The organism is Mucilaginibacter sp. KACC 22063, from assembly GCF_028736115.1.
Classification (GTDB): Bacteria; Bacteroidota; Bacteroidia; order Sphingobacteriales; family Sphingobacteriaceae; genus Mucilaginibacter.
Genome location: NZ_CP117877.1, coordinates 4,438,875 through 4,669,560, shown reverse-complemented (window position 1 = coordinate 4,669,560; position 230,686 = coordinate 4,438,875). Strand labels below are relative to the sequence as shown.

Here is a 230,686-nt window from a genome sequence, read left to right as displayed (position 1 = left end):
GTGGGTACGGCACACCTCAATACGCTCTGCCATGGTTGGCCCGGCTAAATATTCGCCGGTTTTAAAATAATGTTTAACCTCTCTGAAAATCCACGGATAGCCAATAGCAGCCCGGCCGATCATCATGCCATCAACGCCATATTCCAGGCGCCAGGCAGCAGCTTTTTCAGGCGAGTCGATATCGCCATTGCCAAAGATGGGGATCTGTATGCGCGGGTTCTTTTTAATCTCGCGGATCAGTGTCCAGTCGGCAACGCCTTTATACATCTGTGCGCGTGTGCGGCCATGTATGGTAAGCGCCTTAATACCTACATCCTGCAGGCGTTCGGCAACTTCATAAACGTTTTTGGTATTATCGTCCCAACCGAGGCGGGTTTTTACCGTAACCGGTAAATGGGTGGCCTCCACAACAGCTTTGGTCATGGCTACCATTTTATCAATGTCTTGCAACAAGCTTGCGCCCGCACCGCGGCAGGCTACCTGTTTAACAGGGCAGCCATAGTTAATATCCATCAGGTCGGGGCCGGCGGCAGTAGCTATTTCTGTCGCTTCTCGCATGTGCTCAATGTCGCTGCCAAAGATCTGTATACCTATAGGGCGTTCATACTCAAATATGTCCAGTTTCTGGCGGCTTTTTGCTGCATCGCGAATCAGACCTTCTGATGATATAAACTCGGTATACATCATGTCGGCACCGTTTTGCTTGCAAACATAACGGAACGGCGGATCACTCACGTCTTCCATCGGTGCCAGCAGAAGCGGAAACTCCCCTAAATCAATATTTCCTATTTGTACAGACATGGCTTATCTTTAAGCACTGCAAAAATACAAATAAATTAACTTACATGACACAAAAGGCTTACGGTCAGTTTCATCCAGCTATACAGTTCCTGCTTTTTTTGGTGGTAACCTGTATTGCAATATTTGTAGGATCGTTAGTTGGGGCGGGTATTATATGGGGCGTTTATGGTATTTCGACGCTGACTAAAATATTCGAGATGAATATCACCACGCCTGAAGCCGTACAAGCCTTATGGATCTTACAGATTGTAAGCACAACAATACCCATCGGGATTATTCCGATATTTTTTGGCTGGGTGGTGATGAAAGAGCCTGACGATTATCTGAAGATAAATACCAATTTCCCGTGGTTGTTGCTGTTGATCATATTTTTTACCATGCTGCTGTCCATGCCAATTGTTGAGGTACTGAGCAATATTAACCAGCACTTATCGCTGCCACCATCATTAAAAGGTATTGAGCAATGGATGCGCGATTCTGAAAAGTCTGCCGAAAAGGCTACAGCAGCATTGCTGAAAATGAATAATCTCTTTGATTTGTTTAAGGCCATATTGCTGGTTGCGGCCTTAACGGCTGTAGTTGAAGAGTTGATGTTTCGCGGCGCTTTGCAAACCATATTTTATCGGTGGACACGTAATCCGCATGCTGCTATTTGGATCACTGCGGCCTTGTTCAGTGCTTTTCACATGGAGTTTTTTGGCTTTTTGCCGCGGTTAATGCTGGGCGTTTTCTTTGGCTATTTTGTTTACTGGAGCGGCAGTATCTGGACATCTGTTTGGGCGCATTTTTTAAATAACGGAACAGCCGTAGTTGTTACCTACTTATATCAGCATAAAGCAATAAAAGTTAACCCTGATGATCAGCATGTATTTAATTACAGCGGATATGTATTTAGCATTATAATTACTTTAATTTTGCTGTATAGTTATAAATTACTTTCACAAAGGGTGCAAAGACAAGACTGATGGAAAAGAACTGGGTTAAAATTTTCACTTCCACTAATTTTTTTCAATCTGAAATGGTTAAGCAGATGCTTATTGAAAACCATATCGACGCCGTTGTGCTTAACAAGCAGGATTCATCACACCGCAATTTCGGTAATATAGAGGTCTATATTCACCAGGAAGATTTTAGCGCGGCTGTCGAAATCATGATCCTGAACCAGATTAACATATGAAAACACGCGCCATTACGGGCTTCTTTTTTGTTATCGTAATGCTTGGCTCTGTATTGGCCGGGCGGTATGTATTCAGCATCTTCTTTCTATTACTTTCGGTTCTTTGCCTGCAAGAGTTTTACAAACTGGCTGGACAGGGCGGCATAAAGCCTAATGTAGGGGTAGGCCTTGTTAACGGTATCCTTGTTTTTGCGGCAGCAGCGGCTACATTTTATTTTAAAGATAACACACTTAGCCATAAACTGCTTTTGCTGATTGTTTTATCGCTGAGTACCATTTTAATAGCCGAGCTTTACAGGCATACTACCGCACCCTTCACTAACATAGGTTTTACCTTTTTAGGGATCATCTTCGTCATTGTGCCTTTTTGCTTTTATCATGCTTTAGGCTTTGTAAATGGTGCTTTTAATTTTCATTTTCCACTTGGCTTTTTGTTAATGCTTTGGGCTAATGATACCGGCGCCTATTTAAGCGGCAGGTTTTTTGGCCGCACTAAATTATTTGAACGCCATTCACCCAAGAAAACCTGGGAAGGGTTTTTTGGAGGTGTGCTGATTGCCGCTCTGGTTGGATACATACTTAGTATTTACTATCCTGAGCTGCAATGGAAGCAATGGATATCTGTAGCTATTATTATCGGTTGCGTGGGCACCTTGGGCGACCTGATTGAATCTATGTTTAAACGCAGCCTTAACATAAAAGACAGCGGCGGCATTTTGCCTGGTCACGGTGGTTTGCTTGATCGTTTTGACGGACTGCTGCTTGCAGCCCCTATTGTTTATACTTATCTGTACTTCGTTACAAATTAGTAGCTTTGTAAAAATTCATTATTATAATGACCATTCATAAGGAAGGATATACCTCTATTGCGCTTTGCATCCTGTTTATTTTTGTGCTTAACGCAGTTATTCAGTTTTATTTGCCACAGGCCCATGCATTAAAATGGGTAGTTTACATCTTATCGGCATTGCTGTTTCTGATTATTTTGCAGTTTTTCCGCAGCCCAAGCTTTGCAATCAGTACAGACGAAGCTACTGTGCTATGCCCGGCTGATGGTAAAATAGTGGTTATTGAAGAAACAGAAGAAAGCGAAGTATTAAAAGATAAACGCATCCAGATATCGGTATTTATGTCGCCTATTAATGTGCATGTAAACCGTAACCCGATAAGCGGAGTGGTTAAATATTTCAAATATCATCCCGGTAAATATCTGGTAGCATGGCATCCCAAATCATCAACCGAAAACGAACGTACCACTATTATGATAGAAAACACAGCGGGTACACCGGTGCTTTTCCGTCAGATTGCAGGTGCAATGGCACGTCGTATTGTATGGTATGTTAAAGAAGGTGATGTAGTGGAACAGGGCGGCCAATTTGGCTTTATTAAATTTGGATCGAGAGTAGATATTTTTTTACCTTTAGGTTCAAAGATAAATGTTGCTCTGGGCGAGGTAGTTAAGGGCGGCCGTACCGTACTTGCCGAATTACCCGCTTAAACTAAATTGATTAACCTTTTATAACCAAAGAAATGAAAAAATTAAGCTTAGCATTAGTACTTGCTTTCACCGTTGCTTCTGTAAACGTATTTGCTGCCGACAAAACTGATAAAGACAAAGGCATGAAATGTGCTCCAGGTAAATCTTGCTGCAAAAAAATGACCAAGGCTTCTGCCGCTGAAAAAGCAAAATGTAAAGAAATGTGCGATAAAGCTAAAAAAGCTGCATAAGCATTTAAAGCTATATAGAAACGCCTCTTGTTATTGCAAGGGGCGTTTTGTTTTATAAAATTTTACGGGTTAGACTTAGTTACTTTTTCTTGATAAAAAGCGACCAAAAATCAAGACGAAAAAAAGCTTCTCCCCGCTCTGCCATTTTTACGCTTTTAAGTAACGCTGCGCGCCAAAAGCTAAAATGACATTCACGCCAATGCTTGGCCCGCGTTTTTCGTTATGCCCCTCGCTAAACTATATTAGTTTTTAAACAGATGAACAGAACGTAACGGTATTAATGTCGCATCAGCGCAGACGGAAACTCTGTAAGTTCTAAAGCAAAACCATTCAAAGGCTGCGGTGCCAGCGACGAGACTTTTTCTTGGTACTTCTTTTTTAGCGGTCAAAAAAGAAGTACATCCACAAACATTAATAAGCTTCGCGCTTTGCTATGAAAAGGGCTAATAGCAGTCTTGCTTAGCTAAAAGACAATCCAGATTATTGCTCCGCACCTGTATCATCCTTTTTGGTAACTGCCGATGCTAAAACGGGTTTGCCTATCACTTTGTACTGGCCTTCGCCTTTTAACACAGCTGCAAGCTGGTTTTTATCCTGCATGGTTTTAACTGCCTGTGCCAAATCACGGTCGTATTTAAAGTTAACCTCATAACGGCCTTTTTCAAAGTAATAACGAGCCACAATTTCATTTTCGAGTACCTGGCGTATCTCGTCTTTATGTTGTTGCAGGTCGTTCTTTTTGCTGGCCATCAGCTTGCTTTTCAATATGTCGTATTCAGATTGTATTTCGTTGAACTGCTTTTCTTTGGTAGCCTCAGTTTTAAGCGTATTCAGCAACCGCTCGCTGTTGGTGCTGTAAGAGTAATCTTTGCCGTTAAGATACTTCACAAAGTCATTATAGTCGTCATCACTTAAATGGAACGACAATGCATTGGGGATAGAATTATGAGTGCTACGGTATTGATTAGCATAATCAAATATTAACAGCTTACCTACCAGTGTCTGGGTGATGTTGGCAAATCGTTCTTGTTTGATCGTGATATCAGGGTACACACCGCTGCCATCATACACCGATCGGCCTGCTTTGGTTTTAAACTCGTGTAATGAAGAATCAGCCATTTTATTAACGCTGCCATCATCTTTACGGTGAGCGTAATCTAATGCCTGTATACAACGGCCTGATGGAATGTAGTATTTAGCAATGGTGATTTTCACCAGGCTATTGTAAGGCAGGGTAAAGGTTTGCTGCACCAGGCCCTTACCATAGCTGCGCTGACCTATTATAACTGCCCGGTCAAGGTCCTGCAACGATCCTGCAACAATTTCTGACGCCGATGCCGAACGCCCGTTAACCAGCACCACCAATGGAAGGTTAGGTTCAACAGGGGTGCTCATGGTACGGTAAGTAAAGTTTTTCTCTTTGATCTTCCCTTTTTGCGATACGACCTCTACATCTTTAGCTACAAACAGGTTAACGATTTTAACAGCGTCCTGTAATATACCTCCGCCATTGGAACGTAGGTCGAGAATAATCCCTTGCGGGTTATTCTTCTTTAAGGCTAATAAGGCATTGGTTACTTCTTCGGCAGAGTTTTCTAAAAACTTGTCCAACTTAATGTAGCCCATGTTGCCGCTAACCATGCCGTAATAACTTACGTTTGGTTGTTTGATCTCGTCGCGGATCAGGCTTTTTTCAATCGCTGCATTATCGCCTCGCTTAAGCAATAACTTAACGCCTGCGCCTTTGCTGCCTTTAAGCAGCAGGCTTACCTGTTCGTTGGTTTTGCCGGTGACCTCAACGTCGTTAATTTTTAGTATCTGATCACCTGCGCGGATGTCTGCCTTTTGGGCAGGGAAACCGGAAAACACATCGGATATAAATATCCTTTTATCCCTGACAAATACGGTAGCACCAATACCGCCATATTGTGTGCTCACATATTTTAATTTAAAATCTTCGATCTCCGACTCGGGTACAAACTCGGTATAAGGGTCAAGGTTATCCAACATGGCATCAACCCCGGTTTTCACCATTTTAGATGGGTTAATGTCATCCACATAATTAAGGTTTACCTCTTTATAAACCGACGCAAAAACATCAAGGTTTTTTGATATCTGGAACAGGTCGTCATTAAAACTGTATAAAGTTACAGCAACGCCAACTGCAACAGCGGTAAGCCCCAGTTTGCGGTAAACACTTTTTCTCATGGCCTTATTTAAGTTTGTTTGCGGCGGTTAGCCGCTTATTTACAGGCGGTTGTTATCGATATTTACTAACGCTTTCTTAAGCGTGAATATTACATAATCTTCTTTGCGGTTTACCAGTTGTGCAAGGCGGCTGATCAATTGATCCTCCTGCCCCTGGCTGTATTGCAGCTCATCATCGGTAAGATGATTATATTTGCGCTTCAATTTAATTTTAACACGGTTCCAGTCTTTGTCGCTTATAGTTATAGCCGCCATAATAATATTTGTATTGCTATGCAAAAATATAAAAATAGCAATTTGCAACGTTATGCTATAGATACGATTAAACTGTTACAGTTAAATTACATCAAACAGATCTAACACTAACACGAAAAACTATGAAAAAGCTATTTTTAAGTATAGCAGTACTTGTTGCACTAAGTATAACGGCCAAGGCGCAGTTTATATTGGGCGTTAAAGGCGGGGTTAACTTTTCTAAGATCAACACCGATAACTTTAAAGAATCATCTCAGGCAGGTTACCAGGCAGGTATCTTCATGCGTGCGGGTAGTGGATTATTTTTCCAGCCAGAGCTTTACCTAAGCAGCTCGGGTGGTAAATTCGAGTTTCAGAACAGTAATAATACCATTAACGAAGAGGGCCACGTGCGTTTTACCAACTTAAACGTGCCATTGCTTATCGGTCAGCGCTTCGGTACAAAAAATCTTAACGTACGGATTATGGCAGGGCCGATCTATACCGCCATCCTGGATAAGGACCGTAGTTTCTCGCAAAACGTTCAGAACGCTTACCAGGATTTTGGTAACTATACCACAAGCACGCTTGGTTTCCAGGCAGGTGCTGGCGTAGATATCGGTAGTATTACCATTGACGGGCGTTACGAAGGCGGCCTGACTAAAATCAATAAAGACTATGGCCAACGCCAGAACTTATGGGCTTTAACCGTTGGTTTTAAAGTTCTGTAAATAGAGACAAGAAACAAGAATCGAGAAACAAGAGGCCAGCTTTAAGCTGGCTTTTTTGTTGGGGTACAGTCTTGTCTCTTGGTTCTTGTTTCCTGCTTCTGTTCCTGTTATCTTCGCTTAAACTTAAAACTTTATGAAAAGGATATTGATGCAGCTTGCGCTGCTTGCAACGTTATGTTTTTCGGCAGATACGTTTGCACAATTAAAAATGCCTAATGCCAGCTCGTCGCAAACCATTACGCAAGAGTTCGGATTAGGTACCATCACTTTAACTTATTCGAGGCCTAATGTTAAAGGGCGCAAAATTTTTGGCGAAGGTACTTTACAGCCTTACGGCGAAGTATGGCGTACAGGCGCCAACCAGGCAACCGTGATAAAGTTCAGTGATGATGTGACTATCGAGGGTAACAAGATTCCTGCTGGGGAATATGGCTTATTTAGCATTCCCGGTAAAAATGAATGGACTATTATCATTAACAAAACAGCGAAACAATGGGGCGCTTATGAGTACAAGCAAGCCGACGATGTGGTGCGTTTTAAGGTTAAAAGCAGCACGATAAAGCCGCTGGTTGAAACCTTCACCATGCAGTTTGCCAATGTAAAGCCAACCAGCTGCGACCTGCAACTGATGTGGGAGCATACTGCCCTTACTGTTCATTTAACTACCGAGGTTGACAGCCGTATAATGGCAAATATTGATGAAGCCATGAAAGGCGAAAAGAAACCTTACTTTGCTGCTGCGGTATACTACTACGAGAATGGCAAGGACCTTAACAAAGCTTTAGAGTGGATGAATATCCTTGAAAAGCAAAGTCCTACCTTATATTACTACAAATTGTGGAAAGCACGTATCTTGTTAAAAATGGGAGATAAGGCCGATGCCATTGCTACAGCTAAAGAAGGTGTTGCTTTGGCTAAAGCCGATAAAAGCGACGAGTATGTACGCCTTAACGAAGCTGTGATATCACAGGCTAAATAAAATCGTAAAAAGTTTATACAAATAAAAAAGGTATGCCATTGGCATACCTTTTTTATTATAGCTTTAATTGCCAAAGGCAATTACTGATCAAGTGTAATTACTGATACCTGTTACGTACTGCAGTTTTAATATAAAGGCCGGCAGTAAGTAAACCAACAATGCCGCCTGCAATAATCCATACGATACCTTTTTCGATAATTGCACCTGTAAACAGGCCTGCTAACAAGCCAACTAAGTAATAGTATTGATCGTAGCTTTTAGCGTCTTCGTTGTGGTGTTGATGATGTGACATAACTTTATATATAGTTCGGTGGCAAAAGTAATGGTTAAAACTGTCTGTAGCAATACAATAATTATAAAAGATCAATTGTTTTTATTTTTTCGGATTGCTGAGCAGGTTTACAAATAAACGGTAGGCACCGGGTACACCTGCAGGCAGTTCCCTGAAAAACGCAAGTGATGTATATACAAACCTGCCTTTGCCATAATTAGCTGCAATTAATGATCCTTTGTTAGGTGCTTCGTTAGGGTCATGCATGCTAAGCGGTGCCTGGTATTTTGCATCTGTATTAGTTACAAAATATAGTCCGCGCTCCTGTATCCAGCCGTCAAAATCCTTAGCTGTGATTTTATTCGGGTAGTTGAGTAATGCACTTTGCGGATCATCAAAAGTAACAGCGGCATTTTCATCGGTAACGCGTTGGTTAACTACCATAAACGGATATGGCCCGGGTGCTACCAATATTCCTGCATTGTTATTATATTGTACAACCAGGTTGCCGCCATTCTTTACATAGTCCATTAATTTGGGCTGTTCGTAAACCAGTCGGTTGTTAACATTATAAGCACGTACGCCTGTAATAATGGCATCGTATTTTGACAGGTCATCATTCATGATCTCAGCATCTGTAAGCTGGTGCACTTCATAACCTACTTGCTGCAAGGCTTCGGGTACCAGGTCGCCCGCACCCATAATATAGCCGATTTTTTTGCCTGCCGTTTTCAGGTCGAGATTTACCAGTTTGGCTTTAGCCTGCGGGAACAACGTAATGGTTGGGATATGCTCATAATATAATTGCAGCAGTCCATTATCAAATGTTTGCCCGTTGGTTGTAACTATGGCCTGCAATGCATTGGTTCCTGGTGTGGCATCAGCCGGTGATACGGTAAAATTAGCAACCCATTCATCACCTTCATTTTTATCGCTAAAGCTGATACTGGCTGGGCTGATATTCCAACCGGATATTGGCTTTAAGCTAACTGTACCGCTTGCTTTGGTAAACGCCTTTAACTTTAACTGAACCGTTTGCGGTTGTTTAGTGCTAAAAATATAATCCTGGTTGATGATATTCGCTGTAACAGCCGGGGCAATAATCAAAGGCTGGTATATTTCCCCCCGTGCCGGATCAGCATACTTATATTCTACAGGAGTGGTGTAGCTAATAGGTTTTCCGGCTATTATAAATGAAACGGTAACAGACGGTAGAATATTCCATGGAAGTGTCTTCTGCGCTACGTTACCAGTCGAATCCAGGTAGCCTGTGTTATACATAGCTGCACCATGTGGATACTTTAACCAATATGGCTGTGTAAGCTCAGCTGCTTTAAAGGTACTGTTTACAGATTTTAAGATGTTCTGTGCAAGGGTCTCTTTGTTATCAGCATTGGTGGCATCGCCATTGTAGGATACACTTGTTAAAGCAACCGGTGCATCGGTGCGTACAATGATTTGGGTGCTGATACTCACATTTTCACCTTTGGCATAAACCGGCTTTGCACTATAGCTCTCGAACCATAGTCCGGCACATGCCGCAATCAGGTTTTTCATTTCGTTGGCTTTTTGCGCACGCCAGTAACTGTCAGGTATCTTTTCAATTGATCCAAGTAATTTAACCAGAGCAGGGACAGAACGCTGTGGATTAGCGGCATCAAAATTTTTGTAGATCACAGTTAATCCGGCTTCGATATCTGCACCGCCGCTTACCCGGCGCCAGGTCGTATTGATACCATCCATCAGGTCGTTTTGCGGGGCGTCACCTAAAATGGTCTTAAAATACTCGAAGGCCTGTCCACGCTGGCGTGAAGAACCAAAACCTTGTGTTTTATGGCTTGACCGGCTTTCGGCCGCAATCTCTCCATAACTTTTACCTAAAAAGGTATTGTAACCACCAACATCCAGCTTAAACTGGCTTTCGCTGGTTGTGTTCATGCTGCCAAAGTTAAAAGTATTCCAAAGCAGGCGTTTTGCCTGCCAGGGCTTTACATATTTTAACTGCTCGGGGAAACGGGTTGGGTCTGCTGCAGCCTTAAAAGCTTCCTGCGCTAAAATAGCTGATGAGGTATGGTGCCCATGCCCGCCCTCGCCTGTAGTAGGGAAGCGGCAGATAATAATATCAGGACGAAAGTTGCGGATCACCCATACTACATCGCTCAATACTTTTTCCCTGTCCCATAGTTTAAGGGTTTCATCAGGCCCTTTAGAAAACCCGAAGTCATTAGCGCGGCTAAAAAACTGTTCTGCACCGTCTATACGGCGGGCTGCTAATAATTCCTGTGTGCGGATGGCTCCCAAAAGTTCCCCCTGTTCGGTACCGATGAGGTTTTGCCCACCATCGCCCCGGGTAAGGGACATGTATCCTGTGCGGTAATGTTTCTCTTGTGCCAGGTAACCAAGCAGTCTTGTATTCTCATCATCCGGGTGAGCGGCTACGTAAAGTACGCTGCCTAAAACACCTAATTTTTTGAAATCCTGCTCAATTGCCGAAGTGTTTGACACTACTGCGCTTTGGGCAAAACCGTATTGAATGCTAAGTATTAAGGCAAACAGGTAGAGTATATGTTTCATTTAATATTGTTAAATATTACGGCGTATAAATTTTATTGCAATAAAGAAAAACAAATCCTTTTACAAAAAGTATAATTTAAAATTAATCGTTTGATTAAAAATAAACGTGCTATCCCTATTAGTTTACACATCTCAGACAAATCTGTGTTTACTTAATCAATCGTTTGATTAATTTTGCATCGGATTTAAGACATGGAGAAAGAAAAGACAGATAAAAAGGATCACATTTTAGATGTAGCCGAAAAGGTTTTCTCTGAAGTGGGATACGATGGCGCTTCAACCCGGATGATTTCGGGCGAGGCCGGGGTTAATATGGCCATGCTGAATTATTATTTCGGTTCTAAAGAAGGTTTGTTTCTGGCCATATTCGAGCGTCGCATTTCAATGTTCAGGGATATGCTAAGAGATATTGGAAACACTTCTGGCTTATCACCCTGGGGAAAGATTGAAAAGTATATAGAAACTTATGTAGACCGGATCTTTAATAATACCTGTTTTCAGCGCATGCTGTACCAGGAAATAAGCATGAGCCGCAAAGGGGACCTGCCAGATAAGATCAACCAGATATTGACACAAAATGTAAGCGAGTTTAATAAGCTGATAAAAGAGGGTGTGGATACAGGCGATTTTAAACCGGATACTGATATAGAAATGATTACAGCAACCATCTTCGGCATTAAAAATTACCTGATGAACACGCCTTACGTATCAAGCAAAATGTTTGGTTATGATATACAAAACGAGGAATCATTAAAAATATTTAAACCAAGACTGAAAGCATATCTGATAAATTTATTAAAACCTTACTTATTAAAGTAAAAATGACCACACGAATAAATAACATCATCAACCTTAAAACAAAAGTAGTAAGCCGGTACGGTTTATTACTGGTGGCAATTTTGTTGCTGCCGTTTGCAACGGCCCTGGCGCAAGACAGGACCCTTACCTTAAACGAAGCATTAAAGCTTGGTTTGGCAAACAGTAAAACATTAAAGCTTTCGCAGGCTAAAATTGATGAAGCTGTTTCTCAATACAACCAGGCGAAAGACCGTGCATTGCCAACCGGCAGCGCAAGCTTTGCTTACAGCCGTGCAGAAATCCCGGCAAACAAGCTAAATTTTGGTGATCAAACCATCGGGTTGCCTAAAAGCGCTAATGCCAATATCGGCATGATTAACTTAGCAGAGCCAATTTTTGCAGGTGGTAAGTTGAAATATGCCCGCGAATCTACAGACCTGTTAATTAAGGTCTCCAAATTAGATGCCGCCCGCGACAGCGACGAGATTGCTTATGCCATTATCAACGAGTACTATAACCTTTACAAAGTGCTGCAAAGCAAAAAGGTGGTAGCGCAAAACCTGGCTGCAGAAGATGCTCAGATCCGCCAATCTCAACGCTTTTTTGAACAGGGTTTGGTTACCAAAAATGACGTTTTGCGTTTTCAATTACAGCGCTCAAATATCGAATTAAATGGTATTGATCTGGAAAACAACCGTAAGGTAATTAACTATAACCTTAACGTATTGCTGGGTTTGCCTGAAAATACACAGTTAAATATTGACCAGTTGAACACACCTACTGCGGATAATATTGCTCCGTTTCAAAATTATCTTGACTCGGCTTATACAAACCGCCAGGAGTTTAAACAATTTGATCTGCGTACCCGTGTAGCTGACCTTAATTTTAAAGACATCAGAGCTAACAAGCTACCGACATTATCGGCAAGTGCAGCGGCTTATTATGTTGATATTGCGGCTAACCCTTTTCCAACTAATGGCAATTACATTACGCCGCTTACTTTAGGTTTATCACTGTCATGGAACTTCGGTACGCTTTGGACTAATAAAAACAAAGAGGCTCAAGCCAAGATACAACGTGAGCAGGTGGTTATTAATAAAGGCATAGAAACCGATAATATTAAAAACGAAGTTAACCGCGATTATCAGTCATATGTATCTGCTGTAAGCAAAATTAACCTGCTGCAAACTTCTATTGCCCAGGCAACAGAAAACAACAGATTGCAGGAATCGAGGTATCAAAATGCTACCGGTACAGTTACCGACCGCGTAGATGCACAAAGCTTATTATACCAGGCGCAAATTAACCTGGAACTTGCTAAAGCCGATGCAGGTTTAGCATACTACACTTTACTTAAATCAACCGGAACACTCAACAAATAAAAAATTTACTCAAATAAAATGGCACAGGAACAAGAAATACAAGAAAACGTAAAAAAGAAACCAAATAAGGTTATACCTATTATTTTGGGTGTCGTCCTGATCGTTGGTATTATTTTCGGTATAAAAGAATACATCTATTACAGCAAGCACGTTGATACTGACGATGCGCAGATTGATGGCGACATCAGCCCTGTAGTAGCACGTGTAGGTGGTTATGTGGACAGCATTATGTTCGAAGATAACCAACACGTTAACAAAGGCCAGCCACTGGTTATAATTGACGACCGCGATTATAAAGTTAAATTAGAGCAGGCTTTGGCTGCACAAAAAGGCGCTGGCGCAAGCATTGGCGTAGGCCAGTCTCAGATTTTCCAAACTGCGGCAAGTTCTGCCAGTGCAAGGGCACAGGTAGTATCTGCACAGGCCCGTCTGGAAAAAACACAGAAAGACTATGCACGTTATGCTAACCTGGTAAAAGACGGATCAATTACCCAACAGCAATTTGACCAGTCAAAATCTGATCTGCAAGTTGCACAGGCAAATCTGCAAGCCGCACGCGATCAGTACAAAGCTGCACAAGAGCAGGTGGGTGCCAGCCGTAACCAGTTAAAGGTGACCAACACCGGTGTTGACCAACGCCAGGCAGATGTTGATTTTGCTAAACTGCAACTATCATACACGCATATTGCAGCGCCTGCAAGCGGTATAACCTCTAAAAAGAGCATACAGATTGGCCAGTTAGTACAAGCAGGCCAAACACTTTTCTCTATTGTAAACGATAACAGCATATATGTTACCGCTAACTTTAAAGAAACACAATTAACAGATATTAAAAACGGACAGAAAGTGGATATTGAAGTTGACGCTTACCCTGATATGAAAATAGAGGGGACTGTATATAACTTCTCACCTGCAACAGGTGCCAAATTCTCTTTACTGCCACCAGATAACGCTACCGGTAACTTTGTGAAGGTAGTACAACGTGTTCCGGTTAAAATTAAAATAAACGCTGATAAAGGTGTTTTAGAAAAATTGCGTCCGGGCATGAGTGTAAATGTTTCTGTGATTACTAAAGACTAATTACAATGGCTGAAACCGGCTTTAAAAAATGGATCATTACAATCACTGTGATCACAGCTTCGCTTCTGGAGCTGATTGATACCACGATTGTAAACGTAGCGCTGCCCCACATACAGGGTAACTTAGGCGCCACCCTTACGGATGTGGCCTGGGTTGTTACCGGTTATGCGGTGGCCAACGTTATCGTATTGCCCATGTCGGGCTGGCTGGGGAGCCGCTTTGGGCGTAAACAGTATTTTCTTGCATCAATAGTTGTATTTACAGTAGTATCATTCTTGTGCGGTAACGCACATAACATGAATGAGCTGATCCTCTTCCGTGTATTGCAGGGTTTTGCCGGTGGTGGTTTGATCTCGACAGCACAAGCTATCCTGATAGAAACATGGCCGCGTGAACAGATAGGTACCGCTACGGCTTTATTTGGCTTAGGTGCTGTTGTTGGTCCTACTGTAGGGCCAACCATTGGCGGCTGGATTGTTGAAAATTACTCGTGGCCCTGGATATTTTACGTGAATATACCGGTAGGCGCATTGGCAGCATTTTTTACTTATACATTTGTTAGGGAAACGCCGAAGGATACCAGTAAGCCGGTTGACTGGTGGGGTATCGTTTTACTGGCCATTGCAGTAGGTAGTTTGCAAACCATACTTGAAAAAGGTGAAGATGAAGATTGGTTCTCTAAACCATATATCCTTGTACTTACCATTGCCGCAGGTTTAGGCTTCCTCCTGTTCCTCTGGCGCGAACTCAGTACCGATCACCCGGTAGTAAACTTCAGCATTATGCGGCACCGAAGTTTTTCGGTCGGTATGTTTACATCATTTATACTGGGCTTTGGTTTGTATGGGTCAGTGTTTGTGTTCCCTGTGTTTTGCCAGAACCTGTTGGGCTTTAATGCCCAGCAAACGGGCGAACTGCTGTTTCCCGGTGGTTTGTGTACCATTGTCATGATGCCTTTTATAGGTAAAATGCTTAACAAAGGTATACCTGCACAATTTATGGCCACTGTTGGTATGTTCCTGTTCTTTGTATTTACCAATATGTTAAGCCACTCTACGTTGGCAACCGGACAAAGCGATGTGCTGATTCCGTTGCTGATACGTGGTGTGGGTATGGCCTTATTGTTTGTGCCTTTGACCACATTGGCCATGGCAGATCTGAAAGGTGCAGAAGTGGGCCAGGGATCTGGCTTAAATAACATGATGCGCCAGTTGGGTGGTTCTTTTGGTATTGCGGTTTTAACAACTATTATACATACACGCCAGGGACTGCACCGTAATAACCTGCTGGTAAATATTAATCAGTACAATCCTGTATTTACAGAACGCTTTAATGGTTATGTGCATGCCTTTATGGCAAAGGGCGCTTCTATGTTAGATGCCACTACAATGGCTTATAAGGCAATGGAAGGTACAATTGTACGTCAGTCTTTATTGCTTACTTATGATGATGCTTACTGGCTGTCAGGGCTGGTGATGCTCTTCTCCATACCTTTACTTTACTTGCAGCCATTTAAGAAATTGAAGGCTGTTGCTGATGCGCATTAAAGCAACTCCATAATATATATAAAGGAAAAGCCGGTTAGGTGGTATCTAACCGGCTTTCCAAAAAAAATACAATTAAAAAATAATAGTCTCCCCCCGAACTCACTTGACTAGTATTATGGATACCGAAGGTTGCTTAATCTTACTTATAAAAGTAAACAAAAAAATCTGCAGGTTATAAATTTTTATTAACAAATAATTAAAAACAAAAACCCGTTTAAAAGCGCTTTTAAACGGGTTTTTGTTTGTCGGTGCTAACAAATGTTAATAAACTATTTTGCCGGTAGCTGTAACAAGCGATGCTATGCGTACGGCATCAAAAATGCGCTCTTCTGTGGTGCCTAACTTAATCAGGGAGTCTTCGTGTGCATTAACACACATTTCGCAGCCGTTAACTGCCGATACGGCAAGGCTCATCAATTCAAAAAACTCTTTACCTGTTACAGGCTTCATCATTAGTTGCATGCGTATCCTGGCCGGTATCTGTGTATACTTCTCCTTTTGGGTAAAGTGCCTGAAACGGTAAAACACATTGTTTGATGCCAGTAATGATGCACAGCCTACCGCTTCTGCAATTTCTGCCGCTGTAGCGCCCTGCTCTTCCGAAAATTTAGTGTAAAATGCAGTAAGCGGCTTGTTATTGTTGTTTACAGCAATAGATAAGCCCAGCAAACCGCATTCTTTAGCGCTAAGGTGTTCTGACGTTAATGTACTTGTAAAGTTAAGCTTAAGGTCGCGTACATAGCGTGATTCGCCTTTTTCTAATAGCGCTATACTATCGGTACGGTAATTTTTATCAAGGCCGGTAGCCTCTAATAGTTCTTCAATAATATCTGTGGTTTCGCTCATGTTACTGTGGTTTAAAAATAAAAATCCCCGTAAGCTGGCCTACGGGGATCTGTATAACGGGTAATTATGCAGTTAAAGTTTCCTGGCCTTTTTCCCAGTTGCAAGGGCAAAGCTCGTCGGTTTGTAAGCCGTCTAATACACGGATTACTTCTTTAACGTTACGGCCAACGTTAAGGTCGTTAACGCATACCCAGCGTACAATACCTTGCGGATCGATGATGAAAGTTGCACGGTAAGCAATTTTCTCAGTTGGCTCTAAGATGCCTAATTCTTCTGCTAAAGATTTTGAAGTATCAGCAAGCATTGGGAATTTAAGGCCACGAAGATCATCGTGGTTGTTTCTCCAGGCTAAGTGTACAAATTCAGAGTCGGTAGAAGCACCGATTAAACGGGTATCACGGTCGCGGAAATCGCCAAATGATTTGTTAAATTCTGCAATCTCGGTAGGGCAAACAAAAGTGAAATCTTTTGGCCACCAGAACATTACGGTCCAAACGTTGTCTTCGTTAGCCAAATAATCTGAAGTGATATCTTCAAACTCTTTACCTTTTTCTATGCTTACTACAGCTTTTTTATTAAATGCCGGAAATTTTTGACCGATTGTTATCATAGTTGAGTCTTTATTAATTTTTTTACAAAGATAACCGATTTGCCTGTACAAGTTTATCGAATGTATTTATAGGGTTATAAGATTTATCTATGGGTGAAAACACCCTTTTTTATATTGTAACATTGTGTTAAATTAGTTCGTAAAAGCCTGAATTCTAATTATTAACAAAATGCTTATCACATTATGAGAAATCTAAAGCCAATGCTGGCGATAGCAGCCTTGCTGTTATCTATCGCCGTGATTGTAGAATGCAATCAAAAAAAAACCGGTTCAGTTTCTACAGCCGGTAACACAAAAGATTCAGTTATTACACCTGTTGATTTAAAAGTGGTGGTACCGGGGTTTAATTTTCCGGAAGATTCTACCAAAATTTTAGGTTGGCTTAACCAGAAGCCTGTGCCAGCTGTTAACGAAGTTTATAAGCATGCATGGGGCATTTGGGCTGGGCTAACCGCACAATCTGGTGAAACCTACCAAGGCGACAGTTTACTTGTTTACCAAACCTGGACGGGTATCAATGAGTTGGTAAACTTAACACAGCAGCAAAATGGATTTAAATTGTTAAGGGATAATAAGGCAAAAAGTCACCGGACTTTGCTAAGTATCCCTGAGCAATTTAAACGTGCAAGGTTAGAGAATGTCAACAAAAAGAAATTGATGAACTCGGCTTTGAACGGTACAATTAATGATAGCGCTGTTTTCTTTGTTGGAGTATCTTACAGCCCGGCATCTGCTGCACATACCTTAAAATATTCTTTACTTAAAGAATCTGTGCAAAACAGCTATAAAAAAGCAGGTCAGGTAGCCGCTATTCCACCGTTTCCTAACAATGGTGTAAACATAAAGCCGGTATACTACATTGGTAAAAAAACAGATTCACTGATCAGGATACCTGCATGGCCAGGTGAGCCGTCTACGCCAAAAGCATTTGCGCCTACAGATTGGAACAATTACGTATACGCCGATGTACGCAACCAACAGCCTAAAAATAAAAAATTAGTACCTGCAACCGGAAGTAATCCTACTCAGGCACAAATAGCTGCAGCAACCTGCAATGTAAGCGATTTTATCTATTACAAAATAGATTCGCTAACGGCAGCTTACTTAAATCAGCAACAAGGGGCAAACTCATTTTCTGCCGGTGACCTTGCCATACTGGTTGCCATGCACGTAACTACAAAAGAAATAAGCAACTGGACTTGGCAAACCTTCTTTTGGTCGCCTAATGCCAATCTGCCGCAGTTACCAAGCAATGCTGCAGCAGCAGCATTAAGGCCTGCACAATTATCCGCGGCGGCTGCGCACTACGCTTTGTCAACTGCTTATGCTATGGTTTACCCTAATCAGCCTGTAACAGGGGGGCAGCCGGGTAAAGTAGCAGTGATCGGGTATAACCCATATCTCGAAGCAGGGTTTGATCCGTCTACATTTTCAGATTATCCAAATACATGGAAGCCGAATTTTAGATATGGTATCCAAACAAACTGTATGAGTTGTCATGCACTTGCCTCACAGCAAAATGTAACAGGTAAAGGTGAAAATGCTTTAGACATTTATTGTACCGATCAATATATTGATATGGGCGGTTCAAAATGGGTGAACAAAGTACAATTGGATTTTGCATGGTCATTAAGAGACAATGCCATAGCTGATACTAAATCAAAAAAATGATTTTATTAAAAGAGCCGCTAATCAGCGGCTCTTTTAGTTTACTTCTTCAGCGTTTCTTCAAATAAGTTATAGATACGCTTATACTCGTCTGTCCAGCTGCTGGGCTGTACAAATCCATGATCTTCTACCGGGTATGGCGCAAGCGACCAATTCTCTTTATGCAGTTCAATTAAACGCTGTGTAAGGCGCACAATGTCCTGAAAGTTTACATTTTGGTCAACCATGCCGTGGCAAAGCAGCAGTTTGCCTTTTAAGCCGTTTGCGAAATAAATTGGGGAGCTTTGGCGATAGGCTTTCTCATCGTTATAGGGTTCATTCAGGATGTCAGAGGTGTAGCCATGATTATAATGCGCCCAGTCGGTAACTGATCTTAGGCCTGCTCCGGCTGCAAACACATCAGGTGTGGTGAACATAGCCATAAGCGTCATAAACCCGCCGTACGAGCCGCCATACATGCCAACATGTTTGGGGTTTACGCCATATTTATCAACCAGTAATTTTACGCCATCAACCTGGTCATCCAGATCCTTACCACCCATGTGGCGGTAAATACCTGTACGCCAGTCGCGGCCATAGCCCGAGCTGCCAGTATAATCAATATCCAATACGGTGTAGCCTACATCGGTAAGCAGGTTGTTAAACATATATTCATGAAAATACTGACTCCACCAGTAGTGTACGTTTTGCAGATAGCCGGCGCCATGCACAAACACGACGGCAGGTTTGGATGGATCTGGATATGCAGGCACATAAAGGCGTGCATATACGTCCTTACCATAACGGTTTTTAAAGGTGATCAGTTGAGGGTCACGCCATGCATAAGCATCAAATTCGGCCGTTGTTGATTTCGTGATCTTAATCGCTTTTGCACCGGGTTTGTTAGCTTGCAGATAAAGTTCCCAAGGTTTGTTTGAGTAAGAGTAACGGATGGCCAGCCATTTTTCATCGGGCGATAATTCTACCTCGTTACCACCTTTCATACTGGTTAGTTTTACCGGGGTACCGCCACTTATAGGTATACGGTAATAATGCGTAATACCCGGATGCTCCATATTGGCCGTGAAATAGAAGTGTTTTTTATCGTTTGAGAGATCAAGGCTTTGTACCTCCCAATTACCGCTGGTAAGCTGCTTTTTAGCCCCGCTGGTTACATCCGCTACGTAAATGTGTGAATATCCTGATGCTTCGCTTTGGAAATAGAAATGCGTATTGTCAATCCAGCCAACATTGCCAGCCGAATAGCCACCTCCGCCAATGCCGGGGCCGCCGATCCATGCCTCGTCCCGCTGACGGTCGAGCAGGGTAAGTTTGCCTGATGCGGCATCGAGTTTCATGATCCAGCGATCTTTGTTATCCTGCGAAGTGACTATCACAACGGCATTTTTACTGTCACTACTCCAAAATGGGCCGAGGATGGTAACAGGACGGTCTGCATTAAGCTTGGTACGCTCTTCCAGTTCTTTTGGGTAATCTTTTATATAGTCGGGCAGGTCTTTAATACCGGGAATCTCTTTAGTGGATACTTTGTAAACGGTATCAAGTTGTGTATCGAATATATAAGTTTCAGAGCTTGACTGTGGTGCGCCTACCTTGGTACGGTTAGGGATGTCTTCGGTAAAGCCTGATTCGGTAACATAGTTTGGCACAATACCGGCGCGTGCGCCATCGGCTTGTTTTATTAAGCGATAAGTAATGAAACGATTATCAGGACTGATCTGTACGCCATTAATAGATTGGTCGCCGACTGTAATTTCGCGCAGCTTTTTAGGCTGCATCAGTTTACGCTCTGCTGCTTCCTGCTTATCCTCTTTTTTCTTTTCCTTAATTACATCAAACAGTTCGGTCTGTTCTGCTTTAAGCCAGCGTTCCTGCTCATTGCCACTTTGTGCATTAGCTTTTTGCTGACCAGCATTACCACGGCGGCCTGTGACAGAAGGTGCCGCAGCACTATGCGTAAAATTGGTTAACTGGATGATTTCGCCGGTTGTTAAAACCTGCGCATAAAGGTTTTCATTTTTGGAAAAAACAATCTTGCTTTCATCCCCACTGAATTTGGGGTTACTTTCGCGATCGGCTGTATTAGTAAGGCGTTTTATTTTTGAGCCTTTGATATCAATGAGATACAAATCGCCGTTGCGTTCGTAAACTTTCTGCGTATGTTTCGCATTCCATGTTCCGTTGCCTGGTAGGGCATCGCGGCGTTCTTCAATGCTTACTTTTGTAGGCTTTAAATTGACTGGTGTGATGCTATATAGCGTATTTTGATCGGCAGCTTCAGGGTTCCAGTCGAAATATACTTTTTTGCCATCGTCGCTCCAGCGGATGTTGGTTGGAGACGTCCCCATCCATTTTGGGTTGCGCATTATTTTTTCAACGGTAAGCTTGGGTGTTGTTTGGGCAAAAGAAGTACCGCAAGTGGCGATAAGCACAAGCGTAAAAAGTTTTCTCATGTTTGTTCGGGCTAATCACATGCAATTTAAAACACTTGTACCATATAGCCGCTAACCGAAAATAATTGTTACAAAAGTGAAGATCGCTTTATGGCTCTAAAATTCGGGTTAGCTCATCCCTGTAAGTCGCGCTTAACGGAATATTTTCGCCATTAATTGTTAACTGATGCCTTTCTATTTTGTCAATTTTATTAAGCGCGACCGCGTATGATTTGTGAACCCGGATGAAACGCCCCGCAGGCAATCTGTCGAGTAGTTCCACCAACGTCATGCGGGTAAGTGTACGGCGATTAGGTTCATGAATGCTTACATAATTATCCTGAGCCTGTGCATAAGTGATATTTTCTGGTCTGATTTGTATCCAATTGTAACCATCTTTTACAAACAAGCTTTTCTCTTCAGATGCAATAGCCGGAGCATTTATACGGTTTTCCGCCTGCTGGCATGCCTGCAAGAAACGATTGAAATTTATTGGTTTTAAAAGATAGTCTGCAGCTGCCAGCTCAAAACCTTTTAATGCATGTTCGGCATACGCAGTAGTAAAAATGATCTGGCATTTATTTTTTAGCATTTCAGCCATTTCAAGCCCGGATATATCCGGCATGGAGATATCCATAAATACCAGTTGTATAGTGTGCTGATGTATGTATTGAAGCGCTTCTTTTGCATTCACAAATGAAGCTTCTAAACTGATAAAAGGGATTTTGTCAGCATGCATCCTGATAATTTCAAGCGCTACAGGTTCGTCATCAATGGCAATGGCTTTTATCATGCTTGTACTAATTTACTTTATCTAAATCAATTTTAATTAGCACGTTGTAAAAGCCATTATGTGTATGTTGCTCGTATTTATACTTTTTGGGATAAAGTAAATCAAGCCTTTTTATAGTATTAATAATGCCAATATTATTACCAGTGGTTTCCGCCTGATCCTGGATAATGGTGTTCTCTACTTTCATTATTAATTTATTGCCTTCAAATGAAATGTTTAAACGAACCTCGCATGGTTGTTGCAAACTGATGCCATATTTAAAAGCGTTTTCAATGAGTGGTAAAAGTATCAGTGGGGCTATTTGCAGCTCTTGCTGAGGATCATCTATATTGATACTTAATTCTATGTCATTAGTTGCTGGTAGCCTTTCCTTTTGCAGCAAAAGGTAGATTTGAATAAAGGATAGTTCTCTGCTTAACGGAACAAAGTTTTCCTGCATACCGCTTAAAGAGTATCGCATCATATCCGACAATTGATCTATGCCTGTAGCTGTCTTTAATGCGTTTTCTTTTAAAGCTGTGCCATATAAATAATTAAGTACATTGAATAGAAAATGTGGATTAAGCTGTGCCTTTAAAGCGTTAAGCTGGTTGTTTGAATGTTGTAACTGAAGGTCTTTGTAGTAAGAACGCTGATAGAAATAATCGCGAACTAAACAATAAAGCAATACATAAGCTGCTATCAACGTTATTGGTCCTATCCAGTCTGTGATATTGGTCAAATCATAATAACGAGCGGATCTTGATAAGTTGCTGAGAAATACAGCTACCCCTAACAGTATACAAACCCCGGCAAACCAGTAAAAACTTAATCCTTTAAAAAGATATTTATAACATGCTTCTATAACAAACGCAGCTATAAAAAACACGATGTATTCGTGATGTGTAGCCTGCAATAAAAAATATTGTAAAACTGTAGTATGTGTTCCGTCTACATTTAATTGCCAACCAGTACCATGCAGGGCAACATCATAAGCATAACGTGCGGTGAAGCTAAAAACTAACACACTCCATACCATTGCAAAATGAATGAGTGCATTACGCACAAGTTTTTTTAAGTCGGTTTTCTGTTTCATGCCAGCAAATAAATGGAAGCCGCACAAGCTTAAAAAAAGTATGTGGTAAAGCGCTTATTAAATGTGGTGAAATGGAAGAGAGGTACTACAGAGCAATGTGATTGTACCAATAGGGGATTGCTTCTCATCCGAAAAACGGATTCATCGCAATGATGTCTTAGTGAAGTGTATTATGTAGATTAATTGATTTATCGTCTTTGCGAGGAGGAACGACGAAGCAATCCCAAACTATCAACATATCAACCGGTGTTGCTTCTTCATCCGAAAAACGGATTCATCGCAATGATGTGATAAAATAAATAATCTTGTCTCTTGTTTCTAAAACTACCCGTCAAGGAGAAAAACGAATAACTCTTTAGGACCATGTGCGCCCAGTACCAAAGTTTTTTCAATATCAGCAGTACGGCTTGGACCGGTAACAACCGAAAGCATAGAAGGAAGTTGATTGTTGTATTTTTGCTTAACCAGGTTAAAAGCATCTTTAAGATCTACCACCAGTTGCGAGGTGTAAGCCAATACAATATGCACAGGCGGATAAATGCTTAACCTGCGACCAGCCGCTTGAGCATTGGAAACAAGTATGCTGCCGTTGCGTGCAATAAGCGCTTCGCAAAGGGTTAAACCCACCTCGGCCTGTTCAAAATCTTTATCGGTTTCGTAGTGTGGGTATTCGTAGGTATTTAACAGATCCTGCAAAGCTGGTTCCCAGCAGTATATTTTATGCCAGTTTCGTTCTTCGGCCAGGGTAAGCAGGTTTTCAATAAACTGGATCTCATCCTCACAAAACACAAACTGGCCTGCAACTGCAACCAGCTGCTCAGCAAACATCACCTCGGGTATTTCATCTGCAGGGGGATACAGCGGCATTTCCTCAAGATTAGGATAAGGATTATCCCGTTTCTCTAATAATGCCTTGCGTATCTTTTTCAGCAAACGCTCTTTAGGGGTTGTGTTTTGACTCATGTATAAAAATAAAGCCACTATGCTTGCGCATAATGGCTTCTATCATTTAAAAAGTTTTAAACTTTGGTTTCCTGTCCGTCAATACGGTCAGCCTGTGGGTTGGTTACCGATTCAGGTATCGCATTGTTATCAACTTCAGGGTTAAGCGCCGCTTCACCGTTAACAAACTTGTCATATGCGGTACGGTTATCAAATGGGCGCTTGCCTAAAAGTTCTTCCAGGTCAGACTGGAATAATACTTCTTTTTCCAATAATTTGGCAGCAAGTAACTCCAAGCCTGCGCGTTTTTCGTTCAACAGATCTTTGGTACGTTGATAAACAGCGTCAATTAGTACGCGTACCTCGGCATCAATCAGTTCGGCCGTAGTATCAGAGTAAGGTTTGTTAAACTGATATTCGCCTTGCGGATCATAGAACGAAAGGTTACCTACCTTATCATTCATACCGTAGATTTTCACCATGGCATAAGCCAGTTTAGTAATACGCTCTAAATCGCTCAATGCACCAGTTGAAATTTTACCGAAAACAATATCCTCGGCAACACGGCCACCCATTGATACCACCATTTCGTCTTTCAACTGCTCGGTAGTATGTAAAAACTGCTCCCTTGGTAAATACTGGGCATAACCTAAAGCGGCAACACCACGCGGCACGATAGATACCTTAACCAGTGGATCGGCATGTTCCAGGAACCAGCCTGCAATAGCGTGGCCGGCTTCGTGGTAAGCTACAATGCGTTTCTCTTCAGGAGATATGATCTTGTTCTTTTTCTCTAAACCACCAATTACACGGTCAATAGCATCCTGAAAATCCTGCATATCAACTGCCGGTTTATCTCGGCGGGCTGCGATAAGCGCTGCCTCGTTACAAACGTTAGCAATTTCGGCACCGGCAAAACCAGGGGTTTGTGCTGACAGTTTTTTAGCGTCAACCTCTTCAGCAAGCTTTAACGGGCCTAAGTGTACTTTGAAAATCTGCTCACGGCCAACCAAATCTGGTTTATCGATAGAAATCTGTCTGTCGAAACGTCCCGGACGAAGTAATGCAGAATCCAGTACGTCTGGACGGTTGGTAGCAGCAAGGATAATAATACCAGAGTCGGTACCAAAACCATCCATCTCAACCAGTAACTGGTTCAGGGTATTTTCGCGCTCATCATTACCACCTACAATATTGTTTTTACCACGGGCACGGCCAATGGCATCAATCTCATCAATAAAGATGATACATGGTGCCTTGTCTTTAGCCTGGCGGAAAAGGTCGCGCACGCGTGATGCACCTACCCCCACAAACATCTCCACGAAATCAGAACCTGATAGCGAGAAGAATGGCACCTGCGCCTCACCGGCAACAGCTTTGGCCATTAAGGTTTTACCTGTACCCGGCGAGCCTACTAATAAAGCTCCTTTAGGAATTTTACCACCCAGGTTGGTGTATTTTTTAGGGTTTTTAAGGAAATCTACAATTTCCATTACCTCTTCTTTAGCTTCCTGCAAGCCGGCAACATCATTAAAGGTTACGTTAACCTGCGCTTCTTTATCAAATAAAGTAGCTTTTGATTTACCGATGCTGAAGATCTGTCCGCCTGGGCCGCCACCGCTTCCCGACATGCGGCGCATGATGTATAGCCAAACAATAGCAAACAATACCATAAATATTACACCCTGTACCAACCAGTTAGATAGCAGGTTTTCGTGCTGTGTAAACTGAATAGGTGTTTTTTGCGAATCTGGTAAGTCTTTTTCTACGCTGGCTACGGTTTGTTTAAGGCTTTCGTAAGACGCATCAGTAATGGTATACTGAGGGCCTGATGAAATGTTAAATGAACGCTGGTCGCGCACGTCGGCATACTGCGGCTTGCGCTGCAGGCTGTCTTTTTTAATGTAAACTTCGCCTACTACAAGGTCGCCGTCTTTATAAGCAACAATCTTATCAACGTCATGCGCCTTCAGCATTTCGTTCTGGAAACGTTGCGAGCTGATCTGTTTGCCGCCGCCGCTGTTAAGTATAGTAGGAACAACCAGCAGGGCAATAATCACAATGGCGTAAAGCCACATAATGTTAAAACGCGGCGGTTTGGGTGTAATTTTTTTATTTGAGATTTTCCGAATATTTTTCGGCCTATCAGACTTGTTATCTTTCATTTCTTAATTAAAGCTCAAACGATGTAATATAAATAGTAGTGTAGGGAAAGGTAAGGCAGACTATGTTTAAGCGCTTTGATAATATTTAATTTCTGCATCACCCCACAGATCTTCCACGCCGTAAAACTCGCGTTTATCTGTTTTAAAAATGTGTATTACTACATCGATATAATCCAGTACTATCCATTCGGCGTTCTCAAATCCTTCTTTACGCCACGGATTTTGTTGTGTGGCTTTAAAAATTTCATCCTCAACACTATCTGCAATAGCTTTAACCTGGGTTCCTGAGTCGGCATGGCATATCACAAAATAATCTGATACCGAACTGAATATATTTCGAAGATCTAATCTTACAATTTCATTTCCCTTTTTTTCCTGCATGCCGTGTATGGCCATCTCGGAAAGATAAGCGGATTCATTTATCGCTTTGTTTTTTACCATCAAAAAGAATTAGTTTTGAACGATTTGATTTTATAACGTTTATACTTTGCAAAATAACATATTTTCAGGATTATTTGTTGGACAAAATTTAGTCACCCTTAAACAAGTAGATTCTACAAATACTTTTCTTAAAAATATATTGTCAAATTCTGAGCCATTGCCCGAGGGAACGGTCATAATGGCAGAAGAGCAATACGCCGGAAGAGGCCAGCAACAGAACAAATGGTTTGCAGAAGCTGGCAAAAACCTAACTTTCAGTATACTACTCAAGCCTGTTTTTTTACGTTTGCATGATCAATTCTTTTTAACACAGGTTATCAGTTTAGGAGTCGTTAAAGCGTTAGAAAACGTGACAGGTCTCGGAATAAAAATTAAATGGCCCAATGATATTTATTATAAGGATAAGAAACTTGGAGGTATACTGATTGAAAATATGGTGCAGGGCAGTAAGATCAATAACTCGGTTATTGGTATCGGCCTCAACATCAATCAGGATTATTTTCCGGAGCATCTTCCAAATGCTACTTCTTTAAGGCAGATATTACAAACAAATTATGATTTAACTATAATATTATCTGAAATTTGCCGTCACGTTGAGGCTTACTATTTTAAACTAAAGGCTAACAAGTTTACTGAACTAAAGCAGGAATACTTGCAATATTTATATGGTTTAAACGAAAGCCGCGTTTTTACGTCAAACAACGAGACCTTTAACGGTACAATTACCAGTGTAACAGCAAATGGCTTACTACAAGTAAGTACTGTGGCGGGTTTGAAAGAGTATAATTTGAAAGAAATACAATTTGTAATTAAATAAATATGAGAAAGCTATTATCAGCAATTGTGGTAATGATGATCTGCGCTGCAGCCCATGCACAAATTTTAACCCCGGTAAAATGGTCTTACGCGGCAAAAAAAGTAAGCGCCAATGAATACGTTATATTCATGCGAGCTACTATTGACAATGGCTGGCACGTTTACTCTCAAAACGTTAAAGATGGCGGCCCTGTAAAAACAACATTTACCTTCCCTAAATCAAAAGATTATACATTGGTAGGTAAAACCGTTGAGCCAACCCCGGTAACCAAATTTGAAAATGCATTTAAAATGAATGTTAGCTATTTTGAAAAAGAAGTAGTTTTTCAACAACGTATCAAATTAAATTCGGCTAAGGCGGTGGTTAAAGGCCAGTTAGAATACATGACCTGTAATGACAAACAATGCCTGCCGCCAGAGGATGTTGACTTTAGCGTAGCTGTTGCCAAATAATTGCTTTATGAAATACACGCTCCGCCGCTTTGCTAAACAAAGCGGTTTCTCTGCATTATTGCTGGTTTTATTGCTAAGTTTTGGTTTTACACAACATGCAAGGGCGCAAGCCGTTGATACCAGCGGCGTTGTGTTTAGCAGCGCACCTGCAACCGATGCACAGGCAAAAGACACAGCCGTAAAAAAGAAAGTTGATAAACCCACTGAAATAGTAGCTGCTGGAGAAACTGCTGCCAAAAATCACGAAAAGCCGAAAACCCTATGGCAGATTTTTATTGAAGGTTTGGTGGGCGGTTTTGCTGCACTGATAATGCCTTGTATATATCCGATGCTGCCTTTAACAGTCAGCTTTTTTACAAAAAAGGCGGGGTCGCAGGCCAAGGGTATAATGCAATCATTAATATACGGTATATCTATTATTGTTATTTATGTAACGCTGGGTATCATCATTACACTGATCTTTGGATCAGACGGATTAAACTCTTTAGCTACCAATGGCATATTTAACATCTTCTTCTTTTTGCTGCTGGTGGTTTTTGCCGCATCATTTCTGGGCGCGTTTGAGATACAATTACCCACCTCGCTGGCCAATAAGCTCGATCAAAATTCAGACAAAGGCGGTTTAGCGGGTATCTTTTTTATGGCAGCCACGTTGGCTGTAGTATCTTTTTCATGTACGGGCCCAATTATCGGAAGTTTACTTGTAGATGCCGCTACCAAAGGCGAAAAGCTTGGCCCGGCTTTTGGTATGCTTGGTTTTTCAACCGCATTAGCGATACCCTTTACCCTATTCGCTTTATTTCCATCGGCTTTAAAAAGCCTGCCAAAATCTGGCGGATGGTTGAATAGTGTAAAAATCGTACTTGGTTTCCTTGAGCTTGCTTTTGCACTGAAATTTTTGTCAAACGTGGATTTGGCTTACCACTGGAACTGGTTCGACCGTGAGGTATTCCTTTCTTTATGGATTGCCATTGGTTTACTGATGGGCTTATACCTTATCGGTAAGATCCGTTTTTCGCATGACAGCCCGCTGGAGCACCTATCAGTTGTGCGCACGTTTTTCGCAATCATCGTATTTTCTTTCGTGGTTTATATGATCCCAGGCTTATGGGGCGCACCGCTTAAATCCATCAGCGGATTTCTGCCGCCACCGGCAACCCAGGATTTTTACCTGAGCAATAATGCAGGCAGCGGAAGCGGGTCTGCAAATGCAGAGCCTGTGGTATCTATAAAGGAAAAAAAATACGAATCATTATTTTTACGTGGCAAGCACGCCGGTTTAAACGAGTGGTATGATTATGACCAGGCTTTACAGGTTTCAAAAGAGTTGAAAAAGCCAATATTGATTGACTTTACCGGCTGGTTTTGCGCTAATTGCCGCAGAATGGAGCAGGAGGTATGGTCTGACAAAGAGGTAAGCAAGCGTTTGCAAAACGACTTTGTTTTGCTGGAGCTTTATGTAGACGAAAAAACAGCTTTACCCGCAAATGAGCAGTATACCTCAAAGTTTAGCGGTAAAAAGGTGGTTTCCATAGGGAATAAAAACAGTGACTATGAAGCTTCGAAATTTAATGTAAATTCGCAGCCGTATTACGTTATCGTGAACGCACGCGGCGATGTGCTTGTTCCGCCGCAGGGCGCCAATTATAGCGTGGATAATTATATTAAGTTTTTAGACAGCGGTAAAGCCGCTTTTGAAAAAAATAATGGCGCAAATTAAAAACGTAGGTGTATATACTTCAGGGGGCGATGCCCCGGGCATGAATGCTGCCATCCGTGCAGTAGTACGTACAGCTTTATTCTATAATTTAAAAGTTACCGGTATACGCAGGGGCTATGAAGGCATGATCAATGATGACATGTTCGATATGGACCGCAAATCGGTAGGAAACATTATTCAGCGAGGTGGTACTATTTTAAAAACCGCCCGCAGCGAACAGTTCCGTACACCGGAAGGCCGTAAGCTTGCTTACGAAAATCTTAAAAAAGCCGGTGTAGATGCGTTGGTGGGTATTGGTGGTGATGGTACTTTTACCGGCGCAAAGATATTCGGCAAGGAGTATGATATTCCGGTGATTGGGTTGCCTGGTACTATTGATAATGACCTTTTAGGTACTGATTTTACCATTGGCTATGATACCGCGATTAATACTGTTATTGATGCTGTTGACAAGATCCGTGACACTGCCGAATCACACGACCGTCTATTTATTGTTGAAGTGATGGGTCGCGATTCGGGTTTAATTGCCTTGCGTACAGGTATTGCCGTTGGTGCAGAAGCCATACTGATCCCCGAAACAAAAACAGATCTCAACGCGCTTTATCACAGACTTGAGGCCGGCCGCAGAGACAAATCATCGAAAATTGTAATTGTTGCGGAGGGTGAAGAAGCCGGTGGCGCTTTTGAAATTGGCAAGCTGATCAAAGATCGTTTCCCTAATTACGATACGCGTATTTCTATATTAGGCCACATTCAGCGTGGGGGCCGCCCAAGCTGCCAGGACCGTGTACTGGCAAGCCGTGTAGGTGTTGCTGCCGTTGAAGCATTGCTGGCAGGCCATCGTAATGAAATGGTAGGCGTAATACATGGCGAAGTAGCCTTTACACCATTTGAAAATGCAATTAAACATAACGTAGAGATCGATCCTAACTTTTTAAAGATCGTTGACATCCTGTCGTTATAAAAGCTAATAATTAAAACATTAAATAAGGACTGATCCTTTTGCTTTAATAAGCAGGATCGGTCTTTTTTCATTTTAGGCTTTCCGCTGTATATTTACGACATGGTTATCGAGAAACTTTATGAGCTGTATCTACAGCACCCGGTTATCAGTACAGATACTCGAAAAATTGCCTCGGGCAGTTTGTTTTTTGCCCTTAAGGGCGACAAGTTTGATGCAAATACTTTTGCAACCCAGGCATTAGAGGCAGGTGCAGCCTATGCCGTTATCGATAATGCACAGTACCGCATCAGCGATCAGTATATTTTGGTTGATGATGTATTACAAACCTTGCAGGATCTGGCCAAGTATCACCGTAAACAAGTGCAAATACCTGTAATAGGCTTAACTGGCAGCAACGGTAAAACGACTACTAAAGAGCTGATCAACTCGGTGCTTTCCCAGCATTTTAACACTTATGCCACGCAAGGCAACCTGAACAATCATATTGGTGTGCCGCTGAGTGTTTTGTCAATTAACCCGAGCCACGAGGTGGCAGTAATAGAAATGGGTGCCAATCATCAGCGTGAAATTGCCATGCTTTGCGAAATAGCACAGCCAACACATGGGCTGATCACTAATGTAGGTAAGGCACACCTGGAAGGCTTCGGCGGCCCAGAGGGGGTCAAGAAAGGGAAAGGGGAGTTGTACGATTATTTGAAAGCAACAGGCGGAGTGATTTTTATTAACACCGACAGCCCTAAACTTGTCGACATGAAGGCTGAACGTGAACTGCAAAACACCATAGGTTATGGAACACAGGCAGAAGGCAATTTTATATGGGGAAAGCTAACCAATAATTCGCCATACGTAGCGCTGGAATGGTATGACGAAAATGGCAATGCACATGCAGTACAATCAAACCTCACCGGGGCATATAACATAGATAACATATTAGTTGCCATCTGTATCGGAGCTTTCTTAAAGCTAAGTACAGCAGAAATAAATGCGGGCATCGAGGATTATCAACCGGTTAACAACCGGTCGCAGATTAAGCATACCGAAACCAATGTGCTGATCTGCGACTACTACAATGCAAACCCAAGTAGTATGGCTGTTGCAATAGATAACATCAGCATTATGGATGCTAAAACCAAAGTGCTGATTTTGGGCGATATGTTTGAAATGGGTGAAGTTTCGCCTACCGAACATGAAGCGATTATACAGAAAGCCATTTTAGCTCCTGTAGACGAGCGTATTTTTATCGGCAAACACTTTTACGAACAACGTTTAGGCTTTAGCGCTGATTTTTATGAAACCGCCGAAGATGCCATTAAGGCAATAAAAGATAAGCCGATCAAAAACGCAACGATACTGATTAAGGGTTCGCGCGGTATGGCGTTAGAAAGATTGGTAGAGTTGTTGTAGTTGGGTCGATTTTTCAAACCCCTCCCTAACCCTCCCAAGGGAGGGAATTATGGTTATAGAGTAACCCTTCTTGTCATTCTGAACAAAGTGAAGAATCTATATGAGTATGCTTATAATTATAGCCCTAAATTTAAGTTCCCTCCCTTGGGAGGGTTAGGGAGGGGTTCGTTTTTAGAATTCAATTACCAACCATAAACACTGCATTGCCGAACAGCAACTTCCCGTTTTCCCAGAAACTGCGGAACAGCGGATCGTCGGTTAGGTAAACAATAGTGCCGCGGCCCATACTTTGCACGCCGAATACAATACCGTCATTGATCTTCGCTTTTGCTTTTTGCCCCACAAAACCCGAAACATACGCGCCTTTCTTTAATGCGCCAACGTTCCAGCCATCGTCGCCGAGGTAATCGTAAACATCGTCGCTCAATTTTAACGTGTAATAATATTTAGGGTAGCCAAACGCCAGCGGATGCGTATTATCAAGCGTTACCTTATAAATTGCACCGGGAACAGATGAGCGTAGATCTTCACGGTCGCGGTCGCCATATATGTTTATTTTATTCTGTTTAGCTTTTTTGTCGTCCTTATCATCCTTGTCCTCTTTATTATCTTTTCGCTTAATGCCAAATCCTTTTGCAGAAAGCGTACTTACGGCATCGCCCAGGGCTATCAGTTTTCCGCCATCGCGTACCCAAGCCTGTAGCTTGTCGCTTTGTATATCATTGTAGCGGCCATCCGGAAGAATGATCTCGTCAAAGTCGATTAACTTAACGCGGCTCAGATCCTGCGGACGTATCAAAGTAACCGGGTACCCTATTTGCTGATCGAAGTAATGCCATATTTCGCCCATCGCTTCGGAATTGATGCCATCGCCTGCTATCAGCATCACTTTAGATTTACGCATACTATGTACGTAGCTTGAGCCAAGGTCATAGCCTTTATCAACAAATCCTGTTGTAATCGGCGTGATTATTCTGCCGGTTTCATTAGCAAGTCGTTTAATGGTCTGGTCAAACCCCGAAGTATTGTTACCTGCCCGCGTGATAATCAATGAACCGGCGTTGAATTTTCTGCCGCCTGCTTCAAAAGGGGTTTCGGCGTAACGGATTTTAATATCAGCCTTTAATAAAGCTGCCAAAAATTTCACATCATCGTTTGACTGCCATTGCGCTACATAAGCATAGGGATGTGCCGGCATAGGGGCTTCTAAACTTACCGAACTCACATGGTTGGCTGTGTTAAGCCCATCAATACCACTATGCAAACCATAAGCCTTTAAGCCATAGGCATAGGGCAGGCTCCATGCTGTAATGTCATAAGTGTTTGAATCTGCAATAAAAGTTTTTGGCTCCATCAGCACATTCAGTAGCACGGCTTTTGGTTGAGCGGCATTAATTACCAGGTCGTTTGCTTCAATTTTAAACTGCTCGTTTTTGGCATCGAAATAGTTAAACCCGTTAGCATTACGGTTAATGCCAAAACCATATTGTATGCCATTCTTATTAAGTAGCTGCGCTAACTTTTCAATTTTGTCATCATTGTCGTTTTTAACAACATAAGCCTTAAACTCACCTGGAGGATTACTGCGGCTGTTATCGAAAAACTTTTTGTACTCGGTTAAAAGCTTAGTGGCGTTTTGCGATGATACTTCAATGGTACTTAAGCTTGTGGTGTGGTGATGTGCAATACGATCGGCAAGGGTAAGGGTATCGCCGCTGCGCGTTACTACTGCCAAGCCAGCACTTATGCCGCCCTGTTCAAACGTCATGCCGATAGAGCCGTTGTAAATAGGATAGGTGTCGCCGTATGATGGGTAAAGCAGATCAAACTCTTGCTTGGTAAAATACATCCAGCCATTTTGGTCAAAGTATTTGGCGTTGTTTTTACCAACAGTAATTTGGAACTGGCGCTGCCAGGGGGTAATGTCCTTATGAAATGGCTCGGCAGCAGGCGCAAAATAATAGGGGCTGTTGTATCCTTGCTCGTGAAAGTCGACGTGTACCTGCGGCAGCCACTGGTTAAAATAAACCAGGCGCGCGGCTACTTCGCGTTGTGTTTGCCATGCCCAGTCGCGGTTAAGGTCGAAATAATAATGATTTACCCGCCCACCCGGCCAGGGTTCATTATGTTCACGCGCCATGTTATAAGCATCAGGGTTGATGCCATGTACCGAGTTATAAAAGTTGACGTAACGGTCGCGGCCATCGGGGTTAAGGCAGGGATCAATAATTACGACTGTATTTTTAAGCCACTGCTGCGTTTGGGCATTCGCCGGATTGGCCAGGTCATAAAGCGTTTGCATAGCTGCTTCGCTCGATGCAGGTTCATTGCCATGTACATTGTAGCTTAACCAAACTACCGCCGGGCCGTTTGTGCTGCCGGTCCCTGGTGCAAGTCCCGAAAGTTTCATGTTATTCTGCCTGATCTCATCCAGGCGGCCAATGTTTTCGGCAGAGGCAATAAAGGCAAGCAATAGGGGACGGCCTTCGTTAGTGGTACCATACTGCACAAGCTTTATATTTTTGGATGCCTGAGCTACGTAATTAAAGTATTCGGCTATTTTGTAGTGGTAGGTAAACTGATCGCCCAGTTTGTAACCTAAAAATTCGGCAGGTGATTTGATTTGCTGGGCAAATGCAGATAAGCCAAGCAGGGCAAACAGCAGTAAGGAATAGATTTTTTTCATGAACGGGGGTATACAAAAATCTAATGTATAAATTATCTGCCTGCTTATAAAATAAATAAACCGATGCCTCGAAAAGTGGGTTGACGTAATTTATTCAGCTTTTAATTGGCGTTAGCATCTAACCATTCATTGTAAGATATAACCCCCAATTCGGGCCTGGCTTCTCCTTCTAAAATGGAGATAAATTCAAGGTAGTGGCCATCCGGGTCATTAAAGTAAATAGCGATAGCAGGCATCCAGGCAAAAACCATTGGCCGCTCAGTGCCATCCTTCAAAAAATTATAAGGCTTAAGATTGTTAGATTTTAAAAAGGTGATAGCATCGTTAAGGATAAACTCTGTGTCGCACTCAAAAGCAAAATGCCTTTTCTGGATTTCTTCTTTAGGCTTTTCCCAAACGCCTAACATGGCTTGTCGGGGTTTGCCTATCCAGTAGAAAGCTGTTCTTCTTTCAGCCTCAAAATAGCATTGCTGTAATCCTAATACCTGGCTATAGAAAAGCATAGAGGTTTCAAGGTTTTCTACATACAAATGAGTTTCAAAAAGCCCCTTGATCATCATCAATTTAATTGGTGGTATTTTTATTTATCTTTAAACAACGACTTACGATAATTTTTACCCATTTGAGCCAGGATAAAGCTTTTGGGTAGCAGTTTTAAAAAGCGGCTGCCTATGCGATTTAAAGCTCCGGGTATATAAACGTTTTTACGATGTTGAAGTGCGTATATTCCCTCGCTTGCCGCCTGCTTTACCGGCATCAGCCATTTTTTAAGGTCATTAAAAGCTTCGCCCGCAGTCATTTCTGTAGCTATTCCGCCAGGGACGTATACCGTTAACGATAGATTTTTATTGGTAAGTTCCTGCGACAGGGCCATCATAAAATTAAGTACAAAGCCTTTGGTGCCTGAGTAAACGGCCTGGTAAGGCACCGGGAACATGGCCGCCATGCTGGCAACCGTCATTATAGCACCTTCATTACCGTTTTGTTCAAAATAAGCAACCAGTTGGTTAACCATGCGTACTATGCCGGTAACGTTGGTTTGCAAAAGTTTATCAAACTCTGTTTGGGATAGCTGGGTATGCTGGCCAAAATAGGTGACACCCGCATTTAAAATGGCTGCATACAACTGCTGCCCGTTCATGCTTTCCTGCATCAGGCGGTCTATGTCATCATTAACAGAAAGGTCGGCAACCACTACCTTAACCTTAACGCCAAACTTTTCAAGTTCAGTTTTAAGCTGAATTAAACGGTCTTCGCGGCGGGCGGTAATAATCAGGTTAGCCTTGTGCAGCGACGCTAATTGCAAAGCCATTTCCTGCCCCAGGCCAGATGAAGCACCAGTAACTAAAACCCATTTGTTGTTAAAATTTAATGATTGCATGGTGCCCAAATCTAATCAAATTAACCTTATCGGTTGTTGCGGGCGGCTATTTCACTTTTTCACAACCATGTAACATTTTTAAAGACAAGGCCGAAAAATTGAAATCAGAAATCTGATCAATTGTTTTTACCGCAGCATTGCATATATTTGCAGCGCTTAATTTCATTTTAGAATAATAATGAGAGAACTACAATTCAGAGAAGCGCTTCGTGAAGCAATGAACGAAGAGATGCGCAAGGATGATAAAATATACCTGATGGGTGAGGAAGTTGCCGAATATAACGGTGCTTACAAAGTTAGTCAGGGTATGCTTGACGAATTTGGCGCTAAACGCGTTATAGACACCCCGATCTCTGAATTGGGTTTTGCCGGTATCGGTATTGGTTCGGCTATGAATGGCCTGCGCCCGATCATCGAATTCATGACATTCAACTTTTCGCTTGTGGCTATTGACCAGGTGATCAATGGTGCGGCTAAAATTATGTCAATGAGCGGTGGCCAGTTTTCGGTGCCAATTGTTTTCCGTGGCCCAACCGGTAATGCAGGTATGCTTAGCTCGCAGCACAGCCAGTGCTTCGAGAACTGGTATGCTAACTGCCCGGGCTTAAAAGTGGTTGTACCTTCAAACCCTGCTGATGCAAAAGGTTTGTTAAAACAATCAATCATTGATCCGGATCCGGTAATCTTTATGGAGTCGGAATTAATGTACGGTGATAAAGGTATGGTACCAGACGGCGAATACTATATTGAATTAGGTAAAGCTGCGGTTACTAAAGAAGGTACTGATGTTACTTTAGTAGGTTTCGGTAAAATTATGAAAGTAGTTAACGCTGCTGCTGCCGAACTTGAAAAAGAAGGTATCAGCGCCGAAGTAATCGACCTGCGTACAGTACGCCCTATTGACTATCCGACTGTTATTAACTCTGTGAAGAAGACTAACCGTTTGGTAATTGTTGAAGAAAGCTGGCCTTTAGGTTCAATTGCTACAGAGGTTGCGTTTAAAGTACAACGCGATGCGTTTGACTACCTTGATGCACCTATTCTGCGTATCATGGGTGGCGACGTTCCGCTTCCTTACGCTCCGACACTTATCCAGGAGTACCTGCCAAACGCCGACCGTGTAATTAAAGCGGTTAAAGAAGTAATGTATGTAACCAAGTAATTGGTGATCAACTCATAAGGAAGCCCTTTGCGCAAGCAAGGGGCTTTTTGTTTTATGTGAGTTTTATTTAGCTAATCAAACTGATTATTCGCCATGTCATGCTGAGCTCGTCGAAGCATCTATATGTGATAATTATATGTAATGTTACTTTTCTTGGCCGTAAAGAAAAGTAAACCAAAGGAACTCGTGATTTGGCCTTGTCGCTTTGTTCCTTTACTGCTGTATCACTACCTGTGCTTGCCGCAACAAGCCCGAGGTAACCATAATAAGCTTATGTCGCGGCAATGCGAGAAGTGTAATTAGATTATTCATGAAAAAAGCGCCCTTATGAGGCGCTTCAATATTTAATATTATAGAGTATTAGTTTCCGTTTTTAACGCGGTTACGTTCTTCGTCTGATCCGGTTTGGTGCTGGCGTACTTTAATCTTGGTATTACCAAAGTTATAAGTAAAGGTGAGGCGGCCAACACGGGTTTCGTTTTTCTGATGGATGTCGATATAATTTCCCTGAGAAACACTTAGCACGTTGTTCTTGCGCATGTTGAATATGTCGCTTACAGAAAATTTAATGTTCGCCTTTTTATTAAGGAATGATTTGCTGATGCCGCCATCAATTGAATATTGTGGTTTGATATGGAAATAGCCATAGATCAATGACGACTGATAATCGGTCATCAACTCAAACTTCCAGGTTTTAGCAAATGCAAATGTGTTAGTGGTACGGAACTGGTATGCCCATTTGCCATCATTAAGCTGGCCGCTGGTTAATGTGCCGTTTGATGCGCCTTCAGACTTAAATCCAAGATAGAAGGTAGTCAGGTTAACGTTACCTGTCCACCATTTAGCAATGGTATAAGGCGAATTGATGTTAATATTGTAAGCGTTTTGCACACGCAGGTTAAGGTTGGTTTGGAAGGTAGCCTTCTTAACAGTATCGGTAAGTAAGATTTCGGTAATTACATCAGTAGTGCGGCTGTAACCAAAACTCACATTTATAGCATGGTTATAAGTATAGTTTAACTCGTATGATGCGGTGTATTGTGGTTTAAGAAACGGATTGCCCTGAGAGTATGTGTACTGGTCCAGATAATAAACAAAGGGGTTAAGGTTATCATAACTTGGGCGGTCTATGCGGCGACTGAAATTGAAGCCGATCTCATTTTTATCATTAATAGTATGATTAATAAACAAGCTTGGGAAAAAGTTAAGATAATGGCGGTTCACCACTTCGTTGGTAGTCACCAGATCGCCGGTCGAGCTGGTATACTCGGCCCGTAGACCCGCTTGTATAGTTGTCTTTTTGAAAGATTTGCTCAGGTTTACATATCCTGCATCAATCTTCTCGTCGTAGATAAAGTGGTTGGTGAGGGTAGGGTCATTTACATATCCACCATCGTTTTTATTGATTTGTGCCTGCAGGTCATTATCTGTTTTGACGTCACTAAGTTTAAAGCCGGTTTCCAGTTTAACGGTTTTTGTGATCGGTAATGAGTAATCGGCTTTGGCTGTTTTTATAGTAATTTCAGATGGTGTCTGGTTGCGTAAAAACAGGGGAGTAGCATTCGGTGTGCCGTCTATATTATAGTAGTATGTGTCATATTGTGCATTAGAGTTATTCCTGAACTTGGAGTAATCTACATCTATGCCCAACTCCTGACCGGCGGTATCAATCTTCAATCTGTCGTTAAGATTGAGGGCAAAATTTCGATAGGTTTGATCAATGCCTGAAATCGTATTCTGGTACATGTTAAATACAACTGGCTGGTTACCCACAAAAGTGTGGTTGTAGTTGCTGTCAAACTCAGGATTGTAATAACCGCTGGCAACCACGCCAACAGTATTTTTTTTAGTAATGTCCCAATCGGCGCCCACGCGGTAATTATTCCAGTGGTAATTATTGGTCATCTCGCTTTTCTGATCAAAATAGGTGCTGGTGCCGCTGTTTTCAACGTTGCGCAATATTGATATATCGTTTTCGTGCTTGTTGTCGCCCCGGCTAAGGTTTGCAAAAAAGTTAAAGTCGCCTTGTTTATGGTTTAATGATAAGCTGCTGTTATCTCTAAAATGTTTGCCGAGTGCTGCAGTGGCCGAAATGTTACCATTGGTGCCGCTTTGGCGGTTCTTTTTAAGTTTGATGTTGATGATGCCAGAGCTTCCGGCTGCATCATACTTGGCTGATGGGTTGGTAATGATCTCGACAGACTGAATAGTATTTGCATCGGTTGAGCGTAATAGTGTAGCTAATTGCTCTGCCGATAAATAAGTGAGCTTATCGTTGATCATTACGGTAACACCCTGTTTGCCTTTAAGGCTGATGTTATCATCCTTGTCGACAGTTACGCCCGGAGCGCGTTGCAGTACTTCCATGGCAGAATTACCCGCAGCAAGTACGCTGTTTTCAACATTCATTACGGTACGGTCTACTTTGCGCTCAATCAATGGCTTGGTAGCCACTACATTTACAGTTGCCAAATTTTTGCTTGCGGCTTGTAATTTAATTGCAGGCACTGTAGCTGTTGCACCTTCGGTAACATTAAATGGCGCGCTTAAGCCTTTGTTATAGCCAACCATGGTGGCTTTTATCATATAAGTTCCGGGTTTAACGCCGCTGAAAATGTAAGCGCCTTTTTCGTCAGTAAGACCACCTTTTACGATGACCGAATCTTTAGCTTTTAACAAGCTTACGGTAGCATAATCGGCTGGTTTGCCAGCTTCATTAACCAGTGTCCCGCTCACCTTGCCGGTACCTGGCGATTGTGCCCTGGCAAAAATGCCTAAGCAGCAGAAGAATATAAATAGTGTAAATTTTAGAGTGTTCATAATAAGTGATGGTAGTAGTGTAGTCAGATTTATTAAAATTTGGGCAATAGTTATCCTGTAAAAGGTTTTATCTTCTTTTTTAAGTATTTATTAATGTTTTGATTAAACCGGAAATGAAGTTTCGGTGGTCAGTGTGTTATATGCTCGTTAGATGAGCGCTAAAGGCAAAAGGTTACAGAAAAAAATTAAAATTTATATCACAGGTATAAATTTGTGCAGTAAATCCTGGTATAACTCAAAGGATTTTAATGAAATGTGCCATCCGTCAAAATTAAGCGACAGGTGATTGTAAGCGTATATGAAGCTTGCTGTTAATAAAATAATAAGCCCGGTAACAAGTACCAGGCTTATATATCTATTATTTTTTAACATGTTTAATTACTTTAACCGTATCGGTTATCACACTATCCGTTGTTTGTGCCAGGCTATCACGTTTTAACTTTTCTGCCTCTGCAATGCTGTCCCTTCTTAAGCGTAGGGTGTCCAGGCTGCATTGAAGGCCGTTATTGGTCATCACAAACCTTGCAAAGTTATTATCTTGAGTTTTATTTTCAGATGCACAACCATAAATTGATACATAGCTTCCCATATAATTATCCAGGTCTTTATCAATCACTAATTTATAATTAAGTGGGATACGAAGTATCAACTGAATTTCTTCTGCATGCCAGGCCTGGTCATTTAACCGGTGCAGCCTGCTATCAAAAGTCAGTATAGAATCCTTTTGTAAAAATCCATAAGTGGTGTTACGGGCATTATTCAATGCTTCTTCATAATCGCGCCCTTTTGCCTTAAATCTTTTAATAAGTACCGGTTGCGCTACATCGCTTTTTTCAACATATAAATGCATGCTGCGTGGTTCGTTGTTGTTTTCATCATCATTATCAATTACAATAAGGCCATGAAAGCGTGATGATATATTTAAACGGGCGCTGTCTTCTTTAGTGAAAAATTTAACGTTGTTTAATTTGAGATGATAAGTATTGTTTGCAACAGGTTTAAGCTGTATATTTTGATCAATGCTTGCAGAAGACCGGAAGTTGGCTGTTACTTTAACGGTAAAGTAAACGAATACACTTAGCGCGCAAATCCAGATAATTAAAAGCGTTGAACCGGTTGAACGGCTGATACTTTTAGTATTAAACACAGCACGCATTAGCAATAAGATTAATGCGATGATTGGAGTTATTGCAGTAACAAAAGCCGAAAAGTATAGCCAGTTGGTGTATTTGTAATTGATCACACTGAAAGGGAACATCAGATGCAGATCATTTCCGAAACCTACTACAGATATCAGCAGTACAATTAAGCTAATAGCCATACCGAATAAGGAAAGTAAAAACGCCAGGCCGATCAGCTTAATAAGCAGTTGACCGAGTTTCCCTATAGTGGATCCTGTGAATGAAAAGAATTCGCCTATAAAATCCCTGAACTTGTAGATGAAAGGTTTGGCTTCATGATGCGCATCTGCAATACGTTCGCGAACGTTACTCATTTCAGCTTCAAAGTTTTTCTTAAAACCTTCCAGGTTTAGTTTCTCACCTTTCATGGCCATGCGGTCGGCACGTGTTATCGCTTTGGGTATAACCAGCCATAATATGATGTATACGATAAGGCCTGTGCCGGCAAACAATGTGCTTAGTGCAAACGCCAGGCGAATCCAAACAGACTGGATATCAAAGTAATTGGCTATACCTGCACATACACCACCAATAAGATGATCGTCCGCATCTCGGAATAGCCTGCGATGTTCTGTACGGGTATAAGTGTAATTAACAGCGCCTGCATCTTCGGCTGCCATGTCGAAATCTTCAACAGCTCCCATTTGGCCAATTACATAATTTACATCCTGGTCTATAATTGCCTGGCGGTTTTCGCGGGCAAGTATTTCAGAAAATAACTCGGCTACACGGTTTTCAATATCGGTAGTAATCTCAAGGCTATCAGCCGAGTCAAAGAAATGACGCTTTACTGCGGTCATGTATTGTTTTAGTATTTCATATGCGCTTTCTTCAATATGAAATACAGTTCCATTTATGTTGATGATGATTGTTTTATTCATGACTTTGTATTGTGAGATCAGTTTTTAGATTTTCCTTCTATAGATGTTTGCACGGCAAAAGAAAGTTCCTGCCAGGTTTTATCGAGCTGTTTCAAAACATGTTTTCCTTCTTCAGAAAGCATATAGTATTTACGTGGCGGACCCGAGGTGGATTCGACCCAACTATAGTTTAATAATCCGTTATTTTTTAAACGGGTAAGCAGCGGGTAAAGGGTTCCTTCAACTACAAGCAGCTGTGCCTTACGCAATTCAGCTATAATGTCTGAGGCATATGTTTCCCCCCGCGCTATAATGCAAAGAATACAATACTCCAGTATTCCTTTCCGCATTTGGGTTTGAGTGTTTTCAATTATCATATTGCAAAGATATATGTTTTAGAATGTATTATGCAATACATAGTACCATATTGTTTCACTCATTCACCTACTTAGCGGTAATATTTTAAAGATTGTTAATTAAACATTACTAATAATTTAACTTTCTACACTAATTTTAACTCATTAACTATTTATTGATAATTTTTATTAACGAAATGAAAAAACTTTTACTTTACTTTTTGTGCTTCCTGATGTTTTCTGTAACGCAGGTGTATGCACAGTCCCGTACGGTAACTGGTACGGTTACAGGACGTGACGACAAGCAGCCCATCCCCGGGGCAAGTGTAAGGGTGAAAGGCACTCAGGTTGGAACTGTTACAGATGTTAACGGCCGTTATTCTATCAACGTGCCGGCTGGCTCAAATACTTTAGTAGTTACTTTCCTGGGATATGCCTCAAGCGAAGTGCCTGCTGTAGGTAAAACAGTTGACGTGATTATGGCGCCAAGCTCACGCGAATTAACTGAAGTTGTTGTAACGGGCTACGGGACACAAACCAAGGCAGCTGCTACTGGCCCGGTTGCAAGCGTAGGCTCAAAAGACCTGGAAGATAAACCTTATTCTTCTATGGATCAGGCTTTACAAGGCCGCGTAGCCGGTTTACAATCAGTAGGCGGTTCTGGTCAGCCGGGTGCTCTGCAACAAATCCGTATCCGTGGTATTGGTTCAATTACTGCTGGTTCAGATCCTTTGTACGTAGTAGATGGTGTGCCGGTTAATTCAGGCGACTTATCATCGAACACTACTTCTTCAAGCGCTATTGCTGCAATTAACCCAAATGACATTGAGAGCATCCAGGTATTAAAAGATGCGTCTCAGGCTGCTATTTATGGTTCAAGGGGTGCTAACGGTGTTATTGTAATTACAACCAAAAGCGGACGTGCAGGTAAAACAAAAGTACGTTTAGATGCTGAATATGGTTATGTAAAACCAAGTACCTTACCAAAGGCCGGACGTCCTTTAACTACAGATCAATGGCGTAATTTAACTGCTGAAGGTCTTGTTAATTCAGGTGACGAACCGGATTTAGCCACTGCATTAAAAGACCTGGATGATACTTTCGGATCGGGTAGTGGTGTAAATACTAACTGGATAGATGAAGTTACCCGAACAGGGCATCAGCAACAATATAACTTATCGCTTGAAGGCGGTGACGCTAAGACCCAGTTTCACATTGGTGCTGGTTACTTTAACCAACAGGGTGCTGTAATAGCTTCAAGTTTTGACAGATACTCTACCAACTTCAACATTAAGCATAAAGTGAATGACAGGCTATCATTTGCAACCTCATTTACTATTGGTGAAAACGGTCAAAACACTCCAAGCAATGGTGGTGCATTTTCAAACCCGGTAGGATCTGCTTATTTCCTTGTGCCTTACATCAGCCCTTATAATGCAGATGGAAGCTTTAATCTTGACCCTAACCAATTTGCATCAAACTATAATCCATTAGCTATTGCTGCAACTGATAAATCAACACTGCATCAGGTAAAAGGTATCGGATCATTATCGGGTGAGTATAAAATTTTACCAAATTTTAAATTTACTTCAAGAGTAGGTGTTGACTTAAACGCATTAGAAGAAAACACTTACTGGAATCCTAATTTCGGTGACGGTGCAAGTTATGGTGGTTTATCAACACGTAACTACAGCCGTTATTTTAACTGGGTTGCAACCAACTTATTAGATTATCACTTAGATGTAAATCATGATAATACCTGGGTTGCTAACATTAAAGCTGGTTACGAAGCGCAAAAGTCTCAATACTATTATGAGTTCGTAACTACGACAGGCTTGCCTAATAACTACAGCATTAATGTTCCATCTGCTGGCGCTACTCCTCTGACTGCAAGTGGCGATAATTCAGATTATACATTTGCCTCTATACTTTCTATGGCAGATATTACTTTCAAAGGTAAATATGCTTTAACAGGTAGTTTCCGTCGTGATGGTTCATCAAGATTTGGTATCAACAATGCTTACGGTAACTTCGGTTCAGTAGGTGCTGCATGGAATATGCACGAAGAAGAGTTTATCAAAAAACTTGACTGGATCACTTTATTAAAAATCAGAGGTTCATACGGTTCATTAGGTAATGCTAACGTAGGAAACTATGCATGGCGCCCACTTTATAGCTATGGACAAGGTACTGATCCACAAGGTAACGCTTATAACTATAATTACTTAGGTAACATTGGTAGTGGTTTTACCTCATTAGGAAACGAAAACTTAACCTGGGAAACCAATAAAACCGTTGACCTTGGTTTTGATTTGTCGATTTTCAAAGACCGACTTTCTTTAACTTTCGACTGGTACAACAGGCAGTCTGATAACTTATTGTTAAACCAGCCAATATCATTGACTTCAGGTAAGTCAAGCTTTATTAACAATGTTGGCTCGATGAGAAACAGAGGTTATGAAATTTCATTATCTGGTACACCTTTAATTCTTGGTGATTTCAGATGGAATGCAAGCTTCTCGCTTTCACATAATAAAAACACAGTACTTTCTCTTATCAACCACCAGCAACAGGTTAGTGGTGCATTTGTTAGAAAAGAAGGTTTAGATATTCAAACTTACTATCTGCGCCAATGGGCTGGTGTTGACCCCGCAAATGGTAACCCATTGTGGTATACAGATGCCAGTATGACTAAAACTACTTCGGTTTATAGCCAGGCACAATTGGTTGCTAATCCAAAATATTCAGCATCTCCTAAGTACTTCGGTAGCTTTACATCTGATTTCACTTACAAAGGATTTAGTCTGAGTGGTTTATTATACTATAACTTTGGTAACTACATCCGCGATTCTTGGGCTCGCTATACTCAAGGCGACGGTTATGACCCGCTTGATAACCACGTAGCTGCTCAGTTAGACAGATGGCAAAAACCAGGCGACATTACTAATGTGCCTAAATATGTGTTCAATAACTCTAATAACTCAAGTGCTTCATCTACCCGTTTCTTATATAAAGGTGATTACATCCGTTTGAGAGAATTAACCCTTGCTTACAATGTGCCTGCACAAGCTGTACAAAAGCTTGGAATTTCAAGCCTGCGCGTTTATTTAAGAGGTACCAACCTTGCTACTTGGGTAAGGGATAAAAACCTTCCTTATGATCCGGAAACTTACGTTAACAGTACTACTAACTTTGACGTATATAATCCAAAAACATATACGCTGGGTGTAAACGTAGGGTTTTAATAAATAGGAGATTTCAAAATGAAAACGATAAATAAATTTACTTTAATAACTGGTCTGGTTGCAGCAGCTACATTAGGCTCATGTAAAAAGGACTTTTTAGACCAGAAACCATATACATCTGTTCCTACTGATGAGGCAATCACAACGGCAAGCGGGATGGCGGCTGCACTAAATGGCGCATACTCCAGCTTAAATGCGGTTGATGTTTATGGCCGTACTTTGCCGTTAATAGGAGACTTGCTGGGAGATAATACTTTTGTATCTGTTGCTAACGCTGGCCGTTATACTTCATACAACAGTTATTCTGTAACGGTATCTGATGCCAACGTTTTAGGTTTATGGTCATCAACTTATACAGATATTTTATATGCTAATAACATTATAAATGCAACTGTTGCAAACTCTGATCAAATGCGTGGAGAAGCTTATGCTATTCGTGCTCTTGATTATTTTAATCTTGTACGTGCATTTGCAAAACCTTACAGTGATGATCCAAGCTCACCGGGTGTGCCTTTAGTTACTAAGTATGATAAAACTGCTTTACCTGCAAGGGCCAAAGTAAGCGAAGTTTATACACAAATTATGTCTGATCTTGATCAGGCATATAAACTAATGTCAACCTACAGAGGTTCTGCATATTTTTCAAAATATGCTGCACGTGCTTTAGCTGCTAAAGTTGCATTAAACATGGGTGATTATGAAAATGCTTACACTTACGCTAAAGATGTAATCTCAAACAGCGGATTTTCATTAGTATCACAAGCTAACCTGATCAATTATTTTGGCGTGCCTGATCCTCAAGGAGCAGGTTCGCAAACAGAAACATTGTTTGAGGTAGGTGCTGATAAAACAAACAATAACAGTACTGACGAGCTTTACAATATGTATATGCAAACCAGCCCAACAGGCGGTACTTCATACGGTGATATCCTGGCTTCTGTAAACCTTTATAACTTATATTCAAATACAGATGTAAGAAAAGGTTTAATTATCAAAGGTGCAAGGGCAAGAACCGGTGGCGAGAATCCTGCATACATCGTAAACAAAATTCTGGCAACTACGGCTGGTGCATACACCTCTAAAAAGGTAATTCGTTTAGCTGAAGTTTACCTTATCGCAGCTGAAGCAGGTGCAAGAACCGGAAAAGGAGATGCTTTGACATTATTAAATACCTTAATGTCTCAACGTGATTCGGGAACTGTTTATGCTTCTACTGGTACTCAGCTGATCTCTGATATAGTTACTGAGCGTCGCAAAGAGCTGGCATTTGAAGGAGATAGGTTCTTTGACCTTAATCGTTTAAAATTACCAATATTAAGAAGTAATGAATATCCTTCATCTGCAAGGACTATCAATTATGGTGATCCAAGGCGTGTTTTACCAATACCACAAAACGAGTTAAATGTTAACCCTAACATTACTCAAAATCCACTATAATTATTTTCAATAATTTATAAGAAAACCCTTGAAAAAGGGTTTTCTTATTTAGAGGCAAATCTTAAACCTGAAATTATGATAAAGAAAATTTGTATTTCAGCTACAACTGTATTTATACTGCTGATGGCTTTTTCTGTGGCAAAAGCACAAACCATGTTTGCGGCAGATGTAAATGGTAGCCCTATAAAAGTTACAAAGTATACTAATATAAATGGTTCACCTTATTTATCAGACAGCTGGCAAAAGGGAACTGTTTTATTGGCTAATGGTCAAACATTTAATCTTGACATAAAGTATGACATGATTGCTGATAATTTGCTATTCAAAAACAAGAATGGTGATTCTTTAAATTTTGTGCAGCCGGTTAAAGAGTTTAAGATTAAAAGTGCAGATAATGATGATTCACAATCAAAGTTGTTTAGAAATGGTTTTCCGTCAACAAATGTTAAAACTTCTGCATCGAGCTTTTACGAGGTTTTATATGATGGTGGTACCAAGCTTTTGAAAAGGGAGGCAAAATCATTATGGAAAGAGTCCACTACGTATGCAACGGCAACAGAAACTCAAAACATCACGCAAACTACAGATTATTACATTTTTAAAGATGGTAAAATGATCACTGTTAAACCTAACAAAAAAGCTTTTCTTAGTGCGCTAAGTAATAAAACAGCTGAGTTAGGAAAGTATGTAAAAGACAATAATATTGATTTTAAAAAAGACAGTGATTTAATAAAAGTTGTCTCTTATTACAATTCTTTATAATTTAGAGCTGTTAAATGCCTTTATTTTTGAAGGGGAATTAATATTCCCCTTTTTTATTTAAAAATTAGCATTTAACATTTTTGTAACCGATTTGTTACAGTTATTGAATAATAATTCATGATTTCTTCATAATTATTTGTCTGTTAATTTAATTGATGGTATTTTAGAGCCATTTAAATTAATTAACTGAACGCATGAAGAAAATTTTACTAAGCCTTTTATGGGTTTTGGGATTGTGGGGGTCTTATGCCTATGCACAAAACCGAACAATTACCGGGACAGTAATTGCTAAAGAAGACGGTTTGCCAATCCCCGGCGTAACCGTAGTAGTCAAAGGTACCGCCATCGGTACACAAACAAATGCTAATGGTAACTTTACACTTAGCAACGTACCTGCAAATGCGGTGATCACATTTAGTTCTATCGGCTATGGAACTATCGAAAGAACCGCTTCTGGTATTAAAGCAGGACAATCAATTGAATTAGCATCAAGCCAGAAACAGCTTGATGAGGTTGTGGTAACTGCAGCCGGTATTACCCGTTCGCAAGCATCATTAGGTGTTGCTGCTAATACCATTAAATCGTCTCAATTAAACGAGGCTAATCCAACTAACTTACTTAATGGCTTAACAGCTAAAGCGCCTGGTTTACAAATTGGCCGTTCATCTGGTGGTGTAAACACTGCGGTGCGTGTAACGCTTCGTGGTCAGCGTTCATTCTCTGGTGAGAACCAGCCATTGTTCGTTGTTGATGGTATTCCTGTAAGTAATGCCAGTAATCAACCATCAGGTACAAGCGGTAACCTTGTTGATGTTGGTAACCGTATAGGTGATATCAACCCGGAAGATATTGAAGCAGTTACTGTACTTAATGGCCCTAACGCCGCGGCTTTATATGGGCAATATGGTGTGAATGGTGCGATTATTATCACCACTAAATCAGGAAAAAATCATAGCAAAAAGAATGAAGTAACAATTAGTTCTTCTTTTGGTATTGATAAGGTGCAAAAGTTACCTACACTGCAAAACGAGTATGGTTCTGGTTACGACGGTGAGTATGACCCGATTGAAAATACCAACTGGGGGCCAAGATTAGATGGCCATATGGTTCAATCTGGACCAACGATTAATCCAGGAACTCCTGGTGAGTTAAAAAGAATGATTCCTTACAGCGCTGTACCTAATAACGCTAAGGACTTTTTCAATACAGGTAAAACTTGGAATAATACTGTTGCTTTTAGTGGCGGTAATGACAAGTCAAGCTTTTATACTTCTTTTTCAGATGTTGAAGTAAGCGGTGTAATTCCGATGGATAAATTTCGTCGTAATACTGTTAAACTTTCTGGTTCATCACAGTTAAACAATAAGTTTAACATTTCAGGAAGTTTACAATACAACCGTAACATTACAAATACCTCATTTCAGGGTACTACCGGTGCAACAGGTGTTTATAATTCTATCTTAAACGTAAGCAGACAAATTGATCTATCTCAACTCAAAGACTGGAGAAACAATCCATTTGCAACTCCTGATGGTTTCTTTGATGCATACTATCCAAACCCTTATTATGCATTAGAAAATAACAGGTTTAACAGTAAGCTGGACCACGTGTTAGGTAACATGCAAATTGGTTTTGATCCTTTCAAATGGTTAAATATTACTTACCGTTTAGGTACTGATATTACTACCGACAACCGTAAGCAAACATTTGAACGTACCACTTATGGCTTAACTTCAATTTCCCCATCAGCCCGCCCGGCAAATACTAACGGTAGTGTTATTGAAGGTAATGCATATGATAGAATTATCAACTCGGATTTATTAATTACGTTTAAAAAAGACCTGAACAAGGATTTTTCCACGACTTTCATTTTGTTAAACAATATTTACCAAAGAAATACTCGTGATATGTCAACTCAGGCTAATGCGATAGCTATACCTGGGTTCTTTAATCTTTCCAACGCTGTTGGTCAGTTAGCAGGTTCTGAAAGTACTACTGTTAGGAGAACATATTCTTTTGCAGGAGATTTGACGTTAGATTTTAGAAAGTATCTGTTTTTAAATGCTACTTTACGTAACGACAATGCATCTACTTTGCCAAAAGTGAATAGTTCATATTGGTACCCATCTGCCAGCTTAAGCTACATATTTACGCAATCAATTCCTTCTCTAAAAAATAGCGATGTATTTTCTTATGGTAAACTAAGAGGTTCATTTGCGCGTGTAGGAAGAAATGCCGATCCATATAATTTATTACCAACATTCAGCCCAGGTAGTGGTTATCCATATGGCTCTGCAGCCTCTTTCAGTTTATCAAATCGGTTCCCTAATCCTGGTTTGAAACCTGAATTTACATCTTCATTTGAAGTGGGTACTGAATTATCTTTCTTCCGCGATAAGTTAGGATTAGACTTTACATGGTACAAAACAAATAGTACTAATCAAATTGTTAACGTGTCAACAGCTTCTTCAACCGGTTATACCAGTGCAACTATAAATGCTGGTGAACTTATAAATAAAGGCGTTGAGGTTGCTTTACGTGCCAATCCATTCAGTAACAGAAATGGTGTAAGCTGGAATTTTACTTTCAGTTATACACATAATAATAGTAAAGTAAATTCTATTTATAGAGATCTTCAAATATTACCTTTGGGCACAGGCGACCCTGTTCCGGTAGCTTATGTTGGTCAACAATTTCCTGTTTTATATGGTACAGGTTTCTTAAAGGACCCTCAGGGCCGTGTGGTAGTAGGTGCTAATGGTAATCCAATTGCTGATCCAAACAACCAAATATTAGGACAGGTAAATCCTAAGCATATTTTAGGCTTTACTAATACCATTTCTTACAAGGGCCTTTCTTTAACCACTGTTTTAGATTACCGTACAGGAAACGTAATTTATTCAAACACTTTAAGTGGTTTAATATTTACAGGTTCAAGCCCGGTTACCACGCAGTATAACCGCGAACCATTTGTATATCCAAATTCTGTAATCAGAAACGCAGACGGATCATATACGCCAAATACTGCATTAAAAACATCAGACGGTGGATTTGATTTCTGGTATAGCGTTTACAACCAACGTGCTGCAAATAACATCGTTGATGCCGCCTTCTTAAAATTAAGAACGATTGAGCTTGCTTACCAGCTTCCTAAAAAATGGTTAGACAGCACCCCGATTGGCCGTGTTACTGTAGCGTTAACCGGTTCAAACATTCTGTTATGGACACCAAAATCTAACAATGTAGTTGACCCAGAAGTTAGCGGTTTTGGTACAAGTAACTCACAAGGACGTGAGCTTACAAGCGTACCATCAACAAGGTACTTTGGTCTTAACCTAAGAGCAACATTTTAATAATGTTTAATTGAAAAGTGATGAATAAGAAAAATATTTTTAGAGGTTTAACGGTTGCATTATTTGCACTGGTTACCTCGAGCTGTGAAAAAGACTTTTTAGATATAAATACAAGCCCAAATAGTCCATCTACCAGTACACCTGAATTGGTATTGCCAAGTGCAACAAACTTTTTAGGATCTAATGTTAATGGCCGTTTCAATGTGCTGGGTAATCTTTTAACAGGTAACTGGGGACAAGCACCAGATTATTTGTTTTATATTCCGCAGGAAACATATAACATTACGCCATCAACGTATGATGCCGGTTGGACAGATATCTACGCAAACTCATTGAAAAATTTGCAATATGTAATTGATAATGCAAATGGCAAAAAGAATCTTGTTGCAATTGCCAAAATTGTTCAAGCGTATGATTACCAGGTTTTAGTTGATCTTTGGGGTGATGTGCCATTTACTGATGCATTGAAAAATACCCAGGTAATTAATCCTAAATATGATTCAGCGGCAAGCGTATATGATAATATTGTTAAATTGATTGACGATGGTATTGCTAACATTGATGTAAGCACCACTGCCGCGAAACCTGGCGATGCTGATATTGTGTTCAAAAACTCTAACCTAACTACAGAGATGAACAACTGGCGTAAATTTGCCAACACACTTAAATTGCGTGTAATGATACGCCAAAGCCGTGTGGCAAGCCGCCAGGCACAGGTAAGCGCTATTGCCGCTTCTTTAGCAAATGCAACTTTCTTGGGTGCAGGTGAAAATGCAGGTTCAAATCCTGGATATGCAAACCAATCAGGCCAGTTTAGCCCTATCTATACTTCTATTGGTTTTTCATTAACAGGTGCTGCTACATCAAACTATACCGCAACCCGTGCTAATAATTTTGCATTAACTTATTTGCAAAATACTAACGATACCCGTTATACCTTATTATATAGGCCAGTTCCGGGTACAACTAATACCTATAAAGGTGTAGTTGCAGGTAGTACTGCTACAACTGGTAACAGATCTACAGATCTGTCACCAGTTGGTGCTGCAATCGTTAAATCTTCAGCTGATGGTGGTTATGCTACTCCAGCTTACCTGATCACAGCTTCTGAAAGCTTCTTCTTGCAGGCAGAAGCCCAGGTAAGAGGTTTATTACCAGGCGGTGCAGCAGCTGCAGCAACTAACTATACTAACGGTATCCTTGAATCTTATAAGCTATTAGGTTCAACAACAACAGCGGCTACAACTTACATTGCTGCTAACCCAACTAACCGTTTAGTAAACTTTGCATTAGCTACTACTACAGAGCAGCAAGTTGAAGCAATTGTAACTCAAAAATGGATTGCTTTGAATGGTATCAATGGTTTGGAAGCATGGACCGAGTTCAGAAGAACTGGATATCCTAAAGCAAACCCGCTTACCAAAAATCAGCAAAGCGGTGGTAAATTCCCTGTAAGATTACCTTATCCACAAAACGAAGTAAATGCTAACGGATCAAATATTCCGCAAATTGCAAACATTTACGATACCCGTATTTTCTGGGATGTTGATTAAATTTATTTAATCAACATCAGATTTAATAAAAACGGCTTCTTCCCTATAGGAAGAGGCCGTTTTGCTTTACAATCAGCCTATTGATTGAAAAGTCTTAAAAAATCCTGACTTAATTGTAGGTAACTAAATTTTTAAGTTTCTACATTATCAAAGCATTGTTTAAATAATAATCAATAAAAGCGTGTTATTTTTTTGTTAATTCTAAAAATTAATTATTTTAGAGAACTTAATTAAACAAACTAATAACGCATGAAAAAAATTCTACTCAATTTTTTGTGGGTTTTGATTTTGTTAGGCACTCAAGCCTATGCACAAATCCGCACAGTTACCGGTACCGTTACCGGTAAAGATGATGGCTTACCATTACCGGGTGTAAGCGTCGTAGTTAAAGGCACCAAAACAGGGGTGCAAACAAGCGCAGATGGTACTTACTCAATTAAAGTTGAACGCGGACAAGCCCTTACGTTTAGCTTTATTGGCTTTGTGCCACAAACAGTTGTTCCGGCAAACAACCGCCTGGATGTTGTGCTATCTGGCCGTAGCAGCGACCTTAACGAGGTTGTGGTAATTGGTTATGGTACACAGGTAAAGCGCGACAATAACGGTAGCATCAGCTCTGTAAAAGGCGCAGATCTTGCCCAGCAGCCGGTTCAAAACTTTCAGCAGTCTTTAGGCGGCCGCGCAGCAAGTGTGCAGGTTACTGTTCCTGGCGCAACGCTAAACTCAAACCCGGTGATCCGTATTCGTGGTATCAACTCAGTAGCCCTAAGTTCACAGCCATTATACGTAATAGATGGTGTGCCTGCTTTTGATGGTACACAAAATGGTGGAACTGCAGCTGGCGGTAGCCCGCTTGGTAACATCAATCCTGAAGATATCGAAAGTGTCGACATTGCAAAAGATGCATCTGCAGGTGCAATTTATGGTAGCCGTGCTGCCAACGGTGTAATCTTTATCACTACCAAAAAAGGTAAAAAGGGTAAAGCAGTTGTGACTTTAGATAGCTGGATAGGCCAGAACAAGGCTTATAACCTACCTAAGATGCTGAATGCCCAACAGTATACCGACATTAAAAATGAAGCTCTGGTTAATGCCGGTTTATATAATGCGAACACTACTTACTTTGCTGTTCAAACAGGCCCGGATGGACAGCCTGTTAATACAAACTGGTTCGATTATATTTATAAAACCGGTACCTCTTATAACAATACGGTGAGTGTTTCCGGAGCAACAGAACAAACTAATTATTATTTATCTGCAAACTGGACCAAGCAAAACGGCATACTTGTTAAAAACTCTTTTGAGAAAAAAGGAATTTTAGCAAATGTTGACCATAAAGCTGGTAAGTACATTACTATAGGTGGTAAAATCGCTTATACCAACCAATTGAATAATGCAGCTACAGGCTCAGGTTCTCAAGATGATGCGTTCAGTATTACAGGTTTAGGCCGTATTGGTTTGGTATCTCCGCCAAACGTTTCTGGTTATAATAATGATGGAAGCTATAATTTAAACAGCAACACTTTGGGTATCGGCGCCAATAAAGGTGTTTCTTTTTCTTATTATAACATTCTTCCTATTATTGATATGAACCGTTCTAACAACGAGCTAAACCAGGTTAACTCTAATATCTATTTCCAGGTTAAGCCTTTGTCATGGTTAACGCTTAAAACTACTTACGGTATCGATTACTTATTCAGAAATATTGATATATTCCAAAACGCACTTCAAGGTGATGGGGTGTCAAGCTCAGGCTCGGCAACAGATACCTATTCCAACCAAAAAAGATGGGTATGGGATAATACTTTGCAAATTGATAAAGCATTCGGCAAACACACTTTTAATGCTGTGTTTGGTAACGAGCAGGACCGCAGGACAATCAGAGGCTTTGGTATCAACCGTACCGGTATATCAGATCAGGGCTTTAACGTAATACAAGCGGGCTATTCGGCAAATGCTGCTTCTGGTAATCAATATAGTGATTATTACCTGGTGTCTTTCTTTGGCCGATTAAATTATGACTTTGATAAAAAATACTACATCAGTGGTACCGTACGTCGTGATGATTACTCTGTATTTGGCCCTAGTAATAAAAAAGGGTATTTCCCGGGAGCTTCTGTTGGTTATGAAATTACACGCGAAAAATTCTGGACTCAAATAGGTGCAGATAAAATTTTCAGCAGTTTTAAACTACGCGGTAGCTACGGTAAAGTTGGTAACGCACAAGGCTTTGGGGCATATGATTCTTATGGCTTGTATTCTAATGGTTTATATAATGGAGGAGCAACCCTGCAATTCAATCAAACCGGTAATGCTAATCTTAAATGGGAAACCATCTTTAAAACAGATATCGGCTTTAATTTCGGTATCCTGAATGATAAGATCACAGGTGAGGTTGCTTATTATAAAAATAAAATCAAAGACCTTATATTCAGTGTGCCAACCATTCCATCTGCTGGTTTACCAACTAACCCATCGGTAAATATTGGTAGCATGTATAACAAAGGTTTGGAAATTACCTTAAATGCACGTGGAATCAATACCAAAGATTTTACATGGTCTCCATCATTTAATATCAGTTTCAACCAAAACAAACTTACTTCTATTGTACCGGGTATAAATAAATTAACTAACTCTACTTCGGGTAACGAGGTAACTAATATCAACGAAGTAGGCCATTCATTAGGTAGTTTATATATTGTGCGTACAGCGGGCGTTGATCCTGCAACCGGCCGCAGAATTTTCTTAAATGCAGCGGGTCAAAAAGTATACTATTATCCATCTGGTGCTATTCCAACCGGCCACTTCCAATGGGAATATGCGGACGGTACACGTGCTTCTGCTATTACGCAAGCAGCAGATGCTGTTAACTATGCAAATACAGCACCTAAGGTGTTAGGTGGTTTCAGCAACTACTTCCGCTATAAAGGATTTGACCTGAATGTGTTGTTTACCTATCAGTTAGGTTATTCAATTTATTACGGAACCAGAGCTGGTTTACATGACCAACGCTTCTGGAACAACTCAACCGATATCTTAACTGGTCGTTGGACTACACCAGGACAAACCGGTGCCGACTTTGCTAAAGTTGTATATGGTGACAACGTATCAAACGGCTCATCATTACCATTAGATATTAACGTATTTAGCGGAAACTTTGTAAAATTAAAAAGCATTAACCTGGGTTATGCTTTACCAAAAGACTTAATTAGCCGTATCGGCCTTTCAAATCTGCGTGTATATCTAAGCGCATATAACCTGTTCACTATTACTAAATACCCTGGTCCGGATCCAGAGATTTCATCAAACAGCGGAAACGGTACTGCTGCAGTAGGTGTATCAAACAGTACGCAAGGTGTGGACAGAAACCAGCCTGGTTTGCAAAGAACATTTACAGCAGGTTTCAATGTTAAATTTTAATTAGGTATTTAAAGATGAAAAAGAAATTATTAATAATCATATTAGGCGCGGTAGTAGCTACCAACTACTCTTGCCAAAAAAGTTTACTAAACCCTACCAGCCAAACGCAGGTAGCTGATCAGGGTGGGCAGCCCTTTTCAACCGCAGCCCGTATTCAAAGTCAGGTATTGGCCTTGTATGCAAATACCCGCAACGGTCAATATCTGGGCGGCAGGTTCCAGGTTTACAATGATGTGAAAGCCGATAACTGGATCAATGACTCTGGTAACCAGATCACCGCATCAAATACATGGGCGGCTAACGTTAATACCACAAGCACAGAAGTATTAAACCTATGGTCTCAAGCTTATTATACCATCAACTTATGTAATTTATTTATTGATGGTATGGCCAGCACAGGTACTGCAGTTGTTGGTGCTGCCACAGGCGCTAATTATGTTGGTGAAGCCAAATTTTTACGTGCTGTTGCTTATTACAGTTTGCTGCAATTATATGCCCGCCCATATGCTGATGGTAATGGTGCAAAACCGGGCTTGCCTTTGCGTTTAGTAGGGTTGTCATCTTATTCAGACCAATCTTTAGCAAAAAGCAGTGTTGCTGATGTTTATGCACAGATCATAAAAGATCTTAATGATGCTGAAACTTCATTGCCGTTATCTTACTCAACTGCAATAAATAATACTACAAGGGCGCACCGCAATACGGCTATCGCTTTTAAAACACGCGTATACCTTACTATGGGGCAATATGATAAAGTTATTACCGAAGCCAATAAAATAGTAAGTACAACTGCACCATTTACCGCAACTACTGGTGTTGCCAATGCATTGCAGGCTAACATACTTAACGTATTTAGAACACCTTATACCACTACCGAGTCTATATTCTCTGTTCCGTTTGTTTTATCAACAGAGCAAGTGGGTACTCAGAATGCTTTAGGTTATTATTATTACGCAAATGGTAGTACTGCTGGTAATGCAGAGTTTCACTTAAATCCTGCTGGTGTCATTGCTGATCCAAACTGGAAAGCTACAGATGCCCGCAGAACTAACTTTGTGGTAGCATCAGGGCTTCCTGCAAATGCTGGTAAATATTATTTAGCTAAGTGGAATAACATTGGCAACTATCTTGATTATGCCCCTGTTATGCGTTATGCTGAAGTATTGTTGAACCTAGCTGAAGCAAGAGCAAGACTTAATGGCGTAGATGCACAGGCAATTGCATTGCTTAATGCTGTTCGTCAGCGTTCAGATGCTACCACAACATTTACTGCAGGTGGTTTTGCCAATGGCACTGCTTTGGTAAACACCATACTACAAGAGCGTAATATTGAGTTTCTGGGCGAAGGTCTCCGCAATATCGACTACATGAGAACTTTAGGAACTATCCCGGCTAAATCAAATATTCAGGCTATTGCTCCAAGCAATCCTCAGTATATCTGGCCGATATCAAATGATGAGTTGTTATACAATACCCTTATAGGTGGTTCTAACAATTAATAACTAAAAAACTAACCTGAAAGCGCCGGGCATTATGCCAGGCGCTTTTTTTATTGCAGCTTTATTTTTTGTCAACGCTATAAGAGCCTGGGCCGATAAATATTAAACCGGCAAAAGCTATTGCATCTTCAATGGCATGTGATGCGCCCATAATACCATCACCCAGCCCGAAGTGCATAAAAGCCGCTACAATAAGGTTAATGAGCATCAATATACACACAGGCCTGAAAGCTAACCCGATGATCAGTAAAAAGCCGCCGAATACCTCTACAACTGCGGCAAGCAAGCCCCATGCTAACGGCCAGAAATGAATGCCTACATATTTGGTAGCGCTGCCAACCTCTTCCCAGGTTTTGGTGCCTCCCGCCAGTTTCGGAAAGCCATGATAAATGAACATGATGCCAAGCCCTACCCGGATGATTAATAAGCCAAGGTTCCTGTATTTGCCCAGATTTGCTAAGTATGTCATAAAGTATATTAATGGTTAGGTGAAAAATTCAAGAGATGCGTTATCAGGCCGGACAATAAGTTTTGCTGTTCTGCCCATGATCAATGCATTATTATTGCTTACATGCCCTGCCGGGAAATCAAAGCAGACAGGATAGTCATACCCACTGGTTACATTTAATATGACTTCAGCAACTGTAAAGCCGAAAGGAATATCGTTATCCTTCAAATCGGTAAACCCACCTGCAATCAATCCGGCCAATCCTTTCAGCTTTCCGGCACGTTTTAAATGGTATAACATCCTGTCAATAGAGTACAGATATTCACCAACATCTTCTATAAATAAAATCTTCCCACGATAATCCACGTCCGAAACCGATCCGGATAGCGCCATCAGCAGCGTGAGGTTGCCACCGATAACTTCTGCTGTTGATTCGCCTGGATTATTTTGGGCAGTTGTTTCAAAAATGTAACTCAAGGGCTCGCCAAACAGGGCTTTCTTCAGCGACTGTAATGATTGTGCGGAAGCATCAGGAATATTGATCGGCATTTGCCCGTGTATACTTTCTATATGGAAATTTGAAAACAGGTGCGAATGGAGCACGGTAATATCACTGAACCCAATGAGCCACTTGGGGTTAGTTGTTAACCGGCTGAAATCAATACTGTCAATTATACGGATAGTGCCATAGCCGCCCCGCGCCGCAAATATGGCCTTTACCTCATCGTTGTCAACAAAATGCTGTAGATCTTGTGCGCGTAAGGTATCGTCCCCGGCGAACTGGTGGTACGAAGCCGAAGTAGTTTCACCTAATACGACCCGCAAGCCCCATGATTGCAGCAGGGCTACAGCATCATTCATTGGCTGAGGCAGCTTTTTAGCGGGACAGGTAATGGCAACCAGGTCGCCTTTTTTAAGATAGGGGGGCGTTATGCTCATATTTATCAATTATCTTTGCCAAAATATAACAAAGCACTTATAAACTTTGGAAAATCAAAAATATAAAAGATATACCATCACCGCGGCTTTGCCTTACGCAAACGGGCCTAAACATATTGGCCACCTTGCCGGCGCCTATATCCCGGCTGATTTGTATGTACGTTACCTGCGTTTGAAAAAACGTGACGTTGTGTTTGTTTGCGGTTCTGACGAGCATGGCACGGCCATTGCCAACCAGGCCATGAAAGAAGGGACTACGCCGCGCGAAATAATTGATAAATACCACGCGTTGATCAAAGACTGCTTTGAGAAGTTGAACATCTCGTTCGATATTTATCATCGCACCAGCGAGCCTTTACACCATGAAACTGCACAACAGTTTTTCCGTGAGCTGAACGAAAAAGGTATTTTTGAAGAAAAAGTTTCTGAACAATATTTTGATGTACAGGCAAATGCCTTCCTGGCTGACCGTTACATTATTGGTACCTGCCCTAACTGCGGTAATACACATGCCTATGGCGATCAGTGCGAGCGCTGTGGTACTTCGTTAAGCCCTGAAGAACTGATTGACCCGCGGTCTGCGTTAAGCGGTGATAAGCCGGTGCTGAAACCAACCAAGCATTGGTACTTACCGTTAAACAAGTACGAGGACTGGTTGAAGGAGTGGATATTAAAAGGCCATGCCGGCGACTGGAAAACCAACGTTTACGGACAGTGCAAAAGCTGGATCGATGGTGGCCTGCATCCGCGTGCTGTAACCCGTGATCTGGACTGGGGTATAAAAGTACCAGTTGAAGGTGCAGATGGCAAGGTGCTTTATGTTTGGTTTGATGCACCTATAGGTTATATATCTGCTACACGCCAGTGGGCTATTGATAATAATCAGGACTGGGAGCCTTACTGGAAAGGTAAGGATACCAAGCTGGTACACTTTATCGGGAAAGATAATATTGTGTTTCATTGTATTGTGTTCCCGGTGATGCTGCATACACAAGGCGAATTTATTGTGCCCGAGAATGTGCCTGCTAATGAGTTTATGAATCTGGAAGGCGATAAAATGTCGACCAGCAGGGGATGGAGCATTGAGATGCACGAGTACTTAGCTGATTTCCCAAATAAGGTGGATGAGCTTCGTTATTACCTTACCGCCATTGCCCCGGAAACCAGCGACAGCGAATTTACCTGGAAAGACTACCAGGCACGTGTAAATAACGAGCTTGTAGCTATACTGGGTAACTTTGTTAACCGCGTTATGGTGCTGATGCATAAATTTTTCGATGGCAAGATAACCGGTGATATTAAACTGACTGATGCTAATTTAAGCAATGATATAAGTCAGTTGTATAATGAATTGGAAGCAAGCTTCGAAGGCTATAAGTTCCGTCAGGCACAGCAAATTGTAATGGAAATGGCGCGTTTAGGCAATCGTTACCTTACAGAAAAGGAGCCCTGGAAAGCTATTAAGACAGACCCTGAAAGTGCGCGGGAAACATTGCATAATTGCTTAGTGCTGATCGGCCATCTGGCCACGTGCCTTCAGCCTTTCTTACCAGGCACTGCTGCTAAAATGTTTAACATGATTAACTGGAAAGCCGAAGTGGTGACTTTTGATGAAGAAATAAGCTTTGCAGATGGTCACCAGCTTAACGCACCAGCTCTGTTATTTGAAAAGATAGAAGACGAAGTAATCCAAAAGCAGATAGATAAACTGAATGCCAAGCGTGATGCCGTAAATGCAGCAAACGGCGGTGCGGTTAAAGAGGACGAAGTACCAGCCGTAACCCCGGCTAAGGAGAATATTAATTACGATCAGTTTGCCGCTATGGATATCAGGGTAGGTACTATAGTTACCGCCGAAAAAGTAGCCAAGACTAAAAAGCTGTTAAAGTTAACCATCGATACAGGTATTGATACGCGTACCGTAGTATCGGGTATTGCAGAGCATTTTGAACCTGATGCTATTATTGGCAGGCAGGTGAGCATACTGGTAAACCTTGAACCAAGGGAGCTGAAAGGCATCCTTTCGCAGGGAATGATCCTGATGGCAGAAAATGCAGAAGGTAAACTGGAGTTTGTTTCTCCTGGAAGCCAGATGGCGCCAGGCTCAGTAATCAGATAATTTATAAAAGTGCAGGTAACTGGAAACAATATCTGCACTTTTACATTTTGCATATTCGTATATCTGCACTTTAAATAATAAATTTGCAGCCAATTGCCCCTGTAGTTCAACGGATAGAATAGAAGTTTCCTAAACTTTAGATATGAGTTCGATTCTCGTCGGGGGTACTAAAAACGCAGTTCTTGCACATAAGGGCTGCGTTTTTTGCATTAAGGGGCGACAATAGGTAAAATCTGAGTGAGGCTGAATGAGTAAAGCTTGAGACGATTTGAGCAAGAATGAACTTTTGAACCTCAGATACGGGAATTATCAGAAGGAGCATTGACGCATCGTCATCAAACTTTTATGTTTTATTCTGAATCTTTTTGAAAGAATTTATTGATTTGAATGATAAAATATGTTGAGAGTGAAACCGTCCATCTCTCATTTGGGGAAAGAGTCGGGTGAAGCTTAAAAGTTGCGCTCCGGTTGGCTTTTCAACTTTAAAATTGAAATAAACATATTGCCTTATAAAAGTATTTGTTCAGGGTATCAAATAGAAAATGAACTTACGCCTAAGTCTAAAAATTCCAGATCGAATGATGTTCATCAGATGAATAACCAATTTGAGATTTGATGGAACATTTTATACAATAAAAAAATGTTTTTCGAATTCAGAGTTAAGAGGAGGAAAGGGGGATGGGGGGAATGGAGGTGTTTGTCTGGATGCGGCCGCAGGCTGCCTCTGAGTAAAGCTACTATTCTCTCTCTGAGAGAGAAATATTACTAAAAATACATTTTCTGATCTGATGATGTGTAAAGGTTGTATCCAAAACTAAGAATCATCTAATGGTTGATGAATTGTCTTGATCTTGATTTGACTGAAATCAATTATCTTGGACTTAACAGGCTAAAGAAATAACTCTTAAACGTAGTTGACAGATAAAACTGTCGAGCAAAAAATCACTCGGTTTTAATGAAGTATTTTGTTGATAGTGCAACGGTCTATACCAACACACCTTTATCCAAATAAAACTAAATTCGCAATAAAAAACTGCTTACTAATACAATTCAGATCGAGGCTTTTAAGCTGTCAAATAAATTCAGGCAAACTGAATGTTGATGAAGCCATTTGAATCATCATCAAAGAAAACCTTAAACTAAATCATATAAAACATGGAAATCATCGCAAAATATTAATCAGACAGTGAGTATCACCGAACAACCGAACACCTAAAAAGGCAACTCAATCGTATCTTCAAAGCCTGTACAAGATACCTTTCACTCCAATAAATCATTAAGCAAAAAAATAAATTTTAATGTATGTGAGGTAAAGTGTATCAAAGTTTTACCTCTTTGTCTCCCGTGAGGGAGAGAAAGAAAAAGAAAGTGTATACCTTCAGTCTTAATGATAGAATTTCTGCATAATAGTCTACAGAGAAGAAAAGATCATAATGTCAAATCGACCGCAAGTCTACATACTTAAGATTAAGATATAAGAACAAATAGCATTGGTGCTGCCGCAACGAATTCAAATGGTTTATTTTCGACTTTAGATTGGTCGCTCGAATAAATCTATTTTAATGTTGAAATATCTTGAGAGCGCAACGATCTGTCCTCGGCTTGGATAGAAGGTTCAGGGAGTTGTTCTTTTTAACGATAGCAGCTAAAATTGGCTTTAAAGGCTTCGTATATTTCTGCCATAATTGAAGCAACGTGTTGACCTGTATAAACCTCCCTGCAATAAGCTGTAGTAAAGCAGGAGCAGGTATGGCAGGTTCCATAATTAAGGATACTTAAAGAAGTGGACAATGTTGTTTGGTTCATTAATAGGGTGATTTACAATTTTTGTTATGAGAAAAATATAATCTGATCCAAAAACTTTGGATTTAATTATTCTTCCAGTGACTGATCCATAGTAGTATTGTGTGGTTTTCCCGCCAAAATTGGCTGATATCATTTTCTTGGCTAAGGGTTTCATAACAGCCCCATAAATTTTGTCTAAGCTGCCGAAACCCCAAGTATCACCGTCAACATCATCAGATGTATTGATTAGCACTTCATAGTAACCATTCAGTTCGTGAAGCCTTGGCCAAAAGGCGACATTTTTAAAAGTAACGGTTTTTCCTAAATAATCTTCGGGAAATTGATTGACTTTTTTGGGAGTTTGCGCACTCGAAGATGCTGCAATAAAAAAAACGATAAAATAAATGAGAGACTTTTTCATTAGAAGGTTCTTATGTACCTCCAGTTGTAAAAGGTTTGTTAAAACGCAGGCGTACAACTGTAGCTACTGCAGAGAGGAACGGGAATCCCAAGCACAATAAACTATAGCGCACGCCTGTAGCATGTGCATTTAGTCTGTACTTGTGCTTTAAAAATTTCCCGTTTTCTCTGCAAGTCTTAACTAACGCAAGATCGTTATGACAATATGTTCTATTATTTATCTATTCAATATTGATATGATTAATTTTCAAGGCTAATATCTTAAAATCTTTCCAATAACTAAATTTGTATGAAATACATATAAAAATGACCCTTGAAGACGCTAAATATCAGATAAGTATTAACGTTTCAACAATTAAGAAGCTTTTACAAATAAGAAGTATTGCCGTTGTTCCTAATCAAGAGGGTAACAACTACATCATATTTAATGATTTCAGCACTTTGGAAACCTTTGAAAACGAGGTGTTGGATTCATATTATATTGAGCTTGAAAGCTTAATCAATATTTGTTATCTAAATGAACTTGATGCAAACAAGCGAGCACTATTAGTAGAAAGCATTATCGAAGTACTAACGTTTGAAGAACATTATTATGATTCTAATCTTGGAATTGAACAGCCTTTTTCGTTGAGAGAAAAACAATTGATTCATCAGTTCGAGGAACTGCAAGTAAAGCTTCAAATACAAATAATAAATCAATTAACATCTGCCTATCTATCTAATAAAAAGGTAAATATGGCTAAAATAGCAAAGCTTACGTGGAAGGGGGAACAAAAGGAATTAGCAGAGTTATTTGATCAGCTCAAAAGAAAAGGTTGGATTACTGTAAAAGGGAGCAATGCATCGTATTACAGAGCCCTTGCTGCATTGTTTGAAGTGCCTGGAAGCATAAGCTTGGAAGCGAATCTTAAGGATTATCATCGAAACGATGCTCCAAGTCCAATTACTACCCAAGGCTTGTTTAGTGTAATACAGCCTAATCCATCAAATAATTAACTGTTTGCCAGTGTGTTATCTATCATGGGGATAGTTTGGTGATTGCTGAGGATTGATTTCTTGTGGACTTTTGCACTATAAGCAAATCAAATGAAGAAACAATCCCAACAACTTTTGAGTATCCTTCAGAAAGTTCAGAAGGAACAGTTCGAAATTTTCGACATCGGGGACACTAAAACAATCACAGAAGTAGAAATAGCAGAACTTTCAAGACCCGATTTTCATAAAAGGCAACTTGTAGAAAGCCGTGTAAGCAGTATTGTCAAAAGTTTATCTACTTATGGCTTTATAGGAGGTATAGTAATCAATGGTTCTAACAAAGAGGTCTTAGATGGCTGGCATAGAACTGAGTTTTGGAGAGAGTTAGGAAATGAATTTATTCCCGCAATACAAATTTATCCACCAAATCAAACTGTCGCGAAAGAAATTCACCTGCGGCTTAATCAAACACATGCCGGCTTTGACTTAAGTGAGTTTGATCTTCATTTTCCTGGCTTTGATCCTTCCGATTTTGGCCTTACAGAAGATGAAATTATTCAAGCAGGCCAAATTGCAAAAAGGCACGAGGATAATCGTTCCAATTTAACTGAGCCAAATCACGGCGTTCGTTTTGCTGCTGTTATCCCTTCGAGGGATGCTTTATTGCTAAAACAGCTAAAGAATCGATGGCACCTGCCAACTATGGGCCATGTTATAAGCAAATTGTTGAACCAAATGCCTGTTCAATTATGAGGCATATCGAAGTTATAATTCAAAAAAACATTGGCATATTAAAGAGCAAGCCAAACCTGGCACATATATCTAAACCATTAATAGATAGGGAAGCCTGTATATACGAGGGGGGTAACCTTATCGCCATCTATAAAAAAGCAGAATTTGACCTTACAGAGGTACGCTCAGCTTGCCTGAATCTGAAGTTTGGCAAAGTTCAACGCCAAAGTGGGATTTTAACAAAGACATTAACTATTAATGCATCTGCCCGAAATGCAAGCCGTAGCGATTATTGTCGGCATACCAAATTTAGACAAAATCATCCTGAACTGCACGACGTGTTTTTGAAATATGGGCGGCTCATGTCAAAACCCTATAAGAAGTACTTCAAACCGCAATATGCCAAACAAGTGGTAGCAAACTTCAGCAAAGGGGGAGTAAATGCGTCTTATAGAATTAGCGGAACACCATTTACAAGTGGCGTTATTAACAAAAATACTTCATTAGGATATCATAAGGACAGGTTGAATACTAAAGATGGCCTTTCTTGTATGCTAATACTTAAAAGTGCTGTTTCTGGGGGCGAACTGATACTTCCTGAATTAAACATAGCCTTTGCCTGTCAAGACGGCTATATTCTATTGTTTGACGGTCAGCGTTTTTATCACGGGGTAACGCCGATTATAACGCCACAGAATGGTTTAGCTTACCGTTATACAATTGTTTATTACAATAACAACGGTATGAGATTATGCCTTCCACCACAGCAGGAGCTTGAGCGATATGCGCTACAGCTTGATTTGCAGCTTGAACGTAAACTCTATTTAAATGAAAAATAAGATGACAATCGAGGCGAAAAAGACTACGTTTTTACAGGAACTAAAAAATGCATTAGGTATCAAGGCTTTGGCCTGTAAGAAAACGGGTATAGGCCGTACAATGCTTTATCAATATCTGAATAATGACCCTGATTTTGCTCAACAAGTAGTAGATATCGAGGAAAGTTTTAAGGACTATGTTGAAGGCCGTTTCTTTCAAGAATACGTTTTGACCGGAGACAGGGCGGCAATGATGTTTTACCTAAAAGCAAAAGCCAAAGACAGGGGATACCGCTAAAATCGAAACGCAAAACTTTATAAAACAAAATAAGCGTTGGATATTAGCCACAATTAAAACATAATCAAATAGTTATGAGGTTGACATATAATATCAAAGCAGTTTTAAGACCAGATAAGAAAAGGTGCGATGGGCTTGTCCCCATTTACCACTCTATTCGAGTTGGACCTGCCACTAACAGGGTTCCAACCGGAAAATATATAAGTGAGAAAGATTGGGATAAATCGACATCGCTTCCTAAAAAGAATACCAAACTCAACCAGCTACTATCGAAGTGCCTTACTGATAAGATGGATAAATGGTGGACGGAAATGCTGCAAATGGAGTCATTAGGAAAAACAGTCACGTTGACCAGCGCTTGCGCCTTCTTCCAGGAAAATGCCAAAGTAACATTTTATAGCTTCTTCCAGGAACAAATTGATTTGTGGTCTGAAAGTAAAGCCGAGAACACCTTGAAGTCTTACCGGTCAACATTAAATGTGCTCAAAGAATTTGCACCAAAAGCAGATTTCGGCGACCTGTCATATGAGTTCGTTCAAAAGTTTGATCTGTATATGGGTAAAAAACGAGGGAACGGAACAGGAGGGAAATTTGGGAGACACAAGAACCTCAAGAGCATCATCAATGAAGCGATAAAAAAAGGTTACTATCCTATGGATCAGCATCCATACCGTTACTTCAAAGTCAAGTCAGCAGTAGGAAAAAGACAATTCTTAAGTGTTAAAGAAGTCAACCAGCTCATGGCATTTCAAGTGCCTGAAAAAGCTTCTTATCTTAATAAAGTCAAAGACCTGTTCCTATTCGGTTGTTTTACAGGATTGCGTTACTGCGATGTGATGAGCCTGACGTGGAATAACATTGACTACAGTACTAACACTATTACGGTCGAGATGACCAAGGTGAAAAAGCAGGTTACTATACCCCTGATGTATGTTACCAAAGACATTATTGAAAAATATGGGAAACATACGATCAAGTCCAAAACAACATTGGTCCTACCACAGATCACCAATCAAGCTTTGAACCGGGACTTAAAAGTGCTGATGGAAAAGGCGGGCATCAATAAACCGATCAGCTCCCATTCCAGCAGGCACACCTTTGCGTCAAACCTGATAGAAGCTAAAACCAATATCCTATATGTCAAAGACCTGCTGGGGCACTCTAAAATTACCGAGACACAGATCTATGCAAAAAGCCTTCAAGCTGACCTCCACGGTAGCATGGAGAATTTAGCTGCGATGTACAATAAAGCAATTTAACATGTCAAATGAAATTCAAGAATAATTTATGTTTCCATGCTACCTATCCGCATGGAAAACGAACACTAAATCATGGAAAAAGATGAAAAACGCAACTGAAAAAGTCAAAGCAAATCAACCGTATCATAAACAACCACGTTTAACCGAAGCAATGAAAGTTAGGTTGGTTAAGCAAACTAAAATGCTTTATATCAATAAGGATTTCATTGAATTTATAGAAAGCACGATCAAGAAACTTCCTGCCAAAGACAAACTTGCTGCACTTTACTTCTTTAAAAAGCTTGCGGTTCAAGTGCCCAGGTACCCTGACCCCGACTTCTATCAGGCATTTAAAGATGAGATCGATGAAGAAATGTCAGATGTAAGCGAACAATTGAATTTCGAGCCGATCAGATGGATCACTGCAGAAATAGAATATTGGTTAAATTCCTCAGAAAGGCTAACAGTTGAGGATGTGAATCAAAAGCTCGATGTGATGCAGGATGCCAAGAAACGCCTGAGCAAAGACTGGCTCACAAAAGAAGAAGTAATGGAGCTGTTCAGATTCAGTAGGGCAACACTTAACAGAAGGATATCAGAAGGGATGCCCCATCATAAGAACGGTAAAAAAACATATTTCTATCAAGAGGAAATCAATAAGTGGATGAAAGAAGCGGCCTGAACCTAAAAAGTTCAGGCTTTTTTAGTGCTTTTTAAGACCCAAGGGCAACGATTGGGTAACGAGCTGAATAGATAAGCAGGCGGATATTATTATTCAGCCTCGGTCAAGATTTAACATTAAAAATGGAATTATACAATAAAGTGAAGAAAACTTTTAAAACTCATGATATAAGGGAGCACAAGCACCAGCAGCATTGTCCGATATGTAACCGGTACGTAGCATATTCTGACAGGTATCCCAATTATGTATGTAGCAAATGCGAAAGTTTAACTGTTGATAAGATGGGGTTAAAAGTTGGCTTCTTCAATATCACGCTTGACGGCCACGGTTGCCAAGGAAAATACCTTGACAGTGGCAAGCTTTACCGATCAACCAAATGCTTCATCAAAAATATCCAGTGTAAAGCAGAAGAGGCCTACTTAGGTGGTATCATAATCAGGCCGTTTAAGCGTAACCGTAATCGAAGCTCTGCATTAGATCCTGAGTTGTTGACCTGTAAACAAATTCCTTGAGCAAAATCATTTTAGGGTTTTCAGTTAAAAGGGGATTGGGGGTAAGGGAAGGATGGATGGGCGAAGCCCAGACAAAATTCCCTCTAAATCTCCCTTTTTGATTGAATGAAGAATATTCAACTAATGAGGATTTATAAATAAGTATCGACATACATGCGTTATTTTTGAGATAGTCACGATTTAATTAGACAGTTACGATAATTAAAGAATGTAAATGAGATTAGAATAAATGATAACACAAGCAAAGATCATCAAAACAAGTTGGGCATATTAGATCTTGCTCAATATTTAGGTAACGTATCACAATACTGCAAATTAATAGGCTTCTCACATGGTGGTTTCTACCTATTCAAGGAACTTAATGAACAAGGTGGCGAGTTGGCATTGCAGAAATATCCAGGCACAAACCCTTTGTAAATAACCGTGTTGAAGAACATGTGAAAAAAGCTGTTGTCGAAAAGGTTGTTTACCTGCAGAAATTACCTTCTTACATTATCAATCGTTGTAACTGATTTTGACGATTTATTAATGTGATAATATAGTAACTCAACTAAGTACGACCACTCTTTTTCATCAATTTCAAGAATTGAAAATATAACTTCTAATTGTTTTCTTATAACAAAACAAAGTGGTGTTCCTTCGTAATTATACTCCAATAGCTTTTCTTCAAATTCAGGAATAAGTATGTCAGTCTGATTTAAATTGTTCAATAAGTCATTTATGTGATTAGCTAAGTCTATTTGCCAATCATCCATATTTTTTAGATCCAGGTTATTTAAGATTCCAATTAAATTTATCAATTCTTTAGATTGAGCCTGGTAAATAGAGTTTAACCTTACATCATCAAGTACATTAGTGTTTGTTGCCTCAATCCATTCTTTTGTATTCTCATGATTATAGTTGTATAAAGCCCAACTATCCAAAAGATAATTTAGAAAAAAAGTTGTCGCTAATGAAGACTTTGTTAAATATGAATTATAAATAATCAATATAGATAAACCAAAAACAGTTTTATTGACATCTCTATAATCCTCATTCAAAATTAAATTTTTACTTAAATAAAAATAAAATTTCATGCTGATGTCGAGAGCTGATTGACCACCATTAAATTTTTCGATAAGGAAAAAGCTGGCTGGTCGAATGGCTTTGAAAGAGCTACTTAAATTAGTTGTGATATTGTTTATTATTTCTTCATTACCTCTGAAAACTACAAAATTGTTTGTATTATTCATATATTTGAAAGGCTGACTCAATAAGCATATTTCAATATTGTTTGCATTCTCCCTAGTAAAAGAATGTAATGTTTCACTTATCGAATTTTCATCTTGAAATTCGGCCACCCAGTAAGTCCCCCAACGGAAATCAAATGTGTAAGTACTGAAATTATTATTTTGGATTAATTCACTATATTCATCAACATATCGTTTGATGACTTTTATTTTCAAATATATATCGTTATTATAAAGCAGTAAACTTTCCAAATCCAAAAATAATTTAGGGTTCACTATTTTTAAAAGGCGTGTTTTAAATTTTCCAATTGGTGTCCAGCCAATTGATTTAGACAACTCTAAATCAATTAAAGTATTGATCAGATTAAAAAAAGTAAAATTTCCTTCTAAGGTATTTGGTCTTGTAATATAATCGTTGTAAAATTTATTCAAGGATATGACATCTATTCTAAACTTATTATTGTCAATGCTTTTAAGTTCATTTTTTTGATTGTAGAGTTCAAATGCTAATTTTTTGTAGTTGGATAATTGGTTGTTTTGATCTTTTAAAATCTTTCCATCCTTCAAAGAGTTTATGATATTTTTTTTTCCTGCGTTTGCTTCTTTTAAAAGAAAAAGTTCAAAATTTTTTGCTGGTATAAACCCGATATCAAATCTTTTTCCATTGAAATATTGATCCTTTATACCTTTATAGAATACTGTATTATACAATAGGAAAACATCTATATCTTTTTGTTCATCGTAATAGGTGTTGAAAGCCTGACTTCCAAAGACCATTACTCCCTGTGCGAAAGGAAAATATTTCTCGACTACGCTAAGAATAGCGTCAGATAATAATTCTTTTTTCATTTAAAAACTACTAATCACTAACTTCTATATAAAATTCAGTTGCATAATGACTATTATTTTCAAGTTCGATTTGTTGATTACTTGTAGGCAACATTTCTTCAAGAAGAATTTTATCAGCAGCTTTTTTAAGCAATTTGAGGAGCAAAGTAATGTATAAAGGACTTGTTAAATCTAAAAATTGAGGTTTTCTGTCATCAATGTTTATACGGTCTGAAAGTTTTGAATTAATTCCTTCCCCTTGTAATCTAATAAAAACCCGATCAGGAATTTGATGTTTAATTTTCCATTCTTGCAGCCGTATATAGTAGTTGTATTCTTCTTCACCTATTTGAATAATTGGAATTTCCGAAGTTTTGATGATCCACTGGTTCCTTTTAAGAATTAACCTATCAGTTAATGTTATTCTTGGTATAAAAATAAGATCTGACTGTTCAAATTTATTGATGAATGCTTTTGTAATATAATGAATTAGTATATGGAAACTTGTCTTCTCTGCATAGGAAAATGTCGTTAAAAAGTTATATAACTCAGATCGGCCTTTGGGTACCTGAAACCCCATATCAAACGGATAAATCCGTTTACCTGATTTATTATCCATCAGCATCAGCTCTTCTTTGTCATGGCATGGACTTATGCTGATATCAAATACAGATAATTGTTTTTCGATAGGTAATGAATTATGTCCTCCAGGCATCCGTATCTCGTTGTTAAATAATGCAGGATGGAGGTTTGCACCATGAAAAGAGGCATCCTGAAGCTCACAAAATATTGACTCTACCGGTCTTAAATTATCATTTTGTTTTTTAATCTCAGTTGTAACTTCATCATCAAACATATGTAGAAAACGTGAGAACATTTTGCCATATCCAGAATAGAATGAGTTGACTATCAATTTTTCGCAGATGTACTTCTCGTTTTTAGGCGCTAGTGTCATTTGAAAAAAACCAGCGTAAGACTTGTTTCCTACATTTTCAGGATAAAATTCGACTTCATTATTACAAGCATCTAAAATTTCTGAAGTGATTCTAATTTCATTTTTATCGTCGTTGAAATAATCTAAATCTAATAAGGATATTAGTTTATCTTTCCATCTGTCATATTTTAATAAATGGTTTTGATAAGCATCTTTTAAATCCTTATTTTGATCTTCCTCGGGTGTTGCTTGAGATTTCGAAGTCCTTTTCAAAAATTTATAATAATCCTGATAATACTCGATAAGAGGAACCGTTGTCTTATGAGGGTAGAAATTTTTATAAAAGTTGAATGTTTTGATTTTGTCGTGCCTCCTGCCATCTAAGAAGCTTAATTTACGTATCGCTTTTAGTAATAATTGAAAATCCTCCTCAATTCCAGCGCCGCCTATTTCTATTTCAATGTTGGATTTAACATCTTCAAAAAACAAGCTTTCTTTTTTGATGGCATTTTGGAAAAATTTTAAATAATATTCGGTATCAACGGTTAATGGTTGTGCATAATCATTGGTTAAGAAATTTTCTATTTGCTGATAGCATTCACTTTGAATAATGATTTTTTGGGATAGTGAGACTAGATGATATCTTGATTGTTCATATGCTAGTTTTTTGAGGATTTCACCAAACTTATCTAATTTGGATGAGTTGACCTTGTTTATGACATTTAACATGCTAACCAGCCATTGTGCGTCTAGGGGAGAGTATCCTAAATCAATTTCCAATAGTCCAATTTTTATGCAGTTCTTTAAAAAGTCAATCAGATAGTTCTTCTCAATATCAAATTCTTCTGTAATTTTGTTAATTATATCAATAAATTTCAAGTTACCATAAATCAAAAGGGAAATTATCAGTTCACATAATGCGTTTGAGTCAACAGTCTGGAAATGATCAATATTCTTTAAGTTTACCAAAAAACTGTACCCCTTACTGTCTTTTCGAAAAGTAGAATTCAACTTTAAATTTAAGTCGATAAAAACTTCCTCATAAGTAAGCAAGACCTCAATGAAAATTAACTGAAGTAAATTGTTAACTTTTGTATATTTTATTATTTTTATTGGTTTTTTTTCAACTTTGACATAAGGATTTGCATCATCACTCTGTACTAACTTCGAAATTGTAAGATTGGTGAAGGTGCTGAATGGTGATGTTTTTGTACTTGCTCTAGATAAATATTTAATTAAGCTTTTTTCTGCTTGTGAATATTTCTTATCAATTGTTATAGATTGTTGTTTGCCTATCTTCTCGATTTGACTTAATAATAGGTGACTTGACTGCGCTACAGCATTTTTAAAAGTATCATTTTGAACTTGTATACGCAGCGATTGTCGTTCATGTAGAATTGTTTTGGAAAAGATGTATTGGCCTTTTTGATTTTCATCTTCCAGAGTTAAAAAAATGGACTGAAATCTCTTATAAGTAAAAGCTATTTGAGGAGAAGCTTCCAATATTAAATTCTTGTCACTTTCATTTAAGTCCTTATCCTGAAAAATCTTTCTTCTTATGTTTTGAATTTTCTGTTGTAAGCCATGGTTTGTAAGTGCTTGGTTGTGGTCGTGTAATTCTTCAAGAAGAATTATTTTAATTTTTGTGAGCTCATCTTTAATATTGATATACTTTATGGCTGCGGCCAGTAATAGTTCCGAACTCTGACATGCCGTTTCAAATGAAAGACCACAAGTTCTGGTAAGTACATGATTAAATAATTTCAAGGTTGAGGTAATTATATTTCCGGTAAAATAAAACTTTTTTTTCGTTTTACAGCGCTATTTAATTACTTTAAGAACATCGTAAATATGAAATTCCCATTCTATAAGCAGCACGACCAGACAGACTGCGGCCCAACCTGCTTGCGTATGATTGCAAAATTTTATGGACGCAGCTACAGCCTCAACACAATGAGGCAAATCACAGAAATAGGACCTGAGGGCGTCTCATTTAACAATATCTTGAAAGGTGCTAAAAAGATAGGACTCGATGGATTTAGTTGTCAAATTTCACTTGAAGGGTTGTATCAGGTTAAACTTCCCTGCATATTGCATTGGCGTGGAAATCATTTTATCGTTTTATATAAAATAAAAAAAAATAACTTCTTTTTGGCTGACCCATTAAATGGCTTAGTTAAAATGAAAGAATCTGATTTTCTTGTTTCTTGGCAGTCAAAGAAATTTTCATCAGATAAGGGATTGGCCTTGTTTTTTAATCCTTTACCAGAATTTTGTGCAGATAGCGGTGAAGAGAGCGATAAGATCAACTGGCGTTTACTAAGCAAGTATCTTACGCCTTATAAAAAGCTTTTTTCGCAGCTAATTCTTGGCCTGCTTGTGGGAAGCCTTATACAATTAATTATTCCCTTTTTAACCCAATCTATTATTGATGTGGGTATCGGAACTGGAAATTTTACATTTATTTATCTCGTCATTCTGGCACAGGCAACGTTAATAATAGGCAGGTCTAGTATTAATTTTATAAGGTCTTGGATATTACTGCATATAAGTACGCGGATAAATATTTCTATACTGACAGATTTTCTAATTAAACTGATGAGGTTACCCATAAATTTCTTTGACTCGAAAAAGGTCGGGGACATACTACAAAGGACAACTGATCAAAGAAGAATCGAAAGCTTTTTGACAGGGTCAACATTAACAACTATTTTTTCTGTATTTAACTTAATTGTATTCACAGTAGTCCTTATTATGTATAGCGTTAAAGTTTTTATCGTATTTATGATAGGAAATTTTCTATACACAATATGGATAATTAGTTTTTTGAAGCGCAGAAGGACTATTGATTATCAAAGATTTGATATTTCATCTACTAATCAAAGTACGATGATTCAAATCGTAAACGGTATGCAAGAAATTAAGTTAAATAATTATGAAAATGAAAAGAGGTGGGAGTGGGAAACTTTGCAGGCAAGAACTTTTAAGTTTAGTATAAAAGCTCTGTCATTAAATCAATTTCAGCAAGGTGGTTCCATATTAATTAATGAATCAACCGGTTTGCTGATTACATTTTTGAGTGCGCAGGCAGTAATTAACAATGAAATTACGCTGGGTACTATGGTTGCAATACAGTACATAATTGGGCAGTTAAATATGCCAATTCAGCAGTTTATTTCTTTTGCTCAATCTTTCCAAGATGCAAAGATAAGTCTAGAAAGACTCAACGAGATATTTGAACTTGACGATGAAGAATCTCTGGGGTCAGATCTTTCATCTGAATTGCCTACCGAAAAGAGCATCAAATTTGAAGATGTAAGTTTTAGATATCAAGGCAGTTCTGAAAATTTTTTATTTAAAAATCTGAATCTGTCGATTCCAGAGGGTAAGGTTACTGCTATCGTAGGTATGAGCGGTAGTGGGAAGACGACAATATTAAAACTTCTACTAAGATTTTATGAAGTCAATCTTGGAGTAATCAAAATTGGAGATCATTCGCTGTCATCAATATCTTTTGAAACTTGGAGAGCGGAATGTGGCGTTGTTATGCAGGACGGCTTCATCTTCTCAGATACAATCAGGAAAAATATAACATTAGCAGATCCTGATCCCGATGATGCAAAGATAAAAAGAGCATTGATAATGGCCAACATAGAAGATTTTGTATCCTCATTGCCCATTGGAATTGATACAAAAATAGGTGCCGAGGGCACTGGTCTTAGTCAGGGACAGCGTCAAAGAATATTAATTGCAAGAGCTATTTACAAAAATCCATCTTACATTTTCTTTGATGAGGCGACAAATGCGCTTGACAGTACGAATGAAAAAATTATCATCGAAAACTTAAACGATTTTTTTCGCGGGAAAACGGTAGTTATAGTAGCTCATCGGTTGAGTACAGTAAAAAATGCTAATAATATTATTGTTTTAGAGAACGGTTGTATCGTTGAACAAGGTACGCATTCCCAGTTAGTAGCCTCAAAAGGCCAATACTACGCGCTTGTGCAAAATCAATTGGAACTAGGTACATGAAAAACTTAAATTCTAAAAAGTACGCTAAAAAGCATACAGTTGAAATCGATAATATAATTCTTTCCAGCCCGCCATGGGCGATACGGTGGGGAATTTTTCTATCATCTTTATTCTTATTTTTCACACTATTATTGTTATCTCTAATCGATTATCCGGTTATAAAGACAATTGAATCAAATACATTAATCAATTGTTCTGAAGGTAATAATTGCTATTATTATTCATCTATAATTATTCCTATAAGGAAACCGATAGACGACAGGCTCGAGAAAGATATCATCATTAAAGCCTACGATGTTAAATTAAAGCGCAATGCTGCCTTAAGTTTGAAGCTGTTAAACGTAACGCCTATAACCGAAACCGAAACGCTTGTAAAATTCAAAATCGATTCCTCAATAAAAAGACTTCTAAGACAAAATCCACACTTAAAATTACATTTGTCGGTTGTTGTAAAGAGAACCTCAGTTTTAGAAAAAATAGTCGACTCTGTGGGTATGAGATTAAAAACCTTATACCCTCAGTGACTTTAGATAATTACCAATAGATATCAAGTGCAAGAATATTTTGTGAAAATGGCTATAGTTGACAATGATTCCAAACCATCCCGAATCCACCAATGAGGAAGTATTTCAAATCCATATTCATGATCATTGATCACTCTAGCTGCGAACCTGGAAAATTCTTCGCGACTGAGCTCAAAACGATGATCGGGATGTCGGAACCCTTCTTCTGTAAGCTTGAGATATTTATTATAGTTCTTATTGGGAGTTGTGATAATAACTACTTCCGGTTTTACGTTGTTAAAAATATGCTTGATGGTCTGGTTTAGTTCTTGTTCTGTAAGATGTTCGATTACTTCATTTAAAGTGATGCAGTCAACTCCCGGCGGCCATTTTTCAAAACAGCATATCGAATCATTGACCATAGAAATTAGTCCTGAATGAATTTGTCGTTCGAAATATGCTGTCGCATGTTGAAAATCATCAAGATTTATTTCAATACCACAGATTTGAATGTCAGGCAATGCACGATTTAAACGTGTAATAAAGTTGCCTTTTCCACATCCTAATTCAAGTACAAATCGTGATTTTTTTGCAATAATCTCTTGCAATACGATCTCGTGCCTTGCTTGATGCGCATCTACTGGGCCGGTTAAAGAAAGCAGTAAAGTGTATAAATTACTTAAAAATTCAGGTATTTGATTGAGAAGACTTATTGATAATATTTTACTACTTGATGATTTAAGAACTGTGAAATTTATCTTATGATAGTTCGTAAACATATCAAGTGTAAGTTTGATTCTTTTGTCAATAATTGATTCATAAATTGGAATTTCAATTAGCCAGTTAAAAATTTTCGACTGATTGGTTTGGATACTTTTCGAAGTATTGGGTCTCAATAATAAGTGATAAAATCGATTACTTAAAATCTTAATGGCAGAGTCATTTATGACTTCTTCAATATTTGAAATGGTAATGTATGTAAATTCCCTTTTAGAATCTTCGCTTCTAAAAGTGGAGTATCCGCTTGTATCCTTAATTCTTTTCCTTAAATCTATGACTTCTTGATCGTCTGGACGACTGCAAAGTGTAATTCTGATATTCACAAGTAGACTTTATACTTTTACTGATTAGTTATCAAACTTTCCAAGTTTGCAACCTGGACATTGTTTAGTCCGGTAATATTACCGTCACCTTTCCCCCCAATTATCATTAAATGATTATATAAAATGACAGAAGCTGAGTGTCTTCGACCCGTCATGTTAGACTTGAGCTTTGTGAACTCTCCAGTTTGCGTATTTAGGAAGCCTAAGAATGTTTCTTTTTCATAACCTCCCGAAACAAATATCAAATTACCTATAGCAGAAAGACCGTTTCCTGAAACTTCTTCTGGTAATTTTCCTAATAATTTCCAGTATTTTTCTCTAATGTTGTAACTGTAGATATTTCTACTTATATGTGCATTCTGCGGGTTAAATCCACCTAATATATATAAAATGCCATTTATAATTCGACCACTTGTCTGTAATTTTTCTGGCATGTTCGGGAGCCTTGTAAACACATTGGTCACGGGATCATATTCATAAAAATCGTTGGTTGCTTTGCTGGATGTATAGTTGTTAATATCACTGCAGCCTCCAAATAGATAAATTTTATTAGCCCAAGTATCCGATCCACCATATGCTGATGGCATCGGATTTTTTACATTTAATATCTCTACTTTCCCTGTGTTGACATCAATTGTTTCAACGTTTTCAAAATATGTAAAATTGACAAGCGAGGTTATTCCTCCAAAAACATAAATTTTATTTGAAATCGGTAAATAAGTAGCAGTTGATTGAATTGTAGGTTTTAAATGGTTAGCTAACAGGCTCCACGTATTAGAATGCGGGTCAAACTTTAGTGCTTGTGTACATACTGTAGCACCGGATTCCCCGCCAATAGTGTAAGCATACCGACCATCGGTTGCGTAAGCTTGATAATAGAGTGGAAACGGTAGAGCTTGAATGTTTTTAAATATTAAGTCGTATTTACTAGGTATAATCTTTACCTCATGTAAGGAGACGATATCATCTTTTAGTGTTACAGCAAGTGATTTTACAGACATAATGTCTAGCCCTTTAAGATTTTTTGTCTGATAGCCTAGACAACTTATTATAATGTTATCATCAGCTTTTAAATCTTTCGATTCCAGTTCCATTTTCCCGGTATTATCAAATGGACGTGAATAATTCTGCGATGTGTTGGTTAATGTGGCAAATGGTATCGGACTGCCACTTTGATCTTGAATTAATAAGGAATAAACTTCAAAAGAAATAAAGCGATTTGACATTATTCTATGTTTTCCTGGCAAAGAAAATGAGATGAATCCTAAAGCTAGCGCTAACGGCAGGCTTTTTAATTTAAAAATGGTAAGGCAATATGTCATGATAAAGTTTAATAGGTCATTAGACGTATATCTAACTTTTTAAGCAAATAAGTCAATATTTTAATCTAATACAAATATAGTCTACAAGCACATTTGAATGTGCCCTAGAATTAATTTAAAAAGTATTTTTACAGTATGAGAAACTGGAAATCGGTATATATATATTTTACATTGAAGCCGCTTGACTTTTTGATACATAAGTTTGTAGAACCGTTAGTTAATGACCTGAACCTGACTACAAACGGGGAATTTTTTTTCATTCGATATTTTGAGGGGGGACCACATGTCAGATTGCGGTTTTTATCTGGCAGTAAGTCTCAATTCGATTTTAATGAGGTTTTAAAAAGCAAATACAGTGAATTTTTAAAAAGTGAATTTGGTATAACTGAGAGACCAGGTGAAATGGTTCAGGCCGTTCCATACGTTCCAGAGATAGAGCGATATGGTGGAGACAAAGTAATTAGATTGGCCGAAAAAAATTTCTTCGAATCTTCAAAGATAATATTGTCTCTATTCAAAAAGGAAAGATTAGATAATTATAACCAAAAGATGATGTGTGGTTTTGAAATGCATTTGATTTTTCTGGTTAATATGAACTTGGATAAAGAATCGTTGAGACAGTTTCTGAATTTTCAAATAGAATCTTGGATTTTACATGCGTGGCGTATTATAAATAAAAATGAAAATCTACAATTACAAAAGGACACTGTAGTAGAGGTATGCAAAAGTAAATTTAGTGAAGCTATACAAGCAAATAAAGAACTTTTAAAATTAAAATTAAAGTTAATTTGGGATCAGTGCATATCGGGAATGTTTGATGATGAGCTCATAAAATCTTGGAATAATCACGCAAAGAATTTTTACAATGATTATATCGCACTCAAAACAAACTTTAATTCTATCATAGATACTAGCTTGGAAAAGACAAAAGTGCCAGATACGTGGAGAATACTTGGAAGTTTATTGCACATGACAAACAACCGGCTGGGAATAAGTAATCATGATGAAAGCTATCTTTATTATATGTTACTGATAGGGATAGGTGGTTTTTAATTATGCTTAAAATCGCTGATTGATAAACGGGTCATTCTGTAAAGTCGGAATGACCCGTTTATCAATTAGCAATCGCCATAGCCAGGAGTTTGAGTTGGACAACTTCCGTCACAAGTTGCGTAGTACATTCCTGTTGCATCACATTCTCTTGGAACTGTCGTGGCACAATATGCAACCGAACACGTAGCAGAAGTATTCCACGGATCAAATGTGGTATTGCAACATTCCACATAGTTTGTTTGAGATGTTGGGTCGGTACCTGTACTCATGCCTTTGACAGATTTTGTTTGAGCTTCGTCGAGAGATGTGATAAAGGACTGAACTTTGAGTTCACTTAGGTCTAATTTTTTTTTCATGATAAAATTTATTTACAGGTTATAAATCTTCTCTAAGATAAATTTTTTTCATATTCAAAGTAGGTTTTATATGAATTTTATTTAATGAATTTTTTAGACATGGAACTGAAAATGTCAAAATTTAAGGCCTGTAGTTGTTAGTTTGCCAAGTTTACTATATTGGAAGTTAATGAAATATTGAACAGGAAGCTAAACATCAAATTTTATAATGGATTCCGAGACACATTACACGCTTAATGAAATATTAAACCTAATAATTGCTAGTAAGTTAAAAGATGAGCAAGGCTATTATTGGGAGACAATTAACTATAATAGGTTGACAAAATGTTATGATAAGATTGTTGGCGATAGTATTTATGCAGGTAATGCTGGGATAATATTGTTTTTGTCTGAGGCTTATTTATTCTTCAAGCATCAGGAAATTTTAGACGTAATTTTAAAAGCCGCTAACTGGTTAATTCATTTTTGCGAAAATAACTCAGCAAATAATTACGGTTTTTATTCTGGGAGAGGGGGGGTATCCTATGTACTTACTAAGGTTTACAAGATCACAGGTGATAACTATCTCTTAGCGCAAGCTAGAAGGGTAATGAAGGACTGTGATACTGACAATCAGTTTCACTGGATGGAAAATAAAGATGTGATTTCTGGAACGGGCGGTGCTATTTTGGCACTTTTAAATTTATACTCGATCACAGAAGATATCAAAATTGTAAAACAAATTGAATTTTTTACAAATGATCTAATTGAAAATCATTGTCTGTCAGCCAATGGATCAATTTATTGGGAGAAATCAAAAATTTATATGGCTGGTCTATGTGGTTTTGCACATGGAGTATCCGGCATGTTATGGGTATTAACGGAACTTTATAAGTTTTTTGGAAACCCTGATATTAAATACCTAATCGACAAAGCCTACTTGTATGAAGATCAACTATTTGATAAGTCACATGATAACTGGCCTGATTTTCGTTCTGAGGACACTTCTGAATACAGCGAAAGTTTGAGTGAAAGCGGTTATCGCGCTCAGATGAGTAAACTTAATGAACCTGGATTGATGATCGCATGGTGCCATGGTGCAGCAGGAATTGGAATGTGTAGATTGAAGATGTATGAGTTTTTTAGAGACAAGAAATATCTTAAAGATGCGACGATTGCATTAAATGCAACAATCGCTTCAATAAGTAAAATAAAAAATAATTATAGTAATTATACTTTATGCCATGCTGTAGGAGGAAATGCCTACTTGCTGCGTCAATTCGTAGAAATGTTTCCCAATACTTACCAAGAAGAATTGATCGAAAATATAGCAATAGCTGCATCATCGCAGGCAAAGAGAATAGGAGTCTTAGGACTAGTTGCTCCAACCGCACTCCCTGAGAATAATTTAGGTTTATTTAATGGCCTTGCCGGTGTTGGTTATTTTTATTTGATATCACTTCGTAAAGAAAGTAAGATGATGGACATATTAATTCCCGAAAGCCCTTCGCCTGTTAAAAGATTTAATTTAGAACTTTCGAACATCCGAGATAAGATGTTTTCAAAAGCCTTTCCAAAAACTATTGCTTTAATAAAACATGTAGGTAATCATATTTACGCATTGAGATCCCTTGAAATCGAACAAGTCAATAAGCATCCGTCTTTCTTTGTCAAGAAAATGATTAAAGACCTATATAGACTGAAATCTCACGATTTGAAAAATAAACTTATAAAGGCAGTTTTTGACTTTGAATTGAGTAAACACCAATTTTTGAGTGATTGCAATGACTATAATAATTTTATTTTTGAATATCAACGCTACGTTGAAAGAAGAAATTTAAGTTTTTTAGGTAACAAGATTTTGAATGATTGTATCGATGAAAATGTCATACTTAGATTAAATCCATATTGTAAAATTTACAAGTCAAATTGGAATATTAACCAGATAGATGTCCCGTTGCATTTGCCATCAAAAAACTTGAAAGGCAAATCTCATTTTCTTTTTGAGATACATTCAGTTTATGAAGTCATTCATTTTGAGATAAGCTCTCTAGCCTATTACATTATAATGGTGTTTGACGGCAGAAATAATATGAATGAGGGATTCAGAAAATTTTGTGATTTATTTCAGCAAAATGGCGCACAAGAAAATCATAAATTAAAAAATCTGTTTACACAACAAGTTGTAGAATTGCTAAAACGACGGTTGTTAGTAGTAATCTAATCGTCGCCACAATTTAGAGAGATGTTTTTAATATTTATTATACTAAAAACATCTAAAATTTTACCTACTGCTTTACCTAAGCAACGATAAGAGGCTAGTAATTGACGAATTTCTGTAAGGTTGACATTTTTATATTATTTCGGATAGGAATCGAACCTGTGTTTTTAATGCCTATTTTTTGGGGAATTCCACTAAAGCGAACACTTGTACCTGATTTCAACTAAATATGGTATCGATTAAATAAGATCGATTTATTACATAGGTTAAGAAACGTAGTTAGAAGGATATATCAAGAATCTTACATTGCTCATTCTATTAGTTGGTAAGTAATTTCAGGAATGGAATGTCCGCAGGAGCCATATTGTAATCTTGCAGTTGTTTAGTAGTCACCCATCTTACTTCATCGTGGTCAATTAGTGTAAATTGCCCACTTATAAAATGACATATAAATGCCTTAAGCAAAATTTTTATTGAGCCATAATCGTATGTATTTTCAGCCAAATAGCTAATTACTTTTATTTTTATTTTGAGCTCTTCATTTAGTTCGCGTAACAAACAGTTTTCAGCAGTCTCGTTAGCCTCTATTTTACCGCCAGGAAACTCCCAAAAGCCACCCAAATGCTTATGTTGTGATCGTTTGGCAATCATAATCTTATTGTCCTTTATTATTATGGCAGCAGCAACTGGGATGATCATTGATACAAAATAGGCTTTTTAACGGGCTTAATATATATCATGCGTTTTATACTTTCAACAACTGTTAATTTTATCAACAATTCATACATTAAACCCTTTAATCAATTCTAAATAAAGTATTTTTTAATAGTTTTGTCGATGATTTCATTCAGAGATCCCAAACTTTATCATTGACTTTTAAGTATATAATAAGCGTTGCACATCTCTTTTTCAGATCCAACATTGCGCATGATTTGTGAAAATGAGGAATTTGCTCAGGATCAACTGGGTAGTGTTTTTGCTAAAAAGCTTAAAACACGATTAGCTGATATTATGGCTGCAAATTGTGTAATGGATATTCCTACGGGTTCTCCAAAGGAAGTAGTTTTGGAAGGTCGGCCTGCTTACCAAATTGAAATATTGCCGTCACATTTTCTTATTTTTCTTTCTGTTCATCAACATCAGCCGTTAAATAAGGAAGATCAGTTAGATTGGAATAAAGTTAATCGTATTAAAATTGTAAAAATCCAATAATTATGTTAACCACAGAAACATTTAAACCTAATTGGATTTCAGTACCAGGAGACACAATTGTTGAATTACTGGAAGAAAAGAAGATATCTGTACATCATTTCGCAGCTCAAATGAATAGTTCCATAGGTTTTATAAATGAGCTTTTGAATGGTACTGCGGTAATTACAGAGGAAACGTCTCAAAAGCTCTCAGAAATACTTGGTGCATCTGTCGACTTTTGGTTAAGAAGAGAATTTCAATACAGAGAAGGGCTTGTGAGGTTGAAAAAGGTTGCGGAACAATCATGGCTTAAGCTTTTGCCAATACGTGATATGATAAACTTCGGGTGGATAAAGGAAGAGGTAGCTAAAAGTGTTGACGCATTGCTACTTTATTTCGGAGTCTCTGATATCAATGAGTGGCATAATAAATATCAAGCAGAAATGGCGCAAGTGTCATTTCGGACATCTTCCAGTTTCAAACAACAGCCAGCTGCTGTCGCGGCATGGCTTAGACAGGGAGAAATACAAAGTCAATCGATAGAATGTAAAGACTGGAATGCCGCACTGTTTGCAGCATCACTAACAGAAATACGTTCACTAACAAAAATTAAAGAACCTGAGATTTTCTTGCCTAAGCTAAAGGCGATTTGTGCTAAATGTGGAGTTGCTATTGCGATTGTTCGAACTCCTAATGGTTGTCAGGCGAGTGGTGTAACTAAATTTTTGAGTCCAAATAGAGCTTTATTAATGCTCAGCTTTCGTTATCTGACTGATGATCACTTTTGGTTTACTTTTTTTCATGAGGCTGGCCACTTGTTATTGCATGGGCAAAACTCTGTGTTTGTTGAAGAAATTAGCAGAAACAGGCTTACAAGCGAAGAAGAAAAGGAAGCCAATGAATTTGCTGCTGAACAATTAATACCCTCTATTTATCGCGAAAATATGATGAAATTGCCAGTGAGCAATAAAAGGCTTATTATCGGTTTTGCCTCAAAAATTGGTGTTTCTGCAGGTATTTTGATTGGTCAGATGCAGCATTTCGGAAAAATCGAATATAATAGATTCAATTCTTATAAAAGGAAATATACTTGGGAGGCAATACCTGATTTTAACCGCTAAAATAAATATACTGATTAGGAGATTTCTGCCAATTACATAAAGCATCCTCTAATACTTGCATCCCAAATGGTATACCTAAATGTTGGTTAAGTGAAGACAGCATTCGATCCATTTGGCGGCGTGTAATTGAGGCATTACAACTTCCAGTAAAAAGGAGCCGTCCTCCTTTAAATGGCCCCGTGGCGCCGATCATGTATACAGAGTCGGGTTCTACATCAATAAGCTGCAATTTGCCCATCATGGTTAAATAGTCAAATACAGCAGTTCTTCCAAATCCATATACTTGTAACATTGAATTATAAAATGCCCTAAATCGTATTTTGGGATTAGCTTGGTTTGGTTCAAGTTGTAAAAATTTAACTAAATGAGATTTGGTTTTGCCAATCCAATCAATATAGCTCGAAATAGTTTGGCCGGTATTATTTACTTTAAGGCTTTGATATTTTCGATGGTTACCAAAGTTGCCACCATTTGCTTTTAACTGATTCTTATTATTATCAATCCATATTCCGAGTCCTCGAGGAGACTGACATGCTTGTTGCCAATCGAATATGCCCATTCCCAAAGTACCGTAGACATCTTGTAGTAATTGCCATCCCGATGCTTTATTTTTGCCAAAATGTGTGGCTAAAAATACAAGCCAAGAAGCTTCTTCCGAATTTCCATTAGCATGATGAAACGCAGCCGCTTTAATGGGGTTAAATCCGCCAAGGTTAGGATTAACACAACTCGGTGTATTTATTTTATCACGTATAGTTGTTACATATTGTATCCTACGTACACTATCCACAAGCTGTTTTACAAAGCAGTCAAGCTCTGGCTGATTCGCAATTCCTAATAAGGGGGTTGTGTTTTGAAAAGCTTTAAGACTACTTACTAACGAAGTTTCTAACTCTATATCCCTTGAAAGTCTCATAAAAAGCTGGCCGATTTGGTGGCTATCCATTTTCTAATTGATTCTTGAATTGCAGTTGTTATACCGTAGCTACTTTGAATATTATGATTAAATCCAAGTACACAAAGAGGTTCATCTAAAGATACACCTCCAATATTTCTGCAAATGCCTTCATAAGAAAACCCAGGAACTCCTGTACTGTCTTTTCTTGGTAAACACCAATCTTCCATCAATGTAATTTCATAATTAACATCTGAAATTTTATTGAAGTTATCCAAGACACTTTTACCATTAAGAACTAATAATCTTATGGATGACTTCCGTAATAATTCACCAAGTATGTCTCCATATTCTTTCAGTAGCGTATTTCTTTGCCAATTAGTCAATTCTCCCCATTTAGTGGTTGTTGCGTAAGGTATTAAATCCAAATGACAAGCCCCTGATGAGGGGAAATAATATGATAAAGATGTACCTGATATTAGATAGTCTAATCGTTTAAACCAACCATCATAAGGATTTCTTAAAAAATACTCATTACATAACTCAACAATTGAGTTGAGATGACAAGGTTGTACGTCTTCCCAAGCCTCCAATCCTAATGAGCTTAAGGTATGAAAGCGTCTTGCGTTACCTATTAATTCATTACCAGAATTGTCTACAAATTCTTTGTTACTTGGATTTAAACCCAGTGTAGCAATTTTAGCGCCTTCTAAGTTACCAAATGTAGGCACAGGAGCTCCCCATGTAATTACATCTAATTCCGCGAGATTTGGATTTGAAAGTCGTTCAACTAATTCTGTTATTTCGTCGACCATAATATTTAAAAGCGCGAATTAACAAATCTTTTTTTCAATATACATTTTGTAAATGTCATTCATGCCAGCCATAACATTTCTGATGCCAGTGATATCTTTTTTCTTACTCAGAAAATGAATATGTACCATTTTTATGATATCAACCCAATATGGATCAAGGCCATCAAGACAAAAGGATTGATCCGTTCGGATAAGCTCTTCAAGTTTAATTATTTGCTTAATCGCTGGCCGAGGATCAACTTTCGGCATAGCTGGCATATAAAATTTCGTTGGTTGGTAACCTTCATATAAATATTGTTCGACAAGATTCCTATCATTATCATAAAGGTGTAGACTCCCAACTGAATGGTGATAAGCCCCCATATCCACACCGAGTATATTTGCCATTATTTCTTGCAACATTGTGAAGGCAAATACGTCATGTGGTAAGCCCATGTATGCATCATTAGAGCGCATCGATACATGTAGATTTAATTGATTGTCTCGCAAAAGAAATTGTAAGGTGCAAGTACAAGGAATTTCTTTATGTGTTCCAACTAAGTCTGATGCATCAAAAAGTTGTATAACTGCACGTCGAGATGTGGGCTTTTGCCCTAATAATTTTATGATATTATTGACCTGGTTATATTTATTATGCATGTTTAATAGCCTTGGGCCATATGCGCCATAAATTGTGTTGCCATCATCTGTCTCATCTTTGTAATGCGAAATATAGGGTTGTATAAATTCTAATGTATTACTTCCAGACAAATACCAAAGTAGTTCGCCTACAGGACTAAATGCTTTGCCTTTAACTTCAGAGCGACTTAAGCGGGCACGAGGGTTGGCTAAAGTCAAACTTACTCCAATAATTTCACAAGTGTCTCCCCCTTTCTTGCTTCTTGTAGTTGGAATAGAACTCGGTCGTTCCATTAAGTCTTGATAAACCGCCGTAAGTAAATCGTCAAGAGTTTTAAATGTATTTGTATTAAGCTTAGGCATGTGAAAGATTTGTTGTTAATGTATAAAATACCTTTTGTATTTTCAAATAATCGACAATTGTATCATAGCAAGAAAAGAAAAAGTTTAGATTAATTTTAATGTTGTTATTTGACATTATTAGCTTAGAGGAATACAAAGCTTATTATGTGCTATTATAAACCACCGTCTCATATTCACTTACAAGTCGTATAATAGGTAAAATACAAATGGACTTTTTTGCATTTTAAATGAGTCGATTTGAGCCAAAATGAGCCAGAAACGCTGTAAAAAGCCTGTATTAATATTCTCGTCGGGGGTACTAAAAACGCAGCTCTTACATATAAGGACTGCGTTTTTTTGTTAAGGGGCGAGCAGTAGGTAAAATCTAAGTGATGCTGAATGGATAAAGTTTGAACCAGAATTCATTTAATATTTATTAATTGCTATAAACATAGTAAAGTGATGAACAAGCTTATACTTTTGCTGCTTATTGGATTTTTTGTAACCATAAGTAAGGAACTCCATGCACAAAACGATTGCTGTGCTGCTCCTGCCTTAAAACCTAAAATTAAATTTACAAGCACGATTTTTTTAGATAGCGCGGCTTTTGAAAAAGATTTGATCAAATCCAAGATTCTAGATAGGATATATTTCAATCTAAAAGCCAGTAATTCTGAGATGATTTACAGAGGTTGGTTTGATGTGAAGAGGACTGGTATCATAAATGCAATGAAAACGCCTAATCAATCTATATTCAACTCCCTGTGTAAGTATTTTAACACTACTTTTAAAAAGTACAGATGGTCTGCATCTCATAGAATTACTTGCAAGACCTGCAGAATAGATACGCCTGTATTTGTGAACGTGTACTTTAACACCTCCGAAAGCAACATCATAATCAGTTTTGAGACTATAAATGTGCTTGTATCACGGCATGTTTATCGTAAAAGGATAATGATGAAATAACCGGCGTAAACGGAGCTGCGTTTTTTATTCTATATCAATTAAATTGAAAACTTATTATTTTACATGTCAAAGTGAAAATAGATAGTCTTATCCAATTCTTAATTGGATTGGTAGCTTTAATAGCGGGTGTTATGGCCTGTTTTTGATTTATAAATCATTATTAAAAAGTGAGTATGAAAAGGGCATACTATTATTTATTTTATAAATTTTATAAGTTCGGTGAATGGTCGCCGTCCATTTTTCCAAGTGATTTTACAGCTGCATTTTCGATTTCGTGTTTAGAAGTATTGTTTTTAATATCTTTAAAATTTTACTACATCGAATTCATTGATCAAGAAGATGCGTTTACCTTTTTTTCATTTCAAACTTTAATATCACTTTTAGTGGTATTCTTAATTAATTACTTTGCATTTATTCATAATTCAAATTGGAAAAAATATATACGTGAATTTGACAAGATGCAACCAAATATAAATTTGGCAGGTACATTTTTAGTAATAGCCTTGATAGCATTTGTTATTGGTAGCCTTGCGCTTGCTTTTCATATAATGGAGCAAATTACAGGTATCCACTAGGATTTATTTTTCTTACATTTAATCTAACTAAAGATCACTCAATCTCGCATTTTAGATCAATATTGCCTGTTGTCTTTACAAGATGGATTATATAGCTATTAGTGTTAGCTAAGGAGATGAAAAAATTATCGTCAGATGTTTTATACTATAGGTCATTAGTGGGATTATTTATAGGACCTATATTGATAATAATCTTTGTTAGAATTTTCTGGGCTCAAAGTTTCACGGATAACATCATTATAATTATTTACTTTCTGTTAATAATACTTGTATTAGTGCAGTCTTACAAGCAATTGAAATATAGAAAGGTGTCGTATAGCTCAAAGAGCCTTACTATAAAAACTTATTTTTCTAAAGATGAAATAACAGTGCCTCTTTCAGAAATCATTGATTTAAAAAAGGCTTTTAGCTTAGCGCGAAAACCAGCAAGATTCTCTTATAAAATGAAATTTAACTATAGGGGAAAACAACATGCTGTTTATTTTTTTAAGGCATTGGAACTATATAATGTAGATGATTTGAAAACTTTTTTAGGTATTACAAACTGAGAAGATTTTCAGAGTCGCTCTCACGATACTAGTATATTCTGAACATCTGGTTATAAACAATCCATCGATGATCAATACTCAAGTGGAACGAGAACTGACGGGGTATTTATTAAATTTTTAGTCAATTTTAGAATGCAGTTACTACAATGAAATTCAGATTTTATAGCACAGCGATAATATTAATCATTTGGCTGATTTTACATTTCATTTACAATGAATCGTATTATTTGCCTGTCCTTGAAATGGGATTGCTTTTAATAGTTGCTTATGTGTTTCCTTTTATTGAGTTCAGAACGAACACTCCTGTCGGTATTCCTATACTGCTCTTTTTTTTATTTAATGTGACAATATTAGGTAAGTCCATTTCTAAAATTGACGTGTACTTTAATCAAGCTGACTTTACAAAAAAATTGATAGTTAAAAGCTTTATTATACTAAGTTATGGATTAATGTTATTTAGTAATTTTAAAAGAAGTCGAATCAAAGAACCGGGACAGGCTTAATAATACTGTTTTAAGTCCTTTCTAAGTCGTAAGTGAATAATAGATTATCGGGACTTTATGAAAGTTGACGTGAAAAATATAAAACGATGAAAAAACTGTACCTTTTTATATTATCATTGATATTAACTTCTTGTTTACAGTATTCTAATAAACAATCGACAACAGATTCGTTTTATACCGAGAAAGGAGAATGGGATTCAGCACGAATACCGTTGTTAAAGCCCTATGAAGCAATACTAACCTCTAAAGAATTTGGATGGTGTGTGAATCTATTCGGAAACGGGGATACTGGCCTTCCAAATACGGTTAAGGTAGCAGTAAAAGATGATGCGATTTTTCTTTATAATATAAATACTATTCTCGATGGTAAAGATGAAAAACAATCATGGCACATAATTATACCATCTAAGCGTTTGGAAAAAGGATTTAGTAAGTACCAAGATTATAAAAAGTACTTGAATAAGCTAAACATTAGAGAAGAGCCTAAACTTTTTAATATTGAACTTGTAGCAAGCTATTTTGATGATCACCAGGTAATGAGCTGGGATGATTTTAACAAAGAGCATAAAGTTGTTAATTAGAAGCATGTAATTAAATATATTGTTTTAATGATACTACTAGGCAGGTCTGAAGGGAAAGAAATTTAAATAATGGCAAAGGAACCGTTTGCAGCAAGGCTAACATGCTTGTGGATAGGAGCATTTTTTTATTGGGTGCTACATGGATTCAGAGGGGGATTGCGAAGACAAATTAATTCTAAGTAGGACAATAGGAATATGTGGACTGAGTATATTATAATTTTAATTATAGTAGGTATATGGGTGAAATTATATTTATAGATCATTTGGGTGGCTCAACAAGATAACTGCAATTAAACTTATTATGTAATAATTAACATGGCAAATAAGTACTTGGGAATGACAGTTAATGAGCGTCTGTATGTAAGTGGGTTGATGGATAAGTATCGTGAGGCTATTAAAGAGAAAGATATAAATAAGGCTGCTTTAATTCTTGAATATGTAGAGTTGGGTAGGGAAAATATAAAAGCTGTATTGAGTTCTGATGGTCTTAAAATTGAGGATTTTTAAGTCAAACACAAATTTTCAATCGCTATCTGATCCTCTTTTCTTCCAAATAATTAATCAGTGCTGCCGGGTGGTCGGTCTGCAAGCCGTGAAATCCTAAGCCCAGTGCAGCTTTCCAGTTTTTGTCTTCGTCGGCGCTTTGTATATCCGGCCAGGCTAATAAGTGCTTTTCCTGTAAATATGTCAATATTTCTTTATTGTAGTCCTTCCAGTTGCCATCTAATAAGTCGGGGTGGTGCAGGTCAATAAAGGCTTTGATAGCGGCAAGGTCTTTTTCATTCTCGGGCAGGCTCAGCATTAAGGGCATATGCGGTGCCACATGTTTCCAATCGGTTAATTGCTGTTCGCTGTTAATGTAAACAATCACCTGCTTTTCCATGTGATGTTTGCGCAACATGGCATAGGTAGCAGCAACCGATGCCTCCTTAAAATCAAGATAGATGTAAATTTTATCCTTGCACAAATTCAGGATTTCTTCGAATGTCGGTACGTGATAAACAGTGGTGTCGCTGGTGTCGCGGCTTTTTAAACGCAGTTGTTTAACCTGGGCAAGCGTCAGGTCTCTGATGTTTCCGGTTGCACCCGTCATGCGGGTTACAGATCCGTCATGCATGCTTACCAGCACACTGTCTTTGGTTGTGCGCAGATCAATCTCTACATAATCTACGCCATTTTTTATACCCTCCGCATAAGCCGCTAAAGAGTTTTCGGGGTATTTAACGTGGTCGCCCCTGTGTGCAACTACGGTGAACGCATGCCGGGGTTTAGGAAGCGGATTGGGCTGTGCAAGCGTAACTCCAGTTGAAAAGCATATAAAAGAAAGTAGCAGCGTAATTTTCATAAAGTGGGTTGAAAATGTAAAGCTAACCGGTCTTTATTAAGCTATCTTTAATAAGCTTTAAATTTATAGTCTTGTTGGTCATTTTAAATGCCTCCGACAGGTTTTTGGGCAATAACAACCAATAAAATATCTTAGATTTATGGTAGAACCTAAAGCAATGAGCAAACAATTATCCATACAAGAAACTGAGCAACTGCTAAGCGTATTAAAAGAAAGATTCGGGAAGAACATGAGTCGACACGGAGGCCTTAAATGGGCAGATGTGCAGGCAAGGCTTGAAGCTAACCCGGAAAAGCTTTGGTCGTTAAATCAAATGGAAATAACCGAAGGCGAGCCCGATGTGGTGGGGTACGATGCTAACACCGGTGAATTCGTATTTTATGATTGCTCGCCCGAAAGCCCTAAAGGCCGCAGGAGTTTCTGCTATGATCGTAAAGCCCTGGATTCGAGAAAAGAAAATAAGCCAAGAAATAATGTTGTAGAATCTGCTTCAGCTATGGGGGTAGAATTACTAACAGAAGAACAATACCGGCAATTGCAACAATTAGGGGAGTTTGATTTAAAAACATCAAACTGGGTGAAAACGCCAGATCATATCCGCAAGCTTGGCGGTGCTATATTTTGCGACCGCCGTTATGATACCGTATTTGTTTACCACAACGGTGCCGAATCTTATTATGCTGCACGGGGTTTCAGGGGTGTGTTAAAAGTGTAAAGATGATGCTAATTATTTGAATTTTACAAATAATGGATTGATTGCAGCTAACGCTGGCACTGTTTTATGTACAAACTTTGTATCATAAAATAGAGCAATGGAAAACACTAAGAAGATAGCCCTTGTAACCGGCGGCAGCCGCGGACTGGGTAAAGACATGGCATTGCGCCTTGCTGATAAAGGTATTAACGTCATCATCACTTACAACAGCAAAGCTGATGATGCACAAAACGTGATTAATGAAATAGAGCAGAAAGGGTTGCAGGCTGCAGCATTACAACTGAATACAGGAGCAGTTAGTAGCTTTGATAATTTTATTAATCAGCTTAAAGATGTACTTCATGCTAAATTCGGAACTGATCACATCGACTTCCTGGTTAATAATGCGGGCATAGGTGGTTATTCGCCAATTACAGATGTTACAGAAGCATTTTTTGACGAATTGCTGAATGTCCACTTTAAAGGTGTGTACTTTTTAACGCAGAAAGTTTTGCCTTTAATTAACGAAGGCGGCGGTATCGTAAATATATCATCCGGACTTACACGTGTAGCTATACCCGGTTCTTCGGTATATGCTTCATTGAAAACTGCGGTAGAAACATTTACACGTTATCTGGCAAAAGAACTTGGCGAAAGAAAGATCAGGGCTAATGTGGTTGCGCCGGGTGCCATCATGACTGACTTTGGCGGCGGTCATTTAAGAAATGATGAGCAATTACAAAAAATGGTAAGCAGTTTTACAGCTTTGGGCAGACCTGGTGTTGCCGAGGATATTGGTGGCGTAGTAGCATTTTTGTGTACAGAGGATGCCCGCTGGGTAAACGGACAGCGTATTGAAGCTGCCGGTGGTATGGCATTATAATTAATAAATTAAGGTATGTTTTCCCACACATCGCTCGAAGATTTTTACAAACAAACTGCCGCTGCGCTGCCCAATGGTATCGCTAAGGAAATAGGGCATTTTAATGTTTTTGAAGCGGAAAAGCTTTTCGATAAAGCTACGGGTAAACGTACCATGCCTTACAGCCGCCGCGACTATTATAAGATCAGTTGGATAAAGGGAAAAAGCAGGGCAGAATATGCAGACAAGGTAATTGATCTGGCAGCTAATGCTTTGCTTTTTGCAACTCCAAAAATCCCATATCACTGGATCCCGGAAGACGATCAAACCGGTATGTTCTGCATATTTACGCCAGATTTTTTGGCACAAAGTAAGTCTGGCGTAGTGCTCGATGACTTGCCGATATTTCAGCCGGGGCAAATACCCGCCTTCCAGCTTTCTGATGAAGAAGTTACCGAGATAGAGTATATCTTCAGGAAAATGCTGAAAGAACTGAGTTCCGATTATAAATACAAATATGATTTGTTGCGCAACCTGGTGCTCGAGTTGATTCATTACGGGCAGAAACTGCAACCCATGTCGGCATTAAGCACAACGCAAAATGCATCGCAGCGGATATCATCATTGTTTATCGAGTTGCTCGAAAGGCAGTTTCCTTTAGCATCGGCGGACCAGCGGTTGAGCTTGCGATCAGCAAAAGATTACGCCGACAGGCTGGCTGCATGTAAATCATCTTAATAAAGTTTTAAAAGAAGCAACGGGGCATACCACTACTGAACTGATCAGTAACCGGGTTATACAGGAAGCCCGTATCCTGCTCAAACAAACCGATTGGAGCGTGGCAGATGTTGCTTATACTTTAGGGTTTGATGATGTGGCGCATTTTTCTAATTACTTTAAAAAGCAAACCAGCTTTACGCCGCTTGCTTTCAGAGCCTGATAAACAAAGAAGCCTGCAATTTGCAGGCTTCTTTGTTACAAAATTATTTGTTGGTATAAAATACAATACCCGGCGGATTAAAATAAATCTCAGGTAATTTGGTAGTGGGGTCAGTTACCGGTAGGGAAGGCCTTGCGGTCGACCGTAGCGTAACATTAATTCCGGGCACAACGTAATTAGCAGCTAATCCACGGCCAATTATGGTGTAGTATCTTCCCGGGGCTACAGTTACCGTTCCGGAAACTGCGCCCAATTTAGTTTGCGTGCCGGCCAGGTACATCTGGAATGTATAAGATGAGGTACTGACAGCATTTACAGGTACCGCTACAAAGTCGGTTACTGTACCATAAGCGGTGCCTGTAACCAATGGACTGGTTGTGGCTGCTCCGCCGGTAGGGGTGTATGTGCCTGTTACATCAACCGGGGCGCCATTGGGTATCATATGGGCAAAGCGGATATAAGCCTTGCCACTTGCCGCAGCCGGAAACTTGTCTTCAACCACTTTTACACTTAAAGGCGTAGTTGTAGAGCCGGGTAATCCCATCGTAAATACAGAATATGCTGTCCCGCTGGTAGTGTTTTGCGTAACACTGCCGATAATTGCACCAGGGGTACTTGTTTGCTGGCTAATTAATGCAGGTGCAGGAGTTGATGCGACAACTTTAATAGTAGTATTGCCTGCAGGTACTACAGCATAGTTATTACCCGGAAACTGACCAAGGTAAGATGTAACAGAACCCAGATAGTTATAAGTGATGCCGGTAGTTATCGAGGTAACCAGTGCATTATCTGTTACAGAAACAGACGCTTGCGGGGTAATTTTGGTTGTATTGATGTAACCATCGATAGCAGGGGTACCGGGAGCAGTATGCAAAAATTTAACTAATGCTCCGTTTGCCGGGTCGCCCTCCTGTGTGGGCGTATCTTTTTTGCACCCTACGGCTGCAGACAGCAGTAAGGCAAATATGAATGGAGATATCTTCTTCATGCTAATCTTTTAAATTATGGTAAAACAAACCATGGTTTTGTGGTATGATAATCCGGAGCTGTTGCACCAATTTTTTGCAATGCCGGAATGTTCCAGATGTACTCTGAATTATAGCGCGGGCGTACAACATAAACCTGTTTGCCGGCATTATCCGGATATAATGTGCCTGGTTTGGTAAAACCCTGAAAAATTGTAGCATCGTAGCTGTAACGGCGCTCGTCTGTCCATGCCTCTATTGGGTTCCATAAATACAGGGCGATGAATTTTTGCTGCAAGATGTCGCTTAGTTTTAATGCTGCTGCCGATTGCGGAACACTTGGACCGGCAAGATATTTAGCCTTGGCTGTTGCAGATATATAGTTTTGCGGACCAACAATGGTTGTACCTACCGGCGGATTGCTTGCAAAATCAAGCGCAGCTGAAACGCCGGTTTTAAACGAGTTATACGCACCAGCTATATCGCCTTTTTTGTACAAAGCTTCAGCCTTCATAAATTGAAGTACCGGATAGGTCATCAGTACGCCACGTGCGTTATCATTGAAAAGATATTTAGCTGTACCGGTTTGTTTAACGTTATTAAAACCAGCCCATGCGGGTATTGCAGTATTGGGATCAGCCGTGTTAGGGTCGCCCAGCGGAGCAATCACACCACGATACACTCTGTCTTTACTAATATTAAGAAACAAAGGTAAGCGAGGGTCGGCAAGGGTATCCTGATTTGCAGCTCCGGCTAAAATACGGCCATCAAGCAAACGTACAATAAAATCAGACTGGCGATAGCTATTCAGGTTACCGCGTGTAGGTCCCCAGAAGTTAGCATCGGTAGAGTTAGACGCTGTGTTTTGAACGCTTGCATTGTCTTGATTACCGGCAAAAGAAAGGTCAACAAACTTAGCCACAGAATCGGGCTGAAAAGTCGACTTGTTGCTCATGTGCATTGCATTTTGCGCAAGTATCGAATAAACGAATTTGATCCACTGGCTGCGGTTACCATTGTACAGGTAGTCGCCTTTCTGCAGTGTTGTAGATACGCCCGAATTTCCATCAGCTTTAATTGCCTGGTTAAAATATTGCAATGCCAGGCGGCATTCTGATACTGCTGCGGCATAAACCGTTTGCGGGTCATCATAATTGAAGGTCAGCTTAGTGGGGTCATAAGCTTCTTTAACAATCATGTAGTTATAAATGTCGCCACCATACTGCCATCCCCAAGCGCGCAGTGCATGTGCAACGCCTAAATATTCATATTTGTTATGAGCTGTAGCATCGGCAATCATCAGGTTAATATTTTGCCCAAGGCTAAAGTAAATGGTACGCCACATTTCGCCGTTTGAGTCTGAGCCTGGTGCATATCCTTCCTGGTCCCAAACATTGTTTGCAGCAGTTGATCCCCAGATCTGGGCATATTGGCCAATATATCGGCTGTCATACCAAACCCCTCTTTCCATACCGGCCAGCATTGGCGGTAATAAACTGGCAGCATCTACACTGGTAGGTGCGTTAGGATTGGTGTTAATATCAACAAATTTTTTGCAGCTGCTTACCGTGCCAATGGCTAACAGTGCTGTTATCGTATATATGAGTTTTTTCATATCGGTTTCTCTCTTATAATTTTACACTTATACCAAATGAGAACGTGCGTGGCCTGGCTAATGTGCCATAGTCAAATCCGGCAGCGCCAGAACCCCTGGTAGAGGAGTTGGTGCCGTTAACTTCGGGATCGGCGCCGGTGTAGTTGGTAATCATGAACAGATCTGTCGCGGTTACATATACGCCTGCAGATTTAAACACCTTTTGTTTGGCAAGTATAGATTGTGGCAGATTGTAGCTAAGAGTGATGTCTCTCATCCTTAGCACATTAATATTATGCTCCACAAAGTCAGACTCGATGGCGTTTTTGTAATAATCGTTTTGATAATAAGGTGTTACCTGTATGGTATTAACCGTAGGATTAGCCGAGTTTTCGTTACCGTCTTTCAAAACGCCCGGTACAACAATAGGAGTTTGCCTGTTAACGGTACGCTGGCTTAAGCCATAACGGGTAAGGAACAGCTCGTTGCCGTTAAATACGTCGCCACCCTTGCGGAAATCGAGCAGGAATGATAACGCTAAAGATTTATAAGTAAAGCTGTTGCCAAAGCCAATTGTAAATTTAGGCTGGCGGTCGCCCACGGTTACAAATGTCGAATTTGAGATAGGCAAACCTGTTGTTGGGTCAACCAGTATTTGGCCTTTGTTGTTACGTGCATAGCTGAAAGAAGCAATGTTCATTAAACTGCTGCCCGGGAAAATGCTTGATCTGGCATTGGCATAAATCCAGGTGTCAGAATTATAATATTCTGGCAGGTCGCCAAGGTTAATCACCTTGCCACGGTTCAGGAAGAAGTTTACGAATGGTTTCCAGCTGAAATCTTTTGTTCTTACCGGGGTGCCGTTCAGCTCAATCTCCAAACCTTTATTCTGAATTTCGCCGCCATTAACAAGCTCCAGGATATAACCAGATGCATAGCTGATACGCGGATCAAAGATCTGGTTGGTTGCACGGTATTTATAAACATTGATCTCTGCACCTAAGCGGCCGTTAAAAAATTGCAGCTCGGTACCTAACTCCATCTGGTAGTCTTTCTCAGGTTTAAGAGATGGGTTGTTACCGGTAACGTCATACGCATAGCCACCACCGGTGGTTGATTGCTGAATTACGCTTGACAGGATTTTGTAAGGTGCAAATGGGTCTTTACCAACACCTGCATAAGAGAAGCGGATTTTACCGAATGATAAAACCTTGTTGCCTTTTAAGGCAGGTAATTCGCTGAAGTTAAACCCGACACCTGCTGATGGATAGAAATAGGAGTTTTTGGTAGTGCCGGCTAAACGTGATGAATAATCGTTCCGGGCAGTGGCGTTTAAAGTAATTAACTCCTTGTAAACTACACTTAAACGGGCAATTTCACCAATACGGCGGGTTTCTGCATAGGCAGTTGTAGCACGTTGGGTAGTTGGTGTAGTATTGTTGATGGTGTTGAAATCCGGCTGTAAAAACGCTTCGCCATACTGGCCGTTGGTAATGTCTTTACCATCATAAATTTCGGCACCTACGGCAAGAGTTGTCCTGAAATCGCCAAAATTTTTCTTTACAGTAGCAAATAAAGACCCGTTTAGCAGCAGGTTGTTATCATCATAATTATCAATGATACCGCCTTTGCTTAAACCGCTTGCTGGTTGAAAGCTGGATGATATAGCATTTTGATAAGAGTTACTATACTGGCTAACTAAGTTATTACCCTGAGTAGTATAATAATCAACACCAAATAATCCCTGGAAATTTAACCACTTAGTCGCATCATAATTCAGATCGAAGTTAGCGATTACGCGATTGGTTTTGTCGCGACTGATATTGTTGTTCACATCCCATAACGGATTATCAAAATCAATGGAAGCATCAGCAACAGAGGTAGTAGCAGGCAAAAGGGTTCTGCGGCTGCCATCCGGGTTTAAATAGTTGCGCACATCATCATTGGTGGGCCATGATAAGGCGTTGATGTATGTACCGCCGTCGCCTTTGTTGGTTTTGCGGTTATCTATATTAAAATAGTTGAATGTAGCGCTGCTGGTTAACTTAGGCGTTAGCTTAGCCTGACCCGCCATGCGCAACGATAGCTTATTGTTATACACCACAGGGATTACACCGCCGGTATGACGGTATTCGCCCGAAATACGGTAACTTGCTTCGTCATTACCACCCTGAAAAGCCAGGTCATGCGATTGCGAAAAACCAGTCTGAAAAAAGTTTTTCAGGTTATTAAAGGTTTGCGTACCCGGTGCATAAGCGGGGCCGTAAGCCAGCCTTGTGGTAGGATCATTATAACCAGAGGTACCCGGGCCAAAGGTGGTTTGAATCTTAGGGAAACGGTATTCGTTAGAAAAACTGAAGTTATTATTGTAAGTGATTGACCCTGCACCGCTTTTACCTTTTTTGGTGGTAATCACAATGGCGCCACCTGCGGCATCAGAACCATAAACCGCAGCTGCATCGGCACCTTTTAAAACGGTTAGGGTTTCAATATCGTCAGGGTTAATATCCGCAATACGGTTGGTAAAATCCTGACGGCGGTTATCGCCGTTTGATGCCAATGCGCTTTGACTCATAGCATCATTATTTACACGGATACCGTCCACCACAAACAGCGGCTGGTTGCTGCCGCCAATGGAAGTAATACCACGTAAAACAATGGATGCCGAAGCACCCGGTGTACCACTGGTACTGGTAACGGTAGCACCGGCAATGCGGCCCTGTAATGAGTTTACAAGGTTTTCGCGCTGTGTTTGTGCAAGCACCGAACCACTGATGGTTTGGGTTGACGATGTAAGGTCGCGTTTGTCTTGTTTTACGTTAAAGCCGGTTACCACAACTTCCTGCAAGCTTTTGGCATCAGCTTTAAGCTGCACATTAATGGTTGTTGCTGCACCTACCGTACGTTCTTGCGGCACTGTGCCAATAAACGAGAAGGTAATCACCTGGCCGGGAGTTGCCGAAATAGTGTAACCGCCTTCCAGGTCGGTTTGTGTGCCAGATGTTGTTCCCTTGATTTTTACGGTTACGCCGGGCATTGGGCTACCGTCTTCTGCTGCAGTTACCTTGCCGGTAACTCTTATTGACTGGGCATTTGCGTTGAACACCCAGCAGCAAGTTAGCGTGAAGAAAAAGAGTAGAGTTTTCCTCATAAGCAATTCAATAGTTTATTAAAAGCGTTTAAAAAACTAAATATATAGAAAAATGACGCTCTGTTAATGAAAGATTAACAAATTAAACCGAGTAACGTAAATGTGACAAGATTTTTAATTGTCGATTAACTTCATCGACTTTAAAAATTTGATTAGAAATTTAGCAGATAGCCATTAAGCGATTGGAGATTGGCTAAAGCCGAGCCTATGGTATTATTGAAGTAGGCATAAACAGTTTTGCCTTCGTTGCACCAGTCGTTAATGTAGTAGGCGTATTCTGAAAGGAAGTCATCTTCATAGCTACCACGATAGCCACCATTAGGCCCATGATAGCGTACGTAAACGAAGTTTAAAGATTGATCAAGCATCGGCGTGGCAGAAGCAGGGATGTCTTGAAGGACCAGAGCCATCTTGTTATTTTCAAGAAGCTCATAAACATCGTCGCGGTACCATGATTTGTGCCTGAATTCAATGGCAATGTCCCATTGCTGCTCATGGTCGGTTTCGCGCAAAACATCAAGTAATACATTTAACTGTTGTTTATGGCTTACCTGTAAGCTTGGTGGAAACTGCACCAGCAGGCTTCCTTTCTTATGCCCTACGCTGTTAATGGCATCCATAAAGAGCTTTACGTCATCAGGCTTAAACTCAAGCCCTTTGTTGTGGGTGATCTCTTTCCACAGTTTGAAGGTAAAGCGAAAATTATCGTTTACCTCGCCTGCCCATTTTGAAAGTGTTTTGGCCAGGGGGAGTTTATAAAACGAGCTGTTGATCTCGATGCTGTTGAACAGGCTGCTATAGAAGCAAAGGCGGCTTTTATCTTTAAACTCTTCCGGGAAATCTCGTTTAGGTATGGGCGTTAGCAAACCGCTGGTTCCGGAGTAAAATTGGCCTTTTTGTTCATCAAGCATACAATTAAAATATGCTACGCTTCAAAAATGTTTTAGACATTAATCAACTGAGCAAGCTGCTGCCAACTATTGACCGGATCATTAAAACCCATCGCAGTTGCTATAGCCGTATAAATATCGGCAGCCGTTTTGCCTTGCTTACGAAGGCTTTGTATGGAAGTGTCGCCTGCCGACTTAGAAAGCTTATCGCCGTTCAAATTGGTAAGCAGGGCATGGTGATGGAAAACGTTATTTAATAAGCCCTGCTTTTTTAGCTTTTCAGCCAGGAAAAGCTGCGCCAGTGTGGATGACCATAAATCCTGACCGCGAACAATAAGATCGACGCCAAAGTTTATATCGTCAATCACCGAAGCTAACTGGTAAGCCGCGAAGCCATCTTTCTTGCGTACTATAAAATAATTAGCGTCTGCCGTGAGATGCGCCTGTACTACACCGTTAAATGTATTTACACTTAGTTGCCTTTCATCAGTTTTTATTCGCCAGCACGCACCCCCGGTATCAAACGGAATATTTTTATCAAGGCAAATGCCGGGATAGGTTTCGTCTGCAGTCAGCTTTTTAATCAGCGACCGTGAGCAGGTACATGCAAATACATGGCCTTCATCTTTCAGTTGTTGCAATGCTTTCTGGTAGCTATCGAGCCTGTGCAGTTGCGACCAATCGCTTTTGTATTCCTGGTAATTTCGAGGCCCCATATGCCACTGGATTTCTAAGAAATTAAGCGTGTCAAAAATATCCTGAACATATTGGGGCATTACCCGCTGCTGGTCAAGATCGTCAATGCGCAATAAGATTTTCGCGCCAGAGCGTTCGGCCAATGCAGCAGTAATAGCAAACGACAATACATTGCCGATATGTAAATACCCACTCGGAGTAGGGGCAATACGCGTTAGCTGATATGTGGATTGCGCAGACACAATTTAAAGTAAACAAAAAACCCCGGATAAACCGGGGCTGTATGTTTGCAATAATATTATTGTATTGGTTTTATTTCTACCCGGCGGTTAAGCGCACGGCCAGCTTCGGTATCATTTGGTGCAATGGGTTTGCTTTCGCCATAGCCTTTGGTGGTAAGCGCATCACCGCTTACACCTGCATTTACCAAATAAGTTTTTACGGCATTTGCACGTTCTTCTGATAACTGCTGATTATGCTCAGTACTGCCCTCGGCACTTGAGTGGCCGTTGATCATAAATTTAACATCAGGATACTGCTTAATGGCAGCGGCAGCCTGATCTAAAACAGGATAAGCATCTGTGCGCAGCACTCCAGAGTTAAATTCAAACTGGATATTGCTGAACTTTAACGATGGTTTTGGCGCGGGTGCCGGTTCTTCTTCTTTAGAAGTAGGTTGTTCTACCGGTTTTGTTTCGGTTGGCGGAGGTGTGGTCGCTACTGGGGTTGGTTCCTGTGGTTTGGCAACCATCTTTTTGCTTTTACAAGCCGTCATGGAAATAATTACAGCCGCAATTAAAACTGGATAAAAATAGGTTTTAGTAGTCATGTTGAAATGTTTGTGTAAACATAAAAAACGCTGATGAATTGCAGATAGTATAATTTGAATTATATGCCGATTGTTACAAGATGAGCCTCACCCTGGTTGATCTAAGATACAAAACGTCATTGCGAGGCACGAAGCAATCACTAAAATGCATTATCGTTTGCAAAGTTTGGGATTGCTTCTCCGCCATAAAGCGGATCGCAATGACGTTTGATTTAAGCGTAATAATCCTTAATTCAAGTTTTCGCTGCCGGGTTTGTTGTTATTGTCCTGTTGTAGTTTTTTAAACAACTCGGTGCCGATCAGCGCATCCACAATCCCGCTGTTGCCGCCGTCTTTACCGCTAACCAAAATCTCAGGCACCAGTTTAATACCGTTGCTGGCTAATGCTTCAGCTACACGCACTATCGCATATTGCTCGGTACCCATTGCTTCGGTTTTTTGTTTGGTTACTTCGGCTTCAGCCAAACCGATGGCTTTTATTTTACCGGCTTCTGCAGTACCATTGACCTCGGTTGCAGAGGCATCTGCTTTGGCAATAATTGTTTTTGCTTCGGCATCTGCTTTTGCATTGATGGTGCGGTTTTCTGCATCGGCTTTTGCGTTAATCACCCTTGATTCTGCATCACCCTTAGCAGCGGCAACTTTTGCAGCAGCCATTTGCGTGTTGATCTCTACCTGGCGGGTTGATTTAACAATCTCGGGCTGCATATCGGCACCGGCTTTTGCACTTTCAAACTCTTTACGCTCAATCTGTGCGCTTTTTTGAATTTCGTAGGTTACACGTTCCTGCTCGGCAATCTTACGGTCGGTAAGGGTTTTCATCAATGCCTCTGGCGGCACAATGTCGCCAATCAGCGTATCCACACCTACTACGTTATAGTCGCCAAGTACTTTACTGATGTGTCCCTTAGCATCATCCTGGCGTTGTGAACGGTTACTCAAAAATTCGATCACGTCGCTTTTTTGTGCCGAGTTGCGGAAGTAGTTGGCAATGGTAGGCTCCAACACCTGGGATACCAGGTTTTTCATGTTACCAAAGCGGGCAATTACTTTAGGTGCTTCGTTCCTTGGGATATGTATGATCTGGGAAACGTCGAGGTTAAATGTAAAACCGTCAGAAGAACGTACACTGATGGTACACAGGTTCTTGTCAAGTTCATGCGCTTCGCTGCGGCTGTTAGCCCAGTTTAAAACGATGTTGGTTGTTGGTACAACTTCAACCGCATGGGTATAAATGTTTACCGGATGCTTGCCTGGGTCTAATGGTTCTTCCCAAACACCTTTCTCGTTTTTCTTAACAATGTTACCATGTTTAAAGCTTTCGCCGCTGGTGTCTTTACCTTCAGGGCCAACAAACGAGTTTACTACACCCACATAACCGATAGGGATGTGAATCATTTCAACCTGTTCAACAATTACAAACCAGGGGTTAAGGTAATAGGTACCTGCCAGTATAACATCTTCCTGTAACCCCTTTTTACCGCCTGCGCTTATAAATGCCATCGGGTCCTGGTAGTTACGGTGCCCGGCAACCGAGCCGCCGGCAATTTCTCCTTTATCAAGCGGTTCACCATCTAACGTGGTGATAATACCCACTTTGTTTTCATGGATCTGCGTTACCGGCACCTTTTCTATTTCGAACAAAAAGGTATTGATACGATAGCTACCTGGCGTTAAAAATGCAGCCTGCGGGCCTTTTTGACCATTGCTGTCTAAAAATGCCTGTGCATCCTGAAACTTGTCGCACTCTACAGGTTTGCCCAACACCCGCCCGGTATCAAGCGCAGCGCCGTCTTTAGCTTTTACAAGCCCCAGCTTGCCTTGTTCAATAATGGTAAAAGGTTCCATAGTAATGGCATATTGCCATGGCCACATGCGCCAGTACAAGCCCGGTGCAAGGGGTTTGGCCTGCATACCAGCCTCGCCTTTGGTAGCAATAATACGCCCGTCAGGCAGGCGGCGGTCGCCGCCGTAAAGCGAAAACTTTTTAACCACAAGCCCGATACGGTCGTCAGGAACGATGATCATACCAAAAAATACACGAAGTACAAATTTGTACATCAGCAGAGCTGCAAGCACAGGCAGCACCCACCAGAGTTTAAAAATTAAATCAGCCATTTTGTTGTTGGATTTTTTGCTTTAACGGAGTCCTTAAGGTGCGGGCTCCTCACAAAATTGAATAGCTTTTTTGTAGTACCTTAGCTATTAACGTTATATTAGATGACAACATCATAAGTTTGTTACAATACATGCAGCAATTTTTTTAAGGTTTAGAAATTACTCCCTTAAGGTATAAAAAATCCCGCTTCGTGGCAACACCATTTTTATAAACGGATGTTGGTAACATCTCAAGTGAATGTATTGATTACTATTAACTTACTAAACGATTGATTGCTGAACTATCACAACCATTAATGCATACCAAGCTCGAATTATACCAGAAGGTAGCCCCACTGGCACAGTTAGGAATATGGGAACGTAACCTGGTTACTGGCGAGATTTTCTGGAACCCCGTGATGCGGGAGATATATGAAGTAGATGAAGATTATGTACCATCTGACGATAAATCATTAAGCTATTACCATGATAAAGAAGGTCTTTCGCAGCTTTTTTGCAGATGCAGGGAAACGGGCGAGGCTGGCAGCGGAGATTTTCAGATTACTACTGAACGCGGAAATGTAAAGTGGATACACATCATTGTACAATCAAGTTTTGAAGGGGATAAAAAAGGTTACCTATATGGCATTTTACAGGATATCACTGTAAAAAAAGAAACACTTGATAGCTTACAACACCAGGAAGAACGCTTTCACCAGGCATTTGATAATGCCCCTATCGGCATGGCCCTGGTTTCGCTTAACGGGCATTGGTTAAAGGTGAATAAAAGCCTGTGCAATATTGTTGGCTATGATGCGGCAGACCTGTTAAAAATAGATTTCCAAACTATAACGCACCCGGATGACCTGGACTTAGACCTGATGCAAATGCAGCAGCTAATGAACGGGGAAACCAATAGTTATACCATGGAGAAGCGCTATTTCCATAAAAATGGCCACATTATATGGGTGTTACTGGCCGTATCCTTAGTAAGGAATGATGTTGGAGTGCCTCAATATTTTGTGTCGCAGATCAAGAATATTACAGAAAGAAAGCAACAGGCAGAAATTTTAATCCGCGAGCGCCAAAGGCTTGATAATATTATTAAAAGTACTGGGGTTGGTACCTGGGAGTGGCATATAGATACTAACAATATGATTTTTAACGCCAAGGCAGGGCGTATCATTGGGTATGAATTGGACGAATTAGGTCCCGATTTTTATCAGTCATGGCAAAGCCTGCGGAAGCCGGAAGACCAGGAGGAGAATGAGCGGCAATTGAATATCTGCTTTACCCGGCAATCTAAGTTTTATGCATGCGAGTACCGCATGAAACATAAGAGCGGCAAGTGGATGTGGATAGAGTCGAGAGGTAAAGTGGTTGAATGGTCTGCCGAGGGGCAGCCACTATTGATGTTTGGTACCATTGCAGATATCAATGAACGTAAGCTTGCTGACCAGGAACGCAGGCGAACATTAGAGATTATCAGTGCGCAAAACAGCCGTTTACTCAACTTTGCACACATCGTGTCGCATAACCTGCGTTCACATACAGGCAACATACAAATGCTGCTTGATTTGATGATTGAGGAGGATGATGATAAGGAGAAAGACAAGATTATAAACATGCTGGTTGTTAATGCCGCAAACCTGCAACAAACCCTTACTCATTTAAATGAGATAGTAAAAGTTCAGGAAAATGGGCAGCAGAACAAAAAGTCGTTAAATTTGCACAACGAAGTAGTCCGTACCCTTGAAATTCTATCAGAATCGTTACGTAACGTTGATGCTGATGTAGCTATTGACATAAATGTCGGTATCACAGTTAATTACAATGCAGCTTATCTCGAAAGTATTCTGCTTAACCTTATCAGTAATAGTATAAAATACCGCCAGCACGACAGGCAATTGAAAATTTCAATTGCGGCTTCGTATATTTCAGGGAATTTGGTACTCGAAATAAGCGATAATGGTTTAGGCCTTGACATGAAAATGTATGGGCATAAGCTATTTGGTATGTATAAAACATTTCATGGTAACAGTGATGCCCGTGGTATTGGCCTGTTTATGGTAAAAAATCAGGTAGAGGCCATGGGCGGTAAAATAACAGCTAATAGCAAGCCGGGTGCGGGTACTACATTTAAAGTTGAAATTATTTAAAAAGCCGCACTATGAAAAAACTTGACATTGCCTGCATCATTGATGATGATCCAATGTACACCTACATTTTATCACGCCAGATGAAGGTAATTGATTTTTGTGAGACCCTTCTTGTATTTCACAATGGACTTGAAGCCTTAAAGTACCTTAAACCTATACTGGAATCACCGGATATCTTGCCCGACGTAATTTTGCTTGATCTAAATATGCCTGTAATGGATGGATGGCAGTTTTTGGACGAGTTTACCAAGTTTAATATCAGTAAAAAAGTTACGGTTTACATTGTAAGCTCTTCTATTGACCAAGCCGACCATGACCGGGCTGCAACTTACAAAGAGGTATCACATTTTTATGTGAAACCCGTAACACGCCAAAACCTGGTAGAAATACTTGACGAAATGAATGTTAATTAGCGATACAATTATATCATAAACAAAAAAGCATCGGCAAAAACCGATGCTTTTTTGTTTATCTCCAGTAGCCAGGTACCCAAACCCAGCCGCGGTATCCATGGCGCCAGTGCCCCTGTACATATATCGCTCTTGGGCGCGGAGGGGCTGCCCAGTAACCACCATGCCAAACATAGCGTCCGTTAACAGGGACCCATTCTTCTCGTACCCAAACATGCCTTGGTCCCGGGCGCGGAACTACAACCACTCTTTGAGGTACAGGGCGTACACGTACTATAACTTGTGCGTGACTTTCTGCGGCGGTGAATGCCAGCATGGCCGCAATTATTAATGCTTTGAACATTCTTTTCATAAGTCGTTTCTTAGTTTTAGGATATGACCATGAAAGGAATGAAAAGGTTTAATCAGCTGATATTCCTGCTTACAATTCTTTTATCTTAACGTTGCGGAAGGATACTTTATGGCCATGATCTTGAAGCGCTATTTTGCCTTTAGCATATTTAGCAAACCCCGGCCAGGTTTTAAACTTACTGTTGTTGATCAGCTCCTGCCACTCGGGGCTGCCCATTTGAACATCAATAACTTTAGTGCCATTAAGCCAAAAAGTTAAATGGCCATTATTTTTCATGATTTTGGCAGTGTTCCATTCGCCGGCTGGTTTAGCCACATTTGCTGACGGTGCCTTCATATCATATAAAGAACCGGCAAGGTGATTAGCCTTTTTATTATCCTCGGCTTGTTTATCATCAAGTACCTGCATTTCTACACCGGTTAAATAGGTTTGCCTGTAGGTACTATCCTCATGCACACCGAAAATAATACCGCTGTTGCCTTCTGGCGAAATGTTCCAGTCTACACTCAACTCATAATTCTCGTATTCTTTATCGGTAACCAGATCGCCGCGGCCTTGTCCTTTAGGGTCAAGTTCTAACACGCCATTGGTTACCACCCAAGCACTGCCGGCCTGCGGTTTAAGGTAAGTGTGCCAGCCATTGGTAGTTTTTCCGTCGAACAGTAAGTGCCAGCCTTGTTTTTGCTCTTGTTTGGTTAAGGTGTTTTGTGCAAAAACAGTTGCTGTAATAAGCAATGCTGCACATAGTGATAAAACGTTTTTCATATTCATAATTTAGGTACGCAATATGGGGTTAAGGTATAGGCTAAATTTGATATTAGCAAGTAAGAAATACAAATGTTACTGTACTTACAATCATATCAGTCAACGACTAATGCGATGTGTTAATTTAACAAGGCTCCTTCTTTATTATATTTATTGCGGTACTCAACAGGGGAAAGTCCAGTAACCTTGCGGAAAATAGTACGGAAGGCCTTTGTATCTGAATAGCCGATCTCATACATTACCTCGTTTATGTTTTTGCGGCTGCTTTCAAACCTTTTTTTAGCGGCCTCAATTTTTACACGTTGTATGTATTCTATGACAGTATTCGATGTGGCTTTTTTAAAGCGGCGTTCCAGGTTGCGGCGGCCAAGTGCAAGCAGGTCTGCCAACTGGTCTACTGTGATCTTTTCCTGGTAATTTTCTTCAATGTATTCCTGCGCACGGATAATCTGCTCGTCGTCGTGCGTTTTCTGTCCTTTGAATATGATAAACGGCGATTGTGTGTTGCGGTCAATATCAATCATGAAGGTTTTTGCAATCAGGATAGCCATATCCCTGCCCGCATATTTCTCAACCAGATACAACACAAGGTTTAGGTAAGAGTATGCACCGCCGCTGGTATAGATACCATCTTCGGCCGTCATTATCTTATCATCTACCAGGTTTACATCAGGGTACATCTGCCTGAACTCGCCTGCCAGTCGCCAATGAGTTGCGCATTGTTTACCTTTAAGCAACCCGGTAGCCGCCAAAAAGAATGCACCAACGCAAAAGCTGGCTACTTCGGCGCCGTTCTGGTATTGCTTAATCACCCAGGGGATAAAATCATGATTAAGATCAAGGGCCTTTAACGGGTTATCCTGCATGGCAGGAATAATGATCAGGTCTGTTTCCTCTACCTCATTAAACAATACTCCCGACCTAACAGTGAACAAGCCATTGCGCTGACGAGCCTCGGGTGCAATGCCTACCAGCTGCACTTCAAACACCGGCGGCTTATCCATATCCATCAGGATGTTATTTACCTCGTTAAGTATCTGATAGGCCCCTTCAATGTTGCTTAAACTACTGGTGCCCTGTGGGATAAGGATAGAGATATGTTTCATGGTATAATAAAGGTAAGTAAAGCTGGTGGCGTAAACAACCCCTCAAGTTGTCGTATTTACACCCTGCAGGTTTTAATGCAGAGTGTTAAGTTTGTTAAACCAATAAAATAAAACCAATATGTTTAAAGACAATAAAGTATTCAGCAGCTTTGCTACTAATGATGTTGAAAAAGCGAAAAGCTTTTATGCCGAAACATTAGGCTTAAGTGTAAGCCAGGATAATGACATGGGCGGCATTCTCACCCTGCAATTTGCAAATGGCAGTCATACTATTATTTATCCTAAACCTGATTTTGTTCCTGCCACATTCACGGTGCTTAATATCATTGTTGATGATATAGACGATGCCGTACAGCAGCTTAACGATAAAGGTGTACAAATGGAGCATTATGATTTCCCTGAGTTTAAAACAGATGAAAAAGGTATAATGCGGCAAGGCGGGCCTTTGATTGCCTGGTTTAAAGACTCGGCAGGCAATATTTTAAGTGTGCTGCAGAATAACTAAATTTAAACATCACTCACTCAATCACTTTACATTTATGACAACATTTATCAGCGCAACTGCCGCTAAAAAAGACAAGATCATTTACTGGATCTTCACCACTATCTTCTTTCTGCTCGATGGTTTAATACCCGCACTGACTTTCAATTCTGAAATGGCAAAGCAAGGGATAAGGCACACAGGTTTACCCGAATGGTTCAGGCTTGAGTTGTCTTACGGAAAAATCATTGGCGGACTATTGTTAATCATTCCATTTATTCCGCCGCGTTACAAAGAATGGGCTTATGTAGGCTATGGCATATCTATTATCTCCGCATTTATCGCAAACGCAGCGGTTGATGGAATTTCGCCAATGTTGCTGTTCCCGGTTGTAGCCTTTGCTATTTTACTGATCTCATACGTCTATTTCCACAAAATAAAAGCTGAAAAGATTTAACCACTATGGTCGAGGTGTTTAAAACAGATGTAAAGCGACGGTCGCAGGCGCGGAGCTTGTTAGCCTTGCTAAGCAAACATTTCCCGGAAAGCCGCATCAACTTCGACCTGGAAGATTGTGATAAAATACTGCGCATACAGGGCAGCAACTTTTGCCCTCATAAGATCATGCAGATTGTTACTGAAAAAGGCTTTATGATTAAGCTATTGGATTAAACCCTCCTAAATCCTCCCGAGGGGAGGACTTCAATCTCAGTAGTTTGTAAGAAAAGTTTGGATAGTGACTAAAGGCGGGCTAATGTTTTAGCTTTGTGTTACAATCTATCTGTCTTATGAAAAGAATGCGCGGCATTGTTAAGAATATTAAAGAGGCAACAGCCGAAACGGATATAAAGCCATTGTTGTGGGAACTGATTTGTTATTCGCCCAAGATGCCTTTGTGGCTGCCGCAAAAAGAATTATTAGCCGATGCTGCAAAATCATCATTAATGGTAAAGGATCAATACTTTAGTGGTGGGCAACTTAACGTTAACATTTTTACCTGGGGAACCGGCAGCAAAAAGATTGTGCTTACACACGGTTGGAGTTCAAAGGCCTTAGATTTTGTGGATTTGATTAATGCCTTGCGTAACCTGCCCGATGTGCAGATTATAGCGTTTGACGCGCCAGGTAATGGCAGTTCTGAAGGTGACCTGTCAAACCTGTTGCTGTATGTAGAGGCTCTTAAAGCAATATTTGCCGAATATGGAGCACCTGATGTGCTGATTGGTCATTCTTTGGGTGTAATGGCTAATGTGATGGCCATAAATGATTCGGGCGTACTTCCCGGCAAGCTGATCAGTTTGACGCCTTTAGTAAAACTGAAAGAAAACTTTATTGCCACAATGGACGGCATCGGTATTGATAAAGCTGTACAGGAGGAATTTTTTCAGCAGTTCAGGGTGAAGTTCAGTAACCGCTTTTCTTATTTTAATCTCACTACACTTTATAAGTACAATAACGAATTACCGCATTATCTGATCTACGATGAAGACGATGCCATAGCGCCGTTTAGTTATCTGAAAGAATTTATAGCTGCCCATCCGTCTGTAGAAGCTGTGCCTTATAATGGTGCAGGGCACGAAAGGGTATTAAAGAACGAGCAGGCAATTGCTGATATTTTAGAACAGGTGCAAGCCCGGCTACAACCAGCTGAGTAGGCGCATTACATGCTCAAACTCTGGCCTTAGCGGGGCGGTTATACTAATATTTTCCCGGCTTGCCGGATGGCTGAATGTCAGCTCCGATGCATGAAGCAACATGGTGTCCATTTGCCATTGTTCCCACCAAAGTTTGTTCTGCTTATTGCAGCCGTGGGTGCGGTCGCCTATAATAGGGTGGAAGATATGTTTAAAGTGCTTGCGTAACTGGTGCATACGCCCTGTGGTAGGCATAGCCTCTATAAGCGAATATCTTGAGGTTTCAAATTTGCCGAATGCTATGGGTAGCTCAGCCTGCTTTAGTGTAGTGTAAGCCGTAAAGGCATCCTGCAAAGTGCCATTCTCTTTACGCAAAGGATAATCTATTTCGCCTTGTGGTTCTGTATAACCACGCACAATAGCCAGGTATTTTTTAGTTACCTCTTTGTTCATAAACTGTTGCTGCATGGTTTTCTCCGTTTCCTTGTTTAGGGCAAACAGCAATGCGCCACCTGTTTTACGGTCGAGGCGATGCACAGGGTAAACCGTCTGACCGATTTGATCACGCAACAACTGTAAGGCAAACACATCGGTGTCATCCGCAATTTTAGAACGGTGTACCATTAGTCCGTGCGGCTTGTTAATAGCAATCAGCACATCATCGCGGTAAAGAATATCAAGCATTGCGACGAAGATAAGGAGAGATTGTTGTAAGTAATTACTTAATCGAGTGCTTATTATATTTAGTAATTGTCAATCCTTCCCAGTAGGGAGGACTTTAACGAGCAAGGATAAGCCCCTCTCTTCTGGAGAGGGGTTGGGGTGAGGCTTGATAATATTACCTTTGCACTATGCAAACAACCATTGTTACAGCAACCGAACAATATGCCGATGTTATTAAACAGTTAGCAGAGGATACCTGGTGGCCGACTTATTCGCCTATACTAACCGAAGAGCAAATAAGGTTTATGCTGGATAAGATTTATGATGTTGAAGTACTCAGGCAGCAAATAATTACCGGCGAGCAGACTTTCCTGATACTCAAAGAAGACGATAACCCTGTCGGTTTTGCAGGGTACTCGGCTTATGGCGACAATGATTACAAGCTGCATAAATTATATTGCCTGCCACAAACGCAGGGTAAAGGTTATGGTAAGCTATTAATTAATACGGTTGCCGATATTGCTAAAAAGGCAGGCGCTCAAAACCTGCTGCTCAATGTAAACCGTTATAACAAGGCAAAAAGCTTCTACGAAAAAATGGGCTTCAGTATACTTCGCGAAGAAGATATTGCCATCGGCCCATTTTGGATGAATGATTATATTATGCAAAAACCGTTGTAAGGTTAACGCTGCTCAAGCGGCGGGATACGTGTTGGCGTATCGGTACCGGCAACAATGGTTTTGCAGCTTAGCGCAATAGCACGGATGGTTGCCACAATGTTCTTCACATCAAGCGTACTGTATTCGTCTTTTACGGTATGGTAATATTTGTCGATATCAATCTGGTCGGTTGATATGGTATGCGCAGGCACACCTACCTTAGCTAAAGAAGCGTTGTCGCTGCGGTAGAACAAGTTCTGTTCGGTGTAGGGATCCGGGTAGAATTTAAAGGCTGTGCCTTCCAGGTTCTTTTGCAGGATCTTGCCAAAATCAGAACGCTCATAACCGGTAATAAAGGCAGAGTTCTCTCCGAATTTAGAAGCCTTGCCGATCATTTCGATATTGAACATTGCCGAAACTTTTGCAGGATCAACCTGGGTGGCAAAATAAGCAGAGCCATATTCGCCGATCTCCTCGGCAGTAAACGCTACAAATATGATACTGCGGGCATTATTGTTTAATTTTTTAAAATATTTTGCCAATGTAATCACAGCTGTAGTGCCTGAGGCATCATCATCAGCACCGTTAGCAATACTATCGCCTTCCATTGGTTTAATGATGCCTAAGTGATCATAATGGCCGGAGAAGATCACATACTCATCAGGCTTTGTTTTGCCCTTGATCATTCCTGCAATGTTAAACAGCGGTAGTTGCTTTGTTTCAACTTCTACACTGGCTTGAAAAGAAGTTACGTTATCAAAGTTTCCTAAGGCAAAAATCACCGGCTGGGGCCCTTCGGTTGGCTTTAAGGTGGTCATGCCTTTGCTAAGCTGTCCGCGTACAAGGTTAAACCAACTCTCAAAATGCGGATCAATCAATACAATGGTTTTCTGATTGCTGCGGCGTATAGTCCTGAATTCTGTCTGGATGTTCTGATCTGCGCCAATCTTAACTATTTTAACATCGCTGTTATTATTCCAGTTAACAGCACTGCTTGTGTAAGCTAATACATGATCGCCTGCAACGTTGGTGCCGTTAAGTGTCAATTGCACTTTTGAAGGTGTAATCCGCGTCATGGCAAAGTTCTGGCGAAAGTCTTTATTGCCGGGCAATGGCTGTAAGCCTGCCTTTTTATACTCGCTTTCTATAAACTGTGCCGCTTTTTCAATACCGGGTGTAAAGGTTGCACGGCCCTGCATATCATCAGCGGTAAGAGTTTTAATAATGCGGTCAACGTCGTTTGCGTCAATCAGTTTGTTTACATCCTGTGCAAACAGGCCTACTGTGCAGGCAACAAGTGCTGCGGTGATAAATATCTTTTTCATTTTATTTTACTTTGGTTGATAGCCATGCTTTACGGATGGCCAGTTGTGCATCAGAAGCTGTTTTGCCTGCCTTTTCGTAGGTGACTACTTCATAGGCCGGGTCTTCTTCAAGGGTCAGTGTTGTTTCGTGCTCACCTGTGCGGTTTTTATAAGCTATTTTAAGTTTGTCGTCAGGCTTTTTGCTGTTAATAAGCTCGGTTAGCGCAGCATAATCTTTTACGGTGTTGCCGTCTGCAGCGGTGATAATATCGCCAGCATCAAGCCCGGCTTTATAAGCCGGGGTATATTTAGCAATGGCAGATGCAATGAGCACGCCCTCGGCATTATTGCCACGTGCCGCACCCTCGCTTCCGCGGAAAGCCTGCGCACCTATGCGGCCGACCCATGCCTTGCCCGGGTGCCAGCGGCGCAATACTAAACCTGCTTTATCAAGTAATGCCGCATAATCGTTTTTATCCAATCCGTAAACATATTTTTTGTAAAAGTTGGCTGCAAAGGACGGGTTGCCTGTAAGTTTAGCCAATATGTTTTGCAGATCAGGAATGGTATATGCTTTTTCAACCTTGCCATGTGCCAGCCAAACTGCACGCATATAATCATCGAGCGTTAGCTTAAACTCGGTACGCAGGTGCAGGTCGAGCGCCAGGGCAATTGCACCGCCATATACGTAGTAGCTGTTGAAAATATTGGCTTTGTTGGTCGCATCAATGGCTACGCCTGCGTCGGCATATACGGCATAACGGCTGGCCTGTACGGCAGAAAAATCGCGTGCGCCGGGCGTGTTTAAAACAGAATTGATTAATCCCGCTGCATCGTCATAAAAATCTTCATCTGTGTTAAAACCAGCACGGGTCAGCAGCAGATCGCCATAGTATTGAGTAAAGCCTTCAGCAAACCAAAGCTCGTTACTCATGTTGGCATGCTCAAAATTAAACGGCTCCAATGTTTTGGGGCGAATGCGCTCTACATTCCAGCTATGAAAATACTCATGCGAAAAAGTGCCCAGCAGGCGTTTCTCATACCCGGCTACACGTGGTGTGGTTTGTACAATGCAGGTGGAGTTGCGGTGCTCCATACCGTCGCCGCTATTGGTAGGATATACATCGTCAAGAAAAGTATAACTGCCATAATCATAAGTAGGCAGTTCTCCATATACGGCTTTCTCTTCCAGCACAAGTCGCTGCACCATTTTGCCGAAATTATCAATCACTTCCTGGCTATCGTCAGAATGGATTGTTAAATGGATAGGCTCCTTTTTGCCGTCTGTATTAGTTACTTCCCAGCTGGTTTCCTTGTAATCAGATAATTCTGTCGGGCTGTCCATTACATATTGCAGGCCCGGGCCAAAATAAGTGTTGTTGCCTTCTGATTTTAATTGGGTAGCCACCCGCCAGCCATGTTTTTTAACGTCCGGAAACGAGATACGGATAGGGCGGTTGTCCATGCCTATGGTCCACATCAGGCTGCCCGGCATATTCAGGTGGGCATGGCTTTCATCAATACTTACATAAGTGCCATCAGTCCAGTTACCGAATAAGGTATAGGTAATCTTTATTTCGCTGCCATGCTGCGGTATCTCGTAAACATCGCCGGCCAGTTGGTTAATAGCAAGCGGCTTTCCTTTGGCATCAAAGGCTTTAACGTTGTAAACGTTTTTGCCAAACTCGTGCGTGGCATAACGCCCCGGCGACGAACGGCTCATGCGGACCTTAACCGGCCCTGCGGGTAGCTGTGGTATCACCATGCTTACCTCGGCCTCATGGTGCACCAGGTTCGGGAAAGTAAATGTATAATTAACAGCGTTTTGCGCCTCAGCTGCAAAGCATAAGCCCAATGCACTAAATGCAAGTAAAAGTTTTTTCATTCTACGATAAGTAATGAGCCTAAATTAAAGCTTATCCTGCGAAATAAAAATTAAGCGGCCTACTTTCCTTCAACGGTAAGATAAACAGCACTGTAAGCCGGTATGGTAAGCTTAATGCCTTTTGCCGGATTGGCAGAATAGGGGAATATAGTTGAATAATTTGATGGTCCGCCCGAAACCCCCGTAGGGCCGATGCCATTTACAAAGCACTTTCTTGAGAAAGTAGCATCAGTGCCGCCTGTTATGGTATAATAGTAATAGCGGACACCATATTTAAAGTTGCTGATGTTTATAGTTACTGTGTGGCTGTTTGCACTGCGGTTAATTAATGCTGTACCTGCCGGGCCATTACTAAACGTTGAAGCATAGCTTACAATATCGTTACTGCCTGTAACTTTTGACGATACCATGCGATCGCCGAAGAGTTTTTGAAAGTAATACATGTAGTAAAATGCCGGTCGTGGCTGCCATTTGACAGCGCCATCCGGTTCGTCGCCAACATTAAACATACCCATATCATCGCCTTTTTGCCAGCTATTGGCCAAATCCCAGCGTATGGCCTGGCCAAATTTTGCCTGTATCAATTCGCCAAGCGTCATGGCGGCATGCAGGCCCGCAATGTTTGATACCTGTTGCTTGCTGCCCGTAGCCTGTATATTCCATTCGGTAAGTGCAACTGGCCGCGGAGCCTGGGCCATGGACCGGCCGATGTAGCTCATCATATCGTTTGTAACATGATCTGCCGTGGCCATAATGGTTTTTATATCCGAATCTTCGTTGTATCTGGTATAGTAGCTGTGCAATGCATAAAAATCGGCGGCCCCATCAAGTGCCGCAATTACGTCGGCGTTCCAGTTGGGAATAATTACGCCATCAAGGTTAGCGTTCGGTGTCATCACCGCGCCTATTTTAATGGTAGTGTGCACTTCGGCTGCGGCCTTGCGCATCGAGTCGGCAAATATTTTAAAATGCTTTCCGTATAAAGTACCGTTTAAAAACTCCGGCTGTCCGTCTTTATTCTTAGTTTTATCAATGCGGTAACCCGGCTCCCATATTCCATAATTCTCATTGCCTATTTCCCAGTACTTGATATGCCCTTTATCATATCGTACCCAATCTGCTGCTAAATGCGCCGCCGTTTGCACCGGGTTTTTGCCTGTGCCATAGCGCGCGTAACCATAATTGATCACAGCTATACCTGCACTGCCTGTACTTTGTAAAACCTTGTAGTAATTATCAATACTTAAGGTCCAGCTTTCATTGTTCATACCTACCCAATAGCGGGTGGTGTCAACTATGGCACCTGTAGCATCAATGATCTTATCCGGAATATCAGCAGGAAGCTTGTCTTTCAGTGCATTCCAGAAAAACTGGTCAGATAAGCTGCCACCCGGTGCACGTAGTATGCCTGGGGAAAGGTTAACAATGTGTTTCAAGAGAACAGGCTCGGTAACCACCTGTGTCATATACGTATTGATGTTATTGCCATACATATACGGTGATACCTTAGTAATAATAGCGGTTGGGTCGATACTTACAGTAACATCAGCATCTTCTTCCGGCAGCTTAGGTACATCTGTAAATGCAGGTACGATCAGTTTCTTAGGTTTCCAGCTATCAAGAAAAAATCCCTGTGCGGTTGCCGGGTCAGGGTCTGTACCGCGTACGATAAGCGAATCCGTATGGGTGATGTTAACCGGGTCAACTTCAACAGCCTTATGGCATGCAGAAAACATCCAGGCCGAAAAGCTTATGAAAACGGAAAAATATAACTTTAAATTCCTGGACATTAGCGAGTGATGGTTAACGTATTCTAATATAAATAGTTTCAACTCGGAATTAGTTTGTTGTGGATATTTACTTTTTGATAATGGGTTTATATCCGAAGCCCTTGTTTAACTAATAATTACCAAAAAGCAGTGAAAATTGGCAAAAAGGCAATTTTATATTTATCTTGACCTGTATTTAATTTAAACTTAACCAGGTTAAACCAGCCTTATTGAATATGATCTCTACTTTTTTACAGCATGAGCTAAAAGCCTTCTGGCGGTCGAAAAACACAGGCAAAAGCATTGCCGTACGTGTGGTAATGGCCGTGCTTATTTTATATCTTCTGGCCAATGTGCTTGTGGTAGGCTTTTTTCTCGATAAGATACTTAGTGAGGTTTTCCCCGAGCAGGACATGATTCCGGCTTTCAGCGGTATCATTCTTTACTACTATTTGTTTGATTTGCTGACACGTTTGCAATTGCAAGAATTGCCTACCTTACGCGTACAGCCTTATCTGTTGCTGCCTGTAAAGCGCAATACGGTAGTGGGTTACTTAACTACAACGGGTTTATTTACGGTATTTAATCTGTGGCCGCTTATCCTGTTTGTGCCTTTTACCTGTAAAATTATTGCACATGAGAATGGCCCGGGCGCTGCAATGGCAGTAATAGTAGCCATCATCGGGTTAACCATATTCAATAATTACCTGGCCCTTTACATTAAGCGTAAATCCAATCTTAACGGCTGGATTTTCCTGGTAGCAGCGGCAGTGCTCATCTTAATTGGCCTTGCCGATTTCTCATGGCACCTGTTTTCTATCCGTACATGGTCAGGCTATTTCTTTGGTCATGTCATCAGTCAGCCGGTGTGGGCCATACTGCCTGTTCTGTTAGCCGGGGTGATGTTTATAGTTACGTTCAGTTATCTGAAATCAAACCTTTACCTCGAAGAGCTGGGTTCTAAAAAAGCTTCAGCCTATAAAAGCAGTACCGAAATTCCGTTCCTCGGATACTTTGGAAGCGTGGGCGACCTGGTAGCTAATGAAGTAAAGCTGATCTTACGTAACAAGCGGCCCCGTTCCAGCATTGTGATGTCTTTGTTTTTTGTGGGATATGGTTTGATATTTTACAACAATCCCCAATTGAAACACAACTCGGGTATACAGCTTATTCCGGCGTTATTAATGACCGGTATTTTCATCATTAACTATGGCCAGTTTATGTTTGCCTGGCAGGGCAGCCACTTTGATGGTATCTTGGTAAGTCACGTAAAATATGAGGACTTTATTAAAGCGAAGTTCCTGATGTTTACTACCATATCAACCGTATTGTTTATTCTCACCATACCTTACGTCTATTACGGCTGGGATATATTGCTCAACCATTTTGTGATGTATCTGTGGAATATTGGTGTAAGCACAACTATTGTGCTGTTTTTTGCCAACCGGAATTACAGGCGCATTGATCTGTCAAAAGGTGCCTCATTTAACTGGGAAGGCGTCGGCGGTACGCAGTGGCTGTTGTCATTGCCGCTGCTGCTTGGCCCTTATGTCATCTATCTGCCGTTTTCTGCATTAGGACATAAATATGCTGGATTGATTGCACTTGGCATTATAGGATTAGTGTTTGTGTTAAGCCGCAGTTTCTGGATCAAACAGTTAGAGAAGGATTTTTACGAAAGAAGATATACCATAGCCGAAGGCTTCAGAGCAAAATAAAATGATTGAAGTAAAAGACTTAAAAAAAATATATGCCGGTGTTACCGTCGTTAACATCGACTCGTTGCTGATTAATAAAGGCGAAAGCATTGGCCTTGTTGGTAATAATGGTGCAGGTAAAACTACCCTGTTTCGTATGGTGTTAGACCTTATCCGCCCTGACGAGGGAGAGGTACTGTCGCAAGGCGAACCTGTTGCCGGAAAAGAGAAATGGAAAAGCTATACCGCCGCATATCTGGATGAGGGGTTCCTGATCGATTATCTTACACCCGAAGAGTATTTTTATTTCATAGGCGGTTTACATAAGCTGAGCCGTGCCCAGGTTGACGAACATCTTGCAGGCTTGTCTGAGTTTTTCAACGGCGAGATCCTGAAAAAGGGTAAATACATCCGCGACCTGTCAAAAGGTAACCAGTGTAAGGTTGGCGTTGCAGCCTGCCTGATGCAAAGCCCCGATCTGTTAATGCTGGACGAGCCATTTGCCAATATTGACCCGAGTACCCAGATCAGGTTAAAGAACTTACTGAAAGAACTGAGTGCAAAAGGTGTAACAACTATTGTATCCAGCCACGATTTAAACCACGTTACAGATGTAAGCAGCCGTATCTTGCTGATGGAGAAGGGCAGGATTATAAAAGATATCGCCACAGACTCATCTACGCTTACTGACTTGGAAAATTATTTTGCCGTCGGTACGCAAACCGTATAAACAAACAAGCCCCGCAATTGCGGGGCTTGTTTGTTTTGAAAGGAAATATCAATTATTGTTTGGGTGCCAACACACCGTTAATACCATTAATTACACCATTGGTAGCCATCAGGTCATACAGGGTAACTTCTGCTGAGCTACCTGCCGAATTGGTAAGCAACAAAGTTTTAGTAGGGCTAACTGATAAAGTAAGGGTTTGCCCGTCTAAGGTATTCAACGTTGCTTTACCTTTTCCTGCTGTTAAAGCTTTAATGATATCTGCTTTTGTGTATGAACCTGTAACTACATGGCCTTTTAAGAATGTGGCCAGTTTAGCAGGGTCTTTAGTTAAGCTGTCCAGTTTGCCTTGAGGCAGCTTGCTGAAAGCAGCATTATTAGGTGCAAATATGGTATACGGGCCACCAGTTTTTAAGGCAGCGTCCAACCCGGCAGCTTTTACAGCAGTAGCGGCTGTTGAATAATCTGAACTTGCTGCCAGCAATGATGCCACATCAAGTGTAGCTGCCGGAGCTGTAGTTGTACTGGTGGTTGTAGTTGTAGTGGTCGATTTTTTGGTGGTGTCTTGTGTTTGAGCCGACACCTTACCCGCCGCGAAAATGAATACTGAAGCTACGGCTATTAAAAGAGGCTTTCTCATAAATTACTCCTATTTAAAGTTTTAAAATTTAATGTAGATGTAAGGCTATTGCAGCCTGTTTGTATTTAAAAAACTGAAAATGAGCCAAAATGTTGCCTGCTTTACCTTTGCTCAATAGTTAAATAACTGAAATTCAGTGTTAAAAAATGAAAATTTTTAGATGTAACTACCGTTGCTTAAAGCAAAATGTATCAGAGATTTTACGAATATCAGTATAACAACAATTTACGATTGTCCGTATAATTGCGCCCCCTGAAGTTTGATTATTAACAGCACTTAATGGCAAGAAAACGCCGCTATTGCCGTTGATGATATGGTAGTTAAAATGCGTCTCTTAAACCTTGTTGCATAAAATTTAAGATCATCATTAGCAGGTAGCTGCAATGATCAAAGATAACCCCTGGAATACAGCGAAGCAGATATTCCAGACATGCGTTCTTTATTAGCTTGTTTAATTAAGTAAAAAATAAAAGCCCCATCTGCTTCGGGGCTTTTATTTTGTTTGTCATGTCCTGAAAAAGGTTGACGGTAGGGCAATCTTTTAAATGAAAAGATTATTTCTTTTTATTGCTGTTGTTGATAATGGTTTTTACCTCTTTAATGATGCTGATTTTTAGCCATACAAACATAGCGCCTACCAGTACAGCACCCACCACAAACTCGTACCTGCTATGCTGAATTCCCCAGATAACAGTTATGCCACATAAAAAAATGCCAAGCGTGTAAAGGGTATTTAGTGCAATTTTACCCTTCATAATTAGTACACGCTAATGGTTGGGTCAATTTGCTGTTGCCAGGCCAGTATACCACCTTGCAGGTTAGCCAGGTTGGTGTAACCTTGTGCCTCTAACTGGTGAAGGGCAACCGCACTGCGTTTGCCGCTGCGGCACATAATAACCACTGGTTTATCTTTGCTTATTTTATCAGTTTCAATTAAAATGCCGCCTAACGGAATGTTTTCACCGTCAAGGTTCGACATCTGGTATTCGAAATCTTCACGCACGTCGATCAGTTGAAAATCTTCGCCGTTATCTTTCATGTTTTTTAGTTCTTCTACAGTGATTTCTTTCATATCCGTAAATTATAATTCAAAGGTAAGCTTTTTATGTTATACAAAAGTTTGTAACAAACATAGGGTTCAGGCGTTTTATATGTATAACAAAGTGTAAAACAATACATTTAAATGGAAAAAGTTACCCGTTTCTTTTGGTTTTGTTCGGGCGCACATATAGGTACTTTAAAAAAATACCCTATTGAACACAACAAGTATGTGGGCATAGGGGCCACTATATTTTTCACGGCGTTGTTTGCCTCGTTATCGGGCGGCTATGCCATGTACTTTGTATTTTCGGGCAGCCCGCTGGCAGTTGTGTTTGCCATTTTATTCGGCCTTTTGTGGGGCACAGCTATTTTTAATATGGACCGTTACATCGTGTCAAGTATTAATAAGCAGGGGAGTACCAACCAGCAGATCTTGCAGGCTTCGCCGCGTATTTTGCTTGCTATCATGATCGGTATTGTTATCTCGCGACCGCTGGAGTTAAAGATCTTTGACAAAGAGATTCGCCAGAAACTGAAAACCGCTTACCTTAAAGGCCAGCACAGTAAGATAGATACCTTGCAGAAAACGTATAACCAGAAGTATGCAATGGAGCTCGGTAAAAATAACGATCTGAAAAAGGAAAAAGATTCGTTGGAACGGGATATTAACCGTTCGCGTTACCAGCTTAATCAGGAGGTTTTTGGCGATAAAACCAACCAGACATCGGGCATATCAGGCTATGGTACTTATGCCAAGCAAAAGGCAGCTGTATTAGAAGAAAAGGAAGCCCGGCTGAAAACGGTGACTGACGACCTGGGTAAGATGGACAACTACCTGGGGCAGCGTAAAAATTACGAAGGCTTAAATAACCTGCGACTATTTACCGACCAGCAATTAGACAGCCTTGCCAACGTAGCCGGGTTTGCCGACCGCAATTGGGCGCTTGGCCAGATCTCATACAATACCAATGGCACCCGCGACCTAGATACTTATCTGGCGCAATCGTTTATCGGTTATTTGTTCATTTTGTTTGAATGCTTGCCGGTATTTGTAAAGCTGATGTCGCCGCGTGGGCCTTATGATGTGGCACTTGCCAAAACAGCAGAAGCAAATATGCACTTTGCCGAGAAGGATAAAGACCGCGATATAGCCGTTACAGACCAGGTGTACGATTACCAGGTTGATAACGATGTACAGCAGCGAAAGAAGATTATTACCGGGCAGTCGGAGTATGATATGGGCCGGTACAGATATGAGTAAGTAATTCATGTCAAGGCATAAATGATCGGCCTCTATTAAAAACCCAATTATATCTTTCTGTGATAACAATTATAAATTTTCGCAGGAAATTTTTTCATTAGGTTTGAGAAACTTAAATCTAATAATTATGACACCAGAACAAATGATAGAAACTTCTATCAGGTATCGCGGCTCAGTATTGCATGATGTAGCATGGCTCGAAAAACTTATTGACAACTTCATTATATATCATTTTACGACTGACGAGTTGAAAATTATTGAAATGCAACTATTATTGTTCGGCGATAACAGGCTTAACCTTGAAAATAAAAGGCAGATATTCGACTATATTGCTATTAAGCACCATGCAGATTGGTATAACTCTTATGCTCCTATAAGAATTAAGGATTATAAGAAATCGGTACCTATGAATAATGATATTATTTGGATAATTGAGGAGAGGAACAAATTTGCACATTTAGTTTTAGACACCACAGATTTGGGTATTAAGTTCGAAGGTGAAATAGGTTTTCTTAGATATAAAAACGCAACAGAACGATATTCCTATAACGAAAAAGCGTTTAGAGAACTAATGTTTACAATTAAAAATGTAGCGGACTATTTAGTAGAAAAGTTAGGAAACAAATAGCCTATCAATCAATAAACCACATTTGCATGCACATTTAAGCCACTTTACTATATTATGTTAAGGATGCCCTTGGATAAGTTAGATGAAGATTGTATTACTATTACTCATTCTCTTTAATACCAGCCGCGTGGATATCGCTTAATTTGCTTGGTAAAAGGCTCCGTGTTTTAAAGAAGGTAAAAGTTACGATGAACATGGTCATGCAACCGCCGAAAAGAACGGCGGGCACGGTGCCTAATATTTTTGCCGCTATGCCCGACTCAAAGTCGCCGATCTCATTTGATGAACCGATGAACATAGAGTTTACGGCTGATACCCTGCCGCGCATACGGTCGGGCGTGAGTAACTGCATAACGGTACCGCGGATAATAACACTGACACTATCAAAAGCGCCTTGCAGAAACAGGAATACCAGCGACAAATAAAACGTGCGCGATAAGCCAAATCCAATAATGGCTGCGCCAAACCCGGCAACGGCGATCAGCAGGTTACGCCATGGGCGGTTCATAGGTGAGAATCGCACCATAGCGATCATGGTCAGCGCTGCCCCTAATGAGGAAGCCATACGCATAAGGCCTAATCCTTCTGACCCTACTTTTAAAATGTCCAGTGCATAAACGGGCAACAATGCTACTACGCCGCCAAAGAATACTGAAAACAGGTCGAGGCTCATGGCATAGAACATCATTTTATTAGTAAATACAAAGTTAAGCCCCTCTTTGAGGCTAACCCAAATGCTTTCTTTTGGTATAAATACAGGCGGATATTTACGCAGGCGGTAAACCAGGATCTGCGATATAAACAGGAAAATAAGGATAGCAGCAAACGTGGTGCTGATACCGCTTAGTGCCGGGTTGATATGATGTGCATAACCATATAGCAAACCACCGGTAAGCGGGCCTAATATAGAGGCTACCTGCCAGCTGGAACTGCTCCAGCTGCTGCCATTAGGATAAATTTCTTTTGGGATACTGTGTGCATAAATGGTAAAAGTTGCAGGCCCGTAAAAGGCGCGTGCAATACCATTACAAAATATCATGGCATACAAAACAGGCAGTATCCAGCCGTGCATATAAGTGGCCATACTATTGAGCGTAACCGTACCCATTACCAGCGACGATAAAAATACCCCGCCGAATATGAGCAGCAGCATTTTTCGCTTTTCATACTTATCAGCAATGTAGCCGCCATAAAGCGCTATACCAACTGCCGGTATGGCTTCGCTGAGGCCGATAAAGGCAATAGCTACTTTGCTGTGCGTAAGCTCGTAAATGTAAAAACCAAGTATGGTGGTTTGCATCTGGTACGCGAACGTAAAGAAGAAACGCATACCGATATAAGAGCGAAAGTCTTTGTAGCGCAGGGCTGCAAACGAATCTGGTTTTTGAGGTTGACTATTTCCGTCGTCTGACACGTTTTACAATAAGATAATGAGCCGCAAATTTACAACCCATAGTTTAAAATTCTTCAGATTAATTAAAAATTCAATCCGTGCTGATCAATCAGATACACCAGCGAAGCGATGGTACCTGCACCCAGTTCTAACTCGCGTTTATTCACGTTCTCAAATACATCATTAGGGGTATGATGTATATTAAAGTACCGTTGTGAATCGGGGCGGAAGCCGATGAGCATAACAGACGGAACAGTTTCGCGCAGCGGGCCGATATCTGTACCGCTGCCGCCTTCCACTAAACGACCGGCTTCATAAGTTTCAAACAGGCTTTTCCACTGTGCATTAATGTTCTTTAAAAATGCCGGTGATGCTTTCTCAAAACTGAAACCTCGCGGCGTAAAGCCGCCTTCGTCTGTTTCTATAGCTGCAATATGTTCTTCTTTGTTTTTTGCAGCAAGCTCGGCATATTTTAAGCCGCCCCTGTCGCCGTTTTCTTCGTTCATAAAAAATACGGCACGTAAAGTATGTTTAGGGCGATAGTCTAATGCTTTAAATATACGTAGGACTTCGGCTGACTGCATTACGCCTGTACCATCATCATGCGCGCCTTCTGCCAGGTCCCATGAGTCGAGGTGGCCACCAACGGTAATAATCTGGTTAGGATTCACCGAGCCGGTTAACTCGCCAACAACATTGTAGGATAATACATCAGGCAGCATTTCGCAGTTATCCTTAAGGTAAAACTGTACCGACTTGTTCTTTTTAAGTAACTCACTTAATTGGTTAGCCGCAATGGTAGAGATAGCAGCGGCAGGTATAGGCTTGTTTTTACCATAGTTAGTTGCCCCGGTATGCGGGTAATTGTCTAAGGCGCTGGTAAGCGAACGCACAATTACAGCAACTGCCCCGTATTTAGATGCTGCTCCCGGACCGGCATTGCGCTGGTCACCCGCGGTTCCATAAGCCGTGCCCTGTTCAATAAAACGCTCATCAAACGGGCGATTGAAAAACACAATCTTTCCCTTTATGCCTGCTTCACCTAAAGTATCCAATTGTTTAAGGCTATGTACTTCTATAACATTAGCAGTAACACCATTGGCAGGTGTAGCTACCGACATACCCAAAGCACATAAAGCTACCGGTGTTTTAGTTTTTCCATCAATGATATAACCCTGCTCTTTTGCGCCGCGTACCCAATGCGGTACCATTACTTCCTGCAGGTAAACCCTGTCAAATCCATAATCCTGCATTAACTTTTTGCTCCAGTCCACCGCTTTTTGCGCATTGGCTGAGCCGCTTAAACGCTGGCCAATATTTTTACACAGATAATGCAGGTTTTCGTAGCACTTGCCATTAACCAGCGCCTCATCAAATATGTGGCGCATCATTACAGAATCGGTTTGAGCGTTTGAAACTAATGTTGTTGCAGCTAAAGCCACAGTAGTAAATATGGATTTAAAGTTCATTTGTAAAGCAGGGATATGTTGCAGCCCCAATTTAGGGCTTTAAGCCTTAAATTCAATAAAGGATATGAAAAAGTTACCGCTGTTGACAGTAAAGATTATTGCCGCCTATACTTATCAGATGCGCAGGAGCATTGTTAAAATATGGAATTGTGTTGGGGGATATTTAAGTAAGGTGTAAGTCAACAATTCTCTGCTCCGGAGGAAGCCTTTGGAGCAGAGAAAGAGGTGAAAAGGACGGCGCCCTATGAATTCATAATATCTTCGATATGGTCGGCCTCCACAGGGATATCAGCCATCAAGTCAATATTACCGCCGTCAGTAATTAATATATTATTTTCAATACGTATACCTAAGCCTTCTTGCTGGATATAGATACCAGGTTCGCAGGTTAAAATATTACCAGCCTCAAATGGTTTGTAGCGGCTGGCAAAATCATGTACATCAATACCTAAATGGTGTGATGTGCCATGCATAAAATACTTCTTATATAAAGGTGCCGTAGGGTCCTGGTTTTTAACATCTGTTTTATCCAGCAAACCAAGTCCAATAAGTTCGCTGGTCATTATTTTACCCACTTCGTCATGGTATTCATTCCAGATGGTACCGGCCTGTAAAAGTTTAGTCGCTTCGCGCATAACATTAAGTACAGCATTATATACTGCCTTCTGGCGCGGCGTAAAGCGGCCATTTACCGGTATAGAACGGCTCATGTCGGCATTATAATTTGCGTACTCGGCCCCAAAATCAAAAAGGATCACATCGCCGTCTTTACAAACCTGGTTATTATCTATATAATGTAATACGTTGGCATTACTGCCCGATGCTATGATAGGGTTGTAGGCATGGCCTGTTGCACGCTGGCGCAAAAACTCGTGTATGATCTCGGCTTCAATTTCATACTCTGCAACACCAGGCTTTACAAATTTAAGTACACGTACAAAGGCATCCCTGGTAATACTGCATGCTTTTTTGGTCAGTTCAACTTCAATGTCTGATTTTACTACGCGCAGGTCGCGCATAATAGTTGCAGCCCGCAGGTAATTGTGTAAAGGGTAACGCTCCTTAAGCTGTTTAAACATTCGCAGATCTCGGTATTCTACTCCCGGTACATAGCGGTCATTTTCATTCGTATTAATATATATGTTTTCTGCATAATGAATAATACTATGTAATATGTTGTCAAAATTATCCAGCCAGAATATGGTTTTAATACCTGATGCGGCCTGTGCTTCTTCTTTAGTATATTTATGTCCTTCCCAAATGGCTATTAATTCGCTGGTTTGTCTTAAAAAAAGTACTTCTCTGTACAACGGATTAGGACAATCTGGAAATAACAGCAGGATGCTTTGCTCCTGGTCAATACCTGTCAGGTAAAAAAAGTCAGCATTTTGTTTAAATATAAAGCTTTGGTCGCCACTTCGCGGAAACTCGTCATTTGAATGGAAAATGGCCAGCGAGCGGGGCTTTAATCGCAAAAAGAAATTATTTCTATTATAAGTAAATAATTCTTTATCGATGGGTAGATATTTCATGCTTGAAAAGTTATTATCAATTTTTTAAACAAATTATTCTTCTATTTGTCTCAAAAAGTGTCAAGTTTGGAACGGTGTTTGGTAAACGTTTCAAACATAATTACTAATTTTGAAAAAAAATCACAATTAAAAATTGTTTAATCTTAAAACTATGAACTATTCTACATTAAAGAAAACAGTCGCTTTATCAGTGGCATCTGTTTTGGCTGTAGGGATGGTGAAAGCGCAAACTTCAACCACCACTACTTCCACTACCGACTCTACCATGAAAACTTCTGAAACCACTAACGCTAAGGTATTTGGCGGCAGAGGTCAGTACAAAACTTTCAGCATCGGTATCAACGGTGGCGTAACTGCTCCTGTTAATGCAACCGGTGGTAGCAATGACTACACTAACTGGAAAGCAAGCTATGGCTACGGTGCTTCGTTAAGATGGCAACTTGCACACTCATTTGGTATCCAAGGTGATTTCAATGGTGGACGTTTGAAAGGTAACAACCAAGACGCAGTAGGTGGTTTCCGTGACGACCGTCGCTCTTTCCAAACCGATTTCTACAGCGGTACTATCAGCGGCGTTGTTAACGTTGCTACTATCGACTACTTACGTCGTAAAAACGCAATTAACTTCTTCGTTAAAGCAGGTGCTGGTTTAGTATGGTATAACCCTACTTATGTAACTGCTAACGGTAACAGCTATGCTTTCCAAAACTCTGATGGTAGCAACCATTACGTAAAAAGCTTAGTAATCCCTGTAGGCGTAGGTGTTAAATTCCGTCTATCTGATGCTTGGGCTCTTAACTTAGGCTACACTGAAAACTTCACCGATGATGATTGGTTAGATGCTTTACAACGTGGCTACCCTACTAAAGACAAATACTCTTACGGTTATGCTGGTTTAGAGTGGACTATTGGTTCAAAATCAAAACCAAACCTGGATTGGGTGAACCCAGTTGCTATGATGTATGATGAGTTGTATGATGCAGCTTTACGTCAAGAAGTTGAAGCTTTAAAAGGCCGTGTTACTAACGTTGAAAACGCTGTTAACGACCTGAAAAAAGATTCTGACGGTGACGGTGTATCTGATCAATTTGACAAATGCCCTAACACTCCAGCTGGTACTGTAGTTGATGGTGCAGGTTGCCCATTGAAAAAAGATACAGTACAAGTAGGTGGTGCTGCTACTCCAGCTGCTTACACTAACATCCAATTTGACTTTGACAGCTCAGTATTAAGAACTTCATCTTACCCAACTCTTGATGCAGTTTCTTCTGACTTACGTGCTAACACAAGCAAAGTTGTAACTTTAAAAGGTTATGCTTCTTCTGAAGGTACTGCTGCTCACAACATGCGTCTGTCTAAAGACCGTGCTAACTCAGTAAAAACTTACTTAGTTAACTCTGGTGTTGAAGCTCGTCGCTTAAAAGTTAAAGCTTACGGTGAAACTCACCCAATTGCTGATAACTCAACTGAAGAAGGACGTGTACAAAACCGTCGTGTTGAGTTCCAACAATAATTTTCTAAACAAAATTAGTATACCAGAAAAGGCGTTCCAATTGGGACGCCTTTTTTGTTTAACTTTGTTTTATGTACTTCTTTCGAAAAAAGGATCCGAACAGGCCAACAAGCTTTAACCTTAAAGTAATGCATATTATCAATGCAGTGGCTATTATTATGTTCCTTGGCGGGATCATCTGGAAACTGATTGACGTATTTATTATCAAGAAATGAAAACTATTATCAATACATCTAACGCCCCTGCACCTATAGGCCCGTACAGCCAGGCTGTTGTTGCAGGTAACTTATTATTTGTTTCGGGACAGATTGCGCTTGACGCCAAAACCGGTGAACTTGTGCTTGATGACATTACCACAGAAACAAAAAAGGTAATGGAAAACCTTAAAGCTATTTTAACAGAAGCCGGAACCGACTTTACCAGCATTGTTAAAACTACCATTTTCCTGAAAGACATGGGTAACTTTGCAACTGTAAACGAAGTTTACGGATCTTACTTTACAGAGAAGTTTCCGGCACGCGAAACCGTACAGGCCGCTGCTTTACCTAAAAACGTAAACGTAGAAATTTCTGTAATTGCCGTACTTGGTTAAATGGCACAAAAGAAAGCCTCAGCTATATACCTGCTGGCTGCCATCGGCGCAGCATTTATCTGGGGTTTTCTTACTATACCTTTAAAGCGGCTGCATCACCTCAATTACAGTTCGCAGCAGATATTATATTACCGGGTGTTGGCTTCACTGGTCATTATCTGGATCTACAACCTGGCGTTACACAGAAAGGCGATCAGGACAGACCTGAACATCCTTTCGGGCTTATCACCTAAAAAGAGAAACAAAACCTTATTGCTTCTATTTTTTACGGGCGCAGCCATTATGCTCAATTGGTTTACATACATCTATGTAGTTAATCACATTAGCGTTAAAGTAGCGGCATCCGCCTATTTTATTTGTCCTTTACTAACCGCATGTGGCGGTTTTCTGATATTAAAAGAGCCTGTAACTAAATTAAAGGTAGCAGGCTTGATGATAGCGTTGGTCAGTATCTGCATATTATCAACCGGTTCTGTTATTAACGTAGCATGGGCATTTGTAGTTGCTATATTTTATGCCATTTACCTGGTCATACAACGGGTGCTTACCCACTTTGATAAAATCAATATGCTGGCCGTGCAGCTGATTATTGCTGCGGTGCTATTGCTGCCGTTTTACATACATGATTATAACGGGTTCCCAACATCGCTTGAATTTTGGGCCAACATTACTGTTGTGGCAGTTCTGTTTACGCTTGTGCCGTTATTGCTTAGCCTGTATGCGTTAACGGGTATCCCATCATCAACGCTTGGTATCACCATTTATATAAATCCCATCATTGCCTTTGTAGTCGCTTTTGTATATTTTAACGAGGGCTTTGAAGGCTCGCAGTTATCGGGCTACTTGCTTTTGCTATTCTCGGTAATTGTATTTAACTGGGAAATTATAGGTAGCTTATTTAGCAGACGAAGCCGATTAAACAGTCAACTTACTTAAACTGGTTTTGGACGAGGTATTTAAAACATCTATCGACTATTTAAAAGGAGTAGGCACTTCGCGTGCCGAGATCTTAAAAAAAGAACTCGGTATTTTTACGTTTGAAGACCTGCTGCGCTATTACCCGTTTAAGTATATTGATCGCACCCGTTTTTATAAGATTCGGGATATTAACCCCGAACTGCCACATGTGCAAGTAATAGCCCGGCTTAAACACAAAGAAATTGTTGGTGAAAAGCATACCCGGCGCCTGATAGCCATTGTACAGGATGATACCGCTTCGATGGAACTGGCCTGGTTTCAGGGTGTAAAGTGGATAGAAAAAACACTAATACCAGGCAGGGCTTATATCATTTTCGGCAAACCTGGCACGTTCAATGGCAAGGCTCAAATGGCACACCCCGAGATTGAGCCTTATTCGCCGGAGGCTTTAAAGCGTCAGGGAAACCTTACACTACAACCAGCTTACAACTCTACTGAAAGGCTAAAGCAGTTTTCGCTTGATACTAAAGGCATACAAAAACTGACCGCAACCCTGCTGAAAGGGTACAGCAAACATATCACTGAAACGCTGCCGCAGTACATCATTAATAAGTTTGGCCTCATGGGCAGGAAGATGGCTTTTCAATGCATCCACTTCCCCGAAGATGCCAACATGCTGTATGAGGCACAACGGCGGTTAAAATTTGATGAGTTATTTCTGATACAGCTCAAATTATTAAAGAATAAACTGCTGCGTAACCAAAAGTTTAAGGGATTTGTATTTGAGAAGGTCGGCCATTATTTTAATACCTTTTACCAGGAGAAATTACCGTTTGATTTAACCAATGCGCAGAAACGTGTACTGAAAGAGATACGCACAGATACACAGCGCGGCGTGCAAATGAACCGCCTGTTACAGGGCGACGTAGGCAGCGGTAAAACGGTGGTTGCTTTAATGAATGTGTTGCTGGCTATTGACAACGGCTTTCAGGCTTGTATTATGGCACCAACCGAGATCTTAGCAACGCAGCATTACCACTCTATTAAAAGCCTGGTAGGCGATGACTTTTTAGATGTTGAACTGCTTACCGGTTCAACCAGGGCAAAAGCCCGTAAAGTGCTGCACGAGAAACTGGAAAACGGCAGCCTGCAATTACTCATTGGTACTCACGCCCTACTGGAAGATAAGGTCCAGTTTAAAAACCTGGGGCTGGTAGTGATAGACGAACAGCACCGTTTCGGGGTAGAGCAGCGCGCTAAGCTCTGGAAGAAAAATATATTACCACCACACGTACTGGTCATGACGGCTACACCCATACCGCGTACTTTAGCTATGACGCTTTACGGCGATCTTGATGTATCGGTAATTAATGAACTGCCTGCCGGGCGTAAGCCGATAGAGACTATCCACTATTATGAAAATCAGCGGCTGCCGATGTTTGGTTTCATGAAGCGCGAGATTGCCAAAGGCCGCCAGGTGTATGTGGTTTACCCGCTGATTAAAGAAAGTGAAAAACTGGATCTGAAAAACCTGGAAGATGGTGTAGAGATCATGTCGCGCGAGTTTCCGTTACCGCAGTACCGTATCAGCATTGTACATGGTAAGCTTTCTGCCGCCGACAAAGAAGAAGAGATGCAACGCTTTGTAAAAGGCGAAACGCATATTATGGTAGCTACTACTGTGATTGAGGTTGGCGTTAACGTACCAAATGCCTCGGTCATGATCATTGAAAATGCCGAGCGCTTCGGGCTCTCTCAGCTGCATCAGCTTCGCGGTAGGGTTGGCCGGGGTGCCGAGCAATCTTACTGTATTTTAATGAGCAGCCATAAATTAAGCCGCGAAGGCAGGATCAGGCTGGATACGATGGTATCAACTAACGACGGCTTTAAAATTTCTGAAATCGATCTTGAACTGCGCGGCCCTGGTGATATTGAGGGCACACAGCAAAGCGGTGTGATGGATTTAAAAATTGCCAACCTGGCTACCGACCAGCAACTACTGATGCAGGTTCGCGAGTTGGTAGAATCCATATTTGAAAAAGACCCGCAGCTAACTCATCCCGAAAACCTGCCCATACATCAACTGCTGCAGGTTAAGAATGCCGGCTTAAGCTGGGATAAGATTTCGTAATTGCTTAACCGCCAATACCTAACTGCTGTAAAAAAATGTTTATCGCCTGATGATTAAGGATAATCGTAATTACAATACCGCTGATAGCCCCAAAAAAGTGAGCATCATGATTAATGGCATCATGCGAATTCTTTGAAGCATAAGCGCTGTAAATGAGGTATAATACACCAAATATAATTGCATATATTCCTATAGGAATGAACATGATATATAGCTTGGTTAGCGGGTTAAATAGTATAAAACTAAAGATAACCGCACTGATAGCACCCGATGCACCAAGGCTGCGATACCATATATCGTCCTTGTGCTTCACTACTGAAGGCATGTCGCTTAAGATTAAGCTTACCACATACAACACTCCAAATTGCCAGTGACCTATGTAGTTGATCTCGAGCGGGAAGGCAAAAAAGAAAAAAGACAGCATGTTAAAGAACAGGTGCCCCCAATCTTTGTGTATCAATCCGCTGGTGATGACGGTATACACACGCTTGCCGCGGTAAACATCATAAGGTTGCAGCAGCATGCGGTGATACAGGTCTTCATTATAAAAGGCCAATAGCGATAGCACAAGCGTTATAGCAAATATGGCCGAAGCAACCGGCGCAGCATTTATAATTTCGAGCATTAGTTTAAATCAAGTTTAACATTGGTAAGTAAACGCCCTACCGGATAGCGAAGATAAGTTTTTTCGAACCATGGTGAGTTGCGATACACAAATTCGAGCTGCATGGCAGCGCTTGCAGCCAGTTTCGGATTAGCTGCCTTTTCCTGCTCCAGTTTCTTTTGCAATTCGGGGTTGTTTTTCAGGTATTCGGCAGCAGTGTCTTCAAATACATAATCTGAATAATGCTCCTTTTGCCCAAGCATCGAATCAAAAAAGTTCCATGCGAAAAATGAATCCACGCCCTGCGGCTCAAGCGTTTCTACAATATAACGGTTGATAGGCTGATTGGTATAAACTACATAGTCTCCCGCGTAAAACTTAATAGGTGCTTCTTTGGCTGATAATGTCACGTTACTGTGCAGGTAATGGCCTTCATACGGGCGGGTTGAAGTTTTATAATCGGCAATACTGTACATCTCAACTTTTAGAGTAGTATCATGCTTTAACTGATGCATCACTACTTTGTTAAGTTTAAACAGATCAATCACCTTTCCCCAAGCCTGCGGAATAATATAAGCTACCGGCTTTGTGGCGTTTGCCGTTGCAACGTAAGTGTTATAGTATTTAATGGTTTTAGTATAAGGCTTGCTACGGTCATAATACAAGCGTGGCAAACCACTTACTTCGCTTGGTTTGTGCCCAGCCTCGTATCCTTTAAAAGTAATGGTATCAGGGTGCTTCTCGTCAAGTTCCCAGTTCAATGCAAAGGTTTGCTGTTTTGCCACCTGCGCGTCTGCCTGCTGTTTAAGCTGGCCAATCAACTGGTGGTCGCGCTGGCAAATGTCAACCAGGTGCTGCATAAAATCATAGGTAGCATACACGCGCTTGTCATAAGGTTTCAGCATATGTGTTTCGGTTACATAGCTAATGATGTTATGCTGCACAGTGTAACCTGTTGAAAAGCGCGGTGTTTCCAGGAATGCCACAATGCCCGAATCCGGCGTACCTTTCTCGCTTTCTACATAAGGGATCATTTCGTAACCGCTTTTCTTCATGCGTCGGTACAGTTCAGGCGATAATGTCTCTGACGTATATTTTGCCAGTATCGGGTTTTGCTTATCTTTTTGTGTTTCAATCAATGTCATTACATACTGGTAGTCGGCACCATCGCTGGTATGATTATCCAGGAAAACTTCCGGCTGCCAGGTATTCAGGATTTGCATAAAAGCCAAAGCATTGCGGCTATCGGCTTTTATAAAATCGCGGTTAAGATCAAGGTTACGTGAGTTACCTCTAAAACCATAAGCGCGCGGACCGTTCTGGCTAATGCGTGATACACCCCGGTTAAGGCAACCATCAATATTATATACAGCTATAAAGCAAAGCACCACATCATTAGGCAGCTTATTATTTTTAAGCAGGTCGCGCGTCAGCATCATGCTGGCGTCAATACCTTCGGGCTCTCCGGGGTGGATACCGTTGTTGATGAGCAGCACTCGTTTGTTTTGCTTTTTAATCAGCACCGGATCAAACACTTTATCTTTTGACAGTACAACCAAGGTTAATGGTTTGCCAATATCCGTCATGCCGTAACTGATCAATTTCATTTGCGGGTAATGCGCTGCCAGTTGTTTATAGTAGGCCATCACCTCGGCATAATTTGCCGTATAGTTCTTGTCTTTACTTAATTCAAACGGCGTTAGCTGCGCGTACACAGATACAGACAATAACAGGGAAAATAAGATAAGCGCCTTTTTCATGGGGTAATTTATAGCTGCAAGATACGATGTTGATACAATGATTTAATCAGTAAAAAGCCGGCTCGTAAAGAAACCGGCTTTCAATCATTCAAATATGTAGTAAGTAAGGTTAATTGGCAGGTGCTGGTTTTGGCAGTTCTTTACGCGGCATCATTTCGGCGCGTTGCGCTGTGTTGTAAACAAATGATGCAACAATGGTAGCTGCCTGTTTCAAGTCGTCTTCAACCAAGCGATCGTAGGTGTCCTGGTTACTATGGTGTGTACGTGTATTGTAATCCATAGGCTCCTGAATAAACTGAAAACCCGGAATGCCAACGGCATCAAAAGAAAGGTGATCGGTGCCGCCCGTGTTACTGATGGTAACCGTAGATGCTCCCAAATCTTTAAACGGAGTTAACCAACTCTGGAAAATCGGGCCAATCTCTTTGTTGCCTTGCAGGTAAATACCGCGTATTTTACCTGTACCATTGTCTAAATTGTAATAAGCAGAAACTTTAGCAGCTTCAGGTTTTAACTCCATTGTTTTGGCATCGCCAAAATGGTTTTGCACATAAAACTTAGAGCCGAATAACCCTTGCTCTTCAGATGTCCATAATGCTAAACGGATGGTACGTTTTGGTTTAAAACCGATGGCTTTAAGTATGCGCATAGCTTCCATCATTACGGCGCTGCCTGCTGCGTTATCTGTAGCGCCGGTTGCTGCATGCCACGAGTCAAAGTGCCCGCCAATCATTACCAGCTGATCTTTCAGTTTCTTATCAGTCCCCGGAATTTCAGCTACCACATCATAACCGTTCAGGTCGTCTGTGTAAAATTTGGTTTGCACATCTGCTTCCATTTGCACGCTGATGCCGTTACGCAACAGGCGTACAATGCGCAGGTAATCTTCACCACTGGTTTCCAGCTCAGGTGCTACCGGTTTGGCATCTTCTGCGTATGATGCACCGTTGGTTGTAAATACTGTACCATCGGTACCGCGCCCCTGGCTTAAAACAAGGCCTACACCTTCGTTAACCAAAAACTCATTCATGGCTGTACGCAGAGCCATCATGCGGCGGCGTTGCTCCATAAAGTTGGCTGCTGGCCCACCGGGGCGGCGTGCGCCTGGTTGTGCAGGCTCTGCTTTTGCCATTTTGTCCAGGTCTTCGTCAGTATAGCGTTTCAGATCCGGCGAAGTACTGCGGGTAAGCTCGTTCTTTGTGTCCATAATCACAATCTTTCCCCTCAGCTTACCTTTGTACTGGTCAAGATCGGTTACCGTATCCGCTTTAATTAGCACCACATCGCCTTTAATTGCGCCATTTGTTGATGGTGTCCATGCTTTAGGGATAGCAATAATGGCGTGGTAATAAGGCACGGTGATAGCTGCATAGTTCTTTTGCACTTCCCATCCTTTGCCAAACTTGCCCCATTTCTCAAGGTTTACGTTTGATAATCCCCAGGTTTTTAACTGCCCCATTGCCCATTCCTGTGCGCGGCGCAATTCTGGCGAACCAGATAGTCTTGGCCCCGAAACATCGGTTAAATAGAAAGCCGTTTTCATCACCTGGGAATGATTTAGGCCTTCTTCACGGATTTTTTGCACTGCAGTCTGGTCAACGGTTTCCTGTGCAAAAGCACCGGCGCATACCGTAGCAGAAAGCATTGCAGAGAAGAGTAAATTTCTTTTCATGCTTAGTAGTTTAGTTAATAAACAAACATATTGATTTAGCACTTCCGGTTTTTTAACAAATGTGTTACAGGTTTGGGTAGTTATTGCTCTCTTGATAATAAATGCAGTGCAAACTGTTCACGCAATTCTCGCTATACTTGCATAGCAAACACACCATGCCATGAGTATTAAAGTAGTTGCTTTTGACGCCGACGATACGCTTTGGGTTAACGAACCTTATTTCCGCCGTACGGAGGAAGCGTTTTGCGTATTGCTGCAAGATTACCTTTCGCAGCATAACATTGAGCGCGAGCTATTAAAGACCGAGCTTGATAACCTGCCTTTGTATGGCTATGGTGTAAAAGGATTTGTGCTTTCGATGGTAGAAGCCGCTATACGCATTACAGACGGCACCTGTGGCATAGAAGTAATCAGCAAGATACTTGATCTGGGTAAGGCCGTTTTAAACGAACCCATTGAACTGCTTGAAGGCGTTGAGGATGTTTTGATCAGTCTGCAAGGTAAATACAGGCTGGTTGTTGCTACCAAAGGCGACTTGCTCGACCAGGAACGCAAGCTGCGCAAATCCGGACTGGCTAAGTACTTCCACCATATCGAGATCATGTCTGAAAAAGATGAGGCAAACTATCAAAAGCTCATCAGGCACCTGGACATACAGCCGCATGAGTTGCTGATGATCGGCAATTCGCTTAAATCAGATATTATGCCGGTACTTAACATAGGCGGCCATGCCATACATGTACCTTATCATATTACCTGGGTGCATGAACAGATAGACCATGCCATTGAACACGAACGTTTTAGCGTGGTAACCCATATCAGCCAAGTACTGCCTGTACTCTAAGTTTACGCGTTTTCTCTTTTCCCATATTCAATGTAGCATATGTGATACATTGCCATTTCGCGTTTGCAATTGTGTCCACATAACACTAACTTGGAGCATCCAATCAACTAACTAAATTATAAAATGAGAAAATTTGCCGCATTAGCTGCTGTAATTGTTACAATTACGCTGGCAGCATTCACCCCGCGACACAACAAAACCGTACATGCCAAACCCAGCCTTCGGCTTGGTGTACAAATGTGGACCTTCCGTGTATTTACCTTTACTGATGCCTTAAACAAGGTTGACAGTGCAGGCATTAAATACATTGAGCAGTACATGGGCCAAAAGCTCGGCGGCGACATGCAGGGATCATTCGGCCTAAACATGAGTGCCGATGACCGTGCAAAAATAAAGAAGCTGCTTAAAGCTAAAGGCATCCAAATGGTAGCTATGGGTGTGATACGCCCAAGGAACCGCGAAGAATGGATAAAAACTTTTCAGCTGGCTAAAGAGATGGGCATGAGCTACGTTACCTCTGAGCCGGTTAAGTCACAATGGGACATGGTAGACAGCCTTGCAGGCCAATACGGCATCCCGGTAGCTATACATGATCACCCACGCCCTAACGAATACTGGCACCCTGATTCGGTTCTGGCTGCTATAAAAGGACATAAAAACATTGGCGCTTGTGCAGATATCGGCCACTGGGCACGTAACGGTTTAGACCCTGTTGCCTGTATGAAAATGCTGGAAGGGCATATCATTGGCGCCCACCTTAAAGACATTGTAACCTTTAATGATACCAAAGCGCGTGACACCGTTGTAAGCAAAGGTGTGCTTAACATACCGGCAGCATTGGCTGAATTAAAGCGCCAGAACTTTAAAGGTATCATCTCTATAGAGCATGAATCTAACTGGCAGCACAATCTGCCCGATGTGATTTTTACCCGTCAATATTTCGACGAGCAGGTATCAAAACTTAAATAAACAAAGCAGCCTCTTAACTGAGGCTGTTTTGTTATATATCCCAGTTATCTTACCAGCTACATAACTAATTAATTATTGTAGCAGTCCACAAAAAGCTATACTTCGCGTTATACATTTTTGTTACTTTAGGGCATCTGGTATGAAAAAAACGCTGCTGTACGGTATAACTTTACTTGCTTTAATGATCGCCTCGTGTAACCGCGGGCCAAAACCCAAGCCCAAATTTGAGGGCGTTGTCAATATTAAATACACAGAAGTAAAGCGGCGCTTTAGCGATGGGCTGGTGTTTAATGAGACGGGCTATCAGCTGGAGCCATCATGGCGAATGTGGTTTATATCTAATGACTCGGTGAGGATATATAGCCAGGAGCGCGGTAAGTTTTATAATTTCAAAGTTTACTACGACCATGATTCGGTAATTAACATGGCCGACAACTGGCTTAAAATTAAAAAGATCACACCCGACAGCCTTTTGTTCCAGGTACTATTTGTGAAGAACAAAGAAATACTGGATGAGGAATCAAACATCTACATGACCTTTTACTCGGATAAACTGGTTTCTAAAATTCCCGATACAAAGATCATGTACATGGGCTTGCCATCGGCACGAGATACGGCATTTATCAAAAACCTGGTTGCTAAAATTTCAAAGGACAGCACAAAGTTTTTTGCAGGCAGGGAAGCCCCCAAAATAGAAAGCCGTAGCCCTGATTTGCAGGTGGAAACACAGCAGTATGTAAAATCATTTTTGACCGCCGCAGATCCTGCAGACCCGTACATGCATCCTGAATTTCATATCACAATGAATAAGGCTTATGATAACTTTTACTATCGTTTTTCTGCTTATATAGAAGCCGACGGAACATTGCGTTTTAAGGAGCCTTTGCAATTAATAACAGACTTCAGGGAACATATTATCGGCGCCATGAAAGGCATTGTAAACGGTTATTTAAGATACTATACCAAAGTAACTCCCGGCAGCACTTTAGGTATTAAACACCGTACATCGGTTATTATAGAGATTAAAGGAGTTAAAAAATGACAACTTTTTACGCTAATTTAGAGTAAAAAGGATTTACCTAAGGTTAACCAATTTCTTATAAACCTTCTATTTTTGACTCTTGCTGATATATAATTTATTTAAGGATGGACTTACAACTGCCACTACCTAAAAATGAAATGGAACGGCTGATACAATTAGCCGGATTTGATCTTGACTACTCTGACTTAAGTGTCAATTTCAAAGATCTTACAAAATTGGCAGCCAAGGTTGCAGGCACCGATGTTTCGCTTGTAAACCTCATAGACTCGTACACACAATGGACCGTGGCTAACCACGGGCTTGATGTTGACCAAATGTCGCGTGCAGATTCGGTATGCCAATATACCATTACCGAGGATGACCATTTTGAAGTGGAAGACCTTACCGCTGATGAGCGGTTTAACGATAAATTTTATGTAACCCATGGCCCAAAGCTCAAGTACTATTATGGTGTTCCATTAAAATCTGATGGGAAGAATATAGGGGCTTTATGTGTGCTTGACACGGACAGGAAGAAACTTACCCCGGAAAAGACCGAAATGTTAAAGCTGATAGCAAACGAGGTAATGAACCGCCTTAATACGTTAAAGGCCTTAGATAATTTACAGAAGGAAGCCAAAGAAGCATCTGAAAATACACGCCGCATTGCCCATGATATACGTGGACCGCTGGGCGGCATTATAGGTCTTGCCCAAATCATCAAAGAGCAGGGAAATGAAAACAATATGGAAGAGGTCCTCGAATTTATCACCCTTATCCATAAAAGCGGGCATTCTATTCTTGAACTTGCAGACGAGATCCTTACCACGCATAAAAACGCTCAGCCCGAAGTTAAGCTTGCTGCAAACAGCTATAACCTTTTATTACTGAAAGAGAAGTTATTGAAGTTATATGCACCGCAAGCACTAAACAAAGATGTTAGGTTTACGGTTAATATCGCTCCACCTAATGAAAGTGTTGCTTTTTCTAAAAACAAGTTATTGCAGATCATCGGTAACCTGATATCTAATGCTATTAAATTTACGCCTGCTGGTGGCGCTGTTTCTGTAACGCTGAATTTATTAACTGGCCAGGCTCACAATACACTTGAAATTATTGTTCAGGATAGCGGGGTAGGGATGGATCAGGATAAAGTTGACACTATTTTAAATGGCGTTGGCGAAACTACTATCGGTACAGGTGGCGAAAAGGGTTATGGCTTTGGCCTGGCCTTAGTTAAGCATCTGGTTGATAGCCTTAAAGGGTCGCTTTATGTTGTTTCTTCACCCGGTAAAGGCACCGATTTTACTTTAAAACTTCCGCAAGCATAAGAGTTGATGTAAGATGCAGTATAGGATACCTACTTTTAGGTATGGGAATGGTTAGGCGAAAATGTGTATCTTTGTACATCTATGAACGACCTGATCACATTATTGCCTGAGAAACAGGCCAGGAAATTAGCTGTTAAAACCGGATGGTATATTGGGCGTTACACGCTTAACGCAAATTCCGGAAGTTCACCGATGCCGGATGCAGGCACCACAGGATTAATTTTTATATATTTCTACAAAGGTGCCGATAAACGCACTTACAGTGTGCTTTATCAAAAAAGTACTTTGCCTTTTCAACCAAACTTGTTGGAAAAACACGGCCCTTATGCCGATGGCGATTATACCTTTAACCCGGTGGGTTGGGGCGCGGTAACTGATAACACCCATTGCGAATTCTTTTTGCCCAAAGCAGAAATGCTGCCCGGAGGTTATATCAGGTCAAAGGCAGGGCAGTCGGCAGATATTTATTATCTTAAAGACAACGAGACACTTTATTACTACCATACCAGCTGGCATGCAGAGTTTATAGGCGATAATATTGGCGATATGCTGACTGCTAATGAACTTAAAACCTTGAAAGATTATATCGGAAGCGTTAATACACAAGTAAAATTGTGCTGATAACTATCCATTAGCATTTATACTTCCTTATGTTGAACAATAAATCCCGGTGCAATATGCCCGGGATTTAATTTTTATCAGGAGTTTTTGATGATAATGCTTTCAACTACATTAACCACGTGTTCGCATTTATCTGTGGATTTTTCAAGTACGGCAAAAATATCACTGAATTTTATAACCTCCAGCGCATCAAGTTCTTTGTCTACCAGTAAAGCTTGTGCTTTTCTGTACACAGCATCAGCATAGTGTTCGGTTTGCTTAATTCGCCTGCAATATTCAGTGATTTTATCAACCTGGCTAAGGTCATTCAGTGCTTTTACACAGTCTACAAGTAAATGGCAGCAATCTACAATGATACCCGACAGTTCTTTAACATCCTGATGGGCTTGCGCGCCGTAAAAGTTTAAACGGCGGGCAGAAATGCCAATGTAATCTGAAACAGAGCTGATAGCAGATGCCAGTGCATACATATCATCACGGCTGAACGGTGATATAAATGCTTTGCCTGATAAAAAATAAACCTGATGTTTAATGCTGTCAGCCTGATCTTTCAACCTGCTGATATGGTTAAAGTTCAGTTTTTCATCCTGCATATTCTCTGCACTGGTAATCCGGTACAAAATAGAGGCCATCTCATAGGTATTGGTCGCACCCTGATTAAAAAGGTTATAAAACACCTTATTGTGATTTGGCAAAAAGTTTCCGAACATAGATGCTTTCATAATAGCCTTGTTATTTTGTTTCGGTTAGGTATTTTTTCATATCACTGTTTAGGCTTAAACCCAATGATTCAAGCTTTGCCAGGTAATATTTGCGTAATTCCTTCCAGTTGTAAAAGTAAGTTGCAATTGCCTTTAAACCATTAATATTTACAGGTTTTTCATTTAAAAGACATTGTACCAGGTATAAATTGTTCTTTTTGTAAACTACCCACCTGATATTTGAACTTAAAGGAATGATGTCTCCTGCCTTCCAGTTCTTTTCAAAGTCTTTAGCCTTCAGCGTTTTTTTACTGGCAACATTAATATCCAGTAGTGCTGCAAAAGGGGCTATGGTTTCGGCATGCGCAAATCGTAACTGTGCATTAACCGTTGGCTTATTAATAAAATTATCAGTAGTGCGAATGAAGTCTGCAAGCAGTGGTGCTGCAATGCGTACTTGTATGCCGTTATTATCAAAGCCCGGAGCTTTTTTGTAATAGTCATCGGCATCATCAAGGCGGCCAAGCGCTTTCAATTCATCGCAAGTAAAAAGAGCACTGAAATTGATAGACGATGGCTCAAGCCCTTCCATCTTTGCTTCGGTGTTAAGCGAGTAGGCAATAGCTGCAAATCCGAAAACATCGCCGATTAATCGCTCTGCTTGTGCAACTTCAAGCTTTTGCAGAAAAGCGGGTTTAAACCAACGCGCTATTATATGCTGCTGTAGTACATCGATATGCAGATCGTTTTTCAGCGAATCCATACGGCTTATCCAGGGGCCTTTTTCTTCAAAAGCAGTATAAGCGGACGACAGGTCATAAAAACGAAGGTTGACATCATCATTAAACTGCCTAATGGTCACACTATCGTTTAATTCACTTTTTAATCCTGTAATAAAAGCCTCCGCACTTTGAATGGTGCGGATCTCCTTTGTATAAGCGATCTCCAGTTTTACCGGTTTCTTAAATACTTCAGGGTGGCTTTCAACCATGCGCTCGCCCAGGCCCTTCAACTCTGCTGCCCCCTCGGCCGAGATATTTTTAACACGGCCATGCTCAACCTTATTCAGGTTAAGTATCATCTGGTGCAGCCGCTTACCGTCGGCAGTAAGCAGATCACTACTATCCGCTTTATTGAAAACATGGTAGGCAAAACTTGTGCTCACCTCTTTGGTAAGGTGCCTTGCTCCATGCCTGCCAACGTAATTGATAAATACAGCACGGTAACCTGCCGGGGCTTTAGGTTCTTTTTTTATAGGGGCTATGTATAATGTCTTAGTCCCCAAAAAAGCGGTACCACAGTCTTGCCCGGCTGCATTTAAAGCACTTGCTATAAGTAAAATTAATATAAATTTCAGCCTGCCCATTTATGCAAATATCCTATTAATGCTGGTTTCCTGTGCCATCGTTTTGATAAGCGCCTATATCTTTACCCGGCTGTGTAATGGTTGTGCCATAAAGTCCGGTAGTTTTAACCGCACCAATTGGCGTTATACCAGTTTTACCTTTACCCAAGGCAGGTGAACTGCTTTGCACCCGGAAGTTTGAAGTGCCCACAGTAACCGCAGCAGGTGTTTGGTTGGCAACAGTGATAGGTCCGGGGTTAGCCGTATAATCGTACTGGTTTACATTATAACCATAAAATTTAGGGTCGTTTTGACCTGCTGTTGTTGATTGTATATCACCCGACTGGAACTTGGCTATGCCATCGGCTGCTAAAAACAGTCCGACAATTTTAGATGTTGAACCGTAATATAAGGTATTGTTATAGGCAATATTGGCAACATCTGCATCTGGAGTGACACGCATACCAAAACGGCAGTTAACAATCATGTTATTATACATAAACCCGCGTGCACCTTTTTCATAATCAATAGAGCCACCGCGGCCTGTTTTAGTTTGGCGGAAACCGCAGTTAACCATGGTATTGTTGTACATACTTATGTTACATTGTACACCTGAGCTGCCCGCATCTGATGCCTTTAGCGCATTAGTTGCCGCGCCGATCAGCATATTATAGCCAATATCGCCAACAGTTCCGCTTTTCATGTTAAAGAACTCACCACCCGATAGTCCGCAAAGCTCAAATGTATTACGCATAACGCTTATTTTACCGCCTGATACGCGTATGGCGTCATCCTTACTGCCAAATATCCATGAATCTTCCAGGATAAAATTCTTCTTAATGTTACCGTAGAAGATAATATATCGCGGATCGCCCTGTGCGTAAATAGCCGGATCATTATTGGGGCCTGCCGGGCCGCCTGCAAATTCGAGGTGTGTCCATTTGATAATCATGTCGCCGCCTGTTGGGGTAGGGTTGGCTGCTGTAGCTGGTCCCGGCGAAGCAACTATACCGCCCCAGTATCCCTGAAATACATTACTGTACGTTTGCTGCGAAGCCTGAGTGTGCAGGTCGGCAGAGTTTTTAACCGTAATATAGTTTGGTTTGTCCTGGGTGCCTAAACTAATAAAGGTACCGTGCATAATTATTTCGGGGCTGGTTTGCCATGTTTTACCATCGCCAAGTGCAATTAACCTTACGTCATTTTGCATTAACAGGGTATCGCCATCGTTAACGGTGATATCGCTGCTGAAATAATAGGTTTTACCGCTAAGTAAAGTGCCTTTAATGGTGCCTTTAAGGGTATCAGATGTGATCACGTTGCCTGATTGGATCAATGGCTGTGATATGTCTGTCAGTTCGCTTTTATGGCATGCGCTCAACATCAAGGTGGCGCCAAACGCAAATGCTAATAATTTAAATAGTTTCATCCTTGTATGTTGTTATAGTTTATACCTTAAACCTGCTATGTAATACTGGCCGTAGGTATCGCGCCGTACAAAAGTATTTTTGCCTGCTTCCTGGTATTCAACCGCCTGTGCAGTTGCAGGGTATGCACGTTTAATTTCAAGCTTGTAAGGCGTGTTTAACAGATTGGTAGCTTTTACATACACGTAAAGGTGTTTTACGACACGTTTTTCTGCCGAAACATCAAGCGATACATAGCCTGTTTGCCAAATGTCGTTATCCAGATATGGCGACACGGTATTTATGCGTGCGCCGGTATATACTGCCGAAATCTGGGCATCAAAACCTTGTTTGCCGCTGCGATATAAGAAAGACAGGTTGCCGATGTTTTTAGACTGCCCTTGTAGTGAACGGGTTTGCGAAACCGTGCGGTGTGTTAAGAAACCGTTTGCATCGCGGTAATCCTCTAACTTGTCGGTAGTGATCTTTGAATCGGTATAAGTATAGTTGGCACGAATACCGAAGTTGTGTACATATTTTGTAAAATCGAGTTCGAAGCCGTAGTTATGTGCATTACCAAAGTTTTCTGGTTTCAGCACATAATCTGTGCCCGACGGCTCAATGGCATACTCAATCGGGTTTTTAATGCTCTTGTAAAATACACCGGCCAGTAACTGGTCAGAGCCTTTAGGAAATAGCTCGTACCGCAGGTCGAAGTTTTCGGCGGTGATGCGTTTCAGATACGGGTTGCCCTGCTCTTTGTAATCGGCATCAGGGTCACCAGCTGTATGCGGAACTAACTCATAAAAGTTAGGACGGCTAATGGCCGAGTAATATGACAGGCGGATATCCTGGTTATGCTCAAGCGAGTATTTTAAGTTTAAGCTTGGCAGCAGGTCATAATATTTAATAGAGCCTGTGGTACCTGCAACGGTAACAGGCGCACCTGTTTTCCAGCTTTGATCAGTATGTTCGTAACGCAAACCACCAATGGCCAATAACTTGCCTGCATTAAACCTGAACTGGCCGTAACCCGCACCGATTTTTTCGGTAAAATCATAGTTTAAAGCGTCGCTTCCGGTCCCCTGCGTATTAAATACATCGAAAGTGTTATTATCTATATTGCCATTAAACTGCTGTGCCGTGTTGCTGGCAGAAGGGCGCAGATCATATTCATCATAAGTGCTGTGGCGTGTTTTGTCCCTGTACATACCACCCGCTGTAAATTCAACTTTAGTGTTGAAGATCATCGGCGAATAGATCATATTCAGGTACCCGCTTTTATCCTCGTCAGAGTTTTTGGCAAACACACGGGTCTGTGCCTGGTTGGCATCAAACAAATAAGGGGCTTGCAATACAGAACCATCTGCCTGCGGTGTACGGCCTGTAGTAAGGTTCACCTCTGCACGGTCAGGCTCGTTTAAAGTAGCTTTTGAATATACACCAGACCAGTTTAAGCCAAACACGTCAGACACACGGTGATCGCCATGCAGGTTTAAGTTATAGATATTCTGCACGGTGCGGTCGCTACGGTAATCCTCTGTTACACGCCCGGTACCAATGCCCGCACGGCCAAGCTCTAAGCTGGTATCTGAACGGAAACGGTAGCTATTCTGATTCAGATTGATCAGGTCCGCATCTAATGAGATCCTGTTGGCGTCATTAAAATGATAATCAACTTTACTGATGATACCTGTACGCTGCTGTTGAATAGCATAAGTACGGCGTTGTATGCTGGTTACATTAGGCTCGTTAGTAGCCTGGTTAACTGCAGTACCAAAGAAAACGCCTTCTGTTTCGCGGTAGTTGTTCTGGTAGCTTACACCAACAATAGCACCAAGCTTCTTATCTCTTGTACGTCCGCCAACAGTTACACCTGCGATAGTAGCAAGCGGCACATTGATCTTACTGTAATGGAACGGATTGTTAGGGAAATCTGCCATTGAAGCAGTGTAATTATTGCCATTGGCTACCCTTGGTGAAGTTTTAAGGCTTGCCGAGCGATCAAACTTGGTAAAGCCGTTATCAAAAAACTTTGAGGCAAAGCCTGTACCTACGTTTGCATTAATGGTAAAGTCATCTGGTGCTTCTTTTAATACCAGGTTAATACCGCCACCAATGGCATCGCCCTCCATTGCAGGGGTTAAAGACTTGGAGATTTCCAGTCGCTGAACAATATCAGCCGGGAAAATATCAAGCGGTACATAACGGTTCTTGTTATCAGGGCTTGGTATTTTAATACCGTTAACCAGCGTGTATAAATAGCGCTGGTCCATACCGCGTATAATAGCATATTGCGCCTCGCCGTTGTTGCTGCGCTCTACCGATACGCCCGATACCCGCTGGGTTACACTGGCTATGGTAATATCCGGCGATACTTCGATGGCTCTTGCTGATACAGCATTGATTAGTTGTGGTGCGCGCTGTTCGGCAGTTTTAGCTGCCTGATCGCTTTCGCGGTTGGCGTGCGACTTAACTTTAACCTCATCAAGGCTATTTACTTTTTCAGACAAACTGAATTTCAGCGTCGAAACGCTATTATCTGCCAGGGTAAGATGTTCAGTCTCGCTTTTGAAAGACACATAATGGGCCTCAACCTCATAAGCGCCGGGCGCCAGATTTTTAAAGGAGAAGCTGCCATCAAGGCCCACACTTGTTGAGATTTTGTGGTGATTTGATTCTTTTTCGAGTGTTACTGTAGCTCCGATCAGCGGTTCGCCGGTCTTTTTATCTACAATAATACCTTTGATAATGCCACCCGCAAACGCGCGGGCCGTACATAAAAAGGATAGTAAAATTAATAGGGAATAGAGGCGTTTCATCAGCATGGATTAAATCACAGCAAATGAAGCGTTGCAAGTTGTTCTTAAAATTACGCCCGTGTTAAGCAATTATAAATTAAGCGCAATTTATGTGTTACTAAGCCCTGCTTTGTTAACATAGGCTTAGCATAAAACATCAGCACAGCTACGGCTATTAAATATTTTATATAATATGAAAGAATATTTTTTCAAAACCACAACCTACTGTTACTGTTGTAACAATACATCTTTAACAAGTTAAATATTTTAACCATGAGAACATTTAAATTACTTGCTATTCCTGCTTTATTAAGTGTGCTGTTTGTACTAACATCGGCTACTAAAATCAGCACAGAGCAGGAACGCATTCAAAAATCAACCAGAGTGATGCATGATTTTGCACAAATGAAAGAGGGGATACCTGCCGAGCTGCTTAAAAATGCAGAAGGTATCTTAATTATCCCAAAAATGCTGAACGGTGGTTTTGTACTGGCAGGCAAACGCGGAAAAGGCGTTGCATTAGTAAAGCATGAAAGCGGCTGGAGCAATCCGGTATTTGTTACCCTAACTGGCGGTAGTATTGGTTTACAAGCTGGTGTACAGGCAGTAGATCTGGTACTTGTATTTAAGCACCGTGCTGTATTAAGCAAAGTAGAAAACGGCGACTTTACTATCGGCGGTGATATATCAGCAGCAGCAGGCCCGGTTGGCCGAAGCACAAGTGCAAATACCGATTACAAACTTGATGCAGAAGTTTATTCTTATTCACGCAGCAAGGGTTTGTTTGCAGGTATCAGCATAAACGGTGCAAACATATCAATTGATAAAAGCGCTGTTAAATCTTACTATGGCGACAACCACGATTCTAAAACAGTATTTGAATCAACCAAAAGCCCTAATGCAGATGTAACTGCTTTAAAAGCAAGTATTGCAGCTTTATAATAAGCAGCATTGCTTTAGAAAAATAAAAATAATAGAAATCTTATTTCGTCAGTAAAAGACAAATTACGGAGGGAAGTAAGATTTAGGTTAAAAATTAAAGCACCGGCAAAAAACCGGTGCTTTTATATTTTTAGTAACGGTCGCCTCTTGAATAACCGCCGCCACCACCACTGTTGCCACCGCGGTTGTAACCACCGCCGCCGCCACGGTTAAAACCGCCGCCGCCGCCTCTGTTACCACCACCAAAGCCACCGCCACCACGCTGAGGGCGATCATTTGATTTACGGTTTTCTGCCTGGCTTACAGCAATAGTTCTGCCGCCAACTTCTGTTCCGTTTAATCCGTCAATTGCTTTCTGTGCTGCCTCATCATCCTCGATCTCCACAAAACCGAAACCTTTACTTCTGCCGGTTTCGCGATCAATAATTAATTTAGCTGTGCTTACTTCGCCATAAGGCTCGAAAAGATTCCTTAAGTCTTCTTCTTTCAACTGGTAAGAAAGACTTCCTACAAAAATGTTCATTAATAATATTTTTTTAATAGATGTACGGTTGATGGCCAGATAGCTTTAACGCAAATCACGGTAACATTGTTCGATAATCTTCTGCAATATATAGATAAACTTTATAAAAAAACCAAAATAAGATTTTTTATAACTTTTAATTCGCAAAACAACATGCCGACTGTACTGTGTGTATATTTTTTGTTAATTCAACTTGAAAATAAAGTTAATTGAAAAAGTCTGTAACTAAAAGTACAGACTTCGAAAGTTTTTATCGGTTGTTATTACCTTTTAGTTAAGGTCGTACTTTAATGCAACGGTAGGTAACAAGGTAGCCATATCCAGCGGTACCTGATTATTTGTAAATATTGGGGTGCGCCTGGCGTAAAATGTGGTGTAAGCTTTATTGGCAGTTGCAGCTCCGGTTTGAGGCGTATTGTAGCTAATGGCAAAGGTGATAATATAATCATGCATCTTTTCGCCGTCAAAAATAATCCACTTTTTGTCGGTTTTCTTAATCAGGTCGGCAACAGGCTGTACCAGGCTAAGATCATCAGCGTAATAAACAATTATTTTTTTGATCGCGCCTTTAGGGTCGGCAGTAAATTTTAAGGTAACTGTACCTGCGGCCCGTGCTTGTTTAATCTCGGCAGAGGGAACAAAGTTATTATTAAAAAACTGGTTCATGGCCTCTTGCCCGCCCTGGTAAGGATAATCGAGTGTTTTTTGTGCCATTGCAGCAGTGGTTGTAAAAACCACTGCCAGTAGCATAAATAGCTTTTTCATTTAATTAATCTGTTTTGGGTTGTCTTTTACTGCCGTCATACAATTCATATTCCAGCAGGCGGCAGTCCAGTTTACCGTTATAAAATTCTATCCTGCGCGCTGCACTAAGCCCAACGCGTTTGGCCAGGTCAGGGTTTCCGGTAAATACATATCCTTTATATCCGCGGCAATTTTGTTTCAGAAAATCACCTATGCGCTTATATGTTGCCTCAAGTTTGGTATGCGTACCTAAACGCTCGCCATATTCGGGGTTAAACATTACAACGCCCGGCGTTTCGGGCACCTGGGTGTCGGCAAAATCACAAACAGCAAAATCAATTAAATGTTCTACACCGGCAGTGCGTGCGTTTTTGCGCGATATTTCAACCGCATCTTCAGAGATATCGGTAGCAATAATCTTAAAGTTCAGTTCTTTAACGGCTTTATCTTTCAAAGTGCGGCGTTCGGCAAAGAATATCTGTTCATCGTATCCTAATAAGTGCATAAAGCCATAGTTCATCCTGAAAAAGCCCGGGCTTTTATCTGTGGCCAGCAGTGCAGCCTCAATAGCCAGCGTTCCAGAACCACACATTGGGTTAATGAATGTGCTTTTTCTGTCCCAACCGGTAGCCATAATGGTTGATGCGGCCAGCGCCTCCAGCATTGGCGCTTTCCCCGGTATTTTACGGTAGCTGTGTTTGGCCAGTGTTTCGCCCGATGTATCTATATATATATCGGCGCGGTCATCCTGCCAGTAAAGGTGTATTACGGTTTTATTAAGCTCGGGACCCGAGTTTGGCCTGATGCCTTTTTTCTCTTTCAACCGGTCTGCAACAGCATCTTTCACCTTTACGTTAGCAAAAAGCGGTGTGCGGATATGCTCGTTATTTACGTTTGACGTAACGGAAAAATAGCCTGCAAAATCAATAAGATCTTCCCACGCTATCTGCACCAGGTTATCATAAAGTTCTTGCGGGTCTTTAGCCGTAAAGCTTTTTAAATGATATAATACCTGGCTGGCGGTGCGTAGGTTAAGGTTAAGTGTAATACACTCGTTAACGGTGCCGTAAAGCTCAACTCCCGTTAAAAAACTGCGTTTTATATCAAAACCCAGCTCTGTTACCTCCTGCTGTAAATAAGGGGAAAGCCGCTTATTGCAGGTGATAATTATTTTACTTTCTGTTTGGAAAACTTGCATCAGTTGGGCAAATTTATGAATTAAAAATTTATAACTTTACAGCTTAAATACTTGATACATGGATATTAAAGGCAAAGTACACGAAGTATCTGCTACTATGCAGGTAACCGAGACTCTTAAAAAGCGAGAACTTATTTTAGAATATATAGAAAATCCTCAGTACCCTGAGTATATCAAATTTGAGGCAATTCAGGACCGTTGCAATTTGCTGGATAACGTACGCGAGGGCGATAACGTTGAAGTTTCTTTTAACCTGAAGGGCCGCCCATGGACCGACAGAACAGGTAAAAAGAGCTATTTCAATACATTACAATTATGGAAAGTTAACGTAATTGGCGGCGCCGGCAGCGCACCTGCACCAGAATATGCCCCACCGGTTGACCTGAGCTCGGCACCAGATGATGACGATTTACCGTTCTAAATCAGAACGTGAAACAAGATACAAGAAGCGAGAAAAAAGATTGCTTCCCTAATATTTTTTATAACCAAAACGGCACCTATTTCAGGTGCCGTTTTGGTTTACTGGTATCTGATTTCTCGCCCGGGTCTCTAAAATCAATTTTCCTTATAGATTTCCTTTACAGCAGTTTTACCGCCTTGTTTCACCTTCAGCTGATAAAAGCCATTTAAAGGCAGGGCGAAGCTTCTGTTAAACAGGCCACCGCTTACCTTCTCGTTAAAAATCACTTTACCTTCGCTATCAGTTAATTCTGCTGTTGCTAAAGTTTTAGCTGGCAAATCGAACATTAAAGTTGTTTTTCCTGAACTAAAATCAGCCAGCATACGGATGTTTGACAGGGTTAGCTCATTCTTTTCATCGGCATTTTTAGCTTCGCCATCAATTTCATGCCTCCAGGCCTGCCTGCCTTCACTCACGGTATAGTGTACCGTAGTGGTAACACCATTGTTATCTGTGTTTTCAAATGTAAACTTCTGCATGTTGCGTGGTAGGAACCTTCTCATAGGCATGCCTCTTCGCTCACGTATCCTCATTCTGTTATGTTCCCGTCCCGGAGCCAGGGCTATAGCAGTATCGGTGATTACATCAGGGCGTTCAATGAAGAAATCTACCGTCGTCTGTTTTATATTGCGGTCGCCCATCACATAACTGCGCTCAACACTGTCAATAGGCGCTAATCCGGGATCTTCCATCTTTCTTAAACGCAGGCGGTTACGAGGCATCTTTATTTTGTTGATGTCGCGCAAGGCGGCTTCCCGCTCGCGGCTGTTCATATCTTTAATATTTCTGCCGTTAATTACGGTATCGCCGTTCATAATAGAAATTTCCAGGTTTCTGGTATCCTGGGCGAATACGGTTGAGGGCAATATAAATATAGCTGCAATGCTTACTGCAAACAGCAGCTCGAAGCCGGGCATAGTGGTGATTTTCTTTACATTCATGGTAAATAGGGTTTGAGAATCAAATGTAGTAATGGGCTGATGTTCAATCAACTATTACCCTGCTAAAATATGTTAAAAAGTGTTAAAGCTGCTACAGGTCGGCTAATTTGAAATATTTTTGTTACCTGGATGAGTAAAAGAAGTATAGTTTTAATTACGGGGTTGATGGGGTTTGCGCTGCTGGGCGTAATGGCTATGCAATTGTATTTTCTGAGGCAGTCATACGTAATGCAATCTGCCTTGTTTGACCGCTCTGTAAACGAAGTACTCAACAATGTAGTTGATAAGGTTGCGCGTGTTGATGCCGTTAATTTTTTAAATGAAAAAGCCCGCTTTAATGATGAGCAGGAGTTACAGAAACGTAATTACCGTCTAATTGTAAAAAGCATACATAAAAGTACACTTGATACGCCAACCGGCGATAATCCTGAGGCCGACAGCTTAACCATACGTAAAAAGCAAACCGAACGCGAAAAGCATATTGCCATGCTGCGCGATAGTTTGAAGCATATTATTATGCGGAACAAAATGGATGAAGAGCTGAACAATATTGCAGGTTCGGTTAACTTCAGGATACGTGTTGATGAGTTTACCGATGAATTTGGGATTGTACACCAGCGTTTAACCCCCGAAATTGTAAGCATCCCGCAGAAACAGGTAATGCTTAAACGGCCTTTAAAGCTTAACAAATATGATACCCTGACGTATCAGTACACAGATCCGCAATTTGGCAGGCAAACCATTACCATTCCGCAAATAAACCCTTTGTGGCAGCGCGAGCAGGACCGTAAACAGAAACAACGCCAGATAAGACAGGTGAAACGTATGCTGGCTACTGACTCTATCGAGAACCTGAAACAGGGGCAGGGCAGCCAAAGAAGCGTTATACAAAGTATAGCGGAAGAATATCAGCACACAGGAAAACCGCTTACCAAACGCATCGACTCGGTATGGATAGATTCTGTACTGCATTTCGAGCTGCGCAATAAGGGCATTAACCTGCCGTTTAGTTACGAGGTAACCACCGCCACTAATGATTCGCTTATTTTTCAACGGGCATTAAATACCGGCGAGCAGCCAAAGTTTTTGCCGGCAAATACCTACGAAACAGCCATATTTAATAAAGAGGTAGTGAATGATCCGGGCAAGATCAGGATCACCTTTCCGGAAAAAAGCTCGTTTTTGCTTAGCCGCATGACGTATACTATGGCCACCAGCGGTGCGTTGATGTTTGTACTGGTACTTTGTTTCGGCTATACCATTTATTCGATATTGAGACAGAAGAAGATATCGGAAATGAAAACCGATTTCATCAATAACATGACGCACGAGTTTAAAACGCCGGTATCAACCATTATGATTGCCAGCGAGGCGCTTCGCGATGAAGAGATTGCCCAGGATAAAAACCGTGTATCAAAGCTGGCAGGCATTATTTATGAAGAAAATGCCCGTTTAGGCAGCCATATAGAGCGGGTGCTGAACATAGCCCGTATAGAGAAAAACGACTTTAAGCTGGAAGTAAGGCCTGTTGATGTGAACGAAATGGTATCCACCGTGCTCGATAGCATGGAACTGAAACTGCAAAAGTATAACGCAGAAACTACCATGCACCTCGATTCGGAGAACGCTGTTGTGAATGCAGATGAACTGCATTTGTCAAACGTGCTTTATAACCTGATTGATAATGCGCTTAAATACAGTAAAGATGCGCCTAAAATCACCATCAGTACATTAAACCGTAGCGGGCAGTTGATTATCAAAGTAGCTGATGAGGGCATAGGAATGACACGTGACCAGCAAGCCAAAATATTTGAGCAGTTTTACCGGGTACCAACCGGTAATCTGCATGATGTGAAAGGCTTTGGCCTTGGGCTAAGCTATGTAAGCACTATTGTTAAGCGCCTTAACGGCAGCATAACGGTACGCTCAGAAAAAGATAAAGGATCAGAGTTTGAATTAAGGTTTCCACTTGCCTGATAAATAAGATGAAAAAAATATTACTGGTTGAAGACGACCCCAACCTGGGGTTACTGCTACAAGATTATTTGCAGTTAAAGGGTAAGTTTGATGTTGTGTTATGCAAAGATGGCGACGAGGGGCTTAAGGCATTTACAAAAGACACCTATGAGCTGGTGATATTAGATGTAATGATGCCTAAAAAGGATGGCTTTACCCTGGGTAAGGAGATCAGGAAGATCAACCAGCAGATACCCATTATTTTTGCTACAGCCAAAGCAATGATCGAAGATAAAACCCAAGCATTTAGCCTTGGAGGCGATGATTACATTACCAAACCATTCCGGATAGAAGAGTTGCTGCTGCGTATTAACGCCCTGCTTAAACGTGTTGCCGGTAGCGAGGTAAAAGAGGAGCCCAAACAAAGCTTTTTTGAAATAGGGAAATATAACTTTGATTATACGCAGCAAATGATCACCACGCAGGATCATCAGCAAAAACTATCAACCAAAGAAGCCGAATTACTGCGCCTGCTTTGCCTGCACAAAAACGAAGTACTCACCCGCGAAGAAGCGCTACTGAACATCTGGCATGACGACAACTATTTTAATGGCCGCAGCATGGATGTGTTTTTAAGCAAGATCCGTAAATACCTTAAAGACGACCCTGAAGTGGAGATCATTAATGTACATGGTAGGGGCTACAAATTACTGGTTAATTAAGTCGTCGTTATAGTTATAATAACTGCAAGCCCAGTCCTGCGGCATCACTTAATTGCCACTTTCCGTCGGCAAAACCCGGCATAATAAACGGATTATTGCTTGTAAGCAATGGGCCGTCAAGGTCGGCCCAATCGCACTGCGGGGCAAGTGCTGCTGCGGCTAAGGTAGCGCAACTGGTTTCGCTCATACAGCCTATCAGTATTTTTAAGCCAAGTTCGCGTGCTTTTTGTATCATCAGGTGTGCCTCATGCATCCCTGCCGATTTCATGAGTTTGATGTTGATACCATGATATGCTCCGGCAACCTGGGGAACATCGGCCAGGCGCTGGCAGGCTTCATCGGCAATAATAGGTACAGGGCTGCGTTCGGTTAGCCAGGCATTGCTATCAAAGTCTGTTTTAAGCATGGGTTGCTCAATCAGCTCAACGCCCTGCTCCTGCAACCAATAAGTCATTTCAAGGCTTTGCTGCAAATCAGTCCAACCCTGGTTGGCATCTACATATAATGGCTTATCGGTTACAGTACGTATGGTACTGATCAATTCTTTATCGCTATCCCGGCCAAGCTTCACCTTAATTACTTTACAAGCCTCGGCCTGCTTCACTTTTTCAATAATTACTTCGGGCGTATCAATGCCAATGGTGAAACTGGTGACAGGCATCAAAGCAGGATTGCTGCCCAACAATTGCCAGCAGGGCTTTCCATGTAGTTTTCCATCCAGATCATGCAGGGCAATATCAATAGCCGCTTTAATGGCAGGCTGCCCGGGCGCAATGGTATCCAGGTAGTTTATTATTTCATCAAAGTTGAATGGATAAGTAAACCGGCTTACATCAACACTGGTTAAAAAAGCAGTAGCGCTTTCTACGCTTTCGCCCATATACGGCACCATTGAGGCTTCGCCATAACCAATATGCCCTTCATGCTCAATTTGCAAAAGCATAAGCGGTGTTGAGGTTCGCGAAAATTTAGCTATGGTAAAGCGGTGCTTTAGCTCAAGCTCATATGATTGATACGTCAGTTTCATGTTAAAAATCAAAGCTAAAAATTTAAGGCAAAAATTAGGTTTATCTTTGCAGCATGTCTGCACAGATCTATTATCCTTTTAAGAGTTTTAACACTGCAAAACGCCAATGTTTTTTGACAGGCAAGCCCATACAAAGCAGCGAAGAACAAATCCACGTTTTTCCGCAATGGCTAATGACGCGTTATAGCCTGGAGGACAAGCCTTTTAAACTGCTTGACGAAAGCTTTGCCACGTATAAGGACCTGATGTTGCCCTGTGCTGCTGATATCAACGAGCAATATATTGAACCGCTTGAGCGCGAAATAGAGCAGGCATTTACTACCGGCTACGATGCAGTTAAGCAGTTAGATGAAATGCGGATATTTCACTGGTGCGCCAAATGGCTGCATGGTATCATTTTTAATGAATTGCAGGCTGCTATGGTACAACAGTACCGCGACGGGCAGGAGTTTAGCGTATCGCACTCACTTTTGCAGCGTTTCACCAATCTACACATTATGCTCCAAAGCATGGTGTTGCCAATAGAATATGAGGGCGACTTTAAACCGTTCAGCCTGTTTTTATTCAAAGTGGATAATGAAGAAAACGAATTCAGTTACCGCGATGAAATCAGCACTGTTACTTTTTCGCTGCGTATAAATGATTTCGGGTTGATTATTTGCCTGCAAGACAACAATACCATTGCCCGCTACCAGGAAAAGGTTTATAACCGTATTAAAGATCAATTGCTTCACCCCATTCAGTTTGAGGAGTTTTGCGGCAGGGTATTTTATACTGCTTACCTGTTTAACCGCCTGCCGGAATATGAGATCATGACCGTACATGATACCATTTATATTGAAGCCCTTTCCCTTCGAGGCAATAGCATGAAACCGATCTTCGACGAATGGGAAGCTAAAACCTATGGACAAGTGCTGGAGAATTTCTGGAAAAAATGGGGCTTCCTGCTATTTGAGATCATTAAAGACCCGGACCATACTATGAGCTTTTTATTCGACAGGGAAGACCAGTTGATTAAGAGAGAAGATATTGCTCTGCCTGTTTAAAAGTTTATGCTGGCAATTACACCAGCGCCAACAAGTATTTAAGCTATACCAGCGGCAAACTGATAAATATTAAAGCCAGGTTGTTTTGAAGCTTCTGCGAGTTGCAGCCGCAGCTTGTTTTTATCTATATCAGCCATTCGCTTGTCTTTTATCAGCTGATACACCTTTTCTGTAGCAAGCCACGCTTTGCGCGGATTGTCTTTAACTACAGGCTGATTAATAAGATATGCCATATCTTTAATTCCCTTATCTTTAGAAGCAATGGTTTTTATAACAGGAATTTCACGGTGCTGATCAAATAAGAGTTTTTTTAACTTCCCCGCAAATTCGTCTGCCCCGTCGCGGTCGGCTTTGTTAATGATAAAGGCATCGGCAATTTCCATCAGGCCCGATTTAATGTTCTGGATCTCATCGCCAGCTTCGGGAACTAAAACAACAAAGGTAAAATCGGCCAAGCCGGCTATTTCTACTTCCGACTGGCCAACGCCAACTGTTTCTACAATGATGTAATCAAATTGGGCAGCACGCAGCACATCTGCCATTTCAATTGCCTTTGTCGATAATCCCCCTAATGAACCACGGGTAGCCAGCGAGCGTATAAATACCTTGTCGTTATTAAAGTGCGACGACATGCGGATACGGTCGCCAAGCAGGGTACCGAAATTGAATGGCGATGTAGGGTCGACGGCGAGTATGGCAATATGTTTGTCGTCGTTTGCCAATTCAGTGATCAGCGCATTTACCAGGGTGCTTTTTCCTGCTCCAGGCGGTCCGGTTATACCTATTACAGGTATATTTTGGTTAATATGCAAAGTGCGTAAAAGTTCATCGGCGCCATTAAGGTTATTCTCCACAATAGTAAGCGCCCGTGCTACCGAACGAAAATTATTGTAATGTGGCGCCTGTAAACTGCGTTGCATATGAATAAATTTATTGGCGGCTATTTAGCTGCTTCACAACAGACTCGAAATGATTCTGAAAATAAAAGTCGTAACCATCGGCGCCTTCAACAACTACATTTGGCGCTGCATGGTAAGCTTCCAATATCCGCGGCACTTTCAGGGCTTCGGCAATGGAGAAAGGAAATGACTGATTCCCGATAAAGAATTTAGCTCCGGCAATTATTCTCGCCATCTCCAGAAAATCGGCAACCTGTACCCACCTGATATTTGGCACCAGCTTTTTCATAGCTTCATATTCAGATTTTACTCCAATAAATGCAGTATTGCTGTAGTTATTTAGAAAGGAATAATCAATAACTGGATTGTTATATCGCTGGCTGCGTGCCACAACTATTGTATCTGAGTAATTTTTATCTGCATCAACAAACAGCCATTTTTCACTTAAATTGGCTGTTATTCCGGTGGTATAAAAGTTCCAACGGGCAATATTGCCGCGATCCTGGCGTATGCCTGCCTTTCTGAACAGGCTTAAATTAATATCAATAACTTGATTGGTAAATATATCGTAACTGCTGATATAAGGCTGAGCAACTAACAAGGGCTTTAAAAAATTGGCTGTAGCGGTATTTAGCATTACATTGTTTAAAGGGTGTGTCATGCCCTTGGCCAAACGCAATGGTTCATTTAACTTTAAAATAAGATTGAGCGGTACATCTACCAGTTCATGTAGTTTTTTAATTACCGGAAGTGCATAAATAATATCTCCGGCATTGCCCGTATGTAAAAAGTTAAGCTTGCCAGTGTTATCGGCTAGTTGCTTGATTTCCTCAAATGTTAACACCTTGTTTTCAGTTAAAAATTTATCAATTTTCTCCTGATACATCTGCTGTTTATATAAACGGTATTGCTTTTTGTTGGTGAAACGCCACCAGGTATGTGCAAGCAGATTTAATTGAAGTGGGTTCATTTAACGGGAATTTCTACTAAAATTCAAAAGTATGAAAATGATGTGAAACAGGTGGCTAAGTTATTTCCACTATTACACTGTGATAAATTTATATTTGCCCATTAATCAGCCATAAAAGTGAACTGGCAGGACATCATCATCAAGCTAAAAAAAAATAAAATATCATATTACGGAAGTAATATGCTGAGGCAGCTTGTTCCGGGCTTTTTTTACCAAAATCAACTTTTGAATAAACTTAAGCAGTTAAGGCATTATGATGAGCTGTATATTTTAGACAGGGTAAACTACTACAATAAGTTAGATCATATTGTTGTACTTGATGAGAAAGCTGTAATGCTAAAAGATATGCCCCTGTTTAAAAACCCTAAGACGTATTATCTGGATGCACACTTACATACCAGGTTTTTTAGCCCAGCCCTGAAAATCAGGTTTCTTTCCGGTGATGTGAATCATGTCGAATCGTTGCCCACAATACAAAAAAGCCGCCCCTTGTGGGATGATAATAAAAATGCTGTTTTGCTTAAGCTTGATAGGAAAAGGCACTTTGTATTTTTGAAAGATACAATACCGTTTCAGCACAAAAAAGATATACTTATTGGTCGCGGTGCTATAACACAGCCCCACCGTATAAAATTCATGGAGCAATATTTTAATAATCCGTTGTGCGATTTGGGGCAGGTTAATGCGAAGGGCGGCAATAATGCATGGATCAAGCCTAAATTGCCTATAAGCGCTCATCTGAAGTATAAATTTATATTAAGTTTAGAAGGTAACGATGTTGCTACTAATTTGAAATGGATTATGTCCTCTAATTCGGTAGCTGTTATGCCTAAGCCTACTCATGAAACATGGTTTATGGAAGCCCGGTTAATCCCAGACTATCATTACATAGCGATAGCCGATGATTTCTCAGATCTTGAAGAAAAGCTTCATTATTATATTTCGCATCCCGACAAAGCAATTGCAATAGCTGAAAATGCAAACAGATATGTACAGCAATTTAAAAGCAAGGAGCAAGAAGAGCTAATAGCCCTGCTTGTATTGGATAAGTACTTTTATTATACATCCCAGGCCTTAACCTGGGCTGGTTTATAGTGGCTTTTATGCTAAATAGTTATTACGGGCGTTATTAGTATTTTTGCGTTTTATAATTTTAAATGAAAACATATTTCAGGCTGCTTTCTTTTGCCAAACCAATTGAAAAGTTTGCTATTCCTTATATCCTGTCTACCATTATTACGGTAGTGTTCAGCACATTTAACCTTGCCTTGCTGGTTCCGCTATTAACTACGCTGTTTTCGCGTTCAACAGCTCCGGCAGTTAAACCCAGCAGCTGGTTTCATCCAATTGACATGATGAATTACTACTCGCACGAGTTTACAGTGCTTTACGGGCAGGTAGGTGCGCTTAAGTTTGTTTGCAGTGTAATTGTTGTATCGGTGTTAATCAGCAACCTGTCGCGTTATTTTGCACAGCGTGTGATGGAGAATCTGCGCATACACACTTTGCTAAATCTTCGCCGCAGTGTGTTCAATAATGTGATGGATCTGCATCTTGGCTATTTCAGTAATGAACGTAAAGGCGATATTATATCAAAAGTTGCGTCAGATGTACAGGTAGTTCAGTTTTCTGTAACCAGTACTTTGCAGGTTGTATTTAAAGAGCCGCTACAGCTTATTGCGTTTATCGTAACGCTTTTTGCTTTGTCTGTAAAGCTTACCCTGTTCTCTTTACTGGTAATACCGGTTGGCGGGTTCATTATTTCGCGTATTGTTAAGCGTTTAAAAACTCAGGCAAGGGCATCTCACGAAACCTATGGTATGATGATCAGTTATCTGGATGAGGCGCTTTCAGGTATGAAAATTATTAAAGCATTTAATGCCACTAATTATATTAAAGAACGCTTTGATACGCAAAACCGGCAGTATTCAAAAATTATACGGTCTATGGCCAAGCGCCAGCAATCAGCATCTCCTGTATCTGAATTTTTAGGAGTGGTGATGGTTTCAGGGTTAGTACTTTACGGAGGATCGTTGGTGCTACATGGCAAATCGCCGTTAACCGCCGAGCAGTTTATAACATACATAGCCATATTTTCGCAAGTGATGCGCCCCGCAAAGGCCATTTCTGATGCCTTTAGCAACATTCATTCGGGTATTACCGCCGGCGAACGTGTACTTGAACTGATTGATGAAAAGCCGGCTATAACAGATGCACCTGATGCCTTTGATATTCACGATTTTAAACAAGGCATTCGTTTTAATAATGTAAGTTTTGCTTATGATGAAAAACCGGTATTGTCTCACATCAACCTAACCATACCTAAAGGCAAAACGGTTGCTTTAGTGGGCCCTTCGGGTGGTGGAAAGTCTACCATGATGGATCTGATACCGCGTTTTATTGATCCCAAAGAAGGTGCAATTGAAATTGACGGTCATGATTTACGTAAGTTAACGCATCATTCGTTACGGGCACTAATGGGAACAGTTAATCAGGAGTCAATCTTGTTTAACGATACCATTTATAACAACATTGCTTTTGGCAAGCCGGATGCTTCGCCTGAGGAGGTTGAAGCTGCAGCAAAAATAGCCAATGCGCATCATTTTATTCAGGAAACCGAAGAAGGTTATCAAACTAATATAGGCGACCGCGGTACCAAACTATCCGGCGGTCAGCGCCAGCGGATCTGTATTGCGCGGGCGGTGTTAAGCAATCCCCCAATTATGTTGCTGGATGAAGCTACGTCAGCGCTGGATACAGAATCAGAAAAACTGGTTCAGGATGCATTAAATAACCTGATGAAGAACCGCACATCTTTAATTATAGCACATCGTTTGAGTACGATTCAGAATGCAGATATGATTGTTGTGCTTGAGGCCGGAAAGATAGTTGAGCAAGGCACACACCAGGAACTGGTTTCTGCCAATGGCTTGTACAGAAAGTTGATTGATATGCAAACATTTAATGCTTAACTATCTCTAACGCTCTATGCTAACAGGCAGATCAAATACCACTTTACTATCTGATAAAAAGCCAAAAGTTAGCATAATCACTGTTATACTGAACGGAAAGCAGTATATAGAAGGTTATTTTCAGAATGTACTGCCTTATCTTAGTAATGAAACAGAGCTTATTATTATTGACGGAGACAGTATTGACGGAAGTGTTGACACTATTGTAAACCATAGCAAAAAAATAGATTACTGGATAAGCGAACCCGATAAGGGTATTTATGATGCCATGAATAAGGGTATTAAAGTTGCCCGGGGTAAGTGGCTTTATTTTTTAGGGGTAGATGATAGGTTGATGGAGGGCTATAATACCATGTTGCCCAGGTTAATAGCTGAAAATGCCATTTATTATGGTAATGTGATACGGTTCGGACAGCCCTTTAAGCGGGTGTATGATGATTACTTTCTGACAAAGCATAACATTTGTCATCAGGCGATATTTTATCCTCGTGCAGTTTTTAATAAATATATTTACGATACGGTCTATCCGATTTGTGCTGATTACCATCTTAACCTTAAATGCTGGAAAGATCCCGATTTTAACTTTGAATATCATGATTTAATGATCGCCTCATTCTCTTCTAACGGAATCTCGACACGTATGCGCGATACCAGATTTGAAAATGACCGCGACCGTTTGTTTAAAGAAACACTTAGGCGAAAAGATTATTACCATTATGTGTACCGCACACAGGGATTATTAAATTTAATAAAAAGGGTGGTAATTAATGGCTAATATCTTGTATGATCATCAAACATTTAGTTTGCAGTGCTATGGCGGTATCAGCCGTTATTTTTCAGCTTTAATTGCAGGCATTAAGGCGTCAAAGCACTTTGATGCAAATGTGGGTTTGCTGTATAATGACAATTATTACCTGGGCATACAAAAGTTTGCTATGGAAAACCGCATGGGCAGCTTACTGCTCGGGCAAAAGCCATCACGCGCTGCAAAATGGAACAAATGGTATAGCCGTTACCTCATCGGTAAAAACAATTTCGACCTTTTGCACCCTACTTATTATCATCCCTATTTTCTTAATGCACTTAAAAAACCTTATGTAATTACAGTGCATGATATGATCTATGAGCTATTACCCGACCAGTTTTTGCCCAACGATAAAGCTCCGCAGCACAAAAAAGAAACGATAAAGACTGCTCAGGGCATCATTGCTATCTCTGAAACCACCAAGCGCGATCTGATGCAGGTTTTGGATGTTCCCGAGCATCAGATCAGGATGATCTATCATGGTATAGATCCAAACTTTACATCAGAAGCAATTTCAGGCCTGCCTAATGAATATATTTTATTTGTAGGCGATCGGTCGAGCTATAAAAACTATAAAAGGTTGTTACAGTGTTTTGCTGAGCTGCATAAACTGTACCCGGAATTACAGCTCATCTGTACAGCGGGAGGCAATTTTACTGAAGAAGAAACACAGATGCATCAAAGACTTGGCATGGAGGGTAATTGTAAACAAATGACTGTTACCGATGCCGAACTTAATTATTTATATCAGCATGCTATAGTGTTTGTTTATCCCTCGTTGTACGAGGGCTTTGGTTATCCGCTGCTCGAAGCTTTTAGGGCTGGTTGCCCCGTAGCAGCAAGTAATATCAGCGCTTTGCAGGAAATAGGTAGGGATGCTATTCACGGCTTCGATCCTTCTGATGTTAACAGTATGTTTAAAGCCATAAATGATCTGATCAACGACAGTGTTTTACAGGAAAAACTTGTAAAAAAAGGATTTGAACGGGTAAAGCACTTCCCGATACAACAGGAGATAGAAGACACCCTTAGTTATTATAATCATATTATTGCTTAATGGCATATCAAACGCAATCGGCTGTATTGTTTATGGTATTTAACAGACCCGTGCTAACCAGGCAGGTGTTTGAGGCTATCAGCAAAGTAAAGCCGCAGAGACTGTATATTGCTGCTGACGGTCCGCGGCCGGCAGTTGAAAATGAGGCGTCCGTTTGCGAACAGGTAAAGGTTATTGCGACAAATGTAAATTGGAACTGCGAGGTGAAAACTCTTTTCCGTAATGAAAATTTGGGTTGCCGCGATGCTGTATCATCTGCAATTGATTGGTTTTTTGAGAACGAGGAAGAAGGGATTATCCTTGAGGATGATTGTTTACCCGGCGAAGATTTTTTCAGGTTTTGCGATACCATGTTGTATTACTACCGTAATGATACACGGATAAGACATGTAGGCGGTAGCAATTTACAGCAGGGGAAGCAATGGGGTAATGGTAGTTATTATTTTTCGAACCTTACCCACGTATGGGGTTGGGCAAGCTGGCGCCGGGTATGGCAATCATACGATAAAAAACTGAGCTGGTATACTGAAGCTGACCTTAGGAATGTATTAGTCAATATTTTTTCTGAGCCTGTTATTATAAATGCATGGTTGCAGATATTTAATGAGCTTAAAGAGGGAAAAATTGATACCTGGGATTATCAGCTGACGTTAATCAATTTTTTAAATAACAGTTTGTCTGTACTACCTAATGTCAATCTGATCAGTAATGTTGGTTTTGGTAAGGATGCAACACATACAGTTCAGACCCAACACCCTTATGCTAACCAGGCAATAGGGGTACTTGGGGAAATTGTACATCCACATTACGTGGTTCCGCAAAAACAAGCAGATTATGCAACTTTGGCTTTTGATTTCGAAGTGGAGCGCATAAAGAAAAAACAAAGCCGGCTTGACAGGAGAATCAGGCGATGGTTAAAAAAATAGTTATTACTTTGTAGCATGGAGTTTAAGCCGCCTGCCTTTGCTAAATTAGAGAACAATGCTGCACCGACATACCAGTATGCTGTTTGCACGCTTGTAACTAACTTGGAAGAATATGGGCAAATGGTGCAATCATTTATTGATGCTGGTTTCACGCAGGACATTTGCGAATACCGCTACATTGATAATAGTAAAACTAATACGTTTGAAGCTTATGAAGGCCTTAACCTTTTCTTGCAAAAAGCGGATGCTGAATATATCATTTTATGCCACCAGGATGTACTCCTTCAGTTTGATGGCATCCTTCAACTAAACCATCAAATAGCTGAAATTAGTAAGCTTGATAACAATTGGGCCGTATTGAGTAATGCGGGCGGTTTAGAAAATGACCTTTACCGGCGCTTCGTGGTTAATATTGTTTACCCTGATGGCTTATATGAATGTAATGCGAATTTTCCTAAAAAAGTGGTAACTGTTGATGAAAACTTTATTGTGGTAAAGCGTTCAGCTAATCTGGCGTTATCGCATGATTTAAAAGGGTTCCATTTATATGGTACAGACATTTGCCTTGTAGCTGAGCTTTTAGGCTTTACTGCATACGCTATCGAATTTAAATTACTGCATAAAAGTTATGGCAACGCAGATGATAGTTATCAAGACATATTGCAGAAGCTTATAGCCAAGTATACTCATTTTATGAGAAGCCGGTATGTCTTAACCACTATTGCACATTTTTACCTATCTGCTTCAACTTGGCGAACACGCTGGTTTAAAACTAAGATGGGAAGTAAAATCTCCCGGAAATTAACCAAGATTGCCGCTAATAATGTGATGAATAATAAGAAATGAAAATTACATCGGGCAAAAGCTTCAAAAAGCTAACCGGGATCCAAAAGCTTCTGCTAAAAATCTCAGATAAAAAAAAATATAAAAAGTACAAAGAGTACTTAGGCGAATACGCACGCTTGGTGCCTATGATGAACTTCGCTTCATCGGGCGAGACATTAAACAGGGAGCGAATAGCTGAGATCGTAAAAATAAAAGACCATCTTAACATAGTGCATAGTGGCAATGCAGGTGATATTATCTATGCTTTGCCTACTCTTAAAGCCATTGCCGAAAACTTTGCTACAACGATCGATCTTTATTTAAAGCTTAACCAGCCCATGGAATACATCAATAATACGCATCCACTGGGAGGTGTAATGATGAACCAAAAAATGGCCGAGCTGCTGATCCCCTTAATTGAAGCGCAACCTTATATCAGGCATTGCAAAGTTTTAAAAGATGAAATAATTGATATAGACCTGGATAACGTGCGCCGGGCGGGCTTGAGACAAGATAGGGGGAGCATTGCCCGTTGGTATGGCTACATAACGGGTATTACGCCCAATTTATATCAGCCGTGGTTAACTATTAAACCGAATTCTGCTTATGCAAACACTTTAGTAATTGCCCGTAGCCAGCGTTATCTTAGCGAATTTATAGATTATACGTTTCTCAACAACTATCCTAATAAAATTTTTGTAGGCATAAAGCCCGAGTGGGATGAAATCAAAAAAATGCTGCCAGGCATTCAATGGGTACAGGTTAATAACTTTTTAGAGCTGGCCGAAATCATCGCCGGATGTAAGTTATTCATCGGTAATCAATCTTTCCCGTTTTCTATTGCTGAAGGCCTTAAAGTTCCAAGGTTACTCGAAACGTTTTTGGAGGTTCCAAATGTGGTTCCGGAAGGGCCGGGTGCTTACGACTTTTATTTTCAGGATCATTTGGAAAGCCAGGTTAAGTTTCTGATGCAATAGATCTATTGTCCTATAGACCATCTAAATTTGCTTCGGTTGATCAGAAAAATCAGCCCGACAGTCAACGCATAAACAATTACAAACCTGCTTAACTGATATATAATCAGCATTGGTGTACTTAAGCTATCTACACTATGCTTTAATGTGGGAAATAAAAGCGGCAGTAATTGTGCTACCAAAATAAAGTGAATCAGATAAATACCATAAGTAGTTTCGCGGGGCTTAAGATATTTGGTGAACTTATAGTTTTTAATCTTCATCAATATCATAAAAAAGCTTAAAGCATATACAATACTACTCAGGCGTAAGCTATTAAACGGGTCGGTACTGTGCCTTTTAATTAGCAAGACCTCTTCTTTAACACCCAAAATAAGTGATATGATGGCAATTGTTATAAACACCCAAATTGATGTGCGGTTTAGCCATTTTTCGAACTGTGCTAAATGGCGGTTGAATTGTGCTCCTAACCATAAAAAAAACACAAAGCCCAATATCGCAGTAGAGTGTCTTGGCTCTATCCATTCATAATAAATGTTGACAGTATAAATCAGCGTAAGTAATAAAAATATCCCTCCTAAAATTTTAGAATAAAGGTATCGCTTAAAGACAAGCAGGATTGATATGCAGATTAAAAAATTAGGAATAAACCAATAGTTGCTATACAGATAAATGCTTTCTAAGTGCATTGGCAGGTGTTCTGATACATTTTTAAAAAAATGACCAGGGTCAAATTTGATGGCTTTAACCAGGTCATCGAGCAGCATAGTGGCTAAAAAAATCAGAGACCAGAATAGCCATGGAAGAAAAGTACTATCCAAACGCCTTTTTAAATATTGTACAGGTGTGTAATCTGTAAACTTCTCCCCAATCAAAAACCCGGATAGTAAAAAAAAACTAATGGTGCCGAATTTAATAAACTGGATGAAAGTGCAAAAAATTAATAAACTCGCTGTATTTGGTGGATGATACATTTGCCTGTCAAAGAAAACACAGTGTTCCATTACAATACTCATCATGGCAATGGCACGTATAGAGTCGACAAAAGCAAAGTTTTTTTTCTTGACAGAATCGTTAACCAAATTTTGCATAGGGGTTTAGTAAGTACTATTTAAAGGTCTTAATACACCAAATAGTTAAATAGCTATTAAGTTTGCAATTATAAGAATTTGTAAAGTTAAAAAGCCGCCCATTCGGGCGGCTTTGCTCATCAATCACTTATATAAACACAAAACTTTTAAAATCTGATACCCAAGCCAAGTTGCCAGGCCTGGTTACGGTATGCCGGTACATACGCATCACCATTGTCATTGATACGGTTAAGGTCTATGGTGTAACGGCCTCTGATCTCTAAATTATTACCCACATCAAAGCTTACACCGGCAACACCATCAATCATCGTTTTATTGTACCCATTGCTGCTATTGTTGTAATAGTGCTCGTATTCGGTCTGGAAGCCATCGTTAAAGCTGTTGGTAGTAGATACCAGGAATGATAACTGTGGGCCGATCAGAAAGTTTATACCCGGTATAATGTGAAACTTTGCCAGGATAGGCACATCAATAAAATCATTACGCTGCTTAAACTGGCCGCCTGCTACAATTGCAGTATAGCCTTTTTGAGAATACAAACCCTCTAATGTTATGGATAGCGGGTAAGCTACAGGTAAATCGAAACCCACACCAACGTTAGCGCCAACCTTAGTATCAGTACTAAAATCAGGGTTACGCGAATTGATAACATTGGAAATGTTAATGCCGCCAATTAATGTAAACGTCGGGCGGAAGTTATTGTCGTAAGTGTTTTGCTGACGGTGTGGGCGGTGATAGCCGGGTTGATAATATTGTGCGCTTGCCGCGCCGGCCATTAATACCAGGCCTAATGCCATAAAGAAAAGTTTTTTCATAAATGTGAGTTCTTTAATTCATTAAAATCTATTTTTAGATGCTATAAAAACACAAAGGTTTATTTGCCGTTAAAATTTTTAATTTGATATCAATTCCATACCTCAAGGTAATGACACTCTACAGGAAATTATTCGCTCTTACTATACTCGCTTTTGTTACATCTGGTGCTTTTGCACAGCAACAATCATTTATCAGCTCGCTTTCTGCACAAAATCATTGGGTTGATTCTGTGTTCCATAAGATGAGTAAAAAGGAACGCGTTGCGCAATTGCTTTTTGTACGTGCGCATACCAATAAAGGCAAAGCTTATGCAGATTCGGTTGGTAAGGTGATCAAATGCCAGCACGTGGGCGGACTGGTATTTTTTCAGGGTGGCCCTGGCAGGCAGGCCGATTTGGTGAACCAATACCAGCAGCTGGCTAAAGTCCCTTTATTAATTGCCATAGATGGAGAATGGGGACTGGGTATGCGCCTGGATTCTACCTTGTCTTTCCCTTATCAAATGACACTTGGCGCTATACAAGATAACCAACTGATTTATAAAATGGGGCAAGAGGTAGCGGCCCAATGCAAACGGCTGGGCATAACTTTCAACTTTGCGCCGGATATGGACATTAACAATAACCCGGATAATCCCGTTATCGGTTACCGGTCTTTTGGGGATAATAAATTTAATGTAGCGCAAAAGGGTATTGCTTATTTTCAGGGGATGCAAAGCGGTGGTTTGCTGGTTACAGCCAAACACTTCCCCGGACATGGCGATACCAATGTAGATTCGCATCAGGATTTACCTCAGCTGCCATTTACACGCCAGCGCTTAGATTCGCTGGAAGAGTATCCTTTCCGCGAAGCCATCAAAGCAGGCATAAGTGGTATCATGATAGCGCATATGAACATTCCATCGCTTGATACTACCGCAAGGCTGCCTTCTACGCTGTCGCGCCCAATTATCACCGGCGTACTTAAAGACTCGCTCGGATTTAAGGGGCTGGTTGTTTCTGATGCGATGGAAATGAAGGGTGTAACCAAATATTTTCCCAACGGCGAAGCCGATGTACGTGCATTTATAGCTGGTAATGATATCCTTGAGCTATCTGAAAACTCTGAGCGCGCTATAAAGCTGATTAAAAAAGCGGTACGCCACCATGAGGTAAGTAAAGAAGAATTTGAGGCCAGGGTAAAAAAAGTACTGGCAGCTAAATATTGGGCTGGTTTAAATAACTATCAACCGGTAACTACCGCTAACTTAAGTCAGGACTTAAATAATAGCAATGCAAAAGCACTGATACAGCAACTAAGCGATGCCGCCATAACTTTATTAAAAGATGATAGCCTGATTAGCAAGCTTGACCCCATGAAGGCTACAGCGATCATTAGTATTGGCCCAGACCAGTTAACGCCATTTCAGCAGGAGCTTGGGCATTATTTTACCAGCAGCAAGATATTTAATATACCTAAAGATATGCAGGTGCCTGATATGAACAGGCTGCTATCGCAGATCAAAGGATATGACCAGGTGATAGTTGGTGTGCATGATACCCGTACGCGCCCAGGCAGTAAACTGGACTATCCTTCAAATCTTAAACTTTTAATTGCTGAGCTTGCAGCGCATCCTAATAGTGTGATCAGTGTGTTTGCTAATCCTTACACCATTGCTGGTTTACCCGGCATTGAAAAAGCAGGAGCAATTATAGTTGGTTATCAAAAAGAGGATTTTATGCAGTTGGCAGCAGCAAAGGTGATTACCCGCCAAATTAAAGCCACCGGTAAATTACCTGTAAGCATTAATACTTTCTTTACTACAGGTATGGGTGTAGCAATAAGGCAGTAAGTTTATACGTATATAGTATATTCATTTAAATGTTCCTTTTCTTGGCCGTCAAGAAAAGGAACCAAAAGAACTCGTCGCTGGCACCGCAGGCTACGGTTGTTTTTGCTTTAGCACTACCTGTGATTGCCGCCTGCGCTGAGGCGACATTTTATTTGTTAACGTTCTGCTACTACTAACTTTTAAGTAAAACCCTGCCTTCTCCACAGAAGTTCTTTGGACTTGGGAGGATTTAGGGCGCTCTTATTTTACAGGTTTCGGATATACCATCTGGCTTTCATGCCCGTCAGCATCTACAGATTGTACTGCAAAAAAGTAATTGTCTTTTGAATAATCAAGCGTGGCTGTGGTATCTGTTACATAAAACTTCTTTTCCCAGTAAGGGCTAATGGTTTCGCGCATTAATACATAATAGCCTGCCGGTTTTTTACCTGCTGTTGGCGCTTCCCATTTAAGGGTAGTTTTATTGGTTAGCCCGCTGGTTGTTACGCCTACGTTTTGCGGTTCGGCAGGAGCCAGGACCAGGTTAGCTAAAACCGACAGGTTCATACGCGCTACTTTCTGGATATATTCATAGTCGGCAAAGTCCGGCGTGTCGCCATAATCCACGCCATTTTCCTTGCGCACGTTCTGGTGCTGGCGATTAAAGTCTTCGTTCATTTCTGTGAAACGCACTGCGGTAAAGCCTTGCTGCAGGAATGGTGTATGGTCGCCGCCACGCAGAAAGCGGTCGCGGCGATAGATCATTTTCACATCCAGTTGCTGTACATAGCGTTCGGCAACTTCTTTAATATAGCGTGCCAGCTCGCGCGATGGACTGTCGTTTTCGCCACCATTGTTAATTAAAGCACCAAGTGCTTTTTCATTACCAGCCGCGGTTGATGGCACGCCTTCGCTAAATACCCTAACGGTGCTGTTGTCTTTCAAGTGTGTTTCCATGCCATAAGTATTGCCAACAATGTCATTGTTCAGCATGGCATCAACTGCCCAGTTCTCTGCCTTAGCGCGTTTAGCTACATTAGTTGATCCGTTAAGGCCCTGCTCTTCGCCGGCTACCGCCATAAATATAATAGTTGCCGGAAACGAGCGCTGTGCCATTACCCGCGCCAGTTCCATAGATACTGCCGTGCCCGATGCATCATCAACCGCGCCGGGAGCGAATGACTTGGCATCCATTACATCGTTTACCCGCGAATCATAATGGCCGGAAACGATATAAATACGTTTGTCGTTAGGATCGGTACCCTTTAATATAGCCAGTACATTTTTTAAAACAGTGGGTTTATCTATTCGGCCGCCTGCGGGCTGAGTAAAGGTATCAAACTCAACATGCATACGCCCGCCAGAAGCCTGCGCATAGCGTTCCATCTCTGCCTTTATCCAGTTACGCGCAGCGCCTATACCTTCGGTTTTGCTGGTTGTATCACTAAGGGTATGCCGTGTTTTAAAACTTACCAGCTTGCGCACAATGGCCTCAATGTTTTTTTGCGAAACATCATCAACCATCTGTTTAATTACCGCATCCTGCTTTATGGTTACAGGTTGGGCAGCAGCAGGTAGTGCGAAAAGTAAGGGGAGTAAAAATTTACACTTCATAACGTTAGCAATAGTTTGTATTGCAATTTAACCTATCTGCCTATAACATCAATAGGTGACACAGAAATTTTACTTCAGCAGATTTGAACGAGCTGAGCGGTAGGATGTAGAAAAGTTATCAAGTTTAAACTAAAGCGCTTTAAATATTCGTTAACTTTATATTAAGCTAACCAATAAATCCTAACGATCATGATGACACTGCAGGAATATTTTGACCAGCTTCCTGTTGAGCGCAAACAACCTATGACCCGCCTGCGCACCACTTTGCTGGAAAACTTGCCCAAAGGCTTTACTGAAGTAATTAATTACGGAATGCCCTCATACGTGGTGCCGCATTCTTTATACCCGGCGGGTTACCACTGCGACCCTGAATTGCCTTTAGGCTTTATCAGCCTGGCATCGCAGCAAAATTATATTGCGTTATACCATATGGGCGTATACTCATGCAATGATATGCTCAATTGGTTTACCAGTGAATACCCAAAGCATAGCAGTACTAAGCTGGATATGGGCAAAAGCTGTATCCGCTTTAAAAAGCCGGAAGATATACCCTATTCCTTAATAGCGGAATTAGCCCAACGCATGACGCCCGACGATTGGATTGAAGTTTATGAAAGGGTGGTAAAAAGGTAGTAGGGGATGCCTCACCCTAACCCTCTCCAAGCGAGAGGGAAATAAGATATTTTATTATGTTGGTTAAAAGCTATCAAGCACTGAAATGACATACGCTTTTTTGATGTCGCCTCAGCGCAGCTGGTAGCTATTAACAGTACTAAAGCAAAACCATTAATAAGCTGCGGTGCCAGCGACGAGATTTTTTTCTTGGTACTTTTTTTAGCGGTCAAAAAAGAAGTACATCCATAGGCTTTCGTTAAGCAATGGCTTAAATATTTTTGAAGACAATTAAATCTATTCTTCCGAAACCTCCAATATCTTACCAGGCTGCTTAAAATTAGTGCGTACAAAGCGGCACCAGTCGCAATCTGCCTTGCCGCAACCTGTGTTAAACTCATGCTTCATGATCTTTTCGTAAGTCTGCACAATTTGCTTGGTGACAGTCTCCATGTCTGTCGGTGATATCACGATCTTTTCCTGATAATACTCCTGGTTATCGTTGATTGGTTCAATAAAGTCGAAGATGGCATTGGTTACATACCAGTCGTTCGTACGGTCGTTATCCACCAATAATTTGTAGAACACAGCCTGTCGCCAGTAGTCGCCGCCAAGGTCTTCGGGGCCGTTAGGGCGAAGCAGTTTTTCGCGGGCATATTTTAAGTTGCCGGTTTTATAATCTACAACCGTAGCCTGGCTGCCGTTAAACTCAATTTTATCAATATTACCCTTAATTGGCACCCCGGCAATAGTAATGCCGCGAACAGTACGTTCGGTAACAGCTACCTTGTTCCATACAGGTACATGCAGCTGATAATAAGCTGGTAATATCTTTTCACCGTAAGCCAGGCGGCGTTTAAACTCGTCGCTGGCGAATAGATCTACGTTGCGGTACATAAACCAGCGAAACTCCTTAATGAAATCATCGACCGGCGGAAACTGGTTATTGTTGTCGCGCAGGTTACGGAATACCCGGTTAAGCGCATAGTGCACTGCTGAACCAAACGCTGCCGAGGCGCTTAATCCTGCCGGAACGCGTATCAGGTTCTGGAAATAGAATTTCAACGGGCAATCTAAGTAACTGTTAAGATGAGAAACTGATAGCGTGTAGTTTTGCAGCAGAATGTTAATATAATTACTGTCGATCAGTTCCAGCACCGGCTTATCGTCCTCATTAAACTGCGTAGCAAAATACTTGAGTAAAGAATCGGCATTTACATGCGGGCGTTCAACCTTCAGGTGGGTTTCTGCTAAAATCTCACCCACAAATTGCGATGCTTCCAGGTCTTTTTCCTTGCGGTCTTTAGCTGGGTATGAAATATACAAGTGCTGCTTTGCCCGGGTAATGGCCACGTAAAACAACCTGCGCGATTCTTCGCGTTGTGCTATGTCATCAGTAGCAGCCTGTATAAGCGTATCTGGATAAGCAAAACCCATATTGCGCCCCTTGGTATCCCATACTTTCTTATTACAACCAATCAGGAATACATGCTCATACTCTAATCCCTTTGAGCCGTGTGCAGTAAGAAAGTTAATACCACTCTCAGAATATATCACCTGGTTTAATTCTAAACGGATACCGTTACGTTTCATCAGGTCAATGGTAACAATGATATCTGCCAGCTTTGATCCGGGATTTTTACGGTGCTCGTCTTTTATAAAATTGAACAGGTTGGTAAGCACCTCCATGTGCCAGCCTTTATCGGCCTGTTTCATAATGTAAGAGAGGATGCCTAACCGTGTAATTACCTGCTGAAAGAACTGCTGCAAACTTAAACTTGCCGAAGCTTTTAACAGGTATTCAATATCACTTACCAGTTGTTTCATTTCGGCATTGTGCACCGCATCAAATAAGCCGGGTTGCTTTGGCAAACTCATATCGGCGATGTGCTGGCGTAAGGATGTTTTTTGCGAATCTTCGCTCTGGCTGTAATTTGCTTTTGAGACCGCAATACTTGCTCGCGCAATATCTACCGGTTTGATCTCGAAAAAATCATAGTGCATGATCTCGAATAGCAGCTCATCGCCACTGTAAGGCGAATCAAACTCCATTGCCAGGTAGCGCATTATGCTGATGATCTTTTCGCCAAAAGGCAAAGCAAGGATATCAATCTTTCGCTTGGTGTTAACGGCAATCTTCTGCATGTCCAGGTAGTGGATCAGCTCTTCTGCCTGGTTATGGTTACGGTAGATCACCGCAATTTCAGATGGTTCAACCCCTTGCTGTATGAGTTGCTCAATCTGGTTACCTACATCTACCAGCTCATGGTCGGGCGTGTCATATTCCCTTATTACCGGTTCGCCTGCAATTTTATCAAAGCGCGGATGCGAAGCAACCAGGTTTTTATCCAACCGCAATTGTTTGGTTAAACGCTCCTGGTTATTGTCGATAAGTATTTTTGAAATATCGAGAATCGCCTGGTTTGAGCGATAATTATTACGAAGTACAACCGTATATAAGGCTTGTGAATAATCATTCGCAAAATCAAGGATGTTTTTCATGTTGGCACCCTGGAAACGATAAACCGACTGGTCGTCGTCGCCCACCACAAATACGTTTGGCGTATCCCAGTAATTAAGCAAAAATTTCAGCAATTCATTTTGCGAACCGCTGGTGTCCTGAAACTCATCCACAAGGATGTATTGAAAACGTTCCTGGTAGCGGCGCAGCAGGTCTTCATTCTCACGAAAAGCTTTCAGCACCCACATGATCATGTCGTCATAATCATACTTACTGTCGCGTTTCATTTTGGCTTCGTAGTTAGCATACTCGGCAACAGCAGCCTGTAACTTACGCATGGTATCGGTTACTTTATCGATATCTGCCTTTTTAAGGTCCCCTTTTTGTATGCCGCGTGAGGGATTTGCTTTTTTATAGATAAACTCTTCGCGGTTGGGCAGGTCGGCCAGGTATTCGGCCACGGCCGCTTCAATCATGGCGGTATCCCAGTTCTCCTTTTTCATGGTAGAGAACAGGCTTTTCAATCGCGAGGCATCATAATATACATCGCCGGTAAAACGCTTCAGTGGATGGTCGTTAGCAAAATCATCAATCAACTCCCGGAACAACATGGCCGACTCCAGGTCGGTAAGTGGCTCGAGGGTAAGCTTGCCAAAGTAATCCAGGTTTTCCTGTATTACTTCATTACAAAAAGCATGGAAAGTATATATGCCAATGCGATAAGCATCGGGGCCAATAAAATCGAACAGACGCTTGCGCATGGCAACAGCGCCGGCATCGGTATAGGTTAAACAAAGTATCTCGTCGGGGCGGGCGTCAGTGTCCAGTAATATCTTACCGATACGGGCTGCCAAAATCTGCGTTTTGCCCGTACCTGGACCAGCAACCACCATCACCGGGCCATCTATTTTATTTACAGCCGCTAATTGTTCAGCGTTTAATCCCGCCAAAATCTCCTGAAACTTAGCGCTGTATTTCTCTGCAAGGTTCTGCTTCATTGTTAGGTAAAGGTACGAAAATGGCAGTTTAATAATTGGCGGGTGATGTTATGGATTCTAAACTACAAGAATCAATTGATGTAATTAGCATTCAATAATACAGGCTGACCCCTTATTAATGTTATCGATACCAGCAATGGCTCTGCCTTCCCCTTTAAAGGGGAACACAACTGGCAGTGCGTAATATTGTGCAGATAATAAGGGGTGAATTAAAGATTATTTTTAAAGAGATGCTTAATTCTAAATATCAGCTATAGGTTCATTCAATATTTTCCTTTCCAACCGCTTGTAAATTAAAGTAATACTCGTATCTTTGCAGTCCCGAAAAATGCGGGGATATTAAAACGTTTAATTATTTAATTTAAAGCAAGTGAATACGTTAAGTTACAAAACTGTCTCAGCCAACAAAAAGACCGTTAACAAGGAATGGGTAGTTGTTGACGCACAAGGCGAGATTTTGGGGCGCTTGTCTTCTAAGATCGCAGCGATCATCAGAGGAAAACACAAGCCTGGCTTTACCCCAAACGTAGACTGCGGTGATAACGTAATTGTTATTAATGCAGACAAGGTAAAACTGACCGGAGACAAATTTGCTACCAAGCAATATGTTTCATACACTGGTTACCCTGGTGGTCAGCGTTTCATTTCTCCTAAGGAGTTAATGGCAAAGTTCCCTGAGCGTGTGATTGAAAAAGCAGTTCGCGGAATGTTACCTAAAAATCGTTTGGGCAGAGCGTTATTTGGCAATCTGCATGTTTATGCAGGTGCTGAGCATCCACACGCTGCGCAAAACCCTAAAACCATTTAACTTTTAATTTTAAAGGAGAAAAGAAATGCCAACAACTAACACTTCAGGCAGAAGAAAAACCGCTGTTGCCCGCATTTATTTGCAGGATGGTAACGGCACCCTTACCGTTAACGGTAAAGATTACAAAGAATACTTCCCTACTTTACCATTACAATACGTTGCAACACAGTCATTATTGGTTGCAGGCGCCGAAGGTAAGTTTGATGTTAAAGCAAACGTAACCGGTGGTGGTGTTAAAGGACAGGCAGAAGCCGTTCGTTTAGCTATTGCTAAAGCTATTGTTGAACTTGATGCTGAAAAGAAACCTGCATTACGTGCTAAAGGCTTAATGACCCGCGATGACCGTATGGTTGAGCGTAAGAAACCAGGCCGCAGAAAAGCACGCAGAAGATTCCAATTCAGTAAACGTTAATCACAAGGAGGACAAACAATGGCAAGAACAACATACCAGGACTTACTGGACGCAGGTGTACACTTTGGTCACCTTACCCGCAAATGGGATCCGAAAATGGCTCAGTACATTTTCATGGAGCGCAACGGTATCCACATTATCGATTTAAATAAAACCTTAACTAAGGTTGAAGAAGCTGCTTCAGCTATTAAACAAATTGTAAAATCAGGCCGTAAGGTATTATTCGTAGCTACTAAAAAGCAAGCGAAAGATATCGTTGCCGATTACGCAAAATCAGTAAACATGCCTTTCGTAACCGAGCGTTGGTTAGGTGGTATGTTAACTAACTTTGCTACTGTACGCAAGTCAATCAAAAAGATGTCAAACATCGATAAACTGACTAAAGACGGTACTTACAGCAACCTTTCTAAGAAAGAGCGTTTAATGATTCAGCGTGAGCGTATTAAATTAGAGAGCCTTTTAGGTGGTATCTCTGATCTTAACCGTTTACCTGCAGCTTTATTCCTGATTGACGTTAAGAAAGAGCATATCGCAGTTTCTGAAGCTTTAAAGTTAAATATCCCAACCTTTGCAATGGTGGATACTAACTCTGATCCTTCAAACATCGACTTCCCTATCCCGGCTAATGATGACGCTACCAAATCAATCTCTTTGATTACAGGTCTTATCATCCAGGCTATACAAGAAGGTTTAGACGAGCGTAAACGCGAGAAAGAAGACGAAGCAGAAAAAGAAGCAGTAGCAGCAAAAACCAAAGCTGATGCTCCTGAAACTACATCAGGCGGCCGTGGCGCTAAACGCGTATCTGCTGAAGCTGAAACTACTGAAGAAGCTGCTTCTGAAGAGTAATATTTCCCCTACAGCCTAAAGGCTTATAAAGGAACCTTTTAAGAATGATGAATTGTATGAAAATTACAGTTCATCATTTTTCATAAAAACTTAAAATAAAACCGGGTTATAAGTTATATAAGATTGCTAACTCGCAACTTTAAACGGATAACTCACAACTCATAAAAAAATGTCTACAGTACAAATTTCTGCAGCAGATGTAAATAAACTGCGCCAGCAAACCGGTGCAGGTATGATGGATTGCAAAAAAGCTTTAACCGAAACTAACGGTGACTTTGAAGCAGCGATCGACTTTTTAAGAAAAAAAGGTGCTAAAGTAGCAGCAAGCCGTCAGGACCGCGAGTCAAAAGAAGGTGTTGTTATTGCACGTGCAAATGAAGATGGTTCTAAAGGTGTAATCATTGTTTTAGCTTGCGAAACTGACTTCGTTGCTAAAAACGCTGAATTTATTGCTTTTGCTAACGCAGTAGCTAACACTGCTGTTCAAAATCTTCCGGCTAACGTTGAAGAGCTTGGCCAGTTAGAAATTGATTTAGAAAACAGCCGTGTTAAAATTGCTGACGCTATTTTAGACATGACCGGTAAAATCGGTGAGAAAATCGGTGTTACTTCTTACGAAGTTTTAGTTGGCGAAAAAGTTATCGCTTACATCCACGGTAACTTCCGTTTAGGTGTATTGGTTGCTTTAAGCCAAAACGCTGCAGGTGCTGACGAAGCTGGTAAAGACGTAGCGATGCAAATTGCTGCCATGAACCCAATTGCTGTTGATAAAGACGGTGTTGATTCATCTACTATCGAGCGCGAATTGGAGATTGCTAAAGAGCAAATCCGTGCCGAAGGTAAACCAGAAGAAATGGTTGAGAAAATTGCACAAGGTAAACTAAACAAATTCTACAAAGATTCAACTTTGTTAAACCAGGAGTTTGTTAAAGACCCTTCAAAAAATATTGCTCAGTTCCTTAACGGGGTTGAGAAAGGCCTTACAGTTACCGCCTTTAAGCGGGTTGTTTTAGGAGCTTAATTATTTTAATCCCCTCGTTTAAACGAGGGGATTTTTTTTGCCCTGTAAATTTCGCCGTTGTACCGACCGTCATGCCGAACTTGTTTCGGCATCCCATAAGGTTGAATAATTATGCATGTGAGATGCCGAAACAAGTTCGGCATGACATATTTAATCACCAATCGCCTATGCAAACCATATTTCACAACATCAGGCTTATCAATAACGGGCAGATCATTGCCGGCAAAGCTATCATTGTAGAAAATGAAAAGATTAAGGCAGTTGTCAATGAAAGTGAAACCGCTGCTGAAGCCGGGAAAATTGATTGCAAAGGCAACTATGTATCCCCCGGTTTCCTCGATCTTCAGATTTATGGTAGCGGTGGCCAGTTGTTTGCAGGTAAGCCTACCACAGCTGCGCTTAAACAATTGGAAGATGATCTGATTCGCCAGGGCACTACCGGATTTTTTGCAACCATAGGCACCAATACAGATGAGATTGTTGAGCAGGGAATTGAAGCTGCAAAAGCTTACCGCCAGCAGGCACAAGGTAATTTTTTAGGGCTTCACCTCGAAGGGCCTTTTTTAAACGTAGCCAAACGCGGTGCGCATCCGGCTCATTTAATTCAGAAAGCAACGCTTGACAAAGTTAAACGCTGGATTGAATCCGCCGAAGGCGAAATCAAAATGATAACCATCGCACCCGAGCTGCAAGATCAGGAAGTGATCGATTATTTACATAGCGCAGGTGTCGTTATATCATCGGGTCATAGTAACGCTACTTACGAGCAGGGCAAGCGTTTCCTGAATAAACCAATACCGGCCGTAACGCATTTGTATAATGCAATGCCATCCATGCATCACCGCGAACCAGGATATATTCCTGCAATTTTCGAAGAGCGGCCTTATACCAGCATTGTGGCCGATGGCATTCACGTTGACTTTGCCATGATACGCCTGGCCAAACGCGAACTTGTCGATAAGCTTTTTCTGATCACAGATGCTGTAACCGCGGCAACGGAAGGCACTTACCAGCACCAGTTTACCGGCGACCGCTACGTAATGCCTGATGGTACTTTATCGGGTTCGAGCCTTACGATGTTAAAGGCTGTACAGAATTGTGTAGACCATGTCGGGATCGATTTGCCGGAGGCAATTAACATGGCAACCTTGTATCCGGCAAGGCTGGCCGGACTTAACAAAGGGCGCGTAGCCGCAGGGTACGATGCTGATTTAACAATTTTTAATGATACCTTTGACATCAGCTTAACATGCCTTAATGGCAAAGTGTATCAGTTTTAGTAAACATTGCTTAGAAAGACACAAACTAATATAAATGAAATACAAACGGATATTATTAAAGCTTAGCGGTGAATCGTTAATGGGCGAGAGGCAGTACGGTATTGACAACAATAGGGTATTGCAGTATGCTCATGACATTAAAAAGGTTCATGATGCGGGGATTGAAATTGCCATTGTTGTGGGTGGTGGTAACATCTTCCGGGGGCTAAGTGCAGAAAAATCGGGCATGGAACGTGCTCAGGCTGATTACATGGGGATGCTGGCAACTGTGATCAATTGTATGGCACTGCAAAGTGCACTGGAAGGTATCGGTGTTGAAACACGCCTGCAATCGGCCATTAAAATGGAACAGATCTGCGAGCCTTACATCCGCCGCCGCGCCATGACACATCTTGAAACAGGCCGTATTGTAATTTTTGGTGCAGGTACAGGTAACCCTTACTTTACTACTGATACTGCGGCATCGCTGCGTGCTATCGAGATTAAGGCTGACGTTGTATTAAAAGGTACCCGCGTTGACGGTATCTATACCGCCGATCCTGAAAAAGACCCAACCGCAACCCGTTTTGACGAAATATCTTTTGCCGAAGTTTACGACAAAGGTTTAAACGTAATGGACATGACAGCCATCACCCTTTGCCAGGAAAACAAATTGCCGATTATTGTATTTGATATGAACAAACCAGGCAATTTTGAACGCATTGCCAACGGCGAAACTATCGGAACACTGGTGAAATAAATTAGTATCAGGTATCAAGTGACTGGTATCAAGATGCTTCTCCGATTGTAAAGCAAAGTCTTGATACTTGATACGCACTACTTGAGTCTAATTAAATATATTTGCTGCAATAAAAAAATTGAACAATGAGCGAACTCATTAAAAAACAGTTAAATGATGCTAAGGCTTTAATGGATAAAGCCATTGACCATACTGATAACGAATTAAGCAAGATACGTGCTGGTAAAGCAAGCCCATCAATGTTAGATGGTATTTCGGTTGACTACTACGGTACGCCGACCCCGCTTTCACAAGTAGGTAACGTAAATACGCCTGATGCCCGTACTATTATTGTACAGCCTTGGGAAAAATCATTGCTTACTGCTATTGAAAAAGCAATTAAAGAGGCCGATTTAGGCATTAACCCGCAAAATGATGGTGTGGTTATCCGCCTTAATGTACCGCCGCTTACCGAAGAGCGCCGCCGCGACCTGGTTAAAAAGGTAAAAGCAGAAGCTGAAAACGGTAAAGTTGCTGTTCGTAACATCCGTAAAGATACCAACGCTAAAATTCAGAAACTGAAATCTGAAGGCGTATCTGAAGACGAAATTAAAACCGGCGAAGGCGAAGTTCAGAAACTGACCGACAGCTATATTGTAAAAGTTGACAAGCTTACCGAAGCCAAAGAAAAAGATATCATGACGGTTTAATCATTAACCGAATGTCAAATTAAAGGGAATGAGCAATTTGCGCCATTCCCTTTTTTATTTTTGTTGCATGAAATTATTGCTTTCCTATTTATCCCGTCACAAATGGGTTGTGGTGCTTGCTTTGGTATGTGCCGCATTCAATATAGGTTTCTCTTTGCTCGATCCGTATATCACCGGCCGTATTGTTGACCAGGTGATTGAAAAACGCTCGCAACTGGCTTATGAGCAATATATCCACAACGTACTTTTATTAGTAGGCGCTGCTATAGGTGTAGCTATGGTATCGCGTATTGCCAAGAATTTTCAGGATTATTTCACCAACATAATTACCCAAAAGGTTGGCGCTCAAATGTACGCCGATGGCTTAAAGCACTCGCTCGAGCTACCTTACCAGGTATTTGAAGACCAGCGCAGCGGCGAGACCTTGGGTATATTACAAAAGGTACGTACCGATAACGAAAAATTTATTACCTCATTTATTAGTGTGCTTTTTGTAAGCTTCATTGGTATGGTATTCGTTATCGTTTATTCTATTACCGTTAGCTATAAAGTAACCCTGGTGTATTTTGCGTCTATCCCGGTAATTGCCTTTGTAAGTATGGTATTAAGCCGCAGGATAAAAACCATACAAAAAACCATTGTTGCCGAAACAACATCTTTGGCAGGTTCCACTACCGAGTCGTTACGTAACATAGAACTGGTAAAAAGCCTTGGCCTTGCCAAACAGGAAATTGAACGTCTGAATAAAACAACCTATAAGATCCTCGACCTTGAACTGCGTAAGGTAAAGTACGTACGCAGCATGAGCTTTGTACAGGGTACTACTGTAAACTTGGTACGCAGTACAATGGTAGTTGTCTTATTGATGCTGATCTTTAAACAAACAATATCACCGGGACAGTATTTCAGCTTTTTGTTTTATTCATTCTTCTTGTTCAATCCTTTACAGGAGTTAGGTAACGTAATGCTGGCATGGCGCGAAGCCGAGGTTTCTTTGGGTAATTTTAGCAGGATACTGAGTATCCCGATCGATAAAAAACCCGCCAAGCCGGTATTGTTAGAAAAAGTGCGCAAGCTTACATTTAACAATGTAAGCTTTAAGCACCTTACTGCTACCCGTAATGCACTTAACCATATTGGCTTTGAAACCCATACCGGCGAAACCATCGCTTTTGTAGGTCCGTCAGGTTCGGGTAAGACAACGCTGGTAAAATTGCTTGTAGGCTTGTACCAGCCAATGGAAGGTGATGTACTTTACAACGGTATCATGAGTAAAGACATTGACCTTGACCAACTGCGCGAAAAGATCGGTTTTGTAACACAGGATACGCAATTGTTTTCGGGGACCATCCGCGAAAATTTGAAATTTGTGCGCCCTGATGCTACCGACGAAGAGTGTATGAATGTATTACACCGTGCAGCATGCCAAAGCCTGCTTGCACGAGCCGATAAAGGGCTGGATAGTGTAATTGGCGAAGGTGGCGTAAAAGTATCTGGTGGCGAAAAGCAGCGCCTGTCTATAGCCCGTGCATTATTACGCAGGCCAGACTTATTGGTGTTTGACGAAGCGACCTCTGCGCTTGATTCATTAACAGAAGAAGAGATTACTGAAACCATCCGCGATGTTTCTGTGTTGAATGATCATATCACCATTTTGATCGCACACAGGCTATCAACAATAATGCATGCCGACCATATTTATGTGCTGGAGAAGGGCCATATTGTAGAGTCGGGCAAACATCAGGATCTGCTTGCACAAAAAGGATTGTACTACGCTATGTGGCGTCAGCAAATTGGTGAAAAGTATACGACTGAACCAATTACTGACTAACTAAAGCTATGGATCTCTCTTTTGTAACCGGCACACTCGGGCTCATCGTCATGATTGTGTGGCTCGGGCTTTTAATCTTTACCCTGCTGCATGCTATCGGCAACCCAATCTTGATAAAAACAGCAAAGTGTTGTGGGTTGCTATCATGATTGTTGTGCCCATACTGGGTTCGCTGGTTTATTTGTTTTGGCGCATGGTAAAACGGGTTGCGAATTAATCTCAAATTGCTTCTCCGTCAGGCGACGGATCGCAAAGACGCATGTATTTAAACTGAATAGGGCTTTAGTACCTAACCACGTTACTTCACACTCTTTCGTTCAACAATAAAGTAACCCACAATAAATACTACTACGGCAACAATAAGGCTTACCAATATCTCTTTGTTAAAAATGTTGACATCAATTGGTGCATTCTTTTTAACAGATAAAGATATTGACATAATAGCCAGCAATGGGTGCGAATATGGAAAAAGGTAAGCAAATTGCCATTTAGTTGTTGTAGCAATAACCCCTACTATGGTACCCACGAATCCTATTCCCATAGGTTTAAGAAAGTCGGCCCAAAGCAGGCTAAGTAAAAATTGTATAGAGAGAATGCCAAGCGACGATAAAAACAGCTTTAAATAGACCTGCATGATCACACTAAAGGCATTATAATCTTTAAAGTGCAAACCCGGGTTTAGCATGCCTAGTATATGGCCATAAATAAATGTAAGTAACCCAAAAAGCAGTAAGCATAAAAATACCAGAAATAGCGCATAAAAATACTTTGCTGCATAAACAGACCATTTAGGTATGGGCAGGCTAAATAAGGTTTTCCAGGTATCTGCCTTGTGCTCTACATTATTAACAGAATAACCAACAAATACAATATATATAGGTAACAATAAAGAGCCCATTATATTAAGTATGATGCTGGTATAAGTAAACCATAGCATCATGGGGGGCAATTTACTTAAGCGATCGGCTTTGCTGTATACTCCCCAGGTAACAAGGGTACAAAGTAAAACAGGTAATATAATGGCACACCAAAATCCAAGTGTTTTGCGGCTTTTATAATATTCGGAATGGAAAGAGAGTAGAAAGCCTTTCATGCAGCCTGTGTTTTTTGAGTGATGGAAAGGAAAAGTTTTTCAAGATCCTTTTGCGTTTTGCGGATGCTGTAAACAGTATGCCCGGCTTCAACCAGTTGTTTGTTAATGCTGGCCATGTTGTCTTTTGAAGTAAACGGAACGATGATTAAATCGTTGCTGATATCTGCCACATTAACGCCGCTGCGTTTAAGGTAATTAGCTGCATCGGCGGTGTCTTGCACCTCAATTTGTACCATTGGCTGGCTAATTTTGTCCAGCTCGCGTATTTCGCCTTGAAATAAAAGTTCACCAAAATTGATAATGCCTACATGTGTAGCCATTTTTTCAACTTCAGAAAGTAAATGGCTTGACACGAATACGGTTTTGCCATGCTGGCTTACCAGCTTAACCAACAGTTCGCGTATCTCGATGATGCCATTCGGGTCTAATCCGTTGGTTGGTTCGTCAAGTATTAACAGTTTAGGATCTGCAAGCAAAGCAAGGGCAATACCCAGACGTTGTTTCATGCCCAGTGAATATTTGCCAGCCTTTTTTTCGGCTGCCTCGGTAAGATGTACAAGGTCCAGCATTTCATCAATCCGACTGCGCTTTACTTGCAATAGCATCGCCCTGTTCAGCAGGTTTTCGCGGCCGCTCATATGCGCATAAATGGCAGGTTGCTCAATTAGCGAACCTATTTGCGAAAGTATTTCAGACCGGTTATGTTGTATGTCTTTACCAAACAGCGATATACTGCCATGCTGTGTTTTCAGCAGGTTAAGCAGTAGTTTTATGGTGGTGGTTTTGCCAGCACCGTTTGGGCCAAGAAAACCGTATATGCTACCCTCGGGCACCTGCAATGACAGTGATTTAACTACCTGCTGGTTTCCGAAGGTGAAGCTTAGATCGTTAGTTTGGATTACCATAATTTTTGTTGTGCAACTTCGCACACGGTTTTTACCAAACTAACGCTTTTATAAAAAAGGGAAGTAGCATGTACAGTTGAAGTGTTTTCTGCTATTTCTTTAGCTTGTTCAAACTGATAACTTACACTCATCACCAAGGCAACCATTACTGGTATAAGTAATAGCATGAATGGGTTAAGATTAGATATTAGCTTTTTCATTTTGTGTTGTGATTGATTTAACGACACAAATAGACTTTAAAAAAATCAGGTGCTAAAATCATTTAGACCAACAGGCGGTAATTATAGATGAACGCCTGTCTGCAAATACTTACCCGTTCATCGTAACAATTTGCCTGTTCATCGATCAAAGTAGCGTTTACATATATTTAAAAGCATAAAAACAAATGCTAATATTAAATTAGTTGCATGAAAAAAGGCTGGCAGATTTTCTGGCATGTGGTGTTTTGGGTGGCTATGATCGCCTTTTTTATGTTCATGTGGTACAATAATGGCCGCATGGGTTTTAAAGCCGCGCTTGTTTTGTTTGTGCTTTATGGCAGTATTAACATCGTATTGTTTTATACCAATTACCTTGTACTTATTCCCTATTATCTCGATACCAAAAAGTATAAAACCTATGCTTTAATGGTGCTGATAGCCATTGGGTTATTCGGGATTATTAAATTAGGTGTGGCCATACTATTTAAGTCATACGTGCTTGAACGCATGAAGGGGCATGTGGTTGGCTACGGCGATTACTTTGTTAGTACCGTATTTGTAAGCCTGATCTTTATATTTTTAAGTATTGTATTACAGTTTTCGGTCGACTGGTTTTTGAATGAACGTGTACAGCGCGACCTGGAAAATCAGCGGCTTACCGCTGAATTGTCATTTCTGAAATCGCAGATCAATCCCCATTTTTTATTCAATTCGCTTAATACCATTTATTCACTGGCCTACCAACGGAGCGAAACTACGCCCGAAGCTGTATTAAAGCTTTCGGAAATTATGCGTTACATGCTGTATGAGTGTAATGATAACAAGGTAGATTTAGATAAGGAGTTAAAGTACCTACAAAATTACATCGACCTTCAAAAAATACGTTTCGGCAATAAGGCCTTTGTTGAATATACTGTTAATGGCACGGTAGACCATCAGCGCATTGTGCCGTTGTTGTTGATTTCATTTGTTGAAAATGCTTTCAAACATGGCGTTGCCAATGACCCCGATCATCCTATTGTGCTTACCTTAAATGTAACGCCAGATCATCTGGACTTTTATGTAAACAATAAAAAGCATCAGCATAACCGTGATGCTGCCGGGGGCATTGGTTTAAACAATGTACAACGGCGTTTAAAGTTGCTGTATCCTGGCAAATATGATCTTAAGATCCAAAATGGGGAGGATAGTTATTCTTGTGAATTATCATTAGTTTTATAAAATGATCAGGTGTCTGGTAGTAGATGATGAGCCTTTGGCTATCCATATAGTTGAAGATTATATTTCAAAAGTTCCTTTTTTGCAGTTGGTTAAAGCCACTACTAATCCAATTGAGGCATTAACTATGGTGCAGGATGGCGGCATTGACCTGGTATTTCTGGACGTGCAGATGCCCGAGCTTACCGGTATGCAGTTCCTGAAAATTGCTAACGGTAAGGCTAAGGTTATTTTAACCACAGCTTACCCGCAATATGCTTTAGACGGCTACGAACTCGATGTGGTTGATTACCTGCTGAAGCCCATAGCGTTCGACCGTTTTTTTAAGTCGGTGCAAAAGGCGCAATCGGTTATCAGGCCAGCTGTAGTTGCTCCGGCTCCTGTTAAGGAGGAAACGCAGGCACAGTATGATGATTTTATGAGCGATTTTATCTTTGTGAAGACCGAGCATAAAATTCAGAAAGTTTACCTGCACGATATTTTATTCATAGAGGGGCTAAAAGATTATATCTCCATTTTTACGCCTGATGAACGCATTATCACGCTTCAAAACATGAAGAAGATGGAAGATGCCTTACCCGAAAAACACTTTGTTCGCGTTCACAAATCTTATATTGTAGCGCTTAATAAAATTGACAGTATCGAACGCAGCCGTATCAGTATCGGTGATAAAGTTATCCCGATAGGGGATACCTACCGCGATCAGTTTTACGATAAAATTGAGGACAGGAATATATAGGGTCTATTAGACGAGATTAAGCTCTTGTTTCCTGAGCCTTGTCTCTTGATTCTAAATTTTCAGGCTGTCCTAAAAATTTCCTAATCTCGTTTTCACATTGCAATACTGCTTCATCCACATTTGCTGCTGCTTTAGGCTCTATAGGGTTAAGCACTGTAAATTTTAAATGCTCAAATGTACTTAGCGGAAATGCACCATATTGCACCATTTTCCACGAGTTTTCTACAGCAATGGGCACTAATAAAGCATCAGGACATTTTTTAAGAATGGTGGCAATACCTGCCGCACGGAAGAATTTAATATTACCATCTTTAGAACGGGTACCTTCCGGGAAAATAACGGTGGACCAGTTGTTTTCTTTCATGCGCTGCCCCAGTTTCATTAATTCTGTGATGGACTGGCGCTGGTCCTTACGGTCGATGTTTGCGCCGCCGCCTACTTTTAAATTGTATGATATAGAAGGGATGTTTTTAGTCAGCTCAATTTTAGAAATAAACTTTGCATGATACTTACTTAACCGCCATATCATTGGGGGGATATCGTACATACTTTGGTGGTTGGCTACAAATATCATCGGGCGGTTCAGTGGTAAAGGTTGCCTGTTTGTCCAGCTTACGCGGTTGCCCAGCAGGTAATAGCTGCTGGTTAAAAAGAAATTAAGGATGTCTACTGAATACTTATGCGCTTTGTAGCCAAACAGTTTATAGCAAATCCATTGTATAGGTTGAAAGATCACCAATATTAACCCGAAAGCTATGTAATGTATTGGTGATAAAATAATTCCGATAATCTTTCTCATTGTTTCGACCGGCAAATTTATGCATTTATCGCAAATGATAAAACGTTACGGCAGGCGGTTTTCCAGTATCAACAGCTGTACACGTAACACTGCTGCTACGGTAAGCGAGTCGGTGATTTCGCCGTTGCAAACCATACGGTAAACCTGTTTAAACGGGACTTTGTGTACGATTAGTTGCTCGGTTTCTTCCGGTTCGGGTTCAAACTGTTCCAGCCCGCGTGCCAGGTAAACAATGCCAAACTCATCACTTACGGAATTGGATAAATGGATACGCTGCAACTCCGTCCAGTATTTGGCTTTAAGTCCTGTTTCCTCCAGCAGTTCGCGCTTGGCCGAGTCAAGCGGTTCATGCTCATGCGGGCCGCCGCCTTCGGGCATTTCCCAGCTGTACTGGTCAATAGTAAAACGGTACTGCCCAACTAGGTAGGTGTTTAGCTCTTCATCAAGCGGTAGAACACCAATAGCCAGGTTTTTAAAATGCACCTTACCATAAATGCCTGGGTTTCCTGCCGGATTAATGACCTGATATTCGGTTAAACTGATCCACGGGTTGTCATAAACTGCTTTTTCGCCGGTTATTTTCCACGGGTTATGGGTAGGATGATGCATGTGTGTAAAGATAGTGACTTCAAACAAAAAGCGCCCCTAAATAGAGGCGCTTTGAAAGTTATTTGTGTAATTACTTATAAGCCAAATGCAGCTTTAACCTTTTCTACATAATCAAGTTTTTCCCAGGTAAACAGCTCCACCTCTTTTTCAACTTTTTCGCCGTTGGTGGCAACATAAGTTTTGGTTACGGTTTGGCTTGGTTTACCAAAGTGGCCGTAAGCAGCAGTTTCGCTATAAATTGGGTTACGCAGTTTAAAACGGGTTTCAATAGCGTAAGGGGTCATGTCAAAAATCTCTTCCACCTTTTTAGCAATGGCGCCATCGTGCAAGTCAACCTTTGCTGTGCCATATGTATTTACATAGATACCCATTGGCTTTGCAACACCGATAGCATATGATACCTGTACCAATACCTCATCGCATAAACCGGCAGCTACCAGGTTTTTAGCAATGTGGCGGGTAGCGTAAGCGGCAGAACGGTCAACCTTTGAAGGGTCTTTGCCAGAGAAAGCACCACCACCGTGCGCGCCTTTACCACCATAAGTATCAACAATAATTTTACGGCCGGTTAAGCCGGTATCGCCATGCGGCCCGCCGATTACAAATTTACCGGTTGGGTTAATGTGATATTTAATATGGTCGTTAAACAAGTGAGCGTATTTAGGATATTTCGCCTTAACACGCGGAATTAAAATGCCGATAATATCATCGCTGATCTTTTTCAGCATGGTAGTTTCTTCGTCAAAATCGTCGTGCTGGGTAGAGATCACTATCGCATCTATGCGTTGAGGCACATTGTTATCGTCGTACTCTAAAGTTACCTGCGATTTTGCATCCGGGCGAAGGTATTTGATCTCATTGTTCTCGCGGCGTATGGCAGCAAGCTCAATTAATAAGGCATGTGCCAGATCAAGTGCCAACGGCATATAGTTATCGGTTTCGTTGGTAGCGTAACCAAACATCATCCCCTGGTCGCCAGCGCCCTGTTCCTGTTTTTCCTTACGGTCAACACCCTGGTTAATATCTGGCGACTGCTCGTGAATGGCCGAAAGCACACCGCATGAGCTGCCGTCAAACATGTATTCGCCTTTGGTATAACCAATACGGTTAATCACATCGCGGGCAATTTTTTGTACATCAAGATAAGCTTTGGACTTCACCTCGCCGGCAAGTATTACCTGCCCGGTAGTAACCAAAGTTTCGCATGCAACTTTTGATTCGGCATCAAAAGCTAAAAAGTTATCAATTAAAGCATCAGATATCTGATCGGCAACTTTATCAGGATGGCCTTCTGAAACTGACTCTGAAGTGAATAAATAAGGCATAAATAAATTTAAGTTAATACGGAAGCCTGGTTAGCGGCAGCGATAAAGAAGCATGGTTTTAGCACTTTTTTATGTGGTTGCAATTCAGTCTTATAACAGGTACAAGACAACTAAATCAGTCCACTTCCGGACGTCAAAATTAAAACATTTTTAATTAGCGGCAAAATACATTTACTTTTGAAAATTATAACTAAAAGGTTTGAAAAAGAAGCTACTGTTTATTATTAACCCGGTTGCAGGCGGAAAGCGAAAAGATAAGGTGCCGGCGCTGATAGACCGCTACCTGGATAAAAGTATTTTCGATTACGACATAAAGTTTACAGAAGCACAGTCGCAGGCCAGTGTAATGGCTGCCGAAGCCATAGACCATCACGATATTATTGTAGCCGTGGGAGGTGATGGCACCGTGAACGAGATTGCATCGGCATTGGCAGGTAGTAAGGCAATATTTGGTATCATTCCTTTTGGGTCGGGCAACGGGCTTTCGAGGTTTTTACATATACCTATGGATACTGCCGAAGCCATTAAAACGTTGAATAGTGTAAATACTGAAACCATTGATGGCGCCAAGATTAATGGCCAATGGTTTTTCAATATGGCGGGTATGGGTTTCGACGCTCATATCAGTGAGGTATTTTCGCACCAGAAAACAAGGGGCTTTACCACCTATTTTAAATCATCGGTAAAAGAAATTACTACTTATAAGTCACAGGTTTATCATTTAGATATTGACGGTAAGCAATATGAGCGCGAAGCCTTTATGCTCAGCTTTGCCAACTCGTCGCAGTACGGAAACAATGCGCATGTTTCGCCGCATGCCTCTGTGCAGGATGGTTTGCTGGATGTTTGCGTGATAAAACCCTTCCCTTTATATCGTTTCCCGGAAATGGGCCTCAGGATGTTTACCGGTACCGCCGATAAATCAGACTATGTTGAGATTATAAAAGGCAGGCATATAGAAGTAAAGCGCGAAGAGCCGGGCCCTGTGCATTTGGATGGCGAACCGCAGATGTTAGGCACCGAAGCGGAGATAGAGGTAGTGCCGCATATATTAAAGGTAATTGTTGGATCAACTTTTAACGGTAAGAACAATGGCAGGTAAAAACAAAAAGTTTACAGGGGTGATCTATTCAACAGACCCTGATTTCCAGTATCAGGCTGAACAGAATGAAACACAGGAAACATTACCTCCGCAGCAGCAAAACTTAAAGATCTTCCTTGACAGGAAAGGCGGAAGCAAGCTGGTTACGCGTATAAATAACTTTTTAGGTAATAATGACGACCTGGAAGCGTTAGGTAAAAAGTTGAAATCCAGGTGCGGCACGGGTGGCTCTGTAAAGGATGGCGAGATCCTGATACAGGGCGATTTCAGGGACAAGGTACTGCTGCAGTTACAGGCCGACGGATATAAAGCAAAAAAAGCAGGCGGTTGATATGGTAATTAACCGGTGGTGTTAAAGTATTTAATAGTAAGGTATTAATTAAGAACAATTAACTGTTTAAACAGTCATATTATTGGCACTATATCACCTTAGTTACACATTTTTTATAGTATCCTGCTTGTTATTATTAAAAAAAATAGTTTTTATTGTAAAAAATTGTCTGGGCGACATGCAATTTTATGCATAGATGTAGTTAGTAAATACTAATTGCAGGCATTTTTGACGACGGATATTAAATTTTTATTAACGTATGATATTTTGATTTTTTGTAATCATAAAGTATTAAATTTGTTATCCGCTTAGTAAGCACATTAATTAACTTTTATTATAAACAAAAACTAAAACTAAATTTAAAGTAATGGCAAACGCACCAAAACCAAGTACACCGGTTAAAAAGGAAAGCTCAGGTACATCAGCCGTATTCGCTACACTTGCTATTCCAATTGCATTCGTGGTAGCAGTTCTTATCTACATGTTTATCTTAGGTGACCCAAGTCACTTCAAAGGCGGTAACCCAGAAGCAGAACCAGCCGATTACTTCGGTACTGTACACAAAGGTGGTCCAATTGTACCTATCCTTGTTACTTATCTGTTAATGGTATTTATTTTCTCTATCGAGCGTTTCATTGTTATCGGTAAAGCTTCAGGTACAAGCAGCGTTGACGCTTTCGTTAAAAGAATCCAAGGTTTCTTAAACGCAGGCAACATTGATGCAGCTACTGCTGAGTGCGACAAACAAAAAGGTTCAGTGGCAAACGTTATCAAATCTGGCCTTAAAAAATACAAAGAAATGGAAGCTGAACCAAACCTGGACGTTGACCAGAAGGTATTAGCAATTCAAAAAGACATTGAAGAAGCAACAGCTTTAGAGATGCCAATGTTAGAGCAAAACTTAACCATCATTGCTACCTTAGTATCAATCGGTACATTAACCGGTCTGTTAGGTACAGTACGTGGTATGATCTCTGCATTCGCGGCTCTTGCAACTTCAGGTGCTGCCAGCTCAACTCAGTTAGCATCTGGTATCTCTGAAGCCTTGATCAATACAGCTATCGGTATCTTAACTTCATGTTTATCAATTATTTTCTATAACATCTTTACTTCAAAAATTGATAAACTTACTTACGCAATTGACGAAACCGGTTTCAGCATTGTTCAAACATTTGCTGCTTCTCACAAGCGTTAAAATATTTAGTGCATAGTTTTAGTCCTGCCTCATACGGGGCAGGATGTTTATAACGTCCACTTTATATATTTAATTAAACACAATATGCCCAGAGTAAAAATTAAAAGAAAAAGCACCTCAACAGACATGACCGCCATGTGCGACGTTGCGTTCCTGTTGCTTACCTTTTTCATATTAACAGCAAAAACAAAAACACCGGATCCGGTTCCGATCGATACCCCGGCTTCTACGGTTACTATTAAGCAGCCGGAAGAAAACATTGCTACTTTAGTAGTAGGCCAGGGCAAGGTGTTTATTGATATAACAGGATCAAAAATACGTGAGGCTACTTTAGAGTCTATGGGCCAGAAGTACGGTATAACTTTTACCCCGGCAGAAAAGGCCCGTTACGCTAACATGCAGGCTGTAGGTGTTCCGATGAATCAGATGAAACAGTTCTTAAACATGGAATCTGACAAGCGCGAAGATTTTAAACAGCCAGGTATCCCTGCTGATACAACTGCGAATAATGAGTTGTTCAACTGGGTGCGTGAAGCGCGTATTGCCGATAAAGAGATCAATAGTGCAGAAATGCGTATCTCCATTAAAGGTAACAGCAAAGAGGAGTATCCTACTATTAAGAAAGTAATCGACATCCTGCAGAAGCAAAAAGTAAACAAGTTTAGTTTAATCACTTCTTTAAGAAGCGCTAAATAATTAAAAAATGGCAGAATTAGACACCTCCTCCAGCGAGGGCAAAGGCGGGAAGGTTAGAACCAAGAAGCAGTCGACCCGTGTGGATTTGACTGCGATGGTGGATTTAGCGTTCCTGCTGATTACCTTCTTCATGCTTACCACTACGCTTAATAAGCCGCAGGCGATGGACTTGACCATGCCGGATAAAGACCAAAAAAATCCGCAGAATCAGTTAGATGTTGCAGCTTCGCGTACCATGACCATTTTGCTTGGCAGCAATGACAAGTTAGAGTGGTACATCGGCGAGCCAGGTAAATCAGCCCCAACTGTTGAAGGATATGGCAAAAACGATATTCGTAAAACACTGATTGAAAACATTCAGAAAGTAAAGGCAAGCACAGGTAAAGATATGTTCGTGATCATTAAACCAAGTGATAAGTCAGTTTACAAAAATGTAGTTGATATCCTTGATGAAATGGCCATCACCAATATTCAAAGCTACGGTATCGTAGATATTACCAAAGCTGAAATAGAGGAGCTTAAAAAGCAAAACATCTATTAAAATATTTGTTAATTAACAACGTTAAAATTAAAAGCCTATAAAATGTTAGGATCAAAGTTAGACATATTAAAACCCGAGTGGCTTGATGTGGTTTTTACTGGTCGTAATAAGGCTTATGGTGCTTACGAGCTAAGAAAAGAAAACCCAAAGAACACTAACCGTTCTGTGGTAATAGCAGTAATCCTATTTGTCGTTATTATTTCCATACCAACCATCATCAACTGGATTGAGGGTATCCTACCAAAGGCGGATGAGAAAGTTAAAGTAACCGATGTTGTGTTACAACCACCGCCGCCAGTTGACCAAACTAAAAAACCACCTCCGCCGCCTCCTGAGCCACCAAAGCCAAGAGTTGACCAGGTGAAATTCCCACCTCCGGTTGTTAAGCCGGATAACATGGTGCGTGAGAAAGATCCGCCAACTGTGGAAGAGTTAAAGACAGCTGATCCTGGCCAAACAGACCAGAAAGGTGATCCTAACGCTCAGATCCGTATTGATGAGCCTGTTGGTAACAGTGATACTAAACAAGTAACCGAGGAAGACCCTAACCAGATCTTTACTTCTGTGGAGCAATCTGCAGAGTTCCCTGGTGGTCTTGATAAATTCGGCGCTTACCTGGGCAGAAGTATCAGATACCCTGCAGTTGCAAAAGAAAACAACGTACAAGGTAAAGTAATTGTACAGTTCGTTGTTGAAAGAGACGGTTCGCTTACAGATATCCACGTACTGCGTGGTATCGGCAGCGGTTGCGACGAAGAAGCTATCCGCGTGTTAAAGGCATCTCCAAAATGGAAACCAGGTATCCAGAACGGTAGGCCGGTTAGGCAGCAGTACACTGTGCCAATCAGCTTTACCCTGCAAGATCAATAATCTTCTTCATGTCATACAAATTACATGATAAGCAAAAATCGCTCAAAAGGCGGTTTTTGCTTATTTTAGGCATTACTACATTTATTTGTGTATTAACATTCGGCCTTATGGTCATCTTCTGGAGCCGGCTTAACCTGCCATTTAGTAATTGGCAGCGCATAGGTATCGGTTCGTTAATCATAGTGTACGGGGTGTTAAGATTTTCAAGACTGTTCAAAAAAGAACCGGATGAAGAATAGCATTAAACTTTTGCTTTCGGGCTGTGTCTTATTATTAGTATTTGCAACTTGCAGGCAAAAGCAAAATAAGAGGTTCATGGGCGATGATACTGTACATACAGGCCATGAAGTGATAGCTGTAGATGAGTCGTTTAAACCCATAATAGACGAAGAGGCTTATGTGTTTAAAGGCATATTTACAGAAGCTAAGCCCGAGTTTAAATACGTTACCGAGAATGAGGCATTGAGAGATTTACTGAATGACAGTGTAAGGGTTGCTATCTTATCACGCGAGTTAGATACTACTGAAGCAAGGGTTTTAAAAAACAGAACCTTACCTCCGGAAACTATACCGTTTGCTATTGATGCGGTGGTGCTAATTGTAAACAAAGCGTCAAATGATACGTTGATTACGGTAAATGACATCAAAAAAATGCTGAACGGGGACACTAAAACTGATAGGAATATCGTTTTTGATAATCCAAACTCAAGCTTGGTAAGATATTTGAAAGACTTTAGCGGCAATAAAGAGCTACAGCAAAAAAACATTTACGCGTTAAAGTCTAACAAAGAAGTACTTAAATATGTAAGTACACATGACAATGCTATTGGTATCATCGGCTTTAGCTGGTTAAATGATCCGGATCCGGATTATGCCGCAGATGTAAACAATGTTAAAATTGTTGCCGTTCGCGACGAAAACAGTAAAGCTTATGGCAAAGAATACTATAAGCCGTCACAAACATCGCTTGTTTTAAAGCAATATCCTTTAAGCAGGCGCCTGTACGTAATTAACAGCACAGGTAAGGTAGGGTTAGGCAGAGGGTTTGCCGATTTCGTTTCAAGCGACAGAGGGCAGCGCATCATCCTTAAATCAGGTTTACTGCCCGACTCTATCCCACAGCGATTAATTAATATAAAAGAGTAACTACTATTAAACTAAAACTATAAAATTAAGCTATGAAATTAGTAAGTAAAGTAGCGTATGCCGCATCAGGCTTGGTATTTATAGGATCATCAGTTTTTGCGCAAAGTCTTGCCGACGCCAAAAAAGCTATTGACGCCGAACAATACCAGAAAGCTAAGTCAATGTTGAAAAACCTGACTACTACTCAGCCAAACAAAGATGAAAATTTCTTTTATCTGGGTTGGGTATATGCTATACAAGATTATACAGATTCTGCAAAAGTGGCCTTCAATAAAGGTATTGCAGTAAACCCTAAATCGGCTTTAAACTATGCAGGTTTAGGCTTGGTTGACCACCTTGACAAAAACAATTCAGGTGCAACCCAAAACTTTGATAAAGCCATTTCTATGGCAGGTAAGGATAGCAAGCCATACGTTTATGTTGGCCGCAGCTATTTAATTTCAACAGCCAGCAATGGTGCTGTACCAGCGCAGGATGCTAATGCTGCTATCGCGGTTTTAACTAAAGGCCTTTCTGTTAACGCTAAAGATGCAGACCTTAATATTGCTTTAGGCGATGCATATCGCAGCCAGTTAAAGAGCTCTGAAGCGTACAAGTATTATTCAGACGCCGTTGCGCTTGATCCAAAATCAGCAACTGCTAACGTAGCTATTGGTGTGCTTTGGAAATATGCTAATAACTTCCAGGATGCTGAAAAACAATTCCAGGCAGCTTTAGCAATCGACCCTAATTTTGGTCCTGCTTACCGCGAATGGGCTGAAACAGACTTACGCTGGTCGCAAACTGACCCTAAGGTAGCATCAGAAAAAGTTAAGGCAGCGGCAGACCTGTACCGCAAATACCTGAGCTTAACAGATATGTCGGTTGAGTCACGTATGCGTTATGCCGACTTCCTGATCAATGCCGGCGATTGGAAAACATTACAGCAAGAAGCATCTGCTATTGCCTCTGCTTCAAACGCTAACCTGCGTGCTTACCGTTACCTGGGTTATGCAGCTTATGAAAATGGCGACTACCAGGCTGGGTTAACTGCCCTTAACAAATGGATCACCCAGGCTGATCCTAAACGTGTGATCTCTCGTGATTATTTGTACCAGGGCCGTTTAGAAATGAAATTAGGCCAGGATTCATTAGGTATTCAATCATTGCGTAAAGCATATGATATGGATACTACCCAGGCAGATGTATTTAATGAGATTGCAAAAAGCTACTATGCTAAAAAGAAATATGCAGAAGCTGGTGCAGCTTACAGCAAATATATTTCTAAAGTAAGCCATCCTAAATTACAGGATTACCTTAACGAGGGTATCAGCTACTTCTATGCTTATGACGAGAAAGACCCTAAAGCTGACACTACTTTGTTAACTAAATCAGATTCGGCTTTTGCACACATCGAGCACGTTGCTACTACGCCTATTGCAGCTGTAGCCTTGTACCGTGCTTATGTAAATGATACAAAAGACAAAGACCGTCAGAATATTAAAGGTTTAGCTAAGCCTTACTACGAGAAATATATTCAGATTGTAACCGCTAAAGGCGTAACTGATAACGATAAAAAATCTCTTGCTTCGGCATATGCTTACCTTGGTACTTACTATCAGTACAAGGAGAAAGATATGGCTAAAGCCACAGAGAACTTTACTAAAGCCAGGGAATATGACCCCACCAATAAACAGGCTCAGGCTTTCTTCAGCAAGCCGGCCGGTGGTAAAGGCAAGTAATACAATATTTCACAAAATGAAGGCCTCTGATAAAGAGGCCTTTTTTATTTTTATCTCATTGCTATATTTGCATCATGGAAGCACAAAGTTTACCGGTTAATTACCTCCCGATAATTTTTCAAATGATAGTGGCCATTGGTTTTGTGGTAACTACTATGTTCTTTACCCACAAATTAGGTCCTAAGAGAAACACGAACGATAAATTAACGCCATTTGAATCGGGTATTGAAGTAATTGGTAACGCACGTACACCTATTTCCATCAAATACTTCCTGGTGGCTATCCTGTTTGTTTTGTTTGATGTGGAAGTAATATTTATGTACCCCTGGGCAGTAAATTTTAAAGATCTGGGTAAAGATGGCATGATCGAAATGTTCATTTTTATGGGTACTTTATTACTTGGCTTTATCTACATTATCAAAAAAGGTGCGTTAGATTGGGAATGAGTTTAGACTGGTTCTAAATAGCTTGCACGGCGTCATAGTGTAGGGTTTACAACGTTATTTATTTGTAAGTTTGTCTATCTGGATAATCAGATATTCATCTTTTTTGAAAGTAATTCAATGAGTGATATTCAAATAGTTGATGCGCCTCCGGGTATAGAAGGGTCGGGATTTTTTGCTACGTCGTTAGACAAAGCAGTGGGGCTGGCGCGCTCATATTCTTTATGGCCTTTGCCATTTGCAACATCATGCTGCGGTATCGAATTTATGGCTACAATGGGCTCGCATTATGACCTGTCAAGGTTTGGCGCCGAGCGTTTGAGCTTTTCGCCGCGCCAGGCAGATCTGTTAATGGTAATGGGTACAATTTCAAAAAAAATGGCGCCGGTGCTGCGCCAGGTTTACCTGCAAATGGCCGAACCCCGTTGGGTAATGGCAGTAGGTGCCTGTGCATCAAGCGGTGGTATTTTTGATACCTACTCTGTTTTACAGGGTATTGATGAGGTGATCCCGGTGGATGTTTATGTTCCCGGCTGCCCTCCGCGCCCCGAAGCTATTATTGACGGCTTTATGAACATTCAGAAGCTGGTTCAAACAGAGTCATTGCGAAGAAGAGATACGCCTGAATACCAGGCTTTATTAGCTAAATACGGAATTCAATAATGGGTAAGATCAGCAACGAAGAGCTGCTTCAAAAGTTAACTGCACAGTTTGGCGAAGCTATTGCATCGCCGGTAGAGCCATATAACCTGCTTACTGTTGAAACCAGCCGCGAGCAGATTATGGATGTATTAGGCTGGCTGAAAACTCACCCGGAATTACAATTCATTTACCTGACAGATATTACAGGTATCCATTATCCGGAACAAACAGGTAAAGAAATAGGTGTTATTTACCATTTGCACAGCCTGGTTAATAATGTGCGCATCCGTATCAAAGTATATTTGGCTGATGGTGATGTAAACATCCCTTCGGCTACAGCTTTATGGAAAGGCGCTAACTGGATGGAGCGTGAAACATATGATTTCTTTGGCATTAACTTTACCGGTCACCCTGATCTGCGCCGTATTTTAAACGTAGACGATATGACTGTTTATCCGATGCGCAAAGAGTATCCGCTGGAAGATCCGAACCGTGTGGATAAAAAAGATTATTTTTTTGGAAGATAGAACATGCAGAATTTTCCGTCATTCACAGATACCGATTTACAAAGTGAGTTATCAACCCTTAACCTGGGTCCAACTCACCCCGCTACCCACGGCGTTTTCCAAAACGTATTACAGCTGGATGGCGAGCGTATTGTAAGCGGTGTTTCAACCATAGGTTATATTCACCGTGCATTTGAAAAAATTGCCGAACACAGGCCGTTTTATCAGATCACCCCGCTTACCGACCGTTTAAACTACTGTTCGGCCCCAATCAACAACATGGGCTGGCACATGACGGTTGAGAAGCTGTTGAATATACAAACACCTAAGCGTGTAGATTATCTGCGCGTAATCATCATGGAGCTTGCCCGTATCGCCGACCACATTATTTGTAATGGGGTATTAGGTGTTGATACCGGCGCCTTTACAGGCTTCCTGTACATGATGGAATACCGTGAAGCTATCTATGAGATTTACGAAGAAGTTTGCGGATCGCGCCTTACAACCAACATTGGGCGTATCGGTGGTTTCGAGCGTAACTTTAATGAAATTGCATTTGCCAAAATCCGTAAGTTCTTAAAAGAATTTCCGGCGGTATTAAAGGAATTCGAAAACCTGTTTAACCGCAACCGCATCTTTATAGATCGTACCAAAGGAGTTGCAGCGGTATCTGCCGAAACAGCCCTTGATTATAGCTGGAGCGGTCCTATTCTGCGTGCTACCGGTGTAGATTACGACGTAAGGGCCATGAATCCTTACTGCTCTTACGAGGACTTTGATTTTGAAGTACCGGTGGGTACCACTGGTGACGTATATGATCGTTTCCTGGTACGCAATGAAGAAATGTGGCAGAGCATGCGCATGATTGAGCAGGCCCTGACCAAAATAGAAAAGGAAGATCCTACTATTTTCCATGCTGATGTGCCTAAGTTTTACCTGCCTCCTAAAGAGGAAGTGTACAACAATATGGAAGCATTGATCTATCACTTTAAAATTGTGATGGGTGAGATTGAAACACCGGTTGGTGAAGTGTATCACAGTGTTGAAGGTACAAATGGCGAGTTAGGGTTCTACCTGGTAAATGATGGCGGCCGTTCGCCTTATCGCTTGCATTTCCGCAGGCCAAGCTTCATCAATTATTCGATGTATGCACCAATGAGCCGCGGCATGCTGCTGTCTGATGCTATTATTAACATGAGTAGTTTAAACGTTATTGCCGGAGAGTTAGATGCTTAAAGTAGAAAATACCCAGGTACCGGTTGAATTTTCAACACAGTTATTAGCCAAGTTTGCCGATAAGGTGAGCCGTTACCCGGAAGGTAAGCAGAAATCTGCATTATTGCCTATTCTGCATGATGTACAGGCCGAATTTGGCTGGTTAAGCGTACCTGCAATGGATAAAGTTGCCGAGTACTTAAAAATTGAGCCGATTGAAGTTTACGAGGTGGCCACATTTTATACCATGTACCTTTTACGCCCGCAAGGCAAATACCTTTTGGAAATTTGCCGTACAGGCCCTTGCTGCCTGGTAGGTGCAGAGAAGATCATGGATTACATAGAACAGAAATTAGGTGTTAAAGAAGGCGAAGTTACTCCGGACGGTTTATTTAGCTGGAGAGGTGTAGAATGCCTTGCTGCCTGTGGTTTTGGCCCGGTATTGCAAATTGGCCCCGAATATACTTTTTATGAGAATTTAACGCCGGAATCGGTTGATCAGCTGATCAGTGATCTGCGTGCAAAAGCAAGTAATTAAGATGGGACGCAAATTATTACTCGAACATATTAACGTACCAGGCATCAATACTTTTGATGTTTACCGCTCAAAAGGCGGTTACGCTTCAGTTGAGAAAGCATTGAAAACGCTTACTCCGGATGAAGTGGTAGAAGAGGTAAAAAAGTCTGGTTTACGTGGCCGTGGCGGTGCAGGTTTCCCTACGGGTATGAAGTGGAGCTTTTTGGCTAAGCCAGAAGGTGTGCCGCGTTACCTGGTTTGTAACGGTGACGAATCTGAACCGGGTACATTCAAAGACCGCTATTTAATGACTTATATCCCTCACTTACTGATTGAGGGTATGATCATTTCCAGCTTTGCGCTTGGTGCAAATACGTCATACATTTATTTGCGCGGCGAAATGATGCCTCAGATCCGCATACTGGAAAAAGCAATTGCCGAAGCAAAGGCAGCCGGCTTTTTAGGTAAAAACATCTTAGGCACCGGATATGATCTGGAGCTTTATGTACAACCGGGCGGTGGTGCTTATATCTGCGGTGAAGAAACTGCATTGATCGAGTCGCTGGAAGGCAAACGTGGCAACCCGCGTATCAAACCTCCTTTCCCGGCTATTGCAGGTTTATATAACTGCCCAACGGTAGTTAACAATGTTGAATCTATAGCTGCTACAGTACCTATCATTCGTGATGGTGGCGACGAGTATGCAAAAATAGGTATAGGCCGTAGTACAGGTACAAAACTGATCTCTGCCGGTGGTAATGTTAAAAAGCCCGGTGTTTATGAGATTGACTTAGGTTTACCGGTTGAAGAATTTTTATACTCTGACGAATATTGTGGTGGTATTGCCAATGGCAAACGCTTAAAAGCAGTTGTTGCAGGCGGATCATCAGTACCTATTTTGCCGGCTAACCTGTTTATGAAAACCGTTAATGGTGAAGGCCGCCTGATGAGCTATGAATCATTAGCTGATGGTGGTTTTGTTAGCGGTACCATGATGGGTTCTGGTGGTTTCATTGCATTTGACGAAGATGCCTGCATCGTTCGTAATACCTGGAACTTTACCCGTTTTTATCATCACGAAAGTTGCGGACAGTGTTCGCCTTGTCGTGAAGGTACTGGCTGGATGGAAAAGGTATTGCACCGTTTAGAGTATGGTCATGGTAAAATGAGTGACATTGACCTGTTGGTTGATGTTTCTAAAAAAATAGAAGGAAATACAATTTGTCCGCTGGGTGATGCAGCTGCATGGCCTGTAGCCAGTGCAATCCGCCATTTCAGGGACGAATTTGAATGGCACGTTACCGATGCAGCTACTGCAGTAACCCGTAACTACGGTTTGGCAGGTTACGCTGATCCGCTGGTGATTGCAGAAAAGGCAGGATAAAATACACTGTGTCATTGCGAGGCACGAAACAATCTCTCTGAATTTAGATTGCCACGCTAACGCTCGCAATGACAAGTATAAGTGAGAAAAGTTGTCATTCTGAACGTAGTGAAGAATCTAGTTTGAAGGTGTCATGCTGAGGTTACTCGAAGCATGAGCGAAGGGATAACAGAAAATTAAATGGAGTACCTGTTCGTTTACGGAACTTTAATAAAGGACTTTAAACACAAAGTACGCCAGCAGATCGAAGCCGAACTTAACTTCATCAGCAATGCAACGGTTAAAGGTGCATTGTATGATCTGGGTAGTTATCCGGGATTTGTACCAGGAAACGAAGGAGAAGTGAAAGGCGAACTATACAGCATATCAAATCCAGAAAAGGTATTTGAAGTGCTTGATGAATATGAGGGTTTGCACGATACGCAACCCGAATATGAAAGAAAACAAATGGTAGTGCAACTGCCGGACAGGGAAACAGTACAAAGCTGGATATATGTATACAGCCAACCACTGCAACCCGTACATAACAAGATAAAAGAAGGCGATTATATCGCGTATATCAGGAATAAAAATAATGGTTAAAGTAACTATAGACGGAATACCGGTTGAGGTTGAGCCAGGAACAACCATCCTGAATGCTGCGCGCAGAATAGGCGGCGACATTGTGCCTCCTGCTATGTGCTATTACTCTAAGCTGGAGGGCAGCGGTGGTAAATGCCGTACCTGTTTGGTTAAGGTAAGCAAAGGGTCTGAAAAAGACCCGCGCCCTATGCCGAAGCTGGTAGCATCATGCCGTACTACGGTAATGGATGGTATGGAAGTGCAAAACATTACTTCGCCAGAGGTAATTGAAGCGCGTAAAGGTGTGGTGGAAATGTTACTGATCAATCACCCGCTTGATTGCCCTATCTGCGACCAAGCAGGCGAATGCCATTTACAGGATTTAGGCTTTGAACACGGTGCTGCTAAAACCCGTTACGAGTTTGACCGCCGTAAGTTTGATAAGATCGATATCGGTGATAAGATACAATTGCACATGACACGTTGTATCCTTTGCTACCGTTGCGTTTTCACTGCCGATCAGATCACCAATCAGCGCGTACATGGTGTATTGAACCGCGGCGACCATGCCGAGATATCAACTTATATACAGAAAGCAGTTGATAACGACTTTTCAGGTAACGTAATTGACGTTTGCCCTGTGGGTGCGTTGACTGATAAAACATTCCGCTTTAAAAACCGTGTTTGGTTCACTAAACCGGTTGAAGCACACCGCGATTGCGACCACGAAGGTTGTAACGGCAAGGTAACGCTTTGGTATAAAGGCGAAGACGTTATCCGTGTTACGGCACGTAAAGATGTATATGGTGAGGTAGAAGAGTTCATCTGCAATACCTGCCGTTTCGATAAAAAGAAAACTGCTGACTGGGTAATTGAAGGGCCGCGTAAGGTTTCACATAAATCGGTTATCAGTTCAAACCATTACGATACATTGAAACCGCTTCCGGTGGTAAAAACCAATCCGGTGTTACAGGAAGCCAATAAAGACCAATTTGAAAGGGAGACAAGACTATAATGGAACTTTCAGACATCATTGTTAAAGTAATTTTAATCGTTGTAATTTTCCTGATCAGCTTGGTTGTGGCGATGTACTCAACCTATGCCGAGCGTAAAATTGCAGCATTTTTTCAGGACAGGGTAGGCCCTAACCGTGCTGGTCCATTTGGTATTTTACAGCCTATGGCTGATGGTGCCAAAATGTTCATGAAAGAAGAGATCATCCCTAACCGTGCAAGCGGCCTGCTGTTTATTGTTGGCCCATCGCTGGCTATCATGACGGCTTGTATCGGCTCTGCGGTTATTCCCTGGGGACAGTCGATGCAGATCGGTTCAAAAGTGATTGACCTGCAGGTTACAGACATCAACGTAGGTATCCTTTACATATTCGGTGTGGTATCACTGGGTGTATATGGTATCATGATCGGTGGCTGGGCTTCTAATAATAAGTATTCATTGTTAGGTGCTATCCGCGCTGCTTCTCAAAATATCAGCTACGAAATTTCAATGGGATTATCAATAATCGCATTGTTACTCATCAGCGGTACATTGAGCCTTAAAGAAATAGCGGAGCAGCAACATGGTTTCTGGGCTAACGGTTACTTCACCTGGAATTTCTTTAAACAGCCACTGGGTTTCCTGATCTTTATTGTATGTGCATTCGCAGAGACCAACCGCAGCCCGTTCGATTTGCCTGAGTGCGAAACCGAGCTTGTAGGTGGTTATCATACCGAATATTCATCAATGAAACTGGGCTTTTACCTGTTTGCTGAATACATTAACATGTTCATCTCATCGGCAGTGATGGCTACCCTTTACTTTGGTGGTTACAACTACCCTGGTATGGATTGGGTTACTGCACACGTTGGTCCGGTTATTGGCCCAATCATAGGTGTTGTAGCATTGTTTATCAAAATATTTGCGTTCATCTTCTTCTTTATGTGGGTACGCTGGACTATCCCGCGTTTCCGTTATGACCAGTTGATGAACTTAGGCTGGCGCACGCTTATTCCGTTGGCTATAGCTAACATTGTGCTTACCGGCGTAATTAGTTATTTACTTAAATAAGAAGGAACTGACCATATAATGGAATCGTTAAGTAATAAACGAAAAGTACTTGAAGCCAAACCGCTTACCTTAATGGAAAAGGCATACCTGCCTGCCATTGCAAAAGGTATGGGTATTACTATGAAACACTTTATTAAAAATGTTTTTGGTAAGGGCGAAGTAACTATTCGCTATCCGGAGCAAAAACGCGAGTTTTCTGAAAACTTCCGTGGTATGCACTCGCTTAAACGCGACGAGGAAGGCCGCGAGCGTTGTACAGCCTGTGGCTTGTGCGCATTATCATGCCCTGCAGAAGCCATCACGATGACGGCTGCTGAACGCCAGGCTGGTGAAGAGCATTTGTACCGCGAAGAAAAATATGCTGCGGTTTATGAGATCAACATGCTGCGCTGCATTTTCTGCGGATTGTGTGAAGAAGCCTGCCCTAAAGAAGCAATTTACCTGGACGGCGATATTGTGCCAACAGATTTTGTAAGGAAGGACTTTATTTACGGGAAAGACAAATTAGTTGAAGCGCCGTTAAATCAATAAAGAAGTTTTATACCTTTGCCCATCTCTTAAACGGGGAAAGGTATTTTGTAAGATAACATGAGTACTTTTTACGTAATTGCATTTCTATCAATCGTATTCTCGCTGCTGGTGATTTTTGCTAAAAATCCTGTGCATAGCGTGTTATACCTGATACTCACCTTTTTTACCTTCACCATTCATTACATTTTATTGAATGCACAGTTTTTGGCCGTGGTAAACTTTATTGTTTACATGGGTGCCATTATGGTGCTTTTCTTATTTGTGATGATGTTGCTTAACCTTAATAAAGATACCGAGCCGGGTAAGCATTACCTGGTAAAAATTGCAGGTGTAGTAGCCGGCGGTTGTTTGCTGGTAACCATTGTTGCATCGGTTAAGGCATTAGGTAAATCACAACCAATCATATTAGAAAATACTAATCTTGGTTTGGTTAAAAACTTAGGTAAAGTATTATTCGGCGAGTTTTTACTGCCTTTCGAAGTATCGTCAGTGTTATTATTATCAGCCATGTTAGGCGCTGTTCTGCTGGCTAAAAAAGAACCTAAAACTGCGTAATGGAAAATATAACACATACCATACAAACAGTTCCGCTTAATCATTACATCCTGTTAAGCGCTATTATTTTTGCAATTGGTGTAACCGGTGTACTTATCCGCAGAAACGCCATTGTGATTTTTATGTCGGTTGAGTTAATGCTGAATGCAGTTAACCTGTTGCTTACCGCATTCTCTGCCTACCGCGGCGATGCATCGGGACAAGTGTTTGTGTTTTTCGTAATGGCACTGGCAGCTGCTGAGGTTGCTGTAGGTTTGGCCATTATTGTAATGATCTATCGCAATACAAACTCGATAGACATTAACGTGCTGAACAGGTTGAAATGGTAAAGTAAAGATGTTATTGCGAGGAGGCAACGACGAAGCAATCTTAAGATAGATTGCCACACCGCTTTCACGGTTCGCAATGGCAGAAACTAAGTATATATAACGTCTAACGTATTACGTAAAACGTCTACATAACACAAATGAATAATTATCTCTGGCTTATTCCTCTGCTGCCTTTGGCAGGCTTCCTGATCAACGGACTTGGCCGAAACGTATTACCTAAAAACCTGATTGGTGCTATAGGCAGCCTGGTTATCCTTGCTGCGTTCGGTTTAAGCGTTGCTGCATTTTTACAAGTTAAATCAACAGGTGCGCCAATCAACGTTTCTATATTCGATTGGATTCAGGTAGGTAACTTTAAAGTGCCGTTCGCATTTTTAGTAGATCAGCTAAGTGCTATTATGCTATTGATCATTACAGGTGTAGGTTTTCTGATCCATCTGTATTCTATCGGTTATATGCATCATGATGCAGGCTTCGGTAAGTTCTTCGCTTATCTAAACCTGTTCGTATTCTTTATGCTGTTACTGGTTCTGGGTTCAAACTACGTAGTAATGTTTATCGGTTGGGAAGGCGTAGGATTATGCTCATACCTGCTTATCGGTTTCTGGTTTACCAATGGCAGTTATGCCGATGCTGCTAAGAAAGCATTTGTGATGAACCGTATCGGCGACTTAGGTTTCCTGATCGCTATTTTCTTACTGATTCATTTCTTTGGCAGCGCCAGCTTTGCAGATATCTTCCCTAAGGTAGCAAGCCTGCACAGCCCTAACACTACAAAAGTATTAACGCTGATTACTATGCTGCTATTTGTGGGCGCAACCGGTAAATCGGCACAGATACCATTATTTACCTGGCTACCTGATGCGATGGCTGGCCCGACTCCGGTTTCAGCGTTGATCCACGCAGCTACCATGGTTACCGCAGGTATCTACATGATCGCACGCTCAAACGTATTATTCAATCTGGCGCCGATGACCATGCATGTTATTGCCGTTATTGGTTTAGCCACTGCTATGATTGCTGCATTGATCGCGTTGTCACAAACGGATATTAAAAAGGTATTGGCTTACTCAACGGTATCACAGTTAGGATATATGTTCCTGGGTTTAGGAGTTGGCGCTTACACGGGTTCATTCTTCCACGTCATTACTCACGCTTTCTTCAAAGCATTATTATTCTTGGGTGCAGGTTCTGTTATACATGCGGTAAGCGGCGAGCAGGATATGCGTAACATGGGCGGTTTGTATAAAAAGCTACCGGTTACTTTCTGGACCATGTTAATGGGCACCATTGCTATTTCTGGTATCCCTCCGTTTTCGGGGTTCTTTTCTAAAGACGAAATTTTGTACCATACCTATCTGCACAGCCCGATTATGTATGCTTTAGGTGTGATTACTGCCATATTCACTTCATTCTATATGTTCCGTATGCTGTTCCTTACCTTCTTCGGTAAGTTCAGAGGTACGCACGAGCAGGAACATCATCTGCACGAATCGCCTGCAAGCATGACCATACCACTGATTGTGTTAGCTATACTTTCTGTATTTGGCGGTTTACTTAATGTGCCGGAATTATTGGGCGGTCATGAGATGCTGGCACATTGGCTGCAACCACTTTTTGGCGAAGGCAAACAATTACATGAAACCGGCGGCTTTAGCGAAATGGCCTTAATGGGCATTTCGGTTACTGCTGCGGTTGTTGCATTGATTTATGCTTACATCAGATACATTAAGAATGCACATGTACCGGTTGCCGATGGCGAAGAACGCCCGGCATTGGCCAGCTTATCATACCATAAATTTTACATCGACGAATTATACGATACCATCATCCGCAAGCCGCTTGATGCGTTGTCAGTATTCTTCTATAAAGTGGTTGAGAAATTAGGTATCGATGGACTTGTTAACGGCTTGGGAAGTGGTACGGTTGAAACCAGTAAAGGCCTGCGCCTTTTACAGGCAGGTAACGTTGGTTTCTACATATTTATGATGGTGATTGGCATTGTTGCCATACTTGTTTATAGTTTAAAATTTTAGCCCCGGCGTTATTGTAGTTAAGAAAAATGACGGTTAGTATATTACTTTTTCTACCCATAATTGCAGCCCTGGCTGTAATGCTGTTTAAAAATCAGGCAGCTAAACATGTGGCCCTGTTGTTCGCATTGGTCGAACTGGCGATTGCAGTTGTATTTACCGCGCGCTTTGTTCCGGATGCATCAACACAATTTGCAGTTGATTTACCGTGGATGCCAAAGCTGGGTATTTACTTTACGGCAGGTATTGATGGTATCAGTATGATATTGGTACTGCTTAATACTTTGCTTATTCCCATTATTATTCTGGCTACTTATAACCACGAATATAAAAATGCCAAAGTATTTTATGCCCTTATGCTGTTTATGCAAAGCGGTATGCTGGTTGTGTTTACAGCTATTGACGGCTTTTTATTTTACGTAGGTTGGGAAGCTGCATTACTGCCGATATATTTTATCTGCGCTATGTGGGGCGGCCAAAACCGTATTAAAGTTAACATCAAGTTCTTTATTTACACGTTCGCAGGTTCGCTGTTTATGTTGCTGGCTATTATATACCTGCATTTGCAAACACCGTCGCGCACTTATGACCTGCATGATTTCTATGAACTTAACCTTTCTCTAAAAGAGCAAGGATGGATATTTTGGGCATTCTTCCTGGCTTTTGCTATAAAGATGCCTGTATTCCCATTCCACACATGGCAGCCCGATACTTATACAGAAGCACCTACAGGTGGTACCATGTTATTGTCAGGTATTATGCTTAAAATGGGTGTATATGGAGCCATCCGCTGGATGATTCCTGTTGTGCCGCTTGGATTTGACCACTGGCAATACATTGTAATTACATTAGCTGTAATAGGTATCATCTATGCTTCGCTAATCGCCTTTAACCAGAAGGATGGCAAACGCCTGATCGCATATTCGTCTATTGCGCACGTTGGCTTAATTGCTGCCGGTGTTTTCGCGTGGACAAATACCGGTGTACAAGGCGCCATGGTGCAAATGCTAAACCACGGTATTAACGTAGTAGGTATGTTCTTCATTATGGATATCATCAGCCGCAGGCTTAATACCCGCGATCTTGACCAGCTTGGCGGCATTGCTAAAGTAGCGCCAAAATTTGCCATCGCATTCCTGATCATTTTATTAGGAACTGTTGCCCTGCCGCTTACCAACGGTTTTATCGGTGAGTTTTTGCTGTTAAACAGTTTATATGAATATAATATTCTGTTATGTGCTGCGGGTGGCTTAACCATCATTTTTGGTGCGGTATATATGCTGCGTATGTATAAACGTGCTATGCAGGGCGAAACTAACGCGCTAACTGCAGCATTCACAGACATTAGCGGTACCGAAACCCTGGTGCTGGGTATCATCTGCACTTTAATTATTGTACTGGGTGTATATCCAAAAGCAGTAATGCATATTTCAGATGCGGCAGTAACCAACCTGGTAAAAATTGTAAATAGTAAAATAACAAGCGGCGGCCTTAATTCTTCAATGCCGGTTAAAAAATAAGCGAGATCTTTAAAATGAATACCTTAATACTAATATCCGTTTTACCTATAGTACTGTTGTATTTAGGCTTATATAAAGCTAAAAATGCATTACTACCGGTTACCGTTATCGGCTTATTAGTGGCAGCCGGCTTAGCTGTTGCACAATGGAAAACTGATGCGCAGCCATTATTTAATGGCATGATTCAGTTTGATCACTTTTCAATAGCATTTTCTGCAATCACCATCTTTTCAACCATACTGATCCTGTTGCTTTCAAAAGATTATTTTGAAAAGATCAGCAGCCACGTTGCGGAGTATTATGCTATTATCCTGTTTGCTTTAGCAGGTATCATTGTAATGGTATCTTATTATAACCTTACCATGCTGTTCATCGGTATTGAGATCATGTCGGTAAGCTTATACATCCTGGCAGGTATTAAAAAGCGGGATATCGCATCTAACGAGGCGTCATTGAAATATTTTTTGATGGGTGCCTTCTCTACAGGTTTCTTGTTATTTGGTATCGCGTTGATCTACGGAGCAACGGGTTCATTTAACCTGGCTGTTATCCGCGACTGGATTTTGACGCATCCGCACAGCAGTGAGTTTTTGTACCTGTTTTATACCGGTATCCTGATGATCATTGTTGGTTTATGCTTCAAATTAGGCGCTGCTCCGTTTCACTTCTGGACACCAGATGTATACGAAGGTTCACCAACGCTGATCACTACGTTTATGTCAACTGTTGTTAAAACAGCTGGTATAGCAGCATTCCTTCGTTTGTTTTCTATTGCCTTTGCAAGCGTATCAGATTTCTGGACACCGGTATTGGTTACCATCACCGTGATTACTTTATTTATAGGTAACATCACCGCTATTTACCAGGTAAGCTTTAAGCGTATGCTGGCTTTCTCAAGTGTATCACATGCGGGTTACCTTTTGTTTGCGGTAGTTGCTTTAGGCGCATCCTCAGCCAACTCGGTATTTATTTATGCTACAGCATATTCTATTGCTTCTATTATTGCTTTCGGGGTGCTGATCCTTGTTCAGCAGCAGTCTGGCAGTGATAAGTTTGAGGCATTTAACGGGTTAGGAAAAAATAACCCTTTCCTGGCTTTTGTATTAACGGTAGCCATGTTATCGCTGGCTGGTATTCCTTTAACTGCGGGCTTTATAGGTAAATTCTTTATGTTCTCGGGCGCACTGTCACGCTACCATTACTGGTTGGTTATTGTGGCTGTGGTAAACGCGATCATCAGCATTTACTATTATTTCCGTGTTATTATTGCCATGTTCTTCCGCACGGCTAATAATGAAACCACACTGGTAGTGCCGGGTTATTACAGTTTTGTGCTGGGTTTATCGGCCGTATTGACAATTGTAGTAGGTATTTATCCGGGTATACTTTCTGATCTCATTTATTAAGCCCCCATACTGCATTTTGATATAATATTTGTAGTTTTACGAATATTGTGAATGGAAAGCTTTTGGGATCACCTGCATAATATAACCGATGCTAAAGCTATCATCAGCCAGGGGGGGTATTACCTTTTACTTGTTGTTGTATTTGCAGAAACGGGGTTATTCTTTGGTTTTTTCCTGCCGGGAGATTACCTGCTGTTTCTGGCAGGGCTTTTCTGTGCAACAGGTACGCTTGACGTACCGGTATTCCATCTGGTAGCATCGCTTATTGGTGCAGCTGTTCTCGGAAACTTTATGGGCTATTGGTTTGGTTACAGAACTGGTGATGTGTTGTTAAGCAAAAACGATTCACTGTTCTTTAAAAAGCGATATATCGCAATGGCCGAAAAATTTTATGACAAATATGGCGGTATGGCACTGGTGTTAGGTAGATTTTTTCCCATCATCAGAACTTTTGCCCCTATCTTTGCAGGTATTGTAAAAGTAAAGTTCAGGAAGTTTACACTTTACAATATTGTAGGTGGTATTGCCTGGGTATCAACTTTAACCTTATTAGGTTATTATTTAGGCAAACAATATCCCCAGTTAAAAGATTATTTGCATTATATCATACTTGGTTTAATAACAATCACAACTATTCCGTTGTTAATTGCGTTTTTAAAACGTAAAAAGGCGGATGAAGAAAATTAATATTATTCTATAACTTTTTAACTTAAATGAGTACACAACATCCCTGGCACCAGGTTTCAACCGGAGAGAATGTTCCGGAAATTGTAAATGCGATTATTGAAATTCCTAAAGGATCAAAAGCTAAATATGAAATTGATAAAGAGTCGGGCCTTTTAAAGCTTGACCGCGTTTTATTTTCATCAGTGATGTATCCGGCCAACTACGGCTTTATTCCTCAAACATATTGTGACGATAAGGACCCTTTGGATATCTTAGTCATATGTTCTGTTGATGTGTTCCCGATGTCAATTATTGAGGCTAAAGTAGTGGGTGTGATGCACATGGTTGACAATGGTGAGCAAGACGATAAAATTATCGCCGTAGCTAAAAATGACATGTCTGTTAACTATATTAATGACCTGAATGAGCTGCCTCCGCATACGATGAAAGAAATTGTACGTTTCTTCCAGGACTATAAAGGCCTTGAAGGTAAAAACGTTACCATTGAGCATCTGTTAGGCAGGAGATATGCGCATAAAGTAATTCAAGAAAGTTTAGATTTGTATAAATCTACTTTCCCGTCGTACCAATAATTATTGAATGGGCCCCGAGATCGACATACACATAAACGGTTTTCACATTTTCCTTACCATATTTCTGGTTCTGCTGAACGGCTTTTTTGTGGCGGCAGAGTTTGCAATAGTCCGCGTACGCGGATCGCAAATAGAGATCCAGGCTAAAGCGGGTAGCCAGATGGCAAAAATAGCCCGTGGCATTATGCACAACCTTGATGGTTACCTGGCCGCAACCCAGTTAGGTATTACCATAGCCTCGCTGGGCCTGGGTTGGGCAGGTGAGAGCGTGGTCACTAATGTAATGTTGAACCTCTTTAAAGCGTTTGGGCTTACCATTACTTCTGCTTTTGTAATTAACACCAGCCACGTTGTGGCTTTCGTTGTTATCACCATATTGCATATTGTATTTGGTGAACTTGCACCTAAAACGCTTGCTATACAGCGGTCGGTACGTACAGCAATGGCTGTGGCCTGGCCGCTGCGTTTTTTCTTTGTGATCTTCAGGCCGGCGATATGGGTATTAAACACCTTCGCTAATTTTATCCTTAGCCTGTTCGGTATTAAAGCCGTGCATGGTGAAGAATCGCACCACAGTTCTGAAGAGCTGCAATATATATTGGAGCAAGGCAAAGAAAGCGGTGCGCTTGATTCATCAGAACATGAGCTGATTAAAAACGTGTTTGACTTTAACGAACGCGTAGTAAAAAATATCATGGTGCCGCGTACTCGTATTTCGGGCATTGATATTGATTCTACACGTGATGAACTGGTAGACTGCCTGATTAATGAAGGTTATTCGCGCATGCCGGTTTATGATGATACCATAGATAAGATCGTAGGCATTGTACACGCCAAGGATGTATTAAGGCTTTTGGCGCGTAACGAAGAGATCGAACTTAGAAACATCATCCGTAAACCGTACTTTATACCAGAAACCAAGAAGATCAATAACCTGATGGCCGAACTGCAACAGAAACGCATTCAGATTGCCATTGTGCTGGACGAGTTTGGCGGTACGGCAGGTATGGTTACCCTGGAAGATATTGTTGAGGAATTGGTGGGCGAGATACAGGACGAATACGATGAAGAAAAGCCAATTGTAGAAAAGATCAACGACCGCGAGTACGTGGTAAATGCGCTTGCACCGATTTACGATGTAAACGAGCACCTGCCGCACGATCTGCCGGAAGACGGCGACTTTGATACCGTATCGGGCTGGTTAGGCGATATCTTTGGAAAGATCCCTGACGTTGGTGAGCAGAAAGAAGCCAATGGCTACAACATCACCGTCCTTAAAAAATCAGACCAGAACATTGAGTCGGTAAAACTTGAGCTGTTGCTTAATGAAGAAGATACTGTAGATTTACATTAATCTGCTTGCAAAATGCATCTCTTCTATACACCCAATATTACAAGTCCCCAATCTCATTACCAGCTTAGCGAGGAAGAAAGCAAGCATTGTATCCGTGTGTTGCGTTTACAAAAAGGTGATGAGGTGCAGTTGATCGACGGCAGGGGAGGGTTGTATGTTTCAACTATAGCAGACGATCATCCGAAACGTACCTTATTAGAGATTACATCTTCGATACAGGAATATCAAAAACGCAACCACTACCTGCACATAGCAGTTGCACCTACCAAAAATATCGAACGGCTGGAGTGGTTTCTGGAGAAGGCCACCGAGATAGGCATTGATGAAATATCGTTGATCATCTGCCAGCGATCTGAGCGTAAGGAGGCCAAAACAGACCGCCTGGATAAGATCATTACCGCTGCAGTTAAACAATCCTTAAAAGCATATCATCCTGTATTAAATGAGCCTGTTAGTTTCAGTAAGTTTTTATCAGCTGATTTTGATGGTCAAAAATTTATAGCTCATTGTGAGCCGGGCGAAAAGATAAATCTCAAATCTGCGTTAAAGTTACAAGGCAGTTCATTAATATTGATAGGCCCCGAAGGGGACTTTACACCGCAGGAAATTGATATGGCTTTAAAAAATGATTATAAAGCCATAACTTTAGGTGAAAGTAGGCTGCGTACTGAAACCGCTGCTTTGGAAGCCTGCTTTGAGGTGAATTTTTTAAACCGTTAATGAGATTTAAGATTGGCATATTGTTTTGTGGCTTGCTGATTGCACTTTGCAGTTTCAATAAGCCTGCATACAAACTTGCCCGTTTAAAATACAATGGCGGCGGCGACTGGTACGGTGACCGTACGGCACTTACCAACCTGATCCGGTTTTGCAATAACAATCTGCACACTAATTTTCAGGCCGATGAAGAAACCGTGGAAGCTGGGAGTGCTGAGATCTACAACTATCCTTTTATCTTTATGACGGGTCACGGCAACGTGATCTTTTCTGATGTTGAAGTACGCAACCTGCGTAAGTATTTAACAGGGGGCGGCTTTTTGCATATCTGCGATAACTATGGGCTCGATCAATTTATACGCCCGCAGATGAAAAAGGTATTTCCAGAGCTGGATTTTGTGGAGTTGCCACTTAATCATCCGGTATATCATCAAAAATATGACTTCCCTAATGGGCTGCCTAAAGTGCATGAGCATGATGGTAAACGCCCGCAGGGATTTGGATTGATCTATAAAGGCAGATTAGTTTGTTTTTATGACTATCAGTGCGATTTAGGCAACGGTTGGGAAGATTATGGTACCTACGTCGGCGACAGCCAGGATGTACGCCAGAAAGCGCTTAAAATGGGTGCTAATTTAGTTCAGTACGCTTTAATACAATAGCTAATGTATCAGATCAAGGTTAACGATAAATTTGAGTTTAATGCCGGCCGTAAAAGCGGAGCGCTGTATATAAATGATATAGCCACTAATGCAGACGTACAGAAAACAGGTGCATCAAGTTATCATTTAATCAATGATAATGCATCTTACAATTTAGAGGTAGTCAATATTGATATACAGCAAAAAATAGCGGCCATAAAGGTAAACGGCAATTTATACCATCTTACCGCTAAAGATCAGTTTGATATGCTGCTTGATCAATTAGGGCTAAGCCAGCTAAACAGCAGCGCCGTTGCCGACCTGAAAGCCCCCATGCCAGGGTTGGTGTTAAAAGTATTTGTTAGCGAAGGTGATGAAGTAAAAAAAGGCGATAATCTTTTTGTACTTGAGGCAATGAAGATGGAAAATATAATCAAGGCTCCTGCTGATGCCGTTGTAAAATCTGTAAAAATTAAGCCGGGAGATAAAGTGGAAAAGGGACAGGTGCTTATTGCTTTTTAAGTATCTATTAGATAAACAATAAGGCCCGGAATTCCGGGCCTTATTGTTTTGGTATGTTTAATCTAATTACTTGCTCTTAAATGGCTTGGGCTTTCTTTCATTGAAGTGTTTGCCGCCGCCAGGGTGCAGCTCTGTTTGGCCAACCATGGTCATTGCGCAACGGAAACCAACTTCGGCACTCGTAGCATCTTCATCCATAAAGCGGCGTGTAGCAGGATTTAACCAATAAGCACGGTCATTCCATGAACCACCCTTGTATACTTTAGAATGATCGTTAACTAAGGTAGTTGTTCCGTAAAGAACGGTATTGGTACTGTCATTAAAACCCCTCATATCTGCGTTAAATGGTTTTGAAGCCAGTTGATCTTTAGTAGGGACCGGGGCTGTGTTGCCAGCAGTGCCGGTAGGTGCCTGTTGATCTGGATTAGCAATGCCTGCCGGTAATTGCCCGTTAGCATTGTTTGCGCCACCCATGCTTGCAGTAGATGCAGCCTGTTGCTGTGCATTAAGCTCGCTCCATTTTAGTTTTCTGTTAGCCTTAGCCGGATCTTTAATAGGGCGGCCATATTTATCTTTTGCCAGCAGGCCTTTAGAGGCATCGGCATAACGTTTGTCTTTATACTCGTTACCACGGAAAGGGTTAAAGTCATCCACATCCTCAAATGACATCTGGCGGTAAGTATCGGCAGTCCATTCGTTAACGTTGCCTGCCATGTTAAATAAGCCAAAATCGTTTGGCATGTATGAGCGTACAGGTGCAGTAATATCTGCTTTATCGTTAAGTGATCCGCCAACACCCATGTTATCACCGTCGCCGCGTTTAAAGTTGGCAAGGATCAAACCGCGGGTTTTTCTTTTCGGAGAGCGTACGCCCATGCCATTCCATGGATACATCTTGCCGTCAGAAATATTTTCGTATTCAGTATTACCAATTAAACCCAAAGCCGCATATTCCCATTCGGCCTCAGATGGCAGGCGGTAACCTTGTTTCAGTATGCCGTCTTCCATATTTGCAGGGCGTACAGGCCTTTTACCTCCATTGGCGGCTTTAGCGTTCGGGCTCAGGTCCGGTATCATGTGCTTACCATCAAAACCAGGGCCTTTAACCTGTCCGTTCAGATACATTTCGGTATTGAAAGGCTCATTTGAGGCAGTAGTATTACCGCCGGCTTGTGTACCACCTTTGCCTTTTCCAGAGGCATCTTTCCAGGTTGCAAGGATGTTCTTACTGCGTAAGATTTGCTCGTTCATGCGGTCGGTACGCCAAACACAATAATCCTGTGCCTGATCCCATGATACACCTACAACAGGGTAGTCCTGAAATGCAGGGTGACGAAGATAATTATCTACATAAGGTTCGTTGTAAGATAACGGACGGCGCCATACCAGTGTATCAGGCAAGGCATTATAGTATAATTCCCTGTCATTAGGAAAATTTACCGCAAGCCAGTGCAGATATTCGCGCCAGTCAACGTTGGCTACCTCTGTTTCATCGATATAAAATGAAGGTACAGTAACCCTGCGGCGAACATTGTTGTATTCATAGTTTACATCCTGATCAGCGCTACCGCCTAAAACAAAAGTACCACCTTCAACAGGTACCAGACCGGGGCCGGGTGCCGGATGCGTTTTCTTAAATACCTGGAAACCACCATTATATTTATCATTATAACGCATTCCAGTTTTTTGTGACGACTGATGCTTACTACAGCTGCTTAATAAACCTCCTGCTCCTAACACGATCAAAGCTAACCTTGTAAAATGTATCTTCATAGTTTAAGACTGTGTGCTTTTATTCAGAACGTAAATATAATAAAATTGAAATTACTTTATTATTGAACTTTTTGTTAAATATTTAAAAATACAGATAAAAAATTAACCTTTTTACGTCAAATTAAGTATTGTGTTACACATATTTATACAAATAATCCCACCAGTTAAATTGCAGTTGCTAAACTGCGGGATTAACTTTAATATTGTGAAAACACTTAAATAAGGGGTGAAAATATATTTTCCGCTAACATTAAGATACGCTGTATCTGTTTTTTTAACGCTGTCAACCGCCGCTGCCTGCGCCCAAACTACGGGCGGAGTTAATACCAATGGCAGTAACAGCAGTGCTTTGGTTACGGGCGTCCCTTTCTTAAATATTACACCTGATTCGCGCTCAGGGGCAATGGGTGATGCCGGTGTAGCGTTGTCTCCGGATGTTAACTCAACCTACTGGAACCCTGCGAAACTTACTTTTATAGAAAACAATGATGCACTATCGGCTTCATATAGCCCGTGGCTGCATCATCTGGTGCCTGATGTAAGCTTATCTTATTTAAGCTATGCCCATAAGTTAAATGACAGGAACAGCATAGGGGCATCTATCCGGTATTTTAACCTTGGTTCAATTGACCTGGTAGACCTTAACCAGCAAAGCCAGGGCAGTTATACACCAAACGAATTTTCAATTGATGGCTCATTTTCCCGCAAGTTTGGAAATAACTTTTCACTGGGTTTAACCGTTCGTTATATTCATTCAAGTTTATACAGTAATATAAGTGGTACCAGCGCACAGCTTAGCCCTGCAAATGGAGTAGCTGCAGATGTATCGCTTTATTATCGGAAACCGGGCGAATTATTCGGCAAGCAATCGCAGTTTGCTTTTGGTACTAATATTTCAAACATAGGCCCGCGGATAAGTTATGGCGATAGCAGCCCTAAATATTATTTGCCCACCAACCTTAAACTTGGTGTAGCCGAAAACGTTGATCTGGACGATCTTAACCGCATTACTGTAGCATTTGATATTAATAAGCTATTGGTGCCAACGCCGCCCATCAGGGATAGCGACGGCAATATTATTAAAGGCAAAAGCGACGACAGGTCGGTTCCTTCGGCCATATTCGGGTCTTTTTCTGATGCGCCGGGTGGTTTCAGCGAAGAGCTGAAAGAGATCAGTTTTTCGCCTGGTGTAGAATATTGGTACAACAGGCAGTTTGCATTACGGGCTGGCTATTTTTATGAAAATCCATCAAAAGGGAACAGGCAATACCTTACCCTTGGTGCCGGCCTGAAGTATGATATCTTTAATCTTGACTTTGCCTACCTGGCAGCAAGTCAGCAAAAAAGCCCGCTGGCTAATACTTTAAGGTTTACCTTGCTGGTAAACTTCGAATCTGGTAAAAAGAAATGAGCAAAATACGTGTAGGATTTGGGTTTGATGTCCACCAATTAAAAGAAGGGCATCCATTTGTAATGGGGGGTGTTAAGCTTGAGCATCATAGCGGCGCTTACGGGCACTCTGATGCTGATGTTATTTTACACGCCATTTGCGATGCATTATTAGGTGCAGCTAACCTGCGCGATATTGGTTATCATTTTTCAAATAAAGATAACCGCTGGAAAGGGATCAGCAGCTTGGTCTTGTTAGAGCATGTGGTTGCCCTGCTTAAAGAAAAAGGCTGGAGCATTGGTAATATTGATGCCATGATTTGCCTGGAGGCCCCTAAAGTGAACCCGCATGTACCTGCAATGAAAGTTAATATAGCTAAAGCAGCCGGTATAAGCGACGAAGATATTTCTATAAAAGCGACTACCAATGAACAGATGGGATTTATAGGCCGCGAAGAAGGTGTGGTAGCTTATGCCGTTTGTTTGATTGAGAAGTAAATCGGATATCTGTTGTCTTTGCAAGCAGAGCCATCTATTTACTTTAATTTTAGTGCCTTATTATACATTATGGGATTAGATCCTTCGCTAAGTTCAGGATGACAAAAAACTAAGACTATTAATCATTAGTTCTTCTGTGCTTTAACCAGTACCAGCCAAGATTAAAGGCAATAACCAGATGATTAAAGATGGTGGGTACCAAACCGTAATGTTCGCGCATGATGTTGAAACGCTCCTTTAAACTTTGGCGGTGCTTTTTTTTGGACATCCCTCCAACCAGGTACTTAGCCACATACTGATTAACATTAACGATCTTTTTTGCTTTTTTAGCAGCTCTTAAAATCCAGTCGATATCGGCACTTAGCTGGTAGCGTAGATCGTAAGGCTCAATTAAGGCTCTCCTGATATAAATGGCTTGGTGGCTGATGCTCATGCCGTATTTAAAATCGCGCCAGGTGAAGTTTGTCGGGGCAGTATGCCTGCGCTGGCCCAGGCTTTCGCCGGCATCATTAATCATTTCTGTTTCGCCATAGTAAATGTCAGCATCATTTGCGCTGGCAAAAATATTGGTAACTGTGGTGGGCGCATAGATTTCATCGCCCGAATTCATAAATAATACGTAATCACCAGAGGCTAAAGCCAGCCCTTTGTTCATGGCATCGTAAATACCTCTATCAGGTTCGCTTTTTAGTATGGCGATATGATCGATGTATTTTTTCAGAATCTCCAATGTGCCATCAGTAGATGCACCGTCTATAACAATATATTCAATGTTGGTATAAGTTTGGCCAACAATGGATTTAACCGTCCGCTCGATGTCCCGGACGTTATTATATACTATAGTAATTACGCTTAATTTAGGCTGAAACATTATCTGGTTTGCTGGGCAGATTTCACGGCCTGCTCATAAAGTTTAATATGTTTTTGTGCAACTGCTTTTTCGCTGAAATGCTCCATCACCGTTTGGCGAGATTGATTCTGCAAAGCAATAGGATCAGCATGATTAATCACCCAATCCATGCCATCAGCAAAACTTTCTGCTGATTGATAAATGGCCAAATACCCATTATATTCATGCTGAACCATATCGGGAATGCCGCCGGTGGTAAAGGTAATGACCGGTGTCCCGCATGATAAGCTTTCCATTACAGTATAAGGCAGGTTATCTTCCAGTGAAGGAATTAAAAAGGCATCTGCAGCGTTGTAGCATTGCGCCAGTTTTTCTTCACTGCCTAGAGTGCCCAAAAAGGTAGTTTTAAATGGAAATACAGGGAGATCCTTAGTATCGCGATTGCCAAAAATTACCAGTTCTATATCAGAGGCATTAAGGCCTTTTCGCTCTTTTAGCAATTCAAGCGCATCCATCAAATATTGCGTTCCCTTGTGCAGATCCTTGCGCGAAGGCATAAAACCGCTTAAAAAGATAAACTTATCCTTGGATAAACCCAGTGCCTCTTTTGCCTGCTTTTTATCCGACGGTTTAAATACTTCTGTATTCAATGTATTGGGAATCTGCTTTATCGCCTTATCTTTCATCAGGCTGCTCATTAGTACCGAGCCCAGCATCCACGAGCTTGGTGCCACCACGCTAAAGTTCAGCTTTTGGTAAGCGGCATTCTTTTGCTGCCATTGCTTGTTCGACTGATCGTCTTCCGCCGGATTTTTCAGCAGAGGGCAATAACCGCAGGCATGCTGGTAATGGTCGCAGGTATAACGTACATGGCAGCCACCCGTAAAAGCATTGCTATCGTGGAAAGTCCAGACCACCGGTTTGTTCAGCGATGCCAGTTCCGCCAAGTGATTAGGATTTAAAAAGCTATGATTTACCCAATGCAAGTGAATCACGTCGGCAGCTTTCACATCTGGGTGATTGATCACAGAACGGCCGAACCAGGTAAAAGAAAACGGTGTGCGCTTTTGAGGTTTCAGGTATCGCTTTGCGATAACCCTTTCCAGCACAATAGTAGCTGCAGTATATGCCTTTTGGATAACAGATTTGCTAAACTCCTGTATAGCCGGATTTTTACCGAATTTGTAGTGTACAATTACTTTAGAATCGATATTTTCGTTCAGTAATGCACGGTTAAGCCGAAGGCAGGCTTTGCCGGCCCCGCCATTACCATCATAAGTGTTTAAATGCACTACTTTCAGCATGCCCAAAAATACATTTAGTATCTATTAACTTTTATTGTACATGAAAAAAGTTTACTTGTTTTTGCTTTCGGCGCTAATGTTTAAAAATGCTGCCGTTGCACAAAACCAGGAAGTTTATTTTACTTCTTACCCCACTCTTACACCCGATGGTAAAACCGTAATTTTTAGTTACGAGGGCGACCTCTGGAAAGCTGACCTTAACAACCCGGTTGCAGTAAGGCTTACCGCCATGCAAGGGCAGGAAACCAACCCGCATGTGTCGCCGGATGGCCAGTGGCTGGCTTTCTCGTCTAACCAATTTGGCAATAACGATGTATATGTGATGCCCTTAGCCGGTGGCGATATTAAGCAGCTTACCTACCACGAAGCCAGTGATGAAGTTGACTCATGGAGCTGGGATTCAAAAACTATTTATTTTACATCAAGCCGTTACAATGGCTTCAGCGCCTACAAAGTGAGCCGTAGCGGCGGTACACCTGAGCGCTTATTCGGTAACTTTTTTAACACCATACACGGTGTGGTTGAACATCCGAAAACAGGTGAGCTATATTTCAGCAATACCTGGGAAAGCTACCGTTTCCCCACCCGTAAGCACTACAAGGGCGCCTACAACCCGGATATACAATCATACAACCCAAAAACAAAAGCTTATAAAAGATATACCGACTGGATTGGTAAAGATTTCTGGGCTTCAATTGATCAGAAAGGCAATGTGTACTTTGTATCTGACGAAGCCAATGAAGAATACAATCTTTACACGTTTGTAAACGGTAAAAAAACAGAGCTTACCAGTTTTAAAACCTCTATTAAACGTCCTGTTGTAAGTGCAAACGGCGCTAAAGTAGTATTTGAAAAGGACTATCAACTGTTTGTATATGATGTAGCCAGCAAACAAACGCAGAAACTTAGCTTCACTATTTTCCGTAACAACGTACTGCCTAAACAGCAGGAGTTTGACCTTGCCGGAAGAGTGGAAAGCCTGGATGCATCGCCCGATGGCAAAAAGCTGGCTTACGTTTCACGCGGCGAACTTTTTGTAAGTGATATCGACGGGAAATTCACGCAGCATATTGACCACGGTAATGCCGAGCGTGTTACCGAAGTGAAATGGCTTGCCGATAACCGTACCTTATTGTTTAATCAAACATCAGGTGGTTTCCTTAACTGGTATACCATTAGCGCCGACGGTAAAGGAAAAGAAAAACAACTGACTAACGAGCAGCGCAATAACCGGAATATCGTCTTCAATAAAAATCGCACGCAAGCGGTATACCTAAGCGGCCGCGACCAAGTGCGCATGATGGACCTTAAATCGTTAGACAGTAAAACCATTACTACCGATGAGATCTGGGGTTTCCAAAATAGCCAGCCTTATTTCTCCCCAAACGGCGAATATGTAGTCTATACCGCCTATCGCAATTTTGAGCAGGACATTTTCATTTACAGTACAGAGTCTGGTAAAATTATCAACCTAACTAATTCAGGTGTTACCGAAACAGATCCGTTCTGGTCGCCTGATGGTAAGTTCATTTACTTCGCATCGTCGCGTACGCAGCCAGCCTACCCTTACGGCTTACATGATTCGCATATTTACCGCATTCCCCTGCAAAAATTTGATACAGATTTTAAATTGAGCAAGTTTGATGACCTTTTCAAAGAAGAGAAAAAAGAGGAAACAAAGCCTGCCGATCAGAAAGACAAGAAAACAGGTGCTAAAAAGCCTGTATCGCAGCAACCTGCTCCGAAAGCACCGTCTGACATTGTGATTGATACCAATGAGCCGATGAAACGCATTGAGCAGATCAGCCAGGATTTCGGTAATCAAAACAATCCTTATGTCATTCAAAAAGGCACTAAAACTTTTGTTTACTATTCATCAGACCAGGCCGAGGGTAAACGCGCTGTTTTCCGTACCACTATTGAGCCGTTTGAAAACAACAAAACAGAAAAAGTAGCCGGCGCTGATTTTTATGGGTTCGATATTGTGAACACTGGTGATAAGTACTATATGCTGGCTGGCGGTAATGCTTATAAACTTAACCTTGACCAGAATAAGGTAGAAAAAGTGGATGTAAGCGCTAAGTTCGACCGTAACCTGGAGGGCGAGTTCCGCCAGATGTTTGATGAGGCATGGGCAGATTTAGATGAAAACTACTATGACGGTAACTTCCACGGCGTAAACTGGGATGGTATTCATAAATTATATGCTACCTACCTGCCTTATATAAACAACCGTGCCGACCTGCGCCTGATGTTGAACGATATGCTGGGCGAGCTTAACTCATCGCACATGGGCTTTAGCAGCAGTGGTATGGAAGAACGCACCAACCTGCGTTACCGTACCATGGAAACCGGTATTGCTTTCGATAATGACGAGCCTTACAAAGTTGACCATATCATTACCCGCAGCAATGCCGACCGTAAAGGTATTAACGTACAGCCAGGCGATAAACTGGTTGCCGTAAACGGTGTAGACGTTGATCCGCAGCAAGACCGTAACTTCTATTTTACCAAGCCATCACTTGATGATGAATTGCAACTAACCTTCCAACGTGGCGGTCAAAATATAAACGTTAAAATTCATCCTGAATCGTCTGGCGAATTCAAAGACGAACTGTACGACGAATGGATTGACGGCAACCGTAAGATGGTTGAGAAAGAAAGTAACGGCCGCATAGCTTACGTTTACATGAAGGCTATGGGTACCGATAACCTGGAGCAATTTAAAGAAGATATGGTTGATTATGCCTATCAAAAAGATGCGCTGATCCTTGACTTACGTTACAATACCGGTGGTAACGTACACGATGCGGTGTTAAACTTCCTGTCGCAGAAACCTTACCTGCAATGGCAATACCGTGGCGGTAAACGCACGCAACAGCCAAATTTTGCGCCATCGGCAAAGCCAATTATTTTGCTTATTAACGAGCAAACGTTAAGCGACGGTGAAATGACCTCGGAGGGCTTTAAGGCTCTCAATTTGGGCAAAATTGTTGGTACTGAAACTTACCGTTGGATCATCTTCACCAGCGCCAAAGGCCTGGTTGACGGATCGAGCGTACGCATACCTGCATGGGGTTGTTTCACGCTTGACGGCAAAGATATTGAACATGAGGGGGTGAAACCTGACATCAATGTTAACACCGATTTCAAAGACAGATTGAATAACAACGACCCGCAGATTGACCGGGCCGTTTCAGAAATTATGAAACAACTGAAATAAACAGACGAGGGCGGTAAATTTACCGCCCTTTGTTTTTACGCTACATCAGAAATTTTCTTTTTATTTGCCCACTGATGGGAAACGAACTTACCGACAGGAATTTCTGGGCTAATTATTGGGAATCAAAAGAAGGGCTGGCATTTAAAGTATCTGCTCATTATACATTCCATAAACTTTTAAAAGAGATACTTGGTAACAAAGAGATTAAAACCGCTATTGAACTTGGCGGCTTTCCGGGTTATTATGCCATATTTCTTAAAAAGTATTTTGGCCTGGACACCTCGTTGTTCGATTTTTATATCCATCCTTCTACCTTAAAACAAGTACTGGCAGCCAACGATCTGCAGGAAAAAGATATCGAGGTTATTGAAGGCGACCTGTTCAGCTACAGCCCTAAAAATTTATACGATCTGGTATTGTCTTGCGGGTTAATTGAGCATTTTAACGATACTAAAGATATTATCGCCCGCCATGCCGCTTTCCTGAAACCGGGAGGCACCCTGTTTATCACGCTTCCTAATTTTACCGGCGTTAACGGTTGGCTGCAACGCAAGTATGATCCGGAAAATTACAGTAAGCATAATATCGATAGCATGAACCCGCAGCTGCTTGCAGATTATTGCAAAGCTTTAGGTTTAAAAAATGTAAAATCGGGGTATTATGGCAAATTCTCTATCTGGTTGGAGAATAAAGCGCAGCAACCATCATCTGTAAAAGTATTCTTTAAAGGACTTTGGCTTGCCGGTAAAATTGCCACTAAAATCATCCCGGTTGATAGCAAACGCCTGTCGCCATACATAGTGGTAACCGCTACAAAATAACTAAGTTTTCAGCTTTTGATTAATAAAGCGCACTATTCGTTGCAATAGATTGCCTTTGCGATTTTTTAAGAAGTTACGGATAGCCTGGTAAGTTTTCTTATGCTCTTCAATCGCATCGGGGAAGGCAGTAACGGGCTGTTGTGCCGGTTTTACATTATAGATATCTTCGAGGTTTGAATGAACCCCTGTACCATCGTGCCCGATGTTTTGAATTAATGATTTGGAAGGGTTGAGCGTTAAGCCGCCCTTTAAAAATATAGAAGCATACCAGCGTATAGCCCACGAGTTATTTTTACCAGCCTTAAACTGCTGCATCTGCTTCCAGAAATTCATGGTGCCATCAATAGAAAAGGCGTTAATCTTTTCCTTGTCAAACTGGCCCATGAGTTTATCAACATCCGGTTCAAAGTTTTTCCAGGCACGTGCCCATGTGGCCCAGCCCCAGCTGGTTGCTGCACGGTAAAAAAAGGTCTGCGGCAGGTCGGGTGTTTTTAAGTCATACATATAAGCGCCGATATGCATCACCTTTTCTTCGTCGGCATAGCGGTCAAGCGCCTCGTTAAAATATTGCAGGGTATAAGGGGACGAAAGCAGGTCGTCTTCAAACACAATCACTTTGCCGTACTCATTCACCAGCTGACTAACGCCATCTATGATTGATGCCGCCAGCCCCATATTCTGTTTACGCTCAACTACTTTTACTGCCTTAAAGCCGGTGACGTTTTTCAGCATATCGCGTACTTCATTTACTTTCTGCTCATCGGCTGGTGTTTTAGCCGCATCAGAGAAAATATACAGGCGCGAATCTTCTGCCAGCAGGTTTTTTTGCAGATAGCTTAATGTACGGCGGGTATGATCTGGCCGGTTGTAAACAAATAATGCAATAGGTGCAAGTTTCTGCATCAATAGAAATTTGATAAGTTGATCGGATACTGAACCTTATCTCAAAAACAGTACGTTAAAGAAATGTTTTTAAGTGCTTAAAAATAATAATTAGCCTTGCGCATCAGGTGTTTTAGATACCCAGACAGTTGTTTTCTTTATAAAATATCGAAGTTGACTTACGGTAAAACAAGCCGGGCGATATGCCGCTGAATGACAATTGTTTAAAGCCTTTACTGGTTAAAAAGTCGATCCCTGGTTTATAAAATTCGCGTTCAGAATCATCAAGCACTACAACACCGTTTTCAGACAGTGCCTCTACTGCCTGTTTACAACAATTAACACGGTCGCGGCCGTCAACAATGATGATGTCAAATTTTTCCTGAAGCTTAACCGGCATACGGCAGTAGTCGCCGTCTTTCTTTAGTTCGCAAAATATAATTTCAGAGTTGGCCGGGCGGTTATTGGCAATCGAATCGTACCAGCCTTTATCATGCTCAACCGATACAACAATGCCTGCATACTTTGCATAAAAGAAGGTTGAATTGCCTGAACCAAACTCAAATACGGTATGCTGCTTACCAATGCGCTCTTTTATAAAATCAATAAAGCTGTAAGTTACCCACGGTATAGGGTTACCTTCGGCATCAACCGGTTTTTTATTATCAAAAGCGTTAAACCAGCCTATTTCGCTTAAATAGCCTTTGCCATTGAAAGAAAGTAAAGAACGTAATCTTGCAGGCTTTTTAGCCAATTCTATTAGTGATGAAATGATACTCAACGCTTTAATATTTTTTGAATAAGTGAAATTAAGAATAAAGATTTTAACATCATTACCCCCTGCCTGAAAGTTTTGGGGATAAACAATAGTAAAAATGTCGCGCTTGCATAAGCAACCAGCGTAGCTATAGCTGCCCCCATCATGCCCATTTTAGGAATAAGCACCAGGTTCAGTAAAATGTTTACAACAGCACCGAAACCTGTGCGGATAAAGGTAAGCTTGTTTAAGTTTTCGGTGATCAGTTGCTGGCTGCTGGCCACGCCTAAAAACACAAATATCCCCGACCATATATGTACCGATAGTACCGGTGCGGCATAAGCATATTCGTGTTTGTAAAGTGTATAGATAAACGGTGCCGCAAAGGTTATGACGATGGCCGTTGGCAGGCTGATGTATACCATCAGGTCGTAAAGGTTTTGAACGCGCTTTTTGTAACGCTGTTCGTCATCACGCTTGGCATTTAAAATTGCCGGAAAAAGCGACGACACAATTATTGACGGGATAAAGTTCCAGGCTTCGCTTAGTGAAGCTACCGTTGCATAGGCACCCGCCTCCTTTGCACCGCTCATGTTTTGCAGCATGATTTGGTCTATCTTCATATAAACCGAAACCATGATACCTGCAATGATCAAAGGCCACGAATAAGTAAGCAGCTTTTTAGCCAGCTTGCTTTCAAAGCCCCACTTAAAAATGCTTCGCCCCTGCGATTGGTAAGTAAAAAAGTAGCCGGTAGAAAGAATTACGATATCAAACAGGTATGAATAGATGAAATATACCAGCGGATATTTAAGCAATACCAGTATAAACTTAATAGCTGCCGAGATGATATTGCCGATCACCTGCACACGCATAATATACTTTGACTGTACCTGCGCCTGGTAATACGAATCGATGACGTTAAAAGCTTGCACCAAACCCGTAAACGACAGGATAAAGACATAGCTATAAGGCGTTGCCTTAGCCGGATAAATATGATATGCCGCAAAGATCAAAGGGATACACAACAGGCCTGCCATTATCTTCATCCAGAAGGAGGTCCCTAAAATAGCATCGCGGTTTTCGGGATATTGATGCAGCTCTTTTACAATGTACTGGTCTAAACCAAGCGTAGCTATAGCCGCGAAAAATGATAAGTAAGCTAAGCCGCCGTTTATTACACCATTTTGGGTTGCGCCTAAGTAATTGGCCAGCACTATACCCACCACCATTTTAATAGCAAGGCTGCCAATACGGCCTATAAACAACCACCCGGTATTTTTAAAATACTTTTCTAAAGCTTGCTGGTCAAAACCGGGAATGTTAGGTAAGCGCATATTTATGCAGCAAATGTATAAAATGTTAAATAGTATGCCTGCATAAACGGTGGTATAGTAGCATTAGTGTTTTATAATTTGTTATTTTGCCCACGGATATAGCCCCAAGGCCATTACTATGTTTACTGAAGAAAATAAATACCCTGGTTTTAAGCCGCGCAACTCTTTCTCGCAAGACGGTGAAGACATGATTTTAAGATCGCTGCTGAGCGAAAGCATTGTAGATTTTGATCATTATAAAGGTTTTTTCATCGACATAGGTGCGCATCACCCTTTCCGGTATTCCAACACGGCATATTTTTATGAGCAGGGTTGGCAGGGTATTAATATTGAGCCTACCCCGGATGCGATCAACCTTTTTGAGCAATACCGCGTTCGCGATAAAAACCTGAACGTTGGTATTGGTGCTGAAAGGGAAAAGCGCACATTATATCAGTTTAAAGAACCTTCATTAAATACTTTTGATAAAGAGCTGGCCGATAGCCAGGCCGCAACCGACGAACGCTACCAGGTTGTAGGGACTGCCGAAGTAGATATTTATCCGTTATCTCAATTACTGGATGAGCACTTACCAGAAGCTACCGTAATTGATTTTATGAGCATTGACGTAGCTGGTTTGGATATCCAGCTATTAGAATCAAACAACTGGGAAAAATATCGCCCTGCTTATTTATTGGTAGAAGATGTGGATAATGAATCGGGTAAGGTTGATGCTTCTGAAATTTACAGCTTTCTGCACGATCAGGGGTATGAGCAGTTAGGATATAAAACTCCGCGTACGCTGATATTTAAAGTGAAGTAAAGATCATTTTTTATTGCTAACGGATTTTAGATTGCCACGCTTCGCTCGCAATGATACATAATTAACTACCTGCACTGCCGGGGATTGCTTCGCCACCAGCGGATCGCAATGACGTTTTGATTTATCTCCTCTTTAATCTAAGAGACTAACAACTCCCTCTCCAGAAGGAGAGGGTTGGAGGTGAGGCATAAACACGTACGCTAATATTTAAAGCGAAGTAAAGCTCTCCAACGATTTTTAG

Annotated in this window: 210 protein-coding genes and 1 tRNA gene (1 of these 211 running past the window's edge); 129 read left to right on the top strand and 82 right to left on the bottom strand. The window is 41.1% G+C overall.

Annotated elements, in window-relative coordinates:
• Positions 1-801, bottom strand: partial view of a tRNA dihydrouridine synthase DusB gene (dusB, locus tag PQ461_RS20465; protein WP_274207426.1) — the 5' portion only. Its footprint begins 192 nt before the window's first position; only the first 801 of its 993 coding nucleotides appear in the window; the start codon lies at positions 799-801; the stop codon falls past the left edge of the window.
• Positions 802-845: 44 nt separating this feature from the next.
• Between dusB and PQ461_RS20460 the strand changes: the two genes are divergently transcribed.
• The 5 genes from PQ461_RS20460 to PQ461_RS20440 are packed head-to-tail and all read left to right on the top strand — an operon-like array spanning position 846 to position 3,706.
• Positions 846-1,766, top strand: coding sequence for a CPBP family intramembrane glutamic endopeptidase (locus PQ461_RS20460; RefSeq protein ID WP_274207425.1), 921 nt, complete (start codon positions 846-848; stop codon positions 1,764-1,766).
• Positions 1,766-1,978, top strand: a complete 213-nt coding sequence (locus PQ461_RS20455; protein WP_274207424.1) for a putative signal transducing protein — start codon at positions 1,766-1,768, stop codon at positions 1,976-1,978. The genes PQ461_RS20460 and PQ461_RS20455 overlap by 1 nt, the downstream gene beginning before the upstream one ends.
• Positions 1,975-2,787, top strand: a complete 813-nt coding sequence (locus PQ461_RS20450) for a phosphatidate cytidylyltransferase (RefSeq protein ID WP_274207423.1) — start codon at positions 1,975-1,977, stop codon at positions 2,785-2,787. Before PQ461_RS20455 ends, PQ461_RS20450 begins: the two co-directional genes overlap by 4 nt.
• Positions 2,788-2,813: 26 nt before the next feature.
• The gene (locus tag PQ461_RS20445) at positions 2,814-3,476 is read left to right on the top strand and encodes a phosphatidylserine decarboxylase family protein (RefSeq protein WP_274207422.1); all 663 of its coding nucleotides are present in this window, start codon (positions 2,814-2,816) and stop codon (positions 3,474-3,476) included.
• A gap of 32 nt (positions 3,477-3,508) precedes the next feature.
• Positions 3,509-3,706 carry a hypothetical protein gene (locus PQ461_RS20440; protein WP_274207421.1) on the top strand — a complete coding sequence of 66 codons (198 nt, stop codon included), beginning with the start codon at positions 3,509-3,511 and terminating at the stop codon, positions 3,704-3,706.
• 480 nt (positions 3,707-4,186) lie between these two features.
• Here the strand turns inward: PQ461_RS20440 and PQ461_RS20435 are convergent, their stop codons facing one another.
• Both PQ461_RS20435 and PQ461_RS20430 read right to left on the bottom strand, forming a co-directional pair.
• Positions 4,187-5,914, bottom strand: coding sequence for a S41 family peptidase (locus PQ461_RS20435; protein WP_274207420.1), 1,728 nt, complete (start codon positions 5,912-5,914; stop codon positions 4,187-4,189).
• Positions 5,915-5,953: 39 nt separating this feature from the next.
• Complete coding sequence (locus PQ461_RS20430; protein WP_274207419.1) at positions 5,954-6,169, bottom strand: CsbD family protein; 216 nt, start codon at positions 6,167-6,169, stop codon at positions 5,954-5,956.
• Between the two features lie 122 nt (positions 6,170-6,291).
• Between PQ461_RS20430 and PQ461_RS20425 the strand changes: the two genes are divergently transcribed.
• Together PQ461_RS20425 and PQ461_RS20420 are read left to right on the top strand one after the other, a co-directional pair.
• Positions 6,292-6,879, top strand: a complete 588-nt coding sequence (locus tag PQ461_RS20425) for a porin family protein (RefSeq protein ID WP_274207418.1) — start codon at positions 6,292-6,294, stop codon at positions 6,877-6,879.
• Positions 6,880-7,012: 133 nt separating this feature from the next.
• Positions 7,013-7,858: a DUF2911 domain-containing protein gene (locus PQ461_RS20420; RefSeq protein WP_274207417.1), complete on the top strand. Its 846-nt coding sequence runs from the start codon at positions 7,013-7,015 to the stop codon at positions 7,856-7,858.
• Between the two features lie 97 nt (positions 7,859-7,955).
• Here PQ461_RS20420 and PQ461_RS20415 read toward each other — a convergent pair whose 3' ends face one another.
• Both PQ461_RS20415 and PQ461_RS20410 read right to left on the bottom strand, forming a co-directional pair.
• Positions 7,956-8,150: a hypothetical protein gene (locus PQ461_RS20415; RefSeq protein ID WP_274207416.1), complete on the bottom strand. Its 195-nt coding sequence runs from the start codon at positions 8,148-8,150 to the stop codon at positions 7,956-7,958.
• 81 nt (positions 8,151-8,231) lie between these two features.
• Entirely contained in the window at positions 8,232-10,703 is a 2,472-nt protein-coding gene (locus tag PQ461_RS20410; RefSeq protein WP_274207415.1) for a PIG-L family deacetylase, read from the bottom strand.
• A 192-nt stretch (positions 10,704-10,895) separates the two neighbouring features.
• Between PQ461_RS20410 and PQ461_RS20405 the strand changes: the two genes are divergently transcribed.
• The 4 genes from PQ461_RS20405 to PQ461_RS20390 are packed head-to-tail and all read left to right on the top strand — an operon-like array spanning position 10,896 to position 15,510.
• Positions 10,896-11,522: a TetR/AcrR family transcriptional regulator gene (locus PQ461_RS20405; protein ID WP_274207414.1), complete on the top strand. Its 627-nt coding sequence runs from the start codon at positions 10,896-10,898 to the stop codon at positions 11,520-11,522.
• Between the two features lie 2 nt (positions 11,523-11,524).
• The gene (locus PQ461_RS20400; RefSeq protein ID WP_274207413.1) at positions 11,525-12,883 is read left to right on the top strand and encodes a TolC family protein; all 1,359 of its coding nucleotides are present in this window, start codon (positions 11,525-11,527) and stop codon (positions 12,881-12,883) included.
• A gap of 18 nt (positions 12,884-12,901) precedes the next feature.
• Positions 12,902-13,963 (top strand): HlyD family secretion protein, encoded by a 1,062-nt coding sequence (locus tag PQ461_RS20395; RefSeq protein ID WP_274207412.1) that lies wholly within the window; start codon positions 12,902-12,904, stop codon positions 13,961-13,963.
• A 5-nt stretch (positions 13,964-13,968) separates the two neighbouring features.
• On the top strand, positions 13,969-15,510 hold the full coding sequence (locus PQ461_RS20390) for a DHA2 family efflux MFS transporter permease subunit (RefSeq protein ID WP_274207411.1): 1,542 nt from the start codon (positions 13,969-13,971) through the stop codon (positions 15,508-15,510).
• Between the two features lie 261 nt (positions 15,511-15,771).
• On the opposite strand, the gene PQ461_RS20385 is transcribed toward PQ461_RS20390, so the two are convergent.
• Together PQ461_RS20385 and PQ461_RS20380 are read right to left on the bottom strand one after the other, a co-directional pair.
• Complete coding sequence (locus PQ461_RS20385) at positions 15,772-16,356, bottom strand: carboxymuconolactone decarboxylase family protein (RefSeq protein ID WP_274207410.1); 585 nt, start codon at positions 16,354-16,356, stop codon at positions 15,772-15,774.
• 64 nt (positions 16,357-16,420) lie between these two features.
• The gene (locus PQ461_RS20380) at positions 16,421-16,966 is read right to left on the bottom strand and encodes a peroxiredoxin (RefSeq protein ID WP_274207409.1); all 546 of its coding nucleotides are present in this window, start codon (positions 16,964-16,966) and stop codon (positions 16,421-16,423) included.
• Between the two features lie 183 nt (positions 16,967-17,149).
• Here PQ461_RS20380 and PQ461_RS20375 point away from each other — a divergent pair, with 183 nt between their 5' ends.
• Complete coding sequence (locus tag PQ461_RS20375; protein WP_274207408.1) at positions 17,150-18,637, top strand: hypothetical protein; 1,488 nt, start codon at positions 17,150-17,152, stop codon at positions 18,635-18,637.
• Between the two features lie 38 nt (positions 18,638-18,675).
• On the opposite strand, the gene PQ461_RS20370 is transcribed toward PQ461_RS20375, so the two are convergent.
• The 6 genes from PQ461_RS20370 to rsfS form a co-directional block, all read right to left on the bottom strand.
• Positions 18,676-21,087 carry a S9 family peptidase gene (locus PQ461_RS20370; protein WP_274207407.1) on the bottom strand — a complete coding sequence of 804 codons (2,412 nt, stop codon included), beginning with the start codon at positions 21,085-21,087 and terminating at the stop codon, positions 18,676-18,678.
• Between the two features lie 88 nt (positions 21,088-21,175).
• Positions 21,176-21,859, bottom strand: a complete 684-nt coding sequence (locus PQ461_RS20365; RefSeq protein WP_274207406.1) for a LytR/AlgR family response regulator transcription factor — start codon at positions 21,857-21,859, stop codon at positions 21,176-21,178.
• Between the two features lie 7 nt (positions 21,860-21,866).
• On the bottom strand, positions 21,867-22,934 hold the full coding sequence (locus PQ461_RS20360) for a sensor histidine kinase (protein WP_274207405.1): 1,068 nt from the start codon (positions 22,932-22,934) through the stop codon (positions 21,867-21,869).
• A gap of 324 nt (positions 22,935-23,258) precedes the next feature.
• Entirely contained in the window at positions 23,259-23,897 is a 639-nt protein-coding gene (locus tag PQ461_RS20355; RefSeq protein WP_274207404.1) for a LutC/YkgG family protein, read from the bottom strand.
• A gap of 56 nt (positions 23,898-23,953) precedes the next feature.
• Positions 23,954-26,041: an ATP-dependent zinc metalloprotease FtsH gene (ftsH, locus tag PQ461_RS20350; protein WP_274207403.1), complete on the bottom strand. Its 2,088-nt coding sequence runs from the start codon at positions 26,039-26,041 to the stop codon at positions 23,954-23,956.
• A 66-nt stretch (positions 26,042-26,107) separates the two neighbouring features.
• Complete coding sequence (gene rsfS, locus PQ461_RS20345; RefSeq protein ID WP_274207402.1) at positions 26,108-26,482, bottom strand: ribosome silencing factor; 375 nt, start codon at positions 26,480-26,482, stop codon at positions 26,108-26,110.
• A gap of 139 nt (positions 26,483-26,621) precedes the next feature.
• On the opposite strand from rsfS, the gene PQ461_RS20340 reads away from it, so the two are divergent.
• From PQ461_RS20340 to PQ461_RS20320, 5 genes are all read left to right on the top strand, one after another.
• Complete coding sequence (locus tag PQ461_RS20340) at positions 26,622-27,299, top strand: biotin--[acetyl-CoA-carboxylase] ligase (protein ID WP_274207401.1); 678 nt, start codon at positions 26,622-26,624, stop codon at positions 27,297-27,299.
• A 2-nt stretch (positions 27,300-27,301) separates the two neighbouring features.
• On the top strand, positions 27,302-27,751 hold the full coding sequence (locus PQ461_RS20335) for a protein-disulfide reductase DsbD domain-containing protein (RefSeq protein ID WP_274207400.1): 450 nt from the start codon (positions 27,302-27,304) through the stop codon (positions 27,749-27,751).
• Between the two features lie 7 nt (positions 27,752-27,758).
• Positions 27,759-29,471 carry a protein-disulfide reductase DsbD family protein gene (locus tag PQ461_RS20330; RefSeq protein ID WP_274207399.1) on the top strand — a complete coding sequence of 571 codons (1,713 nt, stop codon included), beginning with the start codon at positions 27,759-27,761 and terminating at the stop codon, positions 29,469-29,471.
• Complete coding sequence (gene pfkA / locus PQ461_RS20325) at positions 29,458-30,435, top strand: 6-phosphofructokinase (RefSeq protein ID WP_274207398.1); 978 nt, start codon at positions 29,458-29,460, stop codon at positions 30,433-30,435. The genes PQ461_RS20330 and pfkA overlap by 14 nt, the downstream gene beginning before the upstream one ends.
• A gap of 99 nt (positions 30,436-30,534) precedes the next feature.
• Positions 30,535-31,839 carry a UDP-N-acetylmuramoyl-tripeptide--D-alanyl-D-alanine ligase gene (locus PQ461_RS20320; RefSeq protein WP_274207397.1) on the top strand — a complete coding sequence of 435 codons (1,305 nt, stop codon included), beginning with the start codon at positions 30,535-30,537 and terminating at the stop codon, positions 31,837-31,839.
• 178 nt (positions 31,840-32,017) lie between these two features.
• Here the strand turns inward: PQ461_RS20320 and PQ461_RS20315 are convergent, their stop codons facing one another.
• The 3 genes from PQ461_RS20315 to PQ461_RS20305 all read right to left on the bottom strand — a co-directional run bounded on the left by PQ461_RS20315 (position 32,018) and on the right by PQ461_RS20305 (position 35,906).
• Positions 32,018-34,525, bottom strand: coding sequence for a M14 family metallopeptidase (locus PQ461_RS20315; protein WP_274207396.1), 2,508 nt, complete (start codon positions 34,523-34,525; stop codon positions 32,018-32,020).
• A gap of 101 nt (positions 34,526-34,626) precedes the next feature.
• Positions 34,627-35,085 (bottom strand): VOC family protein, encoded by a 459-nt coding sequence (locus PQ461_RS20310; protein ID WP_274207395.1) that lies wholly within the window; start codon positions 35,083-35,085, stop codon positions 34,627-34,629.
• 20 nt (positions 35,086-35,105) lie between these two features.
• Positions 35,106-35,906 (bottom strand): SDR family NAD(P)-dependent oxidoreductase, encoded by an 801-nt coding sequence (locus tag PQ461_RS20305; RefSeq protein ID WP_274207394.1) that lies wholly within the window; start codon positions 35,904-35,906, stop codon positions 35,106-35,108.
• Positions 35,907-36,084: 178 nt separating this feature from the next.
• On the opposite strand from PQ461_RS20305, the gene PQ461_RS20300 reads away from it, so the two are divergent.
• Positions 36,085-37,068: a pyruvate dehydrogenase complex E1 component subunit beta gene (locus PQ461_RS20300; RefSeq protein ID WP_274207393.1), complete on the top strand. Its 984-nt coding sequence runs from the start codon at positions 36,085-36,087 to the stop codon at positions 37,066-37,068.
• Between the two features lie 360 nt (positions 37,069-37,428).
• Here PQ461_RS20300 and PQ461_RS20295 read toward each other — a convergent pair whose 3' ends face one another.
• The 3 genes from PQ461_RS20295 to PQ461_RS20285 all read right to left on the bottom strand — a co-directional run bounded on the left by PQ461_RS20295 (position 37,429) and on the right by PQ461_RS20285 (position 42,306).
• On the bottom strand, positions 37,429-39,888 hold the full coding sequence (locus PQ461_RS20295) for a TonB-dependent receptor domain-containing protein (RefSeq protein ID WP_274207392.1): 2,460 nt from the start codon (positions 39,886-39,888) through the stop codon (positions 37,429-37,431).
• A gap of 358 nt (positions 39,889-40,246) precedes the next feature.
• Entirely contained in the window at positions 40,247-41,950 is a 1,704-nt protein-coding gene (locus PQ461_RS20290; protein WP_274207391.1) for a PspC domain-containing protein, read from the bottom strand.
• 17 nt (positions 41,951-41,967) lie between these two features.
• The gene (locus PQ461_RS20285) at positions 41,968-42,306 is read right to left on the bottom strand and encodes a PadR family transcriptional regulator (protein WP_274207390.1); all 339 of its coding nucleotides are present in this window, start codon (positions 42,304-42,306) and stop codon (positions 41,968-41,970) included.
• Between the two features lie 176 nt (positions 42,307-42,482).
• On the opposite strand from PQ461_RS20285, the gene PQ461_RS20280 reads away from it, so the two are divergent.
• The 7 genes from PQ461_RS20280 to PQ461_RS20250 all read left to right on the top strand — a co-directional run bounded on the left by PQ461_RS20280 (position 42,483) and on the right by PQ461_RS20250 (position 57,554).
• Complete coding sequence (locus PQ461_RS20280) at positions 42,483-45,530, top strand: SusC/RagA family TonB-linked outer membrane protein (RefSeq protein ID WP_274207389.1); 3,048 nt, start codon at positions 42,483-42,485, stop codon at positions 45,528-45,530.
• Positions 45,531-45,548: 18 nt separating this feature from the next.
• The gene (locus tag PQ461_RS20275) at positions 45,549-46,967 is read left to right on the top strand and encodes a RagB/SusD family nutrient uptake outer membrane protein (protein WP_274207388.1); all 1,419 of its coding nucleotides are present in this window, start codon (positions 45,549-45,551) and stop codon (positions 46,965-46,967) included.
• A gap of 135 nt (positions 46,968-47,102) precedes the next feature.
• The gene (locus tag PQ461_RS20270) at positions 47,103-47,729 is read left to right on the top strand and encodes a hypothetical protein (protein ID WP_274207387.1); all 627 of its coding nucleotides are present in this window, start codon (positions 47,103-47,105) and stop codon (positions 47,727-47,729) included.
• Positions 47,730-47,923: 194 nt separating this feature from the next.
• On the top strand, positions 47,924-51,082 hold the full coding sequence (locus tag PQ461_RS20265; RefSeq protein WP_274207386.1) for a SusC/RagA family TonB-linked outer membrane protein: 3,159 nt from the start codon (positions 47,924-47,926) through the stop codon (positions 51,080-51,082).
• A gap of 20 nt (positions 51,083-51,102) precedes the next feature.
• On the top strand, positions 51,103-52,635 hold the full coding sequence (locus PQ461_RS20260) for a SusD/RagB family nutrient-binding outer membrane lipoprotein (RefSeq protein WP_274207385.1): 1,533 nt from the start codon (positions 51,103-51,105) through the stop codon (positions 52,633-52,635).
• 249 nt (positions 52,636-52,884) lie between these two features.
• Positions 52,885-56,055: a SusC/RagA family TonB-linked outer membrane protein gene (locus tag PQ461_RS20255; RefSeq protein ID WP_274207384.1), complete on the top strand. Its 3,171-nt coding sequence runs from the start codon at positions 52,885-52,887 to the stop codon at positions 56,053-56,055.
• Between the two features lie 14 nt (positions 56,056-56,069).
• Entirely contained in the window at positions 56,070-57,554 is a 1,485-nt protein-coding gene (locus PQ461_RS20250; protein WP_274207383.1) for a RagB/SusD family nutrient uptake outer membrane protein, read from the top strand.
• Positions 57,555-57,615: 61 nt separating this feature from the next.
• On the opposite strand, the gene PQ461_RS20245 is transcribed toward PQ461_RS20250, so the two are convergent.
• Together PQ461_RS20245 and PQ461_RS20240 are read right to left on the bottom strand one after the other, a co-directional pair.
• On the bottom strand, positions 57,616-58,023 hold the full coding sequence (locus PQ461_RS20245) for a DoxX family protein (RefSeq protein WP_274207382.1): 408 nt from the start codon (positions 58,021-58,023) through the stop codon (positions 57,616-57,618).
• Between the two features lie 15 nt (positions 58,024-58,038).
• Positions 58,039-58,941, bottom strand: coding sequence for a S66 peptidase family protein (locus PQ461_RS20240; protein ID WP_274207381.1), 903 nt, complete (start codon positions 58,939-58,941; stop codon positions 58,039-58,041).
• Positions 58,942-58,987: 46 nt separating this feature from the next.
• Between PQ461_RS20240 and metG the strand changes: the two genes are divergently transcribed.
• Both metG and PQ461_RS20230 read left to right on the top strand, forming a co-directional pair.
• The gene (gene metG, locus PQ461_RS20235) at positions 58,988-61,060 is read left to right on the top strand and encodes a methionine--tRNA ligase (RefSeq protein ID WP_274207380.1); all 2,073 of its coding nucleotides are present in this window, start codon (positions 58,988-58,990) and stop codon (positions 61,058-61,060) included.
• A gap of 95 nt (positions 61,061-61,155) precedes the next feature.
• A tRNA-Arg gene (locus PQ461_RS20230) sits at positions 61,156-61,227 on the top strand.
• Between the two features lie 1,598 nt (positions 61,228-62,825).
• Here PQ461_RS20230 and PQ461_RS20225 read toward each other — a convergent pair.
• Positions 62,826-63,266: a hypothetical protein gene (locus PQ461_RS20225; RefSeq protein ID WP_274207379.1), complete on the bottom strand. Its 441-nt coding sequence runs from the start codon at positions 63,264-63,266 to the stop codon at positions 62,826-62,828.
• A gap of 305 nt (positions 63,267-63,571) precedes the next feature.
• Here PQ461_RS20225 and PQ461_RS20220 point away from each other — a divergent pair, with 305 nt between their 5' ends.
• The 7 genes from PQ461_RS20220 to PQ461_RS20190 all read left to right on the top strand — a co-directional run bounded on the left by PQ461_RS20220 (position 63,572) and on the right by PQ461_RS20190 (position 68,520).
• The gene (locus PQ461_RS20220) at positions 63,572-64,261 is read left to right on the top strand and encodes a hypothetical protein (protein WP_274207378.1); all 690 of its coding nucleotides are present in this window, start codon (positions 63,572-63,574) and stop codon (positions 64,259-64,261) included.
• A gap of 90 nt (positions 64,262-64,351) precedes the next feature.
• The gene (locus tag PQ461_RS20215) at positions 64,352-64,993 is read left to right on the top strand and encodes a hypothetical protein (RefSeq protein WP_274207377.1); all 642 of its coding nucleotides are present in this window, start codon (positions 64,352-64,354) and stop codon (positions 64,991-64,993) included.
• Entirely contained in the window at positions 64,990-65,811 is an 822-nt protein-coding gene (locus PQ461_RS20210; protein ID WP_274207376.1) for a hypothetical protein, read from the top strand. Before PQ461_RS20215 ends, PQ461_RS20210 begins: the two co-directional genes overlap by 4 nt.
• The gene (locus PQ461_RS20205) at positions 65,801-66,088 is read left to right on the top strand and encodes a hypothetical protein (RefSeq protein ID WP_274207375.1); all 288 of its coding nucleotides are present in this window, start codon (positions 65,801-65,803) and stop codon (positions 66,086-66,088) included. The genes PQ461_RS20210 and PQ461_RS20205 overlap by 11 nt, the downstream gene beginning before the upstream one ends.
• A 74-nt stretch (positions 66,089-66,162) precedes the next feature.
• Positions 66,163-67,347, top strand: a complete 1,185-nt coding sequence (locus PQ461_RS20200; protein ID WP_274207374.1) for a tyrosine-type recombinase/integrase — start codon at positions 66,163-66,165, stop codon at positions 67,345-67,347.
• Between the two features lie 82 nt (positions 67,348-67,429).
• A complete protein-coding gene (locus tag PQ461_RS20195) occupies positions 67,430-68,008 on the top strand; it encodes a helix-turn-helix domain-containing protein (RefSeq protein WP_274207373.1) in 579 nt (192 codons plus the stop codon).
• A gap of 122 nt (positions 68,009-68,130) precedes the next feature.
• Positions 68,131-68,520: a hypothetical protein gene (locus tag PQ461_RS20190; protein ID WP_274207372.1), complete on the top strand. Its 390-nt coding sequence runs from the start codon at positions 68,131-68,133 to the stop codon at positions 68,518-68,520.
• Positions 68,521-68,999: 479 nt separating this feature from the next.
• Here PQ461_RS20190 and PQ461_RS20185 read toward each other — a convergent pair whose 3' ends face one another.
• Both PQ461_RS20185 and PQ461_RS20180 read right to left on the bottom strand, forming a co-directional pair.
• Complete coding sequence (locus PQ461_RS20185) at positions 69,000-70,598, bottom strand: hypothetical protein (RefSeq protein ID WP_274207371.1); 1,599 nt, start codon at positions 70,596-70,598, stop codon at positions 69,000-69,002.
• A gap of 10 nt (positions 70,599-70,608) precedes the next feature.
• Complete coding sequence (locus PQ461_RS20180) at positions 70,609-73,278, bottom strand: lantibiotic dehydratase (protein ID WP_274207370.1); 2,670 nt, start codon at positions 73,276-73,278, stop codon at positions 70,609-70,611.
• Between the two features lie 84 nt (positions 73,279-73,362).
• Between PQ461_RS20180 and PQ461_RS20175 the strand changes: the two genes are divergently transcribed.
• Both PQ461_RS20175 and PQ461_RS20170 read left to right on the top strand, forming a co-directional pair.
• On the top strand, positions 73,363-75,543 hold the full coding sequence (locus PQ461_RS20175) for a peptidase domain-containing ABC transporter (RefSeq protein ID WP_274207369.1): 2,181 nt from the start codon (positions 73,363-73,365) through the stop codon (positions 75,541-75,543).
• Positions 75,540-76,067, top strand: a complete 528-nt coding sequence (locus tag PQ461_RS20170) for a hypothetical protein (protein WP_274207368.1) — start codon at positions 75,540-75,542, stop codon at positions 76,065-76,067. Before PQ461_RS20175 ends, PQ461_RS20170 begins: the two co-directional genes overlap by 4 nt.
• A 23-nt stretch (positions 76,068-76,090) precedes the next feature.
• Here PQ461_RS20170 and PQ461_RS20165 read toward each other — a convergent pair whose 3' ends face one another.
• Positions 76,091-77,149: a methyltransferase domain-containing protein gene (locus tag PQ461_RS20165; protein ID WP_274207367.1), complete on the bottom strand. Its 1,059-nt coding sequence runs from the start codon at positions 77,147-77,149 to the stop codon at positions 76,091-76,093.
• A gap of 17 nt (positions 77,150-77,166) precedes the next feature.
• Entirely contained in the window at positions 77,167-78,471 is a 1,305-nt protein-coding gene (locus PQ461_RS20160; protein WP_274207366.1) for a Kelch repeat-containing protein, read from the bottom strand.
• 135 nt (positions 78,472-78,606) lie between these two features.
• On the opposite strand from PQ461_RS20160, the gene PQ461_RS20155 reads away from it, so the two are divergent.
• The gene (locus tag PQ461_RS20155) at positions 78,607-79,524 is read left to right on the top strand and encodes a thiopeptide-type bacteriocin biosynthesis protein (protein WP_274207365.1); all 918 of its coding nucleotides are present in this window, start codon (positions 78,607-78,609) and stop codon (positions 79,522-79,524) included.
• Between the two features lie 65 nt (positions 79,525-79,589).
• Here the strand turns inward: PQ461_RS20155 and PQ461_RS20150 are convergent, their stop codons facing one another.
• Positions 79,590-79,880 (bottom strand): pinensin family lanthipeptide, encoded by a 291-nt coding sequence (locus PQ461_RS20150; protein WP_274207364.1) that lies wholly within the window; start codon positions 79,878-79,880, stop codon positions 79,590-79,592.
• Positions 79,881-80,088: 208 nt separating this feature from the next.
• Between PQ461_RS20150 and PQ461_RS20145 the strand changes: the two genes are divergently transcribed.
• Positions 80,089-82,083, top strand: a complete 1,995-nt coding sequence (locus PQ461_RS20145; RefSeq protein ID WP_274207363.1) for a lanthionine synthetase LanC family protein — start codon at positions 80,089-80,091, stop codon at positions 82,081-82,083.
• 315 nt (positions 82,084-82,398) lie between these two features.
• Here the strand turns inward: PQ461_RS20145 and PQ461_RS20140 are convergent, their stop codons facing one another.
• Complete coding sequence (locus PQ461_RS20140) at positions 82,399-82,779, bottom strand: (deoxy)nucleoside triphosphate pyrophosphohydrolase (protein ID WP_274207362.1); 381 nt, start codon at positions 82,777-82,779, stop codon at positions 82,399-82,401.
• A gap of 195 nt (positions 82,780-82,974) precedes the next feature.
• Between PQ461_RS20140 and PQ461_RS20135 the strand changes: the two genes are divergently transcribed.
• Positions 82,975-83,292, top strand: coding sequence for a hypothetical protein (locus PQ461_RS20135; RefSeq protein ID WP_274207361.1), 318 nt, complete (start codon positions 82,975-82,977; stop codon positions 83,290-83,292).
• A gap of 2 nt (positions 83,293-83,294) precedes the next feature.
• A complete protein-coding gene (locus PQ461_RS20130) occupies positions 83,295-84,392 on the top strand; it encodes an ImmA/IrrE family metallo-endopeptidase (protein ID WP_274207360.1) in 1,098 nt (365 codons plus the stop codon).
• On the opposite strand, the gene PQ461_RS20125 is transcribed toward PQ461_RS20130, so the two are convergent.
• From PQ461_RS20125 to PQ461_RS20115, 3 genes are read right to left on the bottom strand one after another with little or no spacing between them, the layout of a single operon-like run.
• On the bottom strand, positions 84,382-85,338 hold the full coding sequence (locus PQ461_RS20125) for an alpha-glutamyl/putrescinyl thymine pyrophosphorylase clade 3 protein (RefSeq protein ID WP_274207359.1): 957 nt from the start codon (positions 85,336-85,338) through the stop codon (positions 84,382-84,384). The two genes, PQ461_RS20130 and PQ461_RS20125, sit on opposite strands and share 11 nt — an antisense overlap.
• On the bottom strand, positions 85,305-86,102 hold the full coding sequence (locus PQ461_RS20120) for a hypothetical protein (protein WP_274207358.1): 798 nt from the start codon (positions 86,100-86,102) through the stop codon (positions 85,305-85,307). The genes PQ461_RS20125 and PQ461_RS20120 overlap by 34 nt, the downstream gene beginning before the upstream one ends.
• Positions 86,103-86,120: 18 nt before the next feature.
• Complete coding sequence (locus PQ461_RS20115) at positions 86,121-87,083, bottom strand: thymidylate synthase (RefSeq protein ID WP_274207357.1); 963 nt, start codon at positions 87,081-87,083, stop codon at positions 86,121-86,123.
• Between the two features lie 1,118 nt (positions 87,084-88,201).
• Between PQ461_RS20115 and PQ461_RS20110 the strand changes: the two genes are divergently transcribed.
• The 4 genes from PQ461_RS20110 to PQ461_RS20095 all read left to right on the top strand — a co-directional run bounded on the left by PQ461_RS20110 (position 88,202) and on the right by PQ461_RS20095 (position 90,742).
• Entirely contained in the window at positions 88,202-88,603 is a 402-nt protein-coding gene (locus tag PQ461_RS20110) for a hypothetical protein (RefSeq protein ID WP_274207356.1), read from the top strand.
• Between the two features lie 116 nt (positions 88,604-88,719).
• A complete protein-coding gene (locus tag PQ461_RS20105; protein ID WP_274207355.1) occupies positions 88,720-89,151 on the top strand; it encodes a hypothetical protein in 432 nt (143 codons plus the stop codon).
• 589 nt (positions 89,152-89,740) lie between these two features.
• Positions 89,741-90,235, top strand: coding sequence for a hypothetical protein (locus PQ461_RS20100; RefSeq protein WP_274207354.1), 495 nt, complete (start codon positions 89,741-89,743; stop codon positions 90,233-90,235).
• Between the two features lie 315 nt (positions 90,236-90,550).
• Positions 90,551-90,742, top strand: coding sequence for a hypothetical protein (locus tag PQ461_RS20095; RefSeq protein ID WP_274207353.1), 192 nt, complete (start codon positions 90,551-90,553; stop codon positions 90,740-90,742).
• Between the two features lie 22 nt (positions 90,743-90,764).
• On the opposite strand, the gene PQ461_RS20090 is transcribed toward PQ461_RS20095, so the two are convergent.
• Complete coding sequence (locus tag PQ461_RS20090; RefSeq protein WP_274207352.1) at positions 90,765-91,580, bottom strand: glycerophosphodiester phosphodiesterase family protein; 816 nt, start codon at positions 91,578-91,580, stop codon at positions 90,765-90,767.
• 139 nt (positions 91,581-91,719) lie between these two features.
• Between PQ461_RS20090 and PQ461_RS20085 the strand changes: the two genes are divergently transcribed.
• From PQ461_RS20085 to PQ461_RS20070, 4 genes are all read left to right on the top strand, one after another.
• Positions 91,720-92,295 carry a DUF4256 domain-containing protein gene (locus tag PQ461_RS20085; protein WP_274207351.1) on the top strand — a complete coding sequence of 192 codons (576 nt, stop codon included), beginning with the start codon at positions 91,720-91,722 and terminating at the stop codon, positions 92,293-92,295.
• A gap of 97 nt (positions 92,296-92,392) precedes the next feature.
• Positions 92,393-93,157, top strand: a complete 765-nt coding sequence (locus PQ461_RS20080; RefSeq protein WP_274207350.1) for an SDR family NAD(P)-dependent oxidoreductase — start codon at positions 92,393-92,395, stop codon at positions 93,155-93,157.
• Positions 93,158-93,172: 15 nt separating this feature from the next.
• Positions 93,173-93,874, top strand: a complete 702-nt coding sequence (locus PQ461_RS20075; RefSeq protein ID WP_274207349.1) for an AraC family transcriptional regulator — start codon at positions 93,173-93,175, stop codon at positions 93,872-93,874.
• A complete protein-coding gene (locus tag PQ461_RS20070; protein ID WP_337993508.1) occupies positions 93,837-94,076 on the top strand; it encodes a helix-turn-helix domain-containing protein in 240 nt (79 codons plus the stop codon). The genes PQ461_RS20075 and PQ461_RS20070 overlap by 38 nt, the downstream gene beginning before the upstream one ends.
• Positions 94,077-94,119: 43 nt before the next feature.
• Here PQ461_RS20070 and PQ461_RS20065 read toward each other — a convergent pair whose 3' ends face one another.
• From PQ461_RS20065 to PQ461_RS20035, 7 genes are all read right to left on the bottom strand, one after another.
• Entirely contained in the window at positions 94,120-95,064 is a 945-nt protein-coding gene (locus tag PQ461_RS20065; RefSeq protein ID WP_274207348.1) for a DUF4397 domain-containing protein, read from the bottom strand.
• A gap of 14 nt (positions 95,065-95,078) precedes the next feature.
• Positions 95,079-96,656: a SusD/RagB family nutrient-binding outer membrane lipoprotein gene (locus PQ461_RS20060; RefSeq protein WP_274207347.1), complete on the bottom strand. Its 1,578-nt coding sequence runs from the start codon at positions 96,654-96,656 to the stop codon at positions 95,079-95,081.
• Between the two features lie 13 nt (positions 96,657-96,669).
• Positions 96,670-99,786 (bottom strand): SusC/RagA family TonB-linked outer membrane protein, encoded by a 3,117-nt coding sequence (locus PQ461_RS20055; RefSeq protein WP_274207346.1) that lies wholly within the window; start codon positions 99,784-99,786, stop codon positions 96,670-96,672.
• Positions 99,787-99,938: 152 nt separating this feature from the next.
• Complete coding sequence (locus PQ461_RS20050) at positions 99,939-100,697, bottom strand: DUF72 domain-containing protein (RefSeq protein ID WP_274207345.1); 759 nt, start codon at positions 100,695-100,697, stop codon at positions 99,939-99,941.
• Positions 100,698-100,729: 32 nt separating this feature from the next.
• Positions 100,730-101,614 carry a glutamate--tRNA ligase family protein gene (locus tag PQ461_RS20045; RefSeq protein ID WP_274207344.1) on the bottom strand — a complete coding sequence of 295 codons (885 nt, stop codon included), beginning with the start codon at positions 101,612-101,614 and terminating at the stop codon, positions 100,730-100,732.
• Positions 101,615-101,670: 56 nt separating this feature from the next.
• The gene (locus PQ461_RS20040; RefSeq protein ID WP_274207343.1) at positions 101,671-102,201 is read right to left on the bottom strand and encodes an OmpA family protein; all 531 of its coding nucleotides are present in this window, start codon (positions 102,199-102,201) and stop codon (positions 101,671-101,673) included.
• A gap of 228 nt (positions 102,202-102,429) precedes the next feature.
• Positions 102,430-104,319 carry an SPFH domain-containing protein gene (locus PQ461_RS20035; RefSeq protein WP_274207342.1) on the bottom strand — a complete coding sequence of 630 codons (1,890 nt, stop codon included), beginning with the start codon at positions 104,317-104,319 and terminating at the stop codon, positions 102,430-102,432.
• Positions 104,320-104,615: 296 nt separating this feature from the next.
• On the opposite strand from PQ461_RS20035, the gene PQ461_RS20030 reads away from it, so the two are divergent.
• A complete protein-coding gene (locus tag PQ461_RS20030) occupies positions 104,616-106,457 on the top strand; it encodes a sensor histidine kinase (protein ID WP_274207341.1) in 1,842 nt (613 codons plus the stop codon).
• 11 nt (positions 106,458-106,468) lie between these two features.
• The gene (locus PQ461_RS20025; RefSeq protein WP_274207340.1) at positions 106,469-106,870 is read left to right on the top strand and encodes a response regulator; all 402 of its coding nucleotides are present in this window, start codon (positions 106,469-106,471) and stop codon (positions 106,868-106,870) included.
• A 55-nt stretch (positions 106,871-106,925) separates the two neighbouring features.
• On the opposite strand, the gene PQ461_RS20020 is transcribed toward PQ461_RS20025, so the two are convergent.
• The 3 genes from PQ461_RS20020 to PQ461_RS20010 all read right to left on the bottom strand — a co-directional run bounded on the left by PQ461_RS20020 (position 106,926) and on the right by PQ461_RS20010 (position 109,090).
• Positions 106,926-107,219, bottom strand: a complete 294-nt coding sequence (locus tag PQ461_RS20020) for a hypothetical protein (RefSeq protein ID WP_274207339.1) — start codon at positions 107,217-107,219, stop codon at positions 106,926-106,928.
• A gap of 69 nt (positions 107,220-107,288) precedes the next feature.
• Positions 107,289-107,984, bottom strand: coding sequence for a 3-keto-disaccharide hydrolase (locus PQ461_RS20015; RefSeq protein WP_274207338.1), 696 nt, complete (start codon positions 107,982-107,984; stop codon positions 107,289-107,291).
• Between the two features lie 119 nt (positions 107,985-108,103).
• Complete coding sequence (locus PQ461_RS20010; protein ID WP_274207337.1) at positions 108,104-109,090, bottom strand: GlxA family transcriptional regulator; 987 nt, start codon at positions 109,088-109,090, stop codon at positions 108,104-108,106.
• Positions 109,091-109,208: 118 nt separating this feature from the next.
• Between PQ461_RS20010 and PQ461_RS20005 the strand changes: the two genes are divergently transcribed.
• The 4 genes from PQ461_RS20005 (at position 109,209) to PQ461_RS19990 (ending at position 111,226) form a co-directional block, all read left to right on the top strand.
• The gene (locus PQ461_RS20005; RefSeq protein WP_274207336.1) at positions 109,209-109,595 is read left to right on the top strand and encodes a VOC family protein; all 387 of its coding nucleotides are present in this window, start codon (positions 109,209-109,211) and stop codon (positions 109,593-109,595) included.
• A gap of 34 nt (positions 109,596-109,629) precedes the next feature.
• Complete coding sequence (locus PQ461_RS20000) at positions 109,630-110,028, top strand: DoxX family protein (RefSeq protein WP_274207335.1); 399 nt, start codon at positions 109,630-109,632, stop codon at positions 110,026-110,028.
• Between the two features lie 5 nt (positions 110,029-110,033).
• Positions 110,034-110,243, top strand: a complete 210-nt coding sequence (locus PQ461_RS19995; protein WP_274207334.1) for a hypothetical protein — start codon at positions 110,034-110,036, stop codon at positions 110,241-110,243.
• Between the two features lie 116 nt (positions 110,244-110,359).
• Entirely contained in the window at positions 110,360-111,226 is an 867-nt protein-coding gene (locus tag PQ461_RS19990) for an alpha/beta fold hydrolase (RefSeq protein WP_274207333.1), read from the top strand.
• Here PQ461_RS19990 and PQ461_RS19985 read toward each other — a convergent pair.
• Complete coding sequence (locus PQ461_RS19985; protein ID WP_274207332.1) at positions 111,209-111,889, bottom strand: pseudouridine synthase; 681 nt, start codon at positions 111,887-111,889, stop codon at positions 111,209-111,211. The two genes, PQ461_RS19990 and PQ461_RS19985, sit on opposite strands and share 18 nt — an antisense overlap.
• A 167-nt stretch (positions 111,890-112,056) precedes the next feature.
• On the opposite strand from PQ461_RS19985, the gene PQ461_RS19980 reads away from it, so the two are divergent.
• Positions 112,057-112,548, top strand: a complete 492-nt coding sequence (locus PQ461_RS19980) for a GNAT family N-acetyltransferase (RefSeq protein ID WP_274207331.1) — start codon at positions 112,057-112,059, stop codon at positions 112,546-112,548.
• Positions 112,549-112,550: 2 nt separating this feature from the next.
• Here the strand turns inward: PQ461_RS19980 and PQ461_RS19975 are convergent, their stop codons facing one another.
• Genes PQ461_RS19975 through PQ461_RS19965 form a run of 3 tightly spaced genes read right to left on the bottom strand, consistent with a single transcriptional unit; the run spans position 112,551 to position 117,506 of the window.
• Positions 112,551-113,852, bottom strand: coding sequence for a M20/M25/M40 family metallo-hydrolase (locus PQ461_RS19975; RefSeq protein ID WP_274207330.1), 1,302 nt, complete (start codon positions 113,850-113,852; stop codon positions 112,551-112,553).
• Between the two features lies 1 nt (position 113,853).
• A complete protein-coding gene (locus PQ461_RS19970; protein WP_274207329.1) occupies positions 113,854-115,716 on the bottom strand; it encodes a M61 family metallopeptidase in 1,863 nt (620 codons plus the stop codon).
• A 59-nt stretch (positions 115,717-115,775) separates the two neighbouring features.
• Positions 115,776-117,506 carry an alpha-L-arabinofuranosidase gene (locus PQ461_RS19965; RefSeq protein ID WP_274207328.1) on the bottom strand — a complete coding sequence of 577 codons (1,731 nt, stop codon included), beginning with the start codon at positions 117,504-117,506 and terminating at the stop codon, positions 115,776-115,778.
• A 215-nt stretch (positions 117,507-117,721) separates the two neighbouring features.
• Between PQ461_RS19965 and PQ461_RS19960 the strand changes: the two genes are divergently transcribed.
• Together PQ461_RS19960 and PQ461_RS19955 are read left to right on the top strand one after the other, a co-directional pair.
• A complete protein-coding gene (locus PQ461_RS19960) occupies positions 117,722-119,203 on the top strand; it encodes a DUF5687 family protein (protein ID WP_274207327.1) in 1,482 nt (493 codons plus the stop codon).
• Position 119,204: 1 nt separating this feature from the next.
• Positions 119,205-119,912, top strand: a complete 708-nt coding sequence (locus PQ461_RS19955; protein ID WP_274207326.1) for an ABC transporter ATP-binding protein — start codon at positions 119,205-119,207, stop codon at positions 119,910-119,912.
• Between the two features lie 52 nt (positions 119,913-119,964).
• Here PQ461_RS19955 and PQ461_RS19950 read toward each other — a convergent pair whose 3' ends face one another.
• The 3 genes from PQ461_RS19950 to PQ461_RS19940 all read right to left on the bottom strand — a co-directional run bounded on the left by PQ461_RS19950 (position 119,965) and on the right by PQ461_RS19940 (position 121,621).
• On the bottom strand, positions 119,965-120,549 hold the full coding sequence (locus PQ461_RS19950; RefSeq protein ID WP_274207325.1) for a fasciclin domain-containing protein: 585 nt from the start codon (positions 120,547-120,549) through the stop codon (positions 119,965-119,967).
• 554 nt (positions 120,550-121,103) lie between these two features.
• On the bottom strand, positions 121,104-121,304 hold the full coding sequence (locus PQ461_RS19945) for a DUF6358 family protein (protein ID WP_274207324.1): 201 nt from the start codon (positions 121,302-121,304) through the stop codon (positions 121,104-121,106).
• Between the two features lie 2 nt (positions 121,305-121,306).
• Positions 121,307-121,621, bottom strand: a complete 315-nt coding sequence (locus PQ461_RS19940; RefSeq protein WP_274207323.1) for a rhodanese-like domain-containing protein — start codon at positions 121,619-121,621, stop codon at positions 121,307-121,309.
• 111 nt (positions 121,622-121,732) lie between these two features.
• On the opposite strand from PQ461_RS19940, the gene PQ461_RS19935 reads away from it, so the two are divergent.
• Both PQ461_RS19935 and PQ461_RS19930 read left to right on the top strand, forming a co-directional pair.
• Positions 121,733-122,851 carry a DUF4407 domain-containing protein gene (locus tag PQ461_RS19935; protein ID WP_274207322.1) on the top strand — a complete coding sequence of 373 codons (1,119 nt, stop codon included), beginning with the start codon at positions 121,733-121,735 and terminating at the stop codon, positions 122,849-122,851.
• A 127-nt stretch (positions 122,852-122,978) separates the two neighbouring features.
• A complete protein-coding gene (locus tag PQ461_RS19930) occupies positions 122,979-123,479 on the top strand; it encodes a hypothetical protein (RefSeq protein ID WP_274207321.1) in 501 nt (166 codons plus the stop codon).
• A 100-nt stretch (positions 123,480-123,579) separates the two neighbouring features.
• Here PQ461_RS19930 and PQ461_RS19925 read toward each other — a convergent pair whose 3' ends face one another.
• The 3 genes from PQ461_RS19925 to PQ461_RS19915 form a co-directional block, all read right to left on the bottom strand.
• Entirely contained in the window at positions 123,580-124,893 is a 1,314-nt protein-coding gene (locus PQ461_RS19925; protein WP_274207320.1) for an MFS transporter, read from the bottom strand.
• Positions 124,894-124,955: 62 nt separating this feature from the next.
• Positions 124,956-126,341 carry a M20/M25/M40 family metallo-hydrolase gene (locus PQ461_RS19920; RefSeq protein ID WP_274207319.1) on the bottom strand — a complete coding sequence of 462 codons (1,386 nt, stop codon included), beginning with the start codon at positions 126,339-126,341 and terminating at the stop codon, positions 124,956-124,958.
• A 242-nt stretch (positions 126,342-126,583) separates the two neighbouring features.
• The gene (locus PQ461_RS19915; RefSeq protein ID WP_274207318.1) at positions 126,584-127,873 is read right to left on the bottom strand and encodes an aminopeptidase P family protein; all 1,290 of its coding nucleotides are present in this window, start codon (positions 127,871-127,873) and stop codon (positions 126,584-126,586) included.
• Between the two features lie 151 nt (positions 127,874-128,024).
• On the opposite strand from PQ461_RS19915, the gene PQ461_RS19910 reads away from it, so the two are divergent.
• The 5 genes from PQ461_RS19910 (at position 128,025) to recG (ending at position 133,027) form a co-directional block, all read left to right on the top strand.
• Entirely contained in the window at positions 128,025-129,386 is a 1,362-nt protein-coding gene (locus tag PQ461_RS19910; protein WP_274207317.1) for an OmpA family protein, read from the top strand.
• Between the two features lie 71 nt (positions 129,387-129,457).
• Positions 129,458-129,601, top strand: a complete 144-nt coding sequence (locus PQ461_RS19905) for a DUF6728 family protein (protein WP_274207316.1) — start codon at positions 129,458-129,460, stop codon at positions 129,599-129,601.
• The gene (locus PQ461_RS19900; protein ID WP_274207315.1) at positions 129,598-129,978 is read left to right on the top strand and encodes a RidA family protein; all 381 of its coding nucleotides are present in this window, start codon (positions 129,598-129,600) and stop codon (positions 129,976-129,978) included. Before PQ461_RS19905 ends, PQ461_RS19900 begins: the two co-directional genes overlap by 4 nt.
• The gene (locus tag PQ461_RS19895) at positions 129,979-130,914 is read left to right on the top strand and encodes an EamA family transporter (RefSeq protein WP_274207314.1); all 936 of its coding nucleotides are present in this window, start codon (positions 129,979-129,981) and stop codon (positions 130,912-130,914) included.
• A gap of 7 nt (positions 130,915-130,921) precedes the next feature.
• A complete protein-coding gene (recG, locus tag PQ461_RS19890; protein ID WP_274207313.1) occupies positions 130,922-133,027 on the top strand; it encodes an ATP-dependent DNA helicase RecG in 2,106 nt (701 codons plus the stop codon).
• 4 nt (positions 133,028-133,031) lie between these two features.
• On the opposite strand, the gene PQ461_RS19885 is transcribed toward recG, so the two are convergent.
• From PQ461_RS19885 to PQ461_RS19875, 3 genes are all read right to left on the bottom strand, one after another.
• Positions 133,032-133,652: a rhomboid family intramembrane serine protease gene (locus PQ461_RS19885; protein ID WP_274207312.1), complete on the bottom strand. Its 621-nt coding sequence runs from the start codon at positions 133,650-133,652 to the stop codon at positions 133,032-133,034.
• The gene (locus PQ461_RS19880) at positions 133,652-135,391 is read right to left on the bottom strand and encodes a M14 family zinc carboxypeptidase (protein WP_274207311.1); all 1,740 of its coding nucleotides are present in this window, start codon (positions 135,389-135,391) and stop codon (positions 133,652-133,654) included. The genes PQ461_RS19885 and PQ461_RS19880 overlap by 1 nt, the downstream gene beginning before the upstream one ends.
• 109 nt (positions 135,392-135,500) lie before the next feature.
• Complete coding sequence (locus PQ461_RS19875; RefSeq protein ID WP_274207310.1) at positions 135,501-137,063, bottom strand: M28 family metallopeptidase; 1,563 nt, start codon at positions 137,061-137,063, stop codon at positions 135,501-135,503.
• 160 nt (positions 137,064-137,223) lie between these two features.
• Between PQ461_RS19875 and PQ461_RS19870 the strand changes: the two genes are divergently transcribed.
• The 5 genes from PQ461_RS19870 (at position 137,224) to PQ461_RS19850 (ending at position 141,849) form a co-directional block, all read left to right on the top strand.
• Entirely contained in the window at positions 137,224-137,907 is a 684-nt protein-coding gene (locus tag PQ461_RS19870) for an HAD family hydrolase (RefSeq protein ID WP_274207309.1), read from the top strand.
• A gap of 123 nt (positions 137,908-138,030) precedes the next feature.
• Complete coding sequence (locus PQ461_RS19865; protein WP_274207308.1) at positions 138,031-138,876, top strand: sugar phosphate isomerase/epimerase family protein; 846 nt, start codon at positions 138,031-138,033, stop codon at positions 138,874-138,876.
• A 139-nt stretch (positions 138,877-139,015) separates the two neighbouring features.
• Positions 139,016-139,918, top strand: coding sequence for a hypothetical protein (locus PQ461_RS19860; RefSeq protein WP_274207307.1), 903 nt, complete (start codon positions 139,016-139,018; stop codon positions 139,916-139,918).
• A 104-nt stretch (positions 139,919-140,022) separates the two neighbouring features.
• Positions 140,023-141,228 carry a GAF domain-containing sensor histidine kinase gene (locus PQ461_RS19855; protein ID WP_274207306.1) on the top strand — a complete coding sequence of 402 codons (1,206 nt, stop codon included), beginning with the start codon at positions 140,023-140,025 and terminating at the stop codon, positions 141,226-141,228.
• Positions 141,229-141,309: 81 nt separating this feature from the next.
• Positions 141,310-141,849: a hypothetical protein gene (locus PQ461_RS19850; RefSeq protein WP_274207305.1), complete on the top strand. Its 540-nt coding sequence runs from the start codon at positions 141,310-141,312 to the stop codon at positions 141,847-141,849.
• A gap of 77 nt (positions 141,850-141,926) precedes the next feature.
• Here PQ461_RS19850 and PQ461_RS19845 read toward each other — a convergent pair whose 3' ends face one another.
• The 4 genes from PQ461_RS19845 to PQ461_RS19830 are packed head-to-tail and all read right to left on the bottom strand — an operon-like array spanning position 141,927 to position 148,123.
• The gene (locus PQ461_RS19845) at positions 141,927-142,571 is read right to left on the bottom strand and encodes a DUF47 domain-containing protein (protein WP_274207304.1); all 645 of its coding nucleotides are present in this window, start codon (positions 142,569-142,571) and stop codon (positions 141,927-141,929) included.
• A gap of 10 nt (positions 142,572-142,581) precedes the next feature.
• A complete protein-coding gene (locus PQ461_RS19840; protein ID WP_274207303.1) occupies positions 142,582-143,916 on the bottom strand; it encodes a histidine-type phosphatase in 1,335 nt (444 codons plus the stop codon).
• A gap of 16 nt (positions 143,917-143,932) precedes the next feature.
• Positions 143,933-145,324 carry a hypothetical protein gene (locus tag PQ461_RS19835; protein ID WP_274207302.1) on the bottom strand — a complete coding sequence of 464 codons (1,392 nt, stop codon included), beginning with the start codon at positions 145,322-145,324 and terminating at the stop codon, positions 143,933-143,935.
• A gap of 12 nt (positions 145,325-145,336) precedes the next feature.
• A complete protein-coding gene (locus tag PQ461_RS19830) occupies positions 145,337-148,123 on the bottom strand; it encodes a TonB-dependent receptor (protein ID WP_274207301.1) in 2,787 nt (928 codons plus the stop codon).
• A gap of 252 nt (positions 148,124-148,375) precedes the next feature.
• On the opposite strand from PQ461_RS19830, the gene PQ461_RS19825 reads away from it, so the two are divergent.
• Positions 148,376-149,044 (top strand): lipid-binding SYLF domain-containing protein, encoded by a 669-nt coding sequence (locus PQ461_RS19825; RefSeq protein ID WP_274207300.1) that lies wholly within the window; start codon positions 148,376-148,378, stop codon positions 149,042-149,044.
• A 130-nt stretch (positions 149,045-149,174) separates the two neighbouring features.
• Here PQ461_RS19825 and rbp read toward each other — a convergent pair whose 3' ends face one another.
• The 3 genes from rbp to PQ461_RS19810 form a co-directional block, all read right to left on the bottom strand.
• Positions 149,175-149,567 carry an RNA-binding regulator gene (gene rbp, locus PQ461_RS19820; RefSeq protein WP_274207299.1) on the bottom strand — a complete coding sequence of 131 codons (393 nt, stop codon included), beginning with the start codon at positions 149,565-149,567 and terminating at the stop codon, positions 149,175-149,177.
• Between the two features lie 270 nt (positions 149,568-149,837).
• Positions 149,838-150,332 carry a hypothetical protein gene (locus PQ461_RS19815; protein ID WP_274207298.1) on the bottom strand — a complete coding sequence of 165 codons (495 nt, stop codon included), beginning with the start codon at positions 150,330-150,332 and terminating at the stop codon, positions 149,838-149,840.
• A 4-nt stretch (positions 150,333-150,336) separates the two neighbouring features.
• Positions 150,337-151,509 (bottom strand): THUMP domain-containing class I SAM-dependent RNA methyltransferase, encoded by a 1,173-nt coding sequence (locus tag PQ461_RS19810; RefSeq protein WP_274207297.1) that lies wholly within the window; start codon positions 151,507-151,509, stop codon positions 150,337-150,339.
• Between the two features lie 58 nt (positions 151,510-151,567).
• Between PQ461_RS19810 and PQ461_RS19805 the strand changes: the two genes are divergently transcribed.
• Positions 151,568-151,930: a DUF3127 domain-containing protein gene (locus PQ461_RS19805; protein ID WP_274207296.1), complete on the top strand. Its 363-nt coding sequence runs from the start codon at positions 151,568-151,570 to the stop codon at positions 151,928-151,930.
• Positions 151,931-152,064: 134 nt separating this feature from the next.
• Here PQ461_RS19805 and PQ461_RS19800 read toward each other — a convergent pair whose 3' ends face one another.
• Positions 152,065-152,910 (bottom strand): T9SS type A sorting domain-containing protein, encoded by an 846-nt coding sequence (locus PQ461_RS19800; protein ID WP_274207295.1) that lies wholly within the window; start codon positions 152,908-152,910, stop codon positions 152,065-152,067.
• A 129-nt stretch (positions 152,911-153,039) separates the two neighbouring features.
• Between PQ461_RS19800 and PQ461_RS19795 the strand changes: the two genes are divergently transcribed.
• Positions 153,040-154,887 (top strand): sensor histidine kinase, encoded by a 1,848-nt coding sequence (locus PQ461_RS19795; protein ID WP_274207294.1) that lies wholly within the window; start codon positions 153,040-153,042, stop codon positions 154,885-154,887.
• Positions 154,888-154,895: 8 nt separating this feature from the next.
• On the top strand, positions 154,896-155,588 hold the full coding sequence (locus tag PQ461_RS19790) for a response regulator transcription factor (RefSeq protein WP_274207293.1): 693 nt from the start codon (positions 154,896-154,898) through the stop codon (positions 155,586-155,588).
• 13 nt (positions 155,589-155,601) lie between these two features.
• Here PQ461_RS19790 and PQ461_RS19785 read toward each other — a convergent pair whose 3' ends face one another.
• Positions 155,602-156,615: a dipeptide epimerase gene (locus PQ461_RS19785; RefSeq protein WP_274207292.1), complete on the bottom strand. Its 1,014-nt coding sequence runs from the start codon at positions 156,613-156,615 to the stop codon at positions 155,602-155,604.
• A 53-nt stretch (positions 156,616-156,668) separates the two neighbouring features.
• On the opposite strand from PQ461_RS19785, the gene PQ461_RS19780 reads away from it, so the two are divergent.
• Positions 156,669-157,661: a hypothetical protein gene (locus PQ461_RS19780; protein ID WP_274207291.1), complete on the top strand. Its 993-nt coding sequence runs from the start codon at positions 156,669-156,671 to the stop codon at positions 157,659-157,661.
• Between the two features lie 38 nt (positions 157,662-157,699).
• Here the strand turns inward: PQ461_RS19780 and meaB are convergent, their stop codons facing one another.
• Positions 157,700-158,581 (bottom strand): methylmalonyl Co-A mutase-associated GTPase MeaB, encoded by an 882-nt coding sequence (gene meaB / locus PQ461_RS19775; RefSeq protein ID WP_274207290.1) that lies wholly within the window; start codon positions 158,579-158,581, stop codon positions 157,700-157,702.
• A gap of 10 nt (positions 158,582-158,591) precedes the next feature.
• The gene (locus PQ461_RS19770; protein WP_274207289.1) at positions 158,592-159,530 is read right to left on the bottom strand and encodes a hypothetical protein; all 939 of its coding nucleotides are present in this window, start codon (positions 159,528-159,530) and stop codon (positions 158,592-158,594) included.
• Between the two features lie 225 nt (positions 159,531-159,755).
• On the opposite strand from PQ461_RS19770, the gene PQ461_RS19765 reads away from it, so the two are divergent.
• From PQ461_RS19765 to PQ461_RS19735, 7 genes are all read left to right on the top strand, one after another.
• Positions 159,756-160,625, top strand: coding sequence for a glycosyl transferase family 90 (locus PQ461_RS19765; RefSeq protein WP_274207288.1), 870 nt, complete (start codon positions 159,756-159,758; stop codon positions 160,623-160,625).
• Between the two features lie 62 nt (positions 160,626-160,687).
• A complete protein-coding gene (locus PQ461_RS19760; protein ID WP_274207287.1) occupies positions 160,688-162,502 on the top strand; it encodes an ABC transporter ATP-binding protein in 1,815 nt (604 codons plus the stop codon).
• A gap of 16 nt (positions 162,503-162,518) precedes the next feature.
• On the top strand, positions 162,519-163,277 hold the full coding sequence (locus PQ461_RS19755) for a glycosyltransferase (protein WP_274207286.1): 759 nt from the start codon (positions 162,519-162,521) through the stop codon (positions 163,275-163,277).
• Positions 163,270-164,364 (top strand): glycosyltransferase family 4 protein, encoded by a 1,095-nt coding sequence (locus PQ461_RS19750; protein ID WP_274207285.1) that lies wholly within the window; start codon positions 163,270-163,272, stop codon positions 164,362-164,364. The genes PQ461_RS19755 and PQ461_RS19750 overlap by 8 nt, the downstream gene beginning before the upstream one ends.
• Positions 164,364-165,290 (top strand): nucleotide-diphospho-sugar transferase, encoded by a 927-nt coding sequence (locus tag PQ461_RS19745; protein ID WP_274207284.1) that lies wholly within the window; start codon positions 164,364-164,366, stop codon positions 165,288-165,290. Before PQ461_RS19750 ends, PQ461_RS19745 begins: the two co-directional genes overlap by 1 nt.
• 15 nt (positions 165,291-165,305) lie before the next feature.
• Complete coding sequence (locus PQ461_RS19740; RefSeq protein ID WP_274207283.1) at positions 165,306-166,136, top strand: hypothetical protein; 831 nt, start codon at positions 165,306-165,308, stop codon at positions 166,134-166,136.
• Positions 166,133-167,092 carry a hypothetical protein gene (locus PQ461_RS19735; protein WP_274207282.1) on the top strand — a complete coding sequence of 320 codons (960 nt, stop codon included), beginning with the start codon at positions 166,133-166,135 and terminating at the stop codon, positions 167,090-167,092. Before PQ461_RS19740 ends, PQ461_RS19735 begins: the two co-directional genes overlap by 4 nt.
• Before the next feature lie 2 nt (positions 167,093-167,094).
• Here the strand turns inward: PQ461_RS19735 and PQ461_RS19730 are convergent, their stop codons facing one another.
• Together PQ461_RS19730 and PQ461_RS19725 are read right to left on the bottom strand one after the other, a co-directional pair.
• Entirely contained in the window at positions 167,095-168,180 is a 1,086-nt protein-coding gene (locus PQ461_RS19730) for an acyltransferase (RefSeq protein ID WP_274207281.1), read from the bottom strand.
• Between the two features lie 146 nt (positions 168,181-168,326).
• The gene (locus tag PQ461_RS19725; RefSeq protein ID WP_274207280.1) at positions 168,327-168,995 is read right to left on the bottom strand and encodes a porin family protein; all 669 of its coding nucleotides are present in this window, start codon (positions 168,993-168,995) and stop codon (positions 168,327-168,329) included.
• 110 nt (positions 168,996-169,105) lie between these two features.
• On the opposite strand from PQ461_RS19725, the gene PQ461_RS19720 reads away from it, so the two are divergent.
• Positions 169,106-170,827, top strand: coding sequence for a glycoside hydrolase family 3 protein (locus tag PQ461_RS19720; protein WP_274207279.1), 1,722 nt, complete (start codon positions 169,106-169,108; stop codon positions 170,825-170,827).
• Between the two features lie 240 nt (positions 170,828-171,067).
• Here PQ461_RS19720 and PQ461_RS19715 read toward each other — a convergent pair whose 3' ends face one another.
• A complete protein-coding gene (locus PQ461_RS19715) occupies positions 171,068-172,420 on the bottom strand; it encodes a M28 family metallopeptidase (protein WP_274207278.1) in 1,353 nt (450 codons plus the stop codon).
• A 189-nt stretch (positions 172,421-172,609) separates the two neighbouring features.
• Between PQ461_RS19715 and PQ461_RS19710 the strand changes: the two genes are divergently transcribed.
• On the top strand, positions 172,610-173,053 hold the full coding sequence (locus tag PQ461_RS19710; protein ID WP_274207277.1) for a DUF1801 domain-containing protein: 444 nt from the start codon (positions 172,610-172,612) through the stop codon (positions 173,051-173,053).
• Between the two features lie 276 nt (positions 173,054-173,329).
• On the opposite strand, the gene PQ461_RS19705 is transcribed toward PQ461_RS19710, so the two are convergent.
• Positions 173,330-176,491, bottom strand: coding sequence for an ATP-dependent helicase (locus tag PQ461_RS19705; protein WP_274207276.1), 3,162 nt, complete (start codon positions 176,489-176,491; stop codon positions 173,330-173,332).
• A gap of 370 nt (positions 176,492-176,861) precedes the next feature.
• Here PQ461_RS19705 and rplM point away from each other — a divergent pair, with 370 nt between their 5' ends.
• The 9 genes from rplM to PQ461_RS21265 all read left to right on the top strand — a co-directional run bounded on the left by rplM (position 176,862) and on the right by PQ461_RS21265 (position 184,337).
• Positions 176,862-177,299: a 50S ribosomal protein L13 gene (gene rplM, locus PQ461_RS19700; protein ID WP_274207275.1), complete on the top strand. Its 438-nt coding sequence runs from the start codon at positions 176,862-176,864 to the stop codon at positions 177,297-177,299.
• 25 nt (positions 177,300-177,324) lie between these two features.
• The gene (gene rpsI, locus PQ461_RS19695) at positions 177,325-177,711 is read left to right on the top strand and encodes a 30S ribosomal protein S9 (RefSeq protein WP_274207274.1); all 387 of its coding nucleotides are present in this window, start codon (positions 177,325-177,327) and stop codon (positions 177,709-177,711) included.
• A gap of 18 nt (positions 177,712-177,729) precedes the next feature.
• Entirely contained in the window at positions 177,730-178,560 is an 831-nt protein-coding gene (gene rpsB / locus PQ461_RS19690; RefSeq protein ID WP_274207273.1) for a 30S ribosomal protein S2, read from the top strand.
• A gap of 169 nt (positions 178,561-178,729) precedes the next feature.
• Entirely contained in the window at positions 178,730-179,581 is an 852-nt protein-coding gene (gene tsf / locus PQ461_RS19685; RefSeq protein ID WP_274207272.1) for a translation elongation factor Ts, read from the top strand.
• Between the two features lie 167 nt (positions 179,582-179,748).
• On the top strand, positions 179,749-180,861 hold the full coding sequence (nagA, locus tag PQ461_RS19680) for an N-acetylglucosamine-6-phosphate deacetylase (RefSeq protein WP_274207271.1): 1,113 nt from the start codon (positions 179,749-179,751) through the stop codon (positions 180,859-180,861).
• Between the two features lie 34 nt (positions 180,862-180,895).
• On the top strand, positions 180,896-181,600 hold the full coding sequence (gene pyrH / locus PQ461_RS19675) for a UMP kinase (RefSeq protein WP_274207270.1): 705 nt from the start codon (positions 180,896-180,898) through the stop codon (positions 181,598-181,600).
• A 125-nt stretch (positions 181,601-181,725) separates the two neighbouring features.
• Complete coding sequence (frr, locus tag PQ461_RS19670) at positions 181,726-182,289, top strand: ribosome recycling factor (protein ID WP_274207269.1); 564 nt, start codon at positions 181,726-181,728, stop codon at positions 182,287-182,289.
• A gap of 67 nt (positions 182,290-182,356) precedes the next feature.
• Positions 182,357-184,120: an ABC transporter ATP-binding protein gene (locus tag PQ461_RS19665; RefSeq protein WP_274207268.1), complete on the top strand. Its 1,764-nt coding sequence runs from the start codon at positions 182,357-182,359 to the stop codon at positions 184,118-184,120.
• Between the two features lie 145 nt (positions 184,121-184,265).
• Entirely contained in the window at positions 184,266-184,337 is a 72-nt protein-coding gene (locus tag PQ461_RS21265) for a hypothetical protein (protein ID WP_443192795.1), read from the top strand.
• Positions 184,338-184,418: 81 nt separating this feature from the next.
• On the opposite strand, the gene PQ461_RS19660 is transcribed toward PQ461_RS21265, so the two are convergent.
• Genes PQ461_RS19660 through PQ461_RS19650 form a run of 3 tightly spaced genes read right to left on the bottom strand, consistent with a single transcriptional unit; the run spans position 184,419 to position 186,318 of the window.
• Positions 184,419-185,213, bottom strand: a complete 795-nt coding sequence (locus tag PQ461_RS19660; RefSeq protein ID WP_274207267.1) for an ABC transporter permease — start codon at positions 185,211-185,213, stop codon at positions 184,419-184,421.
• Positions 185,210-186,118: an ABC transporter ATP-binding protein gene (locus PQ461_RS19655; RefSeq protein WP_274207265.1), complete on the bottom strand. Its 909-nt coding sequence runs from the start codon at positions 186,116-186,118 to the stop codon at positions 185,210-185,212. Before PQ461_RS19655 ends, PQ461_RS19660 begins: the two co-directional genes overlap by 4 nt.
• A complete protein-coding gene (locus PQ461_RS19650) occupies positions 186,112-186,318 on the bottom strand; it encodes a hypothetical protein (RefSeq protein WP_274207264.1) in 207 nt (68 codons plus the stop codon). Before PQ461_RS19650 ends, PQ461_RS19655 begins: the two co-directional genes overlap by 7 nt.
• 207 nt (positions 186,319-186,525) lie before the next feature.
• On the opposite strand from PQ461_RS19650, the gene PQ461_RS19645 reads away from it, so the two are divergent.
• Both PQ461_RS19645 and PQ461_RS19640 read left to right on the top strand, forming a co-directional pair.
• Positions 186,526-187,539 (top strand): sensor histidine kinase, encoded by a 1,014-nt coding sequence (locus PQ461_RS19645; RefSeq protein ID WP_274207262.1) that lies wholly within the window; start codon positions 186,526-186,528, stop codon positions 187,537-187,539.
• 1 nt (position 187,540) lies between these two features.
• Positions 187,541-188,275 (top strand): LytR/AlgR family response regulator transcription factor, encoded by a 735-nt coding sequence (locus tag PQ461_RS19640; RefSeq protein WP_274207261.1) that lies wholly within the window; start codon positions 187,541-187,543, stop codon positions 188,273-188,275.
• Positions 188,276-188,291: 16 nt separating this feature from the next.
• Here the strand turns inward: PQ461_RS19640 and PQ461_RS19635 are convergent, their stop codons facing one another.
• From PQ461_RS19635 to metK, 3 genes are all read right to left on the bottom strand, one after another.
• Positions 188,292-189,074, bottom strand: a complete 783-nt coding sequence (locus PQ461_RS19635; protein ID WP_274207260.1) for a lysophospholipid acyltransferase family protein — start codon at positions 189,072-189,074, stop codon at positions 188,292-188,294.
• A gap of 45 nt (positions 189,075-189,119) precedes the next feature.
• On the bottom strand, positions 189,120-189,683 hold the full coding sequence (locus tag PQ461_RS19630; RefSeq protein WP_274207259.1) for an NUDIX domain-containing protein: 564 nt from the start codon (positions 189,681-189,683) through the stop codon (positions 189,120-189,122).
• Positions 189,684-189,757: 74 nt separating this feature from the next.
• Positions 189,758-191,008, bottom strand: a complete 1,251-nt coding sequence (gene metK / locus PQ461_RS19625; RefSeq protein WP_274207258.1) for a methionine adenosyltransferase — start codon at positions 191,006-191,008, stop codon at positions 189,758-189,760.
• Between the two features lie 199 nt (positions 191,009-191,207).
• On the opposite strand from metK, the gene PQ461_RS19620 reads away from it, so the two are divergent.
• The 30 genes from PQ461_RS19620 to PQ461_RS19475 all read left to right on the top strand — a co-directional run bounded on the left by PQ461_RS19620 (position 191,208) and on the right by PQ461_RS19475 (position 216,809).
• The gene (locus PQ461_RS19620; protein ID WP_274207257.1) at positions 191,208-192,110 is read left to right on the top strand and encodes a diacylglycerol/lipid kinase family protein; all 903 of its coding nucleotides are present in this window, start codon (positions 191,208-191,210) and stop codon (positions 192,108-192,110) included.
• Positions 192,100-192,441, top strand: a complete 342-nt coding sequence (locus PQ461_RS19615) for a translation initiation factor (protein ID WP_274207256.1) — start codon at positions 192,100-192,102, stop codon at positions 192,439-192,441. The genes PQ461_RS19620 and PQ461_RS19615 overlap by 11 nt, the downstream gene beginning before the upstream one ends.
• 367 nt (positions 192,442-192,808) lie before the next feature.
• Positions 192,809-193,636, top strand: a complete 828-nt coding sequence (locus PQ461_RS19610; RefSeq protein ID WP_274207255.1) for a MotA/TolQ/ExbB proton channel family protein — start codon at positions 192,809-192,811, stop codon at positions 193,634-193,636.
• Between the two features lie 84 nt (positions 193,637-193,720).
• Positions 193,721-194,332, top strand: a complete 612-nt coding sequence (locus PQ461_RS19605) for an ExbD/TolR family protein (RefSeq protein ID WP_274207254.1) — start codon at positions 193,721-193,723, stop codon at positions 194,330-194,332.
• A 7-nt stretch (positions 194,333-194,339) separates the two neighbouring features.
• A complete protein-coding gene (locus tag PQ461_RS19600; RefSeq protein WP_274207253.1) occupies positions 194,340-194,873 on the top strand; it encodes an ExbD/TolR family protein in 534 nt (177 codons plus the stop codon).
• 42 nt (positions 194,874-194,915) lie between these two features.
• On the top strand, positions 194,916-195,743 hold the full coding sequence (locus PQ461_RS19595; RefSeq protein WP_274207252.1) for an energy transducer TonB: 828 nt from the start codon (positions 194,916-194,918) through the stop codon (positions 195,741-195,743).
• Positions 195,744-195,751: 8 nt separating this feature from the next.
• Entirely contained in the window at positions 195,752-195,982 is a 231-nt protein-coding gene (locus PQ461_RS19590) for a hypothetical protein (RefSeq protein WP_274207251.1), read from the top strand.
• Between the two features lie 76 nt (positions 195,983-196,058).
• Positions 196,059-196,889 (top strand): PstS family phosphate ABC transporter substrate-binding protein, encoded by an 831-nt coding sequence (locus tag PQ461_RS19585; RefSeq protein ID WP_274207250.1) that lies wholly within the window; start codon positions 196,059-196,061, stop codon positions 196,887-196,889.
• Between the two features lie 32 nt (positions 196,890-196,921).
• Positions 196,922-198,610 carry a tetratricopeptide repeat protein gene (locus tag PQ461_RS19580; protein ID WP_274207249.1) on the top strand — a complete coding sequence of 563 codons (1,689 nt, stop codon included), beginning with the start codon at positions 196,922-196,924 and terminating at the stop codon, positions 198,608-198,610.
• A 74-nt stretch (positions 198,611-198,684) separates the two neighbouring features.
• Positions 198,685-199,056, top strand: coding sequence for an NADH-quinone oxidoreductase subunit A (locus tag PQ461_RS19575; protein WP_274207248.1), 372 nt, complete (start codon positions 198,685-198,687; stop codon positions 199,054-199,056).
• 117 nt (positions 199,057-199,173) lie between these two features.
• Positions 199,174-199,716, top strand: a complete 543-nt coding sequence (locus PQ461_RS19570) for an NADH-quinone oxidoreductase subunit B (protein ID WP_274207247.1) — start codon at positions 199,174-199,176, stop codon at positions 199,714-199,716.
• Positions 199,716-200,222 carry an NADH-quinone oxidoreductase subunit C gene (locus tag PQ461_RS19565; RefSeq protein WP_274207246.1) on the top strand — a complete coding sequence of 169 codons (507 nt, stop codon included), beginning with the start codon at positions 199,716-199,718 and terminating at the stop codon, positions 200,220-200,222. Before PQ461_RS19570 ends, PQ461_RS19565 begins: the two co-directional genes overlap by 1 nt.
• Positions 200,223-200,225: 3 nt before the next feature.
• Positions 200,226-201,437 carry an NADH-quinone oxidoreductase subunit D gene (locus PQ461_RS19560; RefSeq protein WP_274207245.1) on the top strand — a complete coding sequence of 404 codons (1,212 nt, stop codon included), beginning with the start codon at positions 200,226-200,228 and terminating at the stop codon, positions 201,435-201,437.
• Positions 201,430-201,954, top strand: a complete 525-nt coding sequence (locus PQ461_RS19555; protein ID WP_274207244.1) for an NADH-quinone oxidoreductase subunit NuoE family protein — start codon at positions 201,430-201,432, stop codon at positions 201,952-201,954. Before PQ461_RS19560 ends, PQ461_RS19555 begins: the two co-directional genes overlap by 8 nt.
• Before the next feature lies 1 nt (position 201,955).
• A complete protein-coding gene (nuoF, locus tag PQ461_RS19550) occupies positions 201,956-203,317 on the top strand; it encodes an NADH-quinone oxidoreductase subunit NuoF (protein ID WP_274207243.1) in 1,362 nt (453 codons plus the stop codon).
• A gap of 180 nt (positions 203,318-203,497) precedes the next feature.
• Positions 203,498-203,899, top strand: a complete 402-nt coding sequence (locus PQ461_RS19545) for a gamma-glutamylcyclotransferase family protein (protein ID WP_274207242.1) — start codon at positions 203,498-203,500, stop codon at positions 203,897-203,899.
• Positions 203,892-204,893 (top strand): NADH-quinone oxidoreductase subunit G, encoded by a 1,002-nt coding sequence (locus PQ461_RS19540; RefSeq protein WP_274207241.1) that lies wholly within the window; start codon positions 203,892-203,894, stop codon positions 204,891-204,893. The genes PQ461_RS19545 and PQ461_RS19540 overlap by 8 nt, the downstream gene beginning before the upstream one ends.
• On the top strand, positions 204,893-205,942 hold the full coding sequence (gene nuoH, locus PQ461_RS19535; RefSeq protein WP_274207240.1) for an NADH-quinone oxidoreductase subunit NuoH: 1,050 nt from the start codon (positions 204,893-204,895) through the stop codon (positions 205,940-205,942). The genes PQ461_RS19540 and nuoH overlap by 1 nt, the downstream gene beginning before the upstream one ends.
• An 18-nt stretch (positions 205,943-205,960) precedes the next feature.
• Positions 205,961-206,473 (top strand): NuoI/complex I 23 kDa subunit family protein, encoded by a 513-nt coding sequence (locus PQ461_RS19530; protein WP_274207239.1) that lies wholly within the window; start codon positions 205,961-205,963, stop codon positions 206,471-206,473.
• Positions 206,474-206,530: 57 nt separating this feature from the next.
• Positions 206,531-207,028 carry an NADH-quinone oxidoreductase subunit J family protein gene (locus tag PQ461_RS19525; RefSeq protein WP_274207238.1) on the top strand — a complete coding sequence of 166 codons (498 nt, stop codon included), beginning with the start codon at positions 206,531-206,533 and terminating at the stop codon, positions 207,026-207,028.
• Positions 207,028-207,357 carry an NADH-quinone oxidoreductase subunit NuoK gene (gene nuoK, locus PQ461_RS19520; protein WP_274207237.1) on the top strand — a complete coding sequence of 110 codons (330 nt, stop codon included), beginning with the start codon at positions 207,028-207,030 and terminating at the stop codon, positions 207,355-207,357. Before PQ461_RS19525 ends, nuoK begins: the two co-directional genes overlap by 1 nt.
• A gap of 137 nt (positions 207,358-207,494) precedes the next feature.
• On the top strand, positions 207,495-209,393 hold the full coding sequence (nuoL, locus tag PQ461_RS19515) for an NADH-quinone oxidoreductase subunit L (protein WP_274207236.1): 1,899 nt from the start codon (positions 207,495-207,497) through the stop codon (positions 209,391-209,393).
• A gap of 26 nt (positions 209,394-209,419) precedes the next feature.
• Entirely contained in the window at positions 209,420-210,910 is a 1,491-nt protein-coding gene (locus tag PQ461_RS19510) for a complex I subunit 4 family protein (RefSeq protein WP_274207235.1), read from the top strand.
• A gap of 14 nt (positions 210,911-210,924) precedes the next feature.
• Complete coding sequence (locus PQ461_RS19505; RefSeq protein WP_274207234.1) at positions 210,925-212,316, top strand: NADH-quinone oxidoreductase subunit N; 1,392 nt, start codon at positions 210,925-210,927, stop codon at positions 212,314-212,316.
• A 51-nt stretch (positions 212,317-212,367) separates the two neighbouring features.
• The gene (locus tag PQ461_RS19500) at positions 212,368-213,003 is read left to right on the top strand and encodes a DedA family protein (protein ID WP_274207233.1); all 636 of its coding nucleotides are present in this window, start codon (positions 212,368-212,370) and stop codon (positions 213,001-213,003) included.
• 26 nt (positions 213,004-213,029) lie between these two features.
• Positions 213,030-213,575, top strand: a complete 546-nt coding sequence (locus tag PQ461_RS19495; RefSeq protein ID WP_274207232.1) for an inorganic diphosphatase — start codon at positions 213,030-213,032, stop codon at positions 213,573-213,575.
• 7 nt (positions 213,576-213,582) lie between these two features.
• A complete protein-coding gene (locus PQ461_RS19490; RefSeq protein WP_274207231.1) occupies positions 213,583-214,929 on the top strand; it encodes a hemolysin family protein in 1,347 nt (448 codons plus the stop codon).
• A gap of 12 nt (positions 214,930-214,941) precedes the next feature.
• Positions 214,942-215,649, top strand: coding sequence for a 16S rRNA (uracil(1498)-N(3))-methyltransferase (locus PQ461_RS19485; protein ID WP_274207230.1), 708 nt, complete (start codon positions 214,942-214,944; stop codon positions 215,647-215,649).
• Complete coding sequence (locus tag PQ461_RS19480; RefSeq protein WP_274207229.1) at positions 215,649-216,308, top strand: DUF4159 domain-containing protein; 660 nt, start codon at positions 215,649-215,651, stop codon at positions 216,306-216,308. The genes PQ461_RS19485 and PQ461_RS19480 overlap by 1 nt, the downstream gene beginning before the upstream one ends.
• A 3-nt stretch (positions 216,309-216,311) precedes the next feature.
• Positions 216,312-216,809, top strand: a complete 498-nt coding sequence (locus PQ461_RS19475) for an acyl-CoA carboxylase biotin carboxyl carrier protein subunit (RefSeq protein WP_274207228.1) — start codon at positions 216,312-216,314, stop codon at positions 216,807-216,809.
• A gap of 66 nt (positions 216,810-216,875) precedes the next feature.
• Here the strand turns inward: PQ461_RS19475 and PQ461_RS19470 are convergent, their stop codons facing one another.
• On the bottom strand, positions 216,876-218,582 hold the full coding sequence (locus PQ461_RS19470; protein ID WP_274207227.1) for an SUMF1/EgtB/PvdO family nonheme iron enzyme: 1,707 nt from the start codon (positions 218,580-218,582) through the stop codon (positions 216,876-216,878).
• A gap of 226 nt (positions 218,583-218,808) precedes the next feature.
• Here PQ461_RS19470 and porV point away from each other — a divergent pair, with 226 nt between their 5' ends.
• Both porV and ispF read left to right on the top strand, forming a co-directional pair.
• Positions 218,809-219,993: a type IX secretion system outer membrane channel protein PorV gene (gene porV, locus PQ461_RS19465; RefSeq protein ID WP_274207226.1), complete on the top strand. Its 1,185-nt coding sequence runs from the start codon at positions 218,809-218,811 to the stop codon at positions 219,991-219,993.
• Positions 219,990-220,469 (top strand): 2-C-methyl-D-erythritol 2,4-cyclodiphosphate synthase, encoded by a 480-nt coding sequence (ispF, locus tag PQ461_RS19460; protein WP_274207225.1) that lies wholly within the window; start codon positions 219,990-219,992, stop codon positions 220,467-220,469. The genes porV and ispF overlap by 4 nt, the downstream gene beginning before the upstream one ends.
• Before the next feature lie 118 nt (positions 220,470-220,587).
• On the opposite strand, the gene PQ461_RS19455 is transcribed toward ispF, so the two are convergent.
• Positions 220,588-221,340 (bottom strand): glycosyltransferase family 2 protein, encoded by a 753-nt coding sequence (locus PQ461_RS19455; RefSeq protein WP_274207224.1) that lies wholly within the window; start codon positions 221,338-221,340, stop codon positions 220,588-220,590.
• On the bottom strand, positions 221,340-222,623 hold the full coding sequence (locus PQ461_RS19450; RefSeq protein WP_274207223.1) for a glycosyltransferase: 1,284 nt from the start codon (positions 222,621-222,623) through the stop codon (positions 221,340-221,342). The genes PQ461_RS19455 and PQ461_RS19450 overlap by 1 nt, the downstream gene beginning before the upstream one ends.
• Positions 222,624-222,663: 40 nt before the next feature.
• On the opposite strand from PQ461_RS19450, the gene PQ461_RS19445 reads away from it, so the two are divergent.
• Together PQ461_RS19445 and PQ461_RS19440 are read left to right on the top strand one after the other, a co-directional pair.
• Entirely contained in the window at positions 222,664-225,846 is a 3,183-nt protein-coding gene (locus PQ461_RS19445) for a S41 family peptidase (protein ID WP_274207222.1), read from the top strand.
• A gap of 74 nt (positions 225,847-225,920) precedes the next feature.
• Entirely contained in the window at positions 225,921-226,667 is a 747-nt protein-coding gene (locus PQ461_RS19440; protein WP_274207221.1) for a class I SAM-dependent methyltransferase, read from the top strand.
• Here the strand turns inward: PQ461_RS19440 and PQ461_RS19435 are convergent, their stop codons facing one another.
• The 3 genes from PQ461_RS19435 to PQ461_RS19425 form a co-directional block, all read right to left on the bottom strand.
• The gene (locus tag PQ461_RS19435) at positions 226,668-227,570 is read right to left on the bottom strand and encodes a glycosyltransferase family protein (protein WP_274207220.1); all 903 of its coding nucleotides are present in this window, start codon (positions 227,568-227,570) and stop codon (positions 226,668-226,670) included.
• Between the two features lie 112 nt (positions 227,571-227,682).
• Positions 227,683-228,330: a class I SAM-dependent methyltransferase gene (locus tag PQ461_RS19430; protein ID WP_274207219.1), complete on the bottom strand. Its 648-nt coding sequence runs from the start codon at positions 228,328-228,330 to the stop codon at positions 227,683-227,685.
• Positions 228,327-229,643, bottom strand: coding sequence for a flippase (locus tag PQ461_RS19425; protein WP_274207218.1), 1,317 nt, complete (start codon positions 229,641-229,643; stop codon positions 228,327-228,329). The genes PQ461_RS19430 and PQ461_RS19425 overlap by 4 nt, the downstream gene beginning before the upstream one ends.
• Positions 229,644-229,761: 118 nt before the next feature.
• On the opposite strand from PQ461_RS19425, the gene PQ461_RS19420 reads away from it, so the two are divergent.
• Positions 229,762-230,445 (top strand): FkbM family methyltransferase, encoded by a 684-nt coding sequence (locus tag PQ461_RS19420; RefSeq protein ID WP_274207217.1) that lies wholly within the window; start codon positions 229,762-229,764, stop codon positions 230,443-230,445.
• Positions 230,446-230,686: the final 241 nt, after the last annotated feature.

Bases quoted from the DNA above. Each gene is read 5' to 3' on its own strand.
- PQ461_RS20460 (WP_274207425.1), top strand. From the start codon at position 846: ATGACACAAAAGGCTTACGGTCAGTTTCATCCAGCTATACAGTTCCTG.
- PQ461_RS20455 (WP_274207424.1), top strand. From the start codon at position 1,766: ATGGAAAAGAACTGGGTTAAAATTTTCACTTCCACTAATTTTTTTCAA.
- PQ461_RS20450 (WP_274207423.1), top strand. From the start codon at position 1,975: ATGAAAACACGCGCCATTACGGGCTTCTTTTTTGTTATCGTAATGCTT.
- PQ461_RS20445 (WP_274207422.1), top strand. From the start codon at position 2,814: ATGACCATTCATAAGGAAGGATATACCTCTATTGCGCTTTGCATCCTG.
- PQ461_RS20440 (WP_274207421.1), top strand. From the start codon at position 3,509: ATGAAAAAATTAAGCTTAGCATTAGTACTTGCTTTCACCGTTGCTTCT.
- PQ461_RS20435 (WP_274207420.1), bottom strand. From the start codon at position 5,914: ATGAGAAAAAGTGTTTACCGCAAACTGGGGCTTACCGCTGTTGCAGTT.
- PQ461_RS20430 (WP_274207419.1), bottom strand. From the start codon at position 6,169: ATGGCGGCTATAACTATAAGCGACAAAGACTGGAACCGTGTTAAAATT.
- PQ461_RS20425 (WP_274207418.1), top strand. From the start codon at position 6,292: ATGAAAAAGCTATTTTTAAGTATAGCAGTACTTGTTGCACTAAGTATA.
- PQ461_RS20420 (WP_274207417.1), top strand. From the start codon at position 7,013: ATGAAAAGGATATTGATGCAGCTTGCGCTGCTTGCAACGTTATGTTTT.
- PQ461_RS20415 (WP_274207416.1), bottom strand. From the start codon at position 8,150: ATGTCACATCATCAACACCACAACGAAGACGCTAAAAGCTACGATCAA.
- PQ461_RS20410 (WP_274207415.1), bottom strand. From the start codon at position 10,703: ATGAAACATATACTCTACCTGTTTGCCTTAATACTTAGCATTCAATAC.
- PQ461_RS20405 (WP_274207414.1), top strand. From the start codon at position 10,896: ATGGAGAAAGAAAAGACAGATAAAAAGGATCACATTTTAGATGTAGCC.
- PQ461_RS20400 (WP_274207413.1), top strand. From the start codon at position 11,525: ATGACCACACGAATAAATAACATCATCAACCTTAAAACAAAAGTAGTA.
- PQ461_RS20395 (WP_274207412.1), top strand. From the start codon at position 12,902: ATGGCACAGGAACAAGAAATACAAGAAAACGTAAAAAAGAAACCAAAT.
- PQ461_RS20390 (WP_274207411.1), top strand. From the start codon at position 13,969: ATGGCTGAAACCGGCTTTAAAAAATGGATCATTACAATCACTGTGATC.
- PQ461_RS20385 (WP_274207410.1), bottom strand. From the start codon at position 16,356: ATGAGCGAAACCACAGATATTATTGAAGAACTATTAGAGGCTACCGGC.
- PQ461_RS20380 (WP_274207409.1), bottom strand. From the start codon at position 16,966: ATGATAACAATCGGTCAAAAATTTCCGGCATTTAATAAAAAAGCTGTA.
- PQ461_RS20375 (WP_274207408.1), top strand. From the start codon at position 17,150: ATGAGAAATCTAAAGCCAATGCTGGCGATAGCAGCCTTGCTGTTATCT.
- PQ461_RS20370 (WP_274207407.1), bottom strand. From the start codon at position 21,087: ATGAGAAAACTTTTTACGCTTGTGCTTATCGCCACTTGCGGTACTTCT.
- PQ461_RS20365 (WP_274207406.1), bottom strand. From the start codon at position 21,859: ATGATAAAAGCCATTGCCATTGATGACGAACCTGTAGCGCTTGAAATT.
- PQ461_RS20360 (WP_274207405.1), bottom strand. From the start codon at position 22,934: ATGAAACAGAAAACCGACTTAAAAAAACTTGTGCGTAATGCACTCATT.
- PQ461_RS20355 (WP_274207404.1), bottom strand. From the start codon at position 23,897: ATGAGTCAAAACACAACCCCTAAAGAGCGTTTGCTGAAAAAGATACGC.
- ftsH (WP_274207403.1), bottom strand. From the start codon at position 26,041: ATGAAAGATAACAAGTCTGATAGGCCGAAAAATATTCGGAAAATCTCA.
- rsfS (WP_274207402.1), bottom strand. From the start codon at position 26,482: ATGGTAAAAAACAAAGCGATAAATGAATCCGCTTATCTTTCCGAGATG.
- PQ461_RS20335 (WP_274207400.1), top strand. From the start codon at position 27,302: ATGAGAAAGCTATTATCAGCAATTGTGGTAATGATGATCTGCGCTGCA.
- PQ461_RS20330 (WP_274207399.1), top strand. From the start codon at position 27,759: ATGAAATACACGCTCCGCCGCTTTGCTAAACAAAGCGGTTTCTCTGCA.
- pfkA (WP_274207398.1), top strand. From the start codon at position 29,458: ATGGCGCAAATTAAAAACGTAGGTGTATATACTTCAGGGGGCGATGCC.
- PQ461_RS20320 (WP_274207397.1), top strand. From the start codon at position 30,535: ATGGTTATCGAGAAACTTTATGAGCTGTATCTACAGCACCCGGTTATC.
- PQ461_RS20315 (WP_274207396.1), bottom strand. From the start codon at position 34,525: ATGAAAAAAATCTATTCCTTACTGCTGTTTGCCCTGCTTGGCTTATCT.
- PQ461_RS20310 (WP_274207395.1), bottom strand. From the start codon at position 35,085: ATGATGATCAAGGGGCTTTTTGAAACTCATTTGTATGTAGAAAACCTT.
- PQ461_RS20305 (WP_274207394.1), bottom strand. From the start codon at position 35,906: ATGCAATCATTAAATTTTAACAACAAATGGGTTTTAGTTACTGGTGCT.
- PQ461_RS20300 (WP_274207393.1), top strand. From the start codon at position 36,085: ATGAGAGAACTACAATTCAGAGAAGCGCTTCGTGAAGCAATGAACGAA.
- PQ461_RS20295 (WP_274207392.1), bottom strand. From the start codon at position 39,888: ATGAACACTCTAAAATTTACACTATTTATATTCTTCTGCTGCTTAGGC.
- PQ461_RS20290 (WP_274207391.1), bottom strand. From the start codon at position 41,950: ATGAATAAAACAATCATCATCAACATAAATGGAACTGTATTTCATATT.
- PQ461_RS20285 (WP_274207390.1), bottom strand. From the start codon at position 42,306: ATGATAATTGAAAACACTCAAACCCAAATGCGGAAAGGAATACTGGAG.
- PQ461_RS20280 (WP_274207389.1), top strand. From the start codon at position 42,483: ATGAAAAAACTTTTACTTTACTTTTTGTGCTTCCTGATGTTTTCTGTA.
- PQ461_RS20275 (WP_274207388.1), top strand. From the start codon at position 45,549: ATGAAAACGATAAATAAATTTACTTTAATAACTGGTCTGGTTGCAGCA.
- PQ461_RS20265 (WP_274207386.1), top strand. From the start codon at position 47,924: ATGAAGAAAATTTTACTAAGCCTTTTATGGGTTTTGGGATTGTGGGGG.
- PQ461_RS20260 (WP_274207385.1), top strand. From the start codon at position 51,103: ATGAATAAGAAAAATATTTTTAGAGGTTTAACGGTTGCATTATTTGCA.
- PQ461_RS20255 (WP_274207384.1), top strand. From the start codon at position 52,885: ATGAAAAAAATTCTACTCAATTTTTTGTGGGTTTTGATTTTGTTAGGC.
- PQ461_RS20250 (WP_274207383.1), top strand. From the start codon at position 56,070: ATGAAAAAGAAATTATTAATAATCATATTAGGCGCGGTAGTAGCTACC.
- PQ461_RS20245 (WP_274207382.1), bottom strand. From the start codon at position 58,023: ATGACATACTTAGCAAATCTGGGCAAATACAGGAACCTTGGCTTATTA.
- PQ461_RS20240 (WP_274207381.1), bottom strand. From the start codon at position 58,941: ATGAGCATAACGCCCCCCTATCTTAAAAAAGGCGACCTGGTTGCCATT.
- PQ461_RS20225 (WP_274207379.1), bottom strand. From the start codon at position 63,266: ATGAAAAAGTCTCTCATTTATTTTATCGTTTTTTTTATTGCAGCATCT.
- PQ461_RS20220 (WP_274207378.1), top strand. From the start codon at position 63,572: ATGACCCTTGAAGACGCTAAATATCAGATAAGTATTAACGTTTCAACA.
- PQ461_RS20215 (WP_274207377.1), top strand. From the start codon at position 64,352: ATGAAGAAACAATCCCAACAACTTTTGAGTATCCTTCAGAAAGTTCAG.
- PQ461_RS20210 (WP_274207376.1), top strand. From the start codon at position 64,990: ATGAGGCATATCGAAGTTATAATTCAAAAAAACATTGGCATATTAAAG.
- PQ461_RS20205 (WP_274207375.1), top strand. From the start codon at position 65,801: ATGAAAAATAAGATGACAATCGAGGCGAAAAAGACTACGTTTTTACAG.
- PQ461_RS20200 (WP_274207374.1), top strand. From the start codon at position 66,163: ATGAGGTTGACATATAATATCAAAGCAGTTTTAAGACCAGATAAGAAA.
- PQ461_RS20195 (WP_274207373.1), top strand. From the start codon at position 67,430: ATGAAAAACGCAACTGAAAAAGTCAAAGCAAATCAACCGTATCATAAA.
- PQ461_RS20190 (WP_274207372.1), top strand. From the start codon at position 68,131: ATGGAATTATACAATAAAGTGAAGAAAACTTTTAAAACTCATGATATA.
- PQ461_RS20185 (WP_274207371.1), bottom strand. From the start codon at position 70,598: ATGAAAAAAGAATTATTATCTGACGCTATTCTTAGCGTAGTCGAGAAA.
- PQ461_RS20175 (WP_274207369.1), top strand. From the start codon at position 73,363: ATGAAATTCCCATTCTATAAGCAGCACGACCAGACAGACTGCGGCCCA.
- PQ461_RS20170 (WP_274207368.1), top strand. From the start codon at position 75,540: ATGAAAAACTTAAATTCTAAAAAGTACGCTAAAAAGCATACAGTTGAA.
- PQ461_RS20160 (WP_274207366.1), bottom strand. From the start codon at position 78,471: ATGACATATTGCCTTACCATTTTTAAATTAAAAAGCCTGCCGTTAGCG.
- PQ461_RS20155 (WP_274207365.1), top strand. From the start codon at position 78,607: ATGAGAAACTGGAAATCGGTATATATATATTTTACATTGAAGCCGCTT.
- PQ461_RS20150 (WP_274207364.1), bottom strand. From the start codon at position 79,880: ATGAAAAAAAAATTAGACCTAAGTGAACTCAAAGTTCAGTCCTTTATC.
- PQ461_RS20145 (WP_274207363.1), top strand. From the start codon at position 80,089: ATGGATTCCGAGACACATTACACGCTTAATGAAATATTAAACCTAATA.
- PQ461_RS20140 (WP_274207362.1), bottom strand. From the start codon at position 82,779: ATGATCATCCCAGTTGCTGCTGCCATAATAATAAAGGACAATAAGATT.
- PQ461_RS20130 (WP_274207360.1), top strand. From the start codon at position 83,295: ATGTTAACCACAGAAACATTTAAACCTAATTGGATTTCAGTACCAGGA.
- PQ461_RS20125 (WP_274207359.1), bottom strand. From the start codon at position 85,338: ATGGATAGCCACCAAATCGGCCAGCTTTTTATGAGACTTTCAAGGGAT.
- PQ461_RS20120 (WP_274207358.1), bottom strand. From the start codon at position 86,102: ATGGTCGACGAAATAACAGAATTAGTTGAACGACTTTCAAATCCAAAT.
- PQ461_RS20115 (WP_274207357.1), bottom strand. From the start codon at position 87,083: ATGCCTAAGCTTAATACAAATACATTTAAAACTCTTGACGATTTACTT.
- PQ461_RS20110 (WP_274207356.1), top strand. From the start codon at position 88,202: ATGAAAAGGGCATACTATTATTTATTTTATAAATTTTATAAGTTCGGT.
- PQ461_RS20105 (WP_274207355.1), top strand. From the start codon at position 88,720: ATGAAAAAATTATCGTCAGATGTTTTATACTATAGGTCATTAGTGGGA.
- PQ461_RS20100 (WP_274207354.1), top strand. From the start codon at position 89,741: ATGAAAAAACTGTACCTTTTTATATTATCATTGATATTAACTTCTTGT.
- PQ461_RS20095 (WP_274207353.1), top strand. From the start codon at position 90,551: ATGGCAAATAAGTACTTGGGAATGACAGTTAATGAGCGTCTGTATGTA.
- PQ461_RS20090 (WP_274207352.1), bottom strand. From the start codon at position 91,580: ATGAAAATTACGCTGCTACTTTCTTTTATATGCTTTTCAACTGGAGTT.
- PQ461_RS20085 (WP_274207351.1), top strand. From the start codon at position 91,720: ATGGTAGAACCTAAAGCAATGAGCAAACAATTATCCATACAAGAAACT.
- PQ461_RS20080 (WP_274207350.1), top strand. From the start codon at position 92,393: ATGGAAAACACTAAGAAGATAGCCCTTGTAACCGGCGGCAGCCGCGGA.
- PQ461_RS20075 (WP_274207349.1), top strand. From the start codon at position 93,173: ATGTTTTCCCACACATCGCTCGAAGATTTTTACAAACAAACTGCCGCT.
- PQ461_RS20065 (WP_274207348.1), bottom strand. From the start codon at position 95,064: ATGAAGAAGATATCTCCATTCATATTTGCCTTACTGCTGTCTGCAGCC.
- PQ461_RS20060 (WP_274207347.1), bottom strand. From the start codon at position 96,656: ATGAAAAAACTCATATATACGATAACAGCACTGTTAGCCATTGGCACG.
- PQ461_RS20055 (WP_274207346.1), bottom strand. From the start codon at position 99,786: ATGAGGAAAACTCTACTCTTTTTCTTCACGCTAACTTGCTGCTGGGTG.
- PQ461_RS20050 (WP_274207345.1), bottom strand. From the start codon at position 100,697: ATGCTTGATGAACAAAAAGGCCAATTTTACTCCGGAACCAGCGGTTTG.
- PQ461_RS20040 (WP_274207343.1), bottom strand. From the start codon at position 102,201: ATGACTACTAAAACCTATTTTTATCCAGTTTTAATTGCGGCTGTAATT.
- PQ461_RS20035 (WP_274207342.1), bottom strand. From the start codon at position 104,319: ATGGCTGATTTAATTTTTAAACTCTGGTGGGTGCTGCCTGTGCTTGCA.
- PQ461_RS20030 (WP_274207341.1), top strand. From the start codon at position 104,616: ATGCATACCAAGCTCGAATTATACCAGAAGGTAGCCCCACTGGCACAG.
- PQ461_RS20025 (WP_274207340.1), top strand. From the start codon at position 106,469: ATGAAAAAACTTGACATTGCCTGCATCATTGATGATGATCCAATGTAC.
- PQ461_RS20020 (WP_274207339.1), bottom strand. From the start codon at position 107,219: ATGAAAAGAATGTTCAAAGCATTAATAATTGCGGCCATGCTGGCATTC.
- PQ461_RS20015 (WP_274207338.1), bottom strand. From the start codon at position 107,984: ATGAAAAACGTTTTATCACTATGTGCAGCATTGCTTATTACAGCAACT.
- PQ461_RS20010 (WP_274207337.1), bottom strand. From the start codon at position 109,090: ATGAAACATATCTCTATCCTTATCCCACAGGGCACCAGTAGTTTAAGC.
- PQ461_RS20005 (WP_274207336.1), top strand. From the start codon at position 109,209: ATGTTTAAAGACAATAAAGTATTCAGCAGCTTTGCTACTAATGATGTT.
- PQ461_RS20000 (WP_274207335.1), top strand. From the start codon at position 109,630: ATGACAACATTTATCAGCGCAACTGCCGCTAAAAAAGACAAGATCATT.
- PQ461_RS19995 (WP_274207334.1), top strand. From the start codon at position 110,034: ATGGTCGAGGTGTTTAAAACAGATGTAAAGCGACGGTCGCAGGCGCGG.
- PQ461_RS19990 (WP_274207333.1), top strand. From the start codon at position 110,360: ATGAAAAGAATGCGCGGCATTGTTAAGAATATTAAAGAGGCAACAGCC.
- PQ461_RS19985 (WP_274207332.1), bottom strand. From the start codon at position 111,889: ATGCTTGATATTCTTTACCGCGATGATGTGCTGATTGCTATTAACAAG.
- PQ461_RS19980 (WP_274207331.1), top strand. From the start codon at position 112,057: ATGCAAACAACCATTGTTACAGCAACCGAACAATATGCCGATGTTATT.
- PQ461_RS19975 (WP_274207330.1), bottom strand. From the start codon at position 113,852: ATGAAAAAGATATTTATCACCGCAGCACTTGTTGCCTGCACAGTAGGC.
- PQ461_RS19970 (WP_274207329.1), bottom strand. From the start codon at position 115,716: ATGAAAAAACTTTTACTTGCATTTAGTGCATTGGGCTTATGCTTTGCA.
- PQ461_RS19965 (WP_274207328.1), bottom strand. From the start codon at position 117,506: ATGTCCAGGAATTTAAAGTTATATTTTTCCGTTTTCATAAGCTTTTCG.
- PQ461_RS19960 (WP_274207327.1), top strand. From the start codon at position 117,722: ATGATCTCTACTTTTTTACAGCATGAGCTAAAAGCCTTCTGGCGGTCG.
- PQ461_RS19955 (WP_274207326.1), top strand. From the start codon at position 119,205: ATGATTGAAGTAAAAGACTTAAAAAAAATATATGCCGGTGTTACCGTC.
- PQ461_RS19950 (WP_274207325.1), bottom strand. From the start codon at position 120,549: ATGAGAAAGCCTCTTTTAATAGCCGTAGCTTCAGTATTCATTTTCGCG.
- PQ461_RS19945 (WP_274207324.1), bottom strand. From the start codon at position 121,304: ATGAAGGGTAAAATTGCACTAAATACCCTTTACACGCTTGGCATTTTT.
- PQ461_RS19940 (WP_274207323.1), bottom strand. From the start codon at position 121,621: ATGAAAGAAATCACTGTAGAAGAACTAAAAAACATGAAAGATAACGGC.
- PQ461_RS19935 (WP_274207322.1), top strand. From the start codon at position 121,733: ATGGAAAAAGTTACCCGTTTCTTTTGGTTTTGTTCGGGCGCACATATA.
- PQ461_RS19930 (WP_274207321.1), top strand. From the start codon at position 122,979: ATGACACCAGAACAAATGATAGAAACTTCTATCAGGTATCGCGGCTCA.
- PQ461_RS19920 (WP_274207319.1), bottom strand. From the start codon at position 126,341: ATGAACTTTAAATCCATATTTACTACTGTGGCTTTAGCTGCAACAACA.
- PQ461_RS19915 (WP_274207318.1), bottom strand. From the start codon at position 127,873: ATGAAATATCTACCCATCGATAAAGAATTATTTACTTATAATAGAAAT.
- PQ461_RS19910 (WP_274207317.1), top strand. From the start codon at position 128,025: ATGAACTATTCTACATTAAAGAAAACAGTCGCTTTATCAGTGGCATCT.
- PQ461_RS19905 (WP_274207316.1), top strand. From the start codon at position 129,458: ATGTACTTCTTTCGAAAAAAGGATCCGAACAGGCCAACAAGCTTTAAC.
- PQ461_RS19900 (WP_274207315.1), top strand. From the start codon at position 129,598: ATGAAAACTATTATCAATACATCTAACGCCCCTGCACCTATAGGCCCG.
- PQ461_RS19895 (WP_274207314.1), top strand. From the start codon at position 129,979: ATGGCACAAAAGAAAGCCTCAGCTATATACCTGCTGGCTGCCATCGGC.
- PQ461_RS19885 (WP_274207312.1), bottom strand. From the start codon at position 133,652: ATGCTCGAAATTATAAATGCTGCGCCGGTTGCTTCGGCCATATTTGCT.
- PQ461_RS19880 (WP_274207311.1), bottom strand. From the start codon at position 135,391: ATGAAAAAGGCGCTTATCTTATTTTCCCTGTTATTGTCTGTATCTGTG.
- PQ461_RS19875 (WP_274207310.1), bottom strand. From the start codon at position 137,063: ATGAAAAGAAATTTACTCTTCTCTGCAATGCTTTCTGCTACGGTATGC.
- PQ461_RS19870 (WP_274207309.1), top strand. From the start codon at position 137,224: ATGAGTATTAAAGTAGTTGCTTTTGACGCCGACGATACGCTTTGGGTT.
- PQ461_RS19865 (WP_274207308.1), top strand. From the start codon at position 138,031: ATGAGAAAATTTGCCGCATTAGCTGCTGTAATTGTTACAATTACGCTG.
- PQ461_RS19860 (WP_274207307.1), top strand. From the start codon at position 139,016: ATGAAAAAAACGCTGCTGTACGGTATAACTTTACTTGCTTTAATGATC.
- PQ461_RS19855 (WP_274207306.1), top strand. From the start codon at position 140,023: ATGGACTTACAACTGCCACTACCTAAAAATGAAATGGAACGGCTGATA.
- PQ461_RS19850 (WP_274207305.1), top strand. From the start codon at position 141,310: ATGAACGACCTGATCACATTATTGCCTGAGAAACAGGCCAGGAAATTA.
- PQ461_RS19845 (WP_274207304.1), bottom strand. From the start codon at position 142,571: ATGAAAGCATCTATGTTCGGAAACTTTTTGCCAAATCACAATAAGGTG.
- PQ461_RS19840 (WP_274207303.1), bottom strand. From the start codon at position 143,916: ATGGGCAGGCTGAAATTTATATTAATTTTACTTATAGCAAGTGCTTTA.
- PQ461_RS19835 (WP_274207302.1), bottom strand. From the start codon at position 145,324: ATGAAACTATTTAAATTATTAGCATTTGCGTTTGGCGCCACCTTGATG.
- PQ461_RS19830 (WP_274207301.1), bottom strand. From the start codon at position 148,123: ATGAAACGCCTCTATTCCCTATTAATTTTACTATCCTTTTTATGTACG.
- PQ461_RS19825 (WP_274207300.1), top strand. From the start codon at position 148,376: ATGAGAACATTTAAATTACTTGCTATTCCTGCTTTATTAAGTGTGCTG.
- rbp (WP_274207299.1), bottom strand. From the start codon at position 149,567: ATGAACATTTTTGTAGGAAGTCTTTCTTACCAGTTGAAAGAAGAAGAC.
- PQ461_RS19815 (WP_274207298.1), bottom strand. From the start codon at position 150,332: ATGAAAAAGCTATTTATGCTACTGGCAGTGGTTTTTACAACCACTGCT.
- PQ461_RS19810 (WP_274207297.1), bottom strand. From the start codon at position 151,509: ATGCAAGTTTTCCAAACAGAAAGTAAAATAATTATCACCTGCAATAAG.
- PQ461_RS19805 (WP_274207296.1), top strand. From the start codon at position 151,568: ATGGATATTAAAGGCAAAGTACACGAAGTATCTGCTACTATGCAGGTA.
- PQ461_RS19800 (WP_274207295.1), bottom strand. From the start codon at position 152,910: ATGAATGTAAAGAAAATCACCACTATGCCCGGCTTCGAGCTGCTGTTT.
- PQ461_RS19795 (WP_274207294.1), top strand. From the start codon at position 153,040: ATGAGTAAAAGAAGTATAGTTTTAATTACGGGGTTGATGGGGTTTGCG.
- PQ461_RS19790 (WP_274207293.1), top strand. From the start codon at position 154,896: ATGAAAAAAATATTACTGGTTGAAGACGACCCCAACCTGGGGTTACTG.
- PQ461_RS19785 (WP_274207292.1), bottom strand. From the start codon at position 156,615: ATGAAACTGACGTATCAATCATATGAGCTTGAGCTAAAGCACCGCTTT.
- PQ461_RS19780 (WP_274207291.1), top strand. From the start codon at position 156,669: ATGTCTGCACAGATCTATTATCCTTTTAAGAGTTTTAACACTGCAAAA.
- meaB (WP_274207290.1), bottom strand. From the start codon at position 158,581: ATGCAACGCAGTTTACAGGCGCCACATTACAATAATTTTCGTTCGGTA.
- PQ461_RS19770 (WP_274207289.1), bottom strand. From the start codon at position 159,530: ATGAACCCACTTCAATTAAATCTGCTTGCACATACCTGGTGGCGTTTC.
- PQ461_RS19760 (WP_274207287.1), top strand. From the start codon at position 160,688: ATGAAAACATATTTCAGGCTGCTTTCTTTTGCCAAACCAATTGAAAAG.
- PQ461_RS19755 (WP_274207286.1), top strand. From the start codon at position 162,519: ATGCTAACAGGCAGATCAAATACCACTTTACTATCTGATAAAAAGCCA.
- PQ461_RS19750 (WP_274207285.1), top strand. From the start codon at position 163,270: ATGGCTAATATCTTGTATGATCATCAAACATTTAGTTTGCAGTGCTAT.
- PQ461_RS19745 (WP_274207284.1), top strand. From the start codon at position 164,364: ATGGCATATCAAACGCAATCGGCTGTATTGTTTATGGTATTTAACAGA.
- PQ461_RS19740 (WP_274207283.1), top strand. From the start codon at position 165,306: ATGGAGTTTAAGCCGCCTGCCTTTGCTAAATTAGAGAACAATGCTGCA.
- PQ461_RS19735 (WP_274207282.1), top strand. From the start codon at position 166,133: ATGAAAATTACATCGGGCAAAAGCTTCAAAAAGCTAACCGGGATCCAA.
- PQ461_RS19730 (WP_274207281.1), bottom strand. From the start codon at position 168,180: ATGCAAAATTTGGTTAACGATTCTGTCAAGAAAAAAAACTTTGCTTTT.
- PQ461_RS19725 (WP_274207280.1), bottom strand. From the start codon at position 168,995: ATGAAAAAACTTTTCTTTATGGCATTAGGCCTGGTATTAATGGCCGGC.
- PQ461_RS19720 (WP_274207279.1), top strand. From the start codon at position 169,106: ATGACACTCTACAGGAAATTATTCGCTCTTACTATACTCGCTTTTGTT.
- PQ461_RS19715 (WP_274207278.1), bottom strand. From the start codon at position 172,420: ATGAAGTGTAAATTTTTACTCCCCTTACTTTTCGCACTACCTGCTGCT.
- PQ461_RS19710 (WP_274207277.1), top strand. From the start codon at position 172,610: ATGATGACACTGCAGGAATATTTTGACCAGCTTCCTGTTGAGCGCAAA.
- PQ461_RS19705 (WP_274207276.1), bottom strand. From the start codon at position 176,491: ATGAAGCAGAACCTTGCAGAGAAATACAGCGCTAAGTTTCAGGAGATT.
- rpsI (WP_274207274.1), top strand. From the start codon at position 177,325: ATGCCAACAACTAACACTTCAGGCAGAAGAAAAACCGCTGTTGCCCGC.
- rpsB (WP_274207273.1), top strand. From the start codon at position 177,730: ATGGCAAGAACAACATACCAGGACTTACTGGACGCAGGTGTACACTTT.
- tsf (WP_274207272.1), top strand. From the start codon at position 178,730: ATGTCTACAGTACAAATTTCTGCAGCAGATGTAAATAAACTGCGCCAG.
- nagA (WP_274207271.1), top strand. From the start codon at position 179,749: ATGCAAACCATATTTCACAACATCAGGCTTATCAATAACGGGCAGATC.
- pyrH (WP_274207270.1), top strand. From the start codon at position 180,896: ATGAAATACAAACGGATATTATTAAAGCTTAGCGGTGAATCGTTAATG.
- frr (WP_274207269.1), top strand. From the start codon at position 181,726: ATGAGCGAACTCATTAAAAAACAGTTAAATGATGCTAAGGCTTTAATG.
- PQ461_RS19665 (WP_274207268.1), top strand. From the start codon at position 182,357: ATGAAATTATTGCTTTCCTATTTATCCCGTCACAAATGGGTTGTGGTG.
- PQ461_RS19660 (WP_274207267.1), bottom strand. From the start codon at position 185,213: ATGAAAGGCTTTCTACTCTCTTTCCATTCCGAATATTATAAAAGCCGC.
- PQ461_RS19655 (WP_274207265.1), bottom strand. From the start codon at position 186,118: ATGGTAATCCAAACTAACGATCTAAGCTTCACCTTCGGAAACCAGCAG.
- PQ461_RS19650 (WP_274207264.1), bottom strand. From the start codon at position 186,318: ATGAAAAAGCTAATATCTAATCTTAACCCATTCATGCTATTACTTATA.
- PQ461_RS19645 (WP_274207262.1), top strand. From the start codon at position 186,526: ATGAAAAAAGGCTGGCAGATTTTCTGGCATGTGGTGTTTTGGGTGGCT.
- PQ461_RS19640 (WP_274207261.1), top strand. From the start codon at position 187,541: ATGATCAGGTGTCTGGTAGTAGATGATGAGCCTTTGGCTATCCATATA.
- PQ461_RS19635 (WP_274207260.1), bottom strand. From the start codon at position 189,074: ATGAGAAAGATTATCGGAATTATTTTATCACCAATACATTACATAGCT.
- PQ461_RS19630 (WP_274207259.1), bottom strand. From the start codon at position 189,683: ATGCATCATCCTACCCATAACCCGTGGAAAATAACCGGCGAAAAAGCA.
- metK (WP_274207258.1), bottom strand. From the start codon at position 191,008: ATGCCTTATTTATTCACTTCAGAGTCAGTTTCAGAAGGCCATCCTGAT.
- PQ461_RS19615 (WP_274207256.1), top strand. From the start codon at position 192,100: ATGGCAGGTAAAAACAAAAAGTTTACAGGGGTGATCTATTCAACAGAC.
- PQ461_RS19610 (WP_274207255.1), top strand. From the start codon at position 192,809: ATGGCAAACGCACCAAAACCAAGTACACCGGTTAAAAAGGAAAGCTCA.
- PQ461_RS19605 (WP_274207254.1), top strand. From the start codon at position 193,721: ATGCCCAGAGTAAAAATTAAAAGAAAAAGCACCTCAACAGACATGACC.
- PQ461_RS19600 (WP_274207253.1), top strand. From the start codon at position 194,340: ATGGCAGAATTAGACACCTCCTCCAGCGAGGGCAAAGGCGGGAAGGTT.
- PQ461_RS19595 (WP_274207252.1), top strand. From the start codon at position 194,916: ATGTTAGGATCAAAGTTAGACATATTAAAACCCGAGTGGCTTGATGTG.
- PQ461_RS19590 (WP_274207251.1), top strand. From the start codon at position 195,752: ATGTCATACAAATTACATGATAAGCAAAAATCGCTCAAAAGGCGGTTT.
- PQ461_RS19585 (WP_274207250.1), top strand. From the start codon at position 196,059: ATGGGCGATGATACTGTACATACAGGCCATGAAGTGATAGCTGTAGAT.
- PQ461_RS19580 (WP_274207249.1), top strand. From the start codon at position 196,922: ATGAAATTAGTAAGTAAAGTAGCGTATGCCGCATCAGGCTTGGTATTT.
- PQ461_RS19575 (WP_274207248.1), top strand. From the start codon at position 198,685: ATGGAAGCACAAAGTTTACCGGTTAATTACCTCCCGATAATTTTTCAA.
- PQ461_RS19570 (WP_274207247.1), top strand. From the start codon at position 199,174: ATGAGTGATATTCAAATAGTTGATGCGCCTCCGGGTATAGAAGGGTCG.
- PQ461_RS19565 (WP_274207246.1), top strand. From the start codon at position 199,716: ATGGGTAAGATCAGCAACGAAGAGCTGCTTCAAAAGTTAACTGCACAG.
- PQ461_RS19560 (WP_274207245.1), top strand. From the start codon at position 200,226: ATGCAGAATTTTCCGTCATTCACAGATACCGATTTACAAAGTGAGTTA.
- PQ461_RS19555 (WP_274207244.1), top strand. From the start codon at position 201,430: ATGCTTAAAGTAGAAAATACCCAGGTACCGGTTGAATTTTCAACACAG.
- nuoF (WP_274207243.1), top strand. From the start codon at position 201,956: ATGGGACGCAAATTATTACTCGAACATATTAACGTACCAGGCATCAAT.
- PQ461_RS19545 (WP_274207242.1), top strand. From the start codon at position 203,498: ATGGAGTACCTGTTCGTTTACGGAACTTTAATAAAGGACTTTAAACAC.
- PQ461_RS19540 (WP_274207241.1), top strand. From the start codon at position 203,892: ATGGTTAAAGTAACTATAGACGGAATACCGGTTGAGGTTGAGCCAGGA.
- nuoH (WP_274207240.1), top strand. From the start codon at position 204,893: ATGGAACTTTCAGACATCATTGTTAAAGTAATTTTAATCGTTGTAATT.
- PQ461_RS19530 (WP_274207239.1), top strand. From the start codon at position 205,961: ATGGAATCGTTAAGTAATAAACGAAAAGTACTTGAAGCCAAACCGCTT.
- PQ461_RS19525 (WP_274207238.1), top strand. From the start codon at position 206,531: ATGAGTACTTTTTACGTAATTGCATTTCTATCAATCGTATTCTCGCTG.
- nuoK (WP_274207237.1), top strand. From the start codon at position 207,028: ATGGAAAATATAACACATACCATACAAACAGTTCCGCTTAATCATTAC.
- nuoL (WP_274207236.1), top strand. From the start codon at position 207,495: ATGAATAATTATCTCTGGCTTATTCCTCTGCTGCCTTTGGCAGGCTTC.
- PQ461_RS19510 (WP_274207235.1), top strand. From the start codon at position 209,420: ATGACGGTTAGTATATTACTTTTTCTACCCATAATTGCAGCCCTGGCT.
- PQ461_RS19505 (WP_274207234.1), top strand. From the start codon at position 210,925: ATGAATACCTTAATACTAATATCCGTTTTACCTATAGTACTGTTGTAT.
- PQ461_RS19500 (WP_274207233.1), top strand. From the start codon at position 212,368: ATGGAAAGCTTTTGGGATCACCTGCATAATATAACCGATGCTAAAGCT.
- PQ461_RS19495 (WP_274207232.1), top strand. From the start codon at position 213,030: ATGAGTACACAACATCCCTGGCACCAGGTTTCAACCGGAGAGAATGTT.
- PQ461_RS19490 (WP_274207231.1), top strand. From the start codon at position 213,583: ATGGGCCCCGAGATCGACATACACATAAACGGTTTTCACATTTTCCTT.
- PQ461_RS19485 (WP_274207230.1), top strand. From the start codon at position 214,942: ATGCATCTCTTCTATACACCCAATATTACAAGTCCCCAATCTCATTAC.
- PQ461_RS19480 (WP_274207229.1), top strand. From the start codon at position 215,649: ATGAGATTTAAGATTGGCATATTGTTTTGTGGCTTGCTGATTGCACTT.
- PQ461_RS19475 (WP_274207228.1), top strand. From the start codon at position 216,312: ATGTATCAGATCAAGGTTAACGATAAATTTGAGTTTAATGCCGGCCGT.
- PQ461_RS19470 (WP_274207227.1), bottom strand. From the start codon at position 218,582: ATGAAGATACATTTTACAAGGTTAGCTTTGATCGTGTTAGGAGCAGGA.
- ispF (WP_274207225.1), top strand. From the start codon at position 219,990: ATGAGCAAAATACGTGTAGGATTTGGGTTTGATGTCCACCAATTAAAA.
- PQ461_RS19455 (WP_274207224.1), bottom strand. From the start codon at position 221,340: ATGTTTCAGCCTAAATTAAGCGTAATTACTATAGTATATAATAACGTC.
- PQ461_RS19450 (WP_274207223.1), bottom strand. From the start codon at position 222,623: ATGCTGAAAGTAGTGCATTTAAACACTTATGATGGTAATGGCGGGGCC.
- PQ461_RS19445 (WP_274207222.1), top strand. From the start codon at position 222,664: ATGAAAAAAGTTTACTTGTTTTTGCTTTCGGCGCTAATGTTTAAAAAT.
- PQ461_RS19440 (WP_274207221.1), top strand. From the start codon at position 225,921: ATGGGAAACGAACTTACCGACAGGAATTTCTGGGCTAATTATTGGGAA.
- PQ461_RS19435 (WP_274207220.1), bottom strand. From the start codon at position 227,570: ATGCAGAAACTTGCACCTATTGCATTATTTGTTTACAACCGGCCAGAT.
- PQ461_RS19425 (WP_274207218.1), bottom strand. From the start codon at position 229,643: ATGCGCTTACCTAACATTCCCGGTTTTGACCAGCAAGCTTTAGAAAAG.
- PQ461_RS19420 (WP_274207217.1), top strand. From the start codon at position 229,762: ATGTTTACTGAAGAAAATAAATACCCTGGTTTTAAGCCGCGCAACTCT.